At 56.9% G+C, this 228,166-nt stretch carries 208 protein-coding genes, 4 tRNA genes and 2 riboswitches (1 of these 214 cut by a window edge); of the genes, 116 read left to right on the forward strand and 96 right to left on the reverse strand.

Annotation, left to right across the window (positions count from 1 at the left end; genetic code table 11):
• Nucleotides 1-73 precede the first annotated feature (73 nt).
• The 4 genes from FQB27_RS03850 (at nt 74) to FQB27_RS03865 (ending at nt 4,226) form a co-directional block, all read left to right on the forward strand.
• On the forward strand, nt 74-1,942 hold the full coding sequence (locus tag FQB27_RS03850; protein WP_169559530.1) for an ABC transporter permease: 1,869 nt from the start codon (nt 74-76) through the stop codon (nt 1,940-1,942).
• Entirely contained in the window at nt 1,939-2,718 is a 780-nt protein-coding gene (locus FQB27_RS03855) for an ABC transporter ATP-binding protein (RefSeq protein ID WP_169559531.1), read from the forward strand. Before FQB27_RS03850 ends, FQB27_RS03855 begins: the two co-directional genes overlap by 4 nt.
• A complete protein-coding gene (locus tag FQB27_RS03860; RefSeq protein WP_169559532.1) occupies nt 2,711-3,412 on the forward strand; it encodes an ABC transporter ATP-binding protein in 702 nt (233 codons plus the stop codon). The genes FQB27_RS03855 and FQB27_RS03860 overlap by 8 nt, the downstream gene beginning before the upstream one ends.
• Nucleotides 3,413-3,515: 103 nt before the next feature.
• A complete protein-coding gene (locus FQB27_RS03865) occupies nt 3,516-4,226 on the forward strand; it encodes a putative 2OG-Fe(II) oxygenase (protein WP_169559533.1) in 711 nt (236 codons plus the stop codon).
• Between the two features lie 8 nt (nt 4,227-4,234).
• On the opposite strand, the gene FQB27_RS03870 is transcribed toward FQB27_RS03865, so the two are convergent.
• A complete protein-coding gene (locus FQB27_RS03870; RefSeq protein ID WP_169559534.1) occupies nt 4,235-4,468 on the reverse strand; it encodes an HP1242/YdcH family protein in 234 nt (77 codons plus the stop codon).
• 148 nt (nt 4,469-4,616) lie between these two features.
• Here FQB27_RS03870 and FQB27_RS03875 point away from each other — a divergent pair, with 148 nt between their 5' ends.
• Nucleotides 4,617-5,198, forward strand: coding sequence for an HD domain-containing protein (locus FQB27_RS03875; protein WP_169559535.1), 582 nt, complete (start codon nt 4,617-4,619; stop codon nt 5,196-5,198).
• An 11-nt stretch (nt 5,199-5,209) separates the two neighbouring features.
• Here the strand turns inward: FQB27_RS03875 and FQB27_RS03880 are convergent, their stop codons facing one another.
• A complete protein-coding gene (locus FQB27_RS03880; RefSeq protein WP_169559536.1) occupies nt 5,210-5,833 on the reverse strand; it encodes a cation efflux transmembrane domain-containing protein in 624 nt (207 codons plus the stop codon).
• Between the two features lie 84 nt (nt 5,834-5,917).
• Between FQB27_RS03880 and FQB27_RS03885 the strand changes: the two genes are divergently transcribed.
• Nucleotides 5,918-6,337 carry a MerR family transcriptional regulator gene (locus FQB27_RS03885; RefSeq protein ID WP_169559537.1) on the forward strand — a complete coding sequence of 140 codons (420 nt, stop codon included), beginning with the start codon at nt 5,918-5,920 and terminating at the stop codon, nt 6,335-6,337.
• A gap of 28 nt (nt 6,338-6,365) precedes the next feature.
• Here FQB27_RS03885 and FQB27_RS03890 read toward each other — a convergent pair whose 3' ends face one another.
• The 8 genes from FQB27_RS03890 to FQB27_RS03925 form a co-directional block, all read right to left on the reverse strand.
• A complete protein-coding gene (locus FQB27_RS03890; protein WP_169559538.1) occupies nt 6,366-7,397 on the reverse strand; it encodes a DUF2804 domain-containing protein in 1,032 nt (343 codons plus the stop codon).
• 63 nt (nt 7,398-7,460) lie between these two features.
• Nucleotides 7,461-8,390, reverse strand: coding sequence for a DMT family transporter (locus FQB27_RS03895; RefSeq protein ID WP_206374276.1), 930 nt, complete (start codon nt 8,388-8,390; stop codon nt 7,461-7,463).
• Nucleotides 8,391-8,475: 85 nt separating this feature from the next.
• Nucleotides 8,476-10,434, reverse strand: a complete 1,959-nt coding sequence (locus FQB27_RS03900) for an acetyl/propionyl/methylcrotonyl-CoA carboxylase subunit alpha (protein ID WP_169559539.1) — start codon at nt 10,432-10,434, stop codon at nt 8,476-8,478.
• The gene (locus FQB27_RS03905) at nt 10,431-12,290 is read right to left on the reverse strand and encodes an acyclic terpene utilization AtuA family protein (RefSeq protein WP_169559540.1); all 1,860 of its coding nucleotides are present in this window, start codon (nt 12,288-12,290) and stop codon (nt 10,431-10,433) included. Before FQB27_RS03905 ends, FQB27_RS03900 begins: the two co-directional genes overlap by 4 nt.
• Nucleotides 12,287-13,099, reverse strand: a complete 813-nt coding sequence (locus tag FQB27_RS03910; RefSeq protein WP_169559541.1) for an enoyl-CoA hydratase/isomerase family protein — start codon at nt 13,097-13,099, stop codon at nt 12,287-12,289. The genes FQB27_RS03905 and FQB27_RS03910 overlap by 4 nt, the downstream gene beginning before the upstream one ends.
• A 2-nt stretch (nt 13,100-13,101) precedes the next feature.
• Nucleotides 13,102-14,268: an acyl-CoA dehydrogenase family protein gene (locus FQB27_RS03915; RefSeq protein WP_169559542.1), complete on the reverse strand. Its 1,167-nt coding sequence runs from the start codon at nt 14,266-14,268 to the stop codon at nt 13,102-13,104.
• Between the two features lie 38 nt (nt 14,269-14,306).
• Nucleotides 14,307-15,929 (reverse strand): acyl-CoA carboxylase subunit beta, encoded by a 1,623-nt coding sequence (locus tag FQB27_RS03920; RefSeq protein WP_169559543.1) that lies wholly within the window; start codon nt 15,927-15,929, stop codon nt 14,307-14,309.
• A 3-nt stretch (nt 15,930-15,932) separates the two neighbouring features.
• Nucleotides 15,933-16,805, reverse strand: coding sequence for an SDR family oxidoreductase (locus FQB27_RS03925; RefSeq protein WP_169559544.1), 873 nt, complete (start codon nt 16,803-16,805; stop codon nt 15,933-15,935).
• Nucleotides 16,806-16,924: 119 nt separating this feature from the next.
• Between FQB27_RS03925 and FQB27_RS03930 the strand changes: the two genes are divergently transcribed.
• From FQB27_RS03930 to FQB27_RS03940, 3 genes are all read left to right on the forward strand, one after another.
• Nucleotides 16,925-17,701 (forward strand): IclR family transcriptional regulator, encoded by a 777-nt coding sequence (locus FQB27_RS03930; protein ID WP_169559545.1) that lies wholly within the window; start codon nt 16,925-16,927, stop codon nt 17,699-17,701.
• A 102-nt stretch (nt 17,702-17,803) separates the two neighbouring features.
• Nucleotides 17,804-20,551 carry a hybrid sensor histidine kinase/response regulator gene (locus FQB27_RS03935; protein ID WP_169559546.1) on the forward strand — a complete coding sequence of 916 codons (2,748 nt, stop codon included), beginning with the start codon at nt 17,804-17,806 and terminating at the stop codon, nt 20,549-20,551.
• A 271-nt stretch (nt 20,552-20,822) separates the two neighbouring features.
• Nucleotides 20,823-21,035: a cold-shock protein gene (locus FQB27_RS03940; protein ID WP_169559547.1), complete on the forward strand. Its 213-nt coding sequence runs from the start codon at nt 20,823-20,825 to the stop codon at nt 21,033-21,035.
• 106 nt (nt 21,036-21,141) lie between these two features.
• Here FQB27_RS03940 and FQB27_RS03945 read toward each other — a convergent pair whose 3' ends face one another.
• The gene (locus FQB27_RS03945; protein ID WP_169559548.1) at nt 21,142-22,257 is read right to left on the reverse strand and encodes an acyl-CoA dehydrogenase family protein; all 1,116 of its coding nucleotides are present in this window, start codon (nt 22,255-22,257) and stop codon (nt 21,142-21,144) included.
• Nucleotides 22,258-22,431: 174 nt separating this feature from the next.
• Nucleotides 22,432-22,506 (reverse strand) — tRNA-Thr (locus FQB27_RS03950).
• Between the two features lie 149 nt (nt 22,507-22,655).
• On the opposite strand from FQB27_RS03950, the gene FQB27_RS03955 reads away from it, so the two are divergent.
• The 20 genes from FQB27_RS03955 to FQB27_RS04050 all read left to right on the forward strand — a co-directional run bounded on the left by FQB27_RS03955 (nt 22,656) and on the right by FQB27_RS04050 (nt 39,513).
• The gene (locus tag FQB27_RS03955) at nt 22,656-22,829 is read left to right on the forward strand and encodes a hypothetical protein (protein WP_169559549.1); all 174 of its coding nucleotides are present in this window, start codon (nt 22,656-22,658) and stop codon (nt 22,827-22,829) included.
• Between the two features lie 95 nt (nt 22,830-22,924).
• Nucleotides 22,925-23,479, forward strand: coding sequence for a dCTP deaminase (dcd, locus tag FQB27_RS03960; RefSeq protein ID WP_169559550.1), 555 nt, complete (start codon nt 22,925-22,927; stop codon nt 23,477-23,479).
• Nucleotides 23,480-23,609: 130 nt separating this feature from the next.
• On the forward strand, nt 23,610-24,905 hold the full coding sequence (gene murA / locus FQB27_RS03965; RefSeq protein WP_169559551.1) for a UDP-N-acetylglucosamine 1-carboxyvinyltransferase: 1,296 nt from the start codon (nt 23,610-23,612) through the stop codon (nt 24,903-24,905).
• 26 nt (nt 24,906-24,931) lie between these two features.
• The gene (locus FQB27_RS03970; protein WP_169559552.1) at nt 24,932-25,387 is read left to right on the forward strand and encodes a DUF2948 family protein; all 456 of its coding nucleotides are present in this window, start codon (nt 24,932-24,934) and stop codon (nt 25,385-25,387) included.
• A gap of 68 nt (nt 25,388-25,455) precedes the next feature.
• Nucleotides 25,456-26,118, forward strand: coding sequence for an ATP phosphoribosyltransferase (gene hisG, locus FQB27_RS03975; protein WP_169559553.1), 663 nt, complete (start codon nt 25,456-25,458; stop codon nt 26,116-26,118).
• Nucleotides 26,108-27,409 carry a histidinol dehydrogenase gene (gene hisD, locus FQB27_RS03980; protein ID WP_169559554.1) on the forward strand — a complete coding sequence of 434 codons (1,302 nt, stop codon included), beginning with the start codon at nt 26,108-26,110 and terminating at the stop codon, nt 27,407-27,409. Before hisG ends, hisD begins: the two co-directional genes overlap by 11 nt.
• 20 nt (nt 27,410-27,429) lie before the next feature.
• Entirely contained in the window at nt 27,430-27,909 is a 480-nt protein-coding gene (locus FQB27_RS03985; RefSeq protein WP_169559555.1) for a UPF0262 family protein, read from the forward strand.
• Nucleotides 27,910-27,963: 54 nt separating this feature from the next.
• Nucleotides 27,964-28,422 carry an arsenate reductase ArsC gene (locus tag FQB27_RS03990; protein WP_206374279.1) on the forward strand — a complete coding sequence of 153 codons (459 nt, stop codon included), beginning with the start codon at nt 27,964-27,966 and terminating at the stop codon, nt 28,420-28,422.
• Nucleotides 28,423-28,565: 143 nt separating this feature from the next.
• A complete protein-coding gene (gene infA / locus FQB27_RS03995) occupies nt 28,566-28,784 on the forward strand; it encodes a translation initiation factor IF-1 (RefSeq protein ID WP_169559556.1) in 219 nt (72 codons plus the stop codon).
• A 12-nt stretch (nt 28,785-28,796) separates the two neighbouring features.
• Entirely contained in the window at nt 28,797-29,483 is a 687-nt protein-coding gene (locus FQB27_RS04000) for a Maf family protein (protein WP_169559557.1), read from the forward strand.
• The gene (locus FQB27_RS04005) at nt 29,480-30,871 is read left to right on the forward strand and encodes a ribonuclease E/G (protein WP_169559558.1); all 1,392 of its coding nucleotides are present in this window, start codon (nt 29,480-29,482) and stop codon (nt 30,869-30,871) included. Before FQB27_RS04000 ends, FQB27_RS04005 begins: the two co-directional genes overlap by 4 nt.
• Before the next feature lie 48 nt (nt 30,872-30,919).
• Nucleotides 30,920-31,105: a DNA gyrase inhibitor YacG gene (locus FQB27_RS16645; protein ID WP_169559559.1), complete on the forward strand. Its 186-nt coding sequence runs from the start codon at nt 30,920-30,922 to the stop codon at nt 31,103-31,105.
• A 146-nt stretch (nt 31,106-31,251) separates the two neighbouring features.
• Nucleotides 31,252-31,327 (forward strand) — tRNA-Phe (locus FQB27_RS04015).
• A gap of 777 nt (nt 31,328-32,104) precedes the next feature.
• Nucleotides 32,105-32,650: a hypothetical protein gene (locus FQB27_RS04020; RefSeq protein ID WP_169559560.1), complete on the forward strand. Its 546-nt coding sequence runs from the start codon at nt 32,105-32,107 to the stop codon at nt 32,648-32,650.
• Nucleotides 32,651-32,677: 27 nt separating this feature from the next.
• Complete coding sequence (locus FQB27_RS04025; RefSeq protein ID WP_169559561.1) at nt 32,678-33,310, forward strand: LysE family translocator; 633 nt, start codon at nt 32,678-32,680, stop codon at nt 33,308-33,310.
• A gap of 322 nt (nt 33,311-33,632) precedes the next feature.
• The gene (locus FQB27_RS04030) at nt 33,633-34,625 is read left to right on the forward strand and encodes a BMP family protein (RefSeq protein WP_169559562.1); all 993 of its coding nucleotides are present in this window, start codon (nt 33,633-33,635) and stop codon (nt 34,623-34,625) included.
• Nucleotides 34,626-34,678: 53 nt separating this feature from the next.
• Nucleotides 34,679-36,214, forward strand: a complete 1,536-nt coding sequence (locus FQB27_RS04035) for an ABC transporter ATP-binding protein (RefSeq protein WP_169559563.1) — start codon at nt 34,679-34,681, stop codon at nt 36,212-36,214.
• A gap of 1 nt (nt 36,215) precedes the next feature.
• Nucleotides 36,216-37,265: an ABC transporter permease gene (locus FQB27_RS04040; RefSeq protein WP_169559564.1), complete on the forward strand. Its 1,050-nt coding sequence runs from the start codon at nt 36,216-36,218 to the stop codon at nt 37,263-37,265.
• A 10-nt stretch (nt 37,266-37,275) separates the two neighbouring features.
• Complete coding sequence (locus FQB27_RS04045; RefSeq protein ID WP_169559565.1) at nt 37,276-38,217, forward strand: ABC transporter permease; 942 nt, start codon at nt 37,276-37,278, stop codon at nt 38,215-38,217.
• Between the two features lie 12 nt (nt 38,218-38,229).
• Entirely contained in the window at nt 38,230-39,513 is a 1,284-nt protein-coding gene (locus FQB27_RS04050) for an amidohydrolase family protein (RefSeq protein ID WP_169559566.1), read from the forward strand.
• On the opposite strand, the gene FQB27_RS04055 is transcribed toward FQB27_RS04050, so the two are convergent.
• A complete protein-coding gene (locus tag FQB27_RS04055) occupies nt 39,494-41,590 on the reverse strand; it encodes a hybrid sensor histidine kinase/response regulator (RefSeq protein WP_169559567.1) in 2,097 nt (698 codons plus the stop codon). The two genes, FQB27_RS04050 and FQB27_RS04055, sit on opposite strands and share 20 nt — an antisense overlap.
• Before the next feature lie 170 nt (nt 41,591-41,760).
• Between FQB27_RS04055 and FQB27_RS04060 the strand changes: the two genes are divergently transcribed.
• Both FQB27_RS04060 and FQB27_RS04065 read left to right on the forward strand, forming a co-directional pair.
• Nucleotides 41,761-43,377 carry an FAD-binding dehydrogenase gene (locus tag FQB27_RS04060; protein WP_169559568.1) on the forward strand — a complete coding sequence of 539 codons (1,617 nt, stop codon included), beginning with the start codon at nt 41,761-41,763 and terminating at the stop codon, nt 43,375-43,377.
• Nucleotides 43,377-45,116: a thiamine pyrophosphate-binding protein gene (locus FQB27_RS04065; RefSeq protein ID WP_169560062.1), complete on the forward strand. Its 1,740-nt coding sequence runs from the start codon at nt 43,377-43,379 to the stop codon at nt 45,114-45,116. Before FQB27_RS04060 ends, FQB27_RS04065 begins: the two co-directional genes overlap by 1 nt.
• A 34-nt stretch (nt 45,117-45,150) precedes the next feature.
• On the opposite strand, the gene FQB27_RS04070 is transcribed toward FQB27_RS04065, so the two are convergent.
• The 9 genes from FQB27_RS04070 to FQB27_RS04110 form a co-directional block, all read right to left on the reverse strand.
• Nucleotides 45,151-45,789: a YbhB/YbcL family Raf kinase inhibitor-like protein gene (locus tag FQB27_RS04070; RefSeq protein WP_169559569.1), complete on the reverse strand. Its 639-nt coding sequence runs from the start codon at nt 45,787-45,789 to the stop codon at nt 45,151-45,153.
• Nucleotides 45,790-45,873: 84 nt separating this feature from the next.
• Nucleotides 45,874-46,542 (reverse strand): TetR/AcrR family transcriptional regulator, encoded by a 669-nt coding sequence (locus FQB27_RS04075; protein WP_169559570.1) that lies wholly within the window; start codon nt 46,540-46,542, stop codon nt 45,874-45,876.
• Nucleotides 46,543-46,706: 164 nt separating this feature from the next.
• The gene (gene flaF / locus FQB27_RS04080; protein ID WP_169559571.1) at nt 46,707-47,108 is read right to left on the reverse strand and encodes a flagellar biosynthesis regulator FlaF; all 402 of its coding nucleotides are present in this window, start codon (nt 47,106-47,108) and stop codon (nt 46,707-46,709) included.
• A 70-nt stretch (nt 47,109-47,178) separates the two neighbouring features.
• Nucleotides 47,179-48,315, reverse strand: a complete 1,137-nt coding sequence (locus FQB27_RS04085; protein WP_169559572.1) for a flagellin — start codon at nt 48,313-48,315, stop codon at nt 47,179-47,181.
• Between the two features lie 296 nt (nt 48,316-48,611).
• Nucleotides 48,612-50,873 carry a class I SAM-dependent methyltransferase gene (locus FQB27_RS04090; RefSeq protein WP_169559573.1) on the reverse strand — a complete coding sequence of 754 codons (2,262 nt, stop codon included), beginning with the start codon at nt 50,871-50,873 and terminating at the stop codon, nt 48,612-48,614.
• Nucleotides 50,874-50,942: 69 nt separating this feature from the next.
• Nucleotides 50,943-51,662: a DUF1217 domain-containing protein gene (locus FQB27_RS04095; protein WP_169559574.1), complete on the reverse strand. Its 720-nt coding sequence runs from the start codon at nt 51,660-51,662 to the stop codon at nt 50,943-50,945.
• Between the two features lie 76 nt (nt 51,663-51,738).
• Nucleotides 51,739-52,149 carry a flagellar biosynthesis regulator FlaF gene (locus FQB27_RS04100; protein WP_169559575.1) on the reverse strand — a complete coding sequence of 137 codons (411 nt, stop codon included), beginning with the start codon at nt 52,147-52,149 and terminating at the stop codon, nt 51,739-51,741.
• A 90-nt stretch (nt 52,150-52,239) separates the two neighbouring features.
• The gene (locus tag FQB27_RS04105) at nt 52,240-53,406 is read right to left on the reverse strand and encodes a flagellin (RefSeq protein WP_169559576.1); all 1,167 of its coding nucleotides are present in this window, start codon (nt 53,404-53,406) and stop codon (nt 52,240-52,242) included.
• A 326-nt stretch (nt 53,407-53,732) separates the two neighbouring features.
• Nucleotides 53,733-54,119 (reverse strand): flagellar biosynthesis repressor FlbT, encoded by a 387-nt coding sequence (locus FQB27_RS04110; protein ID WP_169559577.1) that lies wholly within the window; start codon nt 54,117-54,119, stop codon nt 53,733-53,735.
• A gap of 387 nt (nt 54,120-54,506) precedes the next feature.
• Here FQB27_RS04110 and FQB27_RS04115 point away from each other — a divergent pair, with 387 nt between their 5' ends.
• A complete protein-coding gene (locus tag FQB27_RS04115) occupies nt 54,507-61,967 on the forward strand; it encodes a calcium-binding protein (RefSeq protein ID WP_169559578.1) in 7,461 nt (2,486 codons plus the stop codon).
• 104 nt (nt 61,968-62,071) lie between these two features.
• On the opposite strand, the gene FQB27_RS04120 is transcribed toward FQB27_RS04115, so the two are convergent.
• Complete coding sequence (locus FQB27_RS04120) at nt 62,072-62,503, reverse strand: hypothetical protein (protein WP_169559579.1); 432 nt, start codon at nt 62,501-62,503, stop codon at nt 62,072-62,074.
• Nucleotides 62,504-62,644: 141 nt separating this feature from the next.
• On the opposite strand from FQB27_RS04120, the gene FQB27_RS04125 reads away from it, so the two are divergent.
• Nucleotides 62,645-62,929: a DUF6460 domain-containing protein gene (locus tag FQB27_RS04125; protein ID WP_169559580.1), complete on the forward strand. Its 285-nt coding sequence runs from the start codon at nt 62,645-62,647 to the stop codon at nt 62,927-62,929.
• Between the two features lie 108 nt (nt 62,930-63,037).
• Here FQB27_RS04125 and FQB27_RS04130 read toward each other — a convergent pair whose 3' ends face one another.
• The 6 genes from FQB27_RS04130 to FQB27_RS04155 all read right to left on the reverse strand — a co-directional run bounded on the left by FQB27_RS04130 (nt 63,038) and on the right by FQB27_RS04155 (nt 71,477).
• Nucleotides 63,038-64,057, reverse strand: a complete 1,020-nt coding sequence (locus FQB27_RS04130) for a 2-oxoacid:ferredoxin oxidoreductase subunit beta (RefSeq protein WP_169559581.1) — start codon at nt 64,055-64,057, stop codon at nt 63,038-63,040.
• 1 nt (nt 64,058) lies between these two features.
• Complete coding sequence (locus FQB27_RS04135) at nt 64,059-65,930, reverse strand: 2-oxoacid:acceptor oxidoreductase subunit alpha (RefSeq protein ID WP_169559582.1); 1,872 nt, start codon at nt 65,928-65,930, stop codon at nt 64,059-64,061.
• Nucleotides 65,931-66,230: 300 nt separating this feature from the next.
• Complete coding sequence (locus FQB27_RS04140) at nt 66,231-66,839, reverse strand: TetR/AcrR family transcriptional regulator (RefSeq protein ID WP_206374282.1); 609 nt, start codon at nt 66,837-66,839, stop codon at nt 66,231-66,233.
• Nucleotides 66,840-66,977: 138 nt separating this feature from the next.
• Entirely contained in the window at nt 66,978-67,715 is a 738-nt protein-coding gene (locus FQB27_RS04145; RefSeq protein WP_169559583.1) for an AsmA family protein, read from the reverse strand.
• Nucleotides 67,716-67,718: 3 nt separating this feature from the next.
• Nucleotides 67,719-69,707 (reverse strand): TRAP transporter permease, encoded by a 1,989-nt coding sequence (locus FQB27_RS04150; protein ID WP_169559584.1) that lies wholly within the window; start codon nt 69,705-69,707, stop codon nt 67,719-67,721.
• 606 nt (nt 69,708-70,313) lie between these two features.
• On the reverse strand, nt 70,314-71,477 hold the full coding sequence (locus tag FQB27_RS04155) for a TAXI family TRAP transporter solute-binding subunit (RefSeq protein ID WP_169559585.1): 1,164 nt from the start codon (nt 71,475-71,477) through the stop codon (nt 70,314-70,316).
• A gap of 411 nt (nt 71,478-71,888) precedes the next feature.
• On the opposite strand from FQB27_RS04155, the gene FQB27_RS04160 reads away from it, so the two are divergent.
• The 5 genes from FQB27_RS04160 to FQB27_RS04180 all read left to right on the forward strand — a co-directional run bounded on the left by FQB27_RS04160 (nt 71,889) and on the right by FQB27_RS04180 (nt 76,906).
• Nucleotides 71,889-72,686: an IclR family transcriptional regulator gene (locus FQB27_RS04160; protein WP_169559586.1), complete on the forward strand. Its 798-nt coding sequence runs from the start codon at nt 71,889-71,891 to the stop codon at nt 72,684-72,686.
• A gap of 86 nt (nt 72,687-72,772) precedes the next feature.
• Nucleotides 72,773-73,933 carry an acyl-CoA dehydrogenase family protein gene (locus tag FQB27_RS04165; protein ID WP_169559587.1) on the forward strand — a complete coding sequence of 387 codons (1,161 nt, stop codon included), beginning with the start codon at nt 72,773-72,775 and terminating at the stop codon, nt 73,931-73,933.
• A 41-nt stretch (nt 73,934-73,974) separates the two neighbouring features.
• A complete protein-coding gene (locus tag FQB27_RS04170; protein WP_206374285.1) occupies nt 73,975-74,748 on the forward strand; it encodes a class II aldolase/adducin family protein in 774 nt (257 codons plus the stop codon).
• A 139-nt stretch (nt 74,749-74,887) separates the two neighbouring features.
• Nucleotides 74,888-75,904, forward strand: a complete 1,017-nt coding sequence (locus tag FQB27_RS04175; RefSeq protein WP_169559588.1) for a cyclase family protein — start codon at nt 74,888-74,890, stop codon at nt 75,902-75,904.
• Between the two features lie 117 nt (nt 75,905-76,021).
• Nucleotides 76,022-76,906: a NifU family protein gene (locus FQB27_RS04180; protein ID WP_169559589.1), complete on the forward strand. Its 885-nt coding sequence runs from the start codon at nt 76,022-76,024 to the stop codon at nt 76,904-76,906.
• A 41-nt stretch (nt 76,907-76,947) separates the two neighbouring features.
• On the opposite strand, the gene FQB27_RS04185 is transcribed toward FQB27_RS04180, so the two are convergent.
• Nucleotides 76,948-77,166: a hypothetical protein gene (locus FQB27_RS04185; RefSeq protein WP_169559590.1), complete on the reverse strand. Its 219-nt coding sequence runs from the start codon at nt 77,164-77,166 to the stop codon at nt 76,948-76,950.
• Between the two features lie 217 nt (nt 77,167-77,383).
• On the opposite strand from FQB27_RS04185, the gene FQB27_RS04190 reads away from it, so the two are divergent.
• The gene (locus tag FQB27_RS04190) at nt 77,384-77,986 is read left to right on the forward strand and encodes a CDP-alcohol phosphatidyltransferase family protein (RefSeq protein WP_169559591.1); all 603 of its coding nucleotides are present in this window, start codon (nt 77,384-77,386) and stop codon (nt 77,984-77,986) included.
• Between the two features lie 22 nt (nt 77,987-78,008).
• Here the strand turns inward: FQB27_RS04190 and FQB27_RS04195 are convergent, their stop codons facing one another.
• From FQB27_RS04195 to FQB27_RS04205, 3 genes are read right to left on the reverse strand one after another with little or no spacing between them, the layout of a single operon-like run.
• Entirely contained in the window at nt 78,009-78,500 is a 492-nt protein-coding gene (locus tag FQB27_RS04195; protein ID WP_169559592.1) for a hypothetical protein, read from the reverse strand.
• A gap of 42 nt (nt 78,501-78,542) precedes the next feature.
• The gene (locus tag FQB27_RS04200) at nt 78,543-78,950 is read right to left on the reverse strand and encodes an RNA-binding S4 domain-containing protein (RefSeq protein WP_169559593.1); all 408 of its coding nucleotides are present in this window, start codon (nt 78,948-78,950) and stop codon (nt 78,543-78,545) included.
• A 2-nt stretch (nt 78,951-78,952) separates the two neighbouring features.
• On the reverse strand, nt 78,953-81,859 hold the full coding sequence (locus FQB27_RS04205) for a helicase-related protein (RefSeq protein ID WP_169559594.1): 2,907 nt from the start codon (nt 81,857-81,859) through the stop codon (nt 78,953-78,955).
• A gap of 333 nt (nt 81,860-82,192) precedes the next feature.
• Here FQB27_RS04205 and scpA point away from each other — a divergent pair, with 333 nt between their 5' ends.
• Both scpA and FQB27_RS04215 read left to right on the forward strand, forming a co-directional pair.
• Complete coding sequence (scpA, locus tag FQB27_RS04210; protein ID WP_169559595.1) at nt 82,193-84,340, forward strand: methylmalonyl-CoA mutase; 2,148 nt, start codon at nt 82,193-82,195, stop codon at nt 84,338-84,340.
• 61 nt (nt 84,341-84,401) lie between these two features.
• Nucleotides 84,402-85,436 (forward strand): histone deacetylase family protein, encoded by a 1,035-nt coding sequence (locus tag FQB27_RS04215; RefSeq protein ID WP_169559596.1) that lies wholly within the window; start codon nt 84,402-84,404, stop codon nt 85,434-85,436.
• 3 nt (nt 85,437-85,439) lie between these two features.
• Here FQB27_RS04215 and cdd read toward each other — a convergent pair whose 3' ends face one another.
• Together cdd and FQB27_RS04225 are read right to left on the reverse strand one after the other, a co-directional pair.
• A complete protein-coding gene (cdd, locus tag FQB27_RS04220; protein ID WP_169559597.1) occupies nt 85,440-85,847 on the reverse strand; it encodes a cytidine deaminase in 408 nt (135 codons plus the stop codon).
• A gap of 18 nt (nt 85,848-85,865) precedes the next feature.
• Entirely contained in the window at nt 85,866-86,870 is a 1,005-nt protein-coding gene (locus tag FQB27_RS04225) for a proline racemase family protein (protein ID WP_206374287.1), read from the reverse strand.
• A gap of 137 nt (nt 86,871-87,007) precedes the next feature.
• On the opposite strand from FQB27_RS04225, the gene meaB reads away from it, so the two are divergent.
• From meaB to FQB27_RS04240, 3 genes are all read left to right on the forward strand, one after another.
• Nucleotides 87,008-87,967 (forward strand): methylmalonyl Co-A mutase-associated GTPase MeaB, encoded by a 960-nt coding sequence (gene meaB, locus FQB27_RS04230; protein ID WP_240953337.1) that lies wholly within the window; start codon nt 87,008-87,010, stop codon nt 87,965-87,967.
• Nucleotides 87,968-88,106: 139 nt separating this feature from the next.
• Nucleotides 88,107-88,394 (forward strand): 50S ribosomal protein L28, encoded by a 288-nt coding sequence (rpmB, locus tag FQB27_RS04235; RefSeq protein ID WP_169559599.1) that lies wholly within the window; start codon nt 88,107-88,109, stop codon nt 88,392-88,394.
• A gap of 171 nt (nt 88,395-88,565) precedes the next feature.
• Nucleotides 88,566-89,327, forward strand: coding sequence for a dienelactone hydrolase family protein (locus tag FQB27_RS04240; protein ID WP_206374289.1), 762 nt, complete (start codon nt 88,566-88,568; stop codon nt 89,325-89,327).
• Nucleotides 89,328-89,334: 7 nt separating this feature from the next.
• On the opposite strand, the gene cobT is transcribed toward FQB27_RS04240, so the two are convergent.
• The 4 genes from cobT to FQB27_RS04260 all read right to left on the reverse strand — a co-directional run bounded on the left by cobT (nt 89,335) and on the right by FQB27_RS04260 (nt 93,393).
• A complete protein-coding gene (gene cobT / locus FQB27_RS04245) occupies nt 89,335-91,140 on the reverse strand; it encodes a cobaltochelatase subunit CobT (protein ID WP_169560066.1) in 1,806 nt (601 codons plus the stop codon).
• A gap of 67 nt (nt 91,141-91,207) precedes the next feature.
• Entirely contained in the window at nt 91,208-92,206 is a 999-nt protein-coding gene (gene cobS, locus FQB27_RS04250) for a cobaltochelatase subunit CobS (protein ID WP_169559601.1), read from the reverse strand.
• 44 nt (nt 92,207-92,250) lie between these two features.
• Nucleotides 92,251-92,820: a J domain-containing protein gene (locus FQB27_RS04255; protein ID WP_169559602.1), complete on the reverse strand. Its 570-nt coding sequence runs from the start codon at nt 92,818-92,820 to the stop codon at nt 92,251-92,253.
• A gap of 144 nt (nt 92,821-92,964) precedes the next feature.
• Entirely contained in the window at nt 92,965-93,393 is a 429-nt protein-coding gene (locus tag FQB27_RS04260; protein ID WP_169559603.1) for a helix-turn-helix domain-containing protein, read from the reverse strand.
• 209 nt (nt 93,394-93,602) lie between these two features.
• Between FQB27_RS04260 and FQB27_RS04265 the strand changes: the two genes are divergently transcribed.
• Nucleotides 93,603-93,875, forward strand: coding sequence for a BolA family protein (locus FQB27_RS04265; protein ID WP_169559604.1), 273 nt, complete (start codon nt 93,603-93,605; stop codon nt 93,873-93,875).
• A 51-nt stretch (nt 93,876-93,926) separates the two neighbouring features.
• Nucleotides 93,927-94,280: a ribbon-helix-helix domain-containing protein gene (locus tag FQB27_RS04270; RefSeq protein ID WP_169559605.1), complete on the forward strand. Its 354-nt coding sequence runs from the start codon at nt 93,927-93,929 to the stop codon at nt 94,278-94,280.
• On the opposite strand, the gene FQB27_RS04275 is transcribed toward FQB27_RS04270, so the two are convergent.
• The 4 genes from FQB27_RS04275 to FQB27_RS04290 are packed head-to-tail and all read right to left on the reverse strand — an operon-like array spanning nt 94,246 to nt 98,223.
• Nucleotides 94,246-95,121: an AEC family transporter gene (locus FQB27_RS04275; protein WP_169559606.1), complete on the reverse strand. Its 876-nt coding sequence runs from the start codon at nt 95,119-95,121 to the stop codon at nt 94,246-94,248. The two genes, FQB27_RS04270 and FQB27_RS04275, sit on opposite strands and share 35 nt — an antisense overlap.
• A gap of 37 nt (nt 95,122-95,158) precedes the next feature.
• A complete protein-coding gene (locus FQB27_RS04280) occupies nt 95,159-96,439 on the reverse strand; it encodes an HlyC/CorC family transporter (RefSeq protein ID WP_169559607.1) in 1,281 nt (426 codons plus the stop codon).
• Nucleotides 96,440-96,451: 12 nt separating this feature from the next.
• Nucleotides 96,452-97,609 (reverse strand): 3-dehydroquinate synthase, encoded by a 1,158-nt coding sequence (gene aroB, locus FQB27_RS04285; RefSeq protein WP_169559608.1) that lies wholly within the window; start codon nt 97,607-97,609, stop codon nt 96,452-96,454.
• A gap of 32 nt (nt 97,610-97,641) precedes the next feature.
• Nucleotides 97,642-98,223: a shikimate kinase gene (locus FQB27_RS04290; RefSeq protein WP_169559609.1), complete on the reverse strand. Its 582-nt coding sequence runs from the start codon at nt 98,221-98,223 to the stop codon at nt 97,642-97,644.
• A gap of 322 nt (nt 98,224-98,545) precedes the next feature.
• Here FQB27_RS04290 and FQB27_RS04295 point away from each other — a divergent pair, with 322 nt between their 5' ends.
• The 4 genes from FQB27_RS04295 to FQB27_RS04310 all read left to right on the forward strand — a co-directional run bounded on the left by FQB27_RS04295 (nt 98,546) and on the right by FQB27_RS04310 (nt 103,394).
• Nucleotides 98,546-100,339, forward strand: coding sequence for a hypothetical protein (locus FQB27_RS04295; RefSeq protein ID WP_169559610.1), 1,794 nt, complete (start codon nt 98,546-98,548; stop codon nt 100,337-100,339).
• Nucleotides 100,336-101,244, forward strand: coding sequence for a site-specific tyrosine recombinase XerD (gene xerD, locus FQB27_RS04300; RefSeq protein WP_169559611.1), 909 nt, complete (start codon nt 100,336-100,338; stop codon nt 101,242-101,244). The genes FQB27_RS04295 and xerD overlap by 4 nt, the downstream gene beginning before the upstream one ends.
• Nucleotides 101,245-101,339: 95 nt before the next feature.
• A complete protein-coding gene (locus FQB27_RS04305; RefSeq protein WP_169559612.1) occupies nt 101,340-102,320 on the forward strand; it encodes an HpcH/HpaI aldolase/citrate lyase family protein in 981 nt (326 codons plus the stop codon).
• Between the two features lie 114 nt (nt 102,321-102,434).
• Nucleotides 102,435-103,394, forward strand: coding sequence for an acetyl-CoA carboxylase carboxyltransferase subunit alpha (locus FQB27_RS04310; RefSeq protein ID WP_169559613.1), 960 nt, complete (start codon nt 102,435-102,437; stop codon nt 103,392-103,394).
• A 116-nt stretch (nt 103,395-103,510) separates the two neighbouring features.
• Here the strand turns inward: FQB27_RS04310 and FQB27_RS04315 are convergent, their stop codons facing one another.
• Nucleotides 103,511-104,356, reverse strand: coding sequence for an SDR family NAD(P)-dependent oxidoreductase (locus FQB27_RS04315; RefSeq protein WP_169559614.1), 846 nt, complete (start codon nt 104,354-104,356; stop codon nt 103,511-103,513).
• 201 nt (nt 104,357-104,557) lie between these two features.
• Here FQB27_RS04315 and FQB27_RS04320 point away from each other — a divergent pair, with 201 nt between their 5' ends.
• On the forward strand, nt 104,558-105,775 hold the full coding sequence (locus FQB27_RS04320; RefSeq protein ID WP_169559615.1) for an EAL domain-containing protein: 1,218 nt from the start codon (nt 104,558-104,560) through the stop codon (nt 105,773-105,775).
• A 113-nt stretch (nt 105,776-105,888) separates the two neighbouring features.
• Nucleotides 105,889-106,764 (forward strand): TIGR01459 family HAD-type hydrolase, encoded by an 876-nt coding sequence (locus FQB27_RS04325; RefSeq protein ID WP_169559616.1) that lies wholly within the window; start codon nt 105,889-105,891, stop codon nt 106,762-106,764.
• 105 nt (nt 106,765-106,869) lie between these two features.
• Here FQB27_RS04325 and FQB27_RS04330 read toward each other — a convergent pair whose 3' ends face one another.
• Together FQB27_RS04330 and FQB27_RS04335 are read right to left on the reverse strand one after the other, a co-directional pair.
• Entirely contained in the window at nt 106,870-107,523 is a 654-nt protein-coding gene (locus FQB27_RS04330) for a protein phosphatase CheZ (RefSeq protein WP_169559617.1), read from the reverse strand.
• The gene (locus FQB27_RS04335) at nt 107,523-107,909 is read right to left on the reverse strand and encodes a response regulator (protein WP_169559618.1); all 387 of its coding nucleotides are present in this window, start codon (nt 107,907-107,909) and stop codon (nt 107,523-107,525) included. Before FQB27_RS04335 ends, FQB27_RS04330 begins: the two co-directional genes overlap by 1 nt.
• Before the next feature lie 275 nt (nt 107,910-108,184).
• Here FQB27_RS04335 and FQB27_RS04340 point away from each other — a divergent pair, with 275 nt between their 5' ends.
• From FQB27_RS04340 to FQB27_RS04390, 11 genes are all read left to right on the forward strand, one after another.
• Complete coding sequence (locus FQB27_RS04340; RefSeq protein WP_169559619.1) at nt 108,185-108,619, forward strand: MaoC family dehydratase; 435 nt, start codon at nt 108,185-108,187, stop codon at nt 108,617-108,619.
• A 10-nt stretch (nt 108,620-108,629) separates the two neighbouring features.
• Entirely contained in the window at nt 108,630-109,643 is a 1,014-nt protein-coding gene (locus tag FQB27_RS04345; RefSeq protein ID WP_206374294.1) for a bifunctional riboflavin kinase/FAD synthetase, read from the forward strand.
• A gap of 270 nt (nt 109,644-109,913) precedes the next feature.
• Complete coding sequence (gene ileS / locus FQB27_RS04350; protein WP_169559620.1) at nt 109,914-112,736, forward strand: isoleucine--tRNA ligase; 2,823 nt, start codon at nt 109,914-109,916, stop codon at nt 112,734-112,736.
• Nucleotides 112,733-113,212, forward strand: a complete 480-nt coding sequence (gene lspA, locus FQB27_RS04355; RefSeq protein WP_169559621.1) for a signal peptidase II — start codon at nt 112,733-112,735, stop codon at nt 113,210-113,212. The genes ileS and lspA overlap by 4 nt, the downstream gene beginning before the upstream one ends.
• A gap of 23 nt (nt 113,213-113,235) precedes the next feature.
• Nucleotides 113,236-113,820 carry a DUF3035 domain-containing protein gene (locus FQB27_RS04360; RefSeq protein WP_169559622.1) on the forward strand — a complete coding sequence of 195 codons (585 nt, stop codon included), beginning with the start codon at nt 113,236-113,238 and terminating at the stop codon, nt 113,818-113,820.
• A 138-nt stretch (nt 113,821-113,958) separates the two neighbouring features.
• Nucleotides 113,959-115,320 carry a M16 family metallopeptidase gene (locus tag FQB27_RS04365; protein WP_206374296.1) on the forward strand — a complete coding sequence of 454 codons (1,362 nt, stop codon included), beginning with the start codon at nt 113,959-113,961 and terminating at the stop codon, nt 115,318-115,320.
• Nucleotides 115,321-115,322: 2 nt separating this feature from the next.
• Nucleotides 115,323-116,687: a M16 family metallopeptidase gene (locus FQB27_RS04370; RefSeq protein ID WP_169559623.1), complete on the forward strand. Its 1,365-nt coding sequence runs from the start codon at nt 115,323-115,325 to the stop codon at nt 116,685-116,687.
• Between the two features lie 142 nt (nt 116,688-116,829).
• A complete protein-coding gene (locus tag FQB27_RS04375; RefSeq protein WP_169559624.1) occupies nt 116,830-118,023 on the forward strand; it encodes a glucose-6-phosphate isomerase in 1,194 nt (397 codons plus the stop codon).
• Complete coding sequence (mutL, locus tag FQB27_RS04380; protein WP_169559625.1) at nt 118,020-119,861, forward strand: DNA mismatch repair endonuclease MutL; 1,842 nt, start codon at nt 118,020-118,022, stop codon at nt 119,859-119,861. The genes FQB27_RS04375 and mutL overlap by 4 nt, the downstream gene beginning before the upstream one ends.
• Before the next feature lie 93 nt (nt 119,862-119,954).
• Complete coding sequence (locus FQB27_RS04385) at nt 119,955-121,154, forward strand: BaiN/RdsA family NAD(P)/FAD-dependent oxidoreductase (RefSeq protein ID WP_169559626.1); 1,200 nt, start codon at nt 119,955-119,957, stop codon at nt 121,152-121,154.
• Complete coding sequence (locus FQB27_RS04390) at nt 121,147-121,947, forward strand: phytanoyl-CoA dioxygenase family protein (RefSeq protein ID WP_169559627.1); 801 nt, start codon at nt 121,147-121,149, stop codon at nt 121,945-121,947. The genes FQB27_RS04385 and FQB27_RS04390 overlap by 8 nt, the downstream gene beginning before the upstream one ends.
• A gap of 13 nt (nt 121,948-121,960) precedes the next feature.
• On the opposite strand, the gene rsmD is transcribed toward FQB27_RS04390, so the two are convergent.
• Genes rsmD through FQB27_RS04405 form a run of 3 tightly spaced genes read right to left on the reverse strand, consistent with a single transcriptional unit; the run spans nt 121,961 to nt 124,399 of the window.
• Nucleotides 121,961-122,530: a 16S rRNA (guanine(966)-N(2))-methyltransferase RsmD gene (gene rsmD / locus FQB27_RS04395; protein WP_169559628.1), complete on the reverse strand. Its 570-nt coding sequence runs from the start codon at nt 122,528-122,530 to the stop codon at nt 121,961-121,963.
• Nucleotide 122,531: 1 nt separating this feature from the next.
• Nucleotides 122,532-123,683, reverse strand: a complete 1,152-nt coding sequence (locus tag FQB27_RS04400) for a pseudouridine synthase (protein ID WP_169559629.1) — start codon at nt 123,681-123,683, stop codon at nt 122,532-122,534.
• Nucleotides 123,680-124,399 (reverse strand): gamma-glutamyl-gamma-aminobutyrate hydrolase family protein, encoded by a 720-nt coding sequence (locus FQB27_RS04405; RefSeq protein ID WP_169559630.1) that lies wholly within the window; start codon nt 124,397-124,399, stop codon nt 123,680-123,682. The genes FQB27_RS04400 and FQB27_RS04405 overlap by 4 nt, the downstream gene beginning before the upstream one ends.
• Before the next feature lie 119 nt (nt 124,400-124,518).
• Between FQB27_RS04405 and FQB27_RS04410 the strand changes: the two genes are divergently transcribed.
• The 3 genes from FQB27_RS04410 to FQB27_RS04420 all read left to right on the forward strand — a co-directional run bounded on the left by FQB27_RS04410 (nt 124,519) and on the right by FQB27_RS04420 (nt 126,584).
• Nucleotides 124,519-124,977: a nucleoside deaminase gene (locus FQB27_RS04410; RefSeq protein ID WP_206374298.1), complete on the forward strand. Its 459-nt coding sequence runs from the start codon at nt 124,519-124,521 to the stop codon at nt 124,975-124,977.
• Nucleotides 124,978-125,027: 50 nt separating this feature from the next.
• The gene (locus FQB27_RS04415) at nt 125,028-126,230 is read left to right on the forward strand and encodes an acyl-CoA dehydrogenase family protein (protein WP_169559631.1); all 1,203 of its coding nucleotides are present in this window, start codon (nt 125,028-125,030) and stop codon (nt 126,228-126,230) included.
• A 126-nt stretch (nt 126,231-126,356) separates the two neighbouring features.
• Nucleotides 126,357-126,584: a hypothetical protein gene (locus FQB27_RS04420; protein WP_169559632.1), complete on the forward strand. Its 228-nt coding sequence runs from the start codon at nt 126,357-126,359 to the stop codon at nt 126,582-126,584.
• A gap of 45 nt (nt 126,585-126,629) precedes the next feature.
• Here the strand turns inward: FQB27_RS04420 and FQB27_RS04425 are convergent, their stop codons facing one another.
• Genes FQB27_RS04425 through purD form a run of 3 tightly spaced genes read right to left on the reverse strand, consistent with a single transcriptional unit; the run spans nt 126,630 to nt 130,085 of the window.
• Complete coding sequence (locus FQB27_RS04425) at nt 126,630-127,676, reverse strand: phosphotransferase (protein WP_169559633.1); 1,047 nt, start codon at nt 127,674-127,676, stop codon at nt 126,630-126,632.
• A gap of 46 nt (nt 127,677-127,722) precedes the next feature.
• Nucleotides 127,723-128,793: a phosphotransferase gene (locus FQB27_RS04430; protein ID WP_169559634.1), complete on the reverse strand. Its 1,071-nt coding sequence runs from the start codon at nt 128,791-128,793 to the stop codon at nt 127,723-127,725.
• 11 nt (nt 128,794-128,804) lie between these two features.
• Nucleotides 128,805-130,085, reverse strand: a complete 1,281-nt coding sequence (gene purD, locus FQB27_RS04435; protein WP_169559635.1) for a phosphoribosylamine--glycine ligase — start codon at nt 130,083-130,085, stop codon at nt 128,805-128,807.
• Nucleotides 130,086-130,222: 137 nt separating this feature from the next.
• Here purD and xseA point away from each other — a divergent pair, with 137 nt between their 5' ends.
• Together xseA and FQB27_RS04445 are read left to right on the forward strand one after the other, a co-directional pair.
• Nucleotides 130,223-131,641, forward strand: coding sequence for an exodeoxyribonuclease VII large subunit (gene xseA, locus FQB27_RS04440; protein WP_169560070.1), 1,419 nt, complete (start codon nt 130,223-130,225; stop codon nt 131,639-131,641).
• Nucleotides 131,638-132,453: a M23 family metallopeptidase gene (locus FQB27_RS04445; protein ID WP_206374302.1), complete on the forward strand. Its 816-nt coding sequence runs from the start codon at nt 131,638-131,640 to the stop codon at nt 132,451-132,453. Before xseA ends, FQB27_RS04445 begins: the two co-directional genes overlap by 4 nt.
• A gap of 9 nt (nt 132,454-132,462) precedes the next feature.
• Here the strand turns inward: FQB27_RS04445 and FQB27_RS04450 are convergent, their stop codons facing one another.
• The 5 genes from FQB27_RS04450 to ubiA form a co-directional block, all read right to left on the reverse strand.
• Nucleotides 132,463-133,257, reverse strand: a complete 795-nt coding sequence (locus FQB27_RS04450) for a 3'(2'),5'-bisphosphate nucleotidase CysQ (RefSeq protein ID WP_169559636.1) — start codon at nt 133,255-133,257, stop codon at nt 132,463-132,465.
• A complete protein-coding gene (locus FQB27_RS04455; RefSeq protein WP_169559637.1) occupies nt 133,254-134,609 on the reverse strand; it encodes a TldD/PmbA family protein in 1,356 nt (451 codons plus the stop codon). Before FQB27_RS04455 ends, FQB27_RS04450 begins: the two co-directional genes overlap by 4 nt.
• 76 nt (nt 134,610-134,685) lie before the next feature.
• Complete coding sequence (locus FQB27_RS04460; protein ID WP_169559638.1) at nt 134,686-135,450, reverse strand: sulfite exporter TauE/SafE family protein; 765 nt, start codon at nt 135,448-135,450, stop codon at nt 134,686-134,688.
• Nucleotides 135,451-135,458: 8 nt separating this feature from the next.
• Complete coding sequence (locus FQB27_RS04465; RefSeq protein ID WP_169559639.1) at nt 135,459-136,967, reverse strand: UbiD family decarboxylase; 1,509 nt, start codon at nt 136,965-136,967, stop codon at nt 135,459-135,461.
• Between the two features lie 70 nt (nt 136,968-137,037).
• Nucleotides 137,038-137,982 (reverse strand): 4-hydroxybenzoate octaprenyltransferase, encoded by a 945-nt coding sequence (gene ubiA, locus FQB27_RS04470; RefSeq protein ID WP_169559640.1) that lies wholly within the window; start codon nt 137,980-137,982, stop codon nt 137,038-137,040.
• 90 nt (nt 137,983-138,072) lie between these two features.
• Here ubiA and FQB27_RS04475 point away from each other — a divergent pair, with 90 nt between their 5' ends.
• Together FQB27_RS04475 and FQB27_RS04480 are read left to right on the forward strand one after the other, a co-directional pair.
• Nucleotides 138,073-138,813: a 16S rRNA (uracil(1498)-N(3))-methyltransferase gene (locus FQB27_RS04475; protein ID WP_206374304.1), complete on the forward strand. Its 741-nt coding sequence runs from the start codon at nt 138,073-138,075 to the stop codon at nt 138,811-138,813.
• Between the two features lie 151 nt (nt 138,814-138,964).
• Nucleotides 138,965-140,332: a glutamate--cysteine ligase gene (locus FQB27_RS04480; protein WP_169559641.1), complete on the forward strand. Its 1,368-nt coding sequence runs from the start codon at nt 138,965-138,967 to the stop codon at nt 140,330-140,332.
• Nucleotides 140,333-140,426: 94 nt separating this feature from the next.
• On the opposite strand, the gene tldD is transcribed toward FQB27_RS04480, so the two are convergent.
• Nucleotides 140,427-141,812: a metalloprotease TldD gene (gene tldD, locus FQB27_RS04485; RefSeq protein WP_206374395.1), complete on the reverse strand. Its 1,386-nt coding sequence runs from the start codon at nt 141,810-141,812 to the stop codon at nt 140,427-140,429.
• 407 nt (nt 141,813-142,219) lie between these two features.
• Nucleotides 142,220-142,480: a hypothetical protein gene (locus FQB27_RS16560; RefSeq protein WP_206374306.1), complete on the reverse strand. Its 261-nt coding sequence runs from the start codon at nt 142,478-142,480 to the stop codon at nt 142,220-142,222.
• Between FQB27_RS16560 and coxB the strand changes: the two genes are divergently transcribed.
• The 11 genes from coxB to FQB27_RS04535 all read left to right on the forward strand — a co-directional run bounded on the left by coxB (nt 142,395) and on the right by FQB27_RS04535 (nt 153,243).
• Entirely contained in the window at nt 142,395-143,183 is a 789-nt protein-coding gene (gene coxB / locus FQB27_RS04490) for a cytochrome c oxidase subunit II (protein WP_420877413.1), read from the forward strand. The two genes, FQB27_RS16560 and coxB, sit on opposite strands and share 86 nt — an antisense overlap.
• Nucleotides 143,184-143,205: 22 nt before the next feature.
• Nucleotides 143,206-144,810: a cytochrome c oxidase subunit I gene (gene ctaD / locus FQB27_RS04495; RefSeq protein ID WP_169559644.1), complete on the forward strand. Its 1,605-nt coding sequence runs from the start codon at nt 143,206-143,208 to the stop codon at nt 144,808-144,810.
• 15 nt (nt 144,811-144,825) lie between these two features.
• Complete coding sequence (locus tag FQB27_RS04500; protein ID WP_169559645.1) at nt 144,826-145,737, forward strand: heme o synthase; 912 nt, start codon at nt 144,826-144,828, stop codon at nt 145,735-145,737.
• A 2-nt stretch (nt 145,738-145,739) separates the two neighbouring features.
• Nucleotides 145,740-145,868, forward strand: a complete 129-nt coding sequence (locus FQB27_RS16785) for a hypothetical protein (protein ID WP_277346012.1) — start codon at nt 145,740-145,742, stop codon at nt 145,866-145,868.
• Nucleotides 145,868-146,467: a cytochrome c oxidase assembly protein gene (locus FQB27_RS04505; RefSeq protein WP_169559646.1), complete on the forward strand. Its 600-nt coding sequence runs from the start codon at nt 145,868-145,870 to the stop codon at nt 146,465-146,467. The genes FQB27_RS16785 and FQB27_RS04505 overlap by 1 nt, the downstream gene beginning before the upstream one ends.
• A gap of 62 nt (nt 146,468-146,529) precedes the next feature.
• The gene (locus FQB27_RS04510) at nt 146,530-147,327 is read left to right on the forward strand and encodes a cytochrome c oxidase subunit 3 (protein WP_169559647.1); all 798 of its coding nucleotides are present in this window, start codon (nt 146,530-146,532) and stop codon (nt 147,325-147,327) included.
• Nucleotides 147,328-147,597: 270 nt separating this feature from the next.
• Nucleotides 147,598-148,320, forward strand: coding sequence for an SURF1 family protein (locus FQB27_RS04515; RefSeq protein ID WP_169559648.1), 723 nt, complete (start codon nt 147,598-147,600; stop codon nt 148,318-148,320).
• Nucleotides 148,320-149,807 carry a carboxypeptidase M32 gene (locus FQB27_RS04520; protein ID WP_169559649.1) on the forward strand — a complete coding sequence of 496 codons (1,488 nt, stop codon included), beginning with the start codon at nt 148,320-148,322 and terminating at the stop codon, nt 149,805-149,807. The genes FQB27_RS04515 and FQB27_RS04520 overlap by 1 nt, the downstream gene beginning before the upstream one ends.
• Before the next feature lie 105 nt (nt 149,808-149,912).
• Nucleotides 149,913-151,313 carry a threonine synthase gene (gene thrC / locus FQB27_RS04525; RefSeq protein ID WP_169559650.1) on the forward strand — a complete coding sequence of 467 codons (1,401 nt, stop codon included), beginning with the start codon at nt 149,913-149,915 and terminating at the stop codon, nt 151,311-151,313.
• A 14-nt stretch (nt 151,314-151,327) separates the two neighbouring features.
• Complete coding sequence (locus FQB27_RS04530; RefSeq protein ID WP_169559651.1) at nt 151,328-152,590, forward strand: M16 family metallopeptidase; 1,263 nt, start codon at nt 151,328-151,330, stop codon at nt 152,588-152,590.
• A 44-nt stretch (nt 152,591-152,634) separates the two neighbouring features.
• Entirely contained in the window at nt 152,635-153,243 is a 609-nt protein-coding gene (locus FQB27_RS04535) for a GNAT family N-acetyltransferase (RefSeq protein ID WP_169559652.1), read from the forward strand.
• 33 nt (nt 153,244-153,276) lie between these two features.
• Here FQB27_RS04535 and FQB27_RS04540 read toward each other — a convergent pair whose 3' ends face one another.
• Nucleotides 153,277-153,852 carry a YqgE/AlgH family protein gene (locus FQB27_RS04540; protein ID WP_169559653.1) on the reverse strand — a complete coding sequence of 192 codons (576 nt, stop codon included), beginning with the start codon at nt 153,850-153,852 and terminating at the stop codon, nt 153,277-153,279.
• 143 nt (nt 153,853-153,995) lie between these two features.
• Here FQB27_RS04540 and FQB27_RS04545 point away from each other — a divergent pair, with 143 nt between their 5' ends.
• Entirely contained in the window at nt 153,996-154,844 is an 849-nt protein-coding gene (locus FQB27_RS04545; protein WP_169559654.1) for a protein-disulfide reductase DsbD domain-containing protein, read from the forward strand.
• Nucleotides 154,845-154,963: 119 nt separating this feature from the next.
• Nucleotides 154,964-155,443: a peroxiredoxin gene (locus FQB27_RS04550; RefSeq protein ID WP_169559655.1), complete on the forward strand. Its 480-nt coding sequence runs from the start codon at nt 154,964-154,966 to the stop codon at nt 155,441-155,443.
• Nucleotides 155,444-155,493: 50 nt separating this feature from the next.
• Here FQB27_RS04550 and rnhA read toward each other — a convergent pair whose 3' ends face one another.
• Nucleotides 155,494-155,937 (reverse strand): ribonuclease HI, encoded by a 444-nt coding sequence (rnhA, locus tag FQB27_RS04555; RefSeq protein WP_169559656.1) that lies wholly within the window; start codon nt 155,935-155,937, stop codon nt 155,494-155,496.
• Between the two features lie 219 nt (nt 155,938-156,156).
• Between rnhA and FQB27_RS04560 the strand changes: the two genes are divergently transcribed.
• The gene (locus FQB27_RS04560; protein WP_169559657.1) at nt 156,157-156,888 is read left to right on the forward strand and encodes a hypothetical protein; all 732 of its coding nucleotides are present in this window, start codon (nt 156,157-156,159) and stop codon (nt 156,886-156,888) included.
• Nucleotides 156,889-156,922: 34 nt separating this feature from the next.
• Here FQB27_RS04560 and thrB read toward each other — a convergent pair whose 3' ends face one another.
• On the reverse strand, nt 156,923-157,903 hold the full coding sequence (thrB, locus tag FQB27_RS04565; RefSeq protein WP_169559658.1) for a homoserine kinase: 981 nt from the start codon (nt 157,901-157,903) through the stop codon (nt 156,923-156,925).
• Between the two features lie 43 nt (nt 157,904-157,946).
• Nucleotides 157,947-158,903: a 4-hydroxy-3-methylbut-2-enyl diphosphate reductase gene (gene ispH / locus FQB27_RS04570; protein WP_169559659.1), complete on the reverse strand. Its 957-nt coding sequence runs from the start codon at nt 158,901-158,903 to the stop codon at nt 157,947-157,949.
• A 193-nt stretch (nt 158,904-159,096) separates the two neighbouring features.
• Between ispH and FQB27_RS04575 the strand changes: the two genes are divergently transcribed.
• A complete protein-coding gene (locus FQB27_RS04575; protein ID WP_169559660.1) occupies nt 159,097-159,663 on the forward strand; it encodes a hypothetical protein in 567 nt (188 codons plus the stop codon).
• 72 nt (nt 159,664-159,735) lie between these two features.
• On the opposite strand, the gene FQB27_RS04580 is transcribed toward FQB27_RS04575, so the two are convergent.
• Nucleotides 159,736-161,136 carry a methyl-accepting chemotaxis protein gene (locus FQB27_RS04580; RefSeq protein ID WP_169559661.1) on the reverse strand — a complete coding sequence of 467 codons (1,401 nt, stop codon included), beginning with the start codon at nt 161,134-161,136 and terminating at the stop codon, nt 159,736-159,738.
• Nucleotides 161,114-161,638: a PAS domain-containing protein gene (locus FQB27_RS04585; protein ID WP_169559662.1), complete on the reverse strand. Its 525-nt coding sequence runs from the start codon at nt 161,636-161,638 to the stop codon at nt 161,114-161,116. The genes FQB27_RS04580 and FQB27_RS04585 overlap by 23 nt, the downstream gene beginning before the upstream one ends.
• Before the next feature lie 173 nt (nt 161,639-161,811).
• Nucleotides 161,812-161,899, forward strand: a riboswitch (glycine riboswitch).
• A gap of 3 nt (nt 161,900-161,902) precedes the next feature.
• Nucleotides 161,903-162,004, forward strand: a riboswitch (glycine riboswitch).
• Nucleotides 162,005-162,063: 59 nt separating this feature from the next.
• On the opposite strand from FQB27_RS04585, the gene gcvT reads away from it, so the two are divergent.
• The 4 genes from gcvT to gcvPB are packed head-to-tail and all read left to right on the forward strand — an operon-like array spanning nt 162,064 to nt 166,480.
• On the forward strand, nt 162,064-163,173 hold the full coding sequence (gene gcvT, locus FQB27_RS04590) for a glycine cleavage system aminomethyltransferase GcvT (RefSeq protein WP_169559663.1): 1,110 nt from the start codon (nt 162,064-162,066) through the stop codon (nt 163,171-163,173).
• A gap of 39 nt (nt 163,174-163,212) precedes the next feature.
• Complete coding sequence (gcvH, locus tag FQB27_RS04595) at nt 163,213-163,587, forward strand: glycine cleavage system protein GcvH (protein WP_169559664.1); 375 nt, start codon at nt 163,213-163,215, stop codon at nt 163,585-163,587.
• Entirely contained in the window at nt 163,587-164,927 is a 1,341-nt protein-coding gene (gene gcvPA, locus FQB27_RS04600; protein ID WP_169559665.1) for an aminomethyl-transferring glycine dehydrogenase subunit GcvPA, read from the forward strand. Before gcvH ends, gcvPA begins: the two co-directional genes overlap by 1 nt.
• Nucleotides 164,924-166,480, forward strand: coding sequence for an aminomethyl-transferring glycine dehydrogenase subunit GcvPB (gene gcvPB, locus FQB27_RS04605; RefSeq protein ID WP_380682879.1), 1,557 nt, complete (start codon nt 164,924-164,926; stop codon nt 166,478-166,480). The genes gcvPA and gcvPB overlap by 4 nt, the downstream gene beginning before the upstream one ends.
• Nucleotides 166,481-166,748: 268 nt before the next feature.
• Here the strand turns inward: gcvPB and FQB27_RS04610 are convergent, their stop codons facing one another.
• From FQB27_RS04610 to FQB27_RS04645, 8 genes are all read right to left on the reverse strand, one after another.
• Nucleotides 166,749-167,234, reverse strand: coding sequence for a F0F1 ATP synthase subunit B family protein (locus FQB27_RS04610; protein WP_169559666.1), 486 nt, complete (start codon nt 167,232-167,234; stop codon nt 166,749-166,751).
• Nucleotides 167,234-167,725, reverse strand: coding sequence for a F0F1 ATP synthase subunit B family protein (locus tag FQB27_RS04615; protein WP_169559667.1), 492 nt, complete (start codon nt 167,723-167,725; stop codon nt 167,234-167,236). The genes FQB27_RS04610 and FQB27_RS04615 overlap by 1 nt, the downstream gene beginning before the upstream one ends.
• 53 nt (nt 167,726-167,778) lie before the next feature.
• Entirely contained in the window at nt 167,779-168,003 is a 225-nt protein-coding gene (locus FQB27_RS04620) for a F0F1 ATP synthase subunit C (RefSeq protein ID WP_169559668.1), read from the reverse strand.
• 57 nt (nt 168,004-168,060) lie between these two features.
• Nucleotides 168,061-168,798, reverse strand: coding sequence for a F0F1 ATP synthase subunit A (locus tag FQB27_RS04625; RefSeq protein WP_169559669.1), 738 nt, complete (start codon nt 168,796-168,798; stop codon nt 168,061-168,063).
• A gap of 56 nt (nt 168,799-168,854) precedes the next feature.
• On the reverse strand, nt 168,855-169,184 hold the full coding sequence (locus FQB27_RS04630) for an AtpZ/AtpI family protein (protein ID WP_284347804.1): 330 nt from the start codon (nt 169,182-169,184) through the stop codon (nt 168,855-168,857).
• Between the two features lie 143 nt (nt 169,185-169,327).
• Nucleotides 169,328-172,792: a chromosome segregation SMC family protein gene (locus tag FQB27_RS04635; protein WP_169559671.1), complete on the reverse strand. Its 3,465-nt coding sequence runs from the start codon at nt 172,790-172,792 to the stop codon at nt 169,328-169,330.
• 23 nt (nt 172,793-172,815) lie between these two features.
• A complete protein-coding gene (locus FQB27_RS04640; protein ID WP_169559672.1) occupies nt 172,816-173,457 on the reverse strand; it encodes a DsbA family protein in 642 nt (213 codons plus the stop codon).
• 87 nt (nt 173,458-173,544) lie between these two features.
• Entirely contained in the window at nt 173,545-174,078 is a 534-nt protein-coding gene (locus FQB27_RS04645; RefSeq protein ID WP_169559673.1) for a DUF721 domain-containing protein, read from the reverse strand.
• 106 nt (nt 174,079-174,184) lie between these two features.
• Here FQB27_RS04645 and mutY point away from each other — a divergent pair, with 106 nt between their 5' ends.
• Nucleotides 174,185-175,276, forward strand: coding sequence for an A/G-specific adenine glycosylase (gene mutY / locus FQB27_RS04650; protein ID WP_169559674.1), 1,092 nt, complete (start codon nt 174,185-174,187; stop codon nt 175,274-175,276).
• A gap of 102 nt (nt 175,277-175,378) precedes the next feature.
• Here the strand turns inward: mutY and FQB27_RS04655 are convergent, their stop codons facing one another.
• The 7 genes from FQB27_RS04655 to FQB27_RS04685 form a co-directional block, all read right to left on the reverse strand.
• Nucleotides 175,379-176,464, reverse strand: a complete 1,086-nt coding sequence (locus tag FQB27_RS04655; protein WP_169559675.1) for a site-specific DNA-methyltransferase — start codon at nt 176,462-176,464, stop codon at nt 175,379-175,381.
• A 93-nt stretch (nt 176,465-176,557) separates the two neighbouring features.
• Nucleotides 176,558-177,181 (reverse strand): ribonuclease HII, encoded by a 624-nt coding sequence (locus FQB27_RS04660; RefSeq protein WP_169559676.1) that lies wholly within the window; start codon nt 177,179-177,181, stop codon nt 176,558-176,560.
• Between the two features lie 57 nt (nt 177,182-177,238).
• Complete coding sequence (locus tag FQB27_RS04665; RefSeq protein WP_169559677.1) at nt 177,239-178,330, reverse strand: PA0069 family radical SAM protein; 1,092 nt, start codon at nt 178,328-178,330, stop codon at nt 177,239-177,241.
• A gap of 155 nt (nt 178,331-178,485) precedes the next feature.
• On the reverse strand, nt 178,486-178,854 hold the full coding sequence (locus FQB27_RS04670) for a PilZ domain-containing protein (protein WP_169559678.1): 369 nt from the start codon (nt 178,852-178,854) through the stop codon (nt 178,486-178,488).
• Nucleotides 178,855-178,943: 89 nt separating this feature from the next.
• A complete protein-coding gene (gene moaB, locus FQB27_RS04675) occupies nt 178,944-179,492 on the reverse strand; it encodes a molybdenum cofactor biosynthesis protein B (protein ID WP_169559679.1) in 549 nt (182 codons plus the stop codon).
• A complete protein-coding gene (locus FQB27_RS04680) occupies nt 179,479-181,296 on the reverse strand; it encodes a lytic transglycosylase domain-containing protein (RefSeq protein ID WP_169559680.1) in 1,818 nt (605 codons plus the stop codon). Before FQB27_RS04680 ends, moaB begins: the two co-directional genes overlap by 14 nt.
• A 58-nt stretch (nt 181,297-181,354) precedes the next feature.
• A complete protein-coding gene (locus FQB27_RS04685) occupies nt 181,355-182,176 on the reverse strand; it encodes a uracil-DNA glycosylase (protein WP_169559681.1) in 822 nt (273 codons plus the stop codon).
• Between the two features lie 313 nt (nt 182,177-182,489).
• On the opposite strand from FQB27_RS04685, the gene FQB27_RS04690 reads away from it, so the two are divergent.
• The 6 genes from FQB27_RS04690 (at nt 182,490) to FQB27_RS04715 (ending at nt 190,244) form a co-directional block, all read left to right on the forward strand.
• On the forward strand, nt 182,490-184,139 hold the full coding sequence (locus FQB27_RS04690; protein ID WP_169559682.1) for an electron transfer flavoprotein-ubiquinone oxidoreductase: 1,650 nt from the start codon (nt 182,490-182,492) through the stop codon (nt 184,137-184,139).
• Between the two features lie 246 nt (nt 184,140-184,385).
• A complete protein-coding gene (locus FQB27_RS04695; RefSeq protein WP_169559683.1) occupies nt 184,386-186,005 on the forward strand; it encodes a tetratricopeptide repeat protein in 1,620 nt (539 codons plus the stop codon).
• On the forward strand, nt 185,989-186,870 hold the full coding sequence (locus FQB27_RS04700; protein WP_169559684.1) for a 4-(cytidine 5'-diphospho)-2-C-methyl-D-erythritol kinase: 882 nt from the start codon (nt 185,989-185,991) through the stop codon (nt 186,868-186,870). Before FQB27_RS04695 ends, FQB27_RS04700 begins: the two co-directional genes overlap by 17 nt.
• Nucleotides 186,871-186,891: 21 nt before the next feature.
• Complete coding sequence (locus FQB27_RS04705) at nt 186,892-187,746, forward strand: dienelactone hydrolase family protein (protein ID WP_169559685.1); 855 nt, start codon at nt 186,892-186,894, stop codon at nt 187,744-187,746.
• A gap of 67 nt (nt 187,747-187,813) precedes the next feature.
• Nucleotides 187,814-187,888: transfer RNA gene (locus FQB27_RS04710), tRNA-Gln, on the forward strand.
• Between the two features lie 787 nt (nt 187,889-188,675).
• Nucleotides 188,676-190,244, forward strand: coding sequence for a hypothetical protein (locus FQB27_RS04715; protein ID WP_169559686.1), 1,569 nt, complete (start codon nt 188,676-188,678; stop codon nt 190,242-190,244).
• A gap of 185 nt (nt 190,245-190,429) precedes the next feature.
• On the opposite strand, the gene FQB27_RS04720 is transcribed toward FQB27_RS04715, so the two are convergent.
• Nucleotides 190,430-191,158 carry a gamma-glutamylcyclotransferase gene (locus FQB27_RS04720; protein WP_169559687.1) on the reverse strand — a complete coding sequence of 243 codons (729 nt, stop codon included), beginning with the start codon at nt 191,156-191,158 and terminating at the stop codon, nt 190,430-190,432.
• Between the two features lie 99 nt (nt 191,159-191,257).
• On the opposite strand from FQB27_RS04720, the gene FQB27_RS04725 reads away from it, so the two are divergent.
• Nucleotides 191,258-191,734: a DUF1499 domain-containing protein gene (locus tag FQB27_RS04725; protein ID WP_169559688.1), complete on the forward strand. Its 477-nt coding sequence runs from the start codon at nt 191,258-191,260 to the stop codon at nt 191,732-191,734.
• On the opposite strand, the gene FQB27_RS04730 is transcribed toward FQB27_RS04725, so the two are convergent.
• Both FQB27_RS04730 and FQB27_RS04735 read right to left on the reverse strand, forming a co-directional pair.
• Complete coding sequence (locus FQB27_RS04730; RefSeq protein WP_169559689.1) at nt 191,724-192,467, reverse strand: sulfotransferase-like domain-containing protein; 744 nt, start codon at nt 192,465-192,467, stop codon at nt 191,724-191,726. The two genes, FQB27_RS04725 and FQB27_RS04730, sit on opposite strands and share 11 nt — an antisense overlap.
• A gap of 54 nt (nt 192,468-192,521) precedes the next feature.
• On the reverse strand, nt 192,522-193,727 hold the full coding sequence (locus tag FQB27_RS04735; protein WP_169559690.1) for an acyl-CoA dehydrogenase family protein: 1,206 nt from the start codon (nt 193,725-193,727) through the stop codon (nt 192,522-192,524).
• 121 nt (nt 193,728-193,848) lie between these two features.
• Between FQB27_RS04735 and FQB27_RS04740 the strand changes: the two genes are divergently transcribed.
• Nucleotides 193,849-194,244: a rhodanese-like domain-containing protein gene (locus tag FQB27_RS04740; RefSeq protein WP_169559691.1), complete on the forward strand. Its 396-nt coding sequence runs from the start codon at nt 193,849-193,851 to the stop codon at nt 194,242-194,244.
• Between the two features lie 66 nt (nt 194,245-194,310).
• Here FQB27_RS04740 and FQB27_RS04745 read toward each other — a convergent pair whose 3' ends face one another.
• Both FQB27_RS04745 and FQB27_RS04750 read right to left on the reverse strand, forming a co-directional pair.
• Nucleotides 194,311-196,305 carry an AsmA family protein gene (locus FQB27_RS04745; RefSeq protein ID WP_169559692.1) on the reverse strand — a complete coding sequence of 665 codons (1,995 nt, stop codon included), beginning with the start codon at nt 196,303-196,305 and terminating at the stop codon, nt 194,311-194,313.
• A gap of 208 nt (nt 196,306-196,513) precedes the next feature.
• Nucleotides 196,514-197,440: a DMT family transporter gene (locus tag FQB27_RS04750; RefSeq protein WP_169559693.1), complete on the reverse strand. Its 927-nt coding sequence runs from the start codon at nt 197,438-197,440 to the stop codon at nt 196,514-196,516.
• Nucleotides 197,441-197,777: 337 nt separating this feature from the next.
• On the opposite strand from FQB27_RS04750, the gene FQB27_RS04755 reads away from it, so the two are divergent.
• The 4 genes from FQB27_RS04755 to FQB27_RS04770 all read left to right on the forward strand — a co-directional run bounded on the left by FQB27_RS04755 (nt 197,778) and on the right by FQB27_RS04770 (nt 201,609).
• Nucleotides 197,778-198,761: a TRAP transporter substrate-binding protein gene (locus FQB27_RS04755; protein WP_169559694.1), complete on the forward strand. Its 984-nt coding sequence runs from the start codon at nt 197,778-197,780 to the stop codon at nt 198,759-198,761.
• A 95-nt stretch (nt 198,762-198,856) separates the two neighbouring features.
• Entirely contained in the window at nt 198,857-199,351 is a 495-nt protein-coding gene (locus FQB27_RS04760) for a TRAP transporter small permease (RefSeq protein ID WP_169559695.1), read from the forward strand.
• On the forward strand, nt 199,348-200,745 hold the full coding sequence (locus tag FQB27_RS04765) for a TRAP transporter large permease (RefSeq protein WP_169559696.1): 1,398 nt from the start codon (nt 199,348-199,350) through the stop codon (nt 200,743-200,745). Before FQB27_RS04760 ends, FQB27_RS04765 begins: the two co-directional genes overlap by 4 nt.
• 174 nt (nt 200,746-200,919) lie before the next feature.
• Nucleotides 200,920-201,609, forward strand: coding sequence for a DUF1194 domain-containing protein (locus tag FQB27_RS04770; protein ID WP_169559697.1), 690 nt, complete (start codon nt 200,920-200,922; stop codon nt 201,607-201,609).
• A 23-nt stretch (nt 201,610-201,632) separates the two neighbouring features.
• Here FQB27_RS04770 and FQB27_RS04775 read toward each other — a convergent pair whose 3' ends face one another.
• The gene (locus tag FQB27_RS04775) at nt 201,633-202,271 is read right to left on the reverse strand and encodes a flavin reductase family protein (protein WP_169559698.1); all 639 of its coding nucleotides are present in this window, start codon (nt 202,269-202,271) and stop codon (nt 201,633-201,635) included.
• Nucleotides 202,272-202,548: 277 nt separating this feature from the next.
• On the opposite strand from FQB27_RS04775, the gene FQB27_RS04780 reads away from it, so the two are divergent.
• On the forward strand, nt 202,549-203,073 hold the full coding sequence (locus tag FQB27_RS04780) for a GNAT family N-acetyltransferase (RefSeq protein ID WP_169559699.1): 525 nt from the start codon (nt 202,549-202,551) through the stop codon (nt 203,071-203,073).
• A gap of 28 nt (nt 203,074-203,101) precedes the next feature.
• Here FQB27_RS04780 and FQB27_RS04785 read toward each other — a convergent pair whose 3' ends face one another.
• From FQB27_RS04785 to FQB27_RS04800, 4 genes are read right to left on the reverse strand one after another with little or no spacing between them, the layout of a single operon-like run.
• On the reverse strand, nt 203,102-205,201 hold the full coding sequence (locus FQB27_RS04785) for a hypothetical protein (protein ID WP_169559700.1): 2,100 nt from the start codon (nt 205,199-205,201) through the stop codon (nt 203,102-203,104).
• Nucleotides 205,198-207,960, reverse strand: coding sequence for a DUF4159 domain-containing protein (locus FQB27_RS04790; RefSeq protein WP_169559701.1), 2,763 nt, complete (start codon nt 207,958-207,960; stop codon nt 205,198-205,200). Before FQB27_RS04790 ends, FQB27_RS04785 begins: the two co-directional genes overlap by 4 nt.
• Complete coding sequence (locus tag FQB27_RS04795) at nt 207,957-208,862, reverse strand: DUF58 domain-containing protein (RefSeq protein WP_169559702.1); 906 nt, start codon at nt 208,860-208,862, stop codon at nt 207,957-207,959. Before FQB27_RS04795 ends, FQB27_RS04790 begins: the two co-directional genes overlap by 4 nt.
• Before the next feature lie 2 nt (nt 208,863-208,864).
• The gene (locus FQB27_RS04800; protein WP_169559703.1) at nt 208,865-209,863 is read right to left on the reverse strand and encodes an AAA family ATPase; all 999 of its coding nucleotides are present in this window, start codon (nt 209,861-209,863) and stop codon (nt 208,865-208,867) included.
• Nucleotides 209,864-209,942: 79 nt separating this feature from the next.
• Between FQB27_RS04800 and FQB27_RS04805 the strand changes: the two genes are divergently transcribed.
• The 4 genes from FQB27_RS04805 to FQB27_RS04820 are packed head-to-tail and all read left to right on the forward strand — an operon-like array spanning nt 209,943 to nt 212,657.
• Nucleotides 209,943-210,527 (forward strand): DUF1285 domain-containing protein, encoded by a 585-nt coding sequence (locus FQB27_RS04805; protein WP_169559704.1) that lies wholly within the window; start codon nt 209,943-209,945, stop codon nt 210,525-210,527.
• A gap of 10 nt (nt 210,528-210,537) precedes the next feature.
• Entirely contained in the window at nt 210,538-211,161 is a 624-nt protein-coding gene (locus tag FQB27_RS04810; protein WP_206374313.1) for a CoA pyrophosphatase, read from the forward strand.
• Nucleotides 211,158-211,433, forward strand: coding sequence for a DUF6111 family protein (locus tag FQB27_RS04815; protein WP_169559706.1), 276 nt, complete (start codon nt 211,158-211,160; stop codon nt 211,431-211,433). The genes FQB27_RS04810 and FQB27_RS04815 overlap by 4 nt, the downstream gene beginning before the upstream one ends.
• A 6-nt stretch (nt 211,434-211,439) precedes the next feature.
• Entirely contained in the window at nt 211,440-212,657 is a 1,218-nt protein-coding gene (locus tag FQB27_RS04820; RefSeq protein WP_169559707.1) for a CCA tRNA nucleotidyltransferase, read from the forward strand.
• Here FQB27_RS04820 and FQB27_RS04825 read toward each other — a convergent pair.
• Nucleotides 212,650-213,423 (reverse strand): hypothetical protein, encoded by a 774-nt coding sequence (locus tag FQB27_RS04825; protein WP_169559708.1) that lies wholly within the window; start codon nt 213,421-213,423, stop codon nt 212,650-212,652. The two genes, FQB27_RS04820 and FQB27_RS04825, sit on opposite strands and share 8 nt — an antisense overlap.
• A gap of 239 nt (nt 213,424-213,662) precedes the next feature.
• On the opposite strand from FQB27_RS04825, the gene FQB27_RS04830 reads away from it, so the two are divergent.
• Together FQB27_RS04830 and FQB27_RS04835 are read left to right on the forward strand one after the other, a co-directional pair.
• The gene (locus FQB27_RS04830; protein WP_169559709.1) at nt 213,663-213,938 is read left to right on the forward strand and encodes a hypothetical protein; all 276 of its coding nucleotides are present in this window, start codon (nt 213,663-213,665) and stop codon (nt 213,936-213,938) included.
• A 99-nt stretch (nt 213,939-214,037) separates the two neighbouring features.
• Nucleotides 214,038-215,120 carry a bifunctional transcriptional activator/DNA repair enzyme AdaA gene (locus FQB27_RS04835; RefSeq protein WP_169559710.1) on the forward strand — a complete coding sequence of 361 codons (1,083 nt, stop codon included), beginning with the start codon at nt 214,038-214,040 and terminating at the stop codon, nt 215,118-215,120.
• Nucleotides 215,121-215,123: 3 nt separating this feature from the next.
• On the opposite strand, the gene FQB27_RS04840 is transcribed toward FQB27_RS04835, so the two are convergent.
• Complete coding sequence (locus tag FQB27_RS04840; protein WP_169559711.1) at nt 215,124-215,813, reverse strand: lysozyme family protein; 690 nt, start codon at nt 215,811-215,813, stop codon at nt 215,124-215,126.
• A gap of 88 nt (nt 215,814-215,901) precedes the next feature.
• The gene (locus FQB27_RS04845; protein WP_169559712.1) at nt 215,902-216,780 is read right to left on the reverse strand and encodes an N-formylglutamate amidohydrolase; all 879 of its coding nucleotides are present in this window, start codon (nt 216,778-216,780) and stop codon (nt 215,902-215,904) included.
• A 156-nt stretch (nt 216,781-216,936) separates the two neighbouring features.
• Here FQB27_RS04845 and FQB27_RS04850 point away from each other — a divergent pair, with 156 nt between their 5' ends.
• The 3 genes from FQB27_RS04850 (at nt 216,937) to FQB27_RS04860 (ending at nt 218,308) form a co-directional block, all read left to right on the forward strand.
• Nucleotides 216,937-217,308 (forward strand): response regulator, encoded by a 372-nt coding sequence (locus tag FQB27_RS04850; RefSeq protein WP_169559713.1) that lies wholly within the window; start codon nt 216,937-216,939, stop codon nt 217,306-217,308.
• Between the two features lie 163 nt (nt 217,309-217,471).
• A tRNA-Val gene (locus FQB27_RS04855) sits at nt 217,472-217,548 on the forward strand.
• Nucleotides 217,549-217,813: 265 nt separating this feature from the next.
• Nucleotides 217,814-218,308: a P-loop nucleotide/nucleoside kinase family protein gene (locus tag FQB27_RS04860; protein WP_169559714.1), complete on the forward strand. Its 495-nt coding sequence runs from the start codon at nt 217,814-217,816 to the stop codon at nt 218,306-218,308.
• A 53-nt stretch (nt 218,309-218,361) separates the two neighbouring features.
• On the opposite strand, the gene FQB27_RS04865 is transcribed toward FQB27_RS04860, so the two are convergent.
• Both FQB27_RS04865 and FQB27_RS04870 read right to left on the reverse strand, forming a co-directional pair.
• A complete protein-coding gene (locus tag FQB27_RS04865; RefSeq protein WP_169559715.1) occupies nt 218,362-219,243 on the reverse strand; it encodes a mechanosensitive ion channel family protein in 882 nt (293 codons plus the stop codon).
• 23 nt (nt 219,244-219,266) lie between these two features.
• A complete protein-coding gene (locus tag FQB27_RS04870; RefSeq protein ID WP_169559716.1) occupies nt 219,267-220,100 on the reverse strand; it encodes an AsmA family protein in 834 nt (277 codons plus the stop codon).
• A 197-nt stretch (nt 220,101-220,297) separates the two neighbouring features.
• Here FQB27_RS04870 and FQB27_RS04875 point away from each other — a divergent pair, with 197 nt between their 5' ends.
• Nucleotides 220,298-221,440 (forward strand): CaiB/BaiF CoA transferase family protein, encoded by a 1,143-nt coding sequence (locus tag FQB27_RS04875; RefSeq protein ID WP_169559717.1) that lies wholly within the window; start codon nt 220,298-220,300, stop codon nt 221,438-221,440.
• A 116-nt stretch (nt 221,441-221,556) separates the two neighbouring features.
• Entirely contained in the window at nt 221,557-224,787 is a 3,231-nt protein-coding gene (locus FQB27_RS04880; RefSeq protein WP_169559718.1) for a coiled-coil domain-containing protein, read from the forward strand.
• Here FQB27_RS04880 and FQB27_RS04885 read toward each other — a convergent pair whose 3' ends face one another.
• Nucleotides 224,788-225,993: an MFS transporter gene (locus tag FQB27_RS04885; RefSeq protein WP_380682882.1), complete on the reverse strand. Its 1,206-nt coding sequence runs from the start codon at nt 225,991-225,993 to the stop codon at nt 224,788-224,790.
• A gap of 246 nt (nt 225,994-226,239) precedes the next feature.
• Here FQB27_RS04885 and FQB27_RS04890 point away from each other — a divergent pair, with 246 nt between their 5' ends.
• On the forward strand, nt 226,240-226,611 hold the full coding sequence (locus FQB27_RS04890; RefSeq protein WP_206374314.1) for a DUF4870 family protein: 372 nt from the start codon (nt 226,240-226,242) through the stop codon (nt 226,609-226,611).
• Between the two features lie 184 nt (nt 226,612-226,795).
• A protein-coding gene (locus FQB27_RS04895; RefSeq protein ID WP_169559720.1) for an adenylate/guanylate cyclase domain-containing protein crosses the window boundary here: on the forward strand, nt 226,796-228,166 show its 5' portion. Its footprint extends 387 nt past the window's final position; 1,371 of the gene's 1,758 nt are visible here — the first part of the coding sequence; it begins with the start codon at nt 226,796-226,798; its stop codon lies beyond the right edge, outside the window.

Below are 228,166 nucleotides of genomic sequence, written 5' to 3' on the forward strand. Positions count from 1 at the left end.
GGAAAGGCCTGCGATACAGCCGGTGTCGCAGGCCCGCCATCCGTTTTTGATTTTTTGTTGTTGTGAGGCCTAAATGGGATTTTACCTGGCGCAGTTTCTAACCGGGCTGGCAAGCGCGTCCTCCTTGTTCTTGGTGGCGTCTGGTCTTTCCATTATTTTCGGGGTGACCCGGATTGTGAATTTCGCCCACGGCTCCTTCTTCATGCTAGGCGCCTATCTTGCCTATACCTTTGTCCAGATATTGCCGCAGGGAATTTTCGGATTCTGGGGCGCCATTCTGGTGGCTTCCCTTGCTGTTGGCCTGATCGGGGTTTTGATCGAGATGACCCTGTTCCGGCGTATCTACCGGGCACCGGAACTGTTTCAGTTGGTGGCGACCTTCGGGGTCGTGTTGGTGATTCAGGACCTGACCCTGTGGCTTTGGGGGCCGGAAGACCAGTTCGGCCCGCGGGCGCCGGGGCTGGAAGGGGCGGTTCGCATCATGGGAGAGCCGATCCCGGAATACGATATTCTGCTTATTTTCTTCGGACCGGCTGTCCTGCTGGGGATCTGGCTTTTGTTCAACAAAACCCGCTGGGGCACCCTTGTGCGGGCGGCAACGCAGGACCGGGAAATGGTGGGGGCGCTGGGGGTCAATCAGAGCTGGCTGTTTACCAGCGTGTTCTTTGTCGGCTCGTTTCTGGCCGGCCTCGGCGGGGCGATACAGTTACCGCGAGAGGCAGCCAACCTGCTGATGGACCTGAACGTGATTGGCGAGGCCTTTGTGGTTGTGGTCATTGGCGGCATGGGAAGCGTGCCGGGGGCGTTCCTGGCGTCGGTCCTGATCGGGGAATTAAACGCCTTCGGCATTCTGATCTTTCCTGAAATTACGCTGGTTCTGGCTTTTCTGGTGATGGCCGTTGTTCTGGTCGTTCGGCCCTGGGGATTGCTGGGCCGACCGGATGTGGTGCTGCGGGGCAGTGCCGGACCGGCGGAAGGCCCGCTTCAACCCTTCACCAGCACGGCCCGCCTTGTCCTTTTCGGCGGCCTTGTCCTGCTGTTGGCGGCGCCGCTTATTCTTGGGGATTTCGAAATTGTTCTGTTGACCGACGTGCTGATTTTTATTTTGTTCGCGGTCAGCCTGCATCTGATCATGGGGCCGGGGGGCATGGTTTCCTTTGGTCATGCGGCCTATTTCGGGCTGGGGGCCTACGGGGCGGCACTGGCGGTCAAGTATCTGGGCGTCAATATGCTGGGCGGAATGGTTCTGGCGCCGGTGGCGGCCGGGCTCGGGGCGCTTGTGTTCGGGTGGTTCTGTGTGCGTCTGTCCGGTGTCTATCTGGCCATGTTGACCCTTGCCGCCGCGCAGATCACCTGGTCGGTTGCTTTCCAGTGGCAGGACGTGACCGGCGGCGATGACGGCATTCTGGGGGTTTGGCCTGCGGAATGGGTCTCAGGCAAGGCGGCCTATTATTATGTCACCCTGACGTTGGTGGGGTGTGGCCTCTTTTTCATCCGGCGCCTAATTTTCTCGCCGTTCGGTTTTTCCTTGCGGGCCGGACGGGATTCACCGCTCAGGGTTGAGGCCATCGGGATCAACCTGAAAACCCAGCAGTGGATCGGCTTTGTCGTGGCGGGACTGTTTGCGGGATTGGCTGGCGGCCTGTATGTCTATTCGAAGGGCAGCGTTTTCCCGGACGAGTTGGCAATTTCCCGGTCGGTTGACGGGTTGGTGATGGTACTGCTGGGCGGTATCCAGTCCCTGATCGGTCCCATTGTGGGGGCGGTCAGCTTCATCGTTCTTGAGGATTTGGTGACCCGTCTGGATTACTGGCGGATTATTTTCGGTAGTATCATCCTGTTTATCGTGATTGTCGCACCGGAAGGGCTGGCCGGATTTGCGCGGCGCTTCCTGCCTCAAAAACTTGCCGGGCGGGACCTGATGGGCGGAGGCGGCGCATGAGTCTTCTGGTGGTAAGGGTCCTTGCCAAGGCTTTTGGTGGGGTTCAGGCGGTAAAGGATGTGTCCTTCCATCTGGAAGCGGGCGAAATGCTGGCACTTATCGGCCCGAACGGAGCGGGGAAAAGCACCTGCTTCAACATGCTGAACGGTCAGTTGGCCGCCGATAAAGGGTCTGTTCTGTTTGATGGCCGGGAATTGATCGGCCAGCGGCCAAGGGATATTTGGCGGTTGGGGGTCGGTCGGACCTTCCAGATTACGGCGACCTTTGCATCCATGACGGTGCGGGAAAATGTGCAGATGGCGCTTTTGTCCCATCATGGCGAGTTGTTCTCGTTCTGGCGGCGGGCATCCCACCGACATGGGGCCGAGGCCGACAGGTTGCTGGACCGTGTGGGGATGCTGCATCAGGCGGACCGGGCCTGCGGTGTGCTGGCCTATGGGGATTTGAAGCGGCTTGAACTGGCGGTGGCGCTGGCAAACGGCCCCAGACTTCTGCTGATGGACGAGCCAACGGCCGGCATGGCCCCGAAGGAGCGGGTGGCCCTGATGGAACTGGTTGCTGGCATCGCAAAAGAGGAACAGGTAAGCGTTCTGTTTACGGAGCATGACATGGATGTGGTCTTTGCCCATTCCGATCGATTGATGGTTCTGAACCGGGGGGAGATTATCGCCACGGGCAGTGCCGATGACATCCGGTCCAACGATCTGGTGAAGGAGGTTTATCTGGGCGGCGGAACCACCTTCGATACAGGCAGGGAGATGAAAAGCCATGCTTGAGATACAGGGGATCAACGCATTCTACGGGCAGGCGCAGGTTCTGCAGGATATTTCCTTTCAGGTCGGGGCAGGCGAGGTGGTCGCCTTGCTGGGGCGCAATGGCGCAGGCAAGTCCACGACCATGAAAACCCTGATGGGAATGGTGAATTCGACAGCCGGGGATATCCGCTTTCAGGGAACCCCGATCAAGGCCTTGCCCACGCACCGCATTTGCCAGATGGGGCTTGGCTATGTTCCCGAGGACAGGCGGATTTTTTCGGATTTGACGGTTCTTGAAAATCTTGAGGTCGGGAAACAGAAGCCGCGGGACGGCGCACCGGTATGGGAGGCGGAAAAGTTGTTCGAGTTGTTCCCCAACCTGAAAGAGCGGAAAAACAATGCTGGCGGCCAGATGAGCGGCGGAGAGCAGCAGATGCTGTCAATCGCCCGCACATTGATGGGCAATCCGCGGGCCATCCTGCTGGACGAGCCGTCGGAAGGCATCGCCCCGGTGATCGTGGAGCAGATGGCAAAAACCATTCAGGCCCTGAAAAAAGAGGGGCTGGCCGTGTTGTTGTCGGAACAGAACCTGCATTTTGCAAAACTGGTCTCGGACCGGGCTGTCATTATCGAGAAGGGGGAGGTTCGCTATCAGGGGACCATCCGGGAGTTGGAAGAAAAACCGGAAATTCGGGATGCGTATCTGGCTGTATAGGGCCGTGGGAGCCTGATAAATCATACTTTAGAATATTCGAGGTTAAATTTTTTAGTCGTTTCTGATAAGAGTCCGCTCGTTGATAGGGAAACCCGAGGAATCAATGAGCAAGCTCGATCCGGCCAAGGAAAAGTACCGTGGAAAATTCCTGCTTCCAAAAGGGCAGTTTGTGGAAACGCCCGAGAAGAATATTGCCCTGACCCATTTTCAGGACATGGAAGACATGAACCGTTCGTTGGCGGCGTATCTGATCGAACGGGAACAGGATAAACTGGGGCGCGAGGGCAAGCAGTCCTTTTCAAAAAGCACGAAAATTCATCATGTGGATGCCTGGGATGCGCCGGGCGCGCGTTTTGTGGATGAACGGGCGAAGGCCCTGTTCCGGTTGATCACCGGACTGGATCAGGCGGTTGTGGACCTGAGTTGGGCGAATATCTATCGGCAGGGGGATTACATCATGCCCCACGCCCATTCCCGCTCCATGGGGTCTGTTGTTTATGTGGTGTCAATGGGGGACGAGGATGAGACCGACCCCATGTCCGGAAAGTTTGTCATCTCGGATCCGCGCTTGCCGCTTTGTTGTCAGGCGGATGGCCGGTATATGAGCAACACTTACATGCCGTCCCTTGGTGCCGGTTCCATGATCGTTTTCCCGGCCAGTGTTGTGCATATGGTGACCCCCTATCGGGGCAAGAGCCCCAGAATCACGCTGGCATGGAATATCAACAATGTGGCCCTCAAGCCCAGAACCGAGCGCGAGAGTTACGGGATCCCGCCGCATCCGGGTAAGGCGAAACCCCGTTCCCTGACGTGATTTGAGACCTATTTCAGATAGGTTGCGATTTCATCTTTCAGGGCCAGCCGCTGGCGGCGAAGCTGCTTTTCATAGCCCTCGTCAGCGGGGGCGACATTGGTTTCAATCCGGTGAATTTCCCGGTTTACGGTGTGGTACTCGTCGGTCAGTTTTGAAAAATGCCCATCCGCCTGATTCAGCTTCTGGATAGCCTCTTTCTGGCCGGGGAATTCTTCCATCAATTCATGGGGTACGTGTGACATGCGCGGCTCCTTCGTTGGGTTGTTTTATCCAGAATAGAAACGCGCCCGAACCCTGCCATTGATGGGAATCAATTTTGGGGTGGAGTTGTGATGCGAGATAAAGCACACTGATGCCAACAACCAACAACAACCGAAAAAGGGAAGCATGATGACTGACATGACTGATGAAAGAGCCAGCTTCACGGCGATGACCGAAGGCACGCCGGAAGACTATCAGATCATTTCCAAAAGTTTTGGAGCCTATTCAAAGGAGTTGCCTGACCGTGTTCTGGAGCATCTGAATATTCTGTCTGGCGATTTTGGGGGGTTCCCGGTCGATCGGCTGGAACATTCGCTGCAATGCGCTACCCGTGCCCACCGCGATGGCCGGGACGAGGAATATGTTGTCATGGCCTTGCTGCATGACATCGGCGATACGCTGGGTTCCTATAACCATGCGGATATTGCCGCTGCCATCCTGCAACCGTTCCTGTCCGAGCAGAACTACTGGATCGTCAAGAACCACGGCATTTTCCAGGGCTATTATTTCTTCCATCATATGGGGCTGGACCGGAATATGCGCGATCAGTTCGCGGATAACCCGCATTTCGATGCCTGCGCGGAATTCTGTGAGAAATACGACCAGACTGCTTTTGATCCGGAATACGAGTCAGAGCCGCTCAGCTTCTTTGAGCCGATGGTCCGGCGGGTCATGGCGAAGCCAAAGAACTCCATTTACCGCCGGAAGTAATCAGGGACCTGTCAGGTAACCGTTTCGGTCATCCGCCGCTCAGACAATGCGTGGCGGATGATCTGCACGGAAGACCAGAGGAACAGGCCCGCCATGAGGGCCGCAACAATCAGGTCGGGCCACGCCGATGTGGTGCCCCACACCCCCGCCGCCGCCAGCATGACAGCCACATTCCCGATGGCATCATTGCGCGAACAGAGCCAGACAGAGCGAACGTTTGAATCGCCATCCTTGAAATTCATCAGCAACAGGACGCTCAGCAGGTTGGCCGCAAGGGCCAGAAAGCCGGTTGCGCCCATGACCGTTGCTTCCGGAAGGCCGGGAGACAGGGCCGTTGAAACCGTGGTGCCGAACACCCACAGGCCCATGACAGCCAGACTGATCCCCTTGGCAAGGGCCGCCAGCGACCGCACCCGCAGGGACATGCCGATCACGGCAAGGGAAATGCCGTAGGTCGCCGCATCTCCGAGAAAGTCGAGGGCATCTGCCTGCAGTGCCTTGGACTGGGCAAATTCCCCCGCCGTGATTTCCGTCACGAACATGGCCGCGTTTATGAATATGACGGCCCACAGGCGTTTCTTGTAGCTTGAGGACGTACCGTCGAAACTGCAATTATGTCCGCACCCAGCACCCATCGGGAAGCTCCACTTCTGTAATCTTGATTTACCAATATCCCTAACCTAATGTCTCTAGTAGCTATAGGTTCAAGAGGTTTTTTTATGTTTTCCATTGGTGACATGTCGAAACAGTCCGGGGTCAAGGTTCCCACCATCCGGTATTACGAGCAGATTGGCCTGATTTCCCCCCGTGTGCGGTCGGAAGGAAACCAGCGCCGTTATGGGGAGCGGGAGCGGGATCAACTGGTTTTCATCAAGCATGCCCGGGATCTTGGTCTGCACCTGAATGCCATTCGGGAGTTGCTGGAACTGGATAGCGATCCTGAAAAGCCCTGTCTGCATGCGGATGAACTGGCGCGTGAGCATCTTGCCGGTGTCCGCAAAAGGATCGGCCAGTTGCAAAAACTGGAACGGGAACTGGAGCGGATATCAGACTGCAAGGGGGATGGGACCGTGCGGGAATGTTATGTCCTGCAATCCCTGTCCGATCACGGAACCTGCGAAACCGAGCATCGGGACTAAAGTCAGAGGGAAGCCGTCACAGGGGGCGTTATATCCACCAGATGGCATACTGCCGTTCACAAAATCCCGGCAACGCGTGGATGTCGATCTTGTCCCCGCCGGGCAGGGTGACATGCCCGTTGAAGGTGCCGAAAAGCTGGTTGAAGTCGAAGGGGGTCTCAATGTCCCCGTTGCGCGCGGCATATTGCCCTTCGGGCGTAAAGGTGAGGGTGATCTCTCCGCCGCTGGAGGAAACCGTCCACGGGCGCATCAGATTGTCCAGATCATGATGGAACATCACCTGCGGAAGCGGAAAGCGGCGCCCGTCCAGCCAGACGGCATTTTCGGAATAGCCGGTTTCATTGACCCCATTTGACACGTTCAGGCCGATCGCTTGGCCCAACCCGCCCCGGCCGGTCAGGCAGGCCCAGTTCCAGAAGGTGTCGGGCCGCAGGAAGCCTGCCGTGAAATCGTGATGGGCAAAGGCATCGTTGGCGCCAAGGTCGGTAGTCTCGCCGCCCTGCTTGAGCCATCCACGGGCCGGAACCCCGGCAACCTTCTGGCAGTATGTCCAGCCATTCGGACCGGTTGGGGTGACCAACCGTAGAGCATCAAACGCGGGGGCCCCGTCCTGAAAGCTGACATCCAGAAGGTCGTTCCCGTCGAGGGTGATGGACAGGCTTTTTTCCGGGCCCGCGCAGGAAAAGCGGGCGGTCAGCCCATTGCCGGACAATTCCGTGATCCCATGATCCGGGTTCCGGGAAATCCTGTCCGCATCCGCAGCAGCAAGCCGGACACCGCGCTTCAGGAGGTTCCCTGTCTGGCGGTTATAGAGATAGAAGAACAGGGTCGGAACACCGCTGGCAAGGGTCAGGCTGCAGCCTGAATAATATCCGGCAGAAACAAATCCCATGAAGTGAAAATGAACAAAGCGGCGATCCCGTTCCGCAGTGGGCAGGATATCGCGCAAGGGGGAGCGCAACCGGTAATCCCGATAATTGACCAGCCCGACCGGCGCCGTGTGAAAGCCGTGGCGAATAGCGCCGTCTTCATCGATCAGTTTTCCCGTGTCTTTCGTCATCTGGAATTCCAATTCAAATGGGCTGGGATCGGGGCCGCTGGTCGCGGCCATGCCAAACCGGTGTTAGAGCGGCGCCTCCGACTCCTTGCTGGGGGGCTGTTTGTTCTGTGCCTTTGAGACTTTCATCTCGCGGTGGGCAATATAGGTGGTGGCAGAAATGATCAGCCCGCCGCCAAGGATGACATAGGGGTCAACCGGTTCCCCGAACAAAGCCATACCCAGAATTACGGCCCAGACCAGTTGCAGGAAGTTCAGCGGTTGCGTCAGGGTGATGGGGGCGGCCTGCAGGGCGCGGGTCATGGTGTAATGCCCCGCCGTTGCCAATGCCGCCGTCAGGGCCAGCCACAGGGTTTCCTCAAGGGTCAGGGGGCGCCACTGATAGATGGCCCCCGGCAGCAGGGTCAGCATGCAGAACACCGACAGCATCCCCACAATGACCGAGGATTTCTGCGTGCCCGTCAGTTTCTTGGCAATCAGGAACGAGGCCGCAAACAGGGGCGTGGCACAGAGCTGCGACAGCTGCCCGAGATTGAGATCCTGAAAGCCGGGCCGAAGGATAATAAGCGTGCCGATGCAGCCGATGATAACACCGGTCACACGGCGGATCTGAAGCCGTTCCCCAAGGAACAGGGCCGCGCCGATGGTCACAAAGATAGGGGCCGCATATCCAATGGCGGTGACCTCGGCGATGGGGATGCGGGCCATGGCATAGAACCACAAGATTACCCCAAGGCCGTGGATGATCCCCCGGATGGTGAAGAGTTTGATAATCTTCCCGCTGGGAGGGGACTTAAACATCTGCAGCAGAAACGGCATGATGAACAGGACGCCGAACAGGTAGCGGACGAAGGCAGCCTGCATGGCGGGTACATCCGTCCCAAGATGACGGACAATGCCGGTCATTCCCACAAACAGAAAACTTGTAATAACCATCCAGAAGACACCCTGAAAGGCGGCACTCCGGTTGAGAAGGGAAAGAGAAGGCACGGTCATTCCTTATTCTTATTTTAGGCGATCATCCGGCAATAAACCTGTCTTGTCCAGTAATTTGCATGATACGGGTAAAAGACCCGCCTCCCTAGTCTTCGGCTTCGAGGGCGAGCAGGATATCTCCCCGCGCCACCTGATCCCCGATCCGGGCGGAAACACGATCCACCTTTGCATCGCGGGGCACACAAAGACGGTGCTCCATCTTCATGGCTTCCAGAAGAATGACCGCTTGTCCCTTGTCGACCCGATCTCCCGCTTGTGCCTCTACGGCAATGATCTTGCCTGCCATGGGGGCGACAATCGTATTGTCCGATGCGCCGTCCCCGTCCCGCTCGGCGGCGAAAGGATTGGCGGTCAGGGCCAGCGTGTGCTCCCCAAAATCCAGAACGGTTTCGCCATTTTCCTCCCAGAAAGTGAAGGGATGGGCCTGATCGTCGATCCAGCCGATCATGGAATGGGGCCCCGTCTCCTCGAACCGGATATCCAGAATCACCGCACTGTCCGGGTCCTGATACCGGACCCGGTCGCCGTCGATGGACACCTGACAGGATTTCAGGGTGTCTTCGATCTTGTAATGCCAGTGGCGGAACGGGTTGCCCAGACTTGACCAATCGGTTGGGCCAGACTGCCATTTCCGGCACTCGACCAGATAGGTTGAGGCCACGGCCACCTGCTCAAGAGGGTGGGGGACAGGGGCCTTGGGTTCGTCCAGAAGGCGGGCAATGAAACCGGTATCCAGTTCGTTGTCCCGGAAATAGTCATGTTCAAGGCAACGGAGCAGGAAGGCGCAGTTGGTTCTGAAACCGGCCAGCCTTTGCCCCCGAAGGGCCTTTGCCAGACGCCGTCTTGCCTGTTCGCGGCTTTCCCCCCATGCAATGACCTTGGCAATCATGGGATCATAGCGGGCGGAGATGTCGCGCCCCGGAACAATCATGTGATCATTGCGGATATGGGGCAGGGTGGCCGGGGACCATTCCAGAACCGTTCCTGTTTGCGGCAGGAAGTTTTCGTCCGGGTCTTCGGCATAGAGGCGAACCTCGATGGCGTGCCCTGTGAAGGTGATGTCCGCCTGTTCTTTGGGCAGGGGGGCGTCGCTGGCAATGCGGAACTGCCAGTCCACCAGATCGATCCCGGTAATATATTCGGTGACCGGATGCTCCACCTGCAGGCGGGTGTTCATTTCGATGAAATAGTATTCCCCCGACGGCAGCATCAGGAACTCGACCGTTCCGACACCGCGATAATTGATGCTGCGGGCGGCCTGAACGGCATCCGCCCCAAGGCGTTCGCGAAGGTCTTCTTCCAGAACCGTTGAGGGGGCTTCCTCGATGACTTTCTGGTTGCGACGCTGACATGTGCAGTCCCGTTCGAACAGGTGAACCACATTGCCATGGGCATCCGCAGCAACCTGCACCTCGATATGGCGCACCGTGGTCAGGGCTTTTTCCAGAATGACGGCATCAGACCCGAAGGCTGAGGCGGCCTCGGCCCTTGCAGAAGCCAGCAGGCTTTCGAAATCATTCATATCCTCGACCAGACGCATGCCGCGACCGCCGCCGCCTGCGGCCGCCTTGATCAGGACCGGCAGGCCGATTTTTTCGGCTTCGATGGCAAGTGTTTCGTCGGACTGATCCGCGCCGTTATAGCCCGGAATGCAGGGCACGCCGTTCTCGATCATCTTCTGTTTGGCGGCGCCCTTGTCCCCCATCAGGCGGATGGCGTCCGCATCCGGCCCCATGAAGGTGATGCCCGCCTTTTGGCAAGCCGCAGCGAATTCCGGGTTTTCCGACAGGAAGCCGTATCCGGGATGGATGGCATCCACCTGTTCGGCCCGGGCCACAGTGATGATCCGCTCAATATCCAGATAGGGTTCCCCATGACCCGGAAGGTCCGGCAAAAAGACAGCCTTGTCCGCCAGTTGGGTATGGGGGGTGCCCCGATCGGTTTCCGTAAAGAGGGAGACCGTTCTGATCCCCATTTTTTCAGCGGTTTTGATAATGCGTGCGGCGATTTCACCGCGATTGGCAATGAGAACACTCTCTATCATGTTGACGCACTCCGACGGGCGTTTTGCTGTTGGGCCTGTTCCGCAAGGGACGCAGGAACCGGAACGGGCATGGCCAGAATTTGCTGGCCATAGGTCTTGGCCTGACTGTCCAGATGAAGCGACGAAGTGCCCCCGCCGCCAAGGCTGTTTTCAATCAGGAAGTTGAAGGCCCCCATTCCCGGAAGAGGGAACCGGGATGTGTCCCCCTTGGCGTTATGGGAAAACCATGCGCCGACAGCCTCCGGGGTGAGGGCCGCTGCGATGTAAGGGGTGTAATCCGGGCTTCGGGACAGGACGCCCACATTGGCGTGATTGCCCTTGTCGCCGCTTCTGGCGACGGCCAGATCAATCAGCGGAACAGAGACGGTGCCATCTTCATCAAGGCCGGTGGCCGGGGGCATCGTCATCGCGTCAGGTGTCGTGGCGGTGTCCGCCCCCGGTTCTGAAAAGGCGGGATGCTGTATCTGGTAAGGGATTTTTTCCCCATCCAGATAGACCGCTGGTGAGATGAAATCCTTGCCCAGCAGGAACGAGAACAGGGCTACAACCGGTGTGATCTTTGGCCGTCCCGCGGCCCCGCCGGAGCACCGCCCCGTGGTCATGGAGAGAGCAACACCCGTGGCCTCTTTCGAGAACAGATCAAGGGCTTCCCGGTTGTCATGCCGGACATCAAGGCGCATGGTGACTTCGCGGGCCTCGCTTTCCGGGGCATTTCTGTTGTCGCCCCAAAGGGTCTGGGCGCCGACCAGATGAATGGCCGTCTCCCGGTAGTCGCCAAGATTTCTTTCCCGGAACAGGCGGCGGGTCCGCTTCAACAGCGATTCCGCAAAGGCCCGGCCCTTGGCCGCCGCATCGAAGCCGGTGATGACTGTGGTTGCCGTGGACCGGTATCCGCTTCGGGTGGTGGCGGAGACTTTATACTGCCCGGTGGGGGCAAGTCCCCGAACGCCTTCGACAAGAACCGTGTTGGGGCCCGTTTCCGTCAGGGTGACCCCGGTAAAATCACAGATCACATCGGGAACGATATAGGCCGCCGGATCGCCAATTTCATAGAGGATTTGTTCCCCGACGGTCAGCCGGGAAACCAGTCCGCCCGTATTGTCCGGCTTGGTGATTGAAAAGGTCCCGTCCGCGTGGCATTCGGCGATGGGGTATCCCATATTGTCCCACCCATCGACCACATCCTGCCAATCGGTGAAATTGCCGCCGGTTGCCTGCGCGCCGCATTCGACAATATGTCCGGCCAGTGTGCCCGCGGCCAGCTTGTCGTAATCTTCCAGTGTCCAGCCGAACTCGTGGATCAGCGGGCCGAGGGTGACAGCGCTGTCAACGCAACGGCCGGTAATGACAATATCCGCCCCTGCATCAAGGGCCGCCGCGATGGGGAAGGCCCCAAGATAGGCATTGGCACTGATCAGGGAGGAGGGCATCGGTGCGCCGGTGAACATTTCCTTGATGTCCATGGCCTGCAGCTGGTCCTCCTGATCCATCAGGTCATCCCCTTCCACAAAGGCGATCCTGATATGGATATTCTGCTCCCGGGCGATCTTGGCGACAGCCTCGGCGCAGGCGCGGGTGTTGACGCCGCCGGCATTGGCGACGACCTTGATGCCCTTGGCCTTGATATCTTTCAGAAGCGGGCCCATGACCAGATCGACAAAGTCCCGGGCATATCCCAGTTCAGGGGATTTCTGCCGGGCCCGTGCCAGAATGGACATGGTGACCTCGGCCAGATAGTCGAACACCAGATAGTCAATATTCCCCTGCATGACCAGTTGCCGGGGGGCTTCCTGACTGTCCCCCCAATAGCCGGAGGCACCGCCAATGCGGATGGCTTTTCCTGTTGTCCCGGTCATTGTTCCACCTGCCATGAAGGTTTGCGTTTTTCGGCAAAGGCGGTTTGTCCTTCGATGCCTTCCGGGCTGCGGTTCAGGGCCGCAAATTTTTCTGCGGAATAGCGGATCATATCTTCGTCGGGGCGCTTGCCGACCTGCAACATGATGTCCTTGGTGGCCGCATTGGCCGCCGGTCCGCATTTGAGGACACGGGCCGCAACCTCTTCGGTGATGGCTTCCAGTTCTTCCGGTTCCGCCAGATATTGCCCGATCCCATATTCATAGGCGGCTTTCCCGTCGAAGCGTTCCGCCGTCAGGGCCAGTTGCCGCGCCCGGGTCAGGCCGATCCGCTTGACCACATAGGGCGCGATCTGGGCCGGGGCGACCCCAAGGGTGGTTTCCGGCATCCCCATACGGGCCGAGGTGGACAGGATGGTGATATCCGCAAGACAGGCATATCCCATACCGCCGCCAAAGGCGGACCCTTCCACAACGGCAATGGTGGTTTGCGGAAGATATTCGAACCGACGGAACATCAGGCCCGCATTGGCGTTCCGTTCTGCCAGCGGGTCGCCGCCATCCCCGGCGTCGGTCGTGGCCTGGTTCTTCCGTTCCTTGATATCTCCGCCCGCGCAGAAATGCCCGCCAGCCCCCCTGAGGACGACCAGCCTGATGTCCGGTGTGTTTTCCAGCCATTCAACGACGGCGGCAAATTCTGCGGCCATGGCGTTGTTGATGGCGTTTCTTTGTTCCGGTCGGTTGAAGGTGATGTCCAACCGTCCGTTCTTTTCCGCCAGCAGCAGAAACTCGGTCTTTGGAATCGCGTTCATGATCAGGCTCTCTTTTTCTTGCCGGGGTGAATGTTCATATGCTTGGCAATCACTTCCAGCATCACCTCGTTGGCGCCGCCCCCGATGGAGGTTACCCGCATGTCACGATAGGCCCGCGAGATGTAATTCTCGTTCATGACGCCCTGTCCGCCCCAGTATTGCAGACATTCCGTCGGAACGGTTATGGCCAGTCGGCCCAGAATATATTTCCCCATGGAGGCCAGCTTGGTTACATCCTCACCCGCCATATGCAGGTCGGTCGCCCGGTAGAGGAGAGAGCGAAGCGCCTCAATCTCTGCCGCAATGGAGGCCAGCTTGTGATAGACGGTCTGGTTGCTGAGGATCGAGGTGCCGAACACCTTGCGCTGTTCCGTGTATTCAATGGTGTCTTCCACGCACATTTCCAGGACGCGAATACCACGCGCAACCGCGAACAGGCGTTCTTCCTGAAACTGTTCCATCTGATAGACAAAGCCCTTGCCTTCTTCACCAATCCGGTTGCGCACGGGCACCCGGACATCATCAAAGAACAGCTCGGCCGTATCGGAACTCACCAGTCCCAGCTTGTCCAGCTTGCGGGAGACACTGACCCCTTTTGATTTCAGTGGCACAATGATCAGGGATTTGTTCCGGTGAATGGCGGTATCGTCCGATGTGTTGCACAGCAGGCAGATCCAGTCGCCCTGTACGCCATTGGTGATCCACATCTTGGAGCCGTTGATCACATAGTCGTCGCCGTCGCGGCGGGCGGTTGTCTTGATCTGGGCCACGTCCGACCCGGCGGAGTTTTCACTGACCCCGATGCAGCCGACCAGATTGCCGGCAATGGTGGGGGCCAGAAATTCCTCTTTCAGTTCTTTGCTGCCATGCTGGGCAAGGGCCGGGGTACACATGGTGGTCTGCACCCCGATAGAGGTGGAAACGCCGTTCCCGCGAATATTGCCAAGCGCCTCGGCAAACAGCATTTCATAGGAAAAGTCGAGGCCAAGGCCGCCATATTCAACGGGTTTTCCGATCCCCAGAAGCCCGGCATCGCCCAGCAGTTTCATCACTTCATGGGCAGGATAGATTTCCGCCTTTTCCCATTCGTCGATATAGGGATTGATGTGGTCTTCAATGATCCGCTTGGTGGTGCGCTGAAGTTCAAGATGTTCCTGTGTAAGCTGCATTTTCCCTGTCCCTTGTTCTTGTTTTTTGTTTTGGTTTTTTACAGGCGGGCAACGCCAAATGTGTTGGGCCGAACGTCCCGATGGCGGGCGCCGTTTGTAATGGCGAGGCATTCGCCCAGAATTTTGCGGGTGTCCCGGGGATCGATGATCCCGTCATCCCAAACCTGGGATGTGGCATAGAGCGCCGAGGATGTTGCGTCATAATGGGAGAGAATTTCTTCGCGCTGGGCGGTCATCTTGTCTTCATCCACATCAAGGCCGCGCCGCTCGGCGCTGCCGCGGGCAACAATTTCCAGAACCCCGGCAGCCTGTTCGCCGCCCATGACCGCGATACGGTGGTTGGGCCACGAGAACAGGAAGTCCGGATCATAGCCCCGGCCACACATGGCATAGTTCCCGGCCCCGAAAGAGGCGCCGACCATGATGGTGATGCGGGGAACGCGGGCGTTGGTGACGGCCTGAATCAGTTTGGACCCGTGCTTGATGATGCCAGCGGTTTCCGCATCCTTGCCGACGATGAAGCCGGTGGTGTTTTGCAGGAAGACCAGCGGTGTTTCCGCCTGATCGCAAAGCTGGATGAACTGGGCCGCCTTGACGGCGCCTTTTGCAGTGATCGGGCCATTATTGCCAATGATGCCGCAGCGGTACCCGTTCACATGGGCCCAGCCGCAAATGGTGAAGGGGTCGAAATCCTCCTTGAATTCAAGGAAGTCGGACCCATCGGCAACGCGGGCAATGATTTCCCGAACGTCTACCGGTTTCCGGTAATCGACCGGCACAACCCCCATCAGTTCCTCAGGGTCATAGAGGGGCGCGGGGGCCTCAAGCTGGCCCGTTCCCTCGGTTCGGGTTGGCCAGTTGGTGTTGCCAACCAAGTCCCGTGTCAGGGAAATGGCGTGGCGGTCATCTTCGGCCACCCATTCGGCGGTTCCGGCCACTTCGGCATGCATGGCGGCACCGCCCAGTTCTTCGTCGGTGGCAATTTCACCGGTCGCCATTTTAAGAAGCGGCGGGCCTGCCAGAAACATCTTGGCCTGATTGCGCACGGCAATGACATAATCGGACATGCCGGGAACATAGGCCCCGCCGGCGGTGGAACTGCCGTGAACCACGGTTACCTGCGGGATGCCGTCGGCGGACAAACGCGCCTGATTGGCAAACCGCCTGCCGCCAAGAACCGCAAAGGTCATATGCGTCAGGCGCAGGTTTCCGCCCCCGCTTTCCACCAGATTGACAACCGGCAGTTTCTGTTCGCGGGCGATCTGTTGCAGGCGGATGGTTTTCTGTGCCCCGGCCCATGTGCCGGTTCCGCCCTTGATGGCGCTGTCACTGGCGATCACGGCAACCCGCGTGCCGGCAACCTGCCCGATGCCGGTAATGACGCAGCCGCCCAGGACCTGATCCTTGCCATCGTCCTCGTGCAGGCCAAGCCCGGCAAGGGAGCTGAGAGCAAGGAAGGAACTGCCCGGATCCAGCAGGGCATCGATCCTCTCGCGGGGGAGCAGTTTGCCCGCCTTGTGGAACCGGTCCGCCTGACGGCCGCTCAGGTCCACGACTTTCTGTTCAAGGGTCCGCACATTTTCCAGCAGGGACAGCATGTCATTGCGGTTCTGCTCGAATTCCGGTGAACCGGTATCGATTTGGCTTTGCAGGGAAGGCATGGATTATCCCTTCACTTCTTTAAGAAAGTCCGAGTAAACGGCCCGGTGAAATCCTTCAAAGGCAGGCAGTTTGTCATGGTCCGGGATTTGATAGTTGATGGTGGTGTTGGGCACACCGCCATCGACGCGCAAGGTGGTGCCGGTGATGAAGGCCGCCGCCGGGGTCATCAGGAAGACGACAGCGGCGGAAACCTCGGCCTCTGTACCAAGGCGCTTGGTTGGCATTTTCTTGCTGCGTTCGCGGATCGACTTCTTGTGTTCCTCGCCATAGGTATCCAGCCCTGAGGAGGCGATGATGCCGGGTGCCACCGCGTTGACGCGCACCCCGTGATGGGCCCATTCCAGCGCGGCGGTCTTGGTGAAGTTCACCATGCCGGCACGCGCTGCCCCGGAATGACCCATGTTGGGCATGGAATGCCAGAAGTCGGCGACGATATTGACGATGGTGCCACCGGTTTCCTTCATGCTTTGAAGCAGGACCTCCCGGCTGACTAGAAACCCGCCGGTCAGGTTGTTGCGAACAACCGCTTCCCATCCGTTCAGGCTCAGATTCTCCAGCTTGACTGCAAACTGACCCCCGGCGTTGTTGACCAGATGATGGATGGGACCGTTCTCCTCGACGATCTCTGCGATGCTTTGCTTCACCGCCTCCTCGTTTCGGATATCAAAGGCCTTGGTTGCGGCCTGTCCGCCGTCTTCCTGAATTTCAGCCTGTACCGTGTCCAGTTTTTCCTGGGACCGGCCTGTCAGGACTATTTTTGCGCCAAGGGCAGCCAGTTCATGGGCGATGCATCGTCCAATGCCGCTGCCCCCACCTGTGACGATGATGGTCTGTCCGCTGAAAAGGTCAGGTTTGAATACTGAAGCGTAGTTCATGGGGCTCCCGTTTCTATGTCTGTTTCTTGTTCTTCTTTTTTCTGATGATCACAATTCATGCCAAAAAGATCAATGAAAAATATTTTGAATAAAGAATGATGATTTTGTATAGAAAATGAATGAAACTGGATTCGACAAAAAGACAGTCACAGGTCAAGCCTGTTGGGGCGGCCAAGCTGACAATCGAGATCATGCGGGCGCTGGCCCGGCATCGGGGGGCGATCGGTGTAACGCCGCTTGCCCGTCAGCTTGAGCGTTATCCGGGGACGGTTTATTCCATCCTGAAAACGCTGGAGGCAGAGGGGATCGTTGCATTCAACCGCCAGAGCAAGACCTACAAGCTGTCCCATGGGGGGATGCTGGAACTGACAGGATGGCGGAGCGGCGAGGAACTGCCGCAGCGTATCAGTCCGTTGCTGCTGGAGTTGTCCACTGAATTTGGTGTTTGTCTGTATTTGAGCCAGAAGGTGCGCGAGGATGCCATGGTGATCGTCGCCACGGCGGAACCGGACAAGCCGCTTGGTCTGTATGCGCGGGTCGGACATCGGTTTCCAACCGCGCTTGGGGGGACGGGACGCCTTCTTCTGGGGTGGGAGGGGGCAGACGATGCGGTCCTGAAAGCGGCCTATGACAAGTGGCGCTGGCCGGGTGACAAGCCCGACTTTCACTCATGGGCAGCCTGCATCCGGCAGGACAGTATTGCCGGTTTCTCCTATGAGGAAGACAGCGTGCCGGAAGGGCTGGCATCCCTTGCCGTGCCGGTGGCCACGCCCGGCGCCGAGATTAAATATATCCTGAATGCCATCGGTCCGCGGGGGGAAATCGCCGGCAAGAATCTGCCGGCCCTTGTGTCCGGGATGAAGGACCTCGCGGCGCGTTCCCTTATTCTGATTTAAAGAAAGCCTACATTAAAAAAGACTACTTCCCGAAGGCCCGATGAGATAGCCTAGCGTACTGACAGGGATGGGGGAGTTATGGAGTACAACGGAAACGATGCCTTGTTTCGATCTGTTCGGGCATTTTCCGAGTGGCAGGGCGCACCGCACAGGCCGCTGGAAGAGGCGCTTTCAATCCTTGTGGACGGTTTGCATCTTGAGGCAGCTAGCCTGATCCTCCGAAAAGGGGATCGCCAGTCTTCATTCCAGTTCCCGGCAGACACGATCGCCCCTTCTGTCCCGGTCAGATTGATGGACACGCTTGGTGAGGGGGCGGAATGGCAACCCTTGTTGGTGGCGGATCAATCCTCGCTTTTGGGGATAGGCCGAAAAGAGGGGAGCGCTGATGATGGGACCGAAACGGGCCTGCTGCTTTTGGGGACGAGGGCAAACGGGCTGAGTGAGGCGGAACTGCTTTTCCTTGAAACCGTTTTTCAGGGGTTCCTTCATCATTCCGGCCCGTCATCGGATCGGGAGGCGGGGCGCCTTGATCCCGCCCGGGAAGCGCTGCATTGCAATATAACGGAACTGGTGGAGGCCCGGCAATTGGCCGAGGCAAACGAGGCGCTGTTTCGGGAGTTGCTGGTCAGTGCGCCCGTTCCCATGACGCTGACCCTTCAGGACGAGATTGTTTACGCGAACGCCCTTGCTCACAAACTTCTGGGGGTGCCGGATGGTGAATTGATCGGACGACAGAGTCTGGATTTCTATTGGAACAGGGAGGATCGGAAAAAACTGCTGTCCGTTCTTCTCAAAGATTCCGAATGTGACATGCCGGGGCTGGAAATTCGGACAGCCGATGGACGGAAGAAGACAACCCACCTGATTTGCCGCAAGACAATGTATCAGGGGCAGATCGCGAATTTCGCCTCTTTCATGGATATTTCCGACTTTATCCGGACCAAGCGGGCGCTGGAACAAAGCGAGAAGCAGAACCGCGATCTTGTTTCCCTGATCCCGGATGCCCTTGTGGTGCAGGTCAAGGGGCGCATTGTCTTTCTGAATGAAAGCGCAGTGAGGATGTTCGGTTGGGAGGCAGAAGCGGATCTGATCGGGAGGGATAGCCTCGCGCTGGCCTATCCGGAGGATCGGGACCGGGTGCTTCAGTTGCGCCTGAGTGCTCTTGCCGGAAAAAATGCCCAGCTCGGGAATACCCGGCATGTGGACCGTTATGGCAAGATGTTCGATACCGAAATGTTCGTTCGCCCGGTGGAATGGGATGGGGAAGCTGGCACCATGTCGATCATCCGGGATGTTTCGGATCGTCACAGCTTTGAGGCTGAACTGATGCGGCGTGAACGGGAAATGTCCCTTGCTCAGGAAATCGGGAATTTCGGTCATTGGCGGGCCCATATCGATCAGGGAGAGGTTTACTGGTCCGAAAAGCTGTACCGGATACATGGGAGGGAGCCAGAAGAGGGCCCCCTGACGCTGGATCAGGGGTTGGCCATTGTCGCGGAAAAGGACCGCGCGATGATGAAGGAGACCGTCGTCAGAGCGCTGGAGACGGGAGAGGAACAGGATTTTGAGATTGAGGTGATGACCCGGCGTCCGGATGGCAATCCGATTGTCATGGCGGGAAGTATCCGCCCGGAACGGGATGAACTGGGCCGGGCCGTGGCCGTTTTTGGCGTGTCGCAGGACGTCACCGACCGCAGGCAGCTTGAGGAAAAATTGCGGCAATCCCAGAAGATGGAGGCCGTCGGCCAACTGACCGGAGGCGTGGCCCATGATTTCAATAACCTTCTGGCTGTCATTCGGGGGAATGCAGAACTTTTGGAAGGGGCCGGGACCGCGGGCGAGGCCGAGCAAGCCCGCCTTGCCGCCATTCTGCGGGCAACGGACCGGGGGGAGCGGTTGACCCGAAGTATGCTGGCCTTTTCACGGAAGCAGCAGTTGCAACCGGTGGTCACCCGATTGGACCGGCAGGTTCAGGACCTGATCGGGATGCTCGGTCGTCTTTTGGGGGAGCAGGTGGAAATTCGCTCTCGGTTTGATTCGGGGCTGTGGTCCTGTGTTGCCGATCCGGGGCAGGTGGAAAATGCCCTTCTCAATCTGGTCCTGAATGCCCGGGATGCCATGCCGGGGGGCGGCATTCTGACCATCTCGGCCGAAAACAGTTCCCTGTCCCCAAGGGAGGCATCGGAATTTACGGATGTAAAGGCGGGGAAATATGTGCGCCTGTCTGTCCGGGATACGGGGGCGGGCATCTCCGAAGATATCCTTGAGCATGTTTTCGAACCTTTTTTCACCACCAAGGAGACAGGCCGGGGAACCGGGCTGGGCCTGTCCATGGTTTATGGTTTCGCCAAGCAGTCCGGCGGGCATGTGACCATTCGTTCGGTCCCGGCGGAGGGGACGGTTGTCTCGATTTATTTGCCGGAAACAGGATCAGAGCTTCTGCCTGAAAGCAGGCCTCGGGACGTGGTGTCGGATCTGGACGGTATCCGTGTGTTGCTGGTGGAGGATGATGAGGACCTGCGGGAGTTGACGGCGCATTTGCTCAAGAAATCGGGGGCGACCGTTTTCGAGGCGAATGCCGGGGCCGCGGCCTTGCATCTGGTGCAGGAAAAGGGGCTTGTGCCGGATGTCCTGTTGTCTGACGTGATCCTTCCGGGAGGGATGAACGGCCCTGCAATCGCGGATGAGCTTTGCCGGGGACAACCCGGCCTGAAGGTCGTTTTCATGTCTGGCTATACGGAAGATGCCTTTGCGGATGCCCTGAAAGGCGGGGCTGATTCACCCTTGCTCAACAAACCATTTCACCATGCGCAACTGGTCGAGAGAATCCGGTCTGTTCTGCAAGGCTGATTGTGTATTCTGTTTGCTGAAAACACCGGTAAATGGCGTAAAAACGGCGGAATTTGAGGAAAGTTTCCGCTTCGGCGGACAAAATCGAGGCTGGAGAAATATTTCATTTGCTTGTAATCTAAGAGTGCATTAATGCTCTCTAACTTACAACGTCGAATTTCTCCTAATGACTAAAGCTTTGTGTATGGTCATGTGTGTTTTCTGACTTTGTGAAGACTTGAACTACCGCATCGTTTGACGATGCACACTACTGTCATGAAAGGAAGCAAGCATGGCGATCACTGGTACAGTTAAATTTTTCAATGCAACTAAAGGCTATGGTTTCATCGAACCTGAAGATGGATCCAAGGATGCATTCGTGCATATCAGCGCCGTAGAGCGTTCTGGTCTGCCGGGGCTTCAGGAAGGCCAGAAAGTTCGCTATGAGCTGGTACCTGGTCGCGGCGGCAAGGTCGCTGCTGAAAATCTGTCACTTGTGGACTAACATCCTCCAAGCCAGATTGGTATACTGAAAAATGAAAGGGCGCTGCTATCGGCGCCCTTCTTCGTTTTTGGCCTTGTTTTTGAGAAAAAGCAGGGCCTTTTTCATGTCAGGCCGATTGTAGCCTCTTGCCGATCTTGGCAAGGCGTGCTTCGCGGGCCGACGCGGCAATGCCGCTTATTTTCTTGACGTCCCGCATATGCAGGTTCGTTCCGTCCGGCAGCGGGCCTTCCACCTGTTCAAGAAGGTTTCCCAAATCCGCAAGCGCGGCGGTGAGTTGGTGTCGGAAGCCCAGTTGAAGTTCCATAAGCCGGTGAATATCAAGGGCAGGGTCGTCCGCCTGCCGGGCCAGATGGGCCGCCAGCACGGACAATGCCTGTTCCTGCACGGCCAGTGTGCCGATTCTTGCGGCCTGATCCTCTGGGGCCTCAGGGGCAATTTCTGTCAGTAGCTTCGCCAGCGACCCGACATGGGAGGCCGCACCGACCGCATCTTCAATCGCCCGCATCCGAAGGGAAATATCGTTCAGGGCGGTGCCTTTCTTGCCGATCAGGGCCGAGGCGGGAACCCGGACATCCTCCAGCACGATGCCGCCATGCTGGCAGGGGTGCAGGAAATCGATTTTCACGCCGTCCGTGCGTCGCAGCCCCGCCGTTTCCGCCGGTACCAGAAAGGCGCTGAACTGCTTGATCCCATCAACAAGATCCGTCATGGCGACCACAAGAAAATGATCGGCCAGCGGGCCGTTGGTCAAAAATGCTTTTTCGCCGTTCAGGATAAAGTCGTCTCCGTCCTGCCGTGCCGTGGCCTTCATCAGTTTTGGATGGGCACCGGCTCCGGGTTCGGATATGGCAACCGAAACGGTGCTGGTGCCCGCAACGAATTTTGGCAGCAGGGTGCGGGCCTGTTCCAAAGGCGGGGTTTCCGAGAAATGCAGCTTGGTCATGATCCAGTGGGCCATGAAGGTCATGGTAACGCCCGGCACGCCGCCCCGCCGGTTCAGCAGGCCCCCCGCCTTTGAAAGGGTCTGGTAGTCAGCCCCTGCGCCGCCAAATTCCGGGGCAAGCGACAGACCGGCAAAGCCACTTTCCCCAAAGGCGGTCCAGAGGTTTGGCGGAAAGGTGGGGCTGGTGATCAGGTCGGTTCGGTATGGGGCGATATGCGTCGCTGCGAACGCGGCGACCTGTTCCAGAAGGGGGTGCTGTGGATGTTCTGCCTCGGGCATGTCGTGGTTTCCCTGTTTTTGTTATGGACATGGGCATTGATGGCCCGAATCTTACCCTGCAAGGGAAGACTTGCCAAGCCGGGGCAGGGGAAAGGCCACGCGCAATCGGGGGCAAGAGCCTGTTTTGCCGGAATGTCATTATCAGGGAATAAGGAAGTGCAAGGGGGGAGTTACTGGTGCCGCCGCGGAGATTTGAACTCCGGACCTCTCCCTTACCAAGGGAGTGCTCTACCCCTGAGCTACGGCGGCAACCTGTAAGAAATGCGATAGCGCATTTACGTTTTGCATGGCGCTGTATATAAGAGCCGAAACGGTTCTGCAATGGCAAAATTCATGAATTTTGAAATCCGTTGCAAAATACCGTAATTTTTAACCGGCCCGGACCACGAAAAATACCGATGAATGAGCAAAAAAAAGGCGAAATATCGCTGAAACAGAAGCAGCAGCAGGAAAAAGCCGAGCGGCTTGCGGCGGCGCTTCGGGAAAACCTGAGAAAGCGCAAGGGGCTGCAGCGGGGCCGGGGCGAGGCCGCGCCGGACGCCATCAAGAACAAAAATCGGCTGACTGACTAGCCTTGAGCGGCCAAGGACCTTTAAAATCTTGGCCCTCAAAACAGTTGACGATAAGATACCCACCATATTCAACAGCGTATAGCGGAGAGTAACCCATGAGCATTCTGTCTGACAAATGGATCAGAGATGCAGCCCAGAACCAGGGCATGATTGAACCGTTCGTCGAAAGCCAGAAACGGGAAGGAACCATTTCCTATGGTTTGTCCTCCTATGGATATGATGCTCGTGTTTCTGACGAATTCAAGATTTTTACCAATGTTGATTCGGCAACCGTCGATCCCAAGGCCTTTTCACCGGACAGTTTCGTTGACCGCAAGACCGATGTCTGTGTGATTCCGCCGAACTCTTTCGTGTTGGCCCGGACTGTCGAGTATTTCCGTATCCCGCGGGACGTACTGGTGATTTGTCTTGGCAAATCCACCTATGCCCGGTGCGGCATCATCGTCAACGTCACCCCGCTGGAGCCGGAATGGGAAGGCCACGTGACGCTGGAATTTTCAAATACCACCCCGCTTCCGGCGAAAATCTACGCCAATGAAGGCGCCTGCCAGTTCCTGTTCCTGAAAGGGAATGAACCCTGCGAGGTTTCCTATCGGGACCGCGCCGGAAAATATATGGGGCAGGAAGGGGTCACCCTGCCGAAACTTTAGGACCGGCCGTGTAGGTGCCATATTTCATTGGCACTGTTCGTGGAATGACAGTAGAACACGGGTCATTATCCCGACAAAACGACAAGACGTGATGCCGCCGGAGGTTCCGGCGGTCTAGGACCAGAATATTATGGACAGCATTCGCATTCGGGGGGGCAAACCCCTGTATGGAAAAATCGAAATCAGCGGCGCAAAGAACGCGGCGCTTCCGCTGATGGTGGCAAGCCTTCTGACGGATGAAACGGTGACATTGGGAAATCTGCCCCATGTGGCGGATATTTCCACCTTGATCAATCTGTTGTGTCAGCATGGCACCACGGCTGTTCTGAACGGCGAAAGCGGCGCCAATGGCAGCAGCAATGGCCGCGCCATTTCCCTGACAGCGCGCGAGATCACCAGTACGGAAGCCCCCTATGACATCGTTCGCAAGATGCGGGCCGGGGCGCTGGTGCTGGGGCCGTTGCTGGCCCGGGTTGGCAAGGCCAAGGTCTCCCTGCCGGGTGGATGTGCCATCGGGACACGCCCCATGAACCTGCATGTGGACGGGCTTGAGGCCATGGGCGCCCGGATCGAGATTGTCGGCGGGTATATTGTGGCTGAGGCCCCGAACGGTCTGAAGGGCGCGGAAATCCGCTTTGATACGGTGTCCGTCGGGGCAACGGAAGATTTGCTGATGGCGGCGACCCTTGCGGAGGGTGTTACGGTTCTGGACAATGCCGCCCGTGAGCCGGAAATCACAGACCTGATCCACCTGTTGCGGGGGATGGGGGCAAAGATCGAGGGCGACGGAACCGAGCGTCTGGTCATCACCGGCCAACCGCGTCTTCACGGGACAGAGCATCGGGTGATGCCGGACCGGGTTGAAACCGGAACCTACGCCATGGCGGCGGCCATTGCCGGCGGCCGGGTGGAACTGACAAATACCCGGGCGGACCTGCTTGATTCCGTGATCGATGTCATGGAAGAGGCCGGGATCACCGTTGAGAGGACCGAGGACGGGATGATCGTGTCCCGTGATCCGTCCCAGCCGCTTCTGGGTGTGGATGTGATGACGCAGCCCTATCCGGGCTATCCCACGGACATGCAGGCCCAGTTCATGGCCCTGATGACCGTGTCGAACGGCGCCTCCATGATTACGGAAACCATTTTTGAAAATCGGTTCATGCATGTGCCTGAACTGGCTCGTCTGGGTGCCAATATCACGGTTCACGGACATTCCGCCCTTGTGCGGGGGGTGCGGGAACTGGTCGGTGCCCCGGTTATGGCGACGGACCTTCGGGCGTCGGTATCCCTTGTTCTGGCCGGCTTGGCCGCCAGTGGCGAAACAGTGATCAATCGTGTATATCATCTTGATCGCGGATATGAGCGACTGGAAGAAAAGCTGGCCTCCTGCGGTGCGGATATCGAGCGCGTGCAAGGAGAGTAACAGCTTTCGGAAAGGCGGAGAGACCGGTGACACAAGGACTGAAACTGCTGGCCAATGACAGGGATGATCTGCAAATCCTGTCTGCGATGATGGAAGGCGCCATCACCTCTCCGGGGGAGATGAGCTTCGCGGGTGCTCAGCGGCATTTCACCCTGACGGCCTCTCGCATCATGTGGGAAAAGGCTGACAGGGACGCGGCGCCGAAAGCAGTAAGCCGCATCCGTTCGGGTCTTTATGTGGCCGATGTGCTGGCGGCAAAATCGACGGGAATTTCCCGGGCCAACCCCACCGAGGTTATGGAACTTTTGTCCATCGCGGCAGACGCGGGACCGGACGAAACGACGGACTTGCGTTTCAGTTTTGCAGGCGGCGGTGTCTTGTGTCTGTCCGTGGAATGCATAAATGTTGGCCTGACAGACAGCGGCGATGCGTGGGAAACCGATCACGTCCCGGCCCACGATCGGGAGACGGGGAAACCCTGATCCATTTTATGAATTGATAAGGAAGCGATCGGCAATTCGGTCCTTCAAGCGAAAGACGGAGCAATTTGGTGTCTTCGAGTGATAAACTGGTCATCGCCCTGCCGAAAGGGCGCATTCTGAAAGAGGTCATGCCGCTGGTTCGGGCGGTGGGCATTGAGCCGGAACCCGCATTTGACGATCCGGCCAGCAGGCTTCTTCATTTCCAGACCAATATTCCCAATCTTTCCATTATCCGGGTCCGTTCGTCCGATGTGGCGACATTCGTTGCCTTTGGGGCTGCCCAGCTTGGGGTCGCCGGAAATGACGTGCTGCTGGAAACCAGTTACCCGGAAATCTATGCGCCGGTGGATCTGGATATCGGTCATTGCTATCTGGCGGTGGCGCAGCCGAAGGGGATGGAGGATGACAAGGATCCAAACCGCTGGAGCCATGTGCGGATTGCCACCAAATACCCGAATCTGACCCATCAGTATTTTTCCTCGCAAGGCATTCAGGCGGAATGTATCAAGCTGTCGGGTGCCATGGAACTGGCGCCGGGCCTGGGGCTTTGCCGCCGGATCGTCGATCTTGTTTCCTCCGGTGCGACCTTGAAGGCCAACGGACTTGTCGAGGTGGAGAAAATTCTGGATGTGACATCCCGTCTGGTGGTGAACCGGGCGGCGCTTAAAACCCGCTCAGAGGAACTGAACGGCTGGATCGAGAAGTTCCGGGAGGTGGTCAATGGCAACTAATCTGTTTTTATCCGCCCCGGAGTTTGAGGAGGGGTTTCAGGCCCTGCTCGGTCAAAAGCGGGAAACTGCTGCGGATGTGAATGCCATTGTTGCGGAAATTCTGGCGCAGGTACAGGCGCGCGGCGACGAGGCGGTTATTGAATATACAAACCGGTTCGACCGTCTGTCCCTGACCGGCGGGCATGACCTTCGCGTTGAGGCCGAGGAAATCGAGGCGGCCAAGGCGGCCGTGGATGCCGAGACCCTGGAAGCGCTGAAACTGGCGGCGAAGCGGATCGAGGCCTATCACGCGAAGCAGAAGCCGGAAGACCAGTATTATACGGACGAGGCGGGCGCCGAGCTTGGCTTCCGCTGGACAGCGATCGAGAATGTGGGGCTGTATGTGCCGGGCGGACTTGCGACCTATCCGTCCTCCGTTCTGATGAACGCCATTCCGGCCAAGGTGGCCGGGGCTAGCCGTCTTGTCATGACGGTGCCGACACCGGACGGGGTGATCAATCCGCTGGTACTGGTTGCGGCCGATCTTTGCGGTGTTGATGAAATATACCGTGTGGGCGGAGCGCAGGCCGTTGGTGCGCTTGCCTATGGGACCAAGACGATTGCGCCTGTCGACAAGATTGTCGGCCCCGGCAATGCCTTTGTGGCAACCGCCAAGAAGCAGGTGTTCGGGACCGTTGGCATCGACATGATCGCCGGGCCGTCAGAAATTCTGGTGGTGGCGGATGATCGCAACGATCCGGCTTGGATCGCGGCGGATCTACTGTCACAGGCGGAGCATGACCCGGTGGCGCAAAGTATCCTGATCACGGATTCCGCCGAGTTTGCCGAGGCCGTCGAACAGGCCATTCATTCCCATCTGGAAACCCTGCCCAAGGCCGACATTGCCAGTGCAAGCTGGCGGGATTATGGGGCGATCATTCTTGTTGAGGATTTGTCGCAGGCCCCGGCGCTGGTGGATCGCATTGCGCCGGAGCATCTGGAACTGTGCGTGGATGACCCGGAAGCCCTGTCGGCGGAAATCCGTCATGCGGGGGCGATCTTCATGGGCCGCTACACGCCTGAGGCGATCGGCGATTACATTGCCGGGCCGAACCATGTGCTGCCGACGGCCCGAACTGCCCGTTTTTCCTCTGGTCTGTCGACGCTGGATTTCATGAAACGGTCGTCCCTGATCAAGATGAATGCGGACAGTCTGGGCCGGATTGGGCCTTCTGCGGTTCGGTTGGCTCGTTCGGAAGGGCTTGACGCCCATGCCCTGTCTGTCGCAATACGGTTGAATATGCCCGAATGAGAAAAAGAAGGTAGCAGGCCATGAACGATTGTCAGCGTATCGCAAAAATTACCCTGGACGAGAAATCCGTCGTTCGGAGAAACGCTGACATCGAGCATGAGCGGAAGGTGGCAATTTATGACCTTCTGGACCTGAACCAGTTTTCTGTCCATGGACATGAGGAGGCGGGGCCCTATTCCCTGCACCTCAGTATCGAGGACAACCGGCTGGTCTTTGACATTCGCTGCGAGGATGACGAAACCGAGCTGCTGCGCCTGCCGTTGCCGGTGATTACCTTCCGCCGCATCATCAAGGATTATTTCCACGTTTGCGAAAGCTATTTCGAGGCCATCAAGTCGGCCTCCCCCTCCAAGATCGAGGCCATTGATATGGGGCGGCGGGGCCTTCACAACGAAGGGTCGGAACTTCTTCTGGAAAGGTTGCAGGGCAAGGTTGAAACGGATTTTGATACGGCGCGGCGGCTGTTTACCCTGATCTGTGTGCTGCATATCCGGGGCTGAGATGAACGCCCGCACCATGCGCCGCCTGCTTCCTGACGGGAGCGAGGGTCCGGCATGACGATCAACGACCAGTCCCCCATGCCCACAAGCGTCCTGTTCGCCTGTACCCATAACAGTATCCGTTCGGCCATGGCCGAGGTGATCATGAAAAGCCTGTACGGAAAGAATATCTATGTGGACAGTGCCGGGGTGATGGCCACGGAAATCAATGGATTTGCCATTGAGGTGCTGGACGAGATCGGGCTGGATGCGGAAAATCATCTGGCCAAGAATCTGGATGATCTGGAAGACAGTTCCTTTGACCTGATTATCTGCCTGTCCCCGGAAGCCCATAAAAAGGCCGAGGAACTGACCCGTACCTGGGCCTGTGATATTGAGGACTGGAACACGGTTGATCCGTCCCTGGTAGAAGGAAACCGGGAAATGCGCTTGAACGCCTTTCGTCAGGTGCGCGATGATTTGTACCAGAAAATCAAGACACGTTTTTCTCCCAGTGTGCACCCCTTGGTCTGAAATTGTCCTATATTACTTTCTGCAGTGTGGCGGTTCCGCCCCTTGATGAGAGGTTTCGCAGGTATTCCAGCAAACTAATACTTGATTTTTACGGACAGCCGCCGCATTTTGCACCCAATCTTAACAAACCTGACTAGGTAGATATGGCAAAAGAAGAACTTTTGGAATTTGAGGGAACGGTTACTGAACTGTTGCCGAACGCCACGTTTCGCGTAAAACTTGAAAATGATCATGAGGTTCTGGCTCATACGGCAGGCAAGATGCGCAAACACCGCATTCGTGTTCTGGCCGGTGACAAGGTAACTGTTGAAATGACACCGTATGACTTGACCAAAGGTCGTATCACATTCCGTCACAAGTAAGGCTTCGCCGCAATGGGTGAAACTGTAAATCCACCCGCAAGGGGCGGCGAACAACAGATCGAGACCAGACAGTCCGCCAGCAGCGACAGCTTCCCTCCGCTGATCCTGGCATCCGCTTCACCGCGTCGGCAGGAACTCCTGCTGCAAATCGGCCTGAAGCCTGATCTGGTTGACCCCGCAGACATCCCCGAAGACGCATTGCCGGATGAACTTCCCCGGCAGTTGGCCGCGCGCCTTGCCGATGAAAAGGCGGCGGCAGTTGCCGAACGGCACACGGGGGCCTTCGTTCTGGCCGCAGATACGGTTGTTGCCGTTGGACGTCGGGCGCTGGGTAAGGCGGGCGACGAACGGGAAGCCCGTAACTATCTGACATTGCTTTCCGGGCGGCGTCACCGGGTCTACACAGGCATGAGCGTGGTGTTGCCCACCGGGCGGCAGATTACCCGTGTGGTCAGCAGTGCCGTGATCTTCAAACCGCTTGGGGAGCATGACATCGCCAGCTACCTGAAAAGCGGGGAGTGGCGTGGCAAGGCCGGTGCCTATGCCATACAGGGACTTGGTAGCCTGTTCGTTCGCCAGATACAGGGGTCCTACAGCAATATTGTCGGGCTGCCCCTGCATGAACTTGCTGCGCTTTTGAACGGCAATGGCTTTGACGTCTGGCAAAGATCGTCTCTGGCCGCTTCCGATCAGGAATGAGCCGCCAGATCCTGATCGATGTGGATCCGTTCTTGACCCGGATTGCGGTGATGGAGCGGGACCGGCTCGCCGATATCGCTTTTCTTGATCCCAATGCCCCAACACTGGTCGGTCGGATTTTTCTGGCCCGGATAACCGCTGTTCGCAAGGATATTGACGCCTGCTTTGTCGATCTGGGGCTTTCCGGCCAGCAGGGGTTTCTTCAGTTGAAGGATATTCCGTCCGAATTCCGCGAAACCCTGTTTGAGGGTATGAAGCTGCCGGTTCAGGTCCTCAAGGACGGAACCGGGGAAAAGGGCGTTCAGGTTTCTGCCTTCCTTCAGTTCGAAGGCCGCTATGGGGTGTTCAAGCCTTTCGGAAGCGGCATTGTTTTCGCAAAATCCATCAAGGATGCCGCAGTCCGGGCAGAGATTTCCTCCTGCTTGTCCGGGCTTGGGGCTGGGACCAGCGCTGGGGGTGTCGTTGTCCGAAGTGCCGCTGCGTCTGTGCCCATCGATACCCTGTCAGGTGAAATGCAGGCCCTGATCAGCCGCTGGCAGTCCCTGCAACAGACCATCGCGCAGGACAAGGCTGTTCGGGACCTGACGGACCTCTCGCCCCTGTCCATGATGGTTTCCGGGTTGGTAACCGAACATGACACTATCTTGGTGAATGATGCGGATGCCTTGCACGCCTTGAAGGCGGAACTTGGTCATTCCGGCATCAGGGCAGAACAGATCGGGCTTGCCCCGGTTGCGGAAGACCTGTTTGAGCAATTCGGCGCCGAAGAAGAATGCGACCTTCTGGACCGAAAGCGGGTCGCCCTGCCGTCCGGCGGCGATATCACCCTTGAGGAAACCGAGGCCATGGTGGTGGCGGATGTAAATTCCGGCGGGCTGGTTGCTGCAAAAGGGGGGCGGTCGGTTGCCCTGCAAACCAATCTTGACGCAGCCGAAGTCCTGCTGCGTCAGCTTCGGCTGCGTCATTTGTCCGGCATTGTCATTGTGGACTTCATCCGGATGGAGGCGAGGGGCGAGACGGATATCCTGACCCGCCGCTTGCGGGAGCTGGCAGCACGGGACCCGGCCAGCCTTCGGGTGGTGGGCATGACCGAACTGGGTCTCATGCAGCTGGTACGGCGGCGCACATCGCGGCCTGTCTCGCAGGTGCTGGCAATGCCCCTCAATACGGGGGTGGGGCATTTTCCGTTGGGGGAGGCATCGCGGCTGGCGCGGGCCGTTCGGGCATTCTCGCGGCAGGCGAAGAAGCCGGTGATCGCGGTCGCAGGGGGCGGGGCCGTCCGGCGGTTTCTGGAAAATTATGGCCCCCGGCTGGAAAAGGCCCTTGGGGTTCGGCTAGAATACCAACTTGATGACACGTTGGGAGAGCGGGACTATACCCTGTCCTGACCGCCATTTGAGCAGGCCCCATCGGATTTTGGTAACAAGGAAATCATCGTGACAAAGAAAACCGGTAATCAGCGTACATGCCCGCAATGCGGCAAGCCGACAGATGCCACCTATCGCCCCTTTTGTTCCAAGCGGTGCCAGCAGGTCGATCTTGGGCGATGGCTGAATGAAAGCTACGTCATCCCGTCGGATGAGCCCGCCCCGACCAATGATGAGGAATGGGAAAACCGCTGAAAGCCAGAGTTTTAAAGGGTTTCGGGGCGTCATATTGAGCGCCCCGGAATTTTTTTTGTTTTTTGCTTTTTGGGGTATGGACAGCCCCGATAATATCTTCTATAACCCAGCTTCCTTACGGAGATCACAACTCTCCAGACCGGTAAGCCCAGGTAGCTCAGTTGGTAGAGCAGCGGATTGAAAATCCGCGTGTCGGTGGTTCGAATCCGCCCCTGGGCACCACTTCCCCCCCCATATACGATAAGTAATCCAAGAGATGCCATCTCAGGCCTTCATCGGTGCTGAAATCTTGCTATGACAATTCGAGTGGCATTATTCGTCTAGCGGAATATTTTTCCAGTCTCAGCATTTAGATAAAGCCTGTTTGCGGTAGTTAGTCCGCCACAATACATAAAGTAGATTGGTTGGTTGCGATGTTTCGATGACTTCACCCAACCGCCATTTTCGTGAAATTCGCCCTCAGTGCATCGTCTCTGGTCTATAAGCGACCGTGCAGCATTCGCGAACTGCGTACGATATCGTGCAAAGTCGTCGGACTTGGCAATCAGCGCTTCGGCGCTGCTCGCGCCTTCTGCTGGATCAGGCGGGCGGGTTTCTGATAAGAATTTCGCAGATACCCATTCAGCGAACTTGCCGCCTGTGATGCCATTGTCCGGTGCACATCGACTGTTCCCAGCGTCCACATAATCACTTCGTCCGCTTTTACAGGATGCGTTGTAATAATCCGTTACGCGCACCCACCCGTGGCGCCGCTCAAATACATCCAGCCCTTGGCAGTGCCTATCCTCGTATTGAGAGAGTAAATTTTATCATAAAAACTCGCAATGCGGGAATCGTTTCTGCGTGGGCGTTAGTCGACGATTGGATCGACTTGGCATTACAAGGGAGAGCATTCGTATGTGCTGGCGTCTTTCATTCTTTCCATTTCACTAAAAGTTGGCGGAGGCGGGTCGGTGCGGTAGGGTGCGTTTCATCGTCTTGAGATGCGAGGGGGATGGGATGCGGAAGGTTGGGGTGCTGGTTTTGTTGTTGGTGTCGGTGGGGATGGCCGGGCTGGCATTTCATCAGTATGAGACAAGCGGCCGTGAGGTCGTCCGGTTCCCGATTGCGGGAGCAGGGGAGGGAGCGGCCCCGCCCGTGATGTTGTCCCGCGCCCAGTCGCCGGTGCGTGTGATCCTGTCCGTCCGGTATCGGGTTGATCTGGTGGCCGACCAGAACGAGGCCTATGGCTATCAGGTGTCGGTCAAGGGACCGGCCGGGAGAACGGTTCTGTCCGGGGATGGCCGCAATGTGGTCAGCCGGGAGGATCGGGGCAGCGGGTTTGTCACCGATCGGCAGAATCATGTTATCGGCACCTTCCCGGTAGAGACAGAGGGCGCCTATCTGGCGGAGTGGTCCCTGTCCCCCCGTTCAGGGCAGGTTCTTGAGGCTCGCCTTATGGTTCGGGAGAATGTAGCGCCTATTAGTATTTCTAAATTGACTGTCGCGGCAATTTGCTTTGTGCTGGCCGGATTGATGCTTTTTGCGGGACGTAAACGGGCGTGAGCCCCTCCCGAACGGTCTGGAGCGTAGATGATGCTGGAAAGCGCGCAACTGGGGTTGTTTCTTGTGGCGGCATTGGCCCTGAATATCACACCGGGGCCGGATATGCTGTTTACAGCCGCTAATGGTATGCGGCAGGGCGCCCGCGCGGGTATGATCTCGGCCGCCGGGATCAGTTGCGGGGGCGTGGTGCATTCCACCCTGGCGGCGATTGGGGTGTCGGCTGTGGTGGCCGCATCGGATATGGCCTTTGATATATTGCGCTTTGCCGGGGCCGCCTATCTGGTCTGGATCGGTCTTCGCAGCCTGCGGGCGGACGATACCTTCCTGATGTCCCGTGGGTCGAAGGGGACGGGGCTGGTGCGTCTGTTCCGCCAGGGAATGTTGACCAATATCTTCAACCCCAAGGTCGCCCTGTTCTTCATTGCCTTCCTGCCGCAGTTTACCAACCCGGAGACGGGGAGCATGGCCGTTCAGATCTTTTTCCTTGGCTTCCTGTTCAGCCTGACGGGAATCTTCATCAACGGGGCGGTCGGGATTTTCGCGGGCCGGGCCGGTCAGGTATTGTTACAGCGTCCGGGCGCCGCAAAGTGGATTGCCCGCCTGTCGGGAACCATGCTGGCCGGGCTGGGAATTCGCCTGCTTTTCCTTGAAAAAAGCTGATCCCGGACGAGAGTATCCGGGCCGGTTTCGGCAAGGCCGGTTCTTGATCTTTGCCTAAATTGGTGTCAGCCTGACAGAAATATTTGCAACCGCTTTCTAATAACCGTATTTAATCCCACGAATTCAACTGGGTTCCAAATGCTGGATTACTGTGTCGGACTTGTGTGAACTGCCAAGAAATTGACCGTTTGGTCAAATTTGGTGGTCTTTTTTTGCCAGTCAGAAAACAAACAAGGCCCTTGGCACGGAATTTGTAACAGCGGAAGACAGGATAGAAAAAACGGGTTTCGGCACTGTGCCGCACCAAACAAGGAGAGCGAAGATGGGAATAGCGAGGTTCTTAACGGCTGCTTTTGTTGCTTTTGCGACATTCGTCAGCGTCTCGGCCGCCCAGGCTGAAACGATCAAGGTCGCCGGTATTTATACCGTTCCGGTACAGCAGAAATGGGCAGGCACCCTGCACCGTGCGCTGGTTGCCGCAGAAAAGGAAGGCCAGATCGAGTATGTCTACTCTGAGAAGGTTGCCAATACTGATTATGTCCGGGTTATGCGGGAATATGCGGAAAGCGGCGTCAAGCTGATCGTTGGCGAAGCCTTCGGGATCAGCCGTGAAGCGCGCAAGGTTGCGGATGATTATCCTGAGGTCGCGTTCCTGATGGGCGATCCCGGCGACAAGCACGGCGAGAATTTTGCCGTGTTCGACAACTACATTCATGAGCCTTGCTATTTGATGGGTGTTATTGCCGGTTCCATGACCAAGACCAACAAGATTGGCATGATCGGTGGCTACCCGATCGGTGAAGTGAACCGTCTGTTCCATGCCTTCATGGCTGGTGCCAAATCCGTCAACCCGGATGTGGAGTTCAAGGTTTCCTTCATCGGGTCCTGGTATGATCCGCCGAAAGCCAAGGAATTTGCCTACGCCCAGGTTGAGTCCGGTGTGGACATCCTGTATGCGGAACGCGCCGGCGTTGTCGATGCTGCCCGTGAAAAAGGCATTCTGGCCTTTGGTAACGTCAATGACATGAACAAGGAAGAAAACGGCAAGGACGTGGTTGTGGCCAGTGCCCTGTGGCACATGGAAAACGCGATCGCGAACGCGGTTGCCGATGTCAAGGCGGGCACCTTCGTTGCAGCTAATTACAAGGAATGGACCATGATGCAGAAGGGCGGCGCCAGCCTGTCCCCGTTCTATGAGTTCGATTCCCGGATCGATCAGGCAACCAAGGACAAGGTTGCGGAACTGACCAAGCAAATCATGTCGGGTGAACTGGTTGTCGACATAAACGACAACGAGCCGAAATCCACATTCTGATCCAGACGAGGCGGGTGACAAACCCGCCTCTTTCATAAACGGGGGCGGGCAGTGTGAGCCAGTCAGAGATTGTTTTGCGGGTAGAGGGGGTGACCAAGCGTTTTGGAACCCTGACCGCCAATTCATCCATCAGTTTCTCCCTTGAAAAGGGAAAGGTTCTCTCGCTTTTGGGCGAGAACGGAGCCGGTAAAACCACATTGATGAACATTATCTTTGGCCATTACACAGCGGATGAAGGCCATGTGGAGGTGTTCGGAAAGCGCCTTGAGGCCGGTAATCCGGCAGAGGCCATTGCACTGGGCGTGGGTATGGTTCACCAGCATTTCACGCTGGCGGACAACCTGACGGTTCTGGACAATGTGATCCTTGGAACGGAAAGCCTGTGGCGGGTCCGTCAGGCGCGAGCTGCCGCTCGTCAGAAATTACAATCCCTGTCGCAGGAGTTTGGGCTGGAGGTCAATCCGGATGCCCTTGTTTCGGCGCTGACCGTTGGGGAAAAACAACGGGTCGAAATTCTGAAGGCCCTGTATCGTGGGGCACGGGTGCTTATTCTGGATGAACCCACGGCGGTTCTGACGCCGCAGGAAACAGACCAGCTTTTTGCCACCCTAAAGGATATGATCGCCCGGGGACTGTCCGTGATTTTCATTTCGCACAAGCTGGGCGAAGTGATGCAGATCGCGGATCGGATCGCGGTTTTGCGGCACGGACAACTGGTTGCAGAATTCCCGGTGGCCGAAGCCTCACGTGAAATCATTGCGGAAAAAATGGTCGGGGAGACCATTCCCCAGCCGAAAAGAACAGAAATGGAACCCGGCGAGCCGGTCCTGCAGATCGCAGAGGCCAGTGCCCGGGACGAACAGGGACAGGCGGTCCTGAAAAAGGTGTCGCTGACCCTGCGAAGCAAACAGATCATTGGCATGGCCGGGGTTTCCGGCAACGGCCAGAAGGCCCTGTCGGACCTGATCTCCGGCTTGTTGCCCCCGACCGAGGGGCAGGTTGCGGTGAAGGGGGAGGCCGTCCGTGTCTTTGACCCCCGGAGCATGGTTGCAAAAGGCGTCGGGCGTGTGCCGGAAGACCGCCACCTGCAGGGTGTGGTCGGGGATTTCACGGTGTCGGAAAACCTGATCCTTGAGGATTATACCAACCCCAGATTTTCCCGGCGCGGCTGGATGCGGGCAGGCGAGATTGCCGCCCATGCCCGGAAAATGATCAAGGCGTTTGATATTCGCGGCGGCGGACCGGAGACCATTGTCCGGGGCCTGTCCGGCGGGAACATGCAAAAGGTCATTCTGGCCCGGGTTCTGGAAAACAACCCGGATATCATTCTGGCCAACCAACCGACCCGCGGACTGGATGTGGGGGCGGCCACCTTTGTGCATGAACAGCTTTTCAAGGCGAAAGAGAGAGGCGCGGGTGTGTTGCTGATTTCAGAGGATCTGGAAGAATTGCTGGCGGTTTCCGATCAGGTGGTTGTCATGTATCACGGGCAGGTCAGTGCGCCCATGCCGGTTGAGGATGTCACGTTGCAGCAACTGGGACTGTTGATGAGCGGCGAAACCTTCACGGCAGCCGGGACGGAGATGTAACATGATTTTGGAGCCAAGAACCAATACCCCCCTCTGGATGACCATTTCAGCGCCGGTTCTGGCGGTTGTTGTGGTGCTGATCCTGAGCGGCGGACTGATTGCGTGGGCCGGGGCGCCGCTGCTGGAATCTTATGTGGCGCTGGTCAAGGGGGCGTTTGGCTCCCGTTTCGCCATTTCGGAAACCCTTGTCCGGGCCACCCCGCTGATCCTGACGGGACTGGCGGCGGCGGTGGCCTTCCGGGCCAAGTTATGGAATATCGGCGGCGAGGGACAGCTTTACATGGGGGCGTTGGCCGCCACCTATTTCGGCACTGGTCTGGTGTCGCTTCCCATGCCCCTGATGATCCCGTTCCTGTTTCTGGTCGGGGCCATTGCCGGGGGCGTGTTGCTGCTGGTTCCGGCGCTGCTGAAAACCCGCCTCAAGGTGGATGAGGTGGTGACGACCCTGTTGCTGAACTTCATCATTCTGCTGCTGGCGAACTATCTGCTGTTTGGTCCGTGGAAAGACCCCATGTCCATGGGATGGCCACAAGGGGCCCCGATTATTGATGAAGGGGTCTTGCCCAATCTGGTGGCCAAGACCCGGCTGCATGGGGGGCTGATCTTTTCGCTGATCGCGGCGGTCTGTGTGTTCATCCTGATGACGAAAACCCGCTGGGGGCTGGAAATTCGCGCTGTCGGTCATAATGTGGATGCGGCGCGCTTTGCCGGTATTCCCATCAATAAAACCGTTATTCGAACCGCCCTGATTTCCGGGGGGCTTGCCGCCTGCGCCGGGGTGACTGAAGTGGCCGGAACCAAGGGGTACCTGACCCTCGATATTTCGCCGGGGTTTGGGTATACGGGCATTGCCGTTGCCATGCTGGCAGGCTTGAACCCGCTGGGTGTTATTGTGGCGGCCCTGTTTATTGCCGGCATCTATAACGGCGCGGACAGCATGAGCCGCACCATGGATGTTTCAAATTATATCGCTGACGTGATCACGGCGGCATCGCTTCTGATGGTGATGCTGGCGGTGATGTTGACCCGTATGCGTATTCGCTGGCGATAGGAGACCGAAGATGGATTTACTGGATATGTTCCTGAATGTCGGCTTCTGGGCCGCAACCGTGAGGATGGCGACGCCCCTCATTTTTGGAACACTGGGCGAATTGATCTGCGAGCGGGCCGGGGTTCTGAACCTCGGGATTGAGGGGATCATGACCACAGGCGCCATGGTGGCGTGGATGTGGGTCTATCAGGGTGGTGACCTGTGGACGGCGGTGCTGGTCGCGGCCGCCTTTGGGATGTTGTTTGGCTATCTGCACAGCATGTTCTCGGTCTATATGGGGCTGTCCCAGCATGTGACCGGCATCGGGATTACGCTGCTTGCCACATCGCTGAGTTATTTCTCTTTCCGCATGTTGCTGCCGGGGGTAACAACACCGCCGAAGATCGAACCGTTTGAACTGGAACCCATTCCGTTCCTGTCGGACATTCCGGTTCTGGGCGAGGCCCTGTTCACCCAGTCGCCCCTGACCTATCTGGCCTTTGTGCTGGTGATTGTGGTGGCCTATGTGCTGTACAAGACCCCTGTCGGGCTGGCGGTTCGCATGGTTGGGGAAAACCCCATGGCCGTCGAGGTGCAGGGCATTGATGTTTACCGCGTCAGAACGGCTGCCGTTACCGTGGGCAGTGGTTTCATGGCCGTTGGCGGGGCGTTTTTGACGATTTCGGTCTTTGATGCGTTCTATTTCGACATGATCAACGGGCGCGGCTGGATTTGTGTGGCGCTGGTGATCTTTGCCTCATGGAAGCCGGGAAAGGCGCTGTTGGGTGCCGTCTTGTTTGCTGCGTTCGATGCCATCCAGATCCGGGTGCAGCAGTCCAGTGCGTCCTTCATTCCCTACCAGTTCTATCTGATGATGCCCTATCTGTTCAGTATTCTGGCGCTGATCATCATGTCCAGAAAGGCGGCCTATCCCAAGGCGCTTCTGGTTCCGTTCCGCCGCGGACAAAGATAAAGGAAAGACACCATGCTTGATCTGATTGTACGCAACGCCCGCCTTGCGGGCCAGACCGAGACCTTGACTGATTTTGCCGTCCGGGACGGAAAAATTGTCGAGGTTGCCCCGAAAATCGAGGGGGAAGCCCGGTCAGAATATGATGCGGGCGGATATCTGGTGACCGCCCCGTTCGTGGATAGCCATTTCCACATGGATGCGACCCTCAGTTATGGACGGCCCCGGATCAACCAGTCCGGCACTCTGCTGGAAGGGATCCAGATCTGGGCCGAGGCCAAGCCGCTTCTTACCGCCGAGGATATCAAGGAACGGGCGCACAAGCTCTGTTACTGGGCGATTGCTCGCGGCAACCTTGCGATCCGCTCTCATGTGGATATTTGTGACGAAAGCCTTGTGGCGGTGGATGCCCTGCTGGAGGTCTCCCGCGAGATTGCGCCCTATCTGGACTTGCAACTGGTGGCCTTCCCGCAGGATGGCTTTTACCGCGACCCCAAGGCAGAAGAGTTGCTGATCCGGGCGCTGGACAAGGGTGTTCATGTGGTGGGCGGCATTCCGCATTTTGAACGCACCATGCAGGAAGGTGCGGAGTCGGTTGCGGCCCTCTGCCGCCTTGCGGCGGACCGAGGGCTTCGGGTGGATATGCATTGTGATGAAAGCGATGACCCCCATTCCCGCCATGTGGAAAGTCTGGCCCGCGAAACAGTGCGGTTCGGCCTTGAAGGTCGGGTGACAGGATCGCATCTGACATCCATGCATTCCATGGATAATTATTATGTGTCCAAGCTGATCCCGTTGATGGCGGAAGCGGACCTGAACGTGGTCGCCAACCCGCTGATCAACATCACCCTGCAGGGACGTCATGACACCTACCCCAAGCGGCGGGGCATGACCCGGGTGCGGGAATTGATGGCAGCGGGCCTGAATGTGGCGTGTGGCCATGATTGCGTCATGGACCCGTGGTATTCCCTTGGCAGTCACGACATGCTGGAGGTGGCCTCCATGGGGCTGCATGTGGGCCAGATGACCGGGCAAGACGATATGCGGGCCATGTTCCGTGCTGTGACGGAAAATGGCGCCCGGGCGTTGGGGCTGGACGGGTACGGTCTTGCCGTCGGGTGCAATGCCGACTTTGTGGTTCTGCAGGCACGGGACGAGATCGAGGCCTTGCGTCTGCGCCCGGCCCGTCTCCGGGTTTACCGGCGCGGAAAATTGCTGTCCGAGACAGCCCCGCAAACGGCTATGGTTACGCTGGATGACAAGGTTGTGCCTGTGGACTTCATGTTCTCCGGGGCATAAGGGTTGCTTTGCTCAGGGTTTCCAGAATCTTGTCGGAAAGGTCGTTCTTTCTGAACGGTTTTTGCAGGACTGTGGCATCTGCGTCCAGTGTGGCATGGTTTTCAAGGACATCCCTCGGATACCCTGAAATATAGAGGACCGGCAGGTCCGGATCCTGTTTGCGGGCGGCGGAGGCAATGTCTTCGCCGTTCATGTCGCCCTCCAGAATGAAATCCGTGATCAACAGGTTGATGCCGGTTGTTGCCGACAGGATGGCAAGGGCCGTTTCACCGCTTGCGGCTTCCAGAACCGTGTAATTCATGCTGCGCAGCATGGCCAGCGTCAGGACCCGGATATCCGGGTTGTCCTCGACCAGAAGGATTGTTTGCTGAGGGTGCAGGCGCGGCGAGGGCAGGGGGGCTTTTTCCGCGGCCTCCTGATCGGCTCCCTGACGGGGCAGGTAGAGGCGGACGACGGTTCCGTGCCCGATTTCGCTATAGATTGACACATGGCCGCTGGACTGCTTGGCGAAACCAAAGACCATGCTGAGACCCATCCCCGACTTCTGCCCGAAATCCTCTGTGGTGAAGAAGGGGTCGAAGACATGATCTATATCCGCATCGGCGATCCCCTCGCCGGTGTCCGTGACCGTGATCAGGATATAGTCACCGGCTGTCAAATCCGGTTCACCTGCCGCATAATCATCGTCCAGTGTCACGTTGCCGGTGGTGATGGTCAGAGTGCCGCCGCCGGGCATGGAATCCTTTGCATTCAGACACAGGTTCAGCAGGACGCTTTCAAGACGGACCGGGTCCACCCGGCACGGACCTGTGTCGGCCTCACATTTCAGGACCAGTGAAATGGCCGGCCCCAACTGGCTTTGCAGGATGCTGGCCAAATCCCTGATTTCCCGGTTCGTATCAATCAGCTTGGGCATCATCGGCTGATTGCGGGAATAGGCCAGCAGTTTCTGGGTCAGTTGTCCGCCCCGCTGTGATGCGCTCAGAACCTTATCGAGCATGCGCAGGGTTTGGGCATCCTCATCTCTGTATTTCTCTTCCAGAAGTTCTGTATGCCCCGAAATGACCGCAAGGATATTGTTGAAGTCATGGGCGATCCCGCCGGTCAGGCGCCCCAGAACCTGAAGGCGTTGATGGCGTTGCAACTGGGCCTCCAGCTTTCGCTTCTCGCCGATCTCGATGATGCTGCTCTGTACAAAGGTCACACCGTTCAGTTCATAGGCAATGAAGCGAACCTCGCAGAGAAATTTTTTACCGTCCTTGCAAAGGAATTCCCATTCAAAGACCGGAATATCCCCGGACAGGGCCTGACGCATGTATTTTCTGAATAGGGTGCTGGACTTTGTCGCCCCCTTCTGGAATTCGGGGCTTAGATTGGTCAGGTCAATGGTCAGGAAGTCGTCATGGGTGTATCCAAAAAGATCAACCGCACTTTTATTGGCGGTCATGACGGTTTTCAGGCTGCTGTTCCAGAGAACAATGGCTTCCGGTGCATTTTCCACCACAAGTCGGTGGCGCTCCTCGCTTTCCCGCAACTGTCTTTGGACCTCGATGTGGTTTGTAATATCCATCAGGGCCGAGACAGCCACGCTATATCCGTCAATTTCCATCAACTGAATAAAAAGGACGGTGTCGAACATCTGGTGTTCGTTGATCTGAAAGCGGATGGTCTTGTTGAAGGCGTAGCCATTTGCCAGAACCTCAACCATCAGGCTGTCATGCTCAAACTGGCTTTTATAGAAGGTATGGGAATTCAGCCCGATAAGGTCTTCCGGCTTGATCTGGATGCCCCGGCACAAAATATCGTTGGCAAACAGGACCTCGCCCCCAGGGTGCCCTGTCACCAGAATGGGGAACGGGCAAATCTGCAGCAGGTTGAAGGCATTTTCCAAAGTAAGTCGGTGTAGGGCATGTCCGGTCACATGCGGCGCCCTGTCCAGCCTGCCTTGCAGGCGCACCAGTTCAAGTTCCCTTTCAAGGTCCCGATTGTTCTTTTTTAAGGTGGCGATTTCCTGCTGTAGCGCTTCGATCTGATTGTCGGGGGAGGGGGTTGGATTCTGGTCCGGCGTCTTCTTCAAGGGGTAATCCTGATCACGAGGGTAATATGGCGTCTTTCATATCCCAAAAGATATTAAACTAAAACTAAAGTCAGTAAAAAATGACGATCAGGGCAGGATGAATAGAATATTTTACTTTTCTGAATTTGAATCACATTATGCAAGGGGGAGAAACAACAAAAAACGGAACCATGTCGAACGGAAAATACGATGTGATTGTCGTGGGAGGCGGCATCGCCGGGATCGCAACCGCGCTGGAACTGGTTGAGAAGGGGCGCAAGGTCCTGCTGATCGACCGGGATGAGGAAAAGAATTTCGGCGGCCTTGCCAAGGAAAGTTTCGGGGGCATGTTCTTTGTGGACAGTCCGCAGCAAAGAAAAGCCAAAATCCGTGATAATGCCGATCTGGCCTATCAGGACTGGTGCCGCTTCGCCGAATTCGGGGCGGATGATCATATCCCGCGCCAATGGGCTCGTACCTATATTGAACGCAGTGTCCCCGATATCCTTGAGAAGGTTACGGCGCGCGGAGTGTCGTTTATGCCCGTCGTCAACTGGGTGGAGCGGGGCCAGTATCAGCCCGGAAACTCCGTGCCGCGGTTTCACATGGTCTGGGGAACGGGGCACAGGCTTGCTGTCACGTATCGGGATGCCTTGAACGCCTGTCGTGCCACAGGGCTGATAACGCTTCTGTTCCGGGCCAAGGTCACGGATCTTGTCCGGGAAGGCGGCGCGGTAACCGGTGTGGCCGGTGTCTTAGAGGAAACCGGGGAGGCGTTCGAATATTGCGCCCCGATCACGGTGCTGGCGACCGGCGGCATTAACGGGAATGACGCCAAAATTAGGGAAAACTGGTCCGCCGACTGGGGAGGAGAGCCGCCCGAGACCCTGTTGAACGGATCTCATAAATATGCCGATGGCGTTCTGCATGACAGGGTTCGGGCGCTGGGCGGGCAGGTGACCCATATGGATCTGGCGTGGGATTACGCCGCCGGGGTTCATCATCCAAGGCCGCGAAAACCACGCCATGGATTGAGTCTGGTGCCGACCAAATCGTCCCTGTGGATGGATGCGCGGGGGCGGCGGTTCGGACCGGAACCACTGGTTTCCGGCTATGATACCTTTGAACTGGTGCGCCGGGTGTGTCAGCAGGACCATAAATATTCATGGGCCATCCTGAACCTGAAAATCGCGCTGAAGGAACTGGCCATTTCAGGGGCGGAGTTCAACCCCGCCATCCGAGACCGCAAACTGTTTTCCTTCCTGCGGACGATCCTGTTCGGGAACAAGCCACTGGTGACCGATATGCTGGATCATTGCGTGGATTTTGTCACCGCGTCCTCGGTGCCGGAACTGGCCGAGAAGATGAATGCCCTTGGCGGCGGCATCCCCATTGATGCCGAGGGGATGGAGGCGGATATCCGCACTTATGATGCCCAGTTTGACAGGCCGGCTTCACTTCGAAATGACGAGCAGATCAGGCGACTGACCCACCTTCGGCAGTATCGGGGGGACCGGGTGCGGATGTGCAAGGCGCAGAAAATACTGGACCCCAAGGCCCTGCCCCTGATTGCCATTCGCCAGTTTGTGATCAGCCGGAAAAGTCTGGGAGGGATGCAGACCGATCTGGAGGGGCAGGTTCTGAATCAGGCGGGCGCGCCGCTGGAAGGTCTTTACGCCGTTGGGGAAGCCGCCGGTTTTGGCGGCGGCGGTGTGCATGGCAAAAGGGCCCTGGAGGGAACATTTCTTGGGGGCTGTATGCTGACATCCCTGTATGCGGCAAAGTCAATTTTGAAGAAGGTAGGATGATGAAGAAGACCGGCGCGGAACTGGCTGTTCATGCCCTGGAGCAACTGGGCGTAAAATTCACCTTCGGGATACCCGGTGTCCATAATACGGAACTGTATGACCAACTGAACAGTTCCCGGCAAATCACCCCCATCATGGTGACCCATGAAGGGGGCGGGGCATTCATGGCGGATGCGGTCAGCCGGGTTGGCGGCAGTATTGGCACCATGGTGGTGGTGCCTGCCGCCGGGCTCACCCACGCCGCCAGCGGCATTGGCGAGGCGTTGCTGGACGGTATCCCCATGCTGGTCATTTGCGGCGGCGTGCGCAACGACCTCGAGTATCGCTATCAGCTTCATGAAATGGACCAGCATGCCTTTATGGCAGGGCTGACGAAGAAAACGTTCATGGTCAACACCCACGAAGAGGTGATCCCGGTTCTGTATGAGGCCTACCGGACGGCAACCATGGGAGAGCCGGGCCCGGTTTTCGTGGAAATTCCGGTCAATATCCAGCTTCTGACCGCAGAAGTGAAGGCACTGCCGGAATATCAGCCTGTTGAGGCCGCCACGGTGCGCGGGCTTGAACACGAAATTGAGCGGGCGGTCGCGCTGCTGCGGCAGGCGAAACATCCGGCCATTTTTGCCGGTTGGGGTGCGGCCGGGGCGCAGGATTGTCTGGTGGCGCTGGCGGATCGGCTGGATGCGCCGGTCTCAACAACCTTGCAGGGGGTTTCCGTGTTTCCGTCAAACCACCCCCTGCATACGGGCATGGGCTTTGGCCCGTCTGCGGTGCCCGCCGCCAGAGAAGCCTTTCAGGAATGCGATTGCCTGCTGGCTGTGGGGACCCGGTTTGGGGAAATCCCGACGGGTAGCTTCGGGGTCAGTGTCCCGGAAAACCTGATCCATATTGATATCAACCCGGATGTGATCGGGGCCAATTTTCCGGCGGCTGTGGGCATAGCGGGTGATGCCGCTGCCGTGTTGGCGGAATTGTGCCAGCGCCTTGGCAATGATGCCGGGCAGGGCCTGCGGGATGGTGACCGTATTCGCACCCATATTCGGGAGGCGAAGCAGGCATACCGACAGGAATGGCTGGAGCATGACAGCAATGGCCGGGTCAACCCGCTGGGGTTCTTTGATGGGTTGCGGGCGGAATTGCCGGATGATGGCATTCTGGTGGTGGATGATGGCAACCACACATTTTTGACGGCCGAACTGATGCCCATTCATGATCCGAAGGGGTTTATCAGTCCAACGGATTTCAATTGCATGGGATATGCGGTCCCGGCGGCAATCGGGGCGAAGCTGGCCAATCCGGACAGAACGGTTGCGGCCATTGTCGGGGATGGGGCCTTTACCATGACCTGCATGGAAATCCTGACAGCCAGCCGGAATAATCTGGGGGTGGTTTTTTATGTGTTCAATGATGGGGAGTTGTCCCAGATCTCACAGGCCCAGTCGATCCCCTATAACCGGAAACCCTGTACCGTTCTTGGCGGGTTGGATGTGTCCGGCGTGGCGCAGGCCACCGGGGCGGAATATCTGTCCTTGAGCGGGATTGATACGCCCGTGGATATTATTCGGCAGGCCCAGCACCTTGCCAAGGGCGGAAAGCCGGTTATCGTCAATGTGGAAATTGACTATTCCAAGAAGACGGCCTTCACGAAGGGAACCGTGAAGACGAATTTCAAGCGCTTCCCCTTGGGGACGAAGATGCGATTTCTGGGGCGGTCCCTCAGCCGACATCTGCTGGGCTAGGGACCGCGCCTGTTGTCGCTGTGCGGGGGGCGCCTTAGGCCGGAACTTCCGGGTTCAGGCTGTATGTGCCCACGCAGGTGCCTTGCGCAAGGATGTGCCCCTGCATGGCGGCAAGGGCTTCCGGCCCGCCAAAATTGCCGGTCAGGCCCAAGGTGTCCACATCAAGGGCATAAACCGTAAAGACGTAGTGATGCTTGATGCTGTCATTCCACGGCGGGCAGGGGCCGTCATAGCCACCGTAATTGCCGCCCATATCCGCGTCGCCTGCGAACCAGTCCGTATAGTTGTTGATGCCGGTGGTGCCGTGGGCCTGTTTGCCGGGGGCTTTCCCCTTGGGCGTAATCCCGTTGCTGTCTTCCCCTTCGGCGATTTGTGTGCGGCTGGCGTCAATATCCACCAGAACCCAGTGGTAGAAATCCACACGGGGCAGGCTGGCGGGAACGGTTTTCCCTTCCTGATTGACATCGTCGCCTGCGGATGGAACATCCGGGTCATGACAGATAATGGCAAAGGAGCGAGTGCCTTCAGGCGCCCCGGACCAGGAAATGGCCGGGTTCAGGTTGTCGCTCAATTCCACATGGCCGGTCGCGGCGGGTTTGCCAAACGAGAATTTGGCCGGGATCGGAGCCCCGTCTTCCCATCCTTCAATCGTTACGTTTAAGGTTGCTGTCATGAGGGTGTCTCCTTGTTGGTCCAGAGGTTCTTGTTACCCTGTCAGCGTATCAAATGACATGCGCGGCGTAAATCGGAAGGGGCACTAGCCGGTATTTCCAAATCTGGAATTCTGTTCAAGCTCCTGAAGTCTGGTATGGAGCCGGTCATGGACAAGCCGGATGGTCTCCTGATCCAGATAGGGTTTCATGATCTCGAGAATCTGGAAGGCGCCCCGAAGCAGGTCCGGTCTGGTAATCTGGTTATCTTCCTTTTCAATTTGCAGAAAGCCGATCCAGTTGACGGCGACAATCCACACGTTGGTGGCAAGAATTTTCAGGTCCGTTTCGGACAGCCCATCCCGGTCATGCCGGTTTTGTAGCCAGTCCCTGAGAACCGCCTCCAGAAAGGCGAGGGACGTTTCCCGGCGTTGCAGGTATAGAGCCTTCAGCTTGGGATCATTGCGCAGCAACTGGACAAGGTTGCCGTAAAAGAAACGATAGTGCCACACCACCTGAACCGAATTGAGCAGAACATCCCCAAGGTCCGCCATGGAACCTCGGCCGGGTGTGCCCACCTGAACGGCCCGGTCGGCGGCATCGGATATTTCCAGAAAGATGGTGCGGATGATTTCTTCGCGGTTCTGGAAATGGTAATATAGGTTTCCGGGGCTGATTTGCAGATAGTCGGCAATTTTATTGGTCCCGACATTCAGGGGGCCATATTGATTGAACAGCGCTTTCGCGGCTTCCAGAATTCTTTCCCGATTGCTCATGCTTTTTGGTGTTTTTGTTTTTTTGATCCCGAGCAGGAAAGAGTAGGCGGTCGCAACCGAATTGTCATTCGATTCCGCGATTTTTTGACAGCCGGACAGAAGCGGTTCTGTGGGGAAAGCAGTCGTTTTGGGGCAAATAGCGGCCCGGCAGGTATGCCTTGGGGTCAGGCGCTGGTCGGCTGACCAGCCTGAGACGGAGGAGGTGTTCCGTCAGATGCCGCTTTCGGCGGGCCTTTCAGCCCTTCCATGATTTGTTTGTTAACCGAGATCAGGGGCTCAAGCGATGCCTCGCCTTTCATCGCGGGAACACTGTAGCGTTCCACCCAGATCGCAATGGAAATAAGCTGGGCTTTCAACTCCTTGGGGAGTTTGTTGTCCGAAGAGGACAGGTCCATTTGCAGGGTCAGCCAGAGCTGACGATTGTCAGCGACTGCCTTGACGACGGCTACAGGACCTTCAGCCTCAGCTTGTTCCAAAGCGCGAGTGAAGATTGCGAAAGCCCGATATTCAGTTTGCTTCGGGTTTTCTGTGTTCTGCGTTGCTCTCTGATATGCGGCTACAGACATCTACAGACCTCACTTATCCAGGAATTCAGGGTAGATTTTTACCGAAAATCCTTACGATAAGGTTACCTGATTACTGGAACAGTGACAGGATGGACTGCGGACGTGAGTTGGCAATGGACAGAGACTGAACACCGAGCTGCTCCTTGGTCTGGAGAGCCTGAAGTTCCGCACTGGCTTCCGCCAGGTTGGCATCGACAAGAATACCAAGGCCTTCTTCCAGTTTGTCGACCAGAAGCTGTGTGAATTCGCTCTGGCTTTCAAGGCGGTTCGCCGCGGTACCCAATGTGGTGATGATCTGCCCGACAAGCATTTCCGCGTTCTCCAGAACAGCAAGCGGATCACCGGCATAGACGCCAACGGTTGCGTTGGCCAGCGTGCTGTTGGTGATGGTTACTTCCTGACCGGTTGCAATTTCCACAACGCCATCCTCTGTCAGGGTCACGGCAAAGCCTTCCTGACGCATGACATTGGCCATGATCCCCAGCATTTCGTTGGTGGACTGGTTGGCAGGGTCAATTGTTACCGCGTGAACATACTGCCCGTTGGCTTCGTTCACAGGCGTGTTCAGCGCACGGGGGCCGACAACCATTTCAAAGGTATGGACATCACCGTTTGCAAGGGTCAGTTCGACAACGTTGGCATCGGCAATGGCAAACCCGTTTTCAAGGGTCAGGGTGGCCGCTTGTGATTCAAGGCTAAAGTCTGTCAGGCCGAGGGAGGCAACAGTTGCATCCTGTGCGGGAACGGTCTGGGTGACGCCGCCAAGGGCGGACAGAACTTCAAGATCGGTGCCGGAGCCGTCGATCAGGTTGACGCCGTTAAAGATGGTGGTGTTGACGATAGAGTTGATCTGATCGATCAGCGCATCGGCTTCTTCCTGCAGAATGTCAGTATCCAGCCCATCGTTGAAGCCCTGAGTGACCTTCTTGTTCAGGTCGATGATGGTGTTCGAAATCTGCAAGGCACCGGCGTTGGCCATGTTCACTGTTGCCTGACCGAAGGACAGACCTTCCTGAATGGCTTTCAGGGAGCCAACATCGCCGCGCATGCCTTGCGCAATGGTAAAGGTGGACGGATCGTCCTTGGCTTCGGCCACTTTCAGGCCGGTTTCAATCTGGCGCTGGATTGAATCCAGTTGACCTTGTGTCGAGGTCAATGTGCGCAGGGCGGCCATTGCCGTTACGTTTGTATTTACTGAAAAAGCCATGTTCTTCTCCTGTAGCAATTTCAACGAGCAATCTTTCGATCGCAATCTCACTCGCCAAGATTTTTGCAAGAGGTGTGCCAGTTTTGAAAAATGGCAGAAAATATGGGGTTTCAGGGGGGTGGGGTGATTCGCGGCAGAAGATTCCGAACGGGGTGCAAGCGACTCCGGGGAAGAATCTTCTCAATAGGAAAGAGTTGCCCACCCCGGCCTTGTAGATTCTTCCCTATTGGGCCGGAAAAGGAAAAGGGCGGACCCATTCTGCCCGCCCTTTTCCGTTTATACCCAGTTGCTTGGAATCAGCCCGTCTTTTTCCGGCACCAGAATTTGTACATGGTGGCGAAGGTTGTGGGGCGCTTCTGTTCATACTGATGCCAGTTGTCCAGATTGGTCATGAGGGGATCGTCTGGAAAGGCTTCCCGGTATTCGGGCTCAGCTGTTTTCAGGTCAAGGGTGAAGCCAAGAAACTCCAGCCCCAGTTGGTCAAGGGAGGATGCCAGTTGCGGCAGCGTGAAGCGATGCTCCTGAACGTGGAAGATCAGGTCGCGGCACGCCGAGGTCGTATAGAAATCGCTATGTCGGGGAATGCGGCTGGCAGGGTGGTCTGAAGGCAGGGCCATCAGGTCTTTGCGACTGCGGCGAATATCGTCTGCGCTGTCACTGTATTCCTGTTCGGCAATAAAGGCACGGGCGGCAACAATATCCTGTCGCCCGATTTCACTATACAGGCCGATCATCATATATCCGTCGTCCTCCAGAAGATCAACAAGGACCTTCCATCCGGCCAGCGGGTCGTTCATGTGATGCAGGACGCCCGCACATTCGATGACATTGAACTTTTGCCCGATGCTGCCAAGTTCCATGATGTCCCCTTGCGCAAACCGGATGTTCCTGACTTTCTTTTCTTTTGCCTTGCGATTGGCATAGGCAAGGCTGGCAAGGCTGAGGTCAACCGCAAGGATGTCGCATTCCGGGTAGGCCAGAGCCGAGGAAATGGGCTGACGGCCGGTTCCGCACCCGGCAATCAGCACGTTCGGGTGATCGGGGAAGGGTGGTTCCTGTTTGTTCAGGGTAGGGAGCTTGCGGGCCAGGTCCGTGGCATAGCGTGTGCTGGAATACAGTCCCAGATGTTGCCAGCGGGGGTACGGGTTTTCCTCATACTGATCGCGGACACTGACTGAAATGGCGTCGCTGATGGGGGTAATCTGTTCGAATTCACCATAGGATTGTTTTTCGCTCAAGGGTTCAGCAATCTGGATGCGCAGGATCTCCGCAATCTCGGGGTCCTGATTGAGGTCACGGGATTTCAGCGCAGCCTTGGCGAAGGGGTAGGTGTGGAGATTGCGATAGCAGGACAGGATCAGAAGATATAGAGCCTTGTCCCCGCCGATCCGGGCGCCGCTGGCTTCCAGCGAGGTTGCCAGCTTCTCGATGGTCTGACGTTCAAAGTCAGTTTCCGAGAAGACATGTTCCGTGGCAAAGCAGTAGTGAGACAGGCGCACAAGCAACGTTTTCAGGACATTGAGGATGGAAGGGTCCAGATTTTGTATGCCGGTCAGTGTGGCAAGGCTTTGCCGTCTGAACAGTTCCAAGACCTTCTCGATATCGGGATCGACAAGCCGGGTGCGCTTCAGGGCGGCCAGCAGAACATTGTTCAGCATGACCTTGAGCGTTGTCCCAAAATCAAGGTTAAGGTCCCGGTTTTGCCTGACGGCACTGTTGATTTCTTCTTGAGCTGCCACAAAGGCCGGTTGCGACCTGATATGTTGCAGGATCAGAAAATTAAGTCTGTTCCATTGCACCATGTCCGACGAAAGAAGGATCAGCAGGTCCGTTTCCATGCCATCGAAGTTCTTCAAGGTGGGCAACAGACCGAGGGCATCCGTATACAGGTTGAGATAGCGGGGGTTCTCCGGTTCCAGATGGATGGCCTTGCGGATATAGGTAAAGGCTTCCAGCGGGGTAGTGGAAATCAGGACACTTCCCAGTTCAGAGAGAATGTCACAGTTGTTTGGATGGAGAACCAGAGCATCCTTGAGGATGTCATGAGCTTCGCTTTTCAGGTCCATCTGTCTCAGGACACCTGTCAGGTTCAGCAGGATGCCCGGATTATCAAGTGTCAGACTGTGTGCCTTCTGAAAATCTACCTTGGCGCGCTCAAGGTCATTTGTTTTTCTGTACAGCAGTCCGCGGTTGTTGAGCGATGCCACATGATCAGGCGAGAGAACGAGGGCACAGCCAAAGGCGTCCTCCGCTTTTTTGAAGTCACTGATTTCTGTGTAGGCGGTCCCAAGGGCGGCGAGGAGATTGGTCTGAAGTTCCTGATCGCCGGTCTGCAGGGTACGGCCCTGCTCCAGAAACGAGATCGCGGTTTCAATATCCTTGGCGTAGAGGGCGGCAGCGCCGGTCTGGAAGCAAAGCTGCGGGTCGTTCAGGGCGTCAAGGTCAATCCTTGAGGCCAGTTTCCGGCCTTTCTCGGTCCGCCCTTTTTTGTAGTGGAGGGTTGCATCTGCGGCCCATTTTGCCTGTTTTTCAGGGGTTGCCGCCATTTCTGTCTTCATGATCCGTTTCCTTGCCTGTCGCAAGGGCAACCATAGGAAACCTTAGTTAACAAACCCTGACCGGAGGGGTCAAACCTGCAGGTTAAGCGAGATGGGCTGAGGGCCGACAAAGCCCCCCGCCGGGGCAACCGGCTGGAACAGGGACAGCATGGGATTGGCCATGGGATCGTTGTTGTTGATTTCTGTCATGACGAGGAACCGTTCGATCATCTTGTCGATTTTCGCGGGGTCCTTGAAATCTTCGATATCCACCTGCTTTTCAAGCCGGGTTTTCTGCTGCTCATATTCAAGAGACTGGAAACTTTCCGGAAGGCCGAGGCCCACACGGACCACATGCATGATCGACTTGTCTGCCATGATCTGGCTAAGTTCTTCCACGCCGCCGGCCATCCGTTTGAAATAGAGGGCTTCACGCACGCCTTCAGCGGTTTTCCCCTCGAATTTCTCAAATTCGTTGGTTTTATAGCCGTTCAGGATGGCGTTGACGTTCTTTTCATCCTGAAAGAAGTCCGGGTTTTCGTTCAGGGCGTAGAGCGCCTTTGTCAGCTTGGTCCAACGGGGCTCCAGCATCCGGTTGACCAGACTGTCGTCATTTTCGGGGTCTTCCGTCAGCATTTTTTTGACAAAGGCGTATTTGTCAATTTCGCTTTCAAGCTGGAAGGCGGACAGGGTCACCTTCAGAAGGGTTCTGTTCTTCATCAGGTCATCGACAGAACGAACGGTGCTGATTTCCTTCTTGAAGGTTTCAATATCCCGGGCAGTCGTCGGCTGGGCCTCAAACATTTTCATGTGAGACTCTTTCTGGTCGTTTGCCAGTTTATACCAGAGTAGTGAACTTGTGCCCGAGAGTTGCATCTTTCATCCCCTAAACAGAAACCTGTTCAAACGGGACACTGGTTTTTGAAACCGGTGCGACCTGTTTTGGTTTGGCTGCTTCTGACAAGCCATGCATGATCTGTCTATTTACCGCAATAAGGGGGTCCAGATCAATACCGCCTTTCATGGCGGGTGTTGTGAACCTGTCAACCCAGATGGCAAGAGAAATCAGGCCTGCCTTGGTTTCCAGATCCAGTTTGTTTTCGGCAGACATCAAATCCGTCCGAAGGGTCAACCATAACTGGGAATTTCTGAACAAAGCGTTAATAAGGATTTTGTGGTTTTTCGTATCCTTATTTGCCAATTCCAGTTCGCGGGTAATTTCGGCAAACAAACGAAATTCGGTAAGGCTCGGATTCTCAGTGGCCAGACTGGCCTTCTTGTAGGCTTCGAAATACATGGGAAGCGCCTTTCTGTTCCTGATTGATAAGACTGAAGAATGAAGGTGAGAAGGCGACCCCGATTGAGGCCGCCTTCATCATTCAGCTTATTAACGGAACAGACCCAGGATAGACTGGGAAGACGCGTTCGCGATTGAAAGAGACTGGATACCCAGCTGTTCTTTCGTCTGCTCTGACTGCAGTTTCGCAGAAACTTCAGCCAGGTTGGCGTCAACCAGAACGCCGAGGCCTTCTTCAAGCTTGTCAGTCAGAATTTGTGTAAATTCAGCCTGACTGTCCAGACGGTTGGAGAATGTACCGAGATTTGTCAGAACATTACCAATCGTTGCTTTAGCAGCGTTCAGTGCGTCAATGGCCCCGCCACCGGCAGTGTCATCGGCGGTAAGGCCGCCAGCGGCAACGTTTGCAACGTCTGTAGACATGACAGCGCCGCCATTGAAGACGGAAATGGTGCCGTCATCGCCGATGTCGACGGTGAAGCCCTCTTCGCGCATTGCGTCAGCAAGTGCACCGACATGCTGAGTTGTTGAGTCCGCGGTGTTGATGCTGACTGCGTGCACAAACTGATTGTTTGCTTCATCAATCGGTTGGGCCAGCGCGCCAGCATTTTCATCCAGAAACTCGAACGTGTGGGTTTCCTTGACGGTAACCCCGTCAGCTTCCATAACCTGGAAGGTAATGAAATCACCAGCAGCAAACGCAGTGTTGTTATCCATTGTGATTGTGCTGTGAGCACTATCCAGGTTGAGGTTGTCAAGCCCCAGAGTCGCTGTTGTTGCATCCTGGACATTCAAGGAAATTGATGAGCCACCCAGCCCGGTCGGGACGGTCAGCGGATCGCCAGCACCGGTCAGCAGGTTGATACCGTTAAAGTTGGCGGTACCTACGATACCTGTGATCTGGTTGATCATCTCGTCTGCTTCAGCCTGCAGAACAGATGTGTCCAGACCTTTGTTTTCAGCCTGGGTCACTTTTTTCTGCAAGTCAGTCAACTGATCAGAAATCTGTGTTGCTGCCGCGAGTGCCATGCCGACAGTCGCGGAACCGAAGTTCAGACCCTCCTTGACTGCTTTCAGAGCGCCAATGTCACCGCGCATACCCTGAGAAATCACGAACGTGGACGGATCGTCCGTTGCACTGCCGACTTTCAGGCCAGACTGAATCTGGGACTGGATGTTGGAAATGTTGCTCTGTGTGGAAGTTAGGGACCGCAGAGCGGCCATTGCGTTGGCATTGGTGTTAACAGAAAAAGCCATTTTTATATTCCTCATTTTAAGGGTGTCGCTGTCGCGACGGACAAGGCTCTTTTGAGCCAAGGCTTGCTTTGAAGCCTGCCACCACTATCACGCCCAAATGTTAACAAAGGGTAAAGTGTAGTAGGTAAAATGGATATTCTTTGTTTTTCAAATGGTTGTGGATTTTTCTGCCGGAAGTTGTCGCGCCGGGGAGGCGGGGGAATTAAGAGGTTTTGTGGGGATGCAGAGGCCGGAAGGGATGCCGAAAGGGCCGATTTTCGGGGGTTTTCGATCGGTCACCCCTGATTCGCATCTATTCGTGTATAGGCTGTGGGAGAGGGGAGGGGTTAACGCCCCTCTGCGTCGTCGCGGATCATGGATTGTAGCAGCTTGAGCGCATTGTAGAAGTTTTTCTCACCGACCAGCCCGACAACCTCGAAAATGGCGTCGCGGGTTTCAATGTCGACTGAAGACAGAAAGGCGTTCTGTGCGGCTTCCTGAAAGGTGCGGTAGTGTTCCGCGTGGTTCTCCGGCTCAATATACATCATTTGAACCTGCAGATAGACATTGTGAAGCGGCGTGGTTACCTGATTGGGCAACAAGATGTCGCGCTCCCGCATGATGGAGGCGTCATTCTCCAGTGAAAAGTGCATTGCCTTGCTGCTGGTGTTCGTAATGACGGCACCATTGACAATAATCTTTTCCCCGGCCGGAATACGAAATTTCAAAGACATTGTTACGCGTCCTTCAAGCAAAAACCAAATAACCCTTTCCCTACAATAGGGGGCGCTGCGAAAAAAAGCGACAGTTTCTTTGCGTCCCGAACAAGAGCGGTCCTCTGTGGATTACACCTCTGGTGGAATGGGGCCCGCCCGGCCTTGTTCTGATTTAGTATTATTTACTGAGGGCCGGTTTCCCTCATTTGACGGAAATATTCCGCCATAAAAATTCGTTAAAATTGTATGAAAAATTGTCCTGTCCCCCGTTTGAGGTATGACAGACCTGCCTATACAAGGTAATTTTCATTTATCTTAAAGATTGCTTTGTAGTGATCATGACACTCCTTTTGCGGGTTTTCATGAAGGGTTGGCAAAGCCACACAGAATGAGGGATAGGGGACAATGGCCAAGACAGAAAACGGTATCGTATCCGGTGTATCAGCAGGCTCAGTCGTTGCAGTGCAGGCGGGGCAGAACATACTTCTCGATTTCGCGCCGGATGCGGTTGTGTTCTCTCAGGATGGCAGTGATCTGGTGGTCACAAACCTTGGCGGCGGCGAGAGTATTGTCCTCGAAGGTTTCTTCACGCAGGCCGGAACCGAGCTTCCCCCGCAACTGACACTGGCAGATGGTGTGGTGATTACAGCCAGCGATGTGGCCGGACTGGTTGAAGACTTCAACCCGGATCTTGTTGCCCCTGCAGCCGGTGGTCCTGCTGGCGGCGGACAGGGCGGCGGTGCATCGTTCAGTGCCTATTCTGATGATGGGATCGGCGACGGGATCGGGATTTCCGGGCTTCTGGATCCAACGGCCCTTGGCTTTGCGCCCGGCGCAGACCCCGAGTTCACCCTTGCCATTCCGGGGATGCCGGAACTGATGCTGAACGAGATCGGTCTTGGCGCTCTCAGCTTTGGTCCCAATGCCCGCACTGCAGACGGGCTTTATGATACCCTCGTGGGATTGGGGAAAGACTATATCGACAGCTTCCTCAGCCTTGCCGGTTCAAATCCGGTCAACTATATCGAAATTCGCAACAGCACAGCGACCAGCCAGTCGACCTCCGGCAATGGCCCTTCCACCATTGGGGAAGGATCAACAACCCTTTCCATTATCGGTCCGGGCGGGGAACCTGTTTCCTTTGAACTGCCGAATGTTTCTATTCCTTCCGGCGGTAATCTGGTCCTGATGCAGGTTGTCGGTCCGGACGGGGCGGTGGAAACCATCTATCTTGTTTTTGATGCCGACGGTGCGATCATTGAGGATGGGTTCGTCCCGACCAGTGACCAGCCGTGGCCGTTTGGCGAGGATACCACCGATCCGCTGGGCCTGCTGCTGACATGGTCCGTTGGGGATATTGTCGGTCAGGTGGATACCTTCCTTGCCAACGGGGCGGCCTTTGACCTGCCGGACCTGAATGACGGCTGGAAAGGCATCCCGGAAATGGAGGCCGTGCTGGATATCTTTGGCGGCAGCGACAGTTTCAATGGTCAGATCAGCACCCAGCAACTGGTTGCCGAGAAAATGTTTGCGGCCTATGCGCCGGTTTCCCTTGCGGAATTGCTGGCGGCAAGTCCGATTGCGGCTGAATTTTTCCTCGATGCAGATGGCAATCCTGTTGCCGTGAATAATATCTTCTCTCGCGTAGACAATTTCGATTCCGATACGGCAGGCGACTGGACAACCGGTCTGCAGTCAAGCATTGGCCGAAATAATGACGGGGAAGACCCGAACCCCCTTGATCCGTTCAATGATGACATGAACCCGCAGCAGGGGGCGGGCCCGGAGCCGCTGGTCTCCCCGGAGGGGGATGAGGATATCGACAATAACGGTCAGAATGTCATTGTCGTCGGCACCAATGATGAGGATTTCACCACCGAAGAGGGCGTCGTGTCCGGCGGACGGGCGCAGGACTTCCTGTTTGGGGATCAGGCCGATAACAATCTTGACGGCGGCGCCCATAATGATTTCCTGGATGGCGGTGCTGGTAATGACAAGCTGACCGGTGGGTCCGGCGGGGACGTTCTGATCGATGATCAGGGCCGCGACACCCTTGTTGGCGGGACCGGCCGGGACATCCTGTTCGGTCGGCGAGACGTGGAAGCCGAAGGCGGTGCATTCGAGGAAGGTGCCGGGGACTTGCTGGTCGGTGATGAAACCATGGAAGGTGGTTTTTCCAACGACACCATGCAGGGCGGCTTTGGCAACGACTATTTCGGGCAGGGCCAGTATGGCGAGGGGGATTTTGGCCCCGGCGACTATGGGCCGGGCGACTATGGACCTGAAGACTTGATTGTTGAGGATGGCGTCGAGGACGAACGTCAGGCCTATATGCGCGATATCATCGTGGCCGGGAACGGCAGCGATGTCATCTATGGTGACAATGCGGGCCTTCCGGAAGGGCTTGATGTTGAGGAGCTTCATGACCTGATCTTGCAGAATGTCCGCATGTATGGCCCCTATGATTTCGCCTATATGTATCGCGGCGCGGTCGAATGGAACTATGGCGGGGCTGACCTGATCTATGGCGGTTGGGGCGACGATATTATTTTCGGTCAGGGCGGCGATGATGCAATCCTTGCGGGCCACGGCGATGATCTGGTTGCGGGTGGTTCCGGGGCGGACAACATCCTCGGTCAGGCCGGGGAAGACCTGCTGATCGGGGATACCGGGAATGACACCATGCGTGGTGGGCTTGGCAATGACTTCATGCTGGGGATGGAGCATGACGATCTTCTATATGGCGGAAAAGGCAACGATTTCATCTCCGGCGGTCAGGGCGAGGATCTTCTTTACGGCGGTCAGGGCGACGATGAAATGCGCGGCGATGGCGGCAATGACGTTCTGTATGGCGGGACCGGCTTTGACGGCATGAAGGGCGGAGGCGGCGACGACGTCCTGTATGGCGGTGCAGATGACGACTTCATGTTTGGTGAAGACGGGAACGATATTCTTTATGGCGGCACGGGCCGTGATTTTGTAGACGGCGGTTTTGGCAATGATGTCCTCTATGGTGGCTCCGGCAATGACTACATGAGGGGCGGCTACGGTAACGACGTCCTCTATGGCGGTACGGGCGGCGATAGAATGTGGGGCGACGAAGGGGATGACGTCCTCTATGGCGGCGCCGGTAACGATGAAATGCGCGGCGGCTACGGCAACGATGTCCTCTACGGTGGTGCCGATGGCGATGCCATGTGGGGCGAGGATGGCAATGACATCCTCTATGGCGGGTCCGGCAATGACTATATGAAGGGCGATGGCGGTAACGACCTTCTCTATGGCGGTACTGGTAGCGATGCCATGTGGGGCGATGACGGCAATGATGTCCTCTATGGCGGTTCCGGCAATGACTATATGAGTGGCGGCTACGGTAACGACGTCCTCTATGGTGGTACTGGTGGCGATAGCATGTGGGGCGACGAAGGGGATGACGTCCTCTATGGCGGTGCCGGTAACGATGAAATGCGCGGAGGCTCCGGCAATGACGTTCTTTACGGTGGTGCCGACGGCGATGCCATGTGGGGCAACAGCGGCAATGACACCCTCTATGGTGGTTCCGGTAATGACTATATGAAGGGTGATGACGGTAACGACCTTCTCTATGGCGGTACGGGCGGCGATGACATGTGGGGTGGTGAAGGCAACGACATCCTCTATGGCGGTACTGGCGCTGACACTATGAGGGGCGATGAAGGAGATGATGCCCTCTTTGGCGGCACCGGTGATGATGTTCTTGAAGGCGGGGACGGTGCTGATGTTCTGTATGGCGGCGCTGGTGAGGACACCCTGCGCGGCGAAGATCGGGCTGATGTCCTGTATGGCGGGGCCGGTGACGACCTGTTGTCCGGCGGGTTTGGCTCGGACACCCTCTATGGGGGGCGGGGAGATGACACCCTGCACGGTGATCAGGGGGCCGATGTTCTTTACGGCGGCGCTGGCAATGATGATCTGGATGGTTTCTCCGGGGATGATATCCTGTTTGGCGGTGCCGGTGACGACAGCCTGCAAGGGAAATCCGGCGATGATCTGCTCTATGGCGGGATCGGAGCCGACACCCTGAAAGGCGGTGTTGGTGCCGATGTTCTGTATGGCGGTGCTGGTGACGACCTGATGTTGGGCGATGACGGTAACGACATCCTGTATGGCGGTGCTGGTAACGAATTTATGTTGGGCAATGACGGCAACGACATCCTGTATGGCGGTGCCGGTCGCGACATGATGTGGGCTGGTGAAGGCGATGACGTCCTGTATGGCGGTGCTGGCGCCGACAATATGAGTGGCCATGAAGGCAATGACATCTTGTATGGCGGTCAGAGTGGCGACTTAATGTGGGGCAATGAAGGCAACGACATCCTGTATGGGGGGGATGGCAACGACTGGATGGATGGCGGCTCTGGAAATGATGTTCTCTATGGCGGCGCTGGCGTCGATGATATGCGCGGTGACGACGGGGAAGACGTCCTCTTCGGGGGTGCTGGCAACGACTTTATGTTGGGCGGTGCTGGCAAGGATCTCCTCTATGGCGGGATCGGAGCAGACACCCTGAATGGCGGTGTTGGTGCCGACACCCTGTATGGTGGTGCCGGTGACGACAGTCTGATGGGGGCTGAAGGAGATGATGCCCTGATCGGCGGGGCTGGCAATGATATTTTGCAGGGCGGCGCAGGCAATGACGTGCTGAGTGGCGACGGGGGCATGGACCTTCTCTATGGCGGAGACGGCGATGATAGCCTGTTTGGCGGAGCAGGGCGGGATGTCCTGTACGGCGGAGAGGGACATGATAGCCTCTTTGGCAATGGCGGCGATGACCTTCTCTATGGCGGTGCAGGCGATGACAGCCTGGAAGGCGGCGAAGGCGCCGATGTCCTCTATGGTGGTAGTGGGAACGATACCCAGAAAGGCGGCGGTGGTCTTGATACCCTCTATGGCGGCGATGGCGACGACGGCATGAAGGGCGGCGGCGGTGCCGATGTCCTTTATGGAGGTGAAGGCAATGACGTTCTTGTCGGTGCTGAGGGAGACGATACTCTCTACGGCGAAGACGGCGATGACCTCCTGTACGGATGGAGCGACAACGATGTGCTGTATGGAGGGGATGGCAATGATGTTCTCCACGGTGATGACGGCAATGATGTCCTGATCGGTGAGGGCGGTAATGACCTCCTGTACGGAGGGATCGGCAGAGATTCGCTGTATGGTGGGGCAGAAAGCGATGTGCTGTACGGAGGGGATGGTGCCGATATCCTCCGCGGTGGAGATGGCAATGATGAGCTACACGGTGATGACGGCAATGATATCCTGACCGGTGAGGGCGGCAATGACCTCCTGTACGGAGGGATCGGCAGAGATTCACTGTATGGTGGTACAGAAAGCGATGTGCTGTACGGAGGGGATGGTGACGATATCCTCCGCGGTGAAGATGGCAATGATGAGCTACACGGTGATGACGGCAGTGATATCCTGTTCGGCGGTGAAGGGGAGGATTACCTTCACGGCGGAGCCGGTGAAGATGTCCTGTCTGGCGGCGCTGGTGCGGACTCCATGTTTGGTGCGGACGGCGATGATCTCCTGTATGGCGGAGAGGGCGACGATAGCCTTGCTGGACATACGGGGGATGATCTCCTGTTTGGCCAGGAGGGTGTCGATTATCTGGTCGGCGGTACTGGCGCGGACAGCTTGTATGGTGGGGATGGCAATGACCGTCTTGAAGGCAATGAAGGGAATGACCTGCTCTATGGTGAGGATGGTCGGGATATCCTTCACGCCGGGGATGGAAACGACAGGGTCTTTGGCGGTGCCGATCGCGATACCATCTGGGGCGAGGGCGGTGACGACGTTCTTTACGGTGAAGATGGCGACGACCAGATCAATGGCGGCGACGGCAACGATTATGTAAGCGGCGGGCTTGGCAGCGACAATGTCAATGCAGAGGCCGGAGACGATACCGTCTATGGCGGCGATGGCAACGACAGCCTGTACGGAAACACCGGAAATGACCTGCTCTATGGTGAGGACGGTGACGACAGGTTGTTTGGCGGCGCCGACAGGGACACTGTCTATGGGGCGATCGGTGCGGACCGGATTTTCGGGGATACCGGTGATGATGGGCCGGCCGGTGGCAACGACCTGCTCTATGGCGGCGAAGGGGACGATATGATCCGCGGCGAAGGCGGCGATGATACCCTGTTCGGTGAAGAGGATAACGATGCCCTTTATGGGGGGTATGGGGACGATCTTCTCGATGGCGGCGACGGCGATGATTATCTGGAAGGCAGCTTTGGCAATGACACCCTGCGGGGCGGTGCCGGCAATGATGTCTTGTGGAGTGGCGAAGGCAACGACCTTCTCGATGGCGGCGACGGCGATGACAAGCTGACAGCCTCTGCGGGAGATGATGTTCTATATGGCCGTGCAGGGGACGATACCCTGTTTGGCAATATGGGTAATGATGTTCTTTATGGCGATGAAGGGGACGATTCCCTCAACGGCGGTTTGGGTGATGATCTGCTCTATGGCGGGAATGGTGCCGATAGATTGTCCGGCGGCGAGGGGAATGACACCCTGTTCGGCGGCGAGGGGAATGATGTCCTCTGGAGTGGTGGAGGGGATGACCTTCTCGATGGCGGCGACGGCGATGACTATCTGGAGGGCGCGGACGGCCCCGGCAAGGATACCCTGCTGGGCGGCGCCGGGAACGATGTCTTGGTGAGTGGCTCTGCGTCGAGTGCCACAGGAGACGATCTTCTTGATGGCGGCGACGGCGATGATAGCCTGACAGGCGCTGGGGGTAATGATGTCCTTTACGGCGGCGCTGGCAACGATACCCTGTTTGGCAATGTCGGCATGGATACCCTCTATGGCGATGAGGGAGACGATCTTCTCGACGGTGGCCAAGACAATGACGTTCTCTATGGTGGCGATGGTGTCGATACAGTGGTTGGCGGCTATGGTGAGGACAGCCTCTATGGCGGAGCCGGAAACGATCGGCTGTACGGCCACCATGACAACGATTTGATGTATGGTGACGCTGGGGATGATCAAATGTTCGGGGATGACGGAGATGATGTTCTCTATGGTGGCCTGGGCGAGGATTATCTGGAAGGGAGCTGGGGGCATGATACCCTCTACGGTGGTCCGGGAGACGACCAGCTCAGCGGTGGTCCCGGAAATGACCTTCTCTATGGCGGTGGCGGTGATGATCTGATCGTTGGCAATATGGGAGATGATGTTCTCTATGGTCAAGCCGGCGACGACCATCTGGATGCTGGTGGGGGAAGTGATACCGTGTATGGGAATGCGGGGAACGACTATCTATCCGCAGCAGGGGGAGATAACGTCTTTTATGGGGGAATTGGAGACGATGCCTTGTGGACAGGCAGTGGTGCCGATGTCCTCTATGGCGGAAGCGGTGCAGACCTTCTGGGTGCCGGGGGCGGAGATGATTACCTAGGAGGCGGCGCTGGAGCAGACATTCTGAAAGGCCAAAGTGGCTCTGATACCCTGGATGGGGGCGGCGGTGCCGACACCCTGGAGGGGGGCCTCCGTGACGATATTCTGATCGGTGGTGATGGCGCGGATACGTTTCTTTATAACGGTGGAGAAAACGGTACTGACATCATTACCGATTTTGAGACAGATGCAGATACCGTTGATCTTGACGGCTTGTTCGACGCGCTGGGGCTGACCAACGCTGAGAGGGGCGACGAAATCGCGGATGCCGGGAATTGGAGCCTGTCAGGGGATGGGGATGCCCAGCTACAGATCGGGACCGGTGCCAACAGTGCCAGAATTGTTTTCTCCGGGTATGATTTGGGTGATCTGTCTGACTTACAGGCACGGATTGATGTGGGGGACGAATCCTGATGTTACCCCTCTGATATCAAGCGGATATATCCCTTTCAGGAAAGCGGAAAGCCCGGCATCATCGCCGGGCTTTTCTTATATGCAGCGGGGGCGTGGAGTTTCTTCTAGCGGATTTTCAGGGCGCGACTGGTCAGTTTCGGGCGATGCGCATGATATCGGCGGCCATAGGCGATCGCGCCGGGGTGAAGGTCTTTTACGAAGCGGGTAATGGCCTTGAGGTATTCCGGCTTGTCCGCTTGCAGGATGAACATGATCAGGTGATCACCTTGCTGGCAATCCTGAAAGGTCGGGGTTCGCTGTCCGGCTACATAGGCCTCGCCGATCTCTTTTGTGCAGCGCCCCCAACAGGCCACCGCGCCAAAGGTGTCGCCATCCTTCAGGATAATATAGTGCCCCCGGCGGGCAGCGCCTTTCACGGTGCTGATCAGTTCCTTTGCGTTCCAGTTCGAAAACGGGGTTTTCGTATGAAGAAGGTCAAGGGCAATACCCATTCCCCGAATAGGGGGCGCCGGTTGGATGAATGAGAATGACTGCACGCTAACCTCCTCTGTTTTATCGCAGAATATCCGAATTTCCGGGCAGGTGAAATATCAAGTGAAATTATTCTGGTAAGGGTCGTTGTCCTGTCTGTATGATGAAGGCCAGTTCAATCTCAAGGTACAGTAACAGGCGGTAGAATGCCCAGAAATACAGGCTCCCTGATTATCAAGCTTCTGGTGGTTTCCTTCCTTGTCGGGTGGGTCATGACCTTTTTTGATATTACGCCCGCCGATCTTCTGGAAGACCTGACAGGGACGGTCAAGACGATTTTCTCAACGGCGCTGTCCATGGTGCGCTGGGGCGCGGACTATATCCTGCTTGGTGCTGTGGTGGTGTTACCGATCTGGGGCATTGTTGCCGGCCTGAACTACCTTCAGGCAAAAAGCCGCCGTAATTCACGCGGCAAGACAAACGACGAATAAGGCCTGCCTGTTCCCGGCGCGGGCGGCGGCTCGCCCCCTTTTCTCCGGCTTAAAACAAAAAGGCCAGCGGTAACCGCTGGCCTCGTTGGTTGGTTCTGGTAAACCGGGTCAAAGTTCCCAGGTATGCCCTTCGCGCAGAAGCGCATCCAGAGACGGCGCAGAGGATTTGGCTTTCGCCTCGGCCATCTGGCTTTCCACCGCCTGCTCATAGGTTGCTGACGGGTTGCAATAGAGAACCCCAAGGGCCACCGGCAGGTCCGGGCCGTCCATTTCCGCCAGCATGGTTGCCAGCGCCTTGTTGGTCTCGTCATGCACCAGAATATCTTCCTCGGTGATGCCGTTCTCTCCAACGGTGACAACTTCAAGTGTCAGGGTTTTCGTGTTCATGCGAATACCCTTGTTCTTGTCTGTGCCAAAGATCAACGGCTTGCCATGCTCCACATGGATCTGTTTATCCGCGGCGACATCCCGTGCCAGAACATCGTCAAAGACCGCATCGTTATAGACGATACAGTTTTGCAGAATTTCCACCAGCGAAGTTCCCTTGTGGGCGTGCGCCCGCTTGAAAACATCCGGCAGGTTTTTCTGGGTGTCATATCCGCGGGCGACAAAACGGGCGCCAGAGCCAAGGGCAAAGACGAGCGGTTTGAGCGGGCTGTCCACCGAACCGGTCGGGGAGGACGGCGTTCTCAGCCCCTCGCCGGAGGTTGGGGAATATTGCCCTTTCGTCAGGCCATAGATCTCGTTGTTGCACAGCAGGATCTGCATATCCACGTTCCGGCGGAGTACATGCAGCATGTGGTTGCCGCCGATACTGAAGCCATCACCATCACCGGTTACCAGCCAGACATCAAGGTCCGGGTTGGTGATCTTGATGCCGGTTGCGAAGGCCGGGGCCCGTCCGTGGATTGTGTGGAATCCATAGGTGGACATGTAGTAGGGGAAGCGGGACGAACAGCCGATACCGGAGACGAAGACATATTTTTCCTTCGCCACGTCAAGATCGGGCAGGGTCCGTTGTACGGCCTTCAGGATCGCATAGTCACCACAGCCGGGGCACCAGCGGACTTCCTGATCCGAGGCAAAATCATTTGGCTTCAGCTTTTGGGTAGGAACAGCGACATTCATATCAATTCTCCAACGCAAAATCGATTGCGTCTTCAATTTCGGTAATCTTGAAGGGTTGCCCCGTGACCTTGGTAACCGGACGGGCGTCGATCAGATACTGGTCCCGAAGAACGGTTTTCAATTGGCCATCATTCATTTCAGGGACAATAACAGTGTCGTATCCCTTGAGCAGGTCCCCGAGATTGGCGGGAAGGGGCCACAGGTGACGCAGGTGAATCTGCGCAACGGACTTGCCTTCCTTCAGCTTGTTGCTGACAGCCCGGCTGATGGGGCCATAGGTGGAACCCCAGCCGATAACGGCCAGCTTGCCAGTGCTTTCGCCCTGTTCCGGCTTCTGTTCCGGAATATCCCGTGCGATGCCCAGAATCTTGTTCCGGCGGAGGTCGGTCATGGTCTGATGGTTGGCTGGCTCATAGGAAATATGGCCGCTGCCGTCCGCTTTCTCGATCCCACCAATGCGGTGTTCAAGGCCCGGTGTTCCCGGAACGGCCCACGGGCGCGCCAGTGTTTCCGGGTTCCGGTTGAACGGCTCATACCCTTCCGGGTCGGTGCGCTGTTCAACGGTGAACGGTTCGCGGTCCGCAATTGTCGGAATAAGCCACGGTTCCGCAGCATTGCCGATATAGCCGTCTGTCAACAGCATGACCGGGGTCATGTATTTTGTGGCAAGGCGGCAGGCCTCAATGGCGACCTCGAAACAGTCGGACGGGCCGTGGGCTGCCAGCACTACAAGCGGCGCATCGCCGTTGCGGCCATAGACGGACTGATACAGGTCGGACTGTTCGGTCTTGGTCGGCAGACCGGTGGACGGGCCGGCACGCTGTGAGTTGACAATCACCAGCGGCAGTTCCGTTGAAATGGCAAGGCCAATGGCCTCCCCTTTCAGGGCAATGCCGGGGCCGGATGAAGATGTGATACCAAGGGCACCGGCATAGGATGCACCGATGGCGGAGCAGATTGCTGCAATTTCATCTTCAGCCTGGAAAGTCTTGACCCCAAACTGTTTCAGCTTGGCCAGCGAGTGCAGGATTGGCGAGGCCGGTGTGATCGGGTAGGAACCGAAGAAGGCTTCCAGTCCGGCCAGTTGTGATCCGGCCACCAGACCCCATGCCAGGGCTTCACCGCCGGTAACGGTCCGGTACAGGCCCGGTTTCATTTCTGCCTTGCCAACAGAAAACAGCCCGACACTGTCGGACAGTTCAGCCGCTTCGCCAAAGATGTGACCCGCATTCAGGGCCGCAATGTTGGCATCGGCAATGTCCGGGCGCTTGGCAAATTTTGCCCGCAGCCAGTCAATGGTGTCCTTGCGGTCCCGCCCGTAAATCCAGTAGACGAGGCCAAGAACCCAGAAGTTCTTGCATCGCAGGCCTTCTTTCTGGGACAGACCGAATTCCTTGACGGCCTCCAGAACGTTCTTGGAAACGTCCACTTCCAGAATTTTGTAGCCGTCCAGCGAACCATCCTCAAGCGGGTTGGTCTCGTAACCGGCTTTTTTCAGGTTCCGGGCGTTGAAGGATCCGGTGTCCACAATGATGCTGCCGCCCTTGCGCAGACGGGCGATGTTGACCATCAGGGCCGCCGGGTTCAGGGCGACCAGTACATCGGGCTCATCACCGTGGGTTTCGATGCTTCTGGCACCAAAATTGATCTGGAAGGCAGAGACACCAAAGGTCGTTCCGACAGGGGCGCGAATTTCAGCCGGAAAATCCGGGAAAGTAGCTAGGTCGTTTCCTGCCAGCGCAGTCGTGTCCGTGAAACGGCTGCCCGTGATCTGAATTCCATCCCCGGAATCTCCGGCAAAACGGATGACGACGGAAGGGACGGCCGTTCTGTTGTCAGCGACACTATCCGCCTTGATATTTAATTCGTTCAACTTCGCTACTCGCTTTTTATCAGATTAGTAAAACTGCTCAGTCCGATATACTTCGACGCTACTCATACCCCCAGATACACTCCGGAACCGAAATTGTCCTGTTTCTGACAGGTCTCCGACACGTTTTCGCAGCTCATTGTCACTGTTCATACATACTTATATGCAGTACCGGAAATTCTGTTTCAATCCGCAAATCATAGCATATTTATATGTGTACATACAAATCTTCTAGGTCTGGTCCAAATATATTTTATAATTTTTGATTGTAAATAAAAAAATAAAACAAAATTTTTGTGTGAATTAGGTTTCCGGGGTTTTCAGGCCGTCCCTTATCAGGCGTACAAAAAAGGCGCCAATCTGGGCTGGGGTCTGGCCGCCTGCACGGTACCAACTGCTGGACCAGTTCAGGGAGCCAAGCAGACTGAGTCGGAGCAGGGTCGGGTCCACATCCTCAGGCAGGGGCAGGGCCTCGATCAGTTCCATGAACAGGGCATCATAGCTGTCCCGGATTTCAATAAGACGGGATCTGAGGGTCGGGGCGGTCCGTGAAATGTCGGCACACAGAAGGATGGAAAAGTTGTTGCCGCCAAACAGCGTGTTCATATGGGCCATGGCAGCCCGCGTCAAACGCTCCCACGGGTCATGGCAATCCTTCGTGGCCTCGATAACGGCCTCGCTGATCAGGCGGGTGCCTTCTTCATAGGTGGCGATGATCAGGTCATCCTTGGAGGGGAAGTGATAATACATGGACCCGGCCAACATGCCGGCCTCCCGGGCGATGTCCCGCATGGACGTGGCATCGTAGCCCCGCTGATTGAACAGATGCGCCGCAGCGGCCATCAGTTCCTGTCTTCTGTTGTCGCTTCGGTAAGGTGTTTCTTCTCTTGAATCCGCGGTGTCGTCCGTCACAAGGCTTCCCTGACTAACAGTTGTTATCCTTTTGCTTATGCACCGTCCGAACGGCAGCATCAATAACAAATAACACATGTCCGACCCGTTCGCCGCGCATGGTTGGCGGCTGGAACGGGACGGGGTGTCTGGTTTGGCCTAGTTGTTGAAAAGTTTTTTCAGGGATTTGAGGGCGTCTTCGGTTTCGTCGAGGGCACCGTTCAAAAGGTTCCGGGCATGGCCGGACAGGCTGAGGTCTGTTTCAAGGGCGGCCAGAGTGGTTTGCCGCAGCAGAGGGATGAACAACCGCCGGGTCATTTCGGCCGGGGTAATACCGTTCTCGGTCAGCCCCACATCCTTGAGGTGAAGGTCCGAGATGCGGGCCGTCTTGCGGGAGCCTTCTATTTCATCGCCTTCAATGACGACGACCCCGTTCTTGACGTAGAAATTCTCAATGATCAGTTTCTTGACCGGTGCACCGGAAGAAGAGGCGCGGGCAGCGGACTGTTCGATATGGGCGCGCAGGGTCCGCAGATTGTCCGTGTTGCGGGTCAGTTCGTAGATGATTTCCGGGGCATTCAGCACCATCGATTTGATGCGGATGACATCCCGTGTAACGGTTTCCGTATCCACCCAGATTTCCATATTCTGGACATTGAGGGCGCGGGCCGAGGAAAAATTGTCCGGGTTGCGGACGGTCAGGTTGGTGAGGGTCGTCAGGCCGGTCGATGGGGAATAATCCACATCTTCCAGCGTGACTTGGGTCTGTGTGATTTCGGATCCCTGTTGTTCGATTGTGTCGACAATGATGGATCCGATGGACAGATAGATTGTGACGATGGCCGCACAGAACAGGACTGCTATGGCGACCATCGTCAGCGTTAAACCGCGCTTCATGCTTTAGGCGTTCCGTATTGCTGAGTTCCTTTTATTGGCAAACAATACGACGATTACGGTTGGAACGGCAAGGGCAAGCGCAAGGGCACCCAGTTCAAAATTGGTGAACGGAATCAGTCCGCCGCCCGGTGTGGCCAGAGCAAGACCAGCAGCCACGATCAGGCCACGGGTAATCCATTTGCCTTGCGGGTGAATGTCCAGCTTTCCGACCCAGGCCAGATAACCCTGCAGGCCACTAGCGATCAACCAGACACCGATCATGGCTGTCACAACAACCTTGCCGATATCCGCCCAGTCACCCTGCATGATCAGGGCCGGGTTCAGAACAAAGAAGAACGGGATGAAGTAGATGATACTTCCGAGCTTCATTGCCTGAAGGCCTGTTTCCATGGGCTTTGCACCGGCAACCGTTGCTGCGGCAAAGGCACCGAGCGCAACCGGAGGCGTGATAAAGCTGAGCATGCCCCAGTACAGGATGAACAGGTGAACCGCCAGCGGGTCAAGACCCGCACTGATCACTGCCGGAGCCAGAGAAATGGCCAAGAAGATATAGGCGGCGGTCACGGTCATGCCGATCCCGAGGATGAAGCTGGTCAGGGCGCCCATGACCAACAGGACAAGCGGGTTACCGCCAGCCAGGAAGATCAGGTCGTTGGCAATGGTACCGGACATGCCGGTAACGGCCAGTGCACCAACGATCAGGCCAACACCACACAGGATACCGGCCAGTTCAGCGAACAGGCTTGCGGTTGCCATGATGAACTGCTTCACATCACGCCAGCCCCAACGGGAGTAGGGGAAGATCTGGTTGATGACGAGAAGAAGTGCTGTCGCGTAGAACGGGGCAAGAGCTTCCTGCTTCATGAAGATCAGCATCCAGACCAGGATCACAAACACCGCGATGAAGTGCCAGCCTTCTTTCAGGGTCTGTTTCAGGGACGGCAGTTCCTCAACCGGAAGACCTTTCAGGTCGTTCTTGGCGGCATAGGCATCGATCTGGATAAACAGTCCGAAGAAGTAGAGAACGGACGGAATGATCGCTGCGATGGCAATGTCGATATAGGGGATTTCCAGGAATGTCGCCATGATGAAGGCGGTCGCCCCCATGATGGGCGGCATCAGAACACCACCGGTGGACGCACAGGTTTCCACGCCGCCAGCATAGGAGCGGGAGAAACCAACACGCCGCATGGCCGGGATGGACAGAACGCCCGTGGTCAGAACGTTTGTGATAACGCTACCGCTCATGGAACCCATGAGACCACTGGAGAAAATCGCAACCTTGGCAGGGCCGCCGCGAACATGGCCGAGGCAGGCAAAGGCGAAGTTGATGAAGAACTTGCCGCCGCCTGTATATTGCAGGGCCACACCGAAAACCAGGAAGCCGATGACCAGGCCTGTGAAGGCGCGGAACGGAATACCCAGAACACTTTCGGAGCTCATGGTGTGGAAAATGGCTGTGTCGGCGAGTGTCGCCGCAGCACCGGCAATCGGACCGGGCATGACATCCGCAAACAACGGATAGAAGGAGATGACCAGAACGATGGCGAAAATGGCGGTTCCACCTGCCCGGCGTGTCGCTTCAAGGATCAGCAGCCAGAAAAGATAACTCATGTAGACGGCATAATCGGGAGCAAGATACTCCCAGCCTTCGTCAACAATCTTTTCACTGTTGGCAGCGAAATAGAAGCAGGACGCCATCATGGCAATGGCAAGCAGGGCGTCGTACCAGGGAACCGAGTTGTGGGAAGATTTTTTGGTGGCTGGCCACATCAGGAAGATGAGGGGCAGCAGCAAGCCGGCAACAATATAGGCATACTGGTTGGATAGGAATGTATAGCCAACAAAGAAGCCCAGATTGAACAACTGGTTCATTGAAAGGAGCAGCACCGCGATTGCGGCTGCGTAGGGGATCAGTGCCCATCCGGTGGGAAGGCTGCGACGGCTGGAGCCTTCGTCAGCAGGCTCTTGAGTTTGAATTTCCTCTTTCATGACAGGTCACATGCTCAATTTTTAAAAGAATGCAAAATGAACTTGCGGGCGGCTCGGGGGGTACCGGTGGTGGCCTCGCAGTTAGTGGTTAGGGTGCAAAACTCGGACGGGATCGCCGGTCGCGGGTCATTGTTGGGCCTCATCAAAAACTTCCTGTCTTTATTATTGTTCTGTTTGTCCGTGTACCCGTAGCCCGGTCTTGCTTGACCGATAAGGACCTTGCGGGTGGAGCGTTTCTTGTGCCCCTGAGAATGTCCGGAAACCGTCTCAGGAATATAGTGAATGTATCTTGTTTCTGGTGTCCGCTCCCGTAATCGGGTGATTGAACCATTCGGACGCCATTCCTCCCTTGTTATTAGAAAACCCATATATTCAGTAGTGTATTACCATGCGCAAGGTCGCACCAAACCTGATCAGGTCATGCCAGCCATTGGGGGGATTGACGAATGTCTTGCTGGCCTGCCCCTTTTCGGGTCGCTTCCTGTTTTGCCCCGGTCTTTTTATGACAATGTCCTGGCGGATTGCCACGTAAGCCTTCCGCCAGGATTTCAGTTCGGTCCCTGTTCAACCCTGTGCAGGACAGGGACCGATTATTTTCAACCTTGATTACTTGACGCCAATCGGCAGGCCAGCAGCGACAAGCGCTTCGGCACGAGCCTTGGTCCAGCCAGCGCGGAACTCGTCATCAGACGGCTTGGTGTCCTTGTAGGCTGCATAGGCTTTCATCAGAACGTCCTGACGCTTGATCAGGCCGTCGTTGTGAGCCTGTGCCGCATCGGTCCAGACGCCAATTTCCTTGAAGTACTTAACAGTACCTTCGTGGTAAGGAAGGATCCATTCCATTTTCTGGCTTTCCAGAGCCCAACCAGCGGCACCCGGAGCGCTGTTTTTGTACACGTCGTGCTTTTCAATCATTGCCTTGGTCAAGGCATAGACTTCATCTGCGGACTTGTCAGCGTTGGTAACCATGATCGGGTAAGGGTAGCCTTTACCTTCCCACGGCTTTTCCTTGGTGATTTCAGCACCGGATGTTGCGATCAGCGGTGAGAAGTAAGGAGCAACTTCGTGCAGACGCTTCCAACCCTCGGTGTCATCAGCAGACAGTGTCGGCCAGTGAATGCCGCGCGGGCTGGCAGCCAGACGCTTGTAGTGCGGTGTTACGGTGGAGCCGAAAGAGGCGTCAACCTGACCGTTGATCATGCCGTCGATGGAGTCTTTAAAGCCCGGGAATTCGACTTTTTCAACGTCATCCCAAGTCAGACCAGCGAAAGCGATGGTGGCTTCTGCACCCAGGTTCAGGCCGTCTGCGCCGCGAACCCATGCAATCCGTTTGCCCTTGATGTCAGCAACGGTCTTGATGCCGGAATCTGCAGTTACTGCCAGACCAAGGCCAAAAGTACCTTTGGCTGTCAGCAGAACGCGCAGCGGCTGAGGGCCCCAGTCTGCAGTAGCGAACTGCATGACGCCTTCCTGACCGAAGTAGCTGGCAATACCGCATGCGCAGTAGTCGGCTTTACCAACTTTCAGCGGAGTCATGCGGGAAATGTCGTTCTTGCCCGGAAGGACGCGAACGGAGGTGCCGAATTCCTGTTTCAGCATGTTGCTGATGGCGACAGACTGGGCGTAACCACTGGATGTGGTGCCGTAGGCTGTCCAGATCATGGAGCTTGGCAGTTCAGCGGATACGGCGCTTGTTGCCAGTCCCGCCGTGGTCAGGCCAACTGCCAATGCAATTGTCCTGGTGGTTTTGTTTTTCAGTGAAGAGCGCATCTATTTCTCCCATACATTATTGTGACGGAACTAGTTTTTCTTTTGTGGCAGTTCCGATGCAGCGCCATTCTGCATAGTGGAACCCAATTCTGCAAGAGTAATTTGGTGTCGGCATGTCTGTGAACGCAACGGGTTGCGGCAAAGGGAAGCTGTAAAAATTCTCGCTTTGCCCCGTTCCTCCGTAAAATTGGCCAAAAGGGCTGACAGTAAGGTTGCAGTTGCGTCAAGCCGGCGGTGCGGCAAAATTTGATACGGTTAAGTGGGAAAAACGATCTTTTCCGGCTGGTAAAATGCTGAATCACGCCATCAGATAAAAAAGTCTTTCTGCAGAGTGGAATATCCTGAGCCTTTTTAATATGATGATCGGACCATCCTTGCCCAGACCAGTTTGGGAGCATATCGATATCACCTATGAAGCCTGAAGAACTCACAGAAGAGACGCTGGAAAAAGACCGGCATTTTGTGACCTCGCTTGCGCGGGGGCTGGAGGTATTGCGTGCGTTTCGCCCCGGTGAAGGCCCGATGGGGAACAATGAACTTTCCCGGCGGACCGGGCTGCCAAAATCAACAATTTCCCGGCTGACCAGCACGCTGGTGCAACTGGGCTACCTGCTGCACCGGGAAGAAATTGGTCGGTACGAACCGTCCCCGTCTGTTCTGGCCCTTGGCTATACGGTGTTGGCCAACAGCCGGCTGAGGGTGTGTGCCTGCCCGGCCATGCGGGAACTCGTGAAGCAGGGCGGCTTCAGTGTTTCCCTTGGCGCCCGGGACAAGATGACCATGCTGTATCTGGAGGCGGTGCGCGGGGCCAAGACAAGTACCCTTGTCCTTGATGTGGGAACCCATATTCCCCTTGCGACATCGGCCATGGGGCGGGCCTATCTGTGCCGGATTTCCGATCAGGAGCGGGACGACATTCTGGATCAGGTCCGGGTGCAGGCAGGCTCTGACTGGACGCGGGTCCGCAAAGGGGTGGAGCAGGCCCAGCGAGATTATGAGGATTTCGGTTTCTGTTTGTCCCTTGGCGGGTGGCAGCGGGCCACGTCTGCGGTTGGTGTTCCGGTGCGGGATGCCGGCAACGGGGATGTGATGGCGTTCAACTGCGGGGGGTCCTCTTATTTGCTGTCAGAGGAAAAACTCCGGGAAGAGATTGGCCCGCAACTGGTTGGACTGGCCCGCGGTGTCGAGGTGATGTGCGGTCAGGTTTGACAAAACTTGTTTCAAGCCCCCAATTGTCTTAATGATGCAGGCGTTCCAGACAATTAAGAATAATAAGTATAGAAGGAATTTGAATTATGGCATTAGATCAGGAAACATTCGCTCAGGTTAAGGAATCAGTTGCCCGCTTTGTTCGGGATCGCCTGATTCCCGCAGAGGACGAGGTGGAACGCACAAACGAGGTTCCCGAAGAAATCGTTCAGGAAATGCGCGAGCTGGGCTTGTTCGGATTGTCCATCCCGGAAGAATATGGCGGAATCGGCCTGAGCATGCTTCAGGAATGCGAAGTCATTCACGAACTGTGCAAGGCCTCCCTGTCTTTCCGGTCCGTGATCGGTACAACGGTTGGTATTGGCAGTCAGGGACTGGTCATGACCGGCACCGAAGAACAGAAAAAGGAATATCTGCCGCGCCTTGCGACCGGTGAAATCTCTTCCTCTTTCTGTCTGACGGAACCCGATGCCGGGTCTGATGCGGCCTCCCTTCGCACAACCGCGATCCGGGACGGCGACGAATATGTTCTCAATGGCACCAAGCGGTATATCACCAACGCCCTGCGGGCGGGGATGCTGACTGTGATGGCGCGGACCGACCCTTCCAAGAAAGGGGCGTCCGGCATTTCCGCCTTCCTCGTTGATCCGGCAACACCCGGTATCACCATCGCGAAAGCGGACGAGAAAATGGGTCAGCGCGGCACCAAGACCAGTGACGTGATCTTTGAAGATGCTCGGATTCCGGCCTCTGCCCTGCTGGGTGGGGTTGAAGGCAAGGGCTTCTATACGGCCATGCGGGTTCTCGACCGGGGACGGCTGCACCTGAGTTCTGTTGCCACCGGTATTTCAGAACGGATGCTGCAGGAGGCTCTCGGCTATGCGGTTGAGCGCAAGCAGTTCGGCAAGCCGATCGGTGAATTCCAACTGGTGCAGGCCATGCTGGCCGACAGTCAGGCCGATATCTACGCCGGTGTCAGCATGACACGCGATGCGGCGCGCCGCTTCGATGAAGGCGAGGATATCTCCATGCTGGCCGCCTGCTGCAAGATGTTCACAACCGAGGCCGCAGGCCGTGTCGCTGACAAGGGTGTACAGATCCACGGCGGTGCCGGTTACATGTCCGAATACAAGATTGAGCGTTTCTATCGGGATGTGCGTTTGCTTCGTCTGTACGAGGGAACCACCCAGATCCAGCAAATTGTCATTGGTCGCAACTTGCTGCAGAATGCTGAAAACGCCAATTAAGATCGACAGACCATCTAACAGATAAAAACAAGGAGAAAAAAATGGGTGTGGATACAGTCACGACGATGGTCCCTTCGCTGAAGGGCAAAGTGTCAGAGGAAGAGTGGAAAACACGGGTTGATCTTGCCGCCTGCTACCAGCTGGTTGCGCATTACGGCATGTCCGACCTGATCTTCACTCATATTTCTGCGCGGGTTCCGGGTGATGAGAACCATTTCCTGATCAATCCTTACGGATTGTTCTTTGACGAGATCTGTGCCTCCAGCCTTGTGAAGGTGGATATTGACGGCAATGTTCTGGATGAGACGAATTTCGAGATCAATCCGGCCGGCTACACCATTCACAGTGCCGTGCATGGCGCCCGTCACGATGTGGCGTGCGTTCTGCATACGCATACGTCTTCAGGTATGGCTGTGTCCGCCCAGAAGCAGGGTCTGCTGCCGCTGACCCAGCACTCCCTGATGTTCTACAACCGTCTGGCCTATCACGGTTATGAGGGGATTGCCCTCAACCTTGATGAGCGGGAACGTCTGGTGCGCGATCTTGGCGACAACATTGCCATGATTCTCCGCAACCACGGTTTGTTGACCGTCGGTGGTTCCATCTCCGAGGCTTTCCGCCGGATTTTCTATCTTGAAAAATCCTGCCAGTCCCAGATCGAGGCGCTTTCCGGTGGTTCTGAAGTGATCATTCCTTCCAAGGAGGTTTGCGAGAATACCCTGAACCAGTTCAAGTCCCGGTCGGACCTCAATGCGCTGGAATGGGCTGGGCTGCTGCGTCTTCTGGACCGCAAGGGTAGCAACTACCGCCACTGATATTCCGGCATCCGGGGGAGAGGAACCTCTCCTCCAACGGACAGGCCTCGGGGATCTTCTGTATCGCATCAGCGGACATTTGATCGCCGGGGCCTTTTTCATATACAGTGATCCAAAACAAGAATAAGGAGATTAATCCATGCGCTGGAAAAACAGGCCAGAGGGATCAAACTGGGGGGATTTCGGAGAGGATGACCAGATCGGGCGTCTTAACTTCCTGACCCCGTCCGTTGTGCGGGAGGCCGCGTCTGAAATCCGGGAGGGCTTGAGATTCTGCTTGAGCCTGCCACTGGATTTGCCGGGGGGGAACGCCTTAAACGCAGGGCGCCTGCCACCGCAATTGCGACCGACCTTGCGGGGCGGTGAGCCAAACTCCAACTATCGACTGTCTGCTGATTTCCCGGATTTTCGGGATGTGATCAGTGATGATGCGGTCCTGCTTCATACCCAGTATTCCTCCCAGTGGGATGGTCTGTCCCATGTGGGGCAGGAGTTTGATGCCGACGGCGACGGGATTGCCGAGGTGGTCTATTACAACGGCTATCGCGGCGGGGAACATATTTGCGGCCCGAAAGATGCGACCAGTGATACCGAGATGAAGGCCTCGGCGCTTGGCATTGAAAAGATGGCCGAGGTCGGCGTTCAGGGCCGCGGTGTCATGATCGATCTGGAAGGCGCCTATGGCCGGGACAGCAAGTCCGTTGGATATGATGACCTGATGCGCGTGATGGAGGCGGACGGCGTGACGGTGGAGAAGGGCGATATGGTCTGTCTTCACACCGGGTTCGCGGAAATGATCGTGGAGATGGGCGGCACCCCCGACAAGGATAAATTGCACGGGTCCTGCTGTACACTCAACGGGCGGGATGGGCGCTTGCTGAACTGGATCACGGATAGTGGCCTGTCTGTTTTGATTGCCGACAATTACGCGGTCGAAACCTATCCGGCCCAGAAGCAGCCGGGCGCGTGCGTGGCCTTGCCAATTCATGAATTGTGCCTGTTCAAGCTGGGAATTCACCTTGGGGAATTGTGGCACCTGACCCCGCTGAACCGCTGGCTGAAAGCGCAGGGGCGCAGCCGGTTCTTTTTGACCGCACCGCCGTTGCGCCTGCCGGGGGCCGTGGGGTCCCCAGCCAATCCGGTTGCGACAGTGTGATTTTGGGTTGCATACGGGCATAAACGGCATATTTCAGTGATACCCCTTGCCGATTGGCCAACAATTTGTTAGCTGACGGTTCAGTTTAGCAAAGACCGTTTTTCGGAGTTCACGTAGATGTTTATTCAAACCTTGCCGCTTGCGGATGAAAATGTGATGCAGTTTCAGCCGGGACGGCAGGTCCTGCCGACCGGCAGTATCCGATTTGATGATGCGGAAGAGGGGCGCGCCCGCTCCCCTCTGGCGGCGCGGCTGTTTGATATTCCCGGCGTGAAGGCGGTGGAACTGGGCGAGGACAGTATCACCATCACCAAGGTACCCGAAGCCGACAAGGGGCCCTTGTGGATCCAACTGAAGCCCATGGTTCTGGCGGCGGTCATGGATCACTACATGACCGGTATGGCGGTCCTGAATTCCGCCAGTCAGGATGCAGAGGAGAATTACTCGCCCGAAGATCGCAAGATTGTCGTTTCCATCAAGGAACTGGTCGAGGAACGGGTCCGGCCCCAACTGCAGGAAGATGGGGGCGATGTCTCCTTCAAGACCTATGATCCGGCAGATGGTACGGTAACGCTGGAAATGGACAGCACGGGCCTCAGCACCCCTGCCTTTGGTACCCAGATCAAGATCGAGAATACACTGAAGCACTTCGTTCCCGAAGTCTCACGGGTCAAGTTTGACAGAATGCAGCGGGAAGCCGAGCAGAACGGTTCCGATCGTCCCGGCCTCAACACACCGGAGGCGGATGCCATTCGGATTCTGCTGGAAACCCGGATCAATCCGGCCATTGCGGCTCATGGCGGCTATATCACCCTGATCGATATTCAGGAAAGCACAGCCTTCGTCGAAATGTCCGGGGGCTGTCAGGGCTGCGGTATGGCTGATGCCACGCTGAAGCAGGGGGTCGAGGTGGAAATCAAGCGCGAGGTTCCGGTGATCGAGCGTGTGCTTGACGTCACCGACCATGCAGGCGGTGCCAATCCCTATTATGTGGGATACTGAACCGTATCATTTCATAATGCCGGGGCGCCCCATGCCAATGGTCAGGCGCCCTCGGTTTCCTGAATTTCCTTGATCACGAAACCGTTCTCCGGTCGGTATTTGCGTTTCATCTTGGCAAGGGCGTCGGTTTCGCTGGCGGCGCTTACCTCAAAATAGTGGGTGTCCGCCCAGGCATCGGCAAGGTCCTTGTGATGGTCACCCTGTTGCAGGGCACGCAGGACATGGTCGTTATATATGGCGACTTCATATTTTTTGTTCATAATCAGCACGTCTACTGTGTTTGAAAGTCCAAGGCTTTTGGATAAGGGTCGCGGATAAGCGTTAACATAAACTTAGTCTTGCGCCTTTTCCCGCCGGCGCGTCGTACCGCCCTTCACAAATTCGTTGGTTTCCCAGTCTGGAAAATTTCAGTAAATTTACAGGATACGTTTCCGGCCCCTGAACGGGGCCCGCCATGCAGGAGTATCAAGGTCTGAAATGCTGGATTCCGCCATCCGATATGTGATCGACCCGCCGCTGAACAAGGCCGGAGAGCGGATTGCCGCCCTTGGCATATCGGCGAATATGGTCACGGTGACCGGTTTCCTGATCGGGATGCTGGCGGTGCCGTTTCTGGCCTTCGAAAGTTATTGGACCGCGCTGGTCCTGATCCTTGTGAACCGGTTGTTCGACGGGTTGGACGGTGCAGTGGCCCGGAAAACCCTGCTGACGGATTTCGGCGGCTATCTGGATATTGTCTGCGACTTTATCTTTTATTCTGCCGTGTTGGTGGGGTTTGCGCTGGCCCGTCCGGAAAATGCCCTTGCGGCGGTTTTTCTGGTTTTCAGCTTCATGGGGACCGCCTCGACGTTTCTGGCCTATGCGGTCATGGCGGAAAAGCACAAGATCACGACCGAGATCCGCGGGGCCAAGTCGCTCTATTATCTGGGGGGGCTGACAGAAGGGACGGAAACAATCATTGCCTTCGTCCTGTTCTGCCTGTTCCCCGATTTGTTTACGGTAATTGCCGTTATTTTCGGGGCCTTGTGCTGGGTGACCACCGGTACCCGCATTTTTGCCGCGTGGCGAACCTTTCGCTAGGCAGCCCTGAAAAAGACCGGCGTTAGACGATCTTTGCCCGGTTGCTCCAGCTTTCAAGATCCTTTTCAAGGATGCTTCTGGCATCATCGTCCAGATGCCCCAACCACTCGCTAAAGCCACGCTTCAGGTCTGCGGCGGTCAGGTCCTCGTCATAGGCGTGGAACAGCAGCCCCTTGAGTTCCTCAACGCTGCTGCATTCAAACTCGTTATCCTTGGGGTCGAATGCCGTAATTTTTTCCTGGGCTTCCGGCAAGGTGATCGCCGCATAGTAGGGGATTTCCTCTTCAAGGGAGTATCCGCCCCATTCCAGCCACCAGGCTTCGCTGCTCTCTTTGCCAAGGTCCCACGCATAGGTGATTTCCGCCTCGATTTCCCGGGCGGCATCCTTGGCTTTCAGCTCAAGCGCCTTTGCGTCTTTGTTTTCATTGATGGTAACGGCTGCGACCTTGAAGTACCCGGTCTCACCTTCGTTCCAGGACCGGAAATATTTGTCAAATTTCTGCATATCTTTCATAAGAGTATCCTCTCGAACCAGCCCCTCCGTCAGAGGCGGCTGTTATTCCATTCCTGATTTAAGTCGGTCAATCGCCCGCCGGTCGGCCTTTGTTGGCCGCCCTGCGCCCGGTTCGCGTTTCGGGGCTGGTGCATCCCGCGAGGCATCCTGTTTCGGTGTTTCACTGGCAGGCGCCAGATCCTCATACAGGGCTTGTGCCTCGGGGGCAGGGCCACGACGCGTTCCGATTGCCACAACCTTGATGACCCGAATGGCCTTGGCTTGCGGAAAGGTCAGAACGTCCCCGACGCGAACGGTAACGCTGGGCTTGGCGATGACGGTACTGTTTAGGCGAACCTTGCGGCCCTGAACCAGTTTGGCGGCAAGGCTTCTGCTTTTGAAGAAACGGGCGAACCAGAGCCACCGGTCCACCCGGATGCTGGCCGTCCCGTTATCTTCAATGGTATCCATGACTATTTGGTGCCGAGATTCTTTAGCACCGCAAAAGGAGAGTCAGGATCAATTTCGCGGGTCTTGGTCGGCTTGGCGCGTCCCGGACCGGCAGCCTTGCGAGGGGCGCCTGCCCCCTTGCCGCGTGGGCCTTTTTCTTTTCCAGCCGGTTGTGCCTGCTTCTTGCGTTTCTTGAAGGGGGCTTTCTGATAAATCAGTTCCTCACCTTCGCCGCTCGCCTTGTATCCCAGATGTTCCAGAATCAGGGTGAACTGTTCCCGGGTCGTGCCCACAAGGGACAGCATTTCATGGGTCGGCTTGAAGGGCAGATTGCGCGGCAGGTCTTTCTTGTTCTTGGCCTTGCCGGTGTCCGCTTCCTTGGCGGCGGGCTTGCCCGCAGGGGAGGCCTCTTCCGTCGCAGCTTCGGCCTCAGGCTCTGCCGGGCTTGTTTCTGCAGCAGGGGTATCTTCTGCTGCTTCAGGGGCCTCGGTTGCCTGAGTGGCTTCCGCATCTGAGGGCTGTGCTTCCGGTGCCGCGTCCTGAGGGGCGGCCTCGGAGGGCTGCTTGGCTTGGGCCTCAGGGGCTGGTGCGTCCGCTGCAGCGCCAGTTTCCGAGGCAGCTGTTTCTGTGGCCGCAGTTTCGGTTGCCGGTTTTTTGTCTTCCGTTTCCAGAAGTCCGCGGGAGGCGCGGCGCAGCAGACCTGCCAGCCTGTCCAGCATATCAAGGCGGACGGCCAGATTATCGAAAAGGGCGTATCCTGCGGTCAGGTAGAAGGCGCGGGGCATTCTGTCTGTCACTTCAAAGGAAACACGGCCAGCCGGAGGCGGTGCCGGGATTTCCTTCCGCTCTTCGTGGATGGCCCACAGAAGACAGCGCAGGGCAGTTGGGTCGGGTTTCAGCAGCAGCGGCATGAACACGTGTTCGTACCCGACGCGCAAGCCCCCGAATTTCAGACGCCCGAAATCCTTTTTGTCCAGCATGCGAATCTGTTCGTTCAGCCGGAACCGGGGCAGGGCGCCCAGATTTTCACTGACCTGAAAGGCGATGCCACGGGCGGCACCCGTCAAGGGAAGGTCCGCCAGCTTTACCAACGGGGTCAGGCGGGTGGCAATCTGGCCGTTTACCCAATCCTGCAATCGTTTGGTTGCGGCTTCAAGGGCGGGACCGTTCAGCTGCTCGCTGGCCAGAAGATTAACTTTCGGTCTGAGAACCGAATCCCCTTTTGACAAGCGACCCACGGTCACGTCCTGCCAGACGATCTCTCCCTGTTCGGTCAGGGACAGGGTCTCATCTTCCGATGCGGCGATGGCCTGGGCGCGGCTGGTGATTTCCTTGGCTACGGTCTTGTTGCCAACATTGCGCAAGGTGCGGGCTTCCGCACTGTTTACGGTCATGTCGGCTGCAAAGCGCAACCCTGTTAGAGTGCCGATAAAATGTCCTTCTACATGGACATCGCCGGCTTCGTTAATCACGGCTTCCAATTGACTACTGTCTTTCAGTTTTCGCACCAGCATTGCGGTGCGGCGATCTACAAATCTCTGCGTCAGTTGCTCATGCAGAGCATCTGACAGGTTATCTTCTATTCCACGAGCGACGTTCTGCCAATGCTTATAATCGTCAACCCACTCCGAAACGTGAGAAATATAAGTCCAAGTGCGGATATGGGCAATGCGTGTTGCAAGGGTATCGATATCCCCATCGGTTTTTTTCAGCTTGTTGATCTGGTCAGCGATCCAGTCGGTCGGCAATTTACCGCCCGGCTGTTGCAATCCAAGATACACACGTTTCAAAAGACGGATATGGGCATCATGCATTGTCTTGCGAAAATCCGGTATCTGGCAGACCTGCCATAATTGACGGACTTTCGCCGTGTTTCGTGAATAATGCTGTATTTCGGGATCGGCCGACAGGGTTTTCAGGGCCAGATAGTCATCCGGCTCCCGCGGCGAGATCATGCCCTTGTGTTTTGACGGTTGCTCAAGGGTGCGCAGCAGGTCCCGGGCGGTATTGAAGGCAAGGTCACGGTTGCGCCAGCGAATATGCTTTACCTTTTCGAACCTGTGATCCTCAATCTGCTCGATCAGGTCCTCGTCAAAGGGCTGCACATGGGCGGTTGTGCCAAAGGTGCCGTCGTTCATGTGCCGCCCGGCGCGGCCGGCAATCTGGGAAAATTCCGCCGGGGTCAGGCTGCGGGACATGACCCCGTCAAACTTATAGGTGCTGGCAAAGGCCACATGGTCGATATCCATATTGAGCCCCATGCCGATGGCGTCGGTGGCGACCAGAAAGTCCACTTCGCCGGACTGGTACATCTCGACCTGGGCGTTGCGGGTGCGCGGAGACAGGTTCCCCATGACAACGGCGGCCCCGCCCCGCTGCCGCCGGATCAGTTCAGCGATGGCATAAACATCATTGGCGGAAAAGGTCACTATGGCGGACCGGCTGGGCAGGCGGGAGATTTTCTTCGGTCCCCGATAGCTCAGTCTGGAAAGGCGGTCGCGGGTGACATGGACCGCATCGGGAATCAGCCTTTGTATCCAGGGCCTGATGGTCTCGGCCCCCAGAAACATGGTTTCCTGTCGGCCCCGGGCATAAAGAAGGCGGTCGGTAAAGACGTGGCCCCGCTCGGGGTCTGCCGCAAGCTGGATTTCGTCCACCGCAACAAACTGGAAACCCCGGTCCAGCGGCATGGCCTCGACCGTGCAGACAAAGTAGGCGGCATGGGGCGGGATGATTTTCTCTTCCCCAGTGACCAGTGCCACACTGGCCGCTCCTTTTTTGCGGACAATCCGGTCATAGACCTCTCGTGCCAGCAACCGAAGGGGAAGGCCGATAATGCCGTCGCTGTGGCCCATCATACGCTCGACAGCCAGATGGGTCTTTCCGGTATTGGTCGGGCCGAGTACCGCTGTAATCTGGCTTGTCTTCATAGGTGCATTCATTAACTAAACTTTGAGACCTGTCCGGAGGCCTTCTCTTTTCCTGAAGGCGCTATAACATGTATCCGGGTTTGTGTAGAGCGGCAACGGGCCCTTTTGAAAGGGAATATAGGGGAAAGTGGTCCTGAAAGGCGACCAAAATGGGGCAAAGACAAAATTTGTTTGCCAAACGTTTGTTAGCTTTATTAAGAAGGATCATGGGGTTTCAGTCATTCTGAAACAGGGAAAGCGGACAATTGCGCCCCGAGACCGGCAGAAAAATTGACAGACAGGTGTGCTGCGGTGCAAAATCGCGCCAAAAAACAATATAGAGGATAAACTGAGATGAGCGACTTTCCAAAACCAACCCGTGACCAGTGGAATGAGTTGGCTGAAAAGGAACTGCGCGGACGGAAAGTGGAAGACCTTGTATGGGACACGCCCGAAGGCATCCCGGTCAATCCTCTCTACACCGCGGACGATGTGAAGTCCCTTCCTCTGGAAGATGAACTGCCCGGTTTTGCACCGTTCAAGCGCGGGGTGCGGGCGACCATGTATGCAAACCGTCCGTGGACCATTCGCCAATATGCCGGTTTCTCGACCGCAGAAGAATCAAACGCGTTCTATCGCCGCAACCTGGCGGCAGGTCAGAAGGGCCTGTCCGTGGCGTTCGACCTAGCCACCCACCGTGGGTATGACAGTGATCATCCGCGGGTGGTCGGTGACGTGGGTAAGGCTGGCGTGGCCATTGATTCCGTCGAGGATATGAAAATCCTGTTCGATGGTATCCCGCTGGACGAAATGTCCGTGTCCATGACCATGAACGGTGCGGTGCTGCCGACACTGGCCAACTATATTGTTGCCGCCGAGGAACAGGGTGTCAGCCCTGACAAGCTGTCCGGGACCATCCAGAATGACATTCTGAAGGAATTCATGGTCCGGAACACCTATATCTATCCGCCGAAGCCCAGCATGCGCATCATTGGCGATATCATCGGATATACGTCCCGGAATATGCCGCGGTTCAACTCCATCTCCATTTCCGGTTACCACATGCAGGAAGCTGGTGCGACACAGGTGCAGGAACTGGCCTTTACCATTGCGGATGGGCTGGAATATGCCCGCACGGCGATGGCGGCGGGCATGAAGATTGACGAGTTCGCACCGCGTCTCAGCTTCTTCTTTGCCATTGGCATGAATTTCTTTATGGAAATCGCAAAGCTGCGTGCGGCCCGTGTCCTGTGGGCCCGTGTCATGCAGCAGTTCGAGCCGAAGAACCCGCAGTCCCTGATGCTGCGGACCCACTGCCAGACATCCGGTGTCAGCCTGACCGAGCAGGACCCCTATAACAACGTGATCCGGACAGCCTATGAAGCCATGGCAGCAGTGCTGGGCGGGACACAAAGCCTGCATACCAATGCGCTGGATGAGGCTATTGCCCTGCCGACAGACTTCTCGGCCCGGGTTGCCCGGAACACCCAGTTGATCCTTGCCGAGGAAACCGGTGTTCCGAACGTGATCGATCCGCTGGGCGGCAGTTATTATGTGGAAAGCCTGACCAATTCATTGGTTGATGAAGCATGGAAGCTGATCCAGGAAGTCGAGGAACTGGGCGGTATGACCAAGGCCGTTGAAAGCGGCATGCCCAAGCTCCGCATCGAGGAAGCAGCGGCCCTGCGTCAGGCCCGTGTTGACCGCGGCGAGGAAACCATCGTTGGTGTAAACAAATACACACTGGCAGAAGATGACAGCAACATCGAAATCCTGGACGTGGACAACACCGAGGTGCTGCGCCAACAGGTCGCCCGCCTTGAGAAAATCCGGGCCACACGGGATGAAGCCGCCTGTCAGGCTGCCCTTGAGGCACTGACCAAGGGGGCAGAAGGGGATGCGAACCTGCTGGAACTGAGTGTGAACGCTGCCCGCGCCCGTGCAACAATTGGGGAGATTTCTGACGCCATGGAAAAAGTCTTCACCCGTCACAAGGCGGAAATCCGGTCTATCTCCGGTGTCTATGGTTCCGCCTACGAGGGGGATGAAGGGTTCCAGAAAATCCAGAAGGACATCGAGGCCTTTGCCGCCGAGGAAGGGCGTCGTCCCCGGATGCTGGTGGTCAAGCTGGGGCAGGACGGTCACGACCGCGGTGCCAAGGTGATTGCGACGGCGTTTGCGGATATCGGCTTTGACGTGGATGTGGGGCCGTTGTTCCAGACCCCGGCAGAAGCCGCCAAGGACGCCATTGAAAGCGACGTGCATGTGATCGGTATTTCCTCACAGGCAGCCGGTCACAAGACACTGGTGCCGCAAATCATTGCCGAACTGAAGGCGCAGGACGCGGAAGATATTCTGGTTGTGTGCGGCGGGGTGATCCCGGCGCAGGACTATGATGCCCTTTACGAAGCGGGCGTTTCTGCCATTTACGGGCCGGGGACGAATATTCCGGCCGCTGCGGCAGAAGTTCTGGAACTGATCCGCAAGCAAAAGTCTACTTGACGCAAAACTGTTTTATCTGGCCTCATTGACGAAGTGATTTAACCCGTCAATGAGGCCCTTTATGAAAATAGTATTCTCGCCGGATCATGCCCGGCACCATCCGCAGACCTATTTCAAGGCGGGTACCTTTCATGAGCCTCAGGAAGTCCCCGGTCGCGCCGATGCCCTTCTGGCTGGCCTGACCACGGCAGGGCATGAGATTGTTCCTGCGCGCGCCTTCGGCCCGGAGCACCGGGCGGCGGTTCATACCCCCGACTATCTGACATTCTTGGAAACAATCGCCGGGCGCTGGAAAGCAGCAGGGATGGAGAGCGACGAAGTCCTGCCCAATATCCATCCGGGCCGTCGTATGGCCTCTGTTCCAACCGGGGTTGTGGGCGAGGTGGGCTACTACAGCACCGACATGTCCGCCCCCATCGGGCCAGAGACATGGGCGGCGGCTGTCGCTTCGTCCGAGGTTGCATTGACCGCCGCGGATCTGGTGCTGAACGGGGGGACTGGCGATCAGAAGGCCGCCTATGCCCTCTGCCGCCCGCCGGGGCATCATGCCTTTCAGGATCAGGCCGGCGGGTTCTGTTTCCTGAACAATGTGGCGATTGCCGCCCAGTATGCCCTCAGGCAGGTGCGCCGCGTGGCCATTCTGGATGTGGATGTGCATCACGGCAACGGGACGCAAGGTATTTTCTATGGCCGCAATGATGTGCTGACCGTGTCCCTGCATTGTGATCCGACCGATTTCTATCCCTTCTTCGCCGGTTATGCCCACGAGCGGGGAGAGGGCGCGGGAGAAAGCTATAACCTCAACCTGCCGATCCCGCCGGGAACGGGGGACGACGGGTATCTTGAGTATCTGGACAAGGCAAAGGCCGCTTTGGGGGCCTATGCCCCGGACATGCTGTTCATTGCCTTGGGGCTGGATGCTTTTGAAGGCGACCCGCTGGTCGGGCTTCGCATCACCACGGACGGGTTCCGCCGGATCGCAAGCAGTATCGCCGAACTTGGCCTGCCGACGGTCCTGGTGCAGGAAGGGGGATACAACCGCGACTTCCTTGGGGATAATATCGCCAGTTTCATCCGGGGGTTCGAAGGGGCCTGATCGTCAGAACCGGAAGCTGTCCGGCAGAAGGGCGTCCATGGTGACCGTAACAGCTCCGTTCTGGCCCTGATAGTGGATCAGGGTGTCTGATGATGCGGCAAATTCCGCAATGACCTGCCGGCAGGCCCCGCAAGGGGAGCAGGGAACGGATTGATTGTCCTGATTGCGGTTGGCGACAAAAATCTCTTGGATCTTCATGGTCGGGCCTTCGCTTGCCACGGCCTTGGCAATGGCATTGCGTTCCGCGCATTGGGTCAGGCCGAAGGAGACATTCTCCACATTGCATCCGGTGAAGATGTTGCCCGCTTCCGTTTTCAGGGCCGCGCCAACCCGGAAGTTTGAATAGGGCGCGTAGGCCTGTTCCAGAATGTCTTCGGCAAGGGGATGCAGGCTGTCTGTTGTTTTTGTCATGTGGTTTGTTCCTGTTATTCAGCGGATAAGAAAGCCACCGGCCAGCATGTCGTCATTTTCCATGGTGAATTCGGACTTTCCGCAATAGTGGGCGCGCCCGCTCACCTCGACGGTAACGGTTGAATATCGATCCAGTTTCCCGGTGCCGACGATCGTGCCACTGAAAACCGCACCGGTGATGCTTTCAAACTGGAAGGTTTCTCCCGGTTCTGCCCGGCGGTGGGCCGCTGCGACGGCAAGGCGGGCGGTCACGCCGGACCCGGTGGGGCTGCGGTCCACCTGCCCATCGGCAAAGACACAGATGTTGGTGCTGGGGCTGCCGCCGCGCCCGTCCTGTCCGTCGGTAAAGATAATGCCGTAAAGATAGGAAAGGTCGGGTTCGGTCGGATGCTCAATGTTGATCTGTTCCCGAATGGCCTGGGACAGGTGGTCGGCGGCCTCAACCAGCTTGGTGGTGGGTGTCGCGCCAAGATCAAGACCAAGGCTGCCCGCATCCAGAATACCGTAAAAGGCACCGCCATACCCGATATCCAGCTCCACCGGGCCATAATCGCGGGTGTCGACAAACTGGTTTAGCCGAAGGGCAAAAGACGGCACGCTGTGAAACGAGACTGCGCCGGACTGACCGTTGGTCACATGGACACGGGCGCGGACAAGGCCGCAGGGGCACTGGATGTTGACCGGGACTTCCCCGTCCTGCTTCTTCACAAGACCGGAGTCAACGGCATATCGGCCAAGCGCAATAATCGCGTGGCCGCACATGGTGCTGTATCCTTCGTTATGCAGGAAGATGACGCCAAAATCGGCATCGTTGTCATCGGGCGGCACAAGGATGGCCCCGTACATGTCCCGGTGTCCCCGGGGCTCGAACATCAGGAATTTTCTGTAATGATCGGCTTGGTCCCGTAAATAACGGCGCCGTTCCAGCAGGGTCATGCCATCGGGCAGGGGAACGCCATCCCGGACGATCCGCAATGGCTCCCCTCCGGTGTGCATTTCAATCGTGTGAATTGGCTGGATCATCCCTGCCTCCCGATCTGTTTTCCCAGTGATAGCAGTTTGGCGCGGAAATGGCATTCCTCTTGACGCCAGAGGCATATTTTCCCATACCGAAATGCATGAGAAAAGAAAAACAAGAAACAGGGACCGCTTTCGATATCATGAAAGAGCGGATCATCAGCGGGAATCGCCGCGCATTGGCGCGGGCGATAACCCTTGTCGAATCAGTACGGGACGATCACCAGCAACAGGCACAGGCGCTGTTATCCGACTTGCTGCCCGAGACCGGAAAGTCTGTCCGCATTGGCATTTCCGGCACGCCCGGCGTTGGGAAATCCACCTTTATCGAGGCGTTTGGTAAATTCCTGACCGCGCAAGGGCATAAGGTGGCCGTTCTGACCATTGACCCATCATCGAAACGGACCGGCGGTTCCATTCTGGGCGACAAGACCCGTATGGAAGAACTGTCGCGGGACCCGAACGCCTTTATCCGTCCATCCCCGTCTGGTGGGTCGCTTGGCGGTGTGGCGCGGCGCACCCGCGAGGTGATGCTGCTGTGCGAGGCTGCCGGGTATGACGTGATCCTGATTGAAACCGTCGGGGTCGGGCAGTCGGAAACCACCGTTGCCGATATGGTTGATATCTTCATGCTTCTGTTGGCCCCGGCGGGCGGGGATGAGTTGCAGGGCATCAAACGGGGGGTCATGGAACTGGCCGATATCATTGTGATCAACAAGGCCGATGGCGACCTTATTCCGGTCGCTCGCCGGGCGGCGTCCGAATATCGCGGGGCGGTTAGCCTGATGCGCCCCAAAAGCAAGCACTGGAAACCGAAGGTGTTGATGACCTCTGCCCTTGAGAAGGCGGGCATTGATACCCTGTGGGAGACCATCGGCGAGTATCGCGAGGCGCGTTCCGCGGATGAGGAACTGACCCGCCAGCGGGAGGAGCAGGCCGCTGCATGGATGTGGGCTGAACTTGGTGACACATTGATGAATCGATTGAAGTCTCATGAACAGGTTTCGGTCGCCTTGCCCCGGATGGAGGCCGATGTGAAGGCCGGTTTGATCAGTCCAACCGCCGCAGCACAGCAACTTTTGGCCATTTTTCTTGAAAAATAGGCCAGAGGAAGGGGGGCGGCCGTGCTAGAAGCCTTTTTTAGGTAATTTGACTTGACGGACGCGTTACCATTCCTTAAAAGCCCATCTCACGACTGGCGTGTGTGCCGGTATTTCTTTTATGATTCAAATGAGGTGCGCTATGGCCCGTCGTTGCGAATTGACAGGTAAAGGTGTTCAGGCCGGCAACAATGTCAGCCACGCCCACAATAAAAGCCGTCGCCGCTTTTTGCCGAACGTGCAGGAAGTCCGGCTGATGTCTGATATGCTTGGCCGTTCATTCAGCCTGAAAGTATCCGCTGCTGCCCTGCGTTCAGTAGAGCATAATGGTGGTCTGGATAACTTCCTGCTGAAATCCAGAGACGAAAATCTGTCCCTGCAGGCCCGTCGCGTTAAACGTGACATCAAGAAAGCGACTGTTGCTGCCTGATCCAGACAGTAATTCGTCCTAAAGAATTCAAAGCGAGCTGGCCTTGGGCAGCTCGCTTTTTCTTTGTCTGAACGCCCCCTTTCTCAAAGGTTAATTGAATTTCTCTCTTGCTTCTGCGCGCCTCTGCGGCATTTCAATGGAAAATGCTGACTGAATATGAGGGAGAGAAACATGTATGCACGCAGGGATGTTGTAAAATCTGTCGGAATGTTGCCACTGGCCGTCATATTGGCTGATCCGGTGCTGGCAAGGGCCGCCGCCTCGACGCTGGAGGATGTGTCCCTGATTCTGGAGAACGGGGACCGTGTCAGGGCCTCTGTGGCCATGCCGGAGGTGACACCGGCCCCGGCGGTCATCCTGATCCATGAATGGTGGGGGTTGAACGACTATATCAAGTCCACCGCCGCAGAATTTGCAAAGGCCGGATATATCGCGGTGGCCATCGATCTGTACAAGGGGCAGGTGGCCTCAACCCCGGAAGAGGCGCGGGCCTATATGGGGGCGGTCGAGGCCCCGATTGCCGGTGAAACCCTTGCCCGATGGATTCGCTGGGCGGGGGAGCATGAAAAGGGCACAGGACGGGTCGGAACGGTTGGCTGGTGTTTTGGCGGCGGATGGTCCCTCAATGCCTCTATCAACTCTCCTGTGGATGCCACGGTGATCTATTACGGGAATGTGGCCAAGAAGGCCGAGGCGCTTCGGGCGATGGAAGGGCCGGTGCAAGGCCATTTCGCCACAGAGGACAAATGGATCAATATGGAAATGGTTGGCGGCTTTGTAGAGGAAATGAAGAAGGCCGGGCAGCCTGATCCTGAAATCTACTGGTACGAGGCCGATCACGCCTTTGCCAACCCGTCAGGGGGTCGGTATGACCAGGCGGATGCGCAACTCGCCTGGTCCCGAACGGTGGCCTTCCTGAAGGCGCACCTTTAAGGTTCGATCACCACTGCTTCGCGCTTTTGCGGGTGGCAACCTTGTCTTCATCGAACAGATCGGCAAGCTGTTCCATCATGACGCCGCCCAATTGTTCGGCATCGATAATGGTCACGGCTTGCTGATAGTATCGGGTCACATCATGGCCGATACCGATGGCGATCAATTCCACCGGGGATTTTTTCTCGATCCAGTCGATAACATCCCGCAAGTGCCGGTCCAGATAGTTGCCGGCATTGACGGACAGGGTGCTGTCGTCTACCGGTGCCCCGTCGGAAATCACCATCAGGATGCGCCGCTGTTCCGGGCGTCCCAGCAACCTGTTATGGGCCCAGAGAAGGGCTTCGCCGTCGATATTCTCTTTCAGCAGGCCCTCGCGCAGCATCAGGCCAAGGGACTGACGGGCGCGCCGGTAGGGATAATCCGCCGGCTTGTAGACAATATGGCGCAGGTCATTGAGGCGGCCGGGGTTGGGTTCCTTGCCCTGTTCCAGCCACTTCTCGCGGGATTGCCCGCCTTTCCATGCACGGGTGGTAAAGCCGAGAATCTCGACCTTGACCGAGCACCGCTCAAGGGTTCTGGCCAGAATATCGGCGCAAATGGCGGCCACGGAAATGGGCCTGCCGCGCATGGAGCCGGAATTGTCGATCAGCAGGGTCACGACCGTATCCCGGAAATCCGTATCCTGTTCCTGCTTGAAGGACAGGGGCAGCAGAGGGTCCACAACCACACGGGACAGGCGAGCCGAATCCAGCATGCCTTCTTCCAGATCAAATTCCCATGACCGGTTCTGCTGCGCGAGCAGTTTCCGTTGCAGGCGGTTGGCAAGCCGACTGACCAGCGATTGCATGCTGTTCAGTTGCTGATCCAGTTGCTGGCGCAAGCGGCTGAGTTCATCATGATCACACAGGTCATTGGCATGGACCACCTCGTCAAACTCGGTGGTGAAGGCCTTGTATGTGGGGCCTTCATGGAAGTTTCTGAAGTCATCCGGGTAGGACGGTTTGCGATCCTTGCCGGCTTCATCCCCACTGGAGGAGGTTTCCTGTTCAGCGGATTCGCCAGCCTCCATATCGCTGCTGTCGTCCCCGGCACCTTCCTGTGCGGTGGCGTCTTCTGCGGCACTGCTTTCCTGGGCTTCCTCGTCGCCTTCTGCGCCGCTGCTTTCCGCCTCCTGATCCTGTTCCCCCTCATCGCCGTCGCCAGCTTCGTCGCTTTCAGACGGGCTGCCTTCCGCATCATCAAAGAGGTCCAGATCCTTCAGGAGCTTTTTGGCCGCAGCCGCAAATTCCTTCTGGTCTTCCAGTGTATCAAGCAGGGCGGCGAAATCCTCTCCGCCCTTTGTTTCGATCTCGTCCCGCCACAGGTCCACCATGTTGGTGGCGGAGGAGGGAACCGGGGTTCCTGTCAGCTTTTCGCGGACCAGCATTCCAAGAACTTCGGCCAGCGGGGCTTCTGCCTTGTCGTAGACACGGTCAAAGCCCATTTCCTTGCAGCGCCGGTCAAGCTGGCGATAGAGGTTGTCCGAGACGCCTTTCATGCGGTTGGCGCCAATGGATTCCACACGCGCCTGTTCAATCGCATCGAAAATGGCTTTGGCGTCGCCGCCAGCGGGAACCAGCTTCGCGTGTAGCTTGTCATCGTGATAGCGTTTGCGCAGGGCCAGACTGTCCGATTGTCCCCGGATCAGGTGGATGTCCTCAAGCGGCAGGTTCCGGGCCGGGTTCGGCAGCCGGGCCCGGTGGGCGGACATGCCCGGCTGGTCAGTCCCGAAGGTGACCTCCAGTTCCTTGTCCTGTGACATGGCCCGCATTGTGGCCGTCACTGCCCGCTTGAACAGTTCCGCCGGGGCTTCTTTGTTCTTGGAAAGTGCCACAGTTTTAGCCGATGCTGATGTTAGCGGAGGATTCCGGCAGTTCTTCACCAAAGCTGCGCTGATAATATTCAGCCACGATCGGCCGTTCCATCTCGTCGCACTTGTTGAGGAAGGTCACCCGGAAGGCAAAGCCGACATCACCGAAAATCTCGGTGTTTTCTGCCCATGTGATTACGGACCGCGGGCTCATGACCGTCGAGATATCACCGGAAATAAAGCCGGAGCGGGTCAGTTCGGCGCAGGCGATCATGGACTTGACTGTCTTGCGACCGGCATCCGTGTCATAGGTCGGCAGCTTGGCGAGAACGATTTCCGTTTCCACAGCCTCTGGCAGATAGTTGAGGGTGGTAACGATGTTCCAGCGGTCCATCTGGCCCTGGTTCAGTTGCTGGGTGCCGTGATAGAGGCCGGTGGTATCGCCAAGGCCGATGGTGTTGGTGGTGGCGAACATCCGGAAGGCCGGGTGCGGGCGGATAACCCGGTTCTGGTCCAGAAGTGTCAGCTTGCCTTCTACCTCAAGAACGCGCTGGATCACGAACATCACGTCCGGACGACCGGCGTCATATTCATCAAAAACGATTGCGGTGGGATGTTGCAGCGCCCATGGCAGGATACCTTCGCGGAATTCGGTGATCTGCTTGCCATCGCGCAGGACAATGGCGTCCTTACCGACCAGATCCATACGAGAGATATGGCTGTCCAGATTGATCCGGACACAGGGCCAGTTCAGGCGCGCGGCGACCTGCTCAATATGGGTGGACTTGCCTGTACCGTGATAGCCCTGAACCATGACCCGGCGATTGAACGCAAAGCCGGCCAGAATGGCCATGGTGGTGTCGTGGTCAAACACATAGGTTGGGTCCAGATCGGGGACACGCTCGGTATGCTGGCTGAAAGCGGGGACTTCCAGATCGCTGTCAATCTTGAAAACGTCCCGGACAGAAACCTTGATGTCTGGGAGGTTGATTTCCGGCGCGGTACCGGCGAGTTCTAAAGGCGTCATAACTGTTCCGTATCTCGAAGTAGAATTGTTATTTACGGTTACCCTTATGAGTTACCGCAAGATAGAAGATGTGTATAGGCCTGGTTGATGTTTTTCAGGATTTCCTCGGCCTGTTTGTCCCCGCCGCGTGTGTCGGGATGGTATTTCTTGGCAAGCTCCTTGTGGCGGCGCTTGATTTCCTTCAGGGTGCACCCCGGGGTCAGGTTCAGGGTTGCCAGGGCCTCACGTTCCTTGGCATCCATCTTCCGGGCCTGGTTATTCTGGTGGCTGTCGCCCTGAAACCCTGAAAAGGGGTTTTCGGTTTCTTTCCTGAATTCAAACGGATCATCATAGACATGGTCTGGCCGGATGGTGGCGGTGCGGCTGCCCATCTTCCAGGTGGGGCGATGCCCTGTGATGTCGTCGTCCTTGTATTTCAGTACCTCGTCATCAGACATGCCATCAAAGAAGTTCCAGGACTTGTTGTAGTCCCGGACATGGCGCAGACAAAACCAGTGATAGTCGTCAGGGTTACCCCGGTCGAGCATTCTGGTTTTAGGGGCTTTAAATTCACCATTTTCCGCGCAATCTTCGAAATCACACAGGCGACTATGGCTGTTTACGGTATCGTTCATGAGGGTCTGACGTCTGAAACTTTAATGCTGGGAACATTATGAGTGTTTCGGGACGGGGAAACAAGCCTGTCAGAGCCTTAAAATGTGGATTCAAGGGGAGAGATCACAGCCCCGGCAAAGATCGGGGCTGTGGTCGGCATCGGGTTAGTGGGTGCCGGTTTGCGACAGGGCCCGTGTCAGGTGACTGAGGGCATCCTGATAGCGCTCATTCTCGATCTGGGAGAAATTCCGGGCCATTTCAAGGCACATCCTCTGGCGTGAGGTGGTCTCGGTTGTGTCCGTGGGGCTGAGCCCTTCGTAAAAATAACTGATAGGGACATTGAGGGCGAAGGCGATGCTGTAGAGACGCCCGGCTGAAATGCGATTGATCCCCCGCTCGTATTTGTGAGCCTGTTGATAGGTAACCCCGATCAGGTTTGCCATCTGTTGTTGTGTATACCCCAGCAGGATGCGTCTTTCGCGAATTTTTCCGCCAACATGCGCATCTATCTGGCGAACTGTTTTTTCTTCACCTGCCGGTGTATCTTGAGGGACCGTATGAACTTTTTGTCTGGCTTTAGAGTGACTTGTCATTTTGTTCTCCGGTATGGACATTATGAATTTGCTTGAAAAGCTCCTTAGTATATTTGCACTAACCTTATATAAGATAATTTTAATTTTATTTCGCCGCAATGAATAATTGGAAAAACATTCATGCGCGTGTTTATAGTGTCTGCACGATATAGTGGTAACCGGACACGCTTACTTGAAAGCGCGCGTATAGTTGATGGAAAGGGCCGGACATGACTGTGGCAGAACGTGTGGAACAGAAACTTAAAGATGCCTTTTCTCCGGCAACACTGGACGTTATTGACGAGTCCCATTTGCATGCCGGTCATGCCGGGGCCAGACCCCAAGGCGAGAGCCACTTTCGCGTGCATATCGTCGCTGACGCCTTCGAAGGAAAATCAAGGGTGGAACGGCAACGGATGATTTATCAGGTTCTGGATGCGGAAATGAAGACGGATATTCATGCTCTTGCGTTGGTGGTAAAAGCAACCAGTGAGGGTGTGTGAATTAAAATTTTAGCAACCAATAGTGGTTGAATGGAGCTCTGATACGACTAAATGGACATGCACGGGTTTGGGAAGACCGAGCCTGCAGCCATCGGCGGATCGGAGCTTTTTATGTCAAAAATCGCATCTCAAACTCTTATAAATCGAAATATTACCCTGAAAAATCCAGAAACAGGCGAATCTCACCGCACCAGCATCCGTCTGGAGAAGGTGGAATGGGACGCGCTCAGGATTATCTGCAGGCAGACGGGAATGACCCTGCATCAGTTCTGTATGCAGGTTGAACGTGATCCCGCCCGCACGGAACATTCCCGCACATCGCGTATTCGCTCCGCCATTCTGGGGTACTTTCTGCGGGTGCAATCAAGCGTTACAGAAGGTAGTAGAGGAGAAGCGGCAAGGTAGCGAAGGACAACAGGGTGGAAATCAGGACGCTGCCGGCAACCTGTGCGGGAGCCCGGCCGTAGCGGAGGGAAAACAGATAGTTGAATACCGCGACCGGCATGGCACTTTCCAGAATGAGGACACCGCGTGCCGCCCCCTCAAGATTGAAGGCCCATGACAACCCCCACCCGACGCCGAACCCCATGGCCAGACGGGCCACGGAAATGCCTGAGGCCAGATGCAGATGCTTCACCGACAGGCTGGCGAGACTGACACCGAGGGCCATCAGCATCAGCGGGATGGTGATGCCGCTGAGCAATTCCGTGGTGTCGGTGATCCATTCGGGAACATGGATATCAGCAGCCCGCAGACCGAGAGACAGCAGAGCCGCATAGATAAGAGGGGTCTTCAAAAGTGTCTTGAAGGAACTGGACCCGGAGGCCAGCCAGACGCCAAGGGTGAATTGCAGAACAGCGTTCACCGTGAAGATGGCCAACGCCAGCGTCAACCCTTCCTCGCCAAAGGCAAAGAAACAGAGAGGGAGGCCCATATTTCCAGAATTTGGAAATATGAGGGAGGGCAGAAATGCCCGGTAATCCAACTTCCAGAGTTTCAGCAGAACAAAGCCGATCACAAGGAAGCAGGCGACCGCGAGGACGCCGATCATGCCGAATTCCAGAAACTCGGTCAGGGCCATGTCCAGTTGGACCAGTGTTGTGAAAACAAGGGTCGGCGCGCCGATATTGGTCACCAACCCGGTAATGGTTTCCATGTGAAACTGGCGGTTGGTTTTTGCCCAATAGAACCCCAGTCCGGCGCAGACCAGGACCGGGGCGATGACATTGAACAAAATCTGGTACATGGGCGCTCCGGTCCGTTCCTGTCGGGGGGCGGTGCCCCTAGACGTCCGACAGGGGGGTGATCTGCAATTCGGTTATCTGATTGCCTTCCCGTGACAGGATTTCAAACCGGTAACCGTAGAAGATAAACCCTTGCCCCTCTTCGGGGATGGTCTGGGCCTCATGGATCACCAGTCCGGCAATGGTCGCGGCCTCTTCGTCGGGAAGGGACCAGTTGCACTGACGGTTGAGGTCACGAATGGTGACAGAGCCCTTGGTGATGACGGACCCGTTCTCCAGAATGTCGACGCCGGTAACCTCCACGTCATGCTCGTCCGAGATTTCACCGACGATTTCCTCAAGAATGTCCTCAAGGGTGACCAGTCCCATCAGGGCGCCATATTCATCCACCACAAGGGCGAAATGGGCATGCCGTTCCAGAAAGGCGTTGAGCTGACTGCGAAGCGTCGTGGTTTCCGGTACGAAATAGGGTTCGGACGCCAAATCCTCGATCTTCAGGTTGGAATAATCTCCGTGCAGGGGAATGACAGCCCGCAGCAGGTCCTTGGCGTGGATAACACCGATGATGTTTTCAGGATCATCCCGCCAGACGGGCAAGCGCGTATAGGGGCTGGTCAGGACCTGATCCAGAATTTCGGAAACCGGCTTGTTGGCATCGACAGTTTCCACATTCTTGCGGTGGACCATGATCTCGGACAGGTCCACCTCGTCCATGTCGAGGATGGTGTCCAGCATGTAGCGTTCCTGCATGATGATCCCGGCATCCTCGGAATGCAGGTCGATGGCACCGCGCAGTTCGTCCTGGGCGGCGTGGACAGCCTCCTGGGAGTCATGATCCGATGAATTCACCCCACACAGCCGAAGTGTGACATCGACCACGGCATTGACCCCAAGAACGATCGGGGACAGTACGACAATGGCCGGTTGCAGGATCGGGGCGGAGAACCGCGCCACGGAAATGGGGCGGCGCAAGGCGTAGGTTTTCGGCAGCACCTCGGCAAAGATCAGCACAAGCGCTGTCATGATCAGGGTGGCGTAGACAACCCCGATCTCGCCAAACAGGGAGATCAGCAGGCTGGTGGCCAGCGCCGAGGACAGGATGTTGACCAGATTGTTCCCCAGCAAAATAGAGGCGATCAGCTTGGTATGCTGATCCCTGAGCCGGTTGACAATGCCGGCCCGTTTGTCGCCAGCCTGTTCCATTTGATGAAGACGGGCCCGTGAGGCAGCCGTCAGAGCGGTTTCTGAACCGGAGAAAAAACCGGATAGTATGAGCAGAAAGATAATCGCGCCCAGCGATATGATAAGCTCCAGATCCATTTCTCGGCCTCGTTACTCCTTGCCTGATTGTTGGATAAAGTGATCAAGAACGGCCAGAACTTCCTGTTCCTGCACGTTCTGTGTACGGATGGCATTGCCAATTGCCTGCAAGACAATAAAGGTCAGGTTGCCCTGATCCACTTTCTTGTCCTGATACATATGGGATAAAAGATTGCGGGCCTCCCATGTCAACCCTTCGATAGCGGGAAGATCGGTCAGCAGGCCCGTGGCCCGGTAGTGGCTGGCAACCCGTTCGCAATCCTGCGTGGTGATGGCCCCGGACCGGGCAGACAGTTCCATGGCCATCAGCATGCCAAGGGCCACCCCTTCGCCATGGACCAGTTCAGGCCCGTATTTGACTTCGGCCTCAAGCGCATGACCAAAGGTATGCCCAAGGTTGAGAAGGGCCCGGACACCGCTTTCCCGTTCGTCCTGTGCCACGATATCCGCCTTGGCGCGGACGCTTGTTTCCACCGCATGAATGCGGGCTTCCAGATCCCCGTCCATAACGGCCGAGCCGTGTTTCTCCAGCCATTCGAAAAATGAAAAATCACCGAGCAGGGCGTATTTCAACACCTCGGCATAGCCGGCGCGGATTTCACGGGCGGGCAGGGTCGCCAGCAGGGAAATATCCGCCAGCACAAGCTTTGGCTGATAAAAGGCGCCAATCAGGTTCTTGCCATAGGGGCTGTTGATGCCTGTCTTGCCGCCAACGGAACTGTCCACCTGTGACAGAAGGGTGGTCGGAATCTGGACAAAATTCATGCCCCGCTTCAGCGTGGCGGCGATAAACCCGGTCAGGTCCCCGACAATGCCGCCGCCAAGGGCGATCAGGCATTCATCCCGCGCAGGATTGGTCGCCAGAATGTCATTCATCAGGGCGCCATAGCTTTCAAGGCTTTTGCTGCCTTCACCCGGTTTGACAATAAATGCCGTATGCTCGAACCCGGATTGGTCCAGGGAGTGTTGCAGGGTTTCCAGATGCAGCCTTGCGACCGTTTCATCGGTGATGATGGTGACCCGTTTCCGTTTCAGAACCTGTTCAAGGCGGACCCCGGCCGTTTCCAGCAGGTTGGCGCCGACAACGATATCATAGGACCTGTCGCCAAGCTCGACCCGGACGATTCTTTCGGGGGGTGTCTGTGCAGCTTCTTGAGGGCGGTTTTGCATTCTTTACTCTTTTTAGGATGACGGTCGCGGGACTATGAAAAATCGGACAGGGCGTCGATGATTTTTTTGACAACGATTTCATGAGGCCCGTCGCCACTTTCCACGGTGATATCCGCTTCTGAATATACGGGATAGCGGACGGCTATCAGGTCTTCCAGGATTTTTCGGGGTTCACCGGTTTTAAGTAGGGGGCGGGTATCACGCTTGAGGCATCGCTTCAGAAGAATATCCAGATCAGCGTGCAGCCATACGGACCGCCCGTTTTCCCGAATGAGTTTGCGGGTTTCCGGGTCCATGAACGCGCCGCCGCCGGTGGCAAGGATGTGCTGCGGCCCTGCCAGCAGGCGGGAAATCACTTTCCGCTCTCCCTTGCGGAAGGCTGCTTCGCCATGTTGGTCAAAAAATTCCTGAATGGTCAGATTGGAGGCGGTTTCGATTTCATGGTCCGCATCCCGGAAGGGCAGCCCCATGGTTTTCGCCAGCCGTTTCCCAACCGAGCTTTTACCGGCTCCCATCAATCCGACAAGGACAATGGTCCTGCCGCCTTTTCGGGGGGATTCTGATGATTTTTGTTCTTCTCTTGTCGGACCCAGCGTGTCACTCTCACTTGTCATCGTTTTACTGTTCGCAATCCTGCTGCCGCCCTATAGTGTGAATGAGGATATTCCAGCCAAGGCGGTTGATGTATTTCCTGTAGGCATGCTAGTTGTTTAAGCCAAATTTATGACATAATCGCAGCTTAGCAACGCAAATAGCAACATTATTGCGATTGGTGGGTTCGTTTTTACCAACAAATCAAGGTTTAGTGACGTCGAATGTCGAAAATTTCTTTATTTCTTTTGTTTTTGATCGCTGCAATCGTTGTCGGTGGAAGCGTCTTTTTGTCCGCCTGGGATATTCCCGCCCCGACCGTACAGGTGGAAAGGGTTATTCCCAATGATCAGTTCCCGAAATAAGACACTTGTTGGCGGTCTGGCCCTTTGCCTGACCGCCTCAGTTCTGTTCGTGCCCGGGAAGGGCGCGGCAACGGAAAAGCCCAGAAGCCTGGTCCCCGGTTTCGTTCAGGAACAGAACGATCAGACATCCCCCGGCCAACCGGCCGAAGCTGGTTCTGAAAGAAGCGGCGGGGCGCTGGACCGTGAGGTTCCCCGCTCTCGCGAGGGCCTGATTGTCGAGCGGTTGGACGCCATAAACCCTGCATCAGTAGGCCTGATCGGGTCGGATGACGGGGGGCTGGGAGCCTCCCTGTGGCGGGGCACGGAGCCACGGGTTATTGATCTGCTGTATTCAGGGATGCCAACCTCCTCTGTCTCGGCACAGACCCGGGATTTACAGCGGCGGTTTCTGCTGACCGGGGCGCTGGTTCCCGGCTCGCAGGAAGTGGGCCAATCGATTCTTGAAACCCGCCTGAGAAAATTGCGGGATGCGGGGCTTGGCGCGGATGCGGTTCGAATGCTGGACCGGTTGCCGTTGGGGTCGAAAACCGCCGCGACGGACGCCCTGCATGCGGATCTGGCCCTTCTGGCCGGTGAAAATGACAAGGCCTGTGCACTTAGGGATGCGGCTTCGACAGACAGTTTTCAGGTGAAGCTGGATATTTTCTGCAAGCTGCTGGCCGAAGATTTTGATCGTGCCGAGCTTGGCGCCTCCCTGCTGGCAGAGCAGGGCGAGAAAGACCCGCTATTCTTTGCGCTGGTCGCCCGTCTGGCCGGGGGCGAAGGGGCCGTCAAGGTGGCGCAGGATACCCTGTCCGGGCTGGATGTGGCCATGATCCGGGCTGCTGGTCTGTCTCTTGACGGGGCCGCTTTTGATCGCGCCCCCTCGGGGGTGGTTGCCGCCTTGATGAAGGCGCCTTCGGTGCTGACATCGGGGCAGGGCGACCTTGCGTTTCGTCTGGCCCGCGAAGGGCTGTTGCCTGCTGCGGATTTGCGTGCGCTTCTTGAAGGTGCTGGCAAGGCGGACAGCAAGGCCGCGCCTTCAAGCGTTGATGCGGTTTACGGCGCATTGCTAAAGGCTGTGTCAGATGCGTCTTCTGCATCGGCCAAGGCGGAGCAGTTGGAGACCCTGTTCAGTCTGGCGTCCGCCAACGGGGATTTCAGTGTCATTTCGGCGCTGGTCATTGATGATGTAGCCGGGCTTGAGCCTGACGCCTATGTCGCGAATTTTGAATTGCAGGCCCTAAAAGCCCTGATTTTGCATAACCGGTTTGAGGCGGCCTCTGAATGGGAGCGGCATATTCGCCGGTCCGCCCTGCAGGGCAACGCGGCAGAGCGGCTGGCCGCCCGGAAAACCGTGGCGAAACTGGATGCCTATCTTCTGTTGGCAGGGGGGCAGTCCCTGTCCCGCTGGAACCAGAGCAGTCTGGTGGGGTGGTTGAACGCGGTTGCAGACGATCCCGAGCAGGCCTCGAAAACGGAATTTCTTCTGTTGTCGCTGGAAGCGCTGGGATACAGCATCAGCGCCGAAGATTGGGAAGAGGCGCTGCCTGCGGCCCTGTCTGCGGTTTCGGGAACCTCCAACGGGGTGCTTGAGAGAAACCTGACGGCAGCGGCAGGGAACCGGCGCGTTGGTGAAGTGGTCGGGCTGTCCCTTGCCTTGCTGGGCAAGGATGGGGCGGAAACCCTATCGTCCAATAGTCTGGCGGTGGTCCTGTCGGGCCTGCGTGCGGTCGGGCTTGAGCGGGAGGCCGGGCGTCTTGCGTTTGAGGCGGCCCTGTTCCGGAATTTATGACCCGGCTTTCGCATTTGCCGGAAATGTTTCTGGAGATGCTTCTTGTGGAACGAGGGGCATCTCCCCATACGCTGGATGCGTATCGGCGGGATCTTGAGGATCTTGCCGCCTTTCTGAACCGCCGTGACGCGGACTGGAAAAGCTGTACGGCCGTTCATCTAAAGGCCTATGTCCGGGAACTGGCCGATGCCGGGTTGGCCAACGCCACCCAGTCCCGCCGGTTAAGCGCCATCCGGCATTTCTTTTCCTTTTTGTTGGCGGAAGATGTGCGATCAGATGATCCGTCGCAGAATATCGACAGACCGACGACCGCCCAAAGATTACCCAAATATCTGAGCGAAGGGGAAGTGGATGCCCTGTTCGGTGCCGTCAAGGGGAACGGGCCAGAGCCGCTTCGCCTGATGGCCCTGCTGCAGATTCTCTATGCCACCGGGATGCGGGTCAGCGAGTTGGTCAGCCTGCCTTATCCGCCCCTTCGCAAGGAAGACGCGTTTCTGGTCATCCGGGGGAAGGGAGGCAAGGAAAGGCAGGTGCCGCTGAACGGAGAGGCCCGGAACGCGCTGGAGACCTATATGGCGGTGCGCGAGACTTTCATGGCACATGCGGATCATTCCCCGTGGCTGTTCCCGTCGCGGGGCAAGGCCGGGCATCTGACCCGGCAGCGATTTGCACAGATGCTAAAAGAACTTGCGGGACTGGCAGGGCTGGACCCAGCCCGGGTTTCACCGCATGTGTTGCGTCATGCCTTTGCAAGCCATTTGCTGGCGGGCGGGGCCGATCTTCGGTCCTTGCAAAAGATGCTGGGTCATGCGGATATTTCCACCACCCAGATTTATACCCATGTTCTGGAGGAGAGGCTGGTGAGTACGGTAAAATCTCATCACCCTCTCGCAGGTGCAAAATAAATTGCGGTGAAACTTGACAGTTTGACGCGGTTGCAGCAATCCTTTGTCCCAGAACTTCAAGAAACACATAAAAAACAGAGAAGGTACTGATTGCGATGAGCTTTACGATCCCCGAGCTTTGCACCTCCCGTCTGAACCGGTGTGAACTGGCTGTGCCCGGTTCCAGCCCGAAATTCTTCGAAAAGGCTGCGAAATCCAACGCGGACGCCATTTTCCTGGATCTGGAAGACGCCGTTGCGCCCAGTGACAAGGAACAGGCCCGCAAGAACATCATCGAAGCCCTGAACGACATCGACTGGGGCGACAAGGTCATGTCCGTTCGCATCAACGGCCTTGATACCCATTACATGTACCGGGATGTCATCGATATCGTGGAAAAGGGCGGTGAACGTCTGGACCTGATCATGATCCCGAAGGTCGGAACAGCGTCTGACATTTATGCACTGGACATGCTGGTCACGCAGGTCGAGACCGCCATTGGCCGGAAAAAGAAGATCGGTTTTGAACTGATCGTCGAAACTGCCCTCGGAATGCAGAATATTCACGAAATCGCCGCCGCCAGCAAGCGCAACGAGAGCCTGCATTTCGGTGTTGCGGACTACGCAGCCTCCACCAAGGCGCGGACAACCTCTATCGGTGGTCCGAACCCGCTTTATGGTGTGCTGACCGATCCGGCGGAAGACGGCTCCCGCGATTATCACTGGGGCGATATGTGGCATTATGCCATTGCCCGCATGGTGGTTGCGGCGCGGGCCAATGGTCTGCGGGCCATTGACGGTCCGTTCGGCGATTTCTCCGATCCGGATGGATATCGGGCGCACGGCAACCGGGCGGCCATTCTGGGTTGTGAAGGCAAGTGGGCCATTCACCCGAGCCAGATTGACCTTGCCAATGAAATCTTCACGCCGGATGAAAAGGAAGTTGCCAAGGCACGCCGGATTCTGGAAGCCATGGAAAAGGCACAGGCAGAAGGCGCCGGTGCGGTGGCACTGGATGGCGGGCTGATCGATATTGCCTCCATCAAGCAGGCGGAAGCCCTTGTCAAACAGGCGGATATTATCGCTGCACGCGGATAATCCTCGCAAATCCGAGGTAAGTCTCTTAAATTAGGCGGAACGGTTCATTGACGGAACCGTTCCGCCTATTTAATAATCCGGTACGGATTTACGGTTTTTGGACAGAGTTTGAAAATGAGCACTTTTCTTGATTTTGAAAAATCAATTGCAGATCTTGAAGGCAAGATCCGGGGTTTGGAGGGGCTGGAGGAAACCGGCGATCTGGAAATTCAAGAAGATGTGAACAAGCTGCGCCAGAAATCTGATCAACTGATCCGAAGCATCTACAGCAAACTGACACCGTGGCAGAAGACGCAGGTGGCCCGGCATGTGGATCGTCCCAAACTTTGTGAAATTACAGACCGCCTGATCGAGGATTTCATCCCGCTGGCCGGGGACCGGCTGTTCGGTGAGGATCACGCCATCGTTGGCGGTATGGGACGTTTCCGGGGGCGCACCGTGATGGTCATCGGTACGGAAAAGGGAAATGATATCGAAAGTCGGTTGCGGCACAATTTCGGTATGGCCCGCCCGGAAGGATACCGCAAGGCACAGCGCCTGATGAAAATGGCCGATCAGTTCGGCATTCCGGTTCTGACTTTTGTGGATACGTCCGGTGCCTATCCTGGGATCGGCGCAGAGGAGCGCGGACAGGCCGAGGCCATTGCCCGCTCCATTCAGGTTAGCATGGACCTGCGGGTTCCGGTCATTGCCGCCATCGTCGGTGAGGGCGGTTCCGGCGGTGCGGTTGCCATTGCCACCGCAAACCGCGTGATCATGTTTGAAAACGCCATTTACTCCGTTATTTCCCCGGAAGGCTGTGCCGCCATTTTGTGGAAAACCCGCGAGAAGGCGCAGGACGCCGCGACAGCCATGAAGCTGACAGCGCAGGACCTGAAGGAACTGGGTGTTATTGACACCATCGTGGAAGAGCCGCTGGGCGGTGCCCATCGGAATGTCCGTGCGGCCATTGATGCCCTTGGCGATGCCGTCGAGGCAGAGCTGGAAAGTCTGGCTGGCAAGGAGCCGGGTGAACTTCGGGAAGATCGCCGCAACAAGTTTCTGGCCATGGGCCGGGTCAACGGTCTGTCCTGACCTGACCGCACCGGTATCGGGCCGGTATGAACATGTAAAAAGGGGCCTGCATTTGCGAGGCCCCTTTTTCTTTTCGGAATGGTTTTTTCAGCGCAGTGCGGGTGCGCGGGCCGGGCTTACAAACCCATCTTGCTTTTGAAGGCCACGCCCATCTGCTTGACGGATTCCTGATGCGGGGTCCAGTGCCGCCCACCGATCATGCCACCATCGACAACAAGGTCCGTTCCATTGATGAACGAGGATTCATCGGAGGCAAAGAATACGGCCGCATAGGCGATATCCTCAGGCAGGCCGGCACGCGGAATAGGCTGCGCCCCGGACAGAAGCTGGCCCGCGACCTCGGCGCTTTTATCGGCGGCCTCCCCGGTCAGGCCAAGGGCCTTGCCGAAAATGCCGGTGGCTGTCGCCCCGGGCGAGATGGAATTTACCCGGACATTGCTTTCGCCAAGCTCCATGGCGGTGCTGCGGGTCAGTTGCAGAACGGCGGCCTTGGCGCTGCTATAGACCATGGAGGTGGAGTATCCCGCCAGATGACCGGCAATACTGGCATTGTTGATGATGCTTCCGGACCCTTGGGCTTTCATGATGGGGGCCACATGCTTGATCCCCAGCAGGACCCCGCCAAACAGGACGGAGACCGCCTTCATCGCCTGTTCGTAATCGATGGTCTCGACGCTGCCGACCGGGGCGGGGCCACCGGCATTGTTAAACAGCACATCGATCCTGCCAAAGCGGGAGTGGGTCCACTCCACCAACCGGGCGACATCGGCCTCGACCGAGACATCGGCTCTTTGGAAGTGGACATTTTCCCCCAGTGTTTCCTGTATTTTCTGCCCTTCCTCCTCGCGGCGGCCGGCAAAGACCACGGTGGCCCCTTCCTGCTGGAAGATCTCGACGGATTTCAAACCGATCCCGCTGGTCCCCCCGGTGATAATTGCAACCTTCCCTGACAATCGTCCCATTTTTCACATCCCTGTTATTGTGTGATTATTCAGTTTGTTGAACTCAGTTGACGCAAATATCAGATAAAAATCAAACATTTTTACCTTTTGGTAAGCCTGTTTTCCCAAAGTAAAACAAAGGACTTGCCGTTCAGCGTTTGAATGATCCAAGTCCTGACTGTATGCTCCGGAAAACAGGTTGAACAGAAGAGGGTGCCGTTCGTGCTATACCATATCGTGATTGTGGCTGCGTATGCATTGACCGCCGTGGTTATTGCGCGTCAGTTGCCAGCCTATATGACGGATCTGGAGCCAGTGATTGCCTATTGGGTGGCGGGGACCTTCTTTCTGGTTTGTGCGTTGCTGCATGAATTTATCATGCGCCGGGTGGAACGGACCCATCTGCAAAAGGAAATGCAGGTCATGCGCCGGGATCTGGCGGACGCGGAAAGCGGGCTGGAACGGTTCGAGAATATTCTGGGCGGACTGGCAGGCGATGACGCCGATATGGACAGTTTCGCGGGCGAAATGCGGATGCTGCGCAAACTTCTCAACCAGCTTTCCTCCGAAATGCAGAACGAAGAGAAGAAATATCATCTTGAGCCGGGTGGGGATGATGGTCAGGTGCCGTATGGAACCCGGCCCTCGTTGGTCGCGGAGCAGGGCACGCCCGAGCGGGACCCCGTTGCCAGCCGGGATGAGATTCTGGAGATTGTCCGCTCGGGACTTCAGGAAAACAAGGTTGATTTGTATCTGCAGCCGATTGTCCGCCTGCCACAGCGCCGGACGCGGTTTTACGAGGCGTTTTCCCGTATTCGCGGCCCTCGGGGCGAGGTCATTACACCGGGCCAGTATTTAAGCGTTGCGGAAGAGGCCGGGTTGATCGGGACCATCGACAACCTGTTGCTGATCCGGTGCGTGCAGTTGATCCGCCGGGTTCGCCAGCGCAATGCCGAAATGGGCTTCTTTGTGAACGTGTCGGCCAGAACCATGCGGGACACGTCTTTCTTCCAGCAGTTCATCGAATTTCTGGACCGGAATGCGGACCTGCAGGACAGCCTGATCCTTGAATTCGCGCAGGAAGATGTGGACAACGCCACTGAACAGGTGAAGCAGGGTATGGAAACCCTTGCCAATATGGGATTTTCCTTCTCGATGGATCGAGTGAGGCGGCTGGATATGGATTTCCAGCAGCTTGGAAAAAGCAATTTCCGGTTTCTGAAGGTGGATGCGGCGAACCTGCTGCCGGGCGGCGAGGGGTTGCCGATGAATATCCATCCCGATGACCTGCAGGAGGCCCTCGCGCGGGCGGAAATAGAACTGATCGCCAGCATGGTCGAGGACGAGGATACGGTGATTGGCCTGCTGGACGTGGAAATCGCCTTTGGGCAGGGCTATCTGTTCGGCATTCCCAAGCCCCCTCAAAAAGCCGACTACTGAAGAGCGTATCCCCCGCTTCGGGGCGCCCGCATTGTTTGCTTTCCAATGATTGTTGACGGGTCCTGTTTCCGGGGCTATTCCTGTCTCCTTACTTTTAAGCCCGTGGAGACAGTATGTCCTTTCAGATTGCGACCGGCCTTTCTTCTTTTGCCGACAAATATGAAGCGTTTATTCTCGATTTGTGGGGTGTCGTGCATGACGGAACGAAGCCCTATCCGGGGGCGCTTGACTGCATGGCCAAGCTGCGGGAGGGCGGACGCCCGTTGCTTCTTCTGTCCAACGCTCCGCGGACCAATGATTTCGTTTCTGAATTTCTGGTCAGCATCGGTGTTCCCGAAGACAGCTACGACCATCTGCTGACATCCGGAGATATGACCCATTATATCCTGAAGGACGGCACCCATGAGTTCCTGCAGGGCCGGGGCAAGAATTTCTATCAGATCGGCGCTGAGAAGGATCGCGGTGTGGATGCGGGCCTTGACTATACTCGTGTCTATGAACTGGACGAGGCGGATTTCATCGTCTGTACCGGTCTTGTAAATGACGATGTGGAAACGCCGGATGAATACCGGGAACTGCTGATCCGGGCCGCCGGGCTGGACCTGCCCATGTTCTGCGCCAACCCCGACCTGACGGTCATGAAGGGGGACAAGATCCTGTATTGTGCGGGCGCGCTTGCCGCATTGTTCGAGGAACTGGGCGGCAAGGTGGAGCTGTTCGGAAAGCCTTATCCGTGGGCATACAAGCTGGCCATGGAGCAACTGGGCGTAACGGACCCGTCCAAAATTCTGGCGGTTGGCGACAGCATGCGGACCGATATCAAGGGGGCCACTGGCATGGGCATGCACAACGTGCTGGTCAGCGGTGGCATCCATGCGGAAGAGTGGGGGCTGGCACCGGGCGAGCGTCCCACGGAAGGTCAGGTTGAAGATGTATCAGAGGCCCATGGCTTCAAGCCGACTTATGTTGTCGGTCACATGACCTGGTAATCCGAAGCGGATTTAACGAAGAACGGGCGGGCAGATCAGAATCTGCCCGCCCGTTTTGTTTGGAGTATTTGTTGAAGGAGATCCGATCCGGCAGGAGCCGCGGGATCAACTGAACAGGGCGTCGATATCGTCCTGATCGATTGCCTCACCCATTTTCAGGTCTTCCTCTTTCTTCTTTTTTCTGTCGTCAGGGGAAGCAGGCTCGTTTGCTGCCGCAGGGGCTTCTGCCGGGGCGGCATCATTGAACATTTCATCCACAAAATTCTGGTCGACCCCTTCCCCTTCCAGGGCGGGACCGTTCAGCAGGGACGCTTCCTCGTCAAGAGGGGCGTCTGTATCCAGAGAGGGGGCGTCCGCATCCTTCTCGTGACCCCAGGCGCGTGTCACCTTGTCGAGATAGTTCTCGATATATTCAAGGGTTGAGACGACCTTGCTGATCCGCTGTCCGGTGATGTCCTGAAAGGAACAGGCCTCGAAAATCTCCATGCAGGCATCGTTCACCACATCGGCTTCCGTGACACGGGCAGCCATGATCTTTTCCGTGGCTTCCATGATCTGGTTCGTGGCGGCCTCGGTGGAGGCGACGATGGCGTCAAGCTCCTTGCCAGCGCGGGGCAGCTTGTCCTGCTTCAGGTTATCGGGTCTGATTTGGGCAATTTCCGACCGGGCGGAAACGATAAAGGTAACCAGATCCCGACAATCCCTGTGCAATGACTCTATTTCGGCGCGAAGGCTTTCGACTTCGTCTGAGGCGGTCATTAGAACTCGCCCAGAACCGCTGCCATTTTGGTTTTGAGAGTGGCTGCGTTGAACGGTTTTACGATATAGTTGTTCACGCCGGCTTTCTTGGCGGCGATCACGTTGTCGGTTTTCGATTCCGCCGTGATCATGATGAACGGGGTGGCCTTCAGGGATTCGTCTGCGCGGACTTCCTGCAGAAGCTGGTAGCCGGTCATGGGCTCCATGTTCCAGTCGGAAATGATCAGGCCATATTTGCGGGTACGCATCTTGGCAAGGGCAGCAGAACCGTCCGACGCCTCGTCAACATTATCGAAACCAAGTTGTTTCAGGAGGTTGCGAATAATACGCAACATCGTCTTGTAGTCATCGACGATCAGGATCGGCATGCTCGTGTCGACTGCCATGGAATTACCCTCTTACATTGTTTGTGTATTTAAACTCTTGTTTTCGAAATGGCCGCAGCCACCACTTGTGTTGCTGCCAGAATTTAAGCAGCGAAACTAAAAAAATGGTTAATGCAATGGGCCAAGTTCGTTAAAGGCAGGCAATTTTCTGTTGTGTTCGCGCCTGCATCACCTGAAACTCGGTGCCGGCGTGTCAATCATGGGCAAGGCCTTGCGCCCCTTGCTTCTTTATTCGTATATTGCAATGCACAACATAAAAAGAGTGGGTGGACCCAATGAGCGTTTTTGAACAGTTGCACGGCTTTTTCCTTGAGGACCTGTCCGTTGGCATGAGTGATATGTTTGCGAAAACCATTACCGAAGCGGATATCATCCTGTTTGCCGGGGTGTCCGGCGATACCAACCCGGTGCATCTGAATCACGAGTTCGCCGAGCAAACCATGTTCAAGGCAAGAATCGCTCATGGCATGTTGTCCGCCAGTCTTCTGTCCACGGTTTTCGGCACCAGGCTGCCGGGGCCGGGTGCCATTTATATGAACCAGAACCTGAACTTCAAGGCGCCGGTCGGGATCGGTGATACGGTCGTGGCCAGGGTGGTTATCCGGGAAATCAACGGCAAGCGGGTGACATTCGATTGCGAATGTACGGTTGGCGATACCGTTGTACTGGATGGAGAGGCCACTTTGATGGTATCCAGACGGCCACAATAACAAACAGAATATGGAATATGGAGTAGGGCTGATGCGCATCTTGCGGAAATATACGGATGTTCCATCGGAATGCCGCGGCCTTGTGCTGGCGATCGGGAATTTTGACGGGGTCCATCGTGGTCACCAATCAGTGATTGCCCATGCACAGGAAGAAGCGAAGAAAAGAGGCGTGCCAGCCGGGGTGATGACGTTTGAGCCCCATTCACGGGAGTTTTTTGCCCCCGATGCGCCGCCGTTCCGGTTGAGCGATCTGGAAACCAAGGCGGCTCATCTGAACTGGCTGGGGCTGGATGTGATGATTGCCCTCAAGTTCGATCTTGAGTTTTCGCAAAAATCGGCAGAGGCCTTCGTCAAGGATGTGCTGGTCGATGGGTACGGGGTCAGTCATGTGGTCGTCGGTTATGACTTCATTTTCGGGCACAAGCGTCAGGGCACCACGGTCGTCCTGTCCGAACTGGGCCGGAAATACGGGTTTGGCGTCACGGTAGTCGAACCGGTGGGCGAGAGCACCACGATCTTTTCCTCCACCGCCATTCGGGAATGCCTTGCCGCCGGAGACCCGCACCGGGCCGCCAATCTGCTGGGGCATTGGTGGGAAGTGGAAGGCCGTGTCATTGAGGGGGACAAGCGGGGCCGCACAATCGGCTTCCCGACGGCCAATATTCCCATTACCCGGTATCAGCAGCCCAAGCTGGGGGTCTATGCGGTGCGGGTCGGCTTGCATGAAGGCAACGGAACCGTGTGGGTCGATGGTGTTGCCAATTTTGGTCGCCGCCCCACATTCGACAAGCAGGACATTCTGCTTGAGGTGCATTTGCTGAATTTCGATCAGGATTTGTACGGCAAGAAAATTCGCGTGGCCTTTGTCGACTATATCCGCGAGGAGATGAAATTCTCCGGTATCGAGGAGTTGGAGGCTCAAATTCACAAGGATGTGGAGACCGCTGTCCGGCTGCTGTCCGAGGATGAAAATCGTCAGGGCCGGTATGCGGACAAGAAGGGGGCTGTGTCCGGCGCAGCCTGAAGGATTGATATTTCCCAAGAGAGAAACTGATATCTCGACAGCTTTTGACGGACTTGATAAAACTACCGCCATGAAAACGCAGCTTATCAAAAGAGATGCCCGGCCCTTTGGGGGCACCCTGTGTCGAATTATTTGCCCGGCCTTATGGTTTTAAGGTCGGGTCTGGTTGGCTTCTGCCTGAGTTTTTCGTTGAGAAGCCAATGTCCGAGCGCCGCGCCGCTCGCTGTAATCAGCTTACCAAATCAATACTGTTAGGATCAGTTTGCCACCATGAGCACTGACTATAAATCGACGCTTTTCCTGCCTGCAACCAACTTCCCCATGAAGGCCGGCCTGCCCAACAAGGAGCCGGGACTTCTGGAGCGGTGGGAAACCATGAACCTGTTTGGCCTGCAACGGGCACAATCCAAGGGCCGCGAAAAATTCATCCTTCATGATGGCCCTCCCTATGCCAACGGTCATCTGCATATGGGCCATGCGATGAACAAGGTTCTGAAGGACGTGATCAGCCGCAGCCAGCAGATGATGGGCAAGGATGCCCATTATGTTCCGGGCTGGGATTGCCACGGCCTTCCCATCGAATGGAAGATCGAGGAAAAATACCGCAACGAAGGCAAGAACAAGGACGAGGTTCCGGTTGTTGAGTTCCGCAAGGAATGCCGCGAATTTGCCGATCATTGGGTCGACATCCAGCGGGAAGAATTCAAGCGCCTTGGTGTGATCGGTGAATGGGATCGTCCCTACCTGACCATGAGCTATGACGCGGAAGCACAGATTGTCCGCGAGTTGCTGAAATTCTCCATGAACGGCGGCCTGTATCGCGGGTCCAAGCCCGTCATGTGGTCCCCGGTCGAGAAAACCGCCCTTGCCGAAGCCGAGGTCGAGTATCACGATCATACCTCCACGACGATTTATGTGCGTTTCCCGGTGGTCAAGGGACCAGACGCGTTTTCCGGCGCCACGATCCTGATCTGGACCACCACCCCATGGACGATGCCGGGGAACCGGGCGATTTCCTATGGTCATGACATTGATTATGTGGGGGTTGAGGTGACAGCTGTGGAAGAAGGGTCCCTTGCCGTTGTCGGTGAGAAATTCCTTGTGGCCGAAGCCTTGCTGGAAGACGTGCAGAAGGAAGCCGGTATTTCCGCCTGTACCCCATTCTGGACCGGAAAGGGATCCGAATTCGCAGAGGTAGTCTGCCAGCATCCGTTCCACGGCAAGGGGTATGAATTTGATGTTCCGCTGTTGGATGGTGATCACGTCACGACCGATGCCGGTACCGGCTTTGTCCATACGGCGCCGGGTCATGGTCAGGAAGACTATGAGGTTGGCAAGAAATTTGGCATCGAAATTCCGCAGACCGTTGACGAGGATGGAACCTTCTACAAGCATGTTCCCCTGTTCGCAGGCGAGCATGTCTACAAGTGCAACGACCATGTCGCGGATGAACTGGAAGCCGTCGGCGCGCTGATGAAGCGCGGCAAGATCAAGCACTCCTATCCGCATTCATGGCGGTCCAAGGCACCGCTGATCTTCCGGAATACGAGCCAGTGGTTCATCTCCATGGAGACCAACAACCTGCGCGAAATCGCCCTGAAGGCCATTGACGATACCAAGTGGTATCCGAAATCCGGTCATCGGCGGCTTTATTCCATGGTTGAGAACCGCCCGGACTGGGTTCTGTCCCGTCAGCGGGCCTGGGGTGTCCCGATCACCATTTTCGTGAACAAGGAAACCGGTGAAATTCTGCGCGATGAGGCGGTCAACAACCGCATTGTCGAGATCACCGAGAAGGAAGGTTCCGACGCCTGGTTCGACTCCAGTGCCGACCGGTTCCTCGGCGCGGATTATGACCCGAATGACTATGAAATGATCATGGATATTCTGGACGTCTGGTTCGATTCCGGCAGCACCCATGCCTTTACGCTGGAAAACCGGCCGGAACTGAAATGGCCAGCGGACCTCTACCTGGAAGGCACAGACCAGCACCGGGGGTGGTTCCACTCCTCCTTGCTGGAATCCTGCGGCACCCGGGGCCGTGCGCCCTATGATGCGGTGCTGACACACGGGTTTGTTCTGGACGGCAAGGGGCGCAAGATGTCCAAGTCCCTTGGCAACATCATCGCCCCGGAAAAGATCATCAAACAAAGCGGCGCCGATATCCTGCGTCTTTGGGTGGTGGCCTCCGACTACACGGATGACTTGCGGATCAGCAACGAGATCATTCAGGGGCAGGTAGACAGCTATCGTCGTTTGCGGAACACCCTGCGCTACATCCTTGGTAACCTTGCCGAATGGGATGAAAGCGAACGGGTGGATGTCGCGGAAATGCCAGAGCTGGAACAGTGGGTCCTGCACCGTGTTTCCCAGTTGGATGAGCAGATCCGCCACAATTGCAAGGAATACGAATTCAGTCGCATGTTCTCTGCGATCCTGAATTTCTGTACGCTGGAACTGTCCGCCTTCTATTTCGATATCCGCAAGGATGTCCTGTATTGTGACGGTCAGAATGATCTGCGCCGCCGGGCGGCCAGAACGGTTCTGGATCAGTTGTTCCATTGCCTGACATCTTGGTTGGCACCCATTCTGGTGTTCACAGCCGAGGAAACATGGTTGGCCCGCTTCCCGGGCGAGGAAAGCAGCGTTCACCTGAACCAGTTCCCAACCATTCCGGCGAACTGGCGCAATGATGACCTGCACACCCGTTGGTCCAAGGTTCGGGCGTTCCGCCGGGTCGTAACCGGCGCCCTTGAAATCGAACGCCGTGAAAAGCGGATCGGGGCCAGCTTGCAGGCGGCACCGGTTGTTTATGTGAACGAGGACTATAACGACCTTCTGACAGGGCTGCCACTGGATGATATCTGTATCACATCCGGCCTGACCCTTGAGGTGGGCGAGGCACCGGACGGGGCGTTCACCCTTGAGGATGTGCCGTTTGTTGCCGTTGTTCCGCAGTTGGCGGAAGGTGACAAGTGCCAGCGTTGCTGGAAGGTGCTGGACGAGGTTGGCACCCACGAGACACACAAGGACCTGTGTCATCGGTGTGCTGATGTGGTCGAGGGAATGGAACTGCCGGCGGAAGCGTCGTGAGTCCGGTCCTGCGGCTTGGGTTGATCGTGGCGACGGTGACCGTCGCCATTGATCAGGCCTTCAAGATTTACATGGTCGATCTGATGGCCGGGTATCCCTATGGCATCAAGGTCACGTCCTTTTTCAATCTGGTGATGGTCTGGAACAGTGGTGTCAGTTTCGGGATGTTCGCTGGCGGGGAAACGACCCGTTGGCTTTTGATCGGACTGTCCCTTGCCATCAGTCTTGTGCTGGTTGTTTGGCTGGCCCGGGCTCACCAGAAGATACTGGGTTACGGGCTGGGGCTAATCCTTGGCGGGGCGCTTGGTAATGTTGCTGATCGCCTTCACTGGGGCCGGGTTGCGGACTTCTTCGACTTCGATTTGATCTTCATGAGATGGCCTGCTTTCAACATCGCGGATGTCGCCATTGTGTGCGGTGTTATCCTGATGCTTATTGAAAACTTGTTTCTCGAACCAAAATCTACTAGAAAGTAGACATCAATTTAGGGCTTCGGAATATGTTGAAATCTCGTGGAACCATCTGTTTTGCCTTGGCGGGGGCGTTGCTGCTGACCGGCTGTGAGGGAACAAAACAGGCGTTGGGTATTGATAACAAGAAGGCACCGGACGAGTTTGCCGTGTTGTCAAAGGCACCGCTGATTATTCCGCCGGACTTCTCCCTGCGTCCGCCCGCACCGGGCCAGCAGGGACCGCATGACTCGCTTGCCCGCAACAATGCCCGTGATAGCCTGCTGGGAACAACCGCCCGGCGGGATGTGGTAACGCAGCAGGAAGCTGCTGCCGCAGGTACCTCTGCCGGGGAACTGGCCTTGCTGCGTGAAGCCGCCGCCGAGGATGTGGATCCGTCCATCCGTCGCATTGTCGACGAGGAAACGGCAACCCTTGCTGAAGGGGATGAAAGCCTGCTGGAAAGCATCATGTTCTGGCAGAAGCAGCCGGAATACGGAACCGTCGTGAACCCGACCCTGGAAAAGAAACGCATCCAGGAAAATGCGGCCCTTGGAAATTCTGCGGCTGATGGCGAGGAAACCCCCATCATCGAACGGCGCAAGCGGGCCTTGCTTGAAGGCCTCTTCAACTAATTCCTGACACTAATCCGGGCCACCGCACCCCTTGCGGTGGTCACAGGATTGTCTCTTTCCTGTCTTAACACTTGCATCTTGCCACCAGAGGATTGATATCCTTAAGGTAAATGGATTGCTTGCCAGACGAGAGAGACGATGAAAAATTTAAAGCGTTCAGGGACCTTCTTCCTTGCCGGGATGATCACCAGTTTGGTGTTGTCCGGCCCGGTTCGGGCCACAGAGGATATCCCCACCCTGTTCGAGCCCGAAACGACCCTGCTTGAAAACGGGATGCAGGTCGTGGTTCTGGAAGATCATCGGGCCCCTGTTGTCACCCACATGGTCTGGTACAGGATTGGTTCGGCGGACGAGCCCAAGGGAAAATCCGGGATTGCCCATTTTCTGGAACATCTGATGTTCAAGGGAACAGACAAGGTGAAGCCGGGTGAATTTTCGTCAATTGTCGCCCGCAACGGGGGGCAGGACAATGCTTTCACGTCATACGACTATACCGCCTATTACCAGAATGCCAGCGCCGACAAGCTGCCCCTTTTGATGGAGCTGGAATCAGACCGGATGACAAACCTGCGCCTGTCGGAGGAGGCCGTTGGCGCGGAACTTCAGGTCGTTCTGGAGGAACGTTCGCAGCGGACAGACAATAATCCCGGTGCACAGTTTTCCGAGCAAATATCCGCCGCCCAGTTCTTGGCCCACCCATACGGAACGCCGGTCATCGGATGGCGAAGCGAGCTTGCGGCCCTGACCACCGAGGACGCGAAGGACTGGTACAAGGCCTATTATGCGCCCAACAATGCCATTCTGGTGGTTGTCGGGGATGTGAAGGCCGAGGCCGTTTTCGACCTTGCCCGTCAGTATTATGGCCCAAAGAAAGCGGCCCCCTTGCCCGAAAGAGCCCGGACGCAAGAGCCGCCCCAGTTGGCAAAACGTATTCTGGTAATGCGGGACAAAAGAGTGCGGGAGCCGTCATGGCAACAAGGCTATCTGGCGCCGTCTTCCCGTACCGGTGATATCCGCGAGGTGCGGGCCCTTGAGGTGCTGAACGAAATCTTGAGCGGCGGGGTGACAAGCCGCCTCTATTCCCGGTTGGTGGTGGATGACAAGATCGCAAGTTCGGTCGGCTCCTATTACCGATCCGGCTCTTTCGATCCTTCCACATTTACCTTTTACGGGGCACCGGCAAACGGTCACTCCGTCGACGATGTGGAGCAGGGCGTGAAAGCGATCCTTGCCGATGTTCTGGAGCAGGGGGTGACGCAGGAGGAACTGGACCGGGCAAAAGGCCAGATGATGGCCGCCGCCATTTATGCACGGGATGACATTTCCGGCGCGGCCAATATCTTTGGCGCGGCGCTGGCAACGGGCGAGAGCCTTGAGAATATTGTCAATTGGCCCCGTCAGATCAGCGAAGTGACGCTGGAAGAAGTCCATCAGGCCGCCCGGGCGCTGCTGGTTGAGGAACGGTCGGTTGTCGGCAAATTGCTGCCGGAGGGGAAATGATCATGAAAAAGTTGTTTGGAACCCTGTTGCCCGCGTTTCAGGGTGTGGTGTGTCTGCTGATCGTTCTTTCCGCGCCTCAGGTGCAGGCAAAAGCCTCCCAGATCGAAGAGGTTGTCAGCCCCGGCGGCATTCGGGCATGGCTGGTGCAGGAGAGATCCATACCGATTATCAGCATGGAGGTTGCGTGGCGGGGCGGGGCCTCGGTTGAGCCTGCCGAAAAGGCGGGACTGGCGACGTTGGTGGCCTCAACCATGGACGAGGGGGCCGGGGAGCTGGATAGCCGGGCGTTTCAGAAAGCCCTGTCTGAACTGGCGATCAGCCTGTCTTTTCAGGCGGGAAAGGACAGCTTTCAGGGCAGTCTGAAAACCCTGTCCAAAAACCGGGACGAGGCCTTCCGGTTATTCGGTATGGCCGTCACTCAGCCCCGCTTTGACGAGGAGCCGGTCAACCGTATCCGCAATCAGATTCTGGTGTCTCTGAACCGGGCCCTGTCCAGCCCCAACACCCTTGCAAGCCGTGCGTGGTTTCAGGAAGCCTTTCCGGATCATGCTTACGGAATTCCCTCCAAGGGAACGCTGGAGACCGTACCGGGCCTGAGCCGGGATGATCTGGCAGGATATGCAAAACGGATGATTGCCCGTGACAACATGGTGATTGCGGTCGTCGGGGATATCGGCAGCGAAGAACTTGGCAGGTATCTGGACGACATGTTCGGCACCTTGCCTGCGAAGGCCGATTACACGGCACCCAAAGCGGTTGAGCCCCGTTCAGAAGCGGTGGTTCGGATTATCGAGCAGGATATCCCCCAAAGCGTCATCATGTTTGGCGGGCAGGGGGTCAAGCGGGATGACCCTGATTATTATGCGGCTTATGTTCTGAACTATATTCTGGGCGGCGGCGGATTTGAATCCCGCCTGACCGAAGAAATCCGGGAAAAGCGGGGCCTTGTCTATTCCGTATACAGCTACCTGTATCCGTTTGAGGCGGCAGGGGTCCATATTGGCGGCATGGGCACGCGCAATGATGCGGCGGTCCAGGCACTGGGGCTGCTGAAAGCCGAGTTGGCGAAAATCCGGAAAGACGGGGTCAGTGACGCCGAACTGGCGGCGGCCAAAACCTATCTGAACGGGTCCTTTCCGTTGCGGCTGTCCTCCAATTCCAGGATTGCGGATATTCTGCTGTCCATGCAGTTGAGCCATTTGCCGCCCGCCTATCTTGGCGAACGGGATGCCCTGATCAATGCCGTTACCCCGGCAGATATCCGGCGCGTTGCCAAACGGTTGATGGACCCGGACAAACTGATCGTCGTCGTTGTGGGAAAGCCTGCAGGACTGTCTGAAACGATGCCAGAGGGCGAAAAACAATAGGCTGAACAGGGGTTCCTTTGTTAGGCTGTTGAGAAAGAACCAATAAGGGCGGCCGATGGCATATATACAAAACACGGATGCCTGTTTCGACAGGGGGGCAGGGCACAGGAATGATTGGGTCAAGACGGCATATTCCAAGGCCTTGATCCAGACTGAGTCCATTGCCCAGACACTGGGACAACTGATGAAACGGGGGCAGCTTCCCATCCTCACCCTGCCGGGAGAGGAGGAGGACCTGAAGGAGATCGAGCAACTTCCCCTTGTGACCGGGGATGACTATGATCATGTGGTTGTGGTGGGTATCGGCGGCTCCTCCCTTGGGGCGCAGGTGCTGGCCAGTATCGGACCCAAGACCCATCCCGTGCTGCATTTCTGGGATACGCTCGACTATCATGTGATGGCGCCGCACCTGACCGGGAACAATCTGGCGCGGACCGCTTTCCTGCTGATTTCCAAATCCGGCTCTACCCCTGAAATTTTGGCCCAGTCCCTGCTGGTGGTGGAGGCGCTGAACAAGTTCGGTGGCAAGGAGGCCGTCTCGCGGCAGGTTCTGGTGATTTGCGAGCCGGGGAGCAATCCTCTGGGCCGGATTGCCGACAAGTGGGGGATTAAAAGGCTCGACCACAATCCCGATGTGGGCGGGCGCTATTCGGTTTTCTCGGTGGTGGGCGCCCTTCCGGCGATCCTGGCCGGTATTGACATGCGCATGGTCCGGCGCGGTGCGAAAGAGGTTCTGGACAATACCTTCCGCACCGTGGATGCCGCGCCGCGTGTGGGGGCGGCCCTGCATCACGCGCTGCATGAGATCGCGGGGGTCAGCATGAATGTGATGATGCCCTATTCCAAGCAGCTGGAGCCCATGACCCACTGGTTCCGCCAGCTATGGGCGGAAAGTATTGGCAAGGAAGGGCGGGGGACAACCCCGCTGAACGCCCTTGGGCCCATTGATCAGCACAGCCAGTTGCAACTCTGGCTGGATGGGCCGAACGACAAGTTCTTTACCTTGATTATCAACAACGAACAGGATACCAGTCCCCTGATGGATGTAGGGCTGGCCAGCAATGATGAGGCGCTGGACTATCTCAAGGATCACCATATCAGCGAAGTGGTACAGGCTGAGGCCTCCGCCACGGCAGAAACATTGGCGATGCGCGGAAAATTCCTGCGCCGTATGGAGATCGGCAAACTGGATGAGCGAACCCTTGGGGCCTTGCTGATGCATTTCATGCTGGAGACCATTTTCGCCTGTTATCTGCTGGGAGTGAACCCCTTTGACCAGCCCGCTGTGGAAGACGGAAAGCGACTGACGAAAATGTATCTGAAAGGCAAGGCATGACCCTCCGCAAGTTGCCGGACAATATTGTAAACCAGATTGCCGCCGGGGAAGTTGTTGAACGACCGGCGTCTGCCGTCAAGGAACTGGTGGAAAATGCCATTGATGCCGGGGCAAGCCGGATCGATGTGGTGATGCGCAATGGCGGACGGTCCCTGATTTCCGTCACCGATAACGGGAAGGGGATGAGCACCGACGAGTTGGAGCTTTGCTTTGAGCGTCACGCCACCTCCAAGCTGCCGGATGATGATCTGGTCTTTATCCAGAATCTCGGCTTTCGGGGGGAGGCTATCCCCTCCATCGCGTCTGTCAGCCGGATGTCGATCACAACCCGGCAGGCGGATGATGAAAATGGATGGCGCCTGTCAGTTGAAGGCGGCCGCCGCGGAGAGGTCGAGCCCGTCGGCGCACCGCAAGGCACCCGGGTTGAAGTGCGGGATATTTTCTTTGCGACCCCGGCCCGTCTCAAGTTTCTGAAAACCGAACGGGCGGAATTTGGTGCGGCGCTGGATGTCATGCGGCGCCTTGCCATGGCTTATCCCGATATCGCGTTCACGCTGGCCGATGAAAACCGGGTCGCCCTTCGGGTGAATGCCGCACAAGGGGACCTTTTCGAAGCGTGGCTGGACCGGCTGTCCGCCATCATGGGACGGGAGTTCCGGGACAATGCCCTGAAAATCGAGGCCGAGCGGGACGGTGTGAAACTGTCCGGTTTTGCCGGTGTTCCCACCTTCAACCGGGGCAATGCGACCATGCAATTCATGTTCGTCAATGGCCGCCCCGTGAAGGACAAGCTGTTTACCGGTGCGGTCAGGGGGGCCTATATGGACCTGCTGGCCCGCAGCCGTCACCCGTTGCTGGCCCTGTTCCTTGAACTGCCGTCCGATCAGGTGGATGTGAACGTGCACCCGGCCAAGGCCGAGGTTCGGTTCCGGGATTCGGGGGGCGTGCGGGGCCTGATTGTGGGGGCGCTCCGAAATGCGCTGGCGGAAAATGGGCACCGGGCTTCCACCACCGTGGGGCGGGAGGCGCTGGGATCGTTCCAGCCGCAATCCGTGCCCCTGTCCCTGCCGCTTCAATCCCGCCCGTCCCAGCCGGTCAGTCATGGCAACTGGGCCGATGTCAGTCGGCAGCCCATCCCGGCGGGTCTGGCCTCGCGGGTTGAGGAATACCGGGCACCTTTGTCGCAATCAATGGCGCCATCCGCACCGACAGTGCCGGATACACCCGACCGTCAGGTGCAGGTTGGGGAATTGCAGGATTTTCCGCTGGGGGCGGCGCGCAGCCAGCTTCATGAGACCTATATCGTGGCGCAGACCCGGGACGGACTGGTTCTGGTGGACCAGCATGCGGCCCATGAACGGCTGGTGATGGAACGCATGAAGAAGGCCATGGCCGAAAAGACCGTACCGCGCCAGATCCTGCTGTTGCCGGATGTGGTGGAACTGGATGAGGTTGCCGCCGGGTATGTTGCCGACCGGGCAGAAGAACTGGCCGAGCTTGGGCTGGTGGTGGAGCCGTTCGGTGCCGGGGCCATCGTGGTGCGGGAGACCCCTGCGCTGCTGGGCGAATGCAATGTGAAGGGCCTGATACAGGACCTTGCTGACGATCTGGCGGAACTGGATTCTGCACTGGCCCTGAAAGACCGGATGGATGATGTGGTGGCGACAATGGCCTGTCACGGGTCTGTGCGTTCCGGGCGGCGTTTGACGGTTGATGAAATGAATGCCCTGCTTCGGGAGATGGAGGTAACCCCCCATTCCGGGCAATGCAATCATGGCCGCCCCACCTATGTGGAACTGAAGCTGCACGATATTGAAAAGCTGTTTGGTCGCCGGTAACCGTCCCTGACTGTCCCTCTAGGACTTGCAAGTTGGGGGAAGCCTGTCTAAAAGGCTGGTCAATCAGAGTATTTCAGAAAAATCGGTTGTTTGATGTCTTCTTCCAGTTCGCACAGTTTTGATGTTGTTGTTATCGGGGCCGGGGCGGCTGGCCTGATGTGTGCGATCGAGGCCGGAAAGCGGGGACGCCGTGTTCTGGTGCTGGAAAAGGCCGAGAAAACCGGAAAGAAAATCCTGATCTCGGGGGGCGGGCGGTGCAACTTCACCAACTTGTTCGCGGCCCCGGACCGGTATGTTTCAAACAATCGCCATTTCTGTAAATCGGCCTTGGCCCGCTATACCCAGCGGGATTTCATTGCGCTGGTCGAAAAGCACGGCCTGCACTATCACGAGAAAAAACTGGGGCAGCTTTTCTGTGACAGTTCGGCCAAGGATATTGTCGCCCTGCTGGAACAGGAATGTCAGGATGCCGGGGTGCGGATCTGGTGCAATGCGGGCGCGGAGGATGTCACCCGAATGGCTGAGGACGGACCCTTCCGGGTCACCGTCAATGGCGAGGCCATTCTTGCTCCGTCTGTTGTGATCGCAACGGGGGGCCTGTCGATCCCCAAGCTCGGCGCCAACGATTTTGCATTCAGGGTGGCCCGAAAATGCGGGTTGGAGATGACACCGACCATGCCGGGGCTGGTGCCCTTCACCTTTGAAGAAGTGGACCAGAAACGGTTTGAGGGGCTGACCGGGGTTTCCGCCGATGTGGCGGCGAAAACGGGCAAGACCATTTTCCGCGAGAATGTTCTTTTTACCCACCGGGGGGTGAGCGGCCCCGCCATCCTGCAGATTTCGTCCTTCTGGAAGCCGGAACAGCCCATTATCCTTGATTTCCTGCCGGACGAGGATTTCCAATCCCTGCTGCTGGCAGAACGCAAAGCCAATCCGAAAGGGCGGGTCATCCGGCTTTTGTCCCGTTTCCTTGCCAACCGGCTGGCCGAAAAATTGCTGGAGCCGCTTGGGAATATCCCGGAACTTGGTAACTGTTCCGACAAGCTGATCCGCAAGATAACCGCCGCCGTGAAAGAGGTCACAATCGTCCCCAATGGCACCGAAGGATACCGCAAGGCGGAAGTGACCGTTGGCGGTGTCAGCACATCTTCCCTGTCCTCCCGCACCATGGAGGCGAAGCAGGTTCCCGGCCTTTACTTCATCGGTGAAGCGGTGGACGTCACCGGATTTCTGGGCGGCTATAACTTCCAGTGGGCATGGTCTTCTGGCTTCGTGGCGGGTCAGAATGCCTAGCCGGGATCGGGCCGATTACTGGGCGGCCCTGTGCCCGGAACTGACCATCGGTCAGTCTTCCAGTCAGGGGCCGGTACCGTTTTCGGATGCAGATCTGGAACGGATTTCGGAAGTGTTCTGGGAAAAGGGGTATCTATACCTGCCGCCGCTGCTTGAGCGGGAGGCGTGCCGGGCGATCGCTCAAGGGATGAAGGCCCTTAAATCCGCCGGAGAGCCGGTGCCCTATATCTATTTGTTCGATCAACCGTGGCAGCTTTTTGAGCGCCTTCGGGTGTTGATCCGTCATTTTCTCGGGCCGGATTATGCGGTCCTGCCGAACCTGTGGGCTTGGTATCTGGATCAGCCGGGACAGGCAGGATGGCCGCCCCACCGGGATTGTTCATCGGAAACCGTGTTTGGTGCCGGGGCTGACCAGATATTGATGAGCCTGTCACTGTGGGTGCCGCTGGATCAGGCGACGGAAGAAAATGGTTGCATGTATGTGGTGCCAAGGCAGCAGGAGGCCCTTCTGCAAGAGCCTTTGACCACGGATAGCCTGATGCCCATCGCAACACCTCTGCCAGCGGATGCGGGCGCCGTCCTTGGCTGGCCGCAGGACCTTGTCCACTGGGGCGGGCAGTATGGGGAAGGGGCTGAAAACCCCCGGGTCAGTTTGTCGTTTGAGTTTCAGAGCAGCCATTTCGATCCGCTGGCGGAGCCATTGTTGCATACGGATCAGCCGCCAACATTCGCAGAGCGGCTGTCCCTGATCGAACAGCAGTTCGATAAATATCGGCATATCGCAGGCCTGTAGCCGCGATCCGGCATCAGGCGCTGCGTTTCAGGAAGGTCAGCAGGGCCGCGCCATATTTGCGCACATCCAGTGTTTCGAACCCGCTATAATCCGTGTTTTTCTCTTTCGAGGTTTGCTCGATGACAATAAGGGTTTCCGGTGAAATCCAGCCATTTTCGTTCAGGGCCTGAAGGCATGGATTTTCAAGAACCAGCCCATAGGGAGGGTCCATGAGGATCAGGTCCATGGCGCGAGCGGCGCGGCCGGGCCGGGTGCCATCCCGGTTAAGGATGCTGGCCTGACGCTGGCATCCCAAGGCGGCCACATTGGCCTTCACCAGACGAAGGCTGTCCGCATGATTGTCCATGAAGGTCACATGCTCCGCCCCCCGCGAGAGGGCTTCCAGCCCAAGCGCCCCTGTTCCTGAAAAGACATCCAGAACATGGGCCCCGATGGGCAGGGCGCCCCGGTCCGTTCTGAAACCGGACCCATGCGACAGGATATTGAACAGGGCTTCGCGGGTACGATCCCCCGTTGGCCTGATACGCTTGTCCGTGGGCAGGGCAAGTTTCTTGCCCCGGAAGGTGCCGCCGACAATCCGCATGTTATCGTTTCACCGGTTTTCTGCCGGGCTTGCCGGAAGGCTTCCCGGCCGGTTTCCCAAATGATTTACCCGTAGGTTTTCCCGCAGGTCTTCTGGCAGGTTTTCCATCAGGCTTACCAGCAGATTTCCCAAAGGGTTTTCCGGCTGGCTTGCCCGTGGGCGTTCCGACGGATTTGCCAAACGGCTTGCCTGAGGGTTTTCCCGCAGGTTTGCCTGCGGCCTGCCCGGACGCCTTTGGCCCGGATTTCAGGCCCAGCTTGCCTTGCGGGCGGGCGGTGGCACCTGTGCCTGTCGCCGCGTCCTTGCGGGCAGGCTTGGCGAAGGCTTTTCCGCCGCCGCCGGGGGCTCCCCTGCTGCGTCCGCGGGGGGTGTCCTCCCCTTCCGGTTCATCAAATTTCTCAACGCCCATCTGGTCGCGCAGAATGCGAGCCTTCACCTCATCCACGGCACCCGCTTCCAGTTCGCCCAGTTGCAACGGGCCATAGGAAACCCGGATCAGGCGACTGACCACGAAGCCAAGGGCTTCCATGACCTTTCGGACTTCCCGGTTCTTGCCTTCGCGCAAGGAAAGGGTCAGCCATGAGTTGGCCCCCTTGGTGCTGTCGAGAATAGCCTCGATCGGGCCATACTTGACCCCCTCGACGGTGAGGCCTTTGGCCAGTTTCTGCAGGTCCGCCTCTTTCGGGTGGCCGTGGACGCGAACACGGTATTTGCGCTTCCATCCCGTTTGCGGCAGTTCAAGCTTGCGGGCCAGTTCCCCGTCATTGGTCAGCAGCAGAAGACCTTCTGAATTCAGGTCCAGCCGCCCAACCGAGATCACCCGTGGCAGGTCTTCGGGCAGGTTGTCAAAAACCGTTTCCCGTCCCTTTTCGTCCTTGTGACTGGTCACCAGACCGGCCGGTTTGTGGTATCGCCACATCCGCGGGCGTTCCAGCCTTGGGATGTCTTCGCCGTCCACCGTGATCCGATCCGTATCGGAAACGGTGAAGGCCGGGCTGGTCAGCCGGGTCCCGTTTACAGAGACCCGCCCATCCTCAATCCACTTTTCCGCTTCGCGGCGGGAACACAGGCCAGCGCGGGCAAGGCGCTTGGCAATGCGTTCCTTCTTTTCGGTTTTGTCGGTATTCTCGGTTTTGTCGTTTTCCGTGCTCATTGGCCTGTCCGTGACGCATCAATAAAGGCGTCGAAAATCAATTTGTCCCCATCGGAGATGTAATATTCCGGATGCCATTGTACACCCAGACAGAACCGGTACCGGTCATCCTCGATCCCTTCAATGACGCCGTCGGGGGCAAGGGCATTGACGGTGATGTTGGCGCTGACGTCCTTGGCGGCCTGATGGTGGGCGCTGTTGACCGGCAGGTTGGTGGTGCCGACAATGCGATGCAGCAGGGTGCCTTCGCGAACGGTGACATCGTGTCCGGCTTCGGTCCGGGGGTTGGGTTGTTCATGGGCAATCGCGCTGCTGACTTCGTCGGGGATATGCTGGATCAGCGTACCGCCCAAAATCACATGCAGAAGTTGCTGGCCACCGCAAATACCAAGGACGGGCTTGTCCGCCGCCAGCATGCCTTCAGTGATGGCCCGCTCAAACCGGGTGCGGCGATCCTTGGTGATGACGGTCGCGTGCCTGCTGGTGGCGCCGAACATGGACGGGTCCACATCGAACGCGCCGCCGGTGACGACCAGACCGTCAAGGATGTCGCAGTAGCTGGCAGCGATTTCCGGCTCATGGGGCAGGGCAAATGGAATGCCCCCGCTGGCCGTAATCACGTCCGCGTAGTTCTGGCGCAGCGCATACCATGGCATGTTGGAGTAGCCGCCCGGATTTTCTGAATCAAGTGTGATGCCGATAACTGGTTTTTTCATGCCTTCTTGTAGTCTTAACCGGCATTTCCGTAAACTCAATAGCGCCGGGCCCGGCAAATATTTTGGGGGCAGGGATGTTCCCCCTTGACGGGTCCCGTCCGTCCCGACACTTTTAGGGCATGGATTTTGAACTGACAAACTATATGGAAACCGCCCTGCATTCGGCGGAAAGCGCTGCAAAACGGGGGGAAGTGCCCGTCGGGGCGGTTATTGTTGATTCAAAAACAGGCCGAATTGTCGCGACCACCGGGAACCAGATGGTCGGGCGCCATGACCCCACCGCCCATGCAGAGATGCTGGCCATTCGCGCCGCCGCCAACATGGTGGGCAGCCAGCGCCTTGTGGATTGCGATCTGTATGTGACGCTGGAGCCGTGCCCCATGTGCGCTTCTGCCATTTCGCTGGCCCGTATCCGCCGCCTGTATTTCGGGGCCTATGATCCGAAAAGCGGCGGGGTTGAGTTCGGCCCGCGAATTTATGATCATGCCACTTGCCACCACAAGCCGGAAGTCTATGGTGGGATCAGGGAAGAACGGGCCGCCGCCCTTCTGAAAGAATTCTTCGCGGAACGGCGATAGATAGAAAAACAAGAAAAAGACAAGAACAACAACAAGAAGAGGAAACAGTCATGAATTTTGAATATTCCGACAAGGTCAAGGATTTGCAGGCCCGTGTGCAGGCCTTCATGGATGAACATGTCTATCCGGCCGAGGAACTATTCGCCGAGCAGGTCAGTCAGGGCGACCGCTGGCAGCCGACAGAGATTGTTGAGTCACTGAAAGCAAAGGCCAAGGAAGAAGGGTTGTGGAACCTGTTCCTGCCGGAAAGTGATCGGGGCGCCGGTCTTACAAATCTTGAATATGCACCGCTTTGCGAAATCATGGGCCGGGTCCATTTCGCCCCGGAAGTCTTCAACTGCGCGGCACCGGACACCGGCAACATGGAAGTTCTGGAACGGTATGCAAGCGAGGAACTGAAAGAGCGTTGGCTGACCCGTCTTCTGGACGGTGAAATCCGTTCCGCCTTTGCCATGACAGAACCGGCGGTTGCCTCTTCTGACGCAACCAACATTGAATCCGACATCATCCGCGATGGCGACGAATATGTGATCAATGGCCGCAAGTGGTGGACATCCGGTGCCATGGACCCGCGCTGTGAAGTGCTGATCTTCATGGGCAAGACCGACAAGAGCGCACCCATCCACAAGCAGCAATCCATGATTGTCGTGCCGATGAACACACCGGGTATCAAGATTGAGCGATACCTGCCGGTGTTCGGCTATGATCATGCACCGCACGGCCATGCCGAGGTGTCTTTCACAAACGTTCGTGTGCCGGCGGATCACATGCTGCTGGGCGAGGGGCGCGGGTTTGAAATCGCACAAGGGCGGCTTGGCCCGGGACGTATTCATCACTGCATGCGCCTGATCGGTGTAGCAGAGCGTGCGCTTGAGAAAATGTGCCTGCGCACCAAGAGCCGCGTTGCCTTTGGCAAGCCGGTTGCCGAACAGACCGTAACACTGGAGCGGATCGCAGAATCCCGCGCCATGATCGAACAGGCCCGTCTGCTGACCCTGAAGGCCGCCTATATGATGGATACGGTTGGCAACAAGCAGGCCCGGGCGGAAATCGCCATGATCAAGGTGGTTGCCCCGAACATGGCCTGCAAGGTCATTGACTGGGCCATTCAGGCCCATGGCGGCGGCGGTGTTACCAGCGACTTCGGTTTGGCCGCAGCCTATGCCGGTGCCCGGACCCTGCGTCTTGCGGACGGCCCGGACGAGGTTCACCGCAACCAGATCGGTCGTCTGGAATTGAAAAAGTACGACTGATCCTGACGCATCGATTGTATTTTGGAAAGCGTGTCCCATTGGGGCACGCTTTTGTCTTTGCGCCGCCCGGATCGGTCTTATATACAAACTGTTCCAAGGCAAATATCAAACTATAGGATTGCACGCATGATCAAGGCACTGGGCTGGACGACCGTCGCGGTTACCGTCGTTGTCGCTGGCTTTTTCTTTCGATATGACAGCCTTGACCCCTGTGAATGGATGACGCAGGAACTGGCGCAATATACTGGTGTTCCGGGTGTTTCCGGTCTGGGCAGTACGGCCAACATGATGATGGATACCGGGCAGTGCCTTCAAAATTGGATGGACCTGCGGGTCAAGGGGGCAGAAAAATAGGCCGGAGGTTTCCCCCGGCCTTTTTTTACGTTTTCACAACGCGTGTTATTTTCCGGTAATTTCGTTCCAGCCAAGGGTGGAAAGCATCTTGGCGAAGTCACCATATTGGGTTGCCCGGGCTGAACTGGCATTGCCATCCAGCCCCCGCTTGTAAACCCCTTGCACAATCGAGGCGAGGCGGAAGAACGAGAAGGCCACGTAGAATTCCCAGTTTTCAATGCCATCGCGGCCTGTCCGGCGGCAATAGGCATCGATATATTCCTGTTCGGTCGGAATGCCGGTCGCGGCAAAATCCGTATTGACCAGACCGCCTGACGCCGGGTGCATGAAATGATAGGTCATGCAGTTATAGGCCAGATCCGCCAGCGGGTGCCCCAGCGTACAGAGTTCCCAGTCCAGAACCGCAACCACTTCGGGCTTGGTCGGGTGGATGATCATGTTTTCCAACCGGTAATCGCCATGGCAGATGGTGGTGGTGTTATCGTCGGGCATATTTTCCGGCAACCACTTGATCAGGTTTTCCATGGTTTCAACCACTTCGGTTTCAGCCGCACGGTATTGCTTGGTCCAGCGGCCCACCTGACGTTCGAAATAATTGCCTTTTTTACCGAAATCACCCAGTCCGGCGGCATCCACATCCACATTGTGCATTTTGGTCATGGTGTCATTCATGGCATCGTAGATGGCAGCGCGCTCAGTCGGGGAGACGCCCGGAATTTCCGGTTTGCGAATGATGCGGCCTTCCACCTTTTCCATGACATAAAACGGGGTGCCGATAATGTCCGGGTCTTCACACAGGCAATAGGTGCGGGCCACAGGCACATCCGTTGCCTGCAGGGCGCTCATGATGCGGTATTCCCGCTCCACGGCGTGGGCTGAGGGCAGCAGAACCCCTGGCGGCTTCTTGCGCATGACATATTCGCGCTCTGGTGTGCGTAGCAGGAAGGTCGGGTTGGATTGGCCGCCTTCAAACTGATGAATGGTCAGGGGGCCTTTGAAATCCTCTACGTGGGTGCTCAGATAGTCGACGAATTTTCCCTCGTCAAACTTGTGCGCCTCCCGAACGGGAATGACATCCGCATTGTCGCTCATGTAGTTCGCCTTTTTTGGTCGTTGTTTGTTCTTCTTGAAGGGGGCCTTACGATCCCCCGATAATCTTTTCTACCTGTTCCCATCCTCGAATGGCAAGCGGTTTGGCGCGTTGCCCCATGTCGCGGGCATGGGGGCTGGAGGCGGTCCCATCAACAACCCGCCCCATGATCCCCTGCAGGATGGCAGACAGGCGGAACATGTTGTACGCCATATAGAAATCCCAGTTGGGGATATGGTCGCGGCCAGTTCGCTGGCAATAAAGGGCGACATATTCCTGTTCCGTGGGGATGCCAAGGGCCGGCAGGTCCAACCCCTTCAGGCCCCGGAACAGTTCCGGCTCCAGCCGCCATGTCATGCAGTGATAGGAAAAATCGGCCAGCGGGTGTCCCAGCGTGGACAGTTCCCAGTCCAGCATGGCAATGACCTGCTTGCTGTCCCGGTCCAGAATGGTGTTATCCAGCCGATAGTCGCCATGGACAATGGCGGTTTCATCGCCCGGCGGGATGTTGTTGGGCAACCATTCGATCAGGTTGTCCATGGCCTCGATCTTTTCTGTCTCGGAGGCTTTATACTGTTTGCTCCAGCGGTTGATCTGGCGGGCAAGATAGTCCGTGCTCTTGCCGAAATCCTCCAGCCCGACGGCCTTGTAATCCACCTGATGCAGGGCGGCGAGGCTGGCATTCATGGAGGTGAAGGCCGCAGTTCGCTGGGCCGGTGTGAAATGGGGCAGGGCCGGGTCCCATTCGATATCCCCATCCACAAAATCCATGACATAGAACATGGTGCCGATCACCGTCTCATCCTCGCACAGGCAGTAGGTGCGCGGGACCGGAACCGGGGTATCCCGAAGGGCCGTCAGGACCCGGTACTCCCGATCCACCGCATGGGCGGAGGGGAGCAGTTTTCCCGGCGGCTTGCGCCGCAGGACATATTTTTTACGGGGCGTTTCCAGAAAGTAGCTGGGATTGGACTGGCCGCCCTTGAACTGGCTGACCGTCAGGGGGCCTTCAAACCCTTCCACAGTGTCTTTCAGATATTTCTCAAGAGCGGTTTCATCAAACCTGAAACGATCCTGAACGCCCGTTGTACCTGAAAAGTCGGAAGAGCTTGAAGACATGAGTTTTCCCCTTATTCTTGTTGTTCCCGTTCTACTGCACGCCAACCAATATCTTTTCGGCAGAAACCTTCCGGCCAATCGATTTTGTCGATGGCCTGATAGGCTGTTGCCTGTGCTTCGGCGACGGTTTTCCCTGTTGTCGTCACGCCAAGCACACGCCCGCCGGTTGCCAGTATGCGGCCATCCTCCCGTTTGGTGCCCGCGTGCAGGATGGTAGTATTGGCTGTCTTGCCAGCTTCTTCAAGACCTTTGATCTCGGTTCCCTTTTTATAGTCGCCGGGATAGCCGTTGGCGGCCATGACAACCACAAGGGCAGGGTCCGCTGTCCAGTCCAGCCGGATATCGGACAGGGTGCCATTGGCGGTCGCCATCAGGGCGGGCAGAAGGTCCGTGTCCAGGCGGGTGCAAAGGACCTGACATTCCGGATCACCGAAGCGGACATTATACTCGATCAGTTTCGGGCCTTCCGGGGTGATCATCAAACCCGCGTACAGAACACCGGTATAGGGGCGCCCCATGTCATTCATGGCAGCGACGGTCGGCAGGATGATGGTGTCGATAGTGGTCTGGATCAGGGCGTCGGTCATGACCGGTGCCGGGGAGTAGGCCCCCATGCCGCCGGTATTAGGGCCGGTGTCGCCGTCGCCGACAGCCTTGTGATCCTGTGCGGTGGCCAGCGGCAGGATATTTTCGCCATCGGTCAGGACAAAGAAGCTGGCTTCTTCGCCGGTCAGGAATTCCTCGATCACGATTTCCGCACCGGCACCGCCGAACATGCCGCCCAAAACATCATCCACGGTGGCGTTGGCTTCCTCAAGGGTCTGGGCGATAATGACACCCTTGCCGGCGGCAAGGCCATCGGCCTTGATGACGATCGGCAGGGACTGGGTTGCCAGATATTCCTTGGCCGCAGCGGCATCGGAAAACCGCTCATAGGCGGCGGTCGGAATGGAGTAGTTCCGGCACATGTCCTTCATGAAGCCCTTGGAGCCTTCCAGAATGGCGGCGTTGGCACGGGGGCCAAAGGCGGGAATGCCGGCTTCGGACAGGGCGTCTACCAGACCTTCAACCAGCGGGGCTTCCGGCCCGACGACCACAAAGCCGATGGTCTTTTCCCGGCAAAAGGCAATGACGTCATCATGGTTTGAGCTGTTGAGGGAGATGCAGGTTGCAACCTGTTCGATGCCACCGTTGCCCGGTGCGCAATAGAGTGTGTCCAGCAGGGGGGAGGAGGACAGTTTCCAGCACAGGGCGTGTTCGCGGCCGCCCGAGCCAATAACCAGTACATTCATGGCGTTTGTAAAAATTCCTGTTTCGTTGCCCGTGAGGGAGAGTGTAGAGTTTGTAGCATACTGAAGGATCGATAGAAACAGAACGATCGCTAGAAACAGAATGAAGGCAGGTTGTGTCAGAGTCACCATTCCAGGGGATGTCCAACATCCACGAATATACCGTTTCAGAATTGAGCGGCGCTCTCAAGCGCACCGTTGAGGACCAGTTCGGGCATGTTCGCGTGCGGGCAGAGATTTCAGGCCTGAAGCGGGCCGCGTCGGGCCATGTCTATCTGGCTCTGAAAGATGAGCGGGCCGTTCTTGACGGGGTGATGTGGAAGGGGCTGGCCCAAAAACTGACCTTCCGGCCTGAGGATGGTCTTGAGGTGATCTGCACGGGCAAGCTGACCACTTATCCCGGCCGATCAAAATACCAGATTGTCATTGAGGCGATGGAACCCGCCGGGGTTGGTGCCCTGATGGCGCTGCTGGAGGAACGCAAGCGCAAACTGGCCGCAGAAGGCCTTTTCGCGCCGGAGCGGAAACAGCCGCTGCCCTATCTGCCGCGGGTGATCGGGGTGGTGACCTCGCCCACCGGGGCGGTGATCCGGGATATCCTACACCGGCTGCGGGATCGCTTTCCGACCCATGTTCTGTTATGGCCGGTACTGGTGCAGGGGGAAACCGCTGCGGCACAGGTGGCGGCGGCGATCCGGGGCTTTAATGCGCTGGACCCGGAGGGGCCGATTGCCCGCCCGGATTTGTTGATCGTGGCGCGGGGCGGCGGAAGCCTTGAGGATTTGTGGGCCTTTAACGAGGAAGAAGTGGTTCGCGCCGCCGCAGAAAGCCAGATTCCCCTGATTTCAGCCGTTGGGCACGAAACGGATACGACCCTGATCGATTATGCGTCTGACAGGCGGGCCCCGACCCCAACGGCGGCGGCGGAAATGGCGGTGCCGGTCCGGTCCGAATTGCTGGCCTATGTGGAGGATCTGGACAGGCGCAAGAAACGAAGCCTGTCCCGCTCGGTCACGGAAAAACGAGAACGGTTGACAGGATTGGCGCGGGGCCTGCGGGATCCCCAGTCCATGATCGCCGAGAAAACGCAGCACCTCGATCATCTGGATAGCCGCCTGCGGCAGTCGGTGACCAATTCACTGGTCCTGAAGCAGCAGCGGTTCTCTGGCATCCAGTCCCGTCTCCGGCGGGAGATGCTGGACCGGACCTTCCAGATACAGGGCGACAGGCTGAATGAATATCAGCGGCGGATGACCGGGGCCATGACCATTCGGCAGGAGCGGGCCGGAAGCCGCCTGAGCGCAACCGCACGGATGTTGGAAAGCCTTTCCTTCAAGCGGGTGTTGAGCCGGGGGTATAGCATTGTCCAGAATGAGGATGGGCAGGTCATTTCATCGATCGGGAACGTGTCTGAGGGAACGGTGGTGGATATCACCTTTGCCGATGGCACCGTGGATGCGGTGATTGGGAAAGGCGGAAAAATCCAGAAAACCGCGAAGAAAAAGCCGTCAAATCCTGCCCCTGCGGCACCGGCACCAAAACAGGGGACCTTGCTATGATGCGGTTTGTGTTGGCGGCAGCTCTGGTTATCCTGTCCTCGTTCGGGGCAGTTGCAGGGCCTCTCTCGTTGGAGGGGAATTTCGTACAGGGCGGATTGGTGTTCGGGAAAACGGCCCCGGATGCGGAGGTCCTGTTTGAGGGCAAGGCGGTCCGGGTTTCCCCGGAAGGTCATTTTGTGGTTGGCTTCGGTCGGGATTTCAAGGAAACCGCCGCGTTGCAAATACGGGTGCCGGGACAACCGGTCCTTGAGCGCACCCTTCAGGTCGCAAGGCGGACCTATGCGACAGAAAAGGTGGATGGGCTTCCGCCTTCGAAAGTCACCCCCAGCCAGAAATTTCTGGATCGCATCCGCCGGGAAAATGCGGAAATTGCCCGGATCAGGGCGATGGATACGGATCAGGAATGGTTCCTGTCCGGTTGGGACTGGCCCGCAGAAGGCCGGATCAGCGGTGTGTATGGAAGCCAGCGTATCCTGAACGGTATCCCGAAGCGGCCTCATTTCGGGCTGGATGTGGCGGCCCCTGTGGGAACGCCTGTTTATACCTCGACCGATGGGGTGGTTCGCATGACGGAGCCGGACCTTTATTACACGGGCGGCACGATCATGATCGACCACGGGCATGGCCTTGTGTCCGTCTATTCCCACCTTGAACGATTGCATGTGAAGGTGGGGGATTTCGTGAAGAAGGGAACCCTGATCGGGGAAATCGGTGCCACCGGCCGGGCAAGTGGCCCGCATCTGGACTGGCGTCTCAACTGGTTTGGGGAACGTCTTGATCCGCAGCTTCTGGTCGGGGCAAAGCCGGACTAGGCCGCGGGATCAGCGCGGTTTGTAGTCTTTTAGCAGATCCATCAGGGTTGGATGCAGGGCCTTGCCGCTGGAAATGACGGTTCGGTGCAGCGGCTTTTTCTTGTTGTAGATCAGCCGCTCCCCTTTTGTGGTGGTGGAAATACCGCCGCTTTCCGACAGGATCAGGTCCGCTGCGGCAATGTCCCAATCGCTTTTCGCAGAAAGGGACAGGGAGGCGTCATACTGGTGGTCGGCCACAACCACAATCCGGTAGGCGATGGAATTGATGTGGCTGAATTTTGCACTCGGTGCATCCTCAAGCCAGTTATGCCATTCAAACGCCTGACGGCTGGCCAGAAGACGAGCCCCTTCAAGGTCCGCCTTGGGGCTGCAGATCAGCTTTTCCCGGTTCAGGAACGCCCCGTGTCCCTGCAATGCCTCAAACATTTCACCGGTCACTGGGTTCAGGACTGCGGCGCAAACCGGTACGCCATCCTCGACAAGGGCGGCGGCGATGGTGAATTCCGGCTTTCCGGCAATGAACGACCGTGTGCCGTCAATGGGGTCCACAATCCAGACCCTTGATTTGGACAGGCGGTCCGGATCATCGGCGGTTTCCTCTGACAGCCAGCCATAGGATGGATGGGATGCCAGAAGACGTTCCCGCAAATAGGTGTCGATGGCAAGGTCGGCTTCACTGACCGGGTCGCCGGGTTTCTTGTCCCAGCTTTTCAGGTCGCTTTTGTAAAATTTAAGGGCAATCTTGCCCGCCTCCTGCACCGCGTTTATCAGTTCGCGGTGCTCGGCTTTGAACCGGTGTGTCACGTGCCTGCAACCATCATGCCGTCAATGCGCAAGGACGGGGCGTTGGTGCCAAAACGGAAGGTCAGGTCATCCGCCGGGGTAAGGTTCAGGAACATATCCTTCAGATTGCCTGCGACCGTCAGTTCAGAGACGGGGAAAGCAATCTCGCCATCCTCGATCCAGAAGCCGGAGGCCCCCCGGCTGTAATCGCCGGTAACGCCATTGACGCCAAACCCGATCAGGCTGGTGATATACAGGCCGGACTTGATGTCCTTGATCATGTCGGCAAGGCTGATGTCACCCGCTTCCATATAGAGGTTGGTGGTGGAGGAACCGGGCGGGGAGGCTGTGCCCCGTGACGCACGGCCATTGCTGGTCAGGTTAAGCTGCCGGGCCGAGGCGGAATTGAGGATCCAGCATTGCAGGGCACCCTCCTTCACAAGGTCAAGACGGTCGTTGGCGACGCCTTCCCCGTCAAAGGGTTTTGAGGCGGCGCCCCGGATACGATGGGGATCATCCACGATATTGATCGCCGGATTGAAAATGGTCTCGCCCATGCTGTCTTTCAGGAAGCTGGTCCCACGGGCAACAGCGGCCCCGGAAATGGCCCCGGCAAAATGCCCCAGAAGGCTGCTGGAAACGCGGTCACTGAAGACCACAGGAACCTTGCCACTTGGCATCTTGCGGGGGTTCAGGTTGCTGACGGCGCGCTCTCCGGCGGTTCGGCCGATTTCCTCGATATTCCTGAGGTCGGCAAAATGCCGTTTGCTGTCATAATCGTGATCCCGCTCCATCTTGGTGCCTTCCCCGGCGATGACGGACACCCCGGCGGAAAAGTTGGAAGACGAATAGGCCCCGGTAAACCCGCCCGATGTGGCCAGTGCAATGCTGGAATGACCAAAGGAGGCGCTGGACCCTTCGGAGTTGGTGACGCCGTCGATGGACAGGGCCGTTTCCTCGGCGGTGCGGGCCATGTCGATCAGGGTTTCGTTGGACAATTCCTGCGGATCATAAAGATCAAGATCGGGGATGGAACGGGCCAGCAGGGCCGGATCGGCCAAACCGCAATAATCATCCTCTGGCATGTTGCGGGCCATGGAAACGGCCCGGTCCACCAGTTCATCCAGAAGTTCCGGTTTTGTGTCGTTGGAGGATACAAACGCCTGCTTCTTGCCAAACAGGACCCGAAGGCCAAGATCATGGGCTTCGGACCGTTCCACTTCCTCCACGTCGCCAAGACGCCATGAGATACCGGTTGAGATTCCCTGAACCCGAACGGCATCTGCGGCATCCGCCCCTTTGGCGCGGGCCTTTGAGATCAGCTCATCCAGAATGTTCAGCGAGTTTTGTTCGTTTTTGCTGTAATCGGTCATGATACCCTGAAACTTGGCGACGAAAAATTAGGTGACCCCGCACCTTAACGGAAGAGGCGGGCTGTGTGAAACAAGTTTACAGAACAAGCGCAGTCAGCCCATCCCATAGAAGTTTCACCCCTGTAATAAATAGGAGCAAATAGGCGAGTTTGAAGAACAGGGCGTCGGATACTTTCTTGTGGGCCTTCACACCCAGCCAGATACCCAGCGGGGCAAGCGGCAGCAGGACAAGGGAGGTTCCGATATTTTCAAGGGAGAACAGGCCAAGCGTTGTATAGGGGATCAGCTTGACATAGTTGACCACCAGATAGAACCAGACGGTGGTGCCGACGAACAGTGTCTTGTCGATTTTCTGCGGCAGCAAGTAGAATTGCAGCGGCGGCCCCCCAGCATGGGAGACAAAACTGGTAAAGCCTGAAATCATGCCCCAAAAGGAACCCTTGGCCATGTTCGGTTCCGCCGTCCGGGTGTCATGGCGCCTGACCAGCCAGTGATTGAGCGTGAACAGAACGGCGATGGCCCCGACGGTGATGCGGATAATATCGTCATTCAGGAACTGGAACAGCAGGCTGCCTGCCAGAATGCCGAAAATGGCACCGGGCAACAGATAGGCGAGGTTGCGCCAGTGGGCCAGCCGCCGATAGGCAATCAGCCCGAAAATATCCATCAGGCAAAGAATGGGCAGGATAATGGCGGCGGCCTGTACCGGCGGGATGGCAAGGCTCATGAGGGGGACGCCCAGCATCCCGAGAGAGCCGGCAAATCCACCCTTGGAAATGCCGACAATCAGGATGGCCGGAATGGCGATCGAATAAAAAAGCGGATCGGCAATGATGTCCATTGCGCCGTTTATTTCCAGATCGGTTTGCCGGTGCCGGGAAGGCCCATGCGGTCCCACATGTCGGAGACACGATCAATCACGTCCTGCTCCATTTCGATCTTTTCCCCCCATTCCCGTTTGGTTTCCGGCGGCAACTTGTTGGTTGCATCCAGCCCGACCTTACCACCAAGGCCTGATTCCGGCGAGGCAAAATCCAGATAGTCGATGGGGGTGTTCTCGATCATGGTGATGTCGCGCACCGGGTCCATGCGGGTGGACATGGCCCACATGACATCCTTCCAGTCGCGGGCGTCGATATCATCATCCACAATAATCAGGAACTTTGTATACATGAACTGGCGCAGATAGGACCACGCCCCCATCATCACCCGCTTGGCATGACCGGCATAGGCCTTCTTCATGGAGATCACCGCGATCCGGTAACTGCATCCTTCAGGGGGAAGCCAGAAATCAACGATTTCAGGGAACTGCTGCTGGATGAGGGGGATGAACAATTCGTTCAGCGCCTCGCCAAGGACGCTTGGCTCGTCCGGCGGGCGTCCGGTGAAGGTGGAAAGGTAAATCGGGTTCTTGCGGCGGGTAATGGCCGTGATGGTGAAGACCGGGAAATCCTCGACGGAATTGTAATAGCCGGTGTGGTCACCGTAAGGGCCTTCCGGGCCATAGTCTTCAAGGGAGACATAGCCTTCAAGAACGATTTCAGCCGTGGCCGGTACCTGCAGGGGAACGGTTTTACAATCGACCAGTTCCACTTTCTGCCCGCGGAGCAGGCCCGCGAACTGGTATTCGGACAGGTTGTCCGGGATCGGGGTAACCGCGGCCAGAATGGTGCCGGGGTCCGCCCCGATGACAACGGCGGCGGGCAGGGGTTCCTTTTTTTCCTGTCCCCAGCGTTGATGATGCTGGGCGCCGCCCCGGTGTTTCAGCCACCGCATCAGGGTCTTGTCGCGGCCCAGCTTCTGCATCCGGTAAATACCCAGATTGAAATCATCCGTCTTGCCCTTGCCGGGCCCCTTGGTCACCACCAGCGGCCAAGTAATCAGCGGGGCCGGTTCCCCCGGCCAGCAGGTCTGGATGGGCAGATCATCCAGATTGATGTCATCGCCAGTCAGGACCACTTCCTGACAGGGGGCGTTGCGCACGGTTTTCGGTTTCATGGCCAGAACCGTTTTCAGGACCGGCAGCATGCCCATGGCCTCGCGCAGGCCTTCCGGCGGTTCCGGCTGGCGCAGAAAGGCCAGTGTCTCGCCCACCTCGCGAAGTTCCGCCGGGTTGCGGTTCATACCCATGGCAACCCGGTCCACCGTTCCGAACAGGTTGACCAGAACAGGCATGCCTGCAGGCTCGCCCCGTTCATTGACAGGGTTCTCGAACAACACGGCCGGGCCGTCCTCGGCCAGCAGGCGGGTCTGGATTTCTGTCATTTCCAGATCGGTCGAGACAGGCTCTGTCACGCGGACAAGTTTGTCCTGTTTTTCAAGAAGGTCCAGAAACTCTCGCAAGGACGCATAAGACATGAACACAACCCTTTGTGTATGGTGACGGTCCCACCCCCGGCAGAACCGCCCGTGTAATGACCTGAACCGGTCAGGTCAGGATTTGAAACTTGCCGGCGATGATGGCAAACATCACGATAGCACCAAAATTTTTGTTGGACTTGAATAAGGCAAGGCAGCGGTCGCCGTCATCAATATCCAGTTTCTGGATCTGCCAGAACAGGTGGGCTGCCGCCCCGGCCATCAGGACATAAAAGCCCGTATGAAGGCCCACAGACCAGCCGACAAAGACAACCAGCACCAAAAGCAGGCTGTAGAAGCCGAAAATCCAGTCCCGTGTGGCGGCCCCAAATTTCAGCGCCGTTGACTTCACACCAATCAGGATATCGTCTTCCTTGTCCTGATGGGCGTAAATGGTGTCATATCCCAGCGTCCATGCAATGCCCGCGATGTAAAGCAGTACCGCTATCCAGCCAAGGTCGCCCTTGACCGCCGCCCAGCCAAGCAGCGCACCGTAATTGAAGGCCAGACCAAGGAAAACCTGCGGCCAATAGGTGAACCGCTTGGCAAAGGGATATATGGCCACAAGGATCAGGCTGGCGGCCCCCAGAAGAATGGCGAAATTGTTGAATTGCAGCAGCACAACAAGGCCGATCAGGCATTGGAAAATCAGCCACGCAAAGGCCTGTTTCAGGGAAACCTGACCGCTGGGAAGGGGGCGTTTCTTGGTTCTTTCGACCTTGCCGTCAAAATTCCGGTCGGCAATGTCGTTCAAGGTGCATCCGGCCCCGCGCATCACAAAGGCGCCAATGGCGAACAGCACAAACAGGCCCCAGTCGGGCCAGTGGCCATCCGGGGCGGCCAGTGCCACAGACCACCAGCACGGATACAGAAGCAACCATGTGCCGATGGGTCTGTCCACACGGGACAGCTTCAAATAGGGCTGAACAAATTCCGGTGCATACAGATCGACCCAGTTCTTTTTACTGGCATCGTCGATAACCCGGTCCTGTCGAATGTGCGGCGTCTTTTTCATAAGCTTAGGGATTACCCCAACGGTGGGGTTACATCAATGCCCGTTTGCGGTTATATGGACCCTGTAGCCCCTAAAAATCGGGAAGGGACCATGTCGCAAAAGCAATTTTCCGTTCGTCTGTTCGTGGATCAGGACCTGAAAAAGGACCTGGGTGTGGCATTGGACAAACCACAGGCCCATTACGTGGCAACCGTCATGCGGCATCAGGCCGGGGACCGGGTGGTTTTGTTCAATGGACGGGACGGCGAATGGCTGGGGGAAATCCAGGAAGCGAGAAAACAGACCGTCCTGATCCATGTGCAGGAGCAACTGCGCCCGCAACCCGAAGCAATGGATTTGCAGTTGTGGTTTGCGCCGGTCAAGAAAATCCAGAACGGCCTGATTGTCCAGAAGGCAACCGAACTGGGGGTGTCCGCGCTGGTCCCGGTCCAGACCCAGCGCACCAATGCGGATCGTCTTCGCACGGACAAGGCATACCTTCAGGCCATCGAGGCGGCGGAGCAGTCAGAACGATTGACCGTGCCAGAGGTGCGGGAACCGGTCAGGCTGGACACCATGCTGAAAGCGCTGGAGCCGGATCGGCAGTTGTTGTTCTGTCACGAGCGACTGGACGGGGCCTCGGCGCTGGAGGTCTTGCAAAGGCAGGGCAGGGCACAGAAGTGGGCGGTTCTGGTGGGGCCGGAAGGCGGCTTCACCGATGAGGAGCGGGAATTGATCCAGTCCTGTGAGCAGGCCCATGCCATCAGCCTTGGTCCTCGGATCCTGAGGGCGGAAACCGCAGTTATTGCCTCGTTATCTTTGCTTCAAGCGGTATGTGGCGACTGGAATTGATTTATTATTGCGAATAATGCAAAACTGAATTGCCTGCAATCCGCTGCCAACGAATTGATTTGAACTTGATGCACGGGGTCCAATCAATTAATTCAGGAAAAACACGAATGGGTGAGCGACCGTCGCGACCCGACTGAGCAAAGGGAACCGTATGTCCGGACCAGCAAAAGGCGACGCCATAGAAATCGCCAACAAGACCCAACTCGTCGAATTCGCCGAAAGTGGTTGCAAGCCGATCGAAAAATGGCGCATCGGCACAGAACATGAAAAGTTCGGCTTCAATCTGGAGACGCTGGAACCGCTGCCTTACGGCGGGCCAAGCGGGATCAAGGCCATGCTGGAAGGGTTGCAGGCTTTTGGCTGGCAGCCGGTGATGGAAGGCGACAATGTTATTGCTCTCAGCATGAACGGCCATTCGGTCAGCCTTGAGCCGGGCGGGCAGCTTGAACTTTCCGGCGAGGCGCTTGAGAACCTTCACCAGACCTGCAGCGAAGTACACACCCATCTGGCGCAGGTGCGCGAGGTGGGCGACAAGATCGGCGTCGGTTTTCTAGGGCTGGGCTTCAGCCCCAAATGGACACTGGAAGAAACCCCCATCATGCCAAAGGGCCGGTATGACATCATGCGGGCCTATATGCCCACGCGGGGACAGCACGGGCTGGACATGATGCTGCGCTCCTGCACGGTTCAGGTCAATCTGGACTATGGTTCTGAAGCGGACATGATCAAGAAGTTCCGGACGTCACTGGCCTTGCAGCCGGTTGCGACGGCGCTGTTTGCCAATTCCCCCTTCACCGAGGGTAAGCCCAACGGCCATCTCAGTCATCGCAGTTATATCTGGACCGACACGGACCCGGATCGGACCGGGATGCTGCCCTTCGTTTTTGAAGATGGTTTCTCGTTCGAGCAGTATGTGGACTATGCGCTTGATGTGCCCATGTATTTTGTCTATCGGGACGGTAAATATATCGACGCCTCCGGTCAGTCTTTCCGTGATTTCATGGACGGGAACCTGCCCGCCCTGCCGGGAGAGCGCCCGAACATGGTCGATTGGGACAACCATCTGACCACCCTGTTCCCGGAAGTCCGCATGAAGCGGTTCCTTGAAATGCGCGGTGCCGATGGCGGGCCGTGGCGCCGCCTGTGTGCCCTGCCGGCGCTTTGGGTTGGCTTGCTGTATGATGATGCGGCGCTGAACGCGGCGTGGGATCTGGTCAAGGACTGGACCGCCGAAGACCGTCAGGCCTTGCGGGATGGTGTGATCACCACCGCGCTGGCGACGCGCACCCCGGATGGACGCACGATGCGTGATCTGGCTCATGATGTGCTGGAGATCGCGACAGAAGGCCTGAAGGCGCGCAAGCGTCTCGACAGTTTTGGCGGGGACGAGACTCACTTCCTGAATGCCCTGAAGGTGATCGTGGAAACCGGCGAAACCCCGGCGGAAGAACTGCTCCGGAAATATAACGGCGAATGGGAACACTCTGTTGACCCGGTCTTCCGGGAATATGCCTACTGATCCGCATCGCGCCTGACAGGCAGAAAACACCCATAAAAAAAGCCCCGGAAGACGATAATCTTTCCGGGGCTTTTGTTTTTGTCTGTCCGCTTGCTTATCCTGCGGTACCGCCGACGGTCAGGCCTTCCAGCAGCATGGTGGGTTGACCCACGCCGACCGGCACACTCTGTCCGGCCTTGCCGCAGGTGCCAACGCCGGTATCAAGGGCCATGTCGTTGCCGATGGCGGTCACTTTTTTCAGGGCCTCGCTACCGGTGCCGATCAGGGTGGCGCCTTTGACGGGGGCGGTCAGTTTCCCATCCTCAATCAGATATGCCTCGGTGCAGGAGAAGACGAACTTCCCGGAGGTGATATCGACCTGACCACCGCCGAAGTTTCTGGTGTAGATACCCTTCTTTACGGAGGAAACGATTTCCTCAGGATCCCGGTCCCCGCCCAGCATATAGGTATTGGTCATGCGGGGCATGGGCATGTGGGCGAAACTTTCGCGGCGCCCGTTGCCTGTGGGCTCCACACCCATCAGGCGGGCATTTTGCCGGTCCTGCATGTAGCCGACCAGAATGCCATCCTCGATCAGGGTGGTGCAGGAAGTGGCGGTGCCTTCGTCATCCACGCTGAGGGAGCCGCGCCGATCGGGCAGGGTTCCGTCATCGACGACCGTGACGCCGGGGGCGGCGACCCGCTCCCCGATCAGGCCGGAGAAGACGGATGTTTTCTTGCGGTTGAAGTCGCCTTCAAGACCATGACCGACGGCTTCATGAAGGATGATGCCGGGCCAGCCGGGGCCCAGAACAACCGGCATTTCACCGGCCGGGGCCTCGACAGAGTCCAGATTGACGAGGGCTTGCCGCAGGGCTTCATCAACGGCCCCCTCCCATGTGGCTTCCTCCAGATAGAAGCCGTATCCGGTACGGGCACCCATACCGTGGCTGCCGGTTTCGCGGCGGCCGTTCTTTTCCACGACAACCGAGACATTCAGCCGGACGAGGGGGCGGATATCGCCGCTGCGGGCGCCGCCGCTGCGAATGATTTCCACCGCCTGCCATGAGCCTGCCAGTGACGCGGAGACCTGAACCACCCGGCTGTCTCTGGCGCGGGCATAGGCATCGATATCTGCGAGTGCCTTGACCTTGGCATCGAAGGGGATTTCGTTCAGCGGATTTTCATCGGTATAGAGGGAGCGGTTGGCGCCTGCGGGCGGCAGGGCGAGAACGCCGGATTTCCCCTGCGTCACCGCCGAAACGGTCCCCGAAGCGCGCTTGATGGCTTCCTCGCTCAGTTCTGATGCGTGGGCAAACCCGGTTGCCTCGCCGGAAACGGCACGCAGGCCGAACCCCTGCGTGGTGTCGAAGCTGGCGCTTTTCAGTCGGCCATCATCAAAGGAGAACCCCTCGGACTGGCGGTATTCCAGAAACAGTTCGCCGTCATCGGCCCCTTCCAGAGACTGGGTGACCTGCTTTGTAATCAATTCCCGGTCCATTCCCGTGGGCTCAAAGAAGATTTTGTTGGCGGTATTGATATCTGTCACTGATAGGCTCCGAACTGATGCTGTGTCTTGAGTGTTAAAACCATGACCCTGAATATGTGACTTCCGGGACGGAATGTCGAGAGGCTGCGAAGCGGCAGGGGGAAATGCGCAACCAGAGGACGGGATCGTAACCCAGTGCGACATTATGTCACAACTTGACAAGGGAAATGTGCGATTTTTCGCATATTTAACTATTTCCGATTTGTGTGTTTGGCGGTAAACTATTGTAAAAAATAAAGTATTCGCTTGTCATGTAAGGGGTGGCCGGAAAGCAGGGAGCATCGAGGCGTTAGTTTTTGTTACTTTAGCTTGTTCAATCACGCTTCGTTGGTGTAGTTTTCGCCCCGAATTGATCTGAATCATTTTTGATTTGAATCAATTGTCTGGGTATAAGCAATAATGAGAATAAAACTGCAGGAAGCCTGTTCTGTCAGGTTTTTGAGCAATGTAAGTGATTGAAAACGGGATAAAATGATGGCTATGGTAAGAAAAATTGTCGCACTATTTGCTGTACTCGCAGCAAGCACGCTGACAATGGGGAGCGCCGTTGCAGCCCAGGGGCAAGCGTCCCCGTGGCAGCTTGGATTGCAGGAAGCATTTTCACCTGTCGCGCGTGACATGCACGACTTTCACCAACTGCTGCTGGTCATTATCACGGCAATTACGGTGCTGGTGCTGGTGCTTCTGGTTTACGTTGTTGTACGGTTCAACAGAAAAGCCAATCCAAACCCTTCCAAAACATCTCACAATACACTCATTGAAATCATCTGGACGGTTGTTCCGGTCCTGATTCTGGTCGTGATTGCCATCCCGTCCTTCAATCTGTTGTATTTCGGGGACCGTGTCGAAAAGGCTGACATGACCCTCAAGGCGATCGGATACCAGTGGTACTGGGGTTACGAGTATATGGACGAGGACGGTCTTGCCTTCGAAGCGGTCATGCTTGAAGACAACGAACTGAAAGAGGGCCAACCCCGCCTGCTTGCCACGGACAACACGGTTGTGGTGCCGGTCGATACCAATATCCGTCTGCTGATCACTGCCGAGGATGTGATTCACTCTTGGGCCATGCCGGCTCTGGGCGTGAAAATGGATGCGGTTCCCGGTCGTTTGAACGAAACCTGGATGCGTGTTGAAAAGGAAGGCATGTACTACGGACAGTGTTCCGAACTGTGCGGTGCCCGCCACGGTTTCATGCCGATTGCCGTCAAGGCGGTCAGCAAGGAAGAATATGCAAAATGGCTTGTTGAGGCCAAAAAGAAATATGCCGGGATCGATGCACCTGTGATGAAAGTCGCCGACGCATCCGTCGCAGCGCAATAACGGTTAGAGAGAGGCAATAATAATGGCTAACAGTGCAGCAGCCGCTCACGACGATCATACCCCGAAAGGGTGGAAGCGTTGGGTCTATTCGACCAACCACAAGGACATCGGAACCATGTACCTTCTCTTCGCCATCGTGGCGGGGATTATCGGTGGGGCCCTGTCCGTCTTCATTCGTGCAGAACTTCAGGTCCCCGGTGACCAGTTCCTGAACGGCAATTATCACTTCTTCAACGTTGTGGTCACAGGTCATGGTCTGATCATGGTCTTCTTCATGGTCATGCCGGCCGTTATCGGTGGCTTTGGTAACTGGATGGTGCCGCTGATGATCGGCGCTCCGGACATGGCCTTCCCGCGGATGAACAACATTTCATTCTGGCTGATGCCGCCGGCCCTTGGCCTGCTGCTGATCTCCATGTTCGTGGAAGGTCCGGCCGGTGCGGACGGTGTTGGCGGTGGCTGGACCATGTATCCGCCGCTTGCCTCTACCATCGGACAGCCGGGTATGGCCGTTGACTATGCCATCCTCAGCCTGCATATCGCCGGTGCCTCCTCCATTCTGGGGGCGATCAACTTCATTACGACCATCTTCAACATGCGTGCCCCGGGCATGACCATGCACAAGATGCCGCTGTTTGTCTGGTCCGTGCTTGTCACTGCGTTCCTGCTGCTGCTGTCCCTGCCGGTTCTGGCAGGTGCCATCACCATGCTGCTGACAGACCGTAACTTCGGCACCAACTTCTTCGTTCCTGAGGGGGGCGGCGATCCGATCCTGTTCCAGCACCTGTTCTGGTTCTTCGGTCACCCGGAAGTGTATATCATGATCCTGCCGGGCTTCGGTATTGTCAGTCAGATCGTGTCTACCTTCAGCCGCAAGCCCGTGTTCGGATATCTCGGCATGGCCTATGCCATGGTCGCCATTGGCGGCGTCGGCTTCATCGTGTGGGCTCACCACATGTATACGGTCGGTATGAGCGTTGATACCCGCGCCTACTTCCTTGGTGCAACACTGGTGATTGCGGTGCCGACAGGCGTCAAGATCTTCTCGTGGATTGCCACCATGTGGGGCGGTTCCATCGAGTTCAAGGCGCCGATGGTCTGGGCTCTCGGGTTTATCTTCCTGTTCACTGTTGGCGGTGTGACCGGTGTGGTTCTCGCGAACGGCGGTCTGGATGTGATCCTGCATGACACCTACTACGTTGTTGCCCACTTCCATTACGTGCTTAGCCTTGGGGCCGTGTTTGCGATCTTTGCCGGCTTCTATTACTGGTTTGGCAAAATGTTCGGCTATACCTATTCCGAATTCCTTGCCAAGCTCCACTTCACTGTGACGTTCATCGGTGTGAACCTGATCTTCTTCCCGATGCACTTCCTCGGACTGGCGGGTATGCCGCGTCGTATTCCGGATTACCCGGATGCCTTTGCAGGCTTCAACGCGATTGCTTCCTACGGCTCTTACATTTCCGCGTTTGGCGTTCTGATCTTCCTGATCACCGTTATCCACGCCTTCATGCGGGGTGAGCGCGCTGCGGACAATCCGTGGGGCGAAGGTGCAACGACACTGGAGTGGACCCTGTCTTCTCCGCCTCCGTTCCACCAGTTCAATGAACTGCCTGTTGTCAAGTAAGTAACGGAGACTCTTGTGTCTGACACAAGTATCATAAATGAAACAGCAGCCCGGGCCGTGTCGGCCCGGGCAAGCGACTATTTCGCCTTGCTGAAGCCGCGGGTCATGTCGCTTGTTGTCTTTACCGGACTGGTCGGTATGGCGGTTGCGCCTGGGGACCTGCACCCGGTTCTTGGCTTCACGGCCCTCCTGTGCATCGCGATCGGTGCCGGGGCTTCCGGTGCCATCAATATGTGGTACGACGCGGATATTGATGAAGTGATGGAACGGACGAAGAACCGTCCCATCCCGGCAGGCAAGATCGGCGCCGGTGAGGCGCTGGGGATTGGTGTCAGCCTGTCCGTTGCGTCGGTTCTGTTGATGGGACTGGCTGTCAACTATGTGGCGGCGGCCCTGCTTGCCATCACAATCGGTTTCTATGTTTTTATCTATACAATGTGGCTGAAACGCCGGACCCCCCAGAATATTGTCATTGGCGGCGCGTCCGGGGCGTTTCCTCCCATGATTGGCTGGGCGGCGGTTACAGGGGATGTCAGTGTTGAATCGCTGGTCCTGTTCGCCATCATTTTCATGTGGACCCCGCCTCATTTCTGGGCCCTGTCGCTGTGGCGCGATATTGACTACGCCAATGCCGGGGTTCCCATGCTGCCTGTTGTGGCTGGCCGCGAGGCGACCCGCCGTCAGGTGGTTATCTATAGTGTGTTGCTGTTCCCGATTGCGGTCATGCCGTATTTTCTGGGATATGCCGGTATTTTCTACGGGATCGGCTCGGTTATCCTTGGTGCCATCTTCCTGTTCGGTGCGCTGAAAGTCTGGCGCAAGAAGGATGAAAAAAGCGCCAAGCAGCTTTTTGCCTATTCCATTCTGTATCTGTTCCTGATCTTTGCCATCCTGTTGGGTGAAAGCATCTTCACGGGGGTCTTCTGATTATGTCTGCACATGATGATGAAAAGAAAAAGCACAAGAACAGGAACCTTGTCGTTGGTGGCATTCTGTTTGCGCTGGTGATTCTGTTTTACCTGATCACCGTGGTGAAAATGACGGGAGGAGCTGGATAATGGCCGATCAGGCGGGGAAATCGAAGAAGCTGGCAATCGGGTTGGTTGGTGTCGTCGCCGGGATGGTGGGGCTGGCCTATGCCTCTGTGCCTCTTTACGATCTTTTCTGTCGCGTGACAGGATATGGGGGCACCACGCAGGAAGCGGATATGGCGCCGGATGTGGTGCTGGATCGGCAGATGACTGTCCGGTTCGATGCCAATACCGCCCGCCAGATGCCGTGGGACTTCAAGCCGGTTCAGGCGTCCGTCACCCTGAAGGTCGGCGAGACGGGACTGGCCTTTTATGAGGCCTATAACCCGACCGACAAGGAAATCACGGGCACGGCCACCTTCAACGTCACACCGCAGAAGGTAGGCCAGTATTTCACAAAGATCGATTGCTTCTGTTTTACAGAGCAAACCCTGAAGCCCGGTGAGCGGGTGGATATGCCGGTAACCTTCTTTGTGGACCCGGAAATTGCGGAAGATGTAAACGCGAGGGAAGTGGAGACCATTACATTGTCCTACACCTTCTTCGTGATGAAAGATGAGACTGAGGAGGAAACCACCGTTTCAGGGATGCTGACAGACGGCGGGGACAACTTGAAAACCAATTGATCCCGAGGGGGGTCTTTTATGATGACAACCGGGGGCAACCCGGAATTATGCAGGAGTATATAATGGCAGATTCGCACGCGAAGCAGCACGATTACCATCTTGTAGACCCAAGCCCGTGGCCGGCTCTGGCGTCACTGTCGGCCTTCATCATGGCGATCGGCGCGGTGATGTGGATGCACGACAAGGGCTTTGCCGTCTTTGTGATCGGTTCCATCATGTTGCTGTATACAGCCTTTGTCTGGTGGCGCGATGTGGTCAAGGAAGGCGAACATCAGGGGCATCACACACCGGTGGTCCAGTTGGGCCTGCGGTACGGCATGATCATGTTCATTGCCTCCGAAGTGATGTTCTTCGTGGCTTGGTTCTGGGCCTATTTCTCTGCGGCGTTCTTCCCGTCAGAAGTGGGCGGCAGTGTCTGGCCGCCGGAAGGGATTGAAACCTTTGATCCGTGGCACCTGCCGTTCGTCAATACCCTGATCCTGCTGACTTCTGGTACAACAGTGACATGGGCGCACCATGCCTTGCAGCATGGCGACCGCAAGGGGCTGATTCAGGGTCTGACCCTGACCGTGCTTCTGGGCGTTCTGTTCAGTATCGTGCAGGTCTACGAATATACCCACGCGACCTTTGCCTTCACGGACGGCATTTATGCGTCCACTTTCTATATGGCAACGGGCTTCCACGGGGCGCACGTCTTCATCGGGACCATCTTCCTTCTGGTTTGCCTTGTTCGGGCAATGAAGGGGCATTTCACACAGACCCACCATTTCGGGTTCGAGGCAGCCGCCTGGTACTGGCACTTTGTTGATGTGGTTTGGTTGTTCCTGTTCGCTTCCATTTACTGGTGGGGCGCAGCCTGATCCATCACTCCCTGTTTCGGCAGGGATGATAAACAGGACAGTTTCCCCGGTGGTATCGGGTGTTACCTGCAAATACCCATCCTGAGGGAGAGGGAAATGGTCAAGGGCTTCCCCGGTATCCGGGGAGGCCTGTCCTGTTTCTGGGGGAGGCTTTTCGGCAAATCCGACAGGCGCGGCCAACCGGACCCCAAGTTACCCCCCTTTTAAAAGCAGCCGTACTACCGTACAGTTTCCCATTAAAGTCACCGTAGAGATTGCAAGCAGTTCATCATGAAAAAATTCTCCCCCGGAATTCTACCGACCCTGATCACGGTTCCGGTGATCGTTATCCTTCTGGCCCTCAGCCTTTGGCAGGCAAACCGGTATTTCTGGAAGGTGGATCTTCTTGAAGGGGTGCAGCAGCAACTGGCCGCAGACCCGGTTGTCCTGCCGGAGGCGATCAAGGATGTGGAGGCATGGATTTATCGGCGGGTGACCCTGACGGGAACTTACGATCATTCACGGGAAATTCACCTGTTCGCCCATACGGAAAAAGGGCGCAAGGGCTTTCAGATCATTACCCCTTTCGTCCGGCAGGATGGAGGCCAGACGGTTCTTGTCAATCGGGGCTGGGTGCCTGAGGGTTTGAAGGAGCCGGCCTCCCGACAGGAAGGCCTGATCGAGGGGGCGCAAGCCATCTCCGGGATTGTTCGCAAGCCGTGGTTCAAGAGCATGTCCTTCCTGCCGGAAAGCAACGAGGAAACCAATGTCTGGCTGTATGGTGAACTGGACAGGATGGCCGCACATCTTGGGCTAGAGGTCGCGCCTGTCTTTGTTGAACTGGATGACAGCCCGGTGCCGGGCGGTTGGCCGAAGGGCGGGCAGACCCGCGTGTCCGTTCCCAACAATCATATTGAATATGCCATCACCTGGTTCGGTCTGGCCATGGCCATGGCGGCTATTTATGGCCTCTACGGGGTGCGCCGCGCCAGCCGCCGGAAGGATGACGCCTGATGAGCGCGTATTCTGCCCTTGAAGCCCGCTTTCGCAAGCGTTCCATTCTTGGCGGGGCCAGTGCCATGCTGGGCTGGGACAATGCGGTGATCATGCCGGATGGCGGCGCAGAGGAGCGGGCCGAGCAACTGGCCGTTCTTGGCGTGATGGGACACGAGATGATGGTCGATCCCGCCATCGCCGATTTTCTGGATGCGGCGGAAACGGAAGAACTGGATGCGTGGCAACAGGCCAATGTGGCCGAGATGCGCCGTCAGTGGCGCCATGCCACCGCCCTTGATGCCGATCTTGTGGAGGCTTTGTCAAAAGCCACATCCCGATGTGAAATGATCTGGCGACGTGCCCGTGCGGACAATGACTTCGCGGCCCTTGGCCCTAGTCTGGAGGAAGTGATTTCCCTGACACGGCAAGGAGGTCAGGCAAAGGCGGCGGCATTCGGCACCTCCTGCTACGCGGCGCTGCTGGACGAATATGAGCCGGGATGCACCGAGGCAGAGATTGACCGGTTGTTCCGTGATCTTGAGGCTTTCCTGCCCCCGTTTTTGAGCGCGGTGCTGGAAAAACAGGCGGCAGGACCGGGCTTTTCCAGACCGGGAGGCCCTTTTGCCGAGGACACCCAGAAAGCGGTTGGGCTTGACCTGATGAAGGCGCTTGGCTTTGACTTCAATCGCGGGCGACTGGATACAAGTCATCATCCCTTTACAGGCGGCATTCCCGACGATGTGCGCCTGACGACCCGCTATGAGGCGGATGATTTTACCCAAAGCCTGATGGGCACCCTGCATGAAACGGGGCATGCCCTGTATGAACAGAACCTGCCCCGGCAGTGGCGCCACCAACCGGTGGGCGCGGCGCGGGGCATGGCGCTGCATGAAAGTCAGTCCCTGCTGGTGGAAATGCAGCTGTCGCGGAGCCCAGCCTTTCTGTCCTACGTGATTCCGAAATTGCAAAAGGCGTTTGGCGGTACCGGACCAGATTGGGAATTTGAGAACCTGATGCGGCTCTATCATCATGTGGAACCCGGTTTCATCCGGGTCGATGCGGATGAAGTGACATATCCCCTGCATGTGATTCTGCGCTACCGTCTGGAAAAGGCCCTGTTGTCCGGGGATTTGCCGCTTGGCGAGTTGCCGGGGGCATGGAATGACGGCATGAAGGAATTGCTGGGGGTAACACCGCCGGATGACCGGCTTGGCTGTTTGCAGGATATCCACTGGCCCGGCGGGGCGATCGGCTATTTCCCGACCTATACCATGGGGGCACTGGCAGCGGCACAGTTCTACAATGCGGCGGAACAGGCCATCGGCACCCTGCCGGAACAGGTGGAGCGCGGGGAATTTACCGCCCTCACAGACTGGCTTCGGACCAAGGTTCACGAGGTCGGCAGTTCAAGGTCCACCAACCAGATACTTGAGGCGGCAACGGGCCAGCCGCTCGGGACGGAGGCCTTCAAGGCCCATCTGAAACGCCGGTATCTGACGGAATAGGGAAAAATCCCGCAACCGGGCTGTCTTCTTGTGGTTTCCGGGGTTGTCAGAGCGTTGCCATTGTGATTAACCTCTTCCGCCCTTAATCTAATTGGAGAGACAGCGTTGCGGTATGTCAGCACGCGCGGAGAAGCGCCGGTTTTGAACTTTGAGGAAGTCGTTCTGACGGGTCTGGCCCGGGATGGAGGACTATATGTTCCGGAAACCTGGCCGCAAATGTCAAAGGACGATATTCGTGCGCTGGCGGGAATGTCCTATGCGGATGCGGCTGCCGTTATCCTGCAACCGTTCCTTGGGGATTGTATTTCCAAGGAAGATTTCCGGGAAATGACCCGGAAGGCCTATGGCACCTTTGCCCATAAGGCGGTAGTCCCCCTCAGCCAGTTGGGGCCGAACGATTTCCTGATGGAGCTGTATCACGGTCCGACGCTGGCCTTCAAGGATGTGGCCCTGCAGTTGCTGGGGCTTCTGTATGATCATCTTCTTGGCAAGCAGGGCAAGAAGGTCACCATCGTTGGCGCCACCTCCGGCGACACGGGGTCGGCCGCGATCGAGGCATGCCGCGGACGGGACGCGGTGGATATCTTTATCCTGCATCCGGCCGGGCGCGTATCAGAAGTGCAGCGCCGCCAGATGACCACGGTGCTGGACAGCAATGTCCACAATATTGCCGTCGAGGGCGACTTCGATGACTGTCAGGCCATGGTCAAGGCCATGTTCAATGATCATGATTTCCGGGACCGTCTGGCTGTTTCCGCTGTGAACTCCATCAACTGGGCCCGTGTCATGGCACAGATTGTGTATTACTTCACGGCAGCCGTCTCCCTTGGCGGACCGGACCGGCCGGTTTCCTTCTCGGTTCCAAGTGGCAATTTCGGGGATGTGTATGCCGGTTATGCTGCCAGCCGCATGGGCCTGCCCATCGATCAGTTGCTGGTGGCAACCAACCGCAACGATATCCTGTCCCGTTTCTTCAATACCGGGGAGTATCGCAAGGCCAGCGTGGAGCCGACGATCAGCCCGAGCATGGACATTCAGGTTTCCAGCAACTTCGAACGCTTCCTGTTTGATCTGGAAGGCCGGGAAGGGGCACAGGTTAAACAACTGATGGCCGATCTGGATACCGAGGGGGGATTTGCCGTTGAACTGTCCCGCCTGAACGATTGTATCTTCGGGGCCGGAATGTGCGACGAGAAAACAACCCTTGAGACCATTCGCCAAACCCTGAAGGACAGCGCCAAGCTGGTTGATCCGCATACGGCCGTTGGCCTGCATGTGGCGGATACGGCCCGCAAGGATGAAAAGGCCCCCATGGTCACCCTGTCCACCGCCCATCCGGCCAAGTTCCCGGCTGCGGTGAAAGAGGCAACCGGCGTCCACCCTGATCTGCCGGACCATATGGCGGATCTTTTCGAGCGGGAGGAGCGCATGGTCACATTGCCTAATGAATTGGAAGCCGTGAAGTCCCATATAGTGAAGAATGCACGCATTCTTGAAACAAACTGATTTGAAAGATTTTCATGACCGTTGAGGTAACCACGTTGGAAAATGGCATGCGGGTTGTCACCGACCCCATGCCGCATCTTGAAACTGCCGCCGTTGGCGTGTGGGTTGATACCGGTGCGCGCCACGAGACGATTGAACAGAATGGAATCTCCCATGTGTTGGAACACATGGCGTTCAAGGGAACCGAAAAGCGGACAGCCTTGCAGATTGCCGAGACCATCGAGGCCGTGGGCGGTCACCTGAACGCCTATACCAGCCGGGACCAGACAGCCTATTACGCGCGGGTCCTGAAAGAGGATGTGCCGCTGGCGCTGGATATTCTGGCGGATATTCTTCAGAACTCCACTTTCGATGAAGAAGAATTGCGGCGTGAAAAGGAAGTGATCGTTCAGGAGATCGGGCAGACCAACGATACGCCGGACGACATCATTTTCGACCATCTGCAGGAAACGGCCTTCCCCGGACAGGCCCTTGGTCGGTCTATTCTGGGAACCACCGAACGGGTCAGGGGATTTTCCCGTGACGTGATCGCAGGCTATATGCGGGACCGGTATCTGGCCCCGAGCATGGTCCTGAGTGCCTCCGGGGCGGTCAATCATCAGGAAATGGTGACATTGGCCAGCCGTCTGTTCGAGACACTGCCAGCCACTGGACAGGAAGGCATGGATGGGGCCGTCTATACGGGCGGTGACTATCGTGAGGACCGGGATCTGGAGCAGGTGCATTACGCCCTGTCCATTCCGGGAGTCTCCTATCTGGATGATGATTTCTATGCGGTTCAGATTCTGTCCGGCCTGCTGGGCGGGGGCATGTCTTCGCGCCTGTTTCAGGAAGTGCGGGAGCGCCGCGGGCTTTGTTATTCGGTGTTCTCTTTCCCGTCTTCCTTCATGGATTCCGGGCTCTTTACCGTTTATGCCGGTACGGGCCGGGATCAGGTGCGGGAGTTGAGCGACGTTGTCATTGACGAGCTTTTGAAGTCTACCGAAGGTGTAAGCGTTGCCGAGATCGACCGGGCCAAGGCCCAGAACAAGGCGGGCCTGCTGATGGGGCAGGAAAGCCCGGCGTCACGGTGTGAGGTTCATGCGCGGCAGATGCTGATCTATGAGCGCATTGTCTCCCCGCAGGAGATTACCGAGGAAATCGACCGGGTAACACCGGAGCGGGTGGTATCCCTTGCCAAGCGCCTGTTCGAAGGGGCGGTGCCGACCATTGCGGCCCTTGGGCCTGTCAAAAACCTTGAAACCTATGACCGACTTGCGGCAAGATTTAACGGATAAATCTTGAAAATTCGCCCCTTGGGGCGCTCGCAGGCGGGTTGGGAATGGTTCTGGAGCGGTTTTCATTTCCCGGAAAAGAATACCGGGTCACAGCCAGAAAAGTATATCTGCGGACACCGCGCCTGTCTGACTGGCGGGCGTGGGCCGAGGTTCGCGCCGTCAGCCGTAACCATCTTGTCCCGTGGGAGCCCGTTTGGGCACCGGACACCTTGACCAAGGCCAGTTTTCGAAACCGCCTGCGCCGGTACGCACGGGATGCCCGTGACGATATGGGGCAGGCGTTTTTCATTTTCCGTCATGAGGATGACCAGATCGTTGGCAGTGTGACCCTGAGTAATATTCGGCGCGGGGTGGCGCAAACGGGGACCATCGGATACTGGACCGGGCTGCCTTATGCGCGGCAGGGATATATGTATGATGCGCTGACCGCGCTTTTACCGGTCTTGTTCCGGCAGTATGGCCTGCGCCGGGTCGAGGCCGCCTGCGTGCCTGAGAACGACGCCAGCGCCGCGCTGCTGGAAAAGGTGGGCTTTATCCGGGAGGGACGGGCGCGGGAGTATCTGTGCATTAATGGGGAATGGCGGGACCATCTGCTATTTGCCTGCCTGAAAGACGACCCCTTGCCCTTGTATTACGCAGGTGATAACGACTGACAGGGGCGGTAGAGGTCAGCGGGCAAGCGTGGATCAGGCGTGGCCGGCATCGCCGGACAGAAGCCCCGGATCAAAGCCCAGCTTGCCGATCGCGGAAGACCACATGGTCTCCATGCCTTCCTTGAAAACCAGCTCATAGTCGGTATCCACGACCAACCAGCCGTTATCCTGAATTTCCTGTTCCAGTTGGCCGGGCCCCCATCCGGCATAGCCAAGGGCAAGGAAACTGTCCTGCGGGCCGGTGCCGTCTGCGACACGCTTTAACATGTCTATGGTGGCGGTCAGGGCAATGCCGTTTCCGACCGTCATGGAATTGTCGTGGAGTTGATCCGTGGAATGCAGAACGAACCCGCGTTCCGTTTCCACCGGGCCGCCGAAATGGAGGATCTGGTCCGATGGCTGAGACGGAGTGGGAATGTCAAGTTGTTCCAGCAACTCGTTGAAGGACAGCAGACCAAGATTCTTGTTCAGGACGATCCCCATGGCCCCATCCGGAGAATGGGCGCACAGAAGAATGACCGATTTCTTGAACCGGGGGTCCGACATGGTTGGCATGGCAACCAGCAATTGCCCTTCAAAAAAACCGTCGTCCTTGATGGCCTTAGCCATGTCACTCTCCAGTCTTGGTAACGGAAAATCCACGGATTTCCGCGAAGATAAAGAAAATGTGACCTGAAAAGGTCTCGATCTGATTTATATATATGTCTGAATATTGGGAACCAAAGAGAAATCTGGACACAAGGTTATCCTGCATGTTGAAGAAACGTTGCCTCAGTATGTTCATTGCGGTTTGCCTGATGGCGGGTTCCGCGGCCTCCAAGGTCCATGCGACAGACGGGCCGATCGGCTTTCAGGCGCCCCGTGCGCCCGTGCAGACGGACCTCATTTTCGAGAGAAGCGGGACCGACAACCGATCAGAAGTCGTGCTGGGGGTTCAGTTCGTCCTTGATCCCGGCTGGAAAACCTATTGGCGCAGTCCGGGCGATGCAGGCATTCCGCCCCAGTTTGACTGGGACGGGTCCAGCAATATCGAGAAGGTGGAAATCCTTTGGCCCCGGCCAACACGTATTGAAAGTTTCGGCCTGACCACGTGGGGCTATGAGAACGAGGTGGTCCTGCCTGTAAAGCTGACCCTGGCAGATCCGGAAAAACCGCTTCAGGTGCGGATGAGTGCCTATTTCGGGGTGTGCAAGGATGTCTGCATTCCGGTGAACCGGGATTTACAGGCTGACCTTCCTGCGGGGGAAGGGGATGCAACCTATCATGCCCGTGTGATTTCCGACTATCGTGCTCTTGTGCCGCCAAAAGCAACGGAAGGCACGGCCATTCATCAGGTGACCGCCCAAATTCGTACCAAGGACCAGATCAGTGTCACGGTTGCCGGATCATCCGGTTTCAAGAACCCGTCCCTTATTCTGGAGGGGGAGGAAGGGGACCTGTTCACGGTCCGAGACGTGACCTATTCCGACAATGGGAAAAAGGCCGTTTTCCAGATTGAGGCTGATCTTGCCAGAAAGGAGAGGAGCCTGTCCGGGTATCCACTTGTGGCAACGATCGTGGATGGGGAGCAGGCCGCCGAGGCGGATATTCTGCTGGAGTGACAAGACGGGGTGAGATTAAAATATTTCCTGTCTTTTCATACAGGGTAATGAAAACCATGTTATTAATCTGGATACGCCCGCAAGAACGGGGCTGAAACCACTATTTATGGGGAATGAGAATGACAATCAAAGTAGGCGACAAACTTCCGGAAGCAACATTGATGGAAATGACCGAAAGCGGACCGTCCAAGGTTTCCGTAGCCGATCTTTTCGGTGGCAAGAAAGTCGCCCTGTTTGCTGTACCGGGTGCCTTCACACCGACTTGCTCCGCCAAGCACCTTCCCGGTTTTATTGACAATCTTGATGCCCTGAAAGCAAAAGGCGTTGACGAGGTTGTGTGCCTGTCCGTCAACGACCCGTTTGTCATGGCCGCCTGGGGCAAGGCCCAGAATTCCGGTGATATCCGTATGGTCGCCGACCCGGACGCCGCGTTCACCAAGGCAATGAGTGTTGAGTTTGACGCCTCCGGTGCCGGTCTGGGTGTCCGCTCCCGTCGTTACTCCATGCTGATCGACAATGGTGTTGTCAGCCAGTTGAACCTTGAAGAAACCGGCGGCTTTGAAGTCTCTGACGCCGGTACCCTGCTGGGCCAGATCTGATTTGGGCGGGGGAGGGAATACCTCCCCCCGTTCCTTGGGGTGGGGCCGGTTCAGCCCTTGAATTTCTCCATCCCCTGATTGGCGAGCGCGTCCGCCTTTTCGTTGCCGGGATGTCCGGCATGTCCCTTGACCCATTTCCAGACAATCTGGTGACGTTGAATGGCCTCATCAAGCGCCATCCACAAATCCTGATTCTTGACCGGTTTGCGAGCCGCAGTTTTCCAACCGTTTTTCTTCCAGTTGGCCATCCACTTGGTGATCCCGTCCTTTACATAGGTGCTGTCCGTGTGCAGTTCGACATTCGAGGGATGTTTCAGGGCATCAAGGGCCTGAATGGCCGCTGTCAGTTCCATGCGGTTGTTGGTGGTTTCGGACTCGCCGCCGCATATTTCCTTGGTTTTGCCATTGCTTTCCAGCAACGCCCCCCAGCCGCCGGGGCCGGGATTGCCTGAACAGGCGCCGTCAGTATAAATCGTTACGAAAAATCGGGACACGGACCTTCCTTCTGTAAATGTAAATCGGCCCGGCAATGTAAGGGCTTCCCGTCATGATGTCATGTGTTTCCCGCGCCGGGCAAGCCTGTCCCGTGTGACAGGGGGCGGATCGGGAAAATTTTATCCAGTTAACCGATTGTTAGGCGCTCATATGCAGACTTGGGCCATGATTTGTAACGTCATGAAACAATGACGAGGGTTGGGAGCGCAGAACTGAAGATGACACAAAAGAAGATTTATTCCGCTGAAGCACGGCGGATGCGTCAGGATGGCCTTCCCGCCCCGGACATGACTGCCAGCGCTGGCATGAGCGAGGAACAGTATCAGGGCCTGCTTGGGGCGATTGATGCCCTTCGCAATGATATTGCTGGCGGTTTGGCCAAGCCGGCGATTGATGAGACCGTGATGGAGAATTTCCGCAAGGAAGTGACGGAAAGTGTTCAGTTGCGGACGGAACTGGAAGAACTGTCGCGGGTGATCATTGAAACCCGCCGGGAAATTGCCTCCCTCCAGAGTGTTGGTGAAGCGCCGAAAATCCATGCCATGACCGATCAACTGGATGCGGTTGTGGGGGATACGGAAGGGGCGACAAACGCCATTCTTGAAGCGGTCGAGATTATCGAGGACAAGAATGAGAGTCTGGAACTGAACGCCACCGACCCGGATCAGCTGGAAATCACCGAAGCCATCAGCACGGCCGTCATGAAGATTTACGAGGCCTGCAACTTTCAGGATATTACAGGGCAGCGCATTTCAAAGGTGGTCGGGACCCTGAAATTCGTTGAAGACCGGATTTCGACCATGATCGATATTCTGGGCGGCGAGCAGGAGCTGGGCGAGTTGGAACGGATCGAACAGGCCCTGCATCTGGACGGCGACGTGGAATTGAACGGACCGCGTCCGGAAGGCCACGAGATTTCACAGGCGGAAATCGACGCACTGTTTGATTAGGAGTGAGACTTGAGCCGTTCCCTGTCAGAACGGCTTAGGCCCGGTCCAGATCAAAGCCATAGGCGACAACAGACGCCACATCCTTGTGAAAGCGGATTTTCTTCAGGTATTCGCCGGGGTCCTTGGGCTTGACCAATGCCCCTTCAACCTGATTGATCCAGTCATACAGCCGGGTCAGGTAGAACCGCAGCGCCGCCCCCTGACAGAGCAGGGGCAGTGCCTCAAGTTCGCGGTCGGTGAGTTGGCGAACAGACTGATAGCCATTTAACAGGCGACGCGCCTTTGTAATGTTGAAGCTGCCGTCATTTTCAAAGCACCACGCATTCAGGCAGATCGCAAGGTCATAGGCGAGGAAGTCATTACAGGCGAAATAATAGTCAATGACGCCGCTGACGGTTTCCTTCAGAAAGAAGATATTGTCCGGGAACAGGTCCGCATGAATGACGCCGGATGGCAGGTCCGTTGGCCAGTTCTGTTCCAGATGGGCCAGTTCAGCGGCAATCTCGTCGGCTTCTGCAGGGGGAATGGCGGGAATTCTACCGTCCTGAAAACAGCTTTCGAACAGGGGCCGCCAGCCGTCGATGGACAGGGTATTCCTGCGGGTCAGGGTAAAGTCACCGGCCGTTACATGAAGGCGGGCCAGTGTCTGGCCCAGTTTCTGGCAATGATCCGGTGTGATCCGCTTGATCGACCGCCCTTCCAGAAACTGGATGATGGCGGCAGGGCGCCCGGCGGCTTCGGTCAGGGTCTTGCCTTCGCGGGTTGGGACCGGCGTTGGCGAGACAAAGCCCTTGGCAGCCAGATGTTCCATCAACCCGAGAAAGAACGGCAAATCGTCCCTGTTCACCCGCTTTTCATAGAGGGTCAGGATGTAATATCCCGCCTCGGTATGCAGCAGGAAGTTGGAATTCTCCACCCCCTCGGCAATACCCTTGCAGGAAAGGACCTCGCCCACATCATAGCGGGCCAGCAGGTCGTCCAGTTCTTCGTCGGAAATATCAGTATAAACAGCCATTTGATATCAATACTTTGGCATTGTGTTGCCTGCAACGGCTATTTTATGCCTGACCTGCTTCCAGCACACGGGGGAGTTTGAAGGTCACCTGCTCTTCACTGGTGACGACTTCCTCAACCGTGACATCAAAGCGTTTTGAAAAGGCCTCGACCACTTCCTCAACCAGTGTTTCCGGTGCGGATGCGCCCGCCGTAATCCCGACGGTTGTGGTATTCTCAAATTCCGCCCACGGAATATCGGTTGCGCGCTGGACAAGAAACACTTTCTCGCATCCCTGCTTGCGGCCAACCTCGACCAGACGCATGGAGTTTGACGAGTTGGGCGCGCCAATCACCAACATGCCATCGCAGCGGTCCGCCAGTTGCTTGACGGCGGCCTGCCTGTTGGTCGTGGCGTAGCAGATATCTTCCTTTTTCGGGCTGGCAATGTTGGGGAAGCGTTCCTGCAGGGCGGCCACAATGTCTTTTGTTTCATCAACGGACAAGGTGGTCTGGGTCAGGTAGGCAAGGCCCGTACCCGGTTGCTTGGGCGTGAACTCCCGGGCGTCCTCAACGGTTTCCACCAGACTGATGCGGCCTTCTTCAAGCTGGCCCATGGTGCCGATGACTTCCGGATGGCCTTTGTGCCCGATCAGGACGATTTCCAGATTGTCCTTGTCGTGACGTTCGGCCTCCCGGTGGACCTTGCTGACCAATGGGCAGGTGGCGTCGATATAGAACATGTCCCGCTGCTCTGCTTCGGCGGGGACGGATTTCGCGACCCCGTGGGCGGAGAAGATGACCGGAACGTCCTTGGGAACCTCGCTCAGTTCATCCACAAAGACGGCGCCCTTCTTTTCCAGATTTTCAACCACATACCGGTTATGGACGATTTCATGGCGGACATAGACCGGCGCCCCGTATTTCTCAAGGGTGCGTTCGACGATCTGGATGGCACGGTCAACCCCTGCACAAAAACCGCGGGGGGCTGCCAATAGAAGGGTTTTACGGGATCCGGTCATGATACTGCCTGCCAGTTGGAACGGTCCGGGAGGTTCCCGGTTTACTGATTCAATCCTAGGGGATGGTCCGGGCTGCTTGCTAAAAGGCGCGGAGCATCCTAAATTCGGCGCATTGTTACATCAATTTGATACCAATTACCAGTAGGTGCGGGGACCGGTACGGTTTCGCAGGGTTTGGGGAAGGCAACGATCGATGAAGAAATTTGGGCGGATACTGAAAGCCGGTGCGGTTCTGGCGCCTGTTGCGTTGACAGCCTGTAGCGGGTCAATTGACGCGGGGCTTGGGGATATGTTCTCAACCCGGGAACCGTTGCCCTGTCCGCAAGTCGCCGTATTGCCCCATGCCGATGCGATCACCATTTTCCGCCCTGGACAGGGACGTGACCTTGTGGATGTCCAGTATGAAGGGGTGATTGCCCCGGTTAGCGGTGAATGTTCCTACGAGGATGATGATTCGGTCATTGCCGTTGATCTCATTTTGCGGATTGGCGCCATCAAGGGCCCGGCAGCCACCTCCCAGACGCAGGAATTCCCCTATTTCATCGCGGTTGCGGACCGGAACAAGAAAATCCTGAACAAGAAGGTTTTCACCAGCCCTGTCTCTGTGCCGGAAGGCCGCAGGCGCGGCGGTGTCGAAGAGGAAACCGTCCAGCGTATTCCCCTTCCCACAGGGCGTTTCGGACCGGATTACACGATCATTCTCGGCTTTCAGCTAACGCAGGAGCAGTTGGATTATAACCGCTCCGCCGCCGGTCTCTGATAGGGGCAGACGCACAAAACAAAAAAGGCCGGGAAAAATCCCGGCCTTTCTTTTTGATCGCGCTCTTTGGGATCAGATGACTTTTCGCACATCCTGAAGGAAGGCGGTCACATTGTCCTCCAGCCCGCGGGATTGCTGCTGCAGGGTGGTGGCTTCCTTGAGCAGGCTCTCACTGGTCTGGGAGGTTTCCTCGGCAGAGGAGCGGACAATGGCGATATTCTCGGACACGGTGACCGTATCGTTGGACGCAGTGTGAACGCTTTGGGCGATTTCCCGTGTGGCGGAGTTCTGCTCGTTCATGGCGCCGGAAATGGCGGACACGGCATTGTTGATATCGTTGACCGTGGTGCCGATATTCTCCATTGAGGCGACGGCCTCGCTGGTGGCACTTTGAATTTCCACGATCTGCTTGCTGATATCCTCGGTTGCGCGGGCGGTCTGGCTGGCCAGATTTTTCACCTCGTTGGCAACAACCGCAAACCCCTTGCCGGCATCGCCCGCCCGGGCCGCCTCGATGGTGGCGTTGAGGGCCAGAAGGTTGGTCTGGTTGGCGATATCCTCGATCAGCTTGACCACCTCGCCAATGGATTTGGCCGCTTCCGCCAGACCGCGAATTTTCACATTGCCGCTTTGGGCGGCTTCGCTGGCGGAATTGATGTTGCTCAGGGAATTCTGGATCTGCCGGTCAATTTCCTGAATGGAGGCGGACATTTCCTCGGCGGAACTGGCCACGGTCTGAACACTGGCGGACGCACTGTCGGCGGCATTGTTCACATTCTGGGCCTTGGTCGCCGTATTGCCCGCTGCGCTGGACAGGGTCGTTGCCACATCCTGCAGGGAGCGGGAGGATTCAGAAATGGAATGGGACACCGACCCGATGTTGGTTTCAAAAGACCGGATGATGTTTTCGAAATTGCGGGTCCGCTGTTCAAAGGAACTGGTGCATTCGTTGATGATGCCAGCCGTCCGGCGGAAGGAGCCGCTCATGTCGTTGTTGAGGATGCGGCGATAGTATTTCTGCTCGGCCACATGCTGCATGGAGGCTTCGGCCTCGCGCAGGAAGGCATCAATGCGATCCACCAGTTCGTTGATGGCCCACTGAATGTCGCTGAGGGGGCTGGCATTGTCGATTTCCGAGATACGCAGCTCGAAATTCCCTTTTGCGATTCCCTCACAGATTTCCCGTGTACGGTTGATCTCGGCGGTAAGGTCAGCCTGCAGCGGCTGCGGCGCGGCAGTGTCCCCGGTCTGGTCTTGACGGCCTTGATCCTCCTGCGCGCTTTCCAGCAGGGCGTTGCGCTGCCCGCGGAAATAAAAGGCTGCGCCTGCGGGGAGCAGGAAGGCCACGGCCACAAAGGCCGCCAGCAGGGTGTCCGTGGGTTGCAGAAGTTCATATCCGACAAAAACGATGCCGGAGACAAGCAGGGCAATCAGCGGAGCCATGAGCCGGTTAGAGGGAGAAGAACCATTCATCGTAATTGCCACCTTGTTCTGTGATAAACGCACTGAGTTGTTGCATACCGGCTTCCAGTCCGGCCTTGGGCGAGCTTTCCGCCTTTTCCGTTGCGAGAAGCTGGGCGTAGAGCGGCTGAACGACGTTCTTGATCAGCGTCTTGTTCACCGCGCGCCGGTTGGAATGGTATCCAAGGACAGAACCGTCTTCTGCAATGGAGGGGGTAACGTGGGCAAGAACCCAGTAATTGTCACCGGTCTTGCCCAGGTTGTTGACATAGGCAAAGACTTCTTTGCGCTCTTTCAGGGTATCCCAGAGGAACTTGAATATACAACGAGGCATGTCCGGGTGACGGATGGCATTGTGCTGCACACCCAGTACCTCGGCCTCGTCAAACCCCGAGATGTCGAGGAACGTCTTGTTGGCGTAGGTAATCTTTCCTGTCAGGTCAGTTTTACTGACAATGATATCTTTTTCGCCAAGCGTTCGCTCGTTACCAGTAGGAGAAATAGTCGGTCGCATGATCCTGATCCAAAGTTTTTTGTGCATTATGACTTTCAAAAGTTAAGGCTTGGTAACCGGTTAGGTTGAAAGTAAAATGAAAGGCGGAAAATATTCCGACCAACATGCGGGCAGGAATGCGTTGCTATTTGACAGACCAAAAAGCATGTCTATTATCTGACCCGTTCATACAGATGATCCCTGCGGGAGAGATGGCTTCGGGCCATCGCCGAAGGAGCAACCGCCCCGGAAACTCTCAGGCACCCGGACCGCAGGGGGATGAAACTCTGGAAAGAAAACTGCTGGGCAGTTTCACCGAAGGGGTAAGCAGCAGGACGATGCCATTGGCTTTCCTGATGTCAATTCTCTCAGGTTCGTAAGACAGAGGGGGTGGTTTCCGACACTTTGTGCCGGAACTCAATTCCTTTGCTAGAACGAGAGAAAAAATGGGCGACACTTCCGCAATATCGAGAACGGTCCTTTACGACCTCCACGTGGGCCTTGGTGCCAAGATGGTTCCGTTTGCCGGGTATGACATGCCGGTTCAATATCCCGATGGCATTCTGAAGGAACATTTGCACACCCGCGATGCCGCAGGATTGTTCGATGTGTCCCATATGGGCCAACTGGTGATCAGCGGAGAGGCGCCGGACAAGGCCATTGAAAGCCTGATCCCCGGCGATATCCAGTCCCTGAAACCGGGCGAGATGCGCTATAGCTTCCTGACCAACGACAAGGGCGGCATTCTGGATGACCTGATCGTGACCCGCCGGGAAAATGACCTGTTCGTGGTGGTCAATGCAGGATGCAAGCAGCAGGACATTCGCCTGCTGACCGAGGGGCTGGCCGGACAGGCAACCGTGACCGAACTGAAAGACCGGGCGCTGGTTGCCCTGCAGGGGCCGAAAGCCGCGGCGGTATTGGCCCGTTTTGCCCCGGACAGCGCAGACATGACCTTCATGACCTACCGGGAAATGGATGTGAACGGTGTGCCCTGCTTTATCACCCGCTCCGGCTATACCGGGGAGGACGGGTTCGAGATTTCCATCCCTGCAGATCAGGCGGTTGCCCTTTGCACGGCCCTGCTGGCCGAGGAAGAAGTCGCACCGGTCGGCCTTGGGGCCAGAGATTCGCTCCGCCTTGAAGCGGGGCTGTGCCTTTATGGTCATGACCTGACCGAGGAGACCACCCCCGCATCGGCAGGATTGCTTTGGTCTATCAGCAAGCGCCGCCGCGAGGACGGGAATTTCCCGGGTGCAGAGGTGATTCTGGCGGAAATCGCCAACAAGCCGACCATGAAACGGGTGGGTATCCTGCCTGAGGGGCGTGCCCCGGCCCGCGAACATACGGAAATTGCCGACATGAACGGCAATGTGGTTGGGGAAGTCACATCGGGCGGTTTCGCACCGAGCTTGCAGGCCCCGATCGCCATGGGCTATGTGCCTGCAGAATTGTCCGCCGTGGGGACGGAATTACAACTGATTGTCCGGGGCAAGGCCCGGGCAGCTAAAGTCGCAAAAATGCCCTTTGTCGAACAAAGGTATTATCGAGGCTGATCAGCCACCCTTTAATCATTGAAGTCTGGGAAATAAAAAATGACCATCAAATATAGCAAAGATCACGAATGGGTAACCTTGGACGGCGATGTCGCAACCGTCGGGATCAGTAATTACGCGCAGGAGCAGCTGGGCGATGTGGTGTTCGTCGAGGTGCCCGAAGTGGGCGCGGAGATGTCCAAGGGCGATGAACTGGCCGTTGTGGAAAGCGTGAAAGCTGCGTCCGAAGTTTACGCACCGGTCGCCGGCGAAGTGGTCGAGGTCAATCAGGACCTGGAAGACAACCCGTCTTTCGTCAACGAGGATGCAACAGGGCAGGGCTGGTTCGCCCGCATCAAGGTTGCGAACGCGTCCGATCTGGATGAACTGATGAGCGAGGACGAGTACAAGTCCTTTGTTGAAGGTCTGGAATAATGAGATATCTGCCGCATACGGATGACGAGCGGCGTGCCATGCTGGAGGCAATCGGTGTCGGGTCCGTGGATGACCTGTTCACCGATATTCCGGAAGAGGCACGGTTGAACGGATTGCTCGACCTGCCGGGGCATGCCACGGAAATGGAAGTCGATGCAAGGATGCGGGCCTTCGGTGCGGAAAACCTGTCACCGGCGGCGGCCCCGTCTTTTCTTGGGGCAGGGGCCTATCGGCACCATGTTCCGTCCGTGGTGGATCACCTGATCCAGCGGTCGGAATTCCTGACCGCCTATACGCCTTACCAGCCGGAAATTAGTCAGGGCACATTGCAGGCCCTGTTTGAATTCCAGACGCAGGTGGCCATGATCACCGGCATGGATGTGGCCAACGCCTCCATGTATGACGGGGCAACTTCCTGCGCAGAGGCGGTCCTGATGGCCTGCCGGGTGACCCGTCGGAAACACGCCATTCTGTCCGGTAACCTGCATCCCCATTATCGGGATGTGACCCGGACCACGCTGCAATATACGGAATTTTCTGTCGAGGAAACGGATGTTGATCCGCAGGGCAAGACTGACATTCCGGAAATTGGCAAGGACATCGCCTGTGTGGTTGTTCAGAACCCCGACTTTTTTGGCCGGATTCAGGACCTGACCGCGCTGGCGGAACGCTGCCATGAGGCAGGTGCGCTGCTGGTTGTGGTGGTGACGGAAGTGGTCTCGCTGGGGGCCATGATGTCACCGGGCGAGATGGGGGCGGATATTGTGGTTGGCGAAGGCCAGTCCATTGGTGTTCCGCTGTCTTTTGGTGGTCCTTATGTGGGATTGCTGGCAACCCGCCAGAAATTTGTTCGTCAGATGCCGGGCCGGTTATGCGGCGAAACAGTGGATCAGGAAGGCAAACGCGGTTTTGTCCTGACCCTGTCCACCCGCGAGCAGCATATCCGCCGCGAGAAGGCGACCAGCAATATCTGTACGAATGCGGGTCTGTGCTCACTGGCGTTCAGCATTCACATGAGCCTGCTGGGGGAAGCCGGTTTCACCAAGCTGGCCGAGATCAATCACGCCGCCGCCGTTGCCGCCGCCGAGGAAATTGACGGAATTGAGGGCGTTTCCGTTCTCAATGACAGTTTCTTCAACGAATTCACGGTTGCGCTGCCGGTTCCTGCCGAGAAGGTTGTGAGCCAACTGGCGGATCAGGGAATTCTGGGTGGGGTACCGGTCAGCCGGTTGGTGCCGTCCCAAAAAGACCTTGAAAATCTTCTGCTGGTAACCGTGACCGAGACCAACAGTTCTGATGATGTGGCCAAGCTGGTCGCAGCTTTGAAGGAGGTGATCTGATGCTGAATAATGTAGGGCGCCAGACACGGCCGGAAGGGGCAGGCGGCGATACGGAGATGCCGGAAACCTTTACCGGGAACCGGGCTCTTAACCTTGAAACCCCGCTGATTTTCGAGCAGGGCGTTCCGGGTCGGATCGGTGTGGATTTGCCTGAGCCGAAAAAGGTGAAGGCAAAGCTGGGCGGATTGGCGAGGAAGGGCCGTATCGGTCTTCCCGACCTGTCAGAGCCACAAGTGCTGCGGCACTATGTGCGGCTGAGCCGGCAGAACTATTCCATTGATGCCGGTTTCTATCCGCTTGGCTCCTGTACCATGAAGCATAACCCGCGGATCAACGAGAAAGCCGCCCGTATGCCGGGGCTTGGGGATATCCACCCCTTGCAACCGGAAAGCACGGTTCAGGGTGCGCTGGCGCTGGTCTATGAACTGGCGGAATGGCTGAAAACCATTACCGGGATGCCAGCCGTTGCCATGTCTCCCGCAGCGGGGGCCCATGGCGAGCTTTGCGGTGTCATGGCCATGCGGGCTGCGCATGAGGCCAGAGGCGAGGTTCGGACCCGCATTCTGGTACCTGAATCAGCCCATGGAACCAACCCTGCCACGGCCGCACTTTGCGGGTACAAGGTGGATTCGGTTCCGGCGCGGGCGGATGGCCGCATGGATCTGGAAGCGTTCGAGGCCAAGCTGGGCCCGGATGTGGCTGGCGTCATGCTGACAAACCCCAATACCTGCGGTCTGTTCGAGAACGACATTCGAAAGATTGCCGATCTGGTTCATGCGGCTGGCGGGTATTTCTATTGCGATGGTGCCAACTTCAACGCCATCCTTGGGCGGACCCGTCCGGGGGACCTTGGCGTCGATGCCATGCACATCAATCTGCACAAGACATTCTCCACCCCGCATGGTGGCGGTGGTCCGGGTTCCGGTCCGGTTGTCCTGTCAGACGCACTGGCCCCGTTTGCGCCGGTCCCCTATGTGGTCAAGGACGACAACGGGTACCGCTTGCAGGAAGATGTTGAGGGTGATGCCGCCCAGAGCTTTGGCCGCATGAAAACCTTCCATGGTCAGATGGGCATGTTCATTCGGGCGCTGGCCTATATGCTCAGTCATGGTGCGGATGGCTTGAAGCAGATCGCAGAGGATGCGGTTCTCAATGCCAACTATATCCGGGTGGGGCTGAAGGATGTGCTGCATACACCGTTTGACGGGGTGTGTATGCATGAGGCCCTGTTTGATGATTCCACCCTCAAGGATACCGGCGTCAGCACCTTGGATATCGCCAAGGCCATGATTGATGAGGGGTACCACCCCATGACCATGTATTTCCCACTGGTTGTCCATGGGGCCATGCTGGTGGAACCGACCGAGAGTGAAACCAAGGAAACGCTGGACCTGTTTATCGGGACCATGCGGCATCTGGTGGACAAGGCGCGGACCGGGAATGATCCGGACTTCTTCAAGAATGCGCCCCGCTATTCTCCGCGGCGGCGTCTGGATGAAACCGGGGCAGCCCGTAAACCCATCCTGAGATGGGCGCCAGAAGGCACTGAGTAGTCTTTGACGTCAATCTGGGGTCCGCACCCTACCAAGCCTCGCAACGACGGTTGCGGGGCTTTTTTTATGGACTGCGGAAAGGTTCAGACCCGGACGGTCGTGGCAGGAGGGTTTTTGTGTCGTTGGAGGGAAGGGGATCAGGAGGATGCCCCGCAGCTGTGAGGAGAGGGGCCTCTGTCGCCTGCAAGGGGGGCGGAGGGAAGCTGATTGCAGGCAAGAAAAAACCCGCCACAATGGGCGGGTTTCTTTGCGGTCACTCAAGTGAACCTTAGTTCAGCTTGGAACCCAGTTCCTTGATTGATTCATCGATCAGAGCACCAGCTTCCTTGGCTTTCAGGCCGTCCTTCATCAGTTTCTCTGCTGCGGCAATGGAGACCTCAACAGCAACTGATTGAACTTCAGCAAGAGCCTTCTCTTCGGCCTGCCTGATTTTGGCTTCGGCCAATTGCTGGCGGCGTGCAAGAGTAGCCTGAAGCTCGGCTTCGCTTTCCTCGCGAATGATCTTGGCATCTTCTTTCGCCTTGGCGACGATTTCCTCGGCTGTGGCGAGGGCGTCGCGCTGGCGGCGCTGATACTCGGCAAACATGGCCTGCGCTTCTTCACGCAGTTTCTGTGCCTCGTCCAGTTCGTTTCTGATGCGGTCAGCCCGATCATCGAGCTGCTTGGCGATCATCCCCGGGACCTTGAAGTAGAGAACAACCCCAATGAAGCCGGCAAAGGCGATAGCTACCCAAAATGTCGGATCGCTAAGCATTATGCTTTTCCTTTCAAGTTGGCTTCAACAGCAGCGTTCAGGTCCGCGTCGGAAACATCCAGGGAAACAAGTTTGGAAACCGCAGCTTTGGCAGCTTCACCAGCAATGCTCTTGACGTTGGCAAGTGCTGTTTCCTTGGCGTTTGCGATGCTTTCTTCGGCTGCTTTGGCATTGTCCGCAAGTTTGGCTTCAAGCTCGGCTTTACTGGCGTCCTGCTCTTTTGCAAGCTCGGCCTTCAATCCCGCAACCATTGTGTGGGCTTTTGAGCGGGCCTCTTCCAGTGCGGCTTCATATTCCGTCTTTGCCTGTTCGGATTCTTCACTCAGCCGTCTGGCTTCGTCCAGATCCTTGGCAATACGGTCCTGACGCCCTTCCAACACCTCAGAAATGCGGGGGATCGCAATCTTGGCCATCGCGATATACAGGATCACGAAGCTGATAGCGAGCCACACCAACTGGGGCGGGAAATCTGCAAAATTAAGCTGCGGCATAACCGTTCCTAAATCCTAGAGTTCAGAAATTCTTCAACGAAGTGTTGAAGGACTTAAGCAAACAGGATCAGGAATGCGATAACCAGAGCGAACAGAGCAACAGCTTCTGTCAGGGCGAATGCCAGCAGAACGTTACCGAATACTTTCGGAGCTGCAGCCGGGTTACGCAGGGAACCTGAAATGTAGGATCCGAAGATGTTACCGAGACCAAGACCAACACCAGCAAGGGCGATAGTGGCCAGACCGGCACCAATCATTTTTGCGGCTTCTACTTCCATGATTTTCTTCCTTCTTTAATCAAGAACTTAGTTCAAGTGTGAAACGAAAATTTAAACTCAGTGATGCAGATGAATGGCATCATTCAGATACAGGCATGACAGGATTGCAAACACATATGCCTGCAGGAAGGCCACGAGGAACTCAAGGCCAGTCAGAGCCGTGATAAACGCGAGGGGGACCCAGCCACCCCACCAGCTCAGTGCAATCACGAAAGCGCCAAACACTTTCAACAGGGTGTGACCAGCCAGCATGTTCGCGAACAGACGAACGGAAAGGCTGATCGGCCGTACGAAATAAGAGATGATTTCGATCGGCACCAGGAGAACCAGCAGAACAGCCGGTACGTCACTGGGAACGAAGAATGACAGGAATTTGAAACCGTGCCGGAAAATACCAACCAGCGTTACGGTGACAAAAACAGTCGCCGCCAGACCAAAGGTGACAATGATGTGGCTTGTTACGGTGAAGCTGTACGGGATCATCCCGATCAGGTTACAGAACAGGACAAACATGAACACGGAGAAGATGAACGGGAAATATTTGCGCCCTTCGGAGCCCACGTTCTCTTTCAGCATGTTGGCAATAAACTCGTAACTGAGTTCCGCCATTGACTGCATCCGGCCCGGAACCATGGCGCGTCCACGCATGCTCAATGTCAAAAACAGCGTAATCGCTGCGATAACGATGATCATGAACAGGGAGGAGTTGGTGAAGGAAACGTCGACACCACCAACATTCATTTCAACCAGTCGTTTGATCTCAAACTGTGCTAAGGGGCTATGACCTTCTGCCACGATACTGTTCCCGCCTTGTCTGTTTCATACTAAAGGAGAGTAGCGCGCCACTCTCCTCAATCCTTAAAATCATCCGGGTTCATCGCTTTGGCAACCTTGAATACGTTATAAACGCCGACAATCATGCCAAGTACAACAAACACCAACAAAAAAACAGGCCGGGTGTCCAACCAATTATCGAGCAACCAGCCTAACCAGCCACAGACAAGAAAAGCAGCGATGATCTCCACCGATAATCGCCAGGCTCTGCCTGCTGCACCCGCTCGCTCGGCTCTCAGGCTGCCATCCCAGGAATTTTCTTCCTGTCGTTGACGGGCCTTTTCCAGCCGGGCTTTGAATTCTTCTTTTTCAGGGAGGTTTGGCTCAGTCATTTCCGCCTGCTTCACGAAAATCAAACATTATCCATCCCCCTACTGAAAGCGCGGGAAACATACGGTCTGCCCACGTCACTGTCAAGAACCAAACAATACCGACCTGTTCAGACAAAACAAATGATTACTTTATTGTCAATTCTTCAATGATTGCAGGGCTATGTGACTTCATTGGTCATCAACTGCGCCTTTGTCAGGTCGACGCTGACCAACTGGGAAATACCGCGTTCCGCCATGGTTACACCATAAAGGCGATCCATCCGCGCCATTGTTATGGGGTGGTGGGTCACAACCAGAAAGCGGGTGTCCGAATGTTCCCGGATGCTGTCCAGCAGGTTACAGAGACGCTCCACATTGACATCATCAAGGGGGGCGTCCACCTCGTCCAGTACACAGATCGGTGCCGGATTGGTCAGGAAAACCGCAAACAACAGGGCCACGGCCGTGAGGGCCTGCTCTCCCCCCGACAGAAGGGACATCAGTTGCAGTCTTTTCCCCGGAGGGCTGGCCATAATCTCAAGCCCGGCGGCCAGCGGATCATCAGATTCGGTCAGGGTCAGGTGGGCGTGGCCACCGCCAAAAACCCGTTTGAACAACTCTTGAAAATGGGCATCAACCTGCGTGAAGGCGGCCAGAAGGCGTTCGCGCCCCTCCCGGTTCAGGCTGGCAATGCCCTGCCTTAGGCGGGCGATGGCGGCCTCAAGGTCCTCCCGTTCCTTCTGCAGGGTGGTCAGTTGTTCGTCCACTTCGCGGGCCTCAATTTCGGCGCGGAGGTTCACCGGACCCATGCCGTCCCGCTCTTTCCGAAGGCGCTCGACCGTCCGCTCGCTTGCCTCGATCGGGGGGATATCCTCATCCTTTGCGATGCCCCCCACCTGAAGGATCCGCTCCGGCGCGCATTCCAGCCGGTCGAAAATCTGGGCTGCAAGGTTTTTCAGGGTGTCGGCCGCATGCTCCACATCGGCCTGATGGCGAACCCGTTCCTCCCGGCAGGCGCCAAGGGCATCCTGACAGTCCCGCAAGGCACGGTCGCATTGTTGCTGTACTGATTCGGCTTCGGCCACATGGTCGCGCGCCGTGGCACGGCCCCCTTCCGCACGGGCGATTTCGTCCATCAGGATGCCGCGTTTTTCAGCCAGTTGGGCAGGGCGGTCGGCAAGTTCCTGCAGTTCCTGTTCGGTCGAGGAGAAACGAATTTCCAATTGTCCAAAATGCTGGACCATATTCTCACTTCGCTGCAGCCAGCCCTGCCGTTCCTGATCAATGGAGGCGAGGCGATCCCGTCGGATTGCTGATTCGCGGAGCAACCGGTCATGGTCTGATCGGATATTGCCAAGGGATTCGCGTTTTTCCCGCAGACTGTTTTTCAGGCTGTCGAGCGCGGCCTGTTCCGCGCCAATGTCGGGAAGGCCGGTCAGTTCCCCGTTCAGGAGGGAGAATTGTTCCTGTCCTTCCCTGTATTCGCGGGACAGGGCACTGGCACTTTCCTGCAGGGAGGTCAGGCGGGATTGCTTCGCGGCCAGTGTCCGGCTGTGTTCGGCTTGTCGGGACCGGAGGTCGGACAGAACCTGTTCCTGTTGACGTCGGTCGCCGCGAAAGGACTTTTCCTGATCGATCAGTGTCTGCAGGGTGTTTTCAGCGGCACGCAGGGTGTCTTGGGCCTGTTCCCGGACGGTTTCCAGTGCCTGACGGTCTTTCTCCAGGGATAAAAGCCGGTTGCGCTGTTCCAATCGGACGGTGGCCGCTGTTTTCGCGCCGGCCTTGCGGGTGAAGCCGTCCCACCGCCACAAGTCGCCCTGCTTCGAGACCAGCCTTTGCCCCGGTTGCAGGCTTTGCGCCAGCAGGGGGCCGTCTTCCGGGGTGACAAGACCCACATGGGAGAGACGCAGATCAAGAGCAACATTCCCGTCAACATACTGATCAAGCGTCTCAATTCCCGCAGGAAAGGGGGCAGGCGCATGACCCGCGGACGGGGGGGGGTGCCAAAAAGCCGGGGCGGCAGGATCGGTTGGCGCTTCCAGATCATCACCGAGCGCGGCACCGAGGGCGGTCTCAAACCCCTTCACGACTTTCAGGCTTTCCGCCACGGGGGACCAGTTCCCTTCCTCGTCGGTTTCCAGCAGGGATTGAAGGGTTTTGATTTCGGTTTGTACGGCGGTGACCGCCTGTTCCGCAGCGCTGGCGCTTTGGCGCGCCTCTCGAACCCGGGTGTCGGCGGACTGCTTTTCCGTGTCCAGACTGTTCAGCCTTGCGGTGAGGGCTTCTGCCGCAGCAATCGCCTGTTTTATCTCGCCGTCCAACCCGGACTCTTTTTCAAGGGTTTCAAGGCTGTGCTCAAGGACCAGTTTCTCTTTTTCAAGATCCGTGATTCGGGTTTTCAGGCGGTTGGCGGCCTGCTCCAGATTCTTGAGTTGCTGGAGAAGGCTGTTCTGGCGAGCTTTCTCGGATGCCAGTTTTTCCGTCTGCAGGTCAAAGTCGGCCTGCACCGCCCGAACAATCGATTGCTGTTCCTGAATGGAGGTTTGCAAGGCTTCAAGTTTCGGCGCTTCCTGTTCGGCCAGCCGGGTCAGGTCGGTTTTCTCCCGTGCCAGACGCTCTGCGGCGTCGGCAGCGTCCTTCTCAAGGCTCTTTTCCCGCTCCATATCACTGGAAATCTGCAGTTTGCGGTCTTCAAGCTGCTTTTTGGCCTTCTTGAGCCGTTCTTCCTCGGCATCCAGATTTTCCCGCTCCAGCGTCAGGCGCTGTACCTTGGCCGCGGCGGAGGCTTCGGCGTTTCGAAGGGGGGTAAGGGCTTCTGCCGCTTTCAGGCTGGCAGTTTCCGCAATGGCGGTTTGCTTGGTCAGTTCGGCAACGGCGAAGGAGGTTTCTTCCAGTTTCTTCTTCGCGGTCTGCTCGGCTTCAAAGGCCTGCTCGTATTTTCGGAAAAAGAGCATGGCCTCGGCCTTGCGGATGTGGCCTGAAATATTGCGATAGCGGGTTGCCTGCCGGGCCTGACGCTTCAGGCTGTTGAGCTGGACTTCAAGCTGTCCGGTGACATCGTCCACGCGTTCAAGATTGATTTCCGCATTCTTGAGGCGGAGTTCCGCTTCGTGCCGCCGGGAATGCAGGCCGGAAATGCCGGCGGCTTCCTCCAGCAGGTGGCGGCGGTCCTTGGGCTTGGCATTGATAAGGGAGCCGACACGGCCCTGACTGACGATGGCGGTGGAATGGGCCCCGGTTGCAAGATCGGCGAACAGGAGCTGAACATCCCGGGCTCGGGTGACCTTGCCCCCGATCCGGTAGTCCGACCCGGTGTCGCGCCGGATGCGCCGGGTGATATCCAGTTCCGCCAGATCGTTATAGGCGGGCGGGGCCTCTCTTTTGTGGTTGTCGAGAGACAGGGTCACTTCAGCCATGTTGCGGGGGGGGCGGGAGGTCGTCCCGGCAAAGATCACATCATCCATGGCACCGCCACGCATGTTCTTTGCCGAGGTCTCGCCCATCACCCAGCGGAGGGCTTCGACCAGATTGGATTTACCGCATCCGTTCGGGCCGACAATACCGGTGAGGCCGTCCTTGATCAAAAGTTCCGTCGGTTCCACAAAAGACTTGAAACCGGACAGACGCAATTGTGTGAATTTCACGGCCCCTCCCTTGTTGCAGTCCCTTATAGACCCTGTAGATAGTCGTTCAGGGCGGTGTAATCATCCGGACGCCCGGTGTATAGGTCCCCGTTGATGAACAGGGTCGGTGTGGCGCTGACCTGATAGTCATTCTGCCCCACCATGCGATCCTTCAGGATGCTTTCACCCAGTTGCGTGTTGGCAAGGGCTTCTTCGAACTTGGCTTGGGAGATGCCGACCATTTTCCCGATCTTGGTCAGTTCTTCCGTCGGGTTGGAAGCACCGCGCCACTCAGCCTGTTTTTCATAGAGGATTTTCAGGACGGCAAAGAACCGCATTTCACCGGCGGTATGGGCCAGAATGGCCGCCTGAAGGGCGAAGCGATCCAGCGGAAAATCACGATAGATCAGAAAAGCCTTGCCGGTATCAATATAGTCCTTGGTCAGGCCGGGCAGGGACTTTTTATGGAATTCGGCGCAGTGCGGACAGGTGAGGGACGCATATTCGACAATACCGATGGGGGCGTTGCGGTCCCCAAGAACCATGTCATCTTCCTGAATATCCATCACGCTTGCCTGTGCGATGGAGGGCGTGAGGAGAGAGGCACCGGCGCCAAGCGCCAGGGTGGTCAGGGCCGTGGAGGCAACAAAATGTCTGCGATTTAGTGTCAATGTGTCGTCTTTCATACTAGATGTTGTGTCAGTATACCTTTTCATTCCTGTTTCCTCAAACATTTCAATATCAAGGTTCTTTAATGTATAAAAATCGCAGTTTTACGGCTGTTTGGGTGGCGGCTGACGGGTGTTCTTCTCCGCTTCCTTCTGGTTTTGCGTCCTGAGAAGGGAGGTGCCAAGGGCTTGCAGCCGCTCTCTCAATTCCGGATCGGGGACCCCTGTCAGGACCTCTTCCAGCCACTGCTTCTGCTCTTCGGTTGGGGGCGGAGGCTCTATTTTCCGCTTTTTCTCAGGGCGCTTGACCGGGGCCTGAATAATCTGGATGCGCCCGACCGCCCGAAATCCGAAGAAGCTGTTGATTCGTTCAATGATCAGCGGTTCGAAATGCTGGAATTCAGGCGCATGCCCCGGCATGACCCGCACCTTCAACGAGGCGTCGTTGTTTTTGTGGCGGGTGAAATTGAGGCGTTCCGGGCTTGAAACATTGGCAAGGGTCGGGCCGACAATGGTTTCCCAATTGGACAGGATATCCGCATGGGCAAAGCCTCGTTTCACAAGCGTTGCCCGGGTCGAAGCGCCCAGAAAGCGGCCAATCGCCTTCGGACCGGCCTGTTGTCGGAATTTTCTCACCATTGGCTGTTGTCTCTGTTACCCCTGTTACTTGCGCCAGACTGCCTTAGCATATAGGTGGTGTTTCGTCCTCTGAGAATGATAGTGTCACAAAATTATGAAAAGTAACATGAACAGAAAAGACGGATTTTCCCAAGCCATTCTGGACTGGTATGACCGGAACGCCCGCGAATTGCCGTGGCGACGTCTGGGCGGGGCCCATCCCGAGCCGTATCATGTGTGGCTGAGCGAGATCATGTTGCAACAAACCACCGTCGTGACCGTCAAACCCTATTTCAACCATTTTATCTCCCGGTGGCCACAGGTCAGTGATCTTGCCGCCGCCGAACTGGACGAGGTCCTGACGGCGTGGGCAGGGCTTGGATATTACGCGCGGGCCCGCAACCTTCACAAATGTGCGGTGGCAGTTTGTCACAATTATGGCGGGTCTTTTCCGGCGGATGAGGCAGAGCTTCTGTCCCTGCCGGGAATTGGTGACTATACCGCTGCGGCGGTGTCCTCCATCGCCTTCGGCAAGCGGGCCGTGGTTGTGGATGGCAATATCGAGCGGGTCGTGTCCCGCGTCTACCGGATTGCCGATGCCTTGCCGCAAGCCAAGCCGGTCATCAAGGCACATGCGGATGTTCTGACACCGTCGGATCGGGCGGGGGATTATGCGCAGGCCCTGATGGATATCGGGTCCGGGGTTTGTACCCCGCGCAATCCGAAATGCGAGCTTTGTCCGGTCGCTTCTTTTTGTGACGGGTTTTCAGCGGGGGATGCGGAAACCTTTCCGCAGAAGGCACCAAAGAAAAAGAAACCGACCCGCAAGGCGCATATTTTCTGGATCGAGAACGGGCGCGGAGAGGTTCTGGTCCGCCGCCGCGAGGAAAGCGGGCTGCTTGGCGGCATGATGGAATTCCCGTCGACTGCGTGGCAGGAACAGGCCCCGGTCCCCGACGAAGTCGAGGCCCTTTTGACCCAGATAGGTGTGGAGGGAACGTCGAAGCCACCGGTGACAACCGAACTGGTCCGGCATACCTTCACCCATTTTCATCTGGAACTGACGCCCCATGTGGTGAAGGCCGGTGAGGCAGGGGGAAGCGGTTCCAATGACGCTTTCTGGCTCGCTCCCGATGCGTTTTCAACAATCGCCCTGCCGACCCTGATGAAAAAGGTGGTGCAATCCGTTTTCAAGGGGCAGGGCAGTCTTGATCTTTGACGGGGAGGCCATTCGGCGGCCTGATTAGGGAAGAAAGCATAAAAAAAACCGCGCTTCCTAATGAGGCGCGGTTTTCTTTTTCCCGGTTGTCCGGCTTTTGCGTCAGTTCATTTCGGCGCGAACCTGTTGGCGCAGAACGTCGATGGAGACACTCTGACCTTCGGCGTCGAAATGCCAGAAGGTCCAGCCGTTGCAGGAACTGGCCCCTTGCAGGCGGGCGCCAACCTTGTGAATGGAGCCGGAGATATCGGAGGCGACAAGGCTGCCATCGGCACGAACGCGGGCGCGGTAGCGCTTGCGGGAGTCAAACAGGACCTGACCCGCAGACAGAAGCCCCCGTTCAACAACAGAGCCAAAGGGAACCCTGGGTTCCTGACGCTTGCTGGTGGTGACTTCCAGATTTTCAGGGGACAGGGGCTGAACCTTGCGGATCCGCTCCTTCGCGACCTTGATGTATTTTTCTTCCCGTTCCAGACCGATATAGTTGCGGCCCAGTTTGCGGGCCACCGCGCCTGTGGTGCCGGACCCGAAGAACGGGTCAAGGACAACATCACCCTGATTGGTTGCGGCTGTCAGGATACGATAGAGCAGGGCTTCCGGTTTCTGGGTGGTATGGGCTTTTTCGCCGTCCACCTTCAGGCGCTCGCCCCCACTGCAAATGGGCAGCAGCCAGTCGGAACGCATCTGGATATCGTCATTCATGACCTTCAGGGCGTCATAGTTGAAGGTCATGCCCTTGGCATTGCGGTCCTTCGAGCACCAGATCAGGGTTTCGTGGGCATTGGTGAAACGGGTGCCCCGGAAATTGGGCATGGGGTTGGTCTTGCGCCAGATGACATCGTTCAGGATCCAGAAGCCCAGATCCTGCAATTTGGCGCCGACACGGAAGATATTGTGGTACGAGCCGATCACCCACAGGGTGCCGTCGTCTTTCAGGACCCGCTGCGCCGCCGCCAGCCACTCTTCGGTAAACGCATCATAGACCGCAAAACTTTCAAACTGGTCCCAATGGTCATCCACCGCATCCACATGGCTGTCATCGGGGCGTCTAAGCTCGCCGGACAATTGCATGTTATAGGGTGGGTCCGCGAAGATCATGTCCACGGATTTCTCGGGCAGACTGTTCATGAGTTCAATACAGTCGCCCTGAAGAATGGAGTTCAGGGGCAGTTTTTTTGACGTGCTCATGGGCCTATTTCACTGGTTAACGTTCCCTCAATAGTGATTCGCCCGATTCGCGCCGTCAATAGGTATGTTGAATCAGTACGTTAGAGAACGCTGTTAATTTCCAGTCTTATTTTTTGACAGAATTTCACGAATTGGGGCAAAACTTCGCCTATGTTGTGGTGTGATTCCAAAAAGACTCAAGCCCTTGCGGTGTTCAGCCGTTCCGTACCCGGAATTATTCTGCCATCCATAGTGCGGATATTGCTCCGCCAGCCTGCACATTTTTCTGTCGCGTGTCACTTTTGCAACAATAGACGCCGCTGCAATGGACAGGGAAAGGCTATCCCCTTTCACAATCAGCCGGGTTGGCAGGCCTAGTTTGGGGTCCCGGTTGCCATCCACCAGAAGGGCATCGGGGCGCACCGGTAACTGTTCCACGGCCCGTCGCATGGCAAGGAAAGTCGCCTGCAGGATGTTCAGGTTGTCGATTTCCTCGGGTGAGGCTTCGCCAATGCCGACGCGGGATGTTTCCAGAATGGCGTTGAAGACCTGTTCCCGTTTGGATTTGGCGATTTTTTTTGAGTCCTGTATCCCGTCAGGGATATTCGCCGGGTCTAGGATCACCGCCGCGGCCACAACCGGCCCGGCAAAGGGGCCGCGCCCCACTTCGTCGATGCCGGCGACAAGGCCTGTTTCCTCATTTTCAAGGGAAAGGTCGGGAAGGCTTTTGGAACTCATTCGAACGGACACCCTGTCATGTTACTTCAGGGGCCGATTATGCCCGCCCGGTTCGCTTCAAAAAAGGGAAAGTTGGTTTTCGTCGCGGGCAGGCGGCCTGAAATGCTGCGTTGGCAGATCATACTTGGATTTGACAAGGCCAGTTTTGCGAAGCGCCAGCGTAAAACGCCGTTCGATCATTTCCGCATAGGGGCCGGTGCCCCGCATCCGTGTGCCGAAGGTGCTTTCATAATCCTTTCCGCCGCGCATGGAACGAACCAGATTAATGACCTTCGGGGCCCGGTCGGGGAAATTTTCCTCCAGCCATGCATGGAACAGGTCCGCAACCTCGCCCGGCAATCGCAATAAAAGATAGAGGGCACCGTGAGCCCCCCTTTCTTTTGCTGTGCGAAGAATGGCCTCGATCTCGTGATCATTGATGGCGGGGACAATGGGCGCCACCTGCACGATCGTGTTGATCCCTGCGCGGGAAAGTTCGGAAATGGCCCGAAGCCGTCTGTGGGGGGCGCTGGCTCGTGGCTCCATGATGCGGGACAGGCGATTGTCGAGGCTGGTGACCGACAGGCTGACGGATACAAGCCGTTTGCGCCCCAGCGGCGCAAGAAGGTCAAGATCGCGAAGAACAAGGTCCGATTTGGTAGTGATGGTAAAGGGGTGACGCGCCTTGCCGAGGACCTCAATAATGGAACGGGTGACCCGGTATTCCTTTTCAAGGGGTTGGTAAGGGTCCGTATTGGTTCCAAGGGCGATGGGCTTACAGATATAACCGGGTTTCGAGATTTCCTTCTTGAGAAGGTCCGCCGCATCGGGTTTCACGGTCAGGCGACTTTCAAAATCAAGACCCGGTGACAGGTTCAGATAGGCATGGGTTGGCCGTGCATAACAATAGATGCAGCCATGTTCACACCCCCGGTAGGCATTGACGGATTGGTCGAACGGCAGGTCGGGGGATGAGTTTTTGGAAATGACGGTCTTGGGATGCTCGATGCTTACCGTTGTGCGGCAGGGAGGGGGCGGACCCTCTGCCGGATCCCATCCGTCCGAGACAAGGGATCGCTCATTGGGTTCAAAGCGGCCGGTCGGGTTCACCGTTGCGCCGCGGCCCCGTCTGGCATCCTCAGGAATGGGAATGGCATCTGTTGTCATCATGTCAAAAATATAATGCAACAAAAAGAACGAAACAAGAACAAAAAGGGTGGGGCGGGGCGACTGGCAGGAGGGGATGAATGGAGAGGGAGAGGGAGAGGGAGAGGGAGAGGGAGAGGGAGTGAGTAGGGAAAGCGGGGCAGGCAAAAGCCTGCAGGTTAATCGCTGTCGTGCCCGGCCAGAAGGGCCAGACGGTGCATGCTGGCATTTTCAAGGAACTTGAACGCGGCTTCGTCCATTTTGTTGAAGGCGAAGGCGACCTGGTTTTTGCCAAGGACAATCCGTGTCACGGTCGCCTTGCAATTAACCGCGACCTTTGCATCGGGGGAATAGGAAAGTTCGCTGATGGTCACGGTGTCGCCAACCGGGGGGCGGCCGGGGAAATCATCAATGCGGAACCCGCCAAGGCTCCAGTCGTAGGTTTCAAATCGATGGGTGTCGAGAACCAGCGAAAGGCGCGGTATCTGAAACCGTTGATCCTTTCGGCTGTGGGCCCTGTATTTTCCAACAGTGAAAAATCTCGACATGAAGGGGGTGCGCTTCCTTTTTCTGATTACCCCCAACTATCCGGTTAAAAAATTAACAAAGTGTATTCAACCTTTATGATTTATGAAAATCAGCTCTTTGTCCGTTTCTGGTGTTCTTGCAACCGGTCAAACAATTCAACGAAATTGCAGGGCATGAAGCGATAGTCAAGCTGGTGGATCAGGATATCATCCCAGGCATCCTTGACCGCCCCGGTGGAGCCGGGCAGGGCGAACAGGTAGGTGCCGCCAGCCACCCCGGCCGTTGCGCGGGACTGAATGGTGGATGTGCCAATCTTCTGATAGCTGAGCATGCGGAACAATTCGCCAAAGCCGGGAATGTCCTTTTCATAGAGGGCGGAAAAGGCTTCGGGGGTGACGTCCCGCCCCGTCACGCCGGTCCCGCCTGTTGAAATGATCACGTCCACATCAGGGGCAGCGATCCAGCCTTTCAGGATGTCCTGAATATCCCCGACTTCGTCCCGGACGATTTTCCGGTCGGCGACCGTGTGGCCAGCGGCCTCGATCCGGTCCACCAGTGTCCGCCCGGATTTGTCCTCTGCAAGGCCACGGGTGTCCGAGACGGTCAGGACCGCAATCCTGACAGCAATAAAGGGTCTGCTTTCATCAATTCCAGGCACGGTCAGCCACCTTTCCAAGTTTGTTGTCTTGCGGACGATACAGTGGCCACTTGCCTTCGGCAATATCATCAAGGCCGGGCAGGTCCTGTCCCAAACGATGCCGGTAGATCCAGAAGTTTGTCAGGACCCGTTTCAGGAAGGCGCGTGTCTCGCGGCTGTGCATGGCTTCCACAAAGAACAAGGGATCGTCCGAGGATTGCGCCCGTTTCTTCCATTTGATCAGGTTTCCGGGCCCCCCGTTATAGGCGATGGTCAGGTGAAACAGGTTCTGCCCCACATCGTCATAATTCATCAGGTAGGACAGGTATTTCTGCCCCAGTTCCAGATTATAATCGGGATTGAACAGTTTTCGGTTCGACCTTTTCTTCAGGGACGGGTCCTTGGCAAGATAGCTGGCTGTTGCCGGCATGATCTGCATCAGCCCCTTTGCCCCGGCCGGGCTTTCAGCGCGGGGGTAAAACCCGGATTCCTGCCTCATGAACGCATAGATAAGCGCCCGGTCCAGTTTGTATCCATTCAGCGGCTTCCATTGCGGCAGCGGGTAAATGGCAGAATCCCATGTGGTGTCCCGATGTTCCCAAAGATACAGCCCCATGCGCATGGCGACCGACGGGGTTCCGATCCGTTCGGACAGGGCGATGAGAAGCGGGGCCTGATCCGGTTTGATCCGGCTGAAGGTGGAGCGGATTTCCTGTTCGGCCAGATAGAACTGACCGGCTTCACTAAGGGCAATGGCGCGCCGGACGGACGGGGTTTTTAAAAGCCACTGGCGTTTATTTTCGCTGATGACCGGCAGGTCCCAACTGAAGGGCTTCTTGACCCCAAGCTGGCGAAGAGCCAACAGGCCATAGAAGGTCCGCGGGTAACTGGCCGCCCGTTTCAGATAGTCAACGGACTTGGTCGGTTGGCCCAGCTTCAGGTAAGTGCGGGAGGCCCACCAGTTTGCCCGGCTGGCGGTCCAGCCGGAAATTCTGGACGCCTTGCCAAGCCGCGCGAAATGCTTGGCGGCTTTTTCAAGATGTCCCTGCCGCCACGAGGCAAGGCCCACCGTCCAGTCGGCAAGCGGGACATATTTCCGTGACCGGGCAAGGGCAGCATCGGCAAATTCAACGGCCAAATCATCCTTTTGATACAGGAAATAGCTGTGGGCGATCTTGGCGCGAATACGGTCATATTCAACAGGGTCCAGCAGGGTCTTGATCTTGTCCTTGGCGATATACTCGGCGGCGGGGGTCGGTTGCCCGCGATAGAGGTAGCGGCGCACGACCCGTTCCGCATGGTTCACCTCGTTCACCGTGGTCGCGGACCGTTTGCGCTTGCTTTTATAGGGGCGGGACAGATGGAACGGCTGTCCCGGTCCGGTCCCCCCAAGATAGCCACCGTTCTCGGGCCGCGGGGTTGGTTTCCAGTCGGACCGGTGGCGGGTGATGGCAAGGCGGTACAAATCATCCGCGCCCGGATGGTCGGCATAATCCTTCATCCACATATGCAGTTCCGGATAGGTGGATGTATAGAGGGTGGGGTGCATGTAGCGTTGGTATTGTACATGCCCGAGAAGAATACGGTTTTCCAGTTTGCCGATCAGTTCATTGGCAGCCCGCCAGTTTCCGTCCTCCTGCTGGCGAAAAATCTGCTGATACAGGGCGGCGTCCCTGTCGCTCAGGATTTGTGGCAGGTCGTTGGCGTGACTGGTTCCGGGCAGCGAGAAAACCGCCAACGCCAAAAGCATCAGGGCCATCACAGGACGGTGCAGTCGAGAGGGGCGGGGGAGGCGATTGAACATACGGGAAATCCGTGACGGCATGCTGATACTGTTCGCTTTCTGTTTTTCCGGGGTTCGGCGGGCGGGTTTCAAGTCCCGGTTACGTAGACATTTCCGCCTTCAGTTTCAACAAATCCTGCCACGCCATTTTTTTCGAGGCGGGGTATTCGATCAGAAAGGACGGGTGCAGCATGGGCAGGGCCCGGACCGGCCCCTTGCCGAATTCCAGATCGGTCCACTGGCCTCGCAACTTGTTGATGGCCCTTTTTTCTTCCAGAAGATACGGGGCGGCATCCCCGAACAGGATAAGGGTTCGGGGCGCGACCAGTTCCATATATCGTTTTATGAGCGGGCGGCAGACGGCTTGCTCTTCCAGATTGGCGCGGCGCCCGCCGGGCGGGCGCCAGGGCAGGGCGCTTGCAATATAGGTGGTTTCCACATCGATCCCGATGGCCGCCAGCATTTTCCTGAGCATATCACCAGAGGCCCCGGCCATGGGGCGGCCTGTCCGGTCTTCGTCCGAAGTCGGGACCCGGTCAATGATCATCAGGTCCGCGTCCTTGTTGCCAAGGCCAAGGACCGTGTTCATGGCGGTTTTTCTGAGGGCGCAGTCTTCAAACCCGGCGATGGCGGCGTGCAATTCTTCCAGCGTGTTGCAGGCCGCTGCAAGGGAGGCCGCTTTTTGTATCAGCTCGGTATTGCTGGCGATCTTTGGCTGGGCCGCCGCCGTCGGCGCGGCTGCCGGCAGGGGACGGCCGGCGGATGGGCGCTGGTGGGCCGCCGCAGGGGACGGCGGTGCGGCTCTCTCCGCCTCACGCTCCACAAGGTCGAAACGGTTGACCGGTTCGTTGCCGATTGCCTCGTCCACGCCTGCCCCGGCATAGAAGCCGAGTATTTCCTGAATGTCTGCCAAGGTTTGCATACCCTATCATAGCAACAGTTCAGCCTGCTTTAGAAGAGGGTCCGTGAAAGCCGGATGAATTTTGTTGCGGATTGCCATGAAACCCAGCGTCAAACTTGGTTTTTTTGTGAACTGCCGTGTAATTGTCCAGATGTCTGCTGTAAAAAGGCGCTGAAAACTGCCAAAGTCGATGTAAATCGGGATTGACGCACCGCAAAAAAAATATAGTGTCATCTGAAAAAATAATACGGGTGGGTGACTTGTTCCTTGTTCAATGGATGAATTGGCTGCCAATCCTGTCGGTGTATAAGAATAATGCTAGATGAGGCTTAATATGGAACGCGAATCTATGGAATTTGATGTCGTAATCGTCGGAGGCGGGCCTGCCGGGCTTTCCGCTGCGATCAAGTTACGGCAACTCAGCATGGAAGCCGATATCGATATCAGTGTTTGCGTTCTGGAAAAAGGGTCCGAGATCGGCGCCCACATCCTGTCCGGGAACGTGTTCGAGCCGCGGGCCCTGAACGAACTTATTCCGGACTGGAAGGAAAAAGGCGCACCGCTGAACACGCCGGTGCAGTCAGAGAATTTCTATTTCCTGACACAGGAAAGCCACCTGACCTTCCCGACCTTCCTGTTGCCAAAGCAGCTTCACAACAAGGGCAACTATATCATCAGCCTTGGCAACCTGTGCCGCTGGCTGGCAGAACAGGCCGAAGAGCTGGGCGTTGAAGTCTATCCGGGGTTCGCTGCTGCGGAAGTCCTCTATAATGACGATGGCAGTGTCCGCGGTGTTGCCACAGGTGACATGGGCATCGGCCGGGATGGCGAGAAAAAGCCTTCCTATGAGCCGGGCATGGAACTGCTGGCGAAATATACCCTCTTTGCTGAAGGGGTGCGCGGCTCCCTGACCAAGGGCCTGTTCGAGAAATTTGACCTGCGCAGCGATTGCGATCCGCAGTCTTTTGGTATCGGTATCAAGGAACTGTGGGAACTGGACCCGGAAAAGCACCGCGAAGGACACATCTTCCACACGGCCGGTTACCCCATGGACAGCAAGACCTATGGTGGTTCGTTCGTGTATCATCTGGAAAACAATCAGGCCTATGTGGGTTATGTTGTGGCCCTCGATTACGAGAACCCGTACCTGTCACCGTATGACGAGTTCCAGCGGTTCAAGAGCCATCCGATGCTGAAGGACATGCTGACCGGCGGCAAGCGGATTGCCTACGGCGCACGGGCCATTAACGAAGGCGGCTTCCAGGCCATTCCGAAACTTGTCTTCCCGGGCGGTGCGCTGGTGGGGTGTTCCGCCGGTTTCGTCAACGTGCCGAAGATCAAGGGCTCGCACACAGCCATGAAGACCGGCATGATGGCAGCCGAAGCCATTATGGCCGAGTTTAAGGAAAATGCGGAAAATCCGGCCAAGGTGCTGGAAACCTATCCGAAACTGTTCGAGGCGTCCTGGGTTTACGACGAACTCAAGAAGGTTCGGAACTCTCGTCCGGCCTTCCGCAAAGGACTGATTGCCGGCACCCTTTACACCGGTATTTCCCTCAAGATCATGCAGGGCAAGGAGCCGTGGACCTTCAAGATCCATGACGACCACAGTGCGCTCAAGAAGGCGAAAGACTGCAAGAAGATCGAGTATCCGAAATATGATGGTGTCTATACCTTTGACAAGCCGTCATCCGTGTTCCTGTCCAACACCAACCACGAGGAGGATCAACCGATCCACCTGACGTTGAAGGATCCGTCTGTTCCTGTTGATATCAACTACAAGGAATATGCAGGACCGGAACAGCGTTTCTGTCCGGCCGGGGTTTACGAGTTCCTGACCGATGACGACGGGTCCAACCCGCGTCTTCAGATCAACGCCCAGAACTGCGTTCACTGTAAAACCTGTGATATCAAGGACCCGACCCAGAATATCAACTGGGTTGTGCCGGAAGGGGCGGGTGGTCCGAACTACCCGAACATGTAAAAAAAGGTCGTCAAAGACAAAAAAAAATTTATCTCTGTTATCAAGTTGCTAGAGTGTCCCTCATTCGGGAAGAACCTGGACTTGATAACAGAGGTAGTGAATATGGCGGTGCTTAAAAAAGGAAGTTTCAGAACAATACTGACAAGTCTTGTATTGTTGGGAACACTTGATGCATGCGCCGGAACCAATGGTTCATACGGAAAGGAACCTGTTCCTTTTCTTTTCCTTGATGAAGGCGGAACGGCGGTGGAATCCCCGCCTTCGCTGGAAGGCAACTATCTGGCCGGTCGTCAGGCCCTGCGCGAGCAGGATATGGAGGCGGCCTCCGGTTTCTTCAACAAGGCCCTCACCTTTCAAAATGAAGATGAATATCTGAAGCAAAGCGCGTTTCAGGCGGCTCTTGCCAGCGGTGATATGGACAAGGCGCTGGAACTGGCGGCTGAACTGGCGGCTGACCCGGACAATCGCATCGATGCCGCGTGGCTGGTGCTGGCCATTGATGCCATGCGGAATGGCGACCTGACAGAAGCCAGAACCATGCTGGACAAGACAACGCCGTCCGGCTTTAATTCTTTCCTGAAACCGGTTCTGATGGCGTGGGTTATTCTGGGGCAGGGGGATGTTGAAGGCGCCGTCGCGGCGCTGGACGGTCTGGATCGGAATGAAGGGTTCAGTGTCCTGAAATCCTATCATCTTGGTCTGCTGGCTCATGCCTCCGGGGATGCGGAACTGGCGCGCTCGCAATATGAGGCGGCCATGAAGGGGCCCGCGGCCCGCGCTGTCCGTCTGGTTCAGTCCTACGGGATTTTCCTGATGGAGCAGGGCGAGGTTGACGCTGCCAGAAACCTTTATGAGGGGTATCTGGAGCGGTACCCCCTTAGCCCGACCATTAACCAGATGCTGACCGACATGGATGCCGGAAAACCGGTGGAGCCGCTTATCCGCAATCCGGTCGAAGGCATGGCCGAAGCCCTGTACAGTTCTGCCACCATTGTCGGGCAGGAGAAAATCAACGGCGTGGCATCGACCTATGCCCATTTTGCCCTGATGCTGAAGCCGGATTTCCCCGTGGCCATTTCGTTGCTGGCCGAGATTGCCGAGGATCGCCGCAACTGGGGTAAGGCGCTGGAATTGTACCGGAAAATTCCGCCTACCTCCCAGTTTGGTGTGAATGCGGAAACCCGTGCCGCATGGGCCGAACACAAGATTGGTGGAAGCGAGGCCGCCATTCGCAAGCTGGAGGTACTGGCAAAAGACAACCCGGACCAGATCGAGCCGCTGGTTGTTCTGGCGGACCTGTTCCGGGATAACAAGGACTGGAAAAACGCCGCCGACGCCTATGGCCGCGCCATCGACAAGTCGGAAGGGTTCCCGGATCGTTTGTGGTCGCTTTATTATGCCCGTGGTATTGCCTATGAGCGGATGGATGAATGGCCCGCCGCCGAGGAGGATCTGCTGCGTGCCCTGAAGCTGCGCCCGGACCATCCGCAAATCCTGAACTATCTTGGATATTCGTGGGCCGATCGGGGCGAGAAGCTGGAACAGGCCAAGGACATGCTCATTAAGGCGGTGTCTCTCCGCCCTCGGGATGGCTATATCGTGGACAGTCTGGGCTGGCTCTATTACCGGCTGAATGATTTCGACAATGCGGTAACCCAGTTGGAGAATGCCGTCTCGCTGGTGCCCGCTGATCCCACCATCAATGATCACCTTGGCGATGCCTATTGGCGGGTTGGCCGGTATGACGAGGCCCGGTATCAGTGGCAACGGTCCCTGTGGCTGGAGCCGGAGGAGGACATGATCCCCCTGATTGAGGAAAAGCTGAAATCGGGTCTGGAAGGTCTGCCGGATGACGCAACCCGGTAACTTGTTTGAAGTCGCGCCGCCCAAGATCAATCTTTTCCTGCATGTCACCGGCCGGCGAGAGGATGGCTATCATTTGCTGGAAAGCCTCGCGGTTTTCCTGACCCACGGGGACCGGGTTTCCGCACAGGCGGACACGGCGGTATCGCTGGCGGTGGCCGGGCCGTTTGCCGCTCCCTTGCAAGGTGACGGTTCCAATCTGGTGACACAGGCAGCCGCACTTCTGCAAAGCCGGTATCCGCAGGCCGCCGGGGCAGGGGCAAGGCTTACGCTCAAGAAGGTTCTGCCCGTCGCCTCCGGTATTGGTGGTGGGTCTGCTGATGCGGCGGCGACTTTACGTCTACTCAATCGCTTGTGGGGCCTTGGGCTTGGCAGGGAGGCCCTGTCCGCTCTTGGCGAGGAGCTGGGCGCGGATGTCCCGGTTTGTGTGCGGGGGCGGCCCGCTCTGATGTCCGGGATTGGGGAAACGCTGATTGATGTCCCCGGATTGCCCGAGGCGGGTATCCTGCTCGTCAATCCGGGGGTCGAGGTTTCCACACCGCAGGTTTTCAAGGCGCTGGGACCGCTGAAAGGGGCGCGGCCTGTGCCGGACTTTTCAGGGGTGTCGTTTGCTGGCCTGATTGACGGATTGCGGCAATGCGAAAATGACCTGCAACCGGCGGCTATCCGCCTCTGCCCGGAAATCAAACAGGTGCTTGCTGTTCTTGATGGATTGGAGGGCGCCCGCCTTACCCGGATGAGCGGCAGCGGGGCGACCTGTTTTGCCCTGTTCAGTTCAGAGGAAGAGGCCCGGCAGGCAGCTCAAAAAATTGCATCAGACCATCCGCGCTGGTGGGGCATGGCAGGGCGACTGGATACAGGGGCGTAAAGAAACAAACGGGGGGAGACGATGAGAAAGCAGGCATCTTTGTTGCTGCTCATGCTGGCGGTTCTTCTTCCCGCTTGCGGGGGAGGGGGCACGCACCGGACCGAGACCCGACCCTGGGGTCCGGGGCCGATGGATGACCTTTCTGATCCCGAGCGGGAATGGAGAAACGCGCTTGTCGTGCTGCCGCTTCGCGGTTCGGCGGGGTCCATGATCACGGTGAATGATGGTGGATTGGCCTTCGGTGCCCTGACCGGGGCCAGCCATGCGACCCGGTGGCCGGTGATTGTCTTGATTGCCGGGTGTGAGCGGCCGGTCTCGCCGCGTCTGATGCGGGCACTGGCCGAACAGGGCTATGTCACCTTCGCCCCGGACAGCCGGGCCCGCCTGCGGCAACCGCTTCACTGCGAGGGGGAGGTGCTTTCCGATCTGGACCGGGCGACCAGAAACCTCGCGCCGCGGCAGGCGACAATCAATTACACCTTCCAAAAACTGCAGGCGCAGGATTGGGTCGATACGGACCGTATGTTCCTGATTGGCGAGCGGGATGGCGCGGCCGCCGTGGCAACCCTGTCCGGCGCCGGAATTGCGGGCCGGGTGCTGGCGGAATGGGATTGCCTGCCAACGGACGCAGGGCATGGGGCCGACAGGGTCGCGACCAGCGCTGCCAGCGGTATTCGCAACGCCGCCGTGGCCCCTGTTTTTGCGGTGACCTCAGCCGTGGTCCCAACCCATGCCGGGGACTGCTCACCGTTTCTTGGGGACAGCCCGCACTCCGCCGTTTTGGCCCTTCACGCCAAGCATTCCCCGGACGTCCTGACAGAACCGGTCGTATTTACGGAATTGCTCAAGTTTCTCGATCGTCGCATTTTCAGATAACCACACGAAAAAATTAAATTTAGGACTTGAGATTGTGATCCTCTTTGGATAGAAAAGGGCTCCTCGTTGGGGTGTAGCCAAGCGGTAAGGCAGCGGTTTTTGGTATCGCCATGCGCAGGTTCGAATCCTGCCACCCCAGCCACTCACTTTCCTCTCAATATTCATCCGTGACAGTTTGCTTCATTCTTGGGCTGGAAGCTGTAGTGGTCGTTCTCTTTTGCCTTAGGTTCCCGTTTGTGACTGCTATGCGGTAGCGGTGTGAACTTTATCGGGCTTAAGGTCTTGATTCGGCGCGGGGACAATTTTCAGGAAATTTGTTCTATAAAAATATTACAATAATGTTGTTTAAAGTAATAATTTAGTTTCACAAAGAAGTTTAATGTATCTTGGTGTGGTTAATTAAGACATATTGAAATACATCCATAATTATAGATAAACTTTTGTCTTCGTGGAAATAAATTTTTTCTAATTTTTCTTGTCATTTATTTTGAAAACACAGATACTCCGTCCCAGTTGAGCGACTGATCATCGGTCAACGGGATATCCCCCCCGATATCCAAAAGATTTTAGTAACGAGTACAGTATCGCGTACCCTAGTATTGAGTACAGTATCGAGTACCCCAGTATTGAGTATCTATTAGTTGCGTATTCAGTATTGATTACATTAGTACCAAGTACCCCAAATACCTCAAGTACCCCACTGGCTTCAGGCTTCCTGCTGTCAGACTTGATATGATCCCGGCACCGACCCCTCGTGCCGGGATTATTGCTTTTTGGAGTGGTCGTGCCGGACAAACACCGGGGACGTCGTTTCAAACCGCCAAGACAATGTTGTTGGAAATGGGCGCTCATTAGTAAGCGGATTTCTACTAGACTTTTATGTCCAGATCGGGCGGACATCAGACCAGATTAAATCACGCAAACCATTCTTGGCTAAATCAATTTTTTTCCGGGGACTTATGCTGTGTTCTTTCAGTTTAGTTGAGGTATTTGTAATTTTATGGTGTAGTTTTGGCTATCTATGGTCAGTCGGTGGGCTTGAAGAAGGTAGTTTTATTGTGGTGGCTTTATTCGAATGGGAATGTTTTGAAGGTCTCATAAATGATGGTGACTATGAGCTGCATGATGATAGTATTTTGCATGCTCCGGTATCTGACATATCGATTAAAAGAAGTGATGATTTTCAAATTTATGTAACAACAAAGTCTCGAGAAGCAGTTCGCTGTAATAGGGTGAATTACCCTTTGGGCACAGTCAGGGAGAACCAAGAGACGACGAAAATAGTATCTAAATTTAGTTCAAGAGAGATCGTTTTAAGAGGAGTTGGAGCAACAAGTTATACTATTTCAAGTGACTTTCGACAAGGTGGTGTTTTTGAAGAAACAGCTTATATTCACTCTGTTGAAGGTTGTTTTTTGTCCCCGGAGAATGGTTGCTATCTATTTGAATGGGTGGAGAACATAGACGCTTCCTATTTTTATTGGCCGCGCATCATAACGCTTAGTAGGGAAGAAACAATAACGGTTAGTTTTGAAGATGAAGTGCCGGAAATTTGTTTGAGTGAGAAAAAAATAGGTAAAGGTGGTTCTGAGAGAAGGGGTGTCAAATTATCTATTGATGGGAATGAATTGTATGTTTCGAAAGTCAGTGGTGAAAGGTCTGGGAGGGCATTTATTATGTATAAGGGGTGCCCATCAGATGAGGTAAGGAATAAAATAAGGGATTGTATATCATTTTGTTTGGGAAGACCTATCATTTATTTAGGTAACACAATTCTTGATAAAAAATTATCTTTGGTTTCTTTCTCTGCAATCAGTGCGTATAGCTTCAATGGAGCCGCAATCAACTTACCTATATGTCCGCCCGTATGTTTAGGTGAGAGAGATAAAACTAAAATTAGTGAGATTAAACTAAATCTATTGGTTAAGGGATTGTACGGAATTTACGATAAGCATAATGTTAGGGGCCTTTTTTGGCAGTATTGGCACGCCGTATGTTCTCCTGTGCATTCTGCGCCTGTGCAGTTCGGATCTTGTATTGAAGCATTAACAAACTCTATTCTTCGTATTAACAAGAGAGCAGTAAAAACTAAGATATTAGAAGAAATGGATTGGAAAGCGTTTGCCAAAGAAGCAGATAAAATGCTTCTGCATCTTGATATATGTGAAGAAGGGAAGAAGGTAATACGAAAAAAAATAAGCTCACTTAACAGCGCGCCACAGAAACTTGTAAACGAAAGGGTTTATGAATTTCTTAATCTTGAATTTACGGAAATGGAAAAAGTCGTTTGGGAAAGGAGGAATGCTGCGGCCCATGGAAGGGGGGGCGAAGAAAAAAATCATGCAGCTCTAATACGGGAAAACAAAATTTTAAGAATTTTATTCCACAGGCTTCTAATAAAGGTCTCAGGGGGATGTGACCAGTATATTGATTTTTATACCATAAATCATCCAATAAGACTTATAGAAACAGGTATTCCATCAGACGTAGTCGACTAGCTTGCGGTTTCAATGACACTGAGGCAGATGTTTTTTGAGTATTAAATGGTTTCTCTGGGTTTTGTCTCATAAATAGTTTGAATATATTTCTCCGAAGTCTTTGGAATGATACTGAAGGCTGCTCTTGTGTTGTTTATCATTGAATACGGCAATAGTAGCAAGTTAGCGCAGGACATGCCCTTGCACTATGTTCCATTGGCTTGGGAAAGCTCGTTGATCAGCTTCCGTTCCACCCCAGACTCTTCCAGGTCCCTGAGCAACTCGTGAAGATAGCTGTCGACCACGTTGATTTCGTCAAGATGGGCCACGGTGTTTTCAAGATATTGCCGGCAGGAGCCAAGATAGCCTTCACCCCGGGCGATGCGCTGGAGCGTTTCTTCCCGGCTCATCTGCTGGACGTAGCGGGGATGGTCCCGGTTGACCACAAAGGTCATGCCCGTGAACATGTGCCCGTCCGACTGGAGGCGGCACCATTTCGGCTTATAGGCCCCGGTCAGCATCTCCCGCATCCAGAGGATCGTTGTCTCGCTTTCCACCAGTTCTTCCGGGATATAGAAGGCCCGCCCGTTGCAGGAGCCCCCGGTATCGAGGGCCAGCATCAATCCCGGCTTGTCCGGGCTGCCCCGTCCCATGGTGAGGGACAGGCAGAACCGCCGGCGATAGCCAAAAAGGCGGGCAGGGCGGGACTGTTCGAACTCGAACGCCGGGTTCCAGAGAAGCGAGCCATAGCCGAACACCCAAAGGCCCTGTTGCTTACCCTGCCGGTCTTGAGGGTGCTTTTCTTTCTGCCCAAGAAATTGCAGCCTGTTTTCTGCCCTTTCTTCATGGGTGAGGGCGTGATAAGGGCCGTGCTTTCGGGCCTCGGCGATAATTTGATCAATGCGTTGAGGGGTGAAATCCTCTCGTTTCAGCATGGTGTTCCTGTTCTTGTGCGTGCTTTTTCATTATTGAACCCGGTTATGGTACGGTAGCTTTTAATTTAGGGTCAAGGCGTGAGAGGTCTATTTTCGAGTATGCTTAAATTCCTGTTGAAAGGGGTGCGCCGGTTGCCGATCGAGTTTGGTGACCTGGAAAAACCGCGCACACCGAACAGTTTTCTGATGGCACCGGAGGGAGTATGCCATAAGGCCGTACCCGATGCAGGGAGCCCGGCCTTTCCTGTGCCCGTAGAGACCCTGCGGGAGGTCTTCAAAGTGGTGGCGCTGTCGCACCCACGGGTGGAGGCCTTGCCGGAGAACCTTCCAGAGAACTTCCCGGAAAGTCTGCCGGATAATCCGCCAGGCGAAGTGCCGCTTCAGGATGAATATGTGCAATATTCGAAAGGGATCGGCTTTCCCGATACGATTACCGTCCGGTTCTTACCGGCGGGAGAGGGCGGCTCCACCCTTGCGGTGTTCAGCCGGGCCCATTACGGCATTCGCGATTTCGGGGTGAACCGCAATCGGGTGCTGTTGTGGATCGAAGAGCTGCGGAACAGGCTTAAAGCGTGATCTTGCGCGCTTTCATGGCTTCATAGCTGGGCCGCAACTGGTCCGCCAGTTTTTCGAGGGCGGGGGGTAACTCAACCTCTCGCGGGGTATATTTCTGGAACCCGGTCGAGGCCTCGACAGCGCCGTACCAGTGCTTGCCCCAGACGCCGTCGGCGGGATGGGGGCCGGACGGCCACTCCAGCATGGCCTCATCGAAGGGGAGCCCGCATTCCTGACACAGCAATTCCAGCATTTCACGGGGCTGGCGAAGGATATCCTCCCCCTCCACCACAACAACGGGGTTGGGGCTGTGGGCCGCGAAATAGGTGTAAAGTTCGACCTGCCGCTCAAATCCGGTGGCATCGGCGGAAACCTGATCCCACTTGGCGGCGAAGGAGGCAATGACCAGCCGCGGGTCCCGAAGCAGGAAACAATGGGTATGATGGGCGAGGGCCGACAGGTCGATTTCATCCAGCATATGTTGTGACATATGTTTGATGTAGAGGAGCGTTTTCCCATCCGAAAGGGGACCGTTCAGCGTGTCGGTTACCGTCTGCCAGCGGGTTGGCTGGCTGGCGATCACGGCTTCCTTCATGGGATGATCAAGGCCCGTTTTCTTCAGGTACCAGGCGTAATAGGGTTCATCAACCGGCAGGCAATCGGAACGGTTGCCGAAGGACCGCATCATGGCGGTGGAGATATTTCGGGGCCCGGACCACATGGACAGGCGCGTTTCGGGAAAGGTTTCTGTCATGGCAAGGTCCCTGATGGGCGGGGCAGCCTTTTGGAACTGCCCCGGTTCGTCGGATCAAAGGCCAAGGATCAGTTTGGCCATGATGTTACGCTGGATCTCGTTCGATCCACCATAGATGGACACCTTGCGGGCGTTGAAGTAGCGGGGCGCCACGCCGCTGGCGTAATCGGCACCCACCGGTTCTTCATTCTGGCCCGGACGCAGGGGCAGGAAAGGCACCGCCGTAGTGCCTACGGCCTCAAGGGCCAGTTCCACAACCGCCTGATAGAGGTCCGTCCCCCGGCATTTCATCAGGGACGAGGCCGGGCCCATATTCTGGCCGGACCCCAGTTTGCTGAGAATGCGAAGTTCGGTCATCTCAAGCGCTTGAACCTCGACTTCCAGCTTGGCCAGTTTCTGGCGGAAGTCCGGGTTTTCGATGACGGGACTGTTGCCGTCGGTTTCGCTGAACGCGATGGTGCGGATTTTCTCCACACCCCGTTTCAACCGGCCCGCATAGGCGTTGCCCCGCTCAAATTCGAGCAGGTACTTGGCGTAGGTCCATCCCTGATTGACCTCGCCAATCAGGTTTTCCTTAGGCACCTTCACATCATCGAAGAACACCTGATTGACCTCCTGCATGCCGGAGACCGGCAGGTCCAGGGTCTGGATCGGGTCGATCTTGATACCGGGGGTCTTCATATCGATCAGCAGGAAGGAAATGCCTTCCTGTCGCTTGCCCTCGGTCGAGGTGCGGACCAGACAGAAAATCCAGTCAGCATACTGGGCGAGGGTGGTCCAGATCTTGGAGCCGTTGCAGAGGAAATGATCGCCCTTGTCCTCGGCCTTCATCTGGAGCGAGGCAAGGTCGGAGCCGGAACCCGGTTCGGAATATCCCTGACACCACCAGTCCTCGTTCGAGAGGATGCGGGGCAGGAAGCGCTTTTTCTGTTCCTCGTTGCCAAACTTCATAATGACCGGGGCGCACATTTTCAGGCCGAAGGGCATGATCCCGGGTGCATTGGCGTTGGCCATTTCGGTTTCGAAGATATATTTCTGGGTGGGGGTCCAGCCCGGCCCACCATATTCAACCGGCCAGTCGGTCGCCAGCCATCCTTTTTTCGCCAATGCGTTCTGCCATTTGACATGGTCTTCCTTGGGCAGATAGCTGTTGCGGTTCGTAGCCATCTTCCCGCGCAGGTCGTCGTCAAAATTCTCGCTGATGAAATCAACCACTTCCTGACGGAATTCTGCATCAGTTTTTGTGAATGAAAGGTCCATATCTCCCTCGCTTTTTTTTCGCTTTTTATAGGCTGGTCTACACCTCCCTGAGATAGTAGCATCAACCCCGGACATTTTCGGATGTACATTATCATAATCTCATCACGACACTGGAGCAAAAATGAAAAAAACAGTCAAACAGTTGGTCGCGGAAGCAAATTCACGCATTGAAACCCTTTCCGTTGAGCAGGCGATCGGCCTGCATGGTACGGATGGTGTGACTTTTGTTGACATTCGTGATGTTCGGGAGCTGGAGCGGGACGGTCAGGTTCCCGGTGCCGTTCATGCGCCGCGCGGGATGCTGGAATTCTGGGTGGACCCGGAAAGCCCTTATCACCGGGACGTGTTCGCCAGCGGAAACCGCTTTGTCTTTTTCTGTGCCGCCGGTTGGCGCAGTGCCCTTGCAACGGATGCGGTTCGCAATATGGGGCTTGAAAATATCTGCCATATCGATGGCGGGTTTGGTGCCTGGAAAAAAGCGGGCGGCCCGGTCGAAGAAAGAAAACCCAAGGGCTGACATTCCAGATAACGACACTAAAAAAGGGCAGCAACCGCTGCCCTTTTTGTTTGGCCTGTGGCCGGATCAGTTCTTGGAGCCACCAAGGAAACCGCCCAGGCCCTTTTTCAGGGTGTCCTTGACAGCATCGCCGCCGCCCTTGCCAAGATCCTCCAGCGTTTTCTTGCCGGAGCCTTCCAGCGTATCTTTCAGTTTGGAAGGATCGGCAACATTTTTGAGGGCGCCCGCAAGGTCCGGTGCGAATTTGGGATCGTCCCAACCGCCGGTGATCTTGATGGGAACCATGATGCCGCCAGCCTGTCCGCCGCCCTGACCTTCTGAACTGGCGACCAGTTTCGGCTCCAGACGATAGTCAAGGGTTTGCGGCGGCATGTTGACCGTTCCGGACCCTGTCAGGCGGATGAAGGGGTTCTTCATCAACAGGTCGGAGTTGGTGAGCAGGCCGTTCTTGATGTCGAAGGTGCCGGAAAGTTCAGCGAAGTCGGTTTTCTGTTCGTCGCCGCTGCCCTGGAAGGCGTTGGTTACATTCCGGGCCATGGCCGCAAGGTTGATACCCTTGATGGCGCCGTCTTCAAACAGGATCCGGCCATTGCCGTTCAGCTTTTCAACCATCTGTTTCTGGGAATTCCCGGTGGCCGCCAGATCGAACTGGATCAGGCCGGTGCCTTCAAGGCGATCGAAATCCGCCGCATCGGTCAGCAAGGGGTTCAGGCTGATCCCTTCCATGGTGAAGGATTTCTTGATGGACGGGGTTTTTCCGGACGCGTTCAGGACAACCTGACCACGGCCCACACCTTCATACAGGTTCAGTTCCTTGAGCTCTGCATTCAGTACACCGTTTTTCAGAACCGTGGACAGGGCGCTTTTACCGATCTTGATTTCCTGCACCAGAATTTTGCCGACGGTAAGGTCAAATTTGGCGTTGGCGGCTTTCAGGCCGGAAAAATCAAACGGGGTATCATCCCATTTCTGGCCGTCTGCTTTTGCCGGGGTTGCCTTGGTATCGGCTTTTTCGCCTTGATCTTCCGGCAGGTACGGATTGACATCCAGTTCCGGAATATCGAGACGCCCTTCAAGCGAGGGAACCTTGCCGGCAAGGCTGACCTTGAAGTCGCCGTCCGCAGTGATCTTGTCGAAGGCAATCTTTGAGTTGGTAAAGGTATAGAGAGTATCCTTTACGCCAACAGCGCCTTCAATTGTCAGGGTTTCAAACGTGCCGTCCCGGGCTTCGAGGGGCGCGCCGACCCAACCGGCCAGCGACTTGACGGACGGAACCTCAAGGTTTGTCTGGCCTGTCACTGCAATCGGGGTCAGGGTGGCAATTTCACCGTCAAATGTCAGGCGAAGCGGATTGCCGGACAGTTCGGCAGAGACAGACGTCGCCTTGTTTTCAAGAATGGCCCGGAGCTTGCCAACACTGGTCTTGATGTTGATGGTTTCGTTGTTCCAGTCGGCGCGACCTTCTGCGCTGAACGGCTGGTCCAGCCCCTTCAGGACGAGGGCCAGATTGACATTGTCCAGAACTTCGGCGGTGCCGGATGCCTGATCGGTATAGGAAATACGGGCGTTCTTAAGCTGGACGTCACCAAGGCTGAGATCGCTGATCCCGAGGGAGTCCGCACCGGAGGCAGCATCATCAGCCTTGGCATCCTTTGCCGGTGCTTCTCCGCTGGCCGTATCAAAGACCCAGTTCTGTTTTCCGGTCTTGTCGACCTCAAGATTGACAACCAGTCCGTCGAGGACAAACTTGTCCACCTCGACCTGACCGCCAAGCAGGGGCAGCAGTTTCAATTCCACCGTCAGGGTGTTGATTTCCGCCATGTTGGGCTGGCTGCTGCTGGGGGCATTGGAAAAAGAAACCTTTGATGAGTTCAGGCCCAGAACCGGGAAAACACTGATCCCGAAATCTCCGTCAATGGCGAGGGTGCGCCCGGTGGCATCGTTGGTTGCGATGATCAGTTCTTCCTTGATCCGGTCTGCCGGCACAAGAAAGGGAATGGCAATTACTGCCGCGACCAGAAGGACGATCAGCCCCAAAAGTCCATAGAATATCTTTTTCATTACAAGCCCCATCAAATGATTGAAAACGCCGCTCAAGGTTCTGGGGGGAAACATTTCGGAACGTCCCCTGAAGGCACAGGACCGGCGTCTGAGTATACTGTTTCTACTCTTACACGAATTTGTGACTGAAAGAAGACCCGTTTACAATTAACTGGGGTTGGAAAGAGCCGGAATCAACTCTTCTGGGGTCTTCTTCAGTCTTCTCTGCCTATTTGGATTTACTCACCATGTATAATCCGCAGAAGATGAGGGCAACCGCCCCCCAGACATACCATTGCAGGCTTTCCCCGAACAGGAAGAAGCCGAAGGCCATGGTTGTCAGGGTGATGAAATAGGAAATTTGGCTGAAATAGACGGGGCCAGCGATCCGCTGCAATTCGAAATAGGCAATAAAGCCGATGAAGGACAGCAGGATACTGACCAGCAGAATTTTGTTGGCGGATGACCCGCTAAGGTCGGGTACATACAGGTTGTCGGTGAAATAGACGACCGGCAACAGCATCAGGGCCGTTGCCAGCAGCATCCCAGCCGCCAGCGGCAAGGAACCGGTACCCGGAGGCCAGTCGCGGGAGCGATAGACATTCCCGCAGGCCAGAAACAGCGGCACGGTAAAGGCCAGCGCCACCCAGAGCGGCGGCGCCGCATCAAGGGCGTCCGTATTCCCAAGCAGAAGCGGTGTGACAATGATGATAAGGGCACCGATAAAGCCCAGCATCAGGCCAAAGATTTTCTTGGGAGCGGCCCGGTCCATGCCAAACAGCACGGCAAGGGCGAAGGTGGCAACCGGTGACAGCGGATAGGCAAGACCCGCCAGACCCGCCCCGATCTTTGAGGCGGCCATGAAGGACAGGGTTGTCGGAAAGGCATTCCCGAGAATGCCGGCAATGACATAGTAGCGCAGATGACGCGGGGCAAGGCGGGGGCGCTGGCCCTTGAGGGAGGCCGTCAGCGCCAGCAACAATCCGGCCCCCAGCATTTGCCAGAAGACAAGCGCCATGGGGGACAGGCCATGTTGCGCGCCCAGCTTGGCAAGGGAGATGGTGGTGCCGAAGGTGATCCCGAAAATCAGCACATAAAGAGGGGCCTGAAGAGGCGGTTTTGAAGAGGAGGTCAGACTGCTTTCTTCGGTCGTCATGATTGTTACAAACTTTCCCCGGGAGGGTCGGGTAATGAGGAAAAAGGCCGGTCGGGGAGACGGGCATCCGTTCGGGCATACATAGCAGACCGGACCGGCATCGTCACAGGAATTTGTGGCGCCAAGGCCTTTTCAAGGCGGCAGACGTTGTTTCCGTCCAGCATTTTAGGGGCAGGGGCGACCGGTGGATTGCGGCTGGCTCGCTAAAGAATGCAAAACAATGTATTGTGTTACTTTAATTTAGATTTATTGTGTTTTCGGGGTAGTTGAATTGACGGATCGGCTGTCCGTGTCAAACGGGGCCGCAAACAGAAAAATGAAATGGAGGAGACTGGAAATGCGTTTTATCAAAACCGTTGCAATGGTGGCCGGGCTGGCCATGGCCAGTGCACTGGCCCATGCGGAACCGGTGACAATCAAGTTTTCCCATGTTGTCGCTGAGAATACGCCAAAAGGCCAGATGGCCCTGAAGTTCAAGGAATTGGCAGAGCAGCGCCTGCCCGGCAAGGTGGTGGTTGAGGTGTTCCCCAATTCCCAGCTTTTCGGGGACAACAAGGTTCTGGAGGCCATGCTTCTGGGAGATGTCCAGATCGCGGCACCTTCCCTGTCTAAATTCAACAAATATACAAAACAGCTACAGGTTTTTGACTTGCCCTTCCTGTTCAAGGACATGGAAGCCGTGGAGCGTTTCCAGCAGGGTCCGGCCGGTCAGGAATTGCTGAATTCCATGACAGGCAAGGGATTGCTGGGGCTGGGATATCTGCATAATGGCCTGAAGCAGCTTTCCGCAACGCGGGAATTGCGCTCTCCGAAGGATGCCGATGGACTGAAATTCCGGATCCAGTCATCTGACGTGCTGGCCGCGCAGTTTGAGGCCCTTGGCGCCATTCCGCTGAAGAAGCCGTTCTCGGAAGTGTTCCTTCTGTTGCAGACCAAGGCCATTGATGGGCAGGAAAACACCTGGTCCAACATCTATTCCAAGAAATTCTTTGAGGTGCAGGAACATATCACGGCCTCCAACCATGGTCTGATTGATTATCTGGTGGTTACCTCCAACGAATTCTGGAGCGGATTGCCGGATGATATGCGCACGGAGTTGGATGGTGCCATGAAGGAAGCCATCGCCCATGGCAACAAGATTGCCGAGGAAAAAGCCGTCAATGACCGCAAGCGGATCGCGGATTCCGGGCGCAGCACCATTCTGGACCTGAGCGATGCAGAGCGGGCCCAGTGGGTCGAGGCCATGAAACCTGTCTGGGACAAGTTCGCCGGTGAAATCGGTCAGGATCTGATTGATGCGGCGGTTGCCTCCAATAACTAATCGTCCGTAAATGTGCACTCTTGAAGTCAGGGGGAGGCGTGCGTCAGTTTGTCGATAGGCTGGAGGAGGGAGTTATCTCCCTCCTTCTTGTCGCGATGACTTTGCTTGTATTTACCGAAGTCGTCATGCGGTTCGCATTCAATGCGGGATTCCTGTGGATACAGGAACTGACCCTGCTGGTGTCCGGCTGGTTTGTGCTGTTGGGGGCGTCATACGGCGTCCGGGTCGGGGCTCATATCGGGGTGGATGCGGTTGTTCGCCTGTTGAAGCCGGAGGTTCGGCGCGTCGTTTCGATCGTGGCGGTTCTTTTGTGCCTGTTTTATTGCGGCCTTTTGTTTGTGGGGTCGTGGGAATATCTGGCCAAGATGTACAAGATCGGCCTTGAACTGGATGACATGGTGTTCCCGAAATGGATTGCCCATTCCATTCTGGTGATCGGTTTTGGCCTGCTGATCCTGCGTTTTCTTGAACTTCTGTGGAAAATCGTGAAGAAAGAACAGGACGGTTTCGCGCTTGCCGATGAGGCCAAGGAAGCCCTTGAGGAGTTGGACCTGAGAAAACAGGACCGAAACGGAGGGGCGGATCAATGACGGCAGCCGTTCTTTTTGCCTTGCTGTTCCTGTGCATGTTCATGGGGATGCCCATCGCCATCGCACTTGGTTTTTCCAGTGTGGTGACAATCTATTTCATGTCCGGCGACAGTATTGCCTCGATGGGGTTGAAATTCATCGAGAACCTGACCGAGCATTACACCCTGCTGGCCATTCCCTTCTTTGTCCTGTCGAGCGCCTTTCTGTCGACCGGCGGGGTGGCCCTGCGCCTGATCCGGTTTGCAACGGCAGGGGTCGGGCATATTCGCGGCGGGCTGGCCATGGCATCCGTCCTTGCCTGCATGTTATTTGCCGCGGTGTCCGGGTCTTCCCCGGCAACGGTGGCGGCCATCGGCTCTATTGTTATCGTGGGGATGGTCCGGTCCGGCTATCCTGAAAATTTCGCAGCCGGTGTCATTTCCAATGCGGGAACGCTTGGTATTCTGATCCCGCCGTCCATTGTCATGCTGGTCTATGCGGCCGCGACCGAGGTGTCCGCGGCCCGGATGTTCATGGCCGGGTTCATTCCCGGTATCCTGATGGGCCTGATCCTGATGGTGGCGATCTATATCTATGCCCGGATCAAGGGGTTGCCGTCGCTGGACCGTGCGTCGGCACGCGAGTTTTTCTCGGCGGCGTTCAGTGCGTCCGGCGGCATCATCCTGATCGTGATCGTTCTCGGGGCCATTTACGGCGGTATCGCCAGCCCGACCGAGGCCGCCGCCGTATCGACGGTCTATGCTTTCCTGATTGCCGTCATCGGGTACCGGGACATGGGGCCGCTCAAGGAAGTGCCGTGGCGATATGAGGGGGAAAACGGCCTTGGTGCGGCGTTTCGCAATACGCGCCAGATGATTGTCGCCATTCCCATGTCTTTCTTCTCGCGGGATGTGCAGAAGGTGGTGTTGGACGGGGCAAAGGTCAGCTTCATGCTGCTGTTCATTATTGCCAATGCCATGCTTTTCGCCCATGTCCTGACATCAGAGCGGATCCCCCACATGATTGCGGAAACCATCACCCAAATGGGCCTGCCCGCATGGGGGTTCCTGATTGTCATGAATATCCTGCTGCTGATTGCCGGGAATTTCATGGAACCGTCCGCGATCCTGCTGATCATGGCGCCGATCCTGTTCCCCATTGGCCTGCAGCTTGGGATTGACCCCATTCATCTTGGGATCATCATGGTGGTGAATATGGAAATTGGCATGATCACCCCGCCAGTCGGGTTGAACCTGTTCGTGACGGCAGGCATCACGGGCCGCGATATTGTCTGGGTGGTGAAGGCCTGTCTGCCGTGGCTTTCCCTGCTGCTGATGTTCCTGATACTGGTGACCTATGTGCCCCAGATATCCCTGTTCCTGCCGGAACTGATCGACAGCTTGCGAGGTCGATAGCGGCCGTCATGGGATTCTGACAACAAAGGGGGCGGCTGATGGGGCCGCCCTTTTTATTTTGTCGGTGCCGGCTTTTTGGGGGCGGGTATTGCACCTGCCGGCAATCCCGGTCATAGAATGGACATTAAGTTTTCGGAAGGAAGGGATAAAGGCGGGGATATCGGAAAGATCGGTATGAGGAAGATTGCTGTATGGGGGGGAGCCTTGCTGTGCTCCCTGTGTGTCATGTCTGCCCCCCGGGCAGAACCAGTGGATGTCCAGATCGTTCTGGCCATCGATGTGTCTTCCAGTGTCAACTGGACGGAATTCGGTTTGCAGATGCGGGGGTATGCCGAAGCCTTTCGGGATCAGGAAGTCCATGCCGCCATTGAGGGCGGCCCCGTTGGCCGGATTGCCGTTTCCATGACCCAATGGGCGGGCAGCGGTGAACAGACGACGGTTCTTGACTGGACCGTCATCGGTGGCCCCCAAGATGCAGAGGCCTTTGCCGAACGAATTGATTATCTGCCCCGAAGTTATCCCTTTGGGGGGACGGATATTGCCGGGGCCTTGCGCCATGCGGCGGCCCTGCTGGGGGAAAGTCCCCATACGGCCCCCCGGCAGGTGATTGACGTTTCCGGGGATGGAGAGGTGTCCGTTGGCGGGGCGGTGTCGTCGGCGCGGGATGATGTGGTCGCATCCGGGATTACCATCAACGGTTTGCCGATCCTGAACGAGCGGGCCGATCTTGGCCGCTATTACAGCCGCAATGTGATCGGTGGCGTCGGGGCCTTTATCGAGGAGGCCGATGATTTCAAGGATTTCTCCCGCGCCATTGCCAGCAAGCTGGCGCGGGAAATCAAGGGGATCTGGTACGGCGTATAGTGATCGCCGGGTGAAACGGCCGCCTAGCGGTGGTTCCGGTCCTGTTTTTCCTGATCTGGCCGGGACAGGGAAAAGACTTCTTTCACGGCGGTGTAATCCTTGTATCCCAACCGGGCCAGCGGATGGAATTTGGTCATGTCCACCATTCCGTCCGTCAGGATGTCGTCATTGATGTGAATGCCAAGAACCTGCCCGATGACCATCTTGTTGGGGCGCTCCGGATCGTTGGAAGGCAGATCGATGGTTTGCAGGTAGCGGCATTCCATATTGACCGGGCTTTCCCCGACGCGGGGTGGTTTCACCAAGGTTGAGGGCAACGCGGTAACACCGCCAAGATCAAATTCATTGACCGCCCGGGCGGCCATTTCGCTGGTGGCGTTCATGGCATCGCGGATTTCATAGGTGACCACATTGCACACAAATTCCCCGGTCTGTTCGATATTGGCGAGGGTATCCTTCGGGCCGCCTTCTGAGTGAACCCCGCTGAAGCCAAGAACCACGGTGGGCGGGTTGTCTGACATGGCGTTGAAAAAGCTGAAGGGGGCCAGATTGAGCCGTCCCTCGGTATCCATGCTGCTCACCCATCCGATCGGGCGGGGGCTGACAAGCGCCTTGAACGGATTGTGTTTAAGACCGTGGTGATCCTTGGTTTCATAAAACATGCGGGATAACTCCGTGGGGGTGACGGTAAAGAAATAATAGCCCGCTGAATCTACCGCTCGGATTTTGCCGAGGCAATGACGATTTTAGTGCTTTATTTGCAATAACACATGTGATAGATCGACTTTATGGCAAACGAACTGATCATACGACGACGACGTTTACGTACAACACCCCGTTGCGCCGATTAGTCCTGCCTGCTTTCAACTGACATTCTGAAATCTGGCGGTGCCTGCCTGTCGGCATACCTTGTCCCCTTTCCAGTTCCGGATTTCAGTTATGTATCAAATTCTGCACGAGCAACCGGCCCATGCGGCCAGCATTGAACCCCTTCTCGACCTGTGTTTCGGGCCGGAACGGTTTTTGAAAACCGCCTATAAGGTTCGCCAGGAACTTCAGCCGCTGCCAGAACTCAGCTTCGTGGCGCTGGATGAGGGCGCCCTTGTGGGGACCCTTCGATACTGGCCAATCCGCATTGGCAATCCGGGGGCAAAAGCCATCTTGCTTGGACCCATTGCCATTCACCCCGACCGGCAGGGGGAGGGGATCGGTGTGGCCATGATCCGGCAAAGTCTGGCCCAGGCCCGGGCTGACGGACACCGCATTGTGGTTCTGGTAGGCGATCCTGAATATTATACCCGTTTTGGGTTTACCAGTGCGTCAGAAAGAAAACTGGAACTGCCGGGTCCGGTCGAGGATCGGCGGTTTCTGGTATCCGAACTGATCGATGGGGCGCTGGACGGTATTGGCGGTATGATCGCCGGTGATCCGCAGCAGGACAGGGATCAGGCGGCAATCGGTTAAGGCCTTCCTGATCCTGAGCGCGGGAAAATCAGCGACTTTCCCGCCACCAGGAAAATCCCAGCAAGCCGATCAGCAACAGGGCCGCGACCAGCGGCGGAAACAGGGCCGTCTTGCTGTAGCCGGTCACCTCGAAGTTGCGGTTTTTCCGAAGTCCCATCCAGTATTGTGAGGATTGGGATGCGCCGCTGTCGGTGCGCCGGAAATCCGGCAGGGCAGGATCAGCACTCCAGTGGATTTTACCGTCGGTGGCCTGAGTGACCGGGAGCAGTTTTTCGTCTGTGGTTCGAACATCCCGGCTTTCCAGCGGGTCCATGGCGCCAACGGCGACAAGGGCGGACAAGCCATCCGATGAAAGGCGATACAGGCCATCTTCCGCAACCGGAACCGCCGCCTGAAAAGGCTCTGTTGCCGCACCTTTTTCAAGGGGAACGGTGGTTTTCTCGCCGCCGGGCCGGGTTACGGTGACGGGGGCTGGATCATTTCCCAGTGTGTGCCGCCGGATCTGTAACTGACCCTCGGACAAGGTGGCGGTCAGTTTCTCCTCTTCCAGTTCCGGCTCTTTCATCAGCCAGTGGGATACCCGGCGCAGCAGTTCCGATTGGGGGCCGCCGCCCTCGAACCCACGGCCCCACAGCCACGCATGATCTGACATAAGCTGGGCAACGCGGCCTTTATCCTGCCGGGCCAGCATCAGAAGCGGGCGTTCTTCCGGGCCGGTCATCAGGACGGTGCCATTCTGGTTGTCGGCATCAATCATCCTGAACCAGCGGCCCCAGTCCGTATCGGTGGCCGTCGGGGCAAGACGGGCGGTGACCGGATGACGTTTCCCATCCTTGCTGATGGTGGGGATAAACCCTTGGCGATAGACCGTGCCCGTCGGTTGGCCGGGCAGAACGGTTGCAAGCGGGGTTCGGTACAGGCTGAGCGGGGTTGCAAAGGAAGGGCCCGCCGCTTCCAGCAGGGCGCCGCCCTTTTCCACATATTCCACGATATTCTGCAGATAATGGGGGGCAAGAACCCCGCGCCGCCGATACCGGTCAAAAATGATCAGGTCGAATTCTTCCAGTTTGTCCTCGAACAGTTCCTTGATCGGGAAGGGGATCAGGGACAATTCGTTGATCGGCGTGCCGTCCTGCTTTTCCGGGGGGCGCAGAATGGTGAAATGGACCAGATCCACGGATGGGTCGGCTTTTAGGATGTTGCGCCAGCCTCTCTCCCCCATATGCGGCTCGCCCGAGACCAGCAATACTTTCAGGCGGTCGCGGATGCCGTTGATGGACAGAAAATGGCTGTTGTTCCGAAGGCTCAGTTCGCCGGGAAGGCTGGAGGTACTGATCTCCACAAAATTCTCACCGCCGTGCGGAAGGGTCAGTTCCAGATCGGCGGGCTTGCCGGGGATCACAGCCGTCCGGTTGATGACATTCCCGTCAAGGCGAACGGTGATCAGGGCGTTGTCAAGGCGGGCCGGTCCGTCCGGCCGGGGGTGATCCTCGACCAGAATACGCAAGCTGACCGGCTTGTTGACAATCCCGTAAGCGGGATATTGCTGGACGGTCAGGATACGGTCTTTTTCCTCCCGCTCACCGGTCAGAAAGGCATGGATCGGCTCACTGCTTGCGGGCAGGGAGGCGCTGTCTGGCACATCATGAACCTGTCCGTCCGTTATCAACAGGGTGGCCGCCAGATGGTTGGACGGGGTGGACCGTAAAAACTCCTCGCGGGCCCGGAACAGGCGGGTCCCTTCCTCCCCGTCGGGGGCGACCGTATCTCCCTGTTTCACGGAAACGGTTTGCACTTCAATATCGGGAAAGGCCGCCAGTTTCTGTTGCAGGGCTTGCTGTGTTTCTGTCAGCCTTTTTCGGCGTTCGCCGATAGATTGGCTGTCACTGTCATCCAGCACCAGAAGCACCACATCCTTCAGATAGTTTCTCTGTTCCGAGACAAGCGACGGGTTGGCAATCAACAGCAACAGGCCCGCGACAAGGGCCAACCGGGTCAGGCGTCCCCGGCCACCCTGAAGGATAACCAGCCCCGATACCAGAAGGCTGACCACGACAAGGCCAATGAACCAGCCCCACGCAACAGGGGGCGAGAAGATCAGGCCGGAAAACTGGATATCCTGTATCATTGGCCCAGCCTTTCCAGAATGGCGGGGACATGGACCTGATCCGCCTTGTAGTTCCCGGCAAGGGTATACATCACCAGATTGATGCCAAAGCGGAAGGCGAATTCACGTTGGCGTTCCATGCCGGGGATGACCGCCGCAAGGGGGCGTCTGTCCGGCCCTTCCGCCCATGCCGCGGCCCAGTCGTTACTACCGATGATGACCGACGCGACCCCGTCATTGCCTGCGGTGCCGGAGGTATCCTCCACCCAAAGCTGACCGTCACTGTAGCGGCCGGGAAAGGTTTGCATCAGATAGAAGGACCGGGTCAGGACATGATCAGGGGCGATGGGGACCAGTCTTGGAATATTCAGGTTGCCAAGCATCTCTGCCAGTTTGCGGTTCTCTGCCGATCCCAATCCTGATCCGTCGGGGATGCCCACGGAATACTGGTTGCGGGTATCGAACAGGATGGTACCGCCCCCTTTCAGGTAACTGTTGATCCGGGCAATGGCCTTGTCGCTCAATGCCGGGAAATCAAGCGTAACCGGCCAGTAAACCAGCGGGAAAAACAGAAGCTCGTTTTCCTCGATATCAATGGCGAGGGGGGAGGCGGCCTCGACCGCTGTCCGGCGCCTGAGCTTGTCGCTGAGGCCTTCCAGCCCCGCCCGGCTCATGGTGTCGACCGTTCGGTCCCCTGTTGTGACATAGGCAAGCCGGGTTTCCAGTGTGGCCTCAAGAAGCCGGTCCAGCGTTTCTTCCGCTTTTGCCGTGCCCGGCATGAACGCCGGAACCGCGAGGCCCAACACCAGCAGGACAGGGGCAATCCGCCGGGAGGTCAGGGATGGCAAGCGTCCCTGAAGGTGAAGGGATGCAAGACAATCCGCAAGGACCAGCAGCAGGATCCCGACCAGCAGCAGGGGGCCAAGGTGCCGGGTCGAACCTGATTGGTAGGGCTTTTTAACGCCGGGTATGGTGGCAGGGTCAAGAAGGCGAGCTGACCGGATGCGCGGCGATACATTCAGGGCAACGCGATAGTCCGCCGTTCCGTAATATCCCGGTGGATGATCCGCAGACAGGGGGGGGAGGGCATCCCGCGCCGAGGTCAGGGGCTTTGCAAGGCCCACGTCCGCCGTCAGGGTGCCACGGCCGTCAAGGACTTGCAGGGGAGGCAGGTCCTTGAAGTCGCCTGCATTCCGGTTTTCAAAGCTGCCCAATTGGCCAATTTCCCGCAGCATTTCGACAAAGGTGCCGGACAGAACCAGATCGGACCAGGCGGTGGTTGCTGTTGTGTGAAACAGCACGATCCATCCCTTGCCCCGCCGGTCCGCTGTGACAAGCGGGGTGCCGTCTTCCAGCTGGGCCCATGTTTTCTCTCCAAGGTCCGGGGACGGGTTTGCCAGAATTTGTCGTTGAACCTTGATATTCCGGTCGGCTTCGATCCCGGAAAAAGGGCTGTTTTCAGGAAACGGTCCCAAGGTTGCCACATCACTCCACGACATGCTGCCATCAAGGGTCCGGTTGCCGGTTCTAAGGTCCACGGGCGTCAGGCTTGATCGGGCATTGGCCAGCTTGGGACCGGCAAATCGGATCAGCACCCCGCCCGAGGATATCCAGTTTTCAAGCCGGGCTTCGGTTCCCTCGTTCAGGGTTGCGGTATCCCCAAGAGCGATCAGGGATACTTTCTGCTGGATCAGGGTCTCCGGGTCGCCTGTTCGGAGATCAAAGAACGGGGTCATGGCCTTGCTGAGATAATGGGTCTCGCTCAAGAGGTTTTGGCCCTGCCCCTGATTTTCGCCGGTCGAAATGCCGATGGATTTCCGTTGCCACTGGTTATCCAGCAAATAGGTGGCACCGGCATGTCTTTCCGACTGGATTTCAATGCGTGAAATATCATTCCGCACGTCATTGGGCAGGGTCAGGGAAACGGTCAGTTCGCCCATATCCTCTTCAAAGACAAAAGGTTTGGAGGCCAGTATCTGTCCCTTGTTCCCACGGGCAACCAAGGTGCCAGAGGCCTCAGGCCCTGTGATCAGGCGGCGGATCGGAAACACGGTCCGGGCGGGGTCCGTGATCGGACTATCAATCACGAACAGGGTTTTTCTTTCTGCCGGAAGATAGGTTGTCAGCGGGCCGATTGCGGTCAGTTTGGCCAGAAACGCGGACAGGGTTTCGTCGCCATCATCCACGCTTATTCCATCGGACAGCCAGAAAAATTCGGGCTCCGGCAGGGCTGCCAACTGGTCCAGAAGCGGGGCATGTTGGTCCCGGTCCGCGTTCCACGACCGGATATCCATGGCATGGGAAAAGCCCCGTGCCTCCTGCGGGGAGAGGGGGCGAAGGGACAGGGGCGTGCCTTCGGCGCGGGCGGCTGTGGGCAGGATATAGATCAGTCTTTCCTGCCGCAGAAAATCCTGTATCAGGTTGTTCAGCGTTGTTTGCCGGGCCTCGCTTGTGGGGGCGCTGGTCCAGCCATTATCGACAAGCAGGACGGCGGGTCCGGTCTGGCCGGACGTGAGGGGCAGGTTCAGGACCGGCCGGGAGAGCGCCACAATGATCAGGGTTGCAATCAGCAAGCGCAGGACCAGAAGCCACCACGGTATGGTGGCGGCGCTTTGTTCTTCCCGGCTGATCTGCAGCAGCAGGCGAACAGGCGGAAAGCGAAGCCGGCGCGGTGTCGGCGGTGTCAGGCGCAGCAGCCACCACAGGGCAGGCAACGCTGCCAAGGCAAGCAACATCCACGGGTTCAGGAAGGAAAGAGAGGAGAAAAATGCCAAGATCATCTCCCCTTCTGCAAATAGAGATACAGGTTGGCAAGAATGCGGCCTTCCGGCTCATCCGTCTGGTGAAACAGGTAATCCCAACCGCTTTGGCGGGCCAGAGCCGCAATCCGGGTTCGGTGGCTTTCAAAGAGTGCCATATACTCATCCCGTACGGATTGGACATGTCCGATCGTGCAATGGGTGTCCGGCCCGGTATGGTCATATCCTTCAAAGCGGACACGCCCGGAAAAGGGCAGGCTGACCTCGGCCGGGTCCGCCAGATGGAGGAGCGTGCCGGATATTCCTTGCCCGGACAGGATTGTGATGATGTCTTCCAGATGGTCAGCGGTTGCAAGAAAATCACTGATCAGGACGATCCGGGCACGGGGTGGCAGGTTTGTCTGGCTCACACAGGACTGTAGGGAATTTTGCGACTGTTCCAGCAGGCCACTGGAAAAGCGTTCGAACGCGACGGGGCCGGTGGCGGGTTTGCGGCCTTGGCCAAGAAGGGCGAATTGTTCCCCGGCCCGGGACAGCAGCAGGGCCGAGGCCAGTGTCAGGATGCAGGCAAGGTCCCCCTTGCTGTGACGCGCCGCAGAAGAGGCATACGTCATATCGGGGCCGGTATCGGTCCAGAACCAGACACTTTCCGATGTTTCGTGTTCTTTCTGGCGGATGAAAACCTGATCCCGCTTGGCGCTTTGTCGCCAGTCGATCTTGTCGACAGGGTCATCCTGCTCATACTGCCGGAATTGCCAGAAAACCTCTCCTGATCCGGCCCGGCGTCTGCCATGTGTGCCGGGATTGAAACTTTTCGCCAGTTGCTCCGCTTTCAGCAGCAACGGCGGCAGGGCGCGGGAAAGGCGCTCTGCGACTGTTTTCCTATCCGGCTGTGACGGACGCGCCCATCGGGGTTTCCACATTGCTATCTCAGGGGTTCCAGCAGGGCGGCGATCACGTTTTCAATGGTGATCTGTTCAGATCGTGCCGCAAAAGAAAGCGCCATGCGATGCCGGAGTATGGGCAAGGCCAGTTCAATAATATCATCCACCGACGGGCTGAGGCGCTGGTCCAGCAGGGCCTTGGCCCGGGCAGCAAGGATCAGGGCCTGACTGGCGCGGGGGCCCGGCCCCCATGAAACATAGCGGTTCACAAGATCGAAGTCGCTTTCGCCGGGGCGGGCGTTTCGGACCAGTTTCAGGATGGCTTCGATCACCTGATCGCTGACGGGAATTTGGCGTACCAGCTTTTGTGCAGCCTGAAGATCGGCCGCCGTCAGAATCCGGGTCGGGGCCTGTTCCATTGTCCCGGTTGTTTCAAGCAGGATCCGCCGCTCCGTATCCCGGTCCGGATACTCAATGTTGATCTGCATCAGGAACCGGTCAAGCTGTGCTTCCGGCAGGGGGTAGGTGCCTTCCTGCTCGATCGGGTTTTGGGTTGCCAGAACATGAAAGGGTTGCGGCAGAAGGTGTTTTTCACCGGCAATGGTGACAAAGCCTTCCTGCATGGCCTGCAACAGGGCGGATTGGGTTCGTGGGCTGGCCCGGTTGATTTCATCGGCCATCAGAAGCTGGCTGAAAACGGGGCCTTTCAGAAACCGGAAATGCCGTTGTCCGTCCGCTGCGGTGTCCAGAATTTCCGACCCCAGAATATCGGCGGGCATCAGGTCCGGGGTGAATTGGATGCGTTTTTCATCCAGTCCCAGGACACTGCCCAGAGTTTCCACCAGCTTTGTCTTGGCCAGTCCAGGAACCCCGATCAGCAGGGCATGACCGCCGGACAGCAGGGTCACAAGGGTCAGGTCAATGACCTGTTCTTGCCCGAAGATATGCTGTGCGATACCTTGTTTAAGATCCGCAATCTTGTCGGAAAGTGCCTCCACCTGCCGCATAATATCGTTATTGGTATGGGTGGTATTTTCCATGGCACACACAAGTTCCTTTTGAAAATCAGCCGACCTTGTTTAAATATATCAATAAAATAAGCTAGTATAAGGCCAAAAAATGACAAGCGCACCACAACAGGACGGACTGAACGCGATCTTACGGCAGATCAAGGACCAGAAGCATCCGCCTGTGCATTTGTGGAACCCGGATTTCTGCGGCGATCTGGATATTCGTATCGCCCGGGACGGGACCTGGTATTATCTGGGGTCACCCATCGGTCGGAAACCTCTGGTGAAACTTTTCTCCAGTGTTCTTCGGCTGGATGAGGATGAACGCTATTATCTGGTGACACCGGTCGAAAAGATCGGGATCACGGTGGATGACGTTCCCTTCAACGCGGTTGAAATGTTCTGGGAAGGGGAAGGACGCGATCAGGTGCTCAGTTTCCGGACCCATGTGGATGAGTTTGTGGTGGCGGACAAGGACCACCCGATCCGCCTGACAATAGATGAGGACACGCAGGAGCCCAGTCCCTATATATTGGTCAGGAATAATCTTGAAGCCTTGATAGGCCGTTCTGTATTCTATGATCTGATTGAACTTGCCACAGAGGAAGAGATCGATGGACAGACACGGTTCGGCATCTGGAGCAGTGGCGAGTTTTTTGATTTTGGGGCAGTGAATGACGTTTTGGGCGAATAAAAGATCCGTCTTGCAGGAGACGTTTCAGTCGGTTCTGGATCCGTTGCCGGTGCAGCAGGGGACAGGCCCGAATGAAACGGGTGTGTTTCGGGGCGATCATGACCTGAACCCGGCCAGTTCTCCGGCGCGGGGGGTGATCTACAAGCCCGCAGCGGTGCTGGTGCCGATCGTGTATCGGGATCATGGGGTTTCCGTTATCCTGACCCGCCGGGCGACCCACCTGAACAAACATGCCGGACAGATCAGTTTTCCGGGCGGGCGGGCCGAAGCCAGTGATCTCACCCCTGTGGAGACGGCCCTTCGGGAGAGCCACGAGGAAATCGGGCTTCAACCCCGCAATGTGGAGGTTGTGGGACGGCTGAATACCTACCTGACGGTGACCAACTATTCCGTGACGCCAGTTGTCGGTTTCGTCGATCCGGGGAACGACCTGATCGCGGAAGAGGGCGAAGTTGCGGAAATCTTTGAAGTGCCGCTTGAGTTTCTGATGGACGCGCAAAACCACAGGAAGCACAGCGGTTTTCACAACGGTGTGGAGCGTTTCTGGTACGCCATGCCGTACAAGGACTATTATATCTGGGGAGCAACAGCGGGAATGTTGAAAGATTTGTCAGAGCGGGTGCCAGCCAAATGATCAGAGGGCTTCTTTTTCACCTGATACCGCTTCTTCTGCCATTCGTCGTCTATGGCATTTACCTGTATTTCAACAAAAAGCTGGGCGGCGAAAAGACATGGAAAGGCCGTTCGGTCGCGATCAGTACCCTGATCGGCCTGATCCTGATGGCCGTCAGTCTGGTCACCCTTGGGGTGTTGGATGGGGACCCGAAAGACGGGGTGTATGTCCCGCCCCGGTTTGAAGATGGCAAGCTGATCGATTCCACCGTTTTGCCGTCCGGCAAAGATTGATCTGTCATGACCGGGCATGTCTTGCTGGACTTGGCGGAGCAGCCGCCGGATTGGCTGTCCTGCCCGGAAACCTGTGAGCTGTTGCGCCTTATCCATGAGGCGGGCGGTGAAGGAATGTTCGTGGGCGGGTGTGTCCGCGATGCGCTGATCGGCCGGACAACCGATGATCTGGACCTGTGCACGGACCTGCGCCCGGAAAAGGTGATGGAAGCGCTGCAGGAGGCAGGCCACAGGGTCATTCCAACCGGCCTGAAACATGGGACCGTCACCGTGCTGATCGGGCATTTCCGCTATGAGGTCACGACCTTGCGGGTAGATGTCCAGACCTTTGGCCGCCACGCCGAGGTCGCCTTTACCCGTGACTGGGCCGAAGATGCCCAGCGGCGGGATTTCACCATGAATGCGCTGTATCTTGCGGGCAATGGGGACCTGTTCGACCCGGTGGGCGGTCTTGACGATCTTGCCGCGGGACGGGTGCGGTTTATCGGCGATGCCCACCAAAGGATTGCGGAGGATCGGTTGCGTATCCTCCGGTATTTCCGGTTTTTGGGGCGGTATGGTGTTGCCGCACCGGATCAGGAGGCCCTTGCCGCCTGCCGGCAGGCCGCGGCAGACCTCGCCCATCTGTCGGCGGAGCGTGTGTCGAAGGAGCTTCTGCAGATTTTGGCCCTTGATCGGCCCGCGACCGTTCTTGAGGAAATGCAGGCCTGCGGCGTTCTTGAGGTCATATTCAAGAGGCCTGTCCGCCTGCATGGTGTGTTGGCGCTTCTGGCGCTACCACTGCAGACAGATGCGGTTCTTCGTCTTGGCGCCGTGCTGAAATCCAGCGGCGCGGATCCGCTGGAATTTTCCCGGCGATTGCGGCTTTCCCGGCATATGGAAACACGGCTTTGCGCGATGCTGGATGGGGGCCTTGGGGCGACCCTTGATGAGGGGGAGCAGAAGGCCAGCCTGTACCGGCTGGGGCGCACCGTCTTTACGGATCAGTCCCTGCTGGCATGGAGTGAAACAGGATCAGATCGCTATGCCGCCTATGTGACGCTTGCGGAAACATGGCATGTGCCAATATTTCCAGTCACCGGCAAGGATCTTCTAGACCTTGGTCTTCCGCCCGGTCCGAAGGTTGGGAACATTCTGGCCGCGCTGGAGGAATGCTGGATCGCATCGACGTTTTCCATGGATCGCAAGGCGTTACTGGAACGGGTGTCCTCCCATCTTATCTGACCCCCAAAATCCAGCCTTCTTCTTTTTCAGAGGCCGCCCGCTCGTCCTCTTTCAGCCAGTCGGGCGCGGCGAATTGGGCGGAAAGGGTGCCGGCCTCCTGATGCTTTAGCAGCCAGTCGCGGGCAGCAGTGACCTGCCGGGCGTCTTTTACAGGATGGTCAATGGCATCGGATGGGGTCAGGCTGGGCCAAAGTTCGGCAAGGATAACCCCGTTCAGGTCTTTATCCCAACCCGTATCAAACGGCCAGAACCGGACTGGCATGTCGGGGCCTTGTGACCGGGCCAGATGATAGAGGGCGTCAAGGCCGGTCAGGGTCTGGCTGCCAACAGAGCCTTGCCCCAGAAGCTGCCAGACATTCATGATCTTGTGTCCATCGGCGCGAAGGTGGGCCTCTACCTGTCGCCATTCCCTGAAATGATCGTGCCGGAAGGGGGGCTTGCGCCAGTCCAGGTCCGGCAGGTCCAAAGCTTTGGGACGGCCCCAGAAGGGGCCCGCCTGCGGGGAAAACTGTCCGTTCAGCAGGTTTGCCACCTGAAAGCGGTTGTTGCCGTTGCGGGCGTCTGTTTCCAGATATCGGGCAATTTTCTGACCGGCTTCATAGCCGCCGCCAAGGCCGCTGCCAGCGGGATAGCCCAAGGGGAAATCAAAGGCCAGTAACGCATTGCCCTCTGTCCCGTCCAGCAGGGCGTTGATCCGTTCCAGACAGGCGTGGCGGGTCCTGAAATATTCAGGCTCTCCTTGTTCGTCGGAGGTTTTCCACGCCATCCAGCATTTGTCCGGCGATGGTTTTACCGGGCCGGGGGTGCTGGCGGCGGACCAGTCAATTACAGCGATCAGATCAAAGATGCTCTCTCTCCGCTATGATTGGGACAGATTGTTTTTTCTGCTATATCATATTCAGGCTTTCAAGTCGGAAGCGGAAAGGCCGGGGCCACGAAAAAGACAAAATTTTCGACCACATCCAGCCATGGAATGCCGGTTTTTCCAGTTACAAGGAGAAGAGTATGAAGCACGGTATCATCGTCGCAGGTATAGTTGCCCTTATGGCCGTATCAACGCCGGTACATGCTCAGTCGGAAGACAAGGGGGCGGATGAACTGGCGGTTGAGGGGCTGACAAAGCTGATGGATGCCCTGAAACTTTTCGTGGATGCCATCCCGCAATATGCCGCGCCTGAAATCCTTGAAAACGGCGATATCATCATTCGCCGGAAAAACAAGGAAATGGAAGAAAAAGAGCCGGAAAGCGACAAGCCGGATCTGGAGAAGACCGCAACCTGACGGGCCGGGAGTCACCGGATATTCATACCGATATCCGGATAGAGACCGTCACGCCCATGCGATAGGATCAGGAATGATGATCGCAATGGATACAAACCCATGACGGATGATGAAAAACAGACTGCGGTTCGGGACCGCAATGCGGACTTTGACGGACGCTTTGTCTACGCCGTGACCACAACCGGTGTTTATTGTCGTCCGTCCTGCCCCAGTCGGCAGGAAAACCCTGAAAATATGGTGTTCTTTGATGCGGCCGGGCAGGCGGAAGGTGCTGGGTTCCGGGCCTGCCTGCGCTGTCGGCCCGACATGCGATCCCTGAAGGACCCGGGCCTGTCCCTGACGCGGCAGGTCTGTTCCTTTCTGGAAGAACAGGTTCTGAGGGGCGGCGATGCGGACACGTCCCTGTCTGCGCTGGAGGCCGAGACAGGCTACAGCGCGGATCATCTGGCCCGGACCTTCAAACGGGTCATGGGGATCAGCCCCTTCGATTATTATGATGGCCTGCGCATCCGCAAGCTGAAAGAAAACCTGAAAGAGGGAGAGACCGTTGCCTCAGCCGCCTTCGGTGCCGGTTTTGGCTCTTCCAGTCGGTTGTATGAAAAATCCCATGATCGGCTCGGGATGACGCCGGCCTCATACGCCAAGGGCGGGAAGGGGGCGGAAATTGCCTATGGTATCGTGGATTGCGATTTGGGCAGGATGCTGGTCGCCGGAACACGAAGCGGAGTTTGCGCGGTGTATTTCGGGGATGAGGATGACCGCCTGAAAAACGATCTGAAGCAGGAATTCCCCGCCGCCGAGATTGCGCCTGATCTTGGACAGTTGGCGAACTGGACGGATGCGATCCTGCGCTATCTGGAAAGTAAATGCAGGATGGTCCCGGATATTCCCCTTGATATGTACGGTACAGCGTTCCAAAAGCGGGTCTGGCGGGAACTTCTTAAAATCCGGCCGGGAGAGACGAAAACCTATAAGGAGGTTGCCTCTGACATGGGGCAGGAGAAATCCTCGCGGGCCGTCGGGCGGGCCTGCGCTACCAATCCGGTGTCGCTTCTGGTGCCCTGTCACCGGGTGGTGGGAAGCGATGGCAAGCTGCATGGCTACCGCTGGGGGCTGGCCCGAAAGGAACAGCTTCGAAAATGGGAAGCCTGGGCGGCCCCTGAAACAGAAAAGGCGGGGTAAGGTCTAGCCTTCTGACTGTGTGGCGGCGGTTCTGGTGAGGCGGGCCGCTTTGGCTTCGGCCTGTTTTCTGGCAAGCCGTTCCTTGCTGCGGCGGTACTTTTCACGGGCGGCTTCCATTCTGGCCGCCGTGTCGCGGCGCCGTTCTTCCTCCCACAGTTTCAGGACTTTCTTCTGATAGGGGACGTTATATTGTTTGTTCCGGGAATGGTAATGGGCCACGGCAATATTCCAGGACCGCCCCTCGCTCCGTAACTTGTTCAGCAATGCCCCGGCATATCGGGTGTTGGCCACGGGGTCGAAGGCTTCTTCCAGACTGTCGAATGCGTCCGGGTGCCAGTACAGATTGACCTGCATGCAGCCCACATCGATATTTTTCACGCCCTTGGCCTGAAGTTTCTGTACCTCGCGAATGGCGGCGGCCTTGGTCGGCAGATATCGCCCCCTGCCTTCGGAATATACGGTCCACGGCCAGGCAATTGTTTCCCGGCGTTCCTTGTGCCAGCGACCCGTTTCCGCAAGGGAGATGGCGTTCAAAAGACGCCGGGGCAGGCGAAGGTCCCGTTCCGTTTTTGCGGTTTCCATGCGGCAGGTTGTCAGGAATTCTGCGGCGTTTGGCGGAAAGGTCGCGGCGGCGGCAGGAACGCTGAAAAGACCGAGCAGGGCTGAAACAAGAATGGCGATATATTTGGGCATGATTTACCTCCTGCCTTAATAAAAGCAAGAAGCGTGCCGTTTTTGAAACCGGTCAGAAGAGAGAAGGGGAGGGGCTTGCCGGACCGTCTCAAACAGCCTGACGGCGGGGCGCAGCCTGATCCAGTTGTGCGCCAACTGTGGCAATCAGGGCCGACAGGTCAGATTTCAGGCGATCCATCCCCGGAATGGGGGAAAGCCGCCTTGGGCACATGTAAAGGTCCCTGTTGATTTCGATCTGCACGGCGCTGATGGCGGGGGTCAGGCTGCCATAATGACGGGTGATATACCCCCCGGCATAAGGGGCATTGAAGCGGACGCTGTATCCAGCCTGTTTCAGGGTTCGCCCGATCATCCTGCTGACATGAGGGGCGCAGGAGGCCCCAAAACGATCCCCGATGACCATGTCGGGCAGGCGCGCGCCGTTTGTCCGGTTGCCTGACTGGCCGGGCATGGAATGACAGTCCAGCAGAAGGATAGCGCCAAACCGGTTGAGGCCTTCTTCCAACAGCCCCTTCAGGTGGTGGTGATAGGGGAAATAGCAGTTTGCGAGGCGGGCCTCCGCATCGCTGAAGGCAAGGGGGCGGGCATGAATGATTTTGCCCGCGGTGACAACCTTTGGAATGGTGCCAATGCCGGCCGACAGGCGGACGCTGCGGGTTGTCACATAGTCGGGCAGGGTGTCCCGGTACATGTCCGGGTCCAGTTCAAAGGGTTGCCGATTGACGTCACAATAGACGCGGGGGAATGTGGCCTTGATCAGCGGTGCCCCAAGGCTTGGGGCCGATGAAAACAGTTCATCGACCAGAAAGTCCTCGGACTGGCGCAAGGTATTGATATCCAGTCGGCTGAGCCGGGTAAACGGCGCGGGATACTGCCTGCCGCTATGGGGGGAAGACAGGACAACCGGTAGCGTCCAGTCGGTTGGACGGAGGATTTCAAGCGGCTTTTCCGAAAAGAGTGTTTTCATGGCCGGTCACGGAAAAGGGCGGAAGGCCCGGTTGTTCAGATGATAAAATTATGGGAGATCGAATGAAAAAGGCCAACCCTTTTTGCCAAGGCTGACAAGATGGTATAGTCTTCTTTTTGAATGAAGATTGATTGTTTGGCGTAAAAGACGGGACGGATGGCGCGTATACTCCTCGCAGAAGATGACAGCTCCTTGAGGCATTTCCTCGCGAAAAGCCTGGAGGCTGCCGGGCATGAAGTGATTGCCTTCGGGGATGGGGAAGATGCCCTTCCGGTTCTCGATGCGGGGCCTTTCGATATCCTTATTTCCGATGTGGTCATGCCGAATGTGGGCGGTATAGAACTTGCCGTGAAAGCCAAGGCAAGCCTGCCGAACCTACCGGTTATCTTCATCACCGGGTTTTCCGCCGTCGCGGTGGAAATGTCAGAGCAGGGGCAGGCGGGTAATCAGGTTCTGTCCAAGCCGTTTCACCTGAGTACGCTGGTGGAAGCGGTGGATCGGGCACTGGATACGAAGGCCGCTTCCTGATCGGTTAAAGGGTCGGTTGAATGGCCGGTCAGGTGACCCGTCAAATGACCCGTCAAATGACCTCTTTTTTGCCTGTTTTTAAAAATCCTGAAAATTGGTCTTGCATTGGTTCGTTGGCCACATTATAAGACCGTCACTTCGTTGATGAAGTTCGGAATTATCCGGGTGTATAGCTCAGTTGGTTAGAGCGTTGCCTTGACATGGCAGAGGTCACAAGTTCGAATCTTGTTACACCCACCATTCCCCTCCCTTCCAGAATATTCCATCAGATAGTTCAGGCAGCATCTTGCGATGCACAAAAATTCTGTTCTTTCCTCTTTACAAGGGGCGAGAGGGACGCTAGCCTGCTTTTCATGAATTACGAATTTTCAAATATGCAAATTGTGGTGGTCATTTCTACATAGAAATGGCGGAAGCAACTCGCATGTGAAAATTGATCCATCCGCCCAGTGAGGCGGATTTTTTTGTTTTCTACCTCTCGGGCTTTAAAAACAGAGGTAGACCCATGACACAATCAACAAAAACACCGTCCCTTCATCTGTTTTGCGGCAAGATGGCCGCAGGCAAGTCCACCCTTGCGCGGGAATTGGCCACGCGTCACGGCGCCGTTCTGATCAGCGAGGATGAGTGGTTGTCTCTTTTGTATCCGGAAGGGATCAACACGCTTCAGGATTACCTGACCTGTTCCTCCCGGTTGAAGCGGGTCCTGAAGGATCATATCCGTACCTTGCTGGCCGAGGGGGTTTCCGTGATCCTTGATTTTCCGGGGAACACCAAGACCCAGCGGGCGTGGCTGCGGTCGCTCTATATCGATAATGGTGTGGATCACGTCCTGCATTATGTGGATCGGACCAATGCGGACTGTCTTGTTCAGTTGAAGAAACGCAACCAGGAAAAGGCGGAAGGGTCGAAATTCACCACCCCAGAGGAGTTTATGATGGTGACCGGTTATTTCGAACCGCCGATGGAGACCGAAGGGTTCAATATCCACCGTCACTGAGGTCATGTCCCGACAGGCCCCCAAGGTCGGCCTTGGGGGTGGGGCGGCCCGGATCAGGCCCCCGGCGGAACCGGACGGGCCGGGCCGTTGCTTGCGGTGCTTTCAAGGGAGCCAAGCGGCATGGCAGCCCCTTCCGGGCAGAGGAGGGGGATGCCCGCCTTCTTGAGGGCATCCAGTATCTGGCCGTTGACGGCATAGCGAACCTGAAAATACTGCCGCCCCGGCACCCAGTAGCGAATACCGATGACAACCCCGCCATAGGTAAAATCCTGTACCCCGGCCTGCGGGGCAGGCTCGGTAATAATATCGGGACAGGCGGCGATAACCTCCAGAATAAGCGCGGTGGCGCGGTGGATATCCTCGTCCGTTGACAGGGCCAGCTTGGTTTCGACAATCCGGGTTTCCTGCGAATTGACGAGGACCTGCCCGACGATTTCCTTGTTGGGAATGGTGATGCTTTCGCCGTCTTCACCGGTCAGGAATGTGGCGCCAAGGGTAATCCTGTCGACGACACCGCTCACCCCGTGCACGGTCAGCACATTTCCCACCACAAACGGGCGGGTGGCAATGATGGCTAGGCCAGAGCCAAAATTGGACAGGGGTCCCTGCAAGGCCAGCGTTGCGCCGAATGTGGCAGCACCGGCCAGTGCGATCAGCGGGGCGATACTGATCCCGAAATTCCCGAGGGTGATGATCACCAGCAGGATGATCAGGATCAGCTTGGTTGTGCTGCCGACAAATTGCGACAGGGTCTGGTCGATATTCCGGGACAGGCAGACCTGCTCTATCCGGTTGCCGATCCAGTTTGCCGCAATAAAGCCGAACAGGAAGAAGGCCAGCGCGCCCAAAATCTGAAAACCGTACTGGACGGCAAAATCAGTGGCGACCTGTACCCAGTGAGAAACGGTCTCAAGATTTTGTTCAACGCTTTCCATTGTCTGTCTTCCTTGCGTCAGGATTACTTGAACAGGCCTTTGACGCCCTCGGTTGCCCCTTTAAGGGCATCACCTGCACCGCCGGCGGCCCCTTCAAGGGCCTTTCCGGCACCGCCCGCGCCTTCGGTGATGGCCTTGCCTGCGCCGCCAAGGCCCTGTTTCAGGCTGTCGAGGGTTTTACCAACACCAAGGCCCTGAACCACATTCATGGAGCTGCTGGTCAGTTTGTCCATGATCTGTGCCGCGACTTCTTCGGGGGTCGCACCATTTTCCTTCTTGCCGATATCCTTCATGCGGATTGTGGGCAGGTTGCCTTCAATCTTTTTGTTCAGGGTGATCGGGGCCTTGACGCCAACGCGGCCATTCTGGATCACCAGTGAATCGATGATCAGCTTCGGTCCTTCCCCGCCATCGGCGCTGTCTGAACTTTCCGTTCCGCTGGAAGAGGCATTGGCCTTCATGAAGCTATCCACATTGTTCTTGATGGTATCAAGGTTGTTTGTGGTCTGGTTCAACTCGTAGGTGACCTTCGGGGCATCGACGACAATTTCCCGAATATGAATGAGTTTGTCACTGGTTCCGCCCATATCGACACTGACGGAAATAGCGCCAAGTTCGAAGGCTGTTGGCTCTTCAAAGCCGTCGGGGTTGCCAACAGAAAGGCCGCGCAACGCTCCCGCTCCGGAGGTCAGGTCCAGATCAACCTCGTTAAGGGTAACATCCGTCCGGGTCACTTCCGATCCGTATTCTTCAACGGCGCTGATAATGATTTTGTCCAGATTGAAATACAGGAAGGCAACAATGGCCCCCAGGATCAGGACGATTACGGCGAGGACGCCTCCGACGATTTTACCCATTGCGTTTATCCGTGATTGCGTGTGAAAGAGAGAAAAAAGATATACCGCTTCCCGGGCAGGGTCGCAACAAATAGTCCGCAAGTAAAAACACGCCTGAATAGGGCGGCGGAATGTAAATCCGGTGATGACAGGGCCCGGAAAATCACGGTACACTTATTTGAACTGTCTGGGACCTACAAAAAAGAAAGGGATAACCAATGGGACCGTTAGCAGGCGTAAAAATCGTCGAAATGGGAGGAATTGGGCCGGGGCCGATGTGTGCTTTGCTGCTGGCCGACATGGGGGCGGATATCATCCGGATCGACCGGATGCAGGAAACAGGATTGGGTGTCCATACCGATCCGAAATTCAACCTTCTGATGCGGGGGCGGAAGTCCATCGCCGTGGATACCAAAACCCCGGAAGGACGGGATCTGATCCTTGATCTGGTCAGTCAGGCGGATGGCCTGATTGAAGGGTTCCGGCCGGGTGTGATGGAGCGTCTGGGGCTGGGCCCGGATGAAGTCTTTGCTCGCAACCCGAAAATCGCCTTTGGCCGGATGACCGGCTGGGGACAGGACGGGCCCATGGCCCATGCTGCGGGGCATGACCTCAACTATATCGCTCTGTCCGGGGCCTTGCACGCCATTGGCCGGAAAGGCGCACCGCCGACACCGCCACTGAACCTTGTTGGTGATTTCGGGGGCGGCGCCCTCTATCTGGCAATGGGGATGCTGGCTGTCATTCTGGAAGCCCGGACGTCGGGCAAGGGGCAGGTTGTGGACGTGTCCATGGTGGACGGTGCCGCCAGCCTGATGACCACCTTCTTCGGTCTGCGGGCCGCCGGTCGCTGGACCGACGAACGGGGAAGCAACATCCTCGATTCCGGTGCACATTTCTATGATGTCTATGAAACCAGTGACGGAAAATATGTTTCCATCGGTTCCATTGAGACAAAATTCTATGCGTTACTGCTGAAGCTGACCGGGCTGGAAGGCGAAGATTTGCCGAACCAGATGGATGTTAGTGCGTGGCCGCAACTGCGCGAACGTTTTGCCGAAGTCTTCAAGACCAAGACACGGGATGAATGGTGCGACATCATGGAAGGGACGGATGTCTGCTTTGCGCCGGTCCTGTCCATGGCAGAGGCGACAAGCCATCCTCATAACGTGGCGCGGGAGACATTCGTGGAAATTGACGGTGTGGTTCAGCCCGCTCCGGCACCAAAATTCTCGCGCACCAAGTCGGAAATCAAATGTCCGCCGCCAGCCCCCGGCGCCCATACGCAAGAGGCGCTTCTGGAATGGGGCGTGGATCAGTCCCGCATTGATGCCCTTCGCGAGAAAGCGGCCATCAAGTAAAGGATGTGCGGCTCCGGGGCACCGTTCAGTCGGAAACCGGGGCCGCAAACACAGGCAATACTTGACGCCCGGCCGCTTTTCCCGGACTCTGCGCCCATGAGACAGGGGAGGCGAGTATGCTTTTGAAACATCCGGACGCAGATAAGGAATGGCAGGGGGATGAAACGCCGCTGATCCTGGGCGCGCAAGAGCAACAAGCCGCAGACCCCGCCAAGGGAAAAAGCCGTCACCTTTGGGCCGCTCTTGCGGCCGTTATATCCCTCGGCTGGCTTGGGGCCGCCGCCTGGTATACCGAGCAGGTGATCGGTTGGCCCAACCTGTGGCAGATGCTGCCCCATGAAATCGGGGTTTTCTTCACCGGCATTTTTACCCCGCTTGTGGTTCTCTGGTTGGTTGTTGCCTATTTTCGGCGCAGCACGGAAAACAAACTCAAGGCACAGGCCCTTGATGCCATGATCCGGGATCTTGGCTATCCCAGCCCCGAGGCCGAGGCCCGTGTGGCCAGCCTGACCCAGACCTTGCGCCGCCATGCCCGCGATGTACAGGGCGAAACGGACGAGGCCGCCCGGAAACTGGAACAGGTCAATGAACGCCTTGAAAGCCAGTCAAAACTGGCATCGGAGTCCCTGACCGGATTGATGCAGGCCGGGGATCGTTTGCAGGGTGAGATGGACCGACGGGTCAAGCAACTGGAAGAGTTGATCCGGCAGGCAGAGGCACAATCCGAACGTCTGGACGCACTGGCCGGTGAGCAGGTCCACAAGCTGGAGGAGGCCATAGAGGCCGTTGGAAGCCGCAGCGTTTCCATCAATGAGGAACTTTCCACCCAGATCACTGCCTTGGATACGGCCGTTGAAAAGGCCGGGGAACAATCCGGTAAAATGGCCCTGTCCCTTGAGAAAACCAGTCAGGAAATTGCGGCGGTGGCGGCGCAGGCGCTGGCCCGCGCAGAAAAGAACGGCGAGGAACTGGGCCGTGAAATCCGTGCGCTGGATGCCCTGTCGGAAGAAGTTCGGGCGAATATGGACCGGGGCGCGGACCATGTGGCCGGGCGCGGCAATGACATGCGGGAACTGGCTCGGACGGTTTTGGGCGATCTGGATCGTGTCAGCGCTGAACTGCATAAAAATTCGACCAGCCTTGAGGCCGCGGGAGAGGCCGCCCACAACCGGGTTGGAACTGTACGCGACAGTCTGGCAGCCTCCGCTCAGGATCTGGAACGAGCCCTTGATGCGCTTGAGGATCGTCAGTCCCGGTATCGGGCCGATGTGGATACCACAACCCGGGAAATCGGGCAGGGAAGCGATCAGTTGGAGGCGGAAGTCCAGCGACTGGAACGAAATGTCAGCGATGTAACCGAAAAGCTGTTGGGCCTGTCCGGTCATTTGCGGGATGAAATCGGGACGCTGGATACAACATGGCGTCAGACAGAAAGCGATCTGCAGACGGTGGAGCAGGTGTTGGAACGGGGCAGGGGCCTTCTGGCCGAAGCCAACGAGAATGCACTGGCATCGGCGGATCGTCTTGGCGGAAAACTGACCGGCCATGCCGAGACATTGCAACAGGCGACGGACATCGCCGCCAAGCGAACCGACGATATACAGGAACAAATCCGCAAGCAGATGAATGCCCTGTCCGTCGCCTCACGTCAGATCGAGGAGTTATCGCAGGAAATTGCCGCCCGGATGGGTGAGAATGTGGATATCCTGTCGGAGGCCAGTCTGGATACCAGCAACCGGATCATTCAGGTGGGCAGCGGGTTCCAGCGTCAGGCCGAGGAATTGCGAAACGCAGCGGACCGGGTGTCCAGCCAGTTGAAGGAAGCGGGCGAGGAACTGCGCCGGGAAACCAGCGATATGGAGGTCAATGCCACGCAGGCTTCACGGGTGATCCGGGCCGCATCGGAAGAATTGGAGCGCAAGCACAAGGATCTTGGGAATGCGGCGGACCAGTCAAAGGTGAAGCTGGAGGCCGCTGTTGCGGAAACCGTCCGTCACCATCAGGATTTCATGGCAACGGCCGAACGGGCGACCCTGCAGGCCCGCCAATCGGGAGAGGCCGCCCATTCCCAAACCGCGGAACTGGCCAGAACAGCAGAGCGGGCCTCGGCTGAAATGCGGGCCATCGGGGATCAGGCGACAACCTATATGAACGATCTTGCCCAAGCGGCAACGCGGGCGGAGGATCAGGGGCAGCGCCTGACCGAAACCGCCCGGGGCAACATGGAAGACCTTGAAGCGGCCAGCCTGTCTGCCCGGGATCATATGGATGAGTTGGCCCGCATGTCCGAAACCGCCCGCGAACACGCGGAGGCCATGGAAAAGGTCCTGCGCCATGAAACTGTTGCCATGTCCGAGGTGGCCCGCGATCTGGCCGACAAGGCAGAAGTGATCGAGCGTCACCTGACAGAGCGGACGGATCTGCTTGAAAAAACACGGGGCCATGCGGATGTGGCGGGGGATGCCTTCCGCCGCAAGACCGTGGAACTGGCCAAGGCCAGCGAATTGATGCTGACCGGGTTGCATCATGCGGATAGTGCGCTTGAGCGACACACGCAGGAAATCGACACCACCCGCCAGCGCATACAGAAAGACCTTGAACAGGTGATCAACCAGATGACCCACGCGGGGAACCAGATCAATTCAGAAAGCGAGGAGGCGGCCCGTGCCTTCCACACACGGGCCATGGAACTGATCCGCTTTTCCGAGCAGGCCAATGCCGGCTCTCGCGAGTTGGCGGAGCAGTTTGACGAACAACACCGCCGTCTGGAGAAGGCCGCCCGTCAGGTTGAGGTATCTTTGGGTGAGACCTCGGGTATCCTGAAAATGGAAAGCAGCAATCTGGCGGAAGCGGCCAGCAAGGCGGCAGAGGAAGCCCTGCTCAGCACAGCGCGCTTCCAGAAACAGGCAGAGGAATTGACCGAGGCCTCCAGCCGGGCTCGCCAGCAGGCGGAGGAAATCGCCGATCTTCAGAAGGCTCATAACGATGCGGCCTATACGCGGGGGGCGTCCCTCATTCTGGACAGCCTGCATTCCATTTCCATCGATCTTGCCCGCAATCTGGATCGTGGTCTGCCGGACGACCTTTGGAAACGCTATCGCCGCGGCGAGAAAAGCATCTTTACCCGCAAGATCATGAAATCCCGGGATGCGGAGAAAATTCGCGGCCTGTATCGGGATAGCGGCGAATTCAGAAGATACGTGGATCAGTATCTATCCGAATTCGATCGCTTGCAGCGGGAAGTGGAACGCTCTGAGCAGGCCGGATTGCTGGCCGACATGATCGAAAGTTCAGATGTGGGCAAGGTTTATATCCTGTTGACGGAGGCACTGGACACCTCCGCCTGATCAGGAAGACTTGTCTGCCCGGACGCTGGAGGGGGGAAGGGACAGTGCCGTTCTTGTGACCATGGTCAGGAAGACAAGGGTCACGGTCCCCCCGATCAGGAACGGTATGTCATAATCCACGAAATCAAAAAAGGCCCCGCCCCAGAGGGGGCCCAGAATACGCCCCAGTCCGGCAAAGGTATTTGCGATGCCGAGGGTGGTTCCCTGCTGCCCCTTGGCGGCGGCCAGACTGATCATGGCCGATTGGGTCGGGTTCAGGATTGCGATGCCGATACTCATCAGGGTGATGGCCACAATGAAGATCCTGAAATCGGCGGCGAAGGTAAACACAAACAGGCTTGCCCCCAGCAAGGTCAGGCCGGCCAGTAACAGTTTGGGTTCGCCAAACCGGGCTGTCATCGGGCCAATCATGCGCCCCTGTATGATCACCAGAATAATGCCGATATAGGCAAAGCAATAGCTGAGATGCTTGGGGGTCCAGTCATACTGTCGTTCGGTCCAGAGCGGGAACAGGGTTTCCACCTGACTGAACACAAAACTGACCACAAAGAACGACCCGACCAGCCAGAATACAGCCCGGGCCGAGAAAATATCGGCAAGCTGGCTGGCGAGCGGAAGGCGGGTGATCTTGCGGGCGGCGCTGCGGTCTTCTTCGGACAGGGTTTCCCGGACGGTAAAGAAGGCAAGGGCAAAGCCCAGCAGGGACAAACCGCCCGCCACGAACATCGGGGTCTTGAAGTCCGGATTGGCGGGGTCATCCCCCATCAGAAAACCACTGATCGCCGGACCCAGCGTAAAGCCGAGACCAAACGCCGCGCCAATGAAGCCCATGGCCTTTGCACGGGTTTCCGGGGTGGTCATGTCCGCCATGATGGCCTGCGCCACGGAAATCTTGCCCGACGCGACACCGCTTAGCGCCCGTGCGAAAATGAGCACGAGAAAACTTTCCGCAAGGCCGGTCCAGAAATAGGCCCCGGCACTGAGAAGAAGACAGCCCAGGAAAACCGGTCGGCGTCCCCATCGGTCTGAAACACGCCCCCAGATGAACGAGAAGGTCAGCTGAAAGATCGAGAAAATCGTCGCAAGCCACGTCACCATGAACGCACTGGCCCCGTAATGTTCAGCATAAAAGGGCAGGAGCGGGAGGATGATGCCGAAACCGACAAGGTCCATAAATACAGATAAAAATACAGCGGGCATGAAAATAACGTGGGTTGTCCGGGTCTAGATGGGCGTGACCCTAAACAATTTGGACCGGTTTGGCGAGGTCTTGATCCGCTTTTTTAAGCCTTTGAACCAAGGGTGGCATGATGTCACGAACCGCTTAAATAGAAGTTGCGAAATTTTTGGCAGCGGCTAATCTGTGCCAGCACAGGCAGAATTGGCCTGTGTTTTTGTTTTTATTGGGTTTTTACTCTAATTTTAGAGATATTTGTATCTTCAGGAGGACCGATGGCAGGAGATATAACGGAAAAGGTTGTCGAACAGTCAAGAGAGGCTGGGGCCGCCAAAATGTCAAAGATCATTTACATCCTGTATCTGGTGGGTGCGATCTTTGGTCTTGCCGCGATTGTCGGCGTCATTATGGCCTATGTGAACCGGGGCGACGCCACTGAATGGGTCAAAACCCATTATCGCTTTCAGATTCGCACTTTCTGGATCGGGTTCCTTTTCTACATGATTGCCGGTGTTACCATGGCAATTGGCATTGGTTTCCTGCTCTGGATTGCAACAATCGTCTGGATGATCATCCGTTGCGTCAAGGGCATGAAGTTTCTGGATCGCAAGGAAGGTTACCCGCAGCCGGCCAGCTGGTTGTGGTAATCACTTGATCCTTTATTGGATTATGAAGAGCCGTACAGAAACCTGTGCGGCTCTTTTTGTTTCTGCAGTTAGCATCATTAACCTGTTCTTGCTGACAATTCATTTTTGACTTTGCCTGTTGGTCTTTTCATATCAACTATATGGAATATGGGGCAAAGAGCCCCGGTAAAGAGGATGTCTCTTTATGCAGGATACAGGGAGTAGTCACAGGCTGGCCGCCATTCTGGCCGCAGACATGGTGGGGTACAGCCGCCTGATGGGAGAGGATGAGCGGGGCACACTGGCACGGCTGAAAACCCATCGCATCGAATTGATCGACCCTTCAATTGAAAAGAATAATGGCCGGATTATCAAAACCACAGGGGATGGGATGCTTGTGGAATTTGCGTCTGTGCTGGATGCGGTGCAGGCGGCTGTGGAAATCCAGCGGCGCATGGGACGCCGCAATGCGGATGTGCCGGCCAACCGGCGGATTGAATTTCGGGTCGGTATCAATCTTGGGGATATCATACTGGAAGACGGCGATATTTTTGGGGATGGGGTCAATATCGCGGCCCGCCTTGAGGCCCAGTCCGATCCCGGCGGGATTTGCATTTCGCGGGGGATACGGGACCAGTTGGGGGACAAACTGGACGTGGGGTTTGAGGATCTGGGGCCGCTGGAGCTCAAAAATATCATGCGGCCTGTCCATGCCTATCGTGTATTGCTGAATGTTAGTGCGGCGGGCTCCGGTATGCCGGAGGAAAGTCAGGCCGACACAGAGCTGGACAAGCCAGTGATTGTGGTGCTGCCCTTGCTGAATATGAGCGGCGATGCGGAACAGGAGTTTTTTGCGGACGGCCTGACAGAGGATATCCTGACAGAGCTGTCCCGGTTTCGGGACCTTGTGGTTATATCCCGAACCTCGTCCTTTGCCTTCAAGGGAAGGAATGTCAGCGTTCAGTCTGTCGCCAGTGAATTGGGGGCCAAATATGCACTGGAAGGCAGTGTTCGGAAGGCTGGGAACCGGGTTCGGATCACGGTCCAGTTGATCGATGCCGAGGCAGACAAGCATATCTGGGCCGAGAAATATGACCGGGAACTGGAAGATATCTTTGCCATACAGGATGAGGTGACCTCATCCATCGTGGCGACGCTTTCCTCCCGGATGGAAGCGGTCACGCAGGAGCGGGCCAAGCGAAAGCGGCCCGAGAGTATGGCGGCGTATGAATGCCTGCTCACGGGCAAGAGGCTGCATCACAGTTCCAACCGGGAGGCCAATGAACAGGCGCTCAGCTATCTAAACCGGGCTATTGCCCTTGATCCCAACTATGCCCATGCCCATGCGTGGCGGGCCTGCGTTTTGGGGCAGGGGTGGGTGCATGGCTGGTGCGAGAATGAAGAAGAAACCTGGAACGAGGTTCTGGGAGAGTTGGAGGTCGCCCGGTCACTGGATGACGAGGATAGCGATGTGCACCGCATTTTGGCCGCCACCAATCTGCTGCGGAATGACTTTGACCGCTCGCTTTATCACCAGAACAAAGCCCTGACGCTGAACCCCAATGATGATCTGATC

The sequence above is a fragment of the Sneathiella chinensis genome (assembly GCF_012720115.1).
GTDB classification, from domain to species: Bacteria; Pseudomonadota; Alphaproteobacteria; order Sneathiellales; family Sneathiellaceae; genus Sneathiella; species Sneathiella chinensis.

Excerpts from the sequence above, each read along its gene's own strand:
- FQB27_RS03850 (WP_169559530.1), top strand. The coding sequence starts at position 74 with ATGGGATTTTACCTGGCGCAGTTTCTAACCGGGCTGGCAAGCGCGTCC.
- FQB27_RS03855 (WP_169559531.1), top strand. The coding sequence starts at position 1,939 with ATGAGTCTTCTGGTGGTAAGGGTCCTTGCCAAGGCTTTTGGTGGGGTT.
- FQB27_RS03860 (WP_169559532.1), top strand. The coding sequence starts at position 2,711 with ATGCTTGAGATACAGGGGATCAACGCATTCTACGGGCAGGCGCAGGTT.
- FQB27_RS03865 (WP_169559533.1), top strand. The coding sequence starts at position 3,516 with ATGAGCAAGCTCGATCCGGCCAAGGAAAAGTACCGTGGAAAATTCCTG.
- FQB27_RS03870 (WP_169559534.1), bottom strand. The coding sequence starts at position 4,468 with ATGTCACACGTACCCCATGAATTGATGGAAGAATTCCCCGGCCAGAAA.
- FQB27_RS03875 (WP_169559535.1), top strand. The coding sequence starts at position 4,617 with ATGACTGACATGACTGATGAAAGAGCCAGCTTCACGGCGATGACCGAA.
- FQB27_RS03880 (WP_169559536.1), bottom strand. The coding sequence starts at position 5,833 with ATGGGTGCTGGGTGCGGACATAATTGCAGTTTCGACGGTACGTCCTCA.
- FQB27_RS03885 (WP_169559537.1), top strand. The coding sequence starts at position 5,918 with ATGTTTTCCATTGGTGACATGTCGAAACAGTCCGGGGTCAAGGTTCCC.
- FQB27_RS03890 (WP_169559538.1), bottom strand. The coding sequence starts at position 7,397 with ATGACGAAAGACACGGGAAAACTGATCGATGAAGACGGCGCTATTCGC.
- FQB27_RS03895 (WP_206374276.1), bottom strand. The coding sequence starts at position 8,390 with ATGACCGTGCCTTCTCTTTCCCTTCTCAACCGGAGTGCCGCCTTTCAG.
- FQB27_RS03900 (WP_169559539.1), bottom strand. The coding sequence starts at position 10,434 with ATGATAGAGAGTGTTCTCATTGCCAATCGCGGTGAAATCGCCGCACGC.
- FQB27_RS03905 (WP_169559540.1), bottom strand. The coding sequence starts at position 12,290 with ATGACCGGGACAACAGGAAAAGCCATCCGCATTGGCGGTGCCTCCGGC.
- FQB27_RS03910 (WP_169559541.1), bottom strand. The coding sequence starts at position 13,099 with ATGAACGCGATTCCAAAGACCGAGTTTCTGCTGCTGGCGGAAAAGAAC.
- FQB27_RS03915 (WP_169559542.1), bottom strand. The coding sequence starts at position 14,268 with ATGCAGCTTACACAGGAACATCTTGAACTTCAGCGCACCACCAAGCGG.
- FQB27_RS03920 (WP_169559543.1), bottom strand. The coding sequence starts at position 15,929 with ATGCCTTCCCTGCAAAGCCAAATCGATACCGGTTCACCGGAATTCGAG.
- FQB27_RS03925 (WP_169559544.1), bottom strand. The coding sequence starts at position 16,805 with ATGAACTACGCTTCAGTATTCAAACCTGACCTTTTCAGCGGACAGACC.
- FQB27_RS03930 (WP_169559545.1), top strand. The coding sequence starts at position 16,925 with ATGAAACTGGATTCGACAAAAAGACAGTCACAGGTCAAGCCTGTTGGG.
- FQB27_RS03940 (WP_169559547.1), top strand. The coding sequence starts at position 20,823 with ATGGCGATCACTGGTACAGTTAAATTTTTCAATGCAACTAAAGGCTAT.
- FQB27_RS03945 (WP_169559548.1), bottom strand. The coding sequence starts at position 22,257 with ATGCCCGAGGCAGAACATCCACAGCACCCCCTTCTGGAACAGGTCGCC.
- FQB27_RS03955 (WP_169559549.1), top strand. The coding sequence starts at position 22,656 with ATGAATGAGCAAAAAAAAGGCGAAATATCGCTGAAACAGAAGCAGCAG.
- dcd (WP_169559550.1), top strand. The coding sequence starts at position 22,925 with ATGAGCATTCTGTCTGACAAATGGATCAGAGATGCAGCCCAGAACCAG.
- murA (WP_169559551.1), top strand. The coding sequence starts at position 23,610 with ATGGACAGCATTCGCATTCGGGGGGGCAAACCCCTGTATGGAAAAATC.
- hisD (WP_169559554.1), top strand. The coding sequence starts at position 26,108 with ATGGCAACTAATCTGTTTTTATCCGCCCCGGAGTTTGAGGAGGGGTTT.
- FQB27_RS03985 (WP_169559555.1), top strand. The coding sequence starts at position 27,430 with ATGAACGATTGTCAGCGTATCGCAAAAATTACCCTGGACGAGAAATCC.
- FQB27_RS03990 (WP_206374279.1), top strand. The coding sequence starts at position 27,964 with ATGACGATCAACGACCAGTCCCCCATGCCCACAAGCGTCCTGTTCGCC.
- infA (WP_169559556.1), top strand. The coding sequence starts at position 28,566 with ATGGCAAAAGAAGAACTTTTGGAATTTGAGGGAACGGTTACTGAACTG.
- FQB27_RS04000 (WP_169559557.1), top strand. The coding sequence starts at position 28,797 with ATGGGTGAAACTGTAAATCCACCCGCAAGGGGCGGCGAACAACAGATC.
- FQB27_RS04005 (WP_169559558.1), top strand. The coding sequence starts at position 29,480 with ATGAGCCGCCAGATCCTGATCGATGTGGATCCGTTCTTGACCCGGATT.
- FQB27_RS04020 (WP_169559560.1), top strand. The coding sequence starts at position 32,105 with ATGCGGAAGGTTGGGGTGCTGGTTTTGTTGTTGGTGTCGGTGGGGATG.
- FQB27_RS04025 (WP_169559561.1), top strand. The coding sequence starts at position 32,678 with ATGATGCTGGAAAGCGCGCAACTGGGGTTGTTTCTTGTGGCGGCATTG.
- FQB27_RS04030 (WP_169559562.1), top strand. The coding sequence starts at position 33,633 with ATGGGAATAGCGAGGTTCTTAACGGCTGCTTTTGTTGCTTTTGCGACA.
- FQB27_RS04040 (WP_169559564.1), top strand. The coding sequence starts at position 36,216 with ATGATTTTGGAGCCAAGAACCAATACCCCCCTCTGGATGACCATTTCA.
- FQB27_RS04045 (WP_169559565.1), top strand. The coding sequence starts at position 37,276 with ATGGATTTACTGGATATGTTCCTGAATGTCGGCTTCTGGGCCGCAACC.
- FQB27_RS04050 (WP_169559566.1), top strand. The coding sequence starts at position 38,230 with ATGCTTGATCTGATTGTACGCAACGCCCGCCTTGCGGGCCAGACCGAG.
- FQB27_RS04060 (WP_169559568.1), top strand. The coding sequence starts at position 41,761 with ATGTCGAACGGAAAATACGATGTGATTGTCGTGGGAGGCGGCATCGCC.
- FQB27_RS04065 (WP_169560062.1), top strand. The coding sequence starts at position 43,377 with ATGAAGAAGACCGGCGCGGAACTGGCTGTTCATGCCCTGGAGCAACTG.
- FQB27_RS04070 (WP_169559569.1), bottom strand. The coding sequence starts at position 45,789 with ATGACAGCAACCTTAAACGTAACGATTGAAGGATGGGAAGACGGGGCT.
- FQB27_RS04075 (WP_169559570.1), bottom strand. The coding sequence starts at position 46,542 with ATGAGCAATCGGGAAAGAATTCTGGAAGCCGCGAAAGCGCTGTTCAAT.
- flaF (WP_169559571.1), bottom strand. The coding sequence starts at position 47,108 with ATGTCTGTAGCCGCATATCAGAGAGCAACGCAGAACACAGAAAACCCG.
- FQB27_RS04085 (WP_169559572.1), bottom strand. The coding sequence starts at position 48,315 with ATGGCTTTTTCAGTAAATACAAACGTAACGGCAATGGCCGCCCTGCGC.
- FQB27_RS04090 (WP_169559573.1), bottom strand. The coding sequence starts at position 50,873 with ATGAAGACAGAAATGGCGGCAACCCCTGAAAAACAGGCAAAATGGGCC.
- FQB27_RS04095 (WP_169559574.1), bottom strand. The coding sequence starts at position 51,662 with ATGAAAATGTTTGAGGCCCAGCCGACGACTGCCCGGGATATTGAAACC.
- FQB27_RS04100 (WP_169559575.1), bottom strand. The coding sequence starts at position 52,149 with ATGTATTTCGAAGCCTACAAGAAGGCCAGTCTGGCCACTGAGAATCCG.
- FQB27_RS04105 (WP_169559576.1), bottom strand. The coding sequence starts at position 53,406 with ATGGCTTTTTCTGTTAACACCAATGCCAACGCAATGGCCGCTCTGCGG.
- FQB27_RS04110 (WP_169559577.1), bottom strand. The coding sequence starts at position 54,119 with ATGTCTTTGAAATTTCGTATTCCGGCCGGGGAAAAGATTATTGTCAAT.
- FQB27_RS04115 (WP_169559578.1), top strand. The coding sequence starts at position 54,507 with ATGGCCAAGACAGAAAACGGTATCGTATCCGGTGTATCAGCAGGCTCA.
- FQB27_RS04125 (WP_169559580.1), top strand. The coding sequence starts at position 62,645 with ATGCCCAGAAATACAGGCTCCCTGATTATCAAGCTTCTGGTGGTTTCC.
- FQB27_RS04130 (WP_169559581.1), bottom strand. The coding sequence starts at position 64,057 with ATGAATGTCGCTGTTCCTACCCAAAAGCTGAAGCCAAATGATTTTGCC.
- FQB27_RS04145 (WP_169559583.1), bottom strand. The coding sequence starts at position 67,715 with ATGAAGCGCGGTTTAACGCTGACGATGGTCGCCATAGCAGTCCTGTTC.
- FQB27_RS04150 (WP_169559584.1), bottom strand. The coding sequence starts at position 69,707 with ATGAAAGAGGAAATTCAAACTCAAGAGCCTGCTGACGAAGGCTCCAGC.
- FQB27_RS04155 (WP_169559585.1), bottom strand. The coding sequence starts at position 71,477 with ATGCGCTCTTCACTGAAAAACAAAACCACCAGGACAATTGCATTGGCA.
- FQB27_RS04160 (WP_169559586.1), top strand. The coding sequence starts at position 71,889 with ATGAAGCCTGAAGAACTCACAGAAGAGACGCTGGAAAAAGACCGGCAT.
- FQB27_RS04165 (WP_169559587.1), top strand. The coding sequence starts at position 72,773 with ATGGCATTAGATCAGGAAACATTCGCTCAGGTTAAGGAATCAGTTGCC.
- FQB27_RS04170 (WP_206374285.1), top strand. The coding sequence starts at position 73,975 with ATGGGTGTGGATACAGTCACGACGATGGTCCCTTCGCTGAAGGGCAAA.
- FQB27_RS04175 (WP_169559588.1), top strand. The coding sequence starts at position 74,888 with ATGCGCTGGAAAAACAGGCCAGAGGGATCAAACTGGGGGGATTTCGGA.
- FQB27_RS04180 (WP_169559589.1), top strand. The coding sequence starts at position 76,022 with ATGTTTATTCAAACCTTGCCGCTTGCGGATGAAAATGTGATGCAGTTT.
- FQB27_RS04185 (WP_169559590.1), bottom strand. The coding sequence starts at position 77,166 with ATGAACAAAAAATATGAAGTCGCCATATATAACGACCATGTCCTGCGT.
- FQB27_RS04190 (WP_169559591.1), top strand. The coding sequence starts at position 77,384 with ATGCTGGATTCCGCCATCCGATATGTGATCGACCCGCCGCTGAACAAG.
- FQB27_RS04195 (WP_169559592.1), bottom strand. The coding sequence starts at position 78,500 with ATGAAAGATATGCAGAAATTTGACAAATATTTCCGGTCCTGGAACGAA.
- FQB27_RS04200 (WP_169559593.1), bottom strand. The coding sequence starts at position 78,950 with ATGGATACCATTGAAGATAACGGGACGGCCAGCATCCGGGTGGACCGG.
- FQB27_RS04205 (WP_169559594.1), bottom strand. The coding sequence starts at position 81,859 with ATGAAGACAAGCCAGATTACAGCGGTACTCGGCCCGACCAATACCGGA.
- scpA (WP_169559595.1), top strand. The coding sequence starts at position 82,193 with ATGAGCGACTTTCCAAAACCAACCCGTGACCAGTGGAATGAGTTGGCT.
- FQB27_RS04215 (WP_169559596.1), top strand. The coding sequence starts at position 84,402 with ATGAAAATAGTATTCTCGCCGGATCATGCCCGGCACCATCCGCAGACC.
- cdd (WP_169559597.1), bottom strand. The coding sequence starts at position 85,847 with ATGACAAAAACAACAGACAGCCTGCATCCCCTTGCCGAAGACATTCTG.
- FQB27_RS04225 (WP_206374287.1), bottom strand. The coding sequence starts at position 86,870 with ATGATCCAGCCAATTCACACGATTGAAATGCACACCGGAGGGGAGCCA.
- meaB (WP_240953337.1), top strand. The coding sequence starts at position 87,008 with ATGAAAGAGCGGATCATCAGCGGGAATCGCCGCGCATTGGCGCGGGCG.
- rpmB (WP_169559599.1), top strand. The coding sequence starts at position 88,107 with ATGGCCCGTCGTTGCGAATTGACAGGTAAAGGTGTTCAGGCCGGCAAC.
- FQB27_RS04240 (WP_206374289.1), top strand. The coding sequence starts at position 88,566 with ATGTATGCACGCAGGGATGTTGTAAAATCTGTCGGAATGTTGCCACTG.
- cobT (WP_169560066.1), bottom strand. The coding sequence starts at position 91,140 with ATGCGGGCCATGTCACAGGACAAGGAACTGGAGGTCACCTTCGGGACT.
- cobS (WP_169559601.1), bottom strand. The coding sequence starts at position 92,206 with ATGACGCCTTTAGAACTCGCCGGTACCGCGCCGGAAATCAACCTCCCA.
- FQB27_RS04255 (WP_169559602.1), bottom strand. The coding sequence starts at position 92,820 with ATGAACGATACCGTAAACAGCCATAGTCGCCTGTGTGATTTCGAAGAT.
- FQB27_RS04260 (WP_169559603.1), bottom strand. The coding sequence starts at position 93,393 with ATGACAAGTCACTCTAAAGCCAGACAAAAAGTTCATACGGTCCCTCAA.
- FQB27_RS04265 (WP_169559604.1), top strand. The coding sequence starts at position 93,603 with ATGACTGTGGCAGAACGTGTGGAACAGAAACTTAAAGATGCCTTTTCT.
- FQB27_RS04270 (WP_169559605.1), top strand. The coding sequence starts at position 93,927 with ATGGACATGCACGGGTTTGGGAAGACCGAGCCTGCAGCCATCGGCGGA.
- FQB27_RS04275 (WP_169559606.1), bottom strand. The coding sequence starts at position 95,121 with ATGTACCAGATTTTGTTCAATGTCATCGCCCCGGTCCTGGTCTGCGCC.
- FQB27_RS04280 (WP_169559607.1), bottom strand. The coding sequence starts at position 96,439 with ATGGATCTGGAGCTTATCATATCGCTGGGCGCGATTATCTTTCTGCTC.
- aroB (WP_169559608.1), bottom strand. The coding sequence starts at position 97,609 with ATGCAAAACCGCCCTCAAGAAGCTGCACAGACACCCCCCGAAAGAATC.
- FQB27_RS04290 (WP_169559609.1), bottom strand. The coding sequence starts at position 98,223 with ATGACAAGTGAGAGTGACACGCTGGGTCCGACAAGAGAAGAACAAAAA.
- FQB27_RS04295 (WP_169559610.1), top strand. The coding sequence starts at position 98,546 with ATGATCAGTTCCCGAAATAAGACACTTGTTGGCGGTCTGGCCCTTTGC.
- xerD (WP_169559611.1), top strand. The coding sequence starts at position 100,336 with ATGACCCGGCTTTCGCATTTGCCGGAAATGTTTCTGGAGATGCTTCTT.
- FQB27_RS04305 (WP_169559612.1), top strand. The coding sequence starts at position 101,340 with ATGAGCTTTACGATCCCCGAGCTTTGCACCTCCCGTCTGAACCGGTGT.
- FQB27_RS04310 (WP_169559613.1), top strand. The coding sequence starts at position 102,435 with ATGAGCACTTTTCTTGATTTTGAAAAATCAATTGCAGATCTTGAAGGC.
- FQB27_RS04315 (WP_169559614.1), bottom strand. The coding sequence starts at position 104,356 with ATGGGACGATTGTCAGGGAAGGTTGCAATTATCACCGGGGGGACCAGC.
- FQB27_RS04325 (WP_169559616.1), top strand. The coding sequence starts at position 105,889 with ATGTCCTTTCAGATTGCGACCGGCCTTTCTTCTTTTGCCGACAAATAT.
- FQB27_RS04330 (WP_169559617.1), bottom strand. The coding sequence starts at position 107,523 with ATGACCGCCTCAGACGAAGTCGAAAGCCTTCGCGCCGAAATAGAGTCA.
- FQB27_RS04335 (WP_169559618.1), bottom strand. The coding sequence starts at position 107,909 with ATGGCAGTCGACACGAGCATGCCGATCCTGATCGTCGATGACTACAAG.
- FQB27_RS04340 (WP_169559619.1), top strand. The coding sequence starts at position 108,185 with ATGAGCGTTTTTGAACAGTTGCACGGCTTTTTCCTTGAGGACCTGTCC.
- FQB27_RS04345 (WP_206374294.1), top strand. The coding sequence starts at position 108,630 with ATGGAATATGGAGTAGGGCTGATGCGCATCTTGCGGAAATATACGGAT.
- ileS (WP_169559620.1), top strand. The coding sequence starts at position 109,914 with ATGAGCACTGACTATAAATCGACGCTTTTCCTGCCTGCAACCAACTTC.
- FQB27_RS04360 (WP_169559622.1), top strand. The coding sequence starts at position 113,236 with ATGTTGAAATCTCGTGGAACCATCTGTTTTGCCTTGGCGGGGGCGTTG.
- FQB27_RS04365 (WP_206374296.1), top strand. The coding sequence starts at position 113,959 with ATGAAAAATTTAAAGCGTTCAGGGACCTTCTTCCTTGCCGGGATGATC.
- FQB27_RS04370 (WP_169559623.1), top strand. The coding sequence starts at position 115,323 with ATGAAAAAGTTGTTTGGAACCCTGTTGCCCGCGTTTCAGGGTGTGGTG.
- mutL (WP_169559625.1), top strand. The coding sequence starts at position 118,020 with ATGACCCTCCGCAAGTTGCCGGACAATATTGTAAACCAGATTGCCGCC.
- FQB27_RS04385 (WP_169559626.1), top strand. The coding sequence starts at position 119,955 with ATGTCTTCTTCCAGTTCGCACAGTTTTGATGTTGTTGTTATCGGGGCC.
- FQB27_RS04390 (WP_169559627.1), top strand. The coding sequence starts at position 121,147 with ATGCCTAGCCGGGATCGGGCCGATTACTGGGCGGCCCTGTGCCCGGAA.
- rsmD (WP_169559628.1), bottom strand. The coding sequence starts at position 122,530 with ATGCGGATTGTCGGCGGCACCTTCCGGGGCAAGAAACTTGCCCTGCCC.
- FQB27_RS04400 (WP_169559629.1), bottom strand. The coding sequence starts at position 123,683 with ATGAGCACGGAAAACGACAAAACCGAGAATACCGACAAAACCGAAAAG.
- FQB27_RS04405 (WP_169559630.1), bottom strand. The coding sequence starts at position 124,399 with ATGAAAAAACCAGTTATCGGCATCACACTTGATTCAGAAAATCCGGGC.
- FQB27_RS04410 (WP_206374298.1), top strand. The coding sequence starts at position 124,519 with ATGGATTTTGAACTGACAAACTATATGGAAACCGCCCTGCATTCGGCG.
- FQB27_RS04415 (WP_169559631.1), top strand. The coding sequence starts at position 125,028 with ATGAATTTTGAATATTCCGACAAGGTCAAGGATTTGCAGGCCCGTGTG.
- FQB27_RS04420 (WP_169559632.1), top strand. The coding sequence starts at position 126,357 with ATGATCAAGGCACTGGGCTGGACGACCGTCGCGGTTACCGTCGTTGTC.
- FQB27_RS04425 (WP_169559633.1), bottom strand. The coding sequence starts at position 127,676 with ATGAGCGACAATGCGGATGTCATTCCCGTTCGGGAGGCGCACAAGTTT.
- FQB27_RS04430 (WP_169559634.1), bottom strand. The coding sequence starts at position 128,793 with ATGTCTTCAAGCTCTTCCGACTTTTCAGGTACAACGGGCGTTCAGGAT.
- purD (WP_169559635.1), bottom strand. The coding sequence starts at position 130,085 with ATGAATGTACTGGTTATTGGCTCGGGCGGCCGCGAACACGCCCTGTGC.
- xseA (WP_169560070.1), top strand. The coding sequence starts at position 130,223 with ATGTCCAACATCCACGAATATACCGTTTCAGAATTGAGCGGCGCTCTC.
- FQB27_RS04445 (WP_206374302.1), top strand. The coding sequence starts at position 131,638 with ATGATGCGGTTTGTGTTGGCGGCAGCTCTGGTTATCCTGTCCTCGTTC.
- FQB27_RS04455 (WP_169559637.1), bottom strand. The coding sequence starts at position 134,609 with ATGACCGATTACAGCAAAAACGAACAAAACTCGCTGAACATTCTGGAT.
- FQB27_RS04460 (WP_169559638.1), bottom strand. The coding sequence starts at position 135,450 with ATGGACATCATTGCCGATCCGCTTTTTTATTCGATCGCCATTCCGGCC.
- FQB27_RS04465 (WP_169559639.1), bottom strand. The coding sequence starts at position 136,967 with ATGTCTTATGCGTCCTTGCGAGAGTTTCTGGACCTTCTTGAAAAACAG.
- ubiA (WP_169559640.1), bottom strand. The coding sequence starts at position 137,982 with ATGAAAAAGACGCCGCACATTCGACAGGACCGGGTTATCGACGATGCC.
- FQB27_RS04475 (WP_206374304.1), top strand. The coding sequence starts at position 138,073 with ATGTCGCAAAAGCAATTTTCCGTTCGTCTGTTCGTGGATCAGGACCTG.
- FQB27_RS04480 (WP_169559641.1), top strand. The coding sequence starts at position 138,965 with ATGTCCGGACCAGCAAAAGGCGACGCCATAGAAATCGCCAACAAGACC.
- tldD (WP_206374395.1), bottom strand. The coding sequence starts at position 141,812 with ATGGACCGGGAATTGATTACAAAGCAGGTCACCCAGTCTCTGGAAGGG.
- coxB (WP_420877413.1), top strand. The coding sequence starts at position 142,395 with ATGGGGAGCGCCGTTGCAGCCCAGGGGCAAGCGTCCCCGTGGCAGCTT.
- FQB27_RS16560 (WP_206374306.1), bottom strand. The coding sequence starts at position 142,480 with ATGTCACGCGCGACAGGTGAAAATGCTTCCTGCAATCCAAGCTGCCAC.
- ctaD (WP_169559644.1), top strand. The coding sequence starts at position 143,206 with ATGGCTAACAGTGCAGCAGCCGCTCACGACGATCATACCCCGAAAGGG.
- FQB27_RS16785 (WP_277346012.1), top strand. The coding sequence starts at position 145,740 with ATGTCTGCACATGATGATGAAAAGAAAAAGCACAAGAACAGGAACCTT.
- FQB27_RS04505 (WP_169559646.1), top strand. The coding sequence starts at position 145,868 with ATGGCCGATCAGGCGGGGAAATCGAAGAAGCTGGCAATCGGGTTGGTT.
- FQB27_RS04510 (WP_169559647.1), top strand. The coding sequence starts at position 146,530 with ATGGCAGATTCGCACGCGAAGCAGCACGATTACCATCTTGTAGACCCA.
- FQB27_RS04515 (WP_169559648.1), top strand. The coding sequence starts at position 147,598 with ATGAAAAAATTCTCCCCCGGAATTCTACCGACCCTGATCACGGTTCCG.
- FQB27_RS04520 (WP_169559649.1), top strand. The coding sequence starts at position 148,320 with ATGAGCGCGTATTCTGCCCTTGAAGCCCGCTTTCGCAAGCGTTCCATT.
- FQB27_RS04530 (WP_169559651.1), top strand. The coding sequence starts at position 151,328 with ATGACCGTTGAGGTAACCACGTTGGAAAATGGCATGCGGGTTGTCACC.
- FQB27_RS04535 (WP_169559652.1), top strand. The coding sequence starts at position 152,635 with ATGGTTCTGGAGCGGTTTTCATTTCCCGGAAAAGAATACCGGGTCACA.
- FQB27_RS04540 (WP_169559653.1), bottom strand. The coding sequence starts at position 153,852 with ATGGCTAAGGCCATCAAGGACGACGGTTTTTTTGAAGGGCAATTGCTG.
- FQB27_RS04545 (WP_169559654.1), top strand. The coding sequence starts at position 153,996 with ATGTTGAAGAAACGTTGCCTCAGTATGTTCATTGCGGTTTGCCTGATG.
- FQB27_RS04550 (WP_169559655.1), top strand. The coding sequence starts at position 154,964 with ATGACAATCAAAGTAGGCGACAAACTTCCGGAAGCAACATTGATGGAA.
- FQB27_RS04560 (WP_169559657.1), top strand. The coding sequence starts at position 156,157 with ATGACACAAAAGAAGATTTATTCCGCTGAAGCACGGCGGATGCGTCAG.
- thrB (WP_169559658.1), bottom strand. The coding sequence starts at position 157,903 with ATGGCTGTTTATACTGATATTTCCGACGAAGAACTGGACGACCTGCTG.
- ispH (WP_169559659.1), bottom strand. The coding sequence starts at position 158,903 with ATGACCGGATCCCGTAAAACCCTTCTATTGGCAGCCCCCCGCGGTTTT.
- FQB27_RS04575 (WP_169559660.1), top strand. The coding sequence starts at position 159,097 with ATGAAGAAATTTGGGCGGATACTGAAAGCCGGTGCGGTTCTGGCGCCT.
- FQB27_RS04580 (WP_169559661.1), bottom strand. The coding sequence starts at position 161,136 with ATGAATGGTTCTTCTCCCTCTAACCGGCTCATGGCTCCGCTGATTGCC.
- FQB27_RS04585 (WP_169559662.1), bottom strand. The coding sequence starts at position 161,638 with ATGCGACCGACTATTTCTCCTACTGGTAACGAGCGAACGCTTGGCGAA.
- gcvT (WP_169559663.1), top strand. The coding sequence starts at position 162,064 with ATGGGCGACACTTCCGCAATATCGAGAACGGTCCTTTACGACCTCCAC.
- gcvH (WP_169559664.1), top strand. The coding sequence starts at position 163,213 with ATGACCATCAAATATAGCAAAGATCACGAATGGGTAACCTTGGACGGC.
- gcvPA (WP_169559665.1), top strand. The coding sequence starts at position 163,587 with ATGAGATATCTGCCGCATACGGATGACGAGCGGCGTGCCATGCTGGAG.
- FQB27_RS04610 (WP_169559666.1), bottom strand. The coding sequence starts at position 167,234 with ATGCTTAGCGATCCGACATTTTGGGTAGCTATCGCCTTTGCCGGCTTC.
- FQB27_RS04615 (WP_169559667.1), bottom strand. The coding sequence starts at position 167,725 with ATGCCGCAGCTTAATTTTGCAGATTTCCCGCCCCAGTTGGTGTGGCTC.
- FQB27_RS04620 (WP_169559668.1), bottom strand. The coding sequence starts at position 168,003 with ATGGAAGTAGAAGCCGCAAAAATGATTGGTGCCGGTCTGGCCACTATC.
- FQB27_RS04640 (WP_169559672.1), bottom strand. The coding sequence starts at position 173,457 with ATGAAAGACGACACATTGACACTAAATCGCAGACATTTTGTTGCCTCC.
- FQB27_RS04645 (WP_169559673.1), bottom strand. The coding sequence starts at position 174,078 with ATGGTGAGAAAATTCCGACAACAGGCCGGTCCGAAGGCGATTGGCCGC.
- mutY (WP_169559674.1), top strand. The coding sequence starts at position 174,185 with ATGAACAGAAAAGACGGATTTTCCCAAGCCATTCTGGACTGGTATGAC.
- FQB27_RS04655 (WP_169559675.1), bottom strand. The coding sequence starts at position 176,464 with ATGAGCACGTCAAAAAAACTGCCCCTGAACTCCATTCTTCAGGGCGAC.
- FQB27_RS04660 (WP_169559676.1), bottom strand. The coding sequence starts at position 177,181 with ATGAGTTCCAAAAGCCTTCCCGACCTTTCCCTTGAAAATGAGGAAACA.
- FQB27_RS04665 (WP_169559677.1), bottom strand. The coding sequence starts at position 178,330 with ATGATGACAACAGATGCCATTCCCATTCCTGAGGATGCCAGACGGGGC.
- FQB27_RS04670 (WP_169559678.1), bottom strand. The coding sequence starts at position 178,854 with ATGTCGAGATTTTTCACTGTTGGAAAATACAGGGCCCACAGCCGAAAG.
- FQB27_RS04680 (WP_169559680.1), bottom strand. The coding sequence starts at position 181,296 with ATGCCGTCACGGATTTCCCGTATGTTCAATCGCCTCCCCCGCCCCTCT.
- FQB27_RS04685 (WP_169559681.1), bottom strand. The coding sequence starts at position 182,176 with ATGCAAACCTTGGCAGACATTCAGGAAATACTCGGCTTCTATGCCGGG.
- FQB27_RS04690 (WP_169559682.1), top strand. The coding sequence starts at position 182,490 with ATGGAACGCGAATCTATGGAATTTGATGTCGTAATCGTCGGAGGCGGG.
- FQB27_RS04700 (WP_169559684.1), top strand. The coding sequence starts at position 185,989 with ATGACGCAACCCGGTAACTTGTTTGAAGTCGCGCCGCCCAAGATCAAT.
- FQB27_RS04705 (WP_169559685.1), top strand. The coding sequence starts at position 186,892 with ATGAGAAAGCAGGCATCTTTGTTGCTGCTCATGCTGGCGGTTCTTCTT.
- FQB27_RS04720 (WP_169559687.1), bottom strand. The coding sequence starts at position 191,158 with ATGCTGAAACGAGAGGATTTCACCCCTCAACGCATTGATCAAATTATC.
- FQB27_RS04725 (WP_169559688.1), top strand. The coding sequence starts at position 191,258 with ATGCTTAAATTCCTGTTGAAAGGGGTGCGCCGGTTGCCGATCGAGTTT.
- FQB27_RS04730 (WP_169559689.1), bottom strand. The coding sequence starts at position 192,467 with ATGACAGAAACCTTTCCCGAAACGCGCCTGTCCATGTGGTCCGGGCCC.
- FQB27_RS04735 (WP_169559690.1), bottom strand. The coding sequence starts at position 193,727 with ATGGACCTTTCATTCACAAAAACTGATGCAGAATTCCGTCAGGAAGTG.
- FQB27_RS04740 (WP_169559691.1), top strand. The coding sequence starts at position 193,849 with ATGAAAAAAACAGTCAAACAGTTGGTCGCGGAAGCAAATTCACGCATT.
- FQB27_RS04745 (WP_169559692.1), bottom strand. The coding sequence starts at position 196,305 with ATGAAAAAGATATTCTATGGACTTTTGGGGCTGATCGTCCTTCTGGTC.
- FQB27_RS04750 (WP_169559693.1), bottom strand. The coding sequence starts at position 197,440 with ATGACGACCGAAGAAAGCAGTCTGACCTCCTCTTCAAAACCGCCTCTT.
- FQB27_RS04755 (WP_169559694.1), top strand. The coding sequence starts at position 197,778 with ATGCGTTTTATCAAAACCGTTGCAATGGTGGCCGGGCTGGCCATGGCC.
- FQB27_RS04760 (WP_169559695.1), top strand. The coding sequence starts at position 198,857 with ATGACTTTGCTTGTATTTACCGAAGTCGTCATGCGGTTCGCATTCAAT.
- FQB27_RS04765 (WP_169559696.1), top strand. The coding sequence starts at position 199,348 with ATGACGGCAGCCGTTCTTTTTGCCTTGCTGTTCCTGTGCATGTTCATG.
- FQB27_RS04770 (WP_169559697.1), top strand. The coding sequence starts at position 200,920 with ATGAGGAAGATTGCTGTATGGGGGGGAGCCTTGCTGTGCTCCCTGTGT.
- FQB27_RS04775 (WP_169559698.1), bottom strand. The coding sequence starts at position 202,271 with ATGTTTTATGAAACCAAGGATCACCACGGTCTTAAACACAATCCGTTC.
- FQB27_RS04780 (WP_169559699.1), top strand. The coding sequence starts at position 202,549 with ATGTATCAAATTCTGCACGAGCAACCGGCCCATGCGGCCAGCATTGAA.
- FQB27_RS04785 (WP_169559700.1), bottom strand. The coding sequence starts at position 205,201 with ATGATACAGGATATCCAGTTTTCCGGCCTGATCTTCTCGCCCCCTGTT.
- FQB27_RS04790 (WP_169559701.1), bottom strand. The coding sequence starts at position 207,960 with ATGATCTTGGCATTTTTCTCCTCTCTTTCCTTCCTGAACCCGTGGATG.
- FQB27_RS04795 (WP_169559702.1), bottom strand. The coding sequence starts at position 208,862 with ATGTGGAAACCCCGATGGGCGCGTCCGTCACAGCCGGATAGGAAAACA.
- FQB27_RS04800 (WP_169559703.1), bottom strand. The coding sequence starts at position 209,863 with ATGGAAAATACCACCCATACCAATAACGATATTATGCGGCAGGTGGAG.
- FQB27_RS04805 (WP_169559704.1), top strand. The coding sequence starts at position 209,943 with ATGACAAGCGCACCACAACAGGACGGACTGAACGCGATCTTACGGCAG.
- FQB27_RS04815 (WP_169559706.1), top strand. The coding sequence starts at position 211,158 with ATGATCAGAGGGCTTCTTTTTCACCTGATACCGCTTCTTCTGCCATTC.
- FQB27_RS04820 (WP_169559707.1), top strand. The coding sequence starts at position 211,440 with ATGACCGGGCATGTCTTGCTGGACTTGGCGGAGCAGCCGCCGGATTGG.
- FQB27_RS04825 (WP_169559708.1), bottom strand. The coding sequence starts at position 213,423 with ATGGCGTGGAAAACCTCCGACGAACAAGGAGAGCCTGAATATTTCAGG.
- FQB27_RS04830 (WP_169559709.1), top strand. The coding sequence starts at position 213,663 with ATGAAGCACGGTATCATCGTCGCAGGTATAGTTGCCCTTATGGCCGTA.
- FQB27_RS04835 (WP_169559710.1), top strand. The coding sequence starts at position 214,038 with ATGACGGATGATGAAAAACAGACTGCGGTTCGGGACCGCAATGCGGAC.
- FQB27_RS04840 (WP_169559711.1), bottom strand. The coding sequence starts at position 215,813 with ATGCCCAAATATATCGCCATTCTTGTTTCAGCCCTGCTCGGTCTTTTC.
- FQB27_RS04845 (WP_169559712.1), bottom strand. The coding sequence starts at position 216,780 with ATGAAAACACTCTTTTCGGAAAAGCCGCTTGAAATCCTCCGTCCAACC.
- FQB27_RS04850 (WP_169559713.1), top strand. The coding sequence starts at position 216,937 with ATGGCGCGTATACTCCTCGCAGAAGATGACAGCTCCTTGAGGCATTTC.
- FQB27_RS04860 (WP_169559714.1), top strand. The coding sequence starts at position 217,814 with ATGACACAATCAACAAAAACACCGTCCCTTCATCTGTTTTGCGGCAAG.
- FQB27_RS04865 (WP_169559715.1), bottom strand. The coding sequence starts at position 219,243 with ATGGAAAGCGTTGAACAAAATCTTGAGACCGTTTCTCACTGGGTACAG.
- FQB27_RS04870 (WP_169559716.1), bottom strand. The coding sequence starts at position 220,100 with ATGGGTAAAATCGTCGGAGGCGTCCTCGCCGTAATCGTCCTGATCCTG.
- FQB27_RS04875 (WP_169559717.1), top strand. The coding sequence starts at position 220,298 with ATGGGACCGTTAGCAGGCGTAAAAATCGTCGAAATGGGAGGAATTGGG.
- FQB27_RS04880 (WP_169559718.1), top strand. The coding sequence starts at position 221,557 with ATGCTTTTGAAACATCCGGACGCAGATAAGGAATGGCAGGGGGATGAA.
- FQB27_RS04890 (WP_206374314.1), top strand. The coding sequence starts at position 226,240 with ATGGCAGGAGATATAACGGAAAAGGTTGTCGAACAGTCAAGAGAGGCT.